Below are 227,499 nucleotides of genomic sequence, written 5' to 3' on the forward strand. Positions count from 1 at the left end.
TTCTACAGCGGCGACGACCTGTAATTTAAAGCCTAGTGTGTAATCACGCTGAGTGCGCTTAACGTAGGTATTATTTGAAGTAGTCATAATTCGTCCTCAATGTGTAAACACATTTCAGGACGGGACACGTCGATTAAAAAAGCCAACTCATTAACGGAGTTGGCTTTCAATAACAATTGACATCAGTGTCTGTGGGCTAGGCTAGGAGCTTCTCAAGCACTTGGTACACACCAGCATCGACGTTACTCGGAGCACCAAAACGAGCGATCTCTTTCAGTTTTGGATGTGCGTTTTCCATCGCGTAAGAGTGGTAGCTCTCTTTAAGCATTTCCAAGTCATTTAGGTAATCACCAAAGCTCATAGTCTGCTCGTAAGTGAAGCCTAATGTGTTTTGTAGATGCTTAATCGCTGCGCCTTTTGAAGCTTCAGCATTCATCACATCAAGCCAAATTTTTGCACTTACCACCACTTGGTAGTTCTCACCGAATTTGGCATCAATAGTTGGGTTCACTTTCTCTTGTGAGCCGTCGAAGTGACAGATAGCCACTTTGATGAAATCATCTTCTACCGCCAGTAAGTCTTCTACTTGCTCGCGGCGATGGTAGTACTTAGAGATCTCCGCTAAAGCACGCTCGTCTTTGGTTTCGATGTAGGCTGATTTCTTACCACATAGCACCACATGGGCACCTTCAATAGCACGAGCTTCTTTGATGATGTCTTTAATGGCATCGCTATCTAGCAAGCAACTGTATAGCTCTTGGCCTTTGTGCATCACTAGTGTGCCGTTTTCAGCAACAAACATCATGCGATCTTTTAGCGGAGAAAATGTCTCCATCAAGCTGTAATATTGACGACCCGAAGCCGCAGCAAAAATAATATTTTGAGCTTCTAATCGCTCATAAAGGTTGAAGAATTCAGGGTCTAACTTTCCGTGCTCGTTAAGGAGAGTGCCGTCCATATCAGCCGCGATAAATTTGATGTTCTGTTGTGGCATTTCAGAGCTTACCTATAAGTAAAAATTAAAGTGTAAATTATGATTATTCGTTATCTTGGGTAACGGTTCTGCGTTCGATTATATCGTTAGAGTAGCCAGTGAATACAATGCTTATTTCTGAGCTCTAATAAATCGCTTCAAAGGTGGTTCAAATGCAAAACTGAATTGCCCGACATGTCGCTTTGAATGATTGAGTCCTACATACCAGAGGTGAACGAAACCCCTTAAGGCTATACGCTCCTTAGACTCTATCACTTTATTTTTTTGACCACTGTAATCATGATTCTAGCTATCACTTCGACCTTGTTTTGCGTCGTTACCATCAAGTTTCTAATCACACTTGCCAATTTAGCGCGCCACCGCGTTCACATTACGCCTAAAATTTCGCTGAATAGAACCAAATGGCCAACCGTTTCCATTATTATCCCTGCGAGAAATGAAGAAGATAATATTGAGACCAGCCTCAGTTCGCTAATGAAGCAAAACTACCCAAGAGACAGATTTGAAATCATTGTGGTTGATGATTTTTCTACTGATTCGACAAGAACCATCGTAGATAGGCTAATCGACGCATCAAGCGTTAACGTTCGCTGTATATCAGGAAGAAAGTTACCGCCCAATTGGCTAGGGAAAAGCAACGCTTGCATGGTGGGCTCACAGCAGGCAACCGGTGAGTATTTGTATTTTATCGATGCTGATACAAAGTCTGAACCCTTGATGCTACAGAGCGTTATCCACTTCGCCTCAAGACACAAAACGGATTTACTGTCGTTCAACCCTAAACAAGCATTTACATCAACCGTTGAGAAAATCACCTTACCCGGCATATTTCTTTCAATCGCGTCTTATATGAACTTCAAGAACGCAAACGACAAGTCAAAAGCAGAAGCTATTGCTAACGGCCAAGCCATGCTTTTTACACGAAAGTCATACGATGCGGTAGGTGGGCATAGTGCGGTAGCCAGCGAAATATCCGAAGACATCGCTTTTGCAAAACTAATGAAGATGTGCGGACTAAAAACGTTTTGGGCTTTTGCGGACGAGCTCATGAGTACTCATATGTATTCCGACTTTGGTTCGATTTGGGCGGGCTTCTCGAAAAACATGAATCTTATTGTAAATTGCCAGTCGAGATTCCAAGTACTTCGCGCATTCATAAAAACGAATGTCATTGCATGGGCTGCCCCGGTGATGCTGCTTGTATCAACTCAACATTTCATCGGCGACCCTTCATCATTAAATACTTATTCCCTAGCTATCAATACTCTGATGTTGATTGCTTCCATGGTCACTTATCTTATTTTGGCCAAAGAACTCTTTATACCAGCTCGCTATGCGTTCGCTGTGCCTTTGGGGATTTCGTTGCAAAGCTTGTTGATTCTTAACAGCTATCGTTTATCAAAGAACAATAAAGTCACCTGGAAAGGGCGATCACTCTCATGATCAGTAAGATTCTAACTTTCATAATCATAGTGACGTCCTTTTCAGCTTTAGCGTCGAATGCCAATGAGTGGAAGCTCGTACGCGATAAAAAAGGCATCGAAGTCTACAACCGAAAAATTGAAGGTAACGACTTTAAAGAGTTTCGTGCAGAAGCCGATATCCAAGCCAATCTGACTTCAATCATAGCTTTGTTTACCGATACTTCAGTAGGTACTCAATGGCTAGAGAACATTGATAAAATGGAAGAGATAGAACATTTTAACGAAGCGCACACTGTCACTAAAACTTATACAAAAGCACCTTGGCCCGTCTCGGATCGTGAAGCCATTGTCGAAAACTTTATCGAGCAAGATCCCGACACGTTAATCGTCATAATTAACCAACACGGTAGGCCTAATTATCGACCAAATGAAGATAAAAGTGTGGTCAGAGTGGCTCATTTAGAATCACGATGGGTTCTCACACCACTGGACAACAATACAACTCATATTTCTTATCAAGTATTGAGTGACCCGGGAGGATCTATTCCATCTTGGTTAATTAATATGGTTGCGGTATCTCAACCTTACAAGACACTTCGTGGTTTGTCTGAGATGTTGGATTCACATGCATACGCTGATCGTACACTTGATTTCATCAAGAACTATCAGTCACTTTAATGAAGTTGATTACCCAACACGACGCTGCTGAAACGGTGCAGCGAGGGTAGGCACAACCTACCCTCATCAGTTAATTCTAAGTTCAGTCTAAAGCTGCCAATGCATGCAGTGCTTTTCGACAAGCTTCTTTTTTTAAATGCAAACTCGCATCTAACTCACCAAATTCACTTCTCACGATAAGCCCTTCAATGAAGGTCATGACGGATTCACTGCGTAATTCTAATGTTGCTGCGTCTACCTCTTCGCCACCGATTACCACATTGTGAATCGTGTTCTTAAGCCAACCCTTATGCTTCTGTGAAAGCATCGCAATGTTATCGTCCGATTCTTTGAATTCGGCTAGCGCGTGCATGAACATACAACCTTTAAAATCAGGTTGTTCAAACCATGAAAAATGCCAATCTAACAGCGCATCGAGTTGGTTTTGCAACCCAGAAACCGATGCCAGTGCCGCTTCTAAACTCGATTCAAAACGCTGGTGACGCCTTTCCAACACGGCTTCAATCAACTTAGTTTTTGACCCAAAGTGACGGTACATCGATGTCTTAGAAACCGCAGCCTCATCTCGGATCCTATCTACACCAACGGCGGTATACCCAAATTGGTTAAACAAAGATTCGGCTACATCCAAGATCAGTTCTTTCTTACTCATGCCTATTACTCTTTCAAATCGGGAAAAATTTGATGCTGCTAAATTTACAGCGACTAAATTACCTGTTGCCAACAGTGTACAGATCTGTATTATTCAATTCAACAAGTACAGATCTGTACACTTTGTATTTTTAATCTTGAAAGAGGTAAGTCGCGATGATGAAAAAACTAATCGGCGGAGGTGAACTTCCACCACGGGCAACGCTCAGTCAGCTAATAAAGGGATTTGTTGGTGGCACGGTAGGCATCTTGTTTTTATGTTTACTCGCAGAGCAATCTGAAGTTCCTTGGTTGATGGCACCTTTTGGCGCGACTTGTGTTCTCTTGTTTGCCGTTCCAACATCGCCTCTCGCTCAACCAAGGAACATCATCGCTGGTCATTTTATCTCTGCTGCGGTTGGGTTGATCGCACTGTATGGGTTTGGTGATTCTTATTTAGTAATGGCGATGGCGGTAGGCTCGGCAATCATGTTGATGCAATATTTCCGCGCTGTTCACCCGCCAGCAGGAGCTAACCCAATCGTCATCGCGTTAGCTGGCACATCGGCTGTGGATTGGACTTTCCTATTTACCCCAGTTTTGATTGGTAGCATTGCATTGGTTTGTATTGGGGCCATGCTCAATAACACGTCAGCACAGCAAAAGTGGCCGCTATATTGGGTAGGGAAATCTTAAATCAATGTTAGAACTGGCCATTCCTATCAGGCATTAAACAAATTAGCGTTGACCACTAAAAGAAATAGGCTTACTATCAATCGTCTTTTAACGATTAGCGTAAAGTGAGCCACTTAAGTATGACTACAACATGCCAAGTAACAGAAAGCTGTTCTCTTCCTCTTCCGCCAAGTAATGCTGAAGCAGAAAAAGAGATGGCTGCGTTAGCAAAAGCACTCGCGCATCCAGCGAGAATTCGCATACTTAGTATTTTATCCGCTTTAGAAAAGTCTGGTGGCTGTTTGAACAGTGATCTGGTTAGCGAATTAGGTTTGGCGCAATCAACAGTATCAGAGCACCTAAGAATCTTGAAAACCTCAGGTTTCATCACTGCTGAATCGATACCACCGAAGATGTGCTACCGCATTAATCGAGATAATATTCAGCAATTTGAGACGCTGATCGACACCATTTTAAAATAGATTTATCGCGCTTAGTTTGTCGAATATAGAATGAACTAAGCGTATTTTTTGCTTTCAAATATCGTATTTCGACGATTGACGATATAAACCAAAGAGAAAATATCATGAAACCAAAATTAGGTTTTCTAGATCGCTATTTAACGCTGTGGATCTTTATCGCTATGGGCCTTGGCGTTTTGCTTGGCACCCTATTCCCACAGATCGAACAGTGGAATGAATCGATGTCGGTTGGTACCACCAACATTCCACTTGCGATTGGCCTTATCTTGATGATGTACCCACCTCTGGCTAAGGTTGACTACAACCTGTTAGGCACCGTGATCAAAGATAAGAAAGCCATCAAGCTATCTTTAATCATGAACTGGTTAGTTGGCCCAATTCTAATGTTCGTGCTGGCACTGACGTTCTTGGGTGACCACCCTGGTTACATGGTGGGTGTCATTCTGATTGGTCTTGCTCGTTGTGTGGCGATGGTTCTGGTTTGGAACGATATCGGCGGCGGTAACAAAGAGTACGGCGCAGCTTTGGTTGCTTTGAATAGCGCATTCCAAGTCGTGAGCTACAGCTTTATGGCGTGGTTATTCATCAGCGTTCTACCACCTGTATTCGGTTACGAAGGCATGATGGTTGATATCTCGATGATCGATATTGCACACAGTGTACTTATCTACCTAGGTATCCCATTCCTAGCGGGCTTCTTAAGCCGCAAGATCCTTGTGTCGATGAAAGGCGAGCAATGGTACAACGATGTGTTTATTCCACGTATCTCTCCAATCACACTGATTGCATTATTAGCAACTATCGTTCTGATGTTCAGCCTAAAAGGCGAGATGATTATAGAACTGCCAATGGACGTATTGTCGATTGCGGTTCCACTGACTATCTACTTCACAGCGATGTTCTTCATCAGCTTCTTCATTGGTAAGAAGATGGGTATTGAGTATGACAAGAACGCGTCAATCGCATTTACAGCGACAGGTAACAACTTCGAGTTAGCCATTGCCGTAGCAATCTCTGTATTCGGCATCAACTCAGACCAAGCATTTGCTGGCGTTATCGGTCCACTGATTGAAGTACCCGTGCTGATTTATTTAGTGAACGTGGCGCTTAAGATGAAAGACAAGTACTACAACGGTCAAACGGTTAAATCTAGCGCCTAGCATCTACATCTACATCTACATCTACATCTACATCTAGAACTAACAAAATCAGCATCACTTAAAACAGAAAGGCTCACACGTTAAACGGTGAGCCTTTTCTTTATGAAATCTCGTACAATTTAAGTCTCGTCCAGTTTACGTTTCGTCCAATAAGCCTTTCAGGGCTTGCTCAAGCCAAAGCAATGCTGGCCCCTTTGATCGTGTTTTAGACAAAACAAGATCAACGGGCGGCGACCATGTTTTGTGATCGAATGAGACATTAATCTCCACTAAACGTTGCTTATCCAACTCCTCTTCGACAAGGTGTTTGGGTAAATATGCCCAGCCAATATCACTGCCGAGCACCACCTCTTTGATAACAATAAAGCTGTTTGACCACCATACCTTACCGGCAATCAGCGGAAACTGATCCATCACCTTACCTTTGTCTCCCCTCAACATTAACTGACGATGCGGGAGTAAGTCAGAGAGTTTCGCAACACCTGTTTTTGCGAGCGCATGACTTGGATGACACACAGCAATAAACGGCAAGTGGCCAATAAAGCAAGGCTCAGAGCCGACATCAAAAGCCAAGTTGGTAAACATCAATCCAATATCGGCTCTCTCTTCGATAATCAGCGGATTGACCTCCGTTGTGGTACACGCAACCAGTTCAACTTCAGTCGCAGGGAATTGTTTACTGAATTCATTCAGGATTTTAGATAGGTTCGGAACCAGTAATGAATCATCTAATGCAATTTTGATGAGCCCCTCTTCACCGCTACCCATCGCATTAACCGTCACATTCAGATCTTCAACCTGAAGCACGATCGCTTTCACCTGTTTGAATAACTGCTCGCCCGCTTTGGTTAGTGAAGGCTTTCGAGTCGAACGATCAAAGAGCTCAACATTAAAATCTATTTCAAGATTACTGATACCTTGGCTCACTGCCGACTGCACTTTACCCAATTGACGCGCACTAGCAGAAAATGACCCTAATTCAACGGCATACACAAACATTTTTAGCTGTTCAATGTTGTACATTCGGTTTCTCCTAATACTTACTATCACCATATGTGATGCTAACTATCTTTATATTATCATTTAAGCAGATATTATCTAGCCAAGTCATTAGCCCATCAGAGGCTAGAAATAGATAAAGAGAGTAAAAAGATGTCACATAAAGAACGCATGTTACACATGGTGCTATTTGAATTAGTTGCTTTGATTTTTATGGCTATAGCGGCAACTTACATTGTCGGTGGCGGAGCAGTAAAAATGGCAGGGTTAGCGCTGTCTTTGTCATTGATTGCGATGACGTGGAACTACGTCTATAACTACGGCTACGATAAAATTTACGGTGCTGACCGCAGCAAACGAACCAAGAAAACACGTATTTTGCACGGCTTAGGTTTCGAACTGGGTTTGATGTTGGTGTCGTTCCCACTACTGATGTGGGTACTTCAACTCGATTTCTGGACTGTATTGGTAATGGATATAGGGATTGTTATCTTCTTCGTACTTTACGCGATTGCGTTCAACTGGGCGTATGACTCGATCCGAGATCAATTGGTTGCGAAAGGGAAAGTAAGTGTGCTGAATTAATCAAGCCGTCTTCAAAAGAAGACGGCTCATATTATTTACCTAAAGTAGAGATTATTTGCTACGAGATAACACTGTTCCCTTTAGATACATCGGACCATGCTGTTGTAATCGCAACGCGAGATTTACTATCAAGGTTATCGATAAAGCCATTGTCACCAACCTGAGGTTCAAAGCCACTCATAGCTTGAACCAATGCATCAACCGCATTATTGGACAACACAGTATGATCTTGCGATGTGCCTTGATCTCCCATCGCAACAACAACTTGCGCACGGTTACCATTGAAGTAATCATTGAAAGTTACAGAACCAATGTGTTCAAACTTGGCTTGGTCAGTATCACTTTCAGGATCGCGCAGTATCGACAATTTAAGATCATAGCCACTGCGTTCTAACCACAATTTCTGCCAATCAATCCCATTGAAAACAATGTTGTCTTCGCTGCGAATGTCTTCAACGAGGTTGTCAATGACGTCACCACTTACAACAAAGCTATCTACGCCAGTGCCGCCCTTGAAGGTATTTTGGAATCCACCAAGTACCATCACGTCACTTCCTTCGCCACCATTGAACTGGCTGAACTTAGAAAGCGCAGCAGCAATTAGATGATCATCACCTTCGCCACCGTTGAGCACCGCGTTATAACCCATTAACTTAACAACATCATTGCCGTCACTAGCATTGATACGGTTGTAATTGCCAAAGACATTGGCGAAGTCATTACCAGCCCCCAACTCAACTTGGTTATTATTACCAATCGTAACTGAGTAGTCTTGGTCGCCGCCTGTATCAACACGGTTATAGTTGCCAGATGTGACGACATAATCACGGCCAGTTCCAGTGTCAATTTCGCCACCTTCACCAAAGACAAATGATTCATCATCACCCGCGCCCAAGAACACGTGATTGATTCGTCCAGCAACAACGGCAGTATCATTGCCTTCGCCACCGAACATCATATTTTCACGTCCCATTAGCACGCCCATATCATTGCCTTCACCGCCGGTAAAGATATTAGATGTTCCTGTCGCATAGTAGACATCATCACCTCGACCACCCCAGAAGTTATTGTTATCTCCTAGGTACGCGCCGAGATCTTTACCATCACCACCCCAGTTGAAGTTGTAATTGCCTAAAGAAACGTTGATGTCTCCATCGCCTTGCAAGTGACCGCTATTACGAAGGAAATCAAATGTTTTCTCCTTCATATTCAGTAGATCAGCCGTCAGGTTTTCTTTTAAGTTTTCCACCAGAGATTTCATTTCTGTTTGCTTATTTTCACTGAAAATGGTAGCAAACAAATTAGGTAGATTTAGCGAATTAAAACCAAATGCACGATCTTCTTTAGCGGAGCTATCTGTCGTTATTGCATCGCCGTTATCCTGAGATCCAGCGACATTAGTGCCATTAACAGAAGCGGATGAATTATCTTCTTCCTCTTCCGGTGCTTTTTCTTTCAAGCCGTGCGTTTCTGCGAACGTCTTAATGCCGTCAGCACCCATATTGACGCCCGACTCTAGGTTGTCTAGCAACTTAGCTGGGTCAACGAAGGCTTGTAATTGATCGCCACTAAACTCACCAACAACTTCCAGCATTTCTTTTAGGATTGCGACACCATCTACTGATTCGCCAGTACGAGACACAATATGCCCTGCAGCTGTGTAATCCACACCGAAAATATCACCTAGCGTTGTATCTGCACCTACACCGGCTAGTTGACCTAGAAGCTTGTTTTTTAACTGACGAGGAAGATCTTCGGGGCTGTAAGTAAACGTTGTTTTAGCTTGCCCCGTTGTGGAAAATTGTTGAGTCATAAGACCAAACAACGAACCCAAATTGGTATCAAGAATCGACTGGATATTATCACCGAACATAAAGTTCCAGTTACCCGTCGTCATTTGAATATCAGCACCTTGGCCACCAACAGCAAAGTTAAAGGCTAGCTTCTCATTCGCTTGACGGAACTTATCTGCACGACTCATTTTACTTGAGTCAGAGTTATCACTTCCGCCTAACCACTGGTTGTATTGCTTGTTTAACGTCGCTTCTGCGTCATTTTTCAAGCCGCGGCTACTGCGTTCATTTTGAGAATCCAAGTCAACCAAGCTTGTGTAATCAACACTGCTACTCTGATCTAAGCCAGACATGTCTTTAACGAACTTTTTAGCCCCAGATAATGTCCACTGCTGCTCTTGAGCGGCTAACCAATCTTGACCTTCACCTGAACTCGCTATGCTTTTTAACACACCAGAGATTCGAGAGGCGCCGTCAAACGGATTAACCAGAGGAGGCGTAGGAATTGATTTATCCATCATCACAATAAGATCGTTGCTTTGCCCCAAATTGAAGCTCACATTACGATTACCGATGAACATCTGTGCGCCTTCTAGAGCTTGATAGCCGCCAATATCAAAGCTGTGTTTACTTTTCCCATCACCAACATGAACCATCACGTTGTTGTCACCAAAAGCTAGAGATTTAAAGCCACCTGTACCGACTTTAATGCCAACGTTCGAAGTACCCCAGTTAACCGCGGTAAACTCACCATCACCAACATTGACTTGAATATTGCCAGAGTAGCTGAGCTTATTACTGCTGTTATCAGATGAAGAGGATTCAGTCTCATTCTTACGTTTTTCTGGGGCATTAAACACATCACTGTTTTCAGCAATTGCGCCGCGAGCGGTATCATCAACGTCGCTGGTACCTACGCGAGAAAGATCGATGTCTCCTTCTGCGATACCATTTCTTATACGCTCATGTTTTTCGGTCACTTCGCCTTGTTCATCCCAGCTAAGTGTCACTTTGTTACTTTTCTCTTTTTGTACCCAATGACCATTTTCGTCATGGGTATGTTTACGACCATTCGAATCAACAGCAACTTCTGAGCTACGGACAGAAACATCGCTACGGATATCGTTGTCACCCATCGATTGAATAAGAAGTCTTCCGAAGCCATTTTGTTTGTCATCACTGATTAGCGAACAACCGACCACACTAATATGATCAGGTTTAGCCTTCACATTTTCAGCTTCACTAAACGCTTTATTAAACGCTGCTAGTTTCACGGCTAACTCATCTGCGCTGTAACCACTTAAATGAGTATTATTGTTTTCAGATTCATCTCGACCATGACCAACAAGTTGCCAACGTAATTGTCCAGCTAACTTATCTTTAGGTAGCTTAGATGGGTCACCGTAAACCACACGATAATTGCCGTCTGAATCAAGCTGTACAACCACGGTGCTATCTGGATGTTTGCCAGCTAGATTTTCAGCAGCTTTGGAAACCGCAGAATCATTCTCCATTTGGATAATTATTTGACCCTCAAAGCGCGTTTCACCGCCGTCAGATTGAGGGGATACTACGAGGCGTTCCCAACTGTTAACGTCTTTGTTTTTAACCGTCTCATCCGAGCCATTTAAGCTCACTTGGAAATCAATATTAGGTTTATTTGCTACATCATCGTAGACAGCACGCAAAGTCTTATCATCTTGTTCGATGACAAACTGATCCGAGGCACTCACTTTAAGTGCAGGCAACCCTAAACGATGGGTAATACCTGGAACAAAGCTTTCGATACCTTTATGTGACTGCAAGTGCGCTTTCCCGTAGATAGCGACAAACTTTTCACCATCAGGAAGAGCTTGCAATGCATCGACGGCAACGTTGTTCGCAGCACCAGCACGGTACATCAAGCCATGCTCTGTACCTTGAACTGTAGGTCGCGCTGTACTATTTGCATCTAGAGCAAGAATGCGCATCCCGTTAGCACGGGCGTTTTCAAACAACGTAATATCTAAATGCTTAGTTTTGATCATTGCACTCAACTCACTAGACATAATGCCTGTGGACAAATAGTTGTCGATCAGTGGTTGGGCAAGGTCAGAACGGAGATGCTCTAAGCCGATGACTGTCACACCTTGCTTTTTGAGCGCGTCCATTTGTTCATTAACAAAGCGCAGACCATTCACATCGCTTCCATGAACTTCCCCAATTAGGAGGCCTTTGCGCTCATTGAGAAGTACTGACAATTGTTCTTCAACATCGCCTTTCGCACCCGCAAGCTTGTCGCTTAACTCATCATAACCAGCACCAGAATAACGGTGATCCCAATTGTCGACGTCGGTCTCATGACTGCTGCGATATATACCCTCAATGTGATCCATACGATCTGTCTCAAGCTGAGATATATAGCTTTGATCAGCGAATTTTTTCAGCAGTATCATTTCAGCGGAATCACTGGTCGTTGGGTCAGACTTTTTAGCGGCTTCTTTCAAGAAGTAGAAAGCCATTTGTACCGACTCAACCCCCGTCAAATCCTGAAGCTCCTGATAGCTATAGCCAAGGTGAACGGTTTTTGTTGCCTCATCCAAAACAGCTTTGCTAAGCAAGTCAGCAGACTGTGATTTTTCTAACCATAGTTTAAAGTCAGAATACTGTTCACCAAGCTCGATGTGATACTTCGCGTCAAAGCCCAAGTCACTCGGAGTTTCTCCTGCATAACCTTGTTTTGGTGATAAGTATGGGTCTTCATTAGCCCAGCGCACCATCATGTCCGTTAGGCCAATATGCTCGCCATTTGCTTCTTCCATAGCAACAACATAAATACGAGCGGCCAAATCAGTTCGTGTCTGTGCAATAGCATCAATGCTCTCTTGGGTTACTTTCATCTTGCCACTGAACAGCGCAATGTTTACTTGCTCTTTCAATGTCGTCAACGCAAGGTTACGTCCAGAGGTTGGATGTTCAGCCAAATAATTATTGATCTGCTTGTTCAGTTCAAAACTCGCCCCCACCTGATCTCGACCAATAGAACTATGCACTAATTCAACTTGATCCAAGATGGCTTGATAAGAAGCACCAATCGGTTTAGCAAAGACTTTACCGCCATCTTTCAACTCTTGCTTCGTCATGATGGTAGACAAATCAACGACTAGTTTTGTCTTGTTTCCTAACGATTCAAGGTCCGTTACTTTTACTTCTGTTGACTTCTTAATTGGTGTTGCGTCAAAGACAGGTAAATCAAGAATTCCCTGCAATGTCGTCTTGTCACCTAATGTAGGCTTGTAAGTAGCTAACGTATTGCCGTCCATCACCACAACACGGTTGAAAATAGCTTCTCCAACATCATTTTTTGGTAGTCTGTAACGTTGAGCCATATTCAAATCAGACTTACCAAAGAAGCGAGTCAAGTAAGTACTAAACTTGTCTTTTGATGAGAACTCTACAACACCTGCATTCGGATCATAGAAACCGTAAACACGATTTTCTCCATCACCTTTTGCCCAAGCAGCCATTGCATGACCAGGAGCATCTAGTTCTAATAAGACAGGCTTGTTGTCAACAGAAACGTCTGTGATCTTTTCAATTACACCCGTAACCGTTAAAGCTTTTTTGCCCTCAAGCTTCTCCTGCCATACTTTCATAGAAGTATCATGCATCGGGTTCTTAGAGTGAATTGCTGCAAGGCTACTCATTAGTTTACTGGCATTTGCCCTCTCCGTTTCCGAATAGAGCGCAGGGTTACTTAAGACTGCAGCTGTTGAATACATCTTTTCTAACAGCTTTCTCGCCACGCCAACCTGACCATCGCTTTCTAGCTGTTTAGCGACAAGTATCAGCTTAGATAGCGGATCACAACGGCCACCAAAACCATCGTTTGATAAATTCAATAACAACAATTGAGGAGCAAGTTGTTCACTGGCTTTAGCGTCAGTGATTCCTGAAGAAGCCACGTCACGGAATAAGCGATTATGCTTCTCCGATTTAGCTTGGAACGTTGCCTTCAAACCTCGGCTTTCGACTTCCCAAGCAAGCGCACCTTTCTGTTCTGCACTCCAGTTGCCTTTGACCAATAAATCCACTAACTGCTTGATATTCATATCAGGTCTGAAACCTTCTACAATATCTTTCGCATGGTCAGTTTTGTAACCATTCAAGAAATCTTTGGTAGTGCGAATATCCTTCGATTTACCTGGCACAGTTGTGTCTGGTTTTAGTGCATCACCATAGCGAGAAAGGTCGCTTTTGATGCCTTTTAGTACTTCGCTTGCTTCAGCTGATACCCGATCTGCGTCAAACAAACCAGAGACGATTTGTTCAGCGTATTGGCTCATCAAGCGATTACTCGCCTCGTGCCCATAGAAGGTTTGCTCACCGGTTACGTTAAAGCCAGATACCGCTAGCTTGGCACGAAGCTTCTCACCTTCACCGCCTAAACCTTCATTATCCGTTAACAGCATGATCGGCGTATCTTTCGGTAAACCTTTTAAGTTTTTCTCTACGGAGAACTGGCCATTAACCGCCTTAGACAAAGCTCCAACAATTCCTGCCGGATTCGCCACTTCATGCGCAGTGATCGCTTTGGTCATGCTTGGCATTGGTCTATCCAATAACAAGCCAGAGACAGCTTGACCATTTTGAGCAACGAAACGCGCGAGATCAGCCGCAATCGGACCGCCCATAGAGTACCCGTGAATAATAATGTTACTTGGGTCGATACCCTTATCATTCACGAGATACTTGAACATAGTACGGGCATCTTGATAGAGACCTTTTTCACTCGGCCCACCGTCGCTTTCGCCATAACCACGCATGTTAACAGCCAACATATCAATATTTTGCTTGTGATAATGACTGCGAATCGCGCTCGCTTGCTCTTCTGAGGATGAACCAGATCCGTGTAGGAACAGCACTACTTTGCCGTTTCCTTTACTCTCTCCGCCTTCTGGTTCTGGTGCTTTCGCTCCCTTATGGAAGTATCCAGACAAACGACCGGCTTCACCTTTCAGAGTCACTTTTTGAGACTCGCCTTTTTCGACAGCAAGCCCTAGCAATGTTTGGGTGATATCACCGACCTTACGACGAGCATCTTTAGTTCCGAACAACTCATTGTTTAGGAAACGAGTTAACGGACTTAGAGGCTCTTTGTCTCTAGGCGGAGCGTCGTCATTTTCAATCGTTACGGATTCATTGATCCGTTCTGAAATCGGCTTACGCTTACCACCGAGAGCTTCCAATTCGTTTGATGCGGAATGTGCGTGCTCCTTGTAAAACTCAAGAGTTTTATCCAAGGCATTGTCCAACGCATCACGCACAGTGCTCTTCGAGCTATCATCGACTAGATCTATCAAATCCTGATAATTAGCGGTGTAGCTTTCCAATACTACTTTACGAGCATCTCCTGTTTCCTGAAGAGCCATGTACACAGCAAGACTCTCGTTGACAGAGTGACCGCCGTCAAAAACTAGGAAAGACAAAGTATTCAGATACGCTTGATCAACAGAGAACCCAGGAATCTTGCTCGCAATATGTTGGTTCAGGTGCGTCATGATATTGGTTGAGCCTGATGCACCCGTCACTACCGACAGACCATTACTCAACGCATTGTTTTCAAAGGTTGTCTTTTTGCTCGGATTGAGAATTCGACCATCAGCGACGCTGCGGCCCTCTTTAAAGTCATCGTAAGTATCGCCTTTCGGTTGATATTGAAGGGCCGTACCGTAATCACTGGTTTTCTTCTCAATAAGGTTAACTTGGTTTTCACCATCAACCCCTGACGATATGACTGCACTGGTTGAACGAGCTTTGGTGATCACATTCTGATAAAAGCGATCTCCCTCAGCTTTCCACGGTGCCATTTCCATCCCCAAACCAGGAGTTATTGCCATTTTCACAGCAAGGAAAGGAACTTTAATCACTCCGAAACCATCATCAACTTGTGTCATCATGGTCTTGAAGTTCGTATAATTCGGTGCTTCTAAGAATTGAGTTAAGGTCGGTACTCGGCTAAACCATGGTCGTTCATCTTTAGTTATCGCTTGGGCGAATGCTTCCATTTTTGTTTGGATTCGCTCAGATCGTAAAACGTCGTCTTCCGAACCTGGTAGCAGACCATGCATCCAATCATCGAAATCATCAACTAAGCTAGTTCCGATTTGAACTGAAGTATTAATCGCTTTCTCTGTAGGTGTTTTCACCAACTCATGAGCTATTTCAGAATCAAAACGGCGGCCAAACAAGTTGTCAAAGTACTGGCCTATTTCTTTTTCTTTCTTTGCGTCAGAGAGCAACTTGCTTGCCAACACTTGAAGTTTAGGATGCTCAGTAAGCTTGTCATTAGCTTCAGTAAACAGCTTAACGGCACTTTCTTGAGTCACATTACCGCTCATCCATAGCGTCTTAGCTTGCTCTGCTAACTTGTTTATTTCACTCGTAGAAGTTTCTGTATTCTCTATCTGACCTAGCTTATAAATAAACTCAACAATACTCTCACTTTCCGTTTTTGCCGCTTCTCTGCCCGATGCAGAATTCGTCAGAGTCGGTGAAACCACTTCAAGCGACTTTAAGCTATTAATTTGGTCATCAGCTAAAGGTTCAACTAAACCAATTACACGACCAACACCATCAAACACAACCTTAGATTCGAACGCTTCGACAGATTTTGGATCGATTGCAATACCGAAGATGCCAGCATCCTTCGAACGGCTTTTCTGAATATGGCTTTGCAACGACACAATTTCAAACTGAAGTGTCTTAACCAACTCGCCACGTTGAGCAAATTCTTTCGGATGTTTTTGCTGCCATTGTTCAACAGATAGCTCTAACAGAGCAAGGTTACTCTCAGATGGAGCACGCTGAATTGACTGAATGTTGCTTCTTACAGCTTTCAGCTCTTTGCTAGGTAAATCCGTTGGCAGTTTGCCAAGATGTCTCTTAGTTGATTCAATAAATTTTACATCGTCAGGACCAAGTAATGAGAAATCAAAACCGTCTACGTTTTTCATTATCGAAGCAGAAATATCAGCCACTCCACCCAACCCGTGAAGACTAACACCTGAAATACGAATATCTTTTCGGTTTACATCCTGTGACGCTCGATCTGCAACAATGATGCTATCGGCATTGCTCTCAGTGAACAGAGAAGTGATTGAACTTCCGGTGTTTTTAGAACGAACACCCGCATTGATTTGTAGTCGATTTACGGCTTGAACCGCACCGTCTAGCGCTTCTTGCTCTTGATCGGTTAATCCTTCACTGAATCGACCGTCGGCACTCTGTGGATTTACCGTGTCGACATCGCTACTGGTTGTCTCTTCACTTTGAGTAAAATGACTTTCATTAGATAAGCCGCTGCCAGAGGCACCTTGACGATCAGGGCGGTCACTTTCATTTTGCTTAGAACCTTTCGCGTCCGCTTGTGCTTGATGTGCTTTATTTTCAGCATTTCTTGCATCACTATTACCACGTTCTTCAGCGTCTCTAGCTGAATTATTGGCATTCGATTCAGCTTGTTTAGCTTCATTGGTTTTCGTGGTCGCTTCTGCTTTACGTGCATCAGCATCGGCTTTAGCGTCCGCAATATCTTGCTCTGCACTAGAACGATTATCTTCGCCTTTCGCAACGCCTGCTTCTGATTTAGCCACCGAATCGTTGACGTTCTTTTGGTTACTTTCGTGGGTCTGTTTCGCAGCAGTGATCTGTTCGCCAGACACATCTTTGGCATTGTCTAATTGGGTTTGTACATCCTTTAGAAGACCACCAGCAAAACGATCGCGCCAATGATCACCAGACACTCCCGTATACTCAGCTTTGTTGTCAAGTACATCAAGGCCTTGAGCCATTGCCGTTAGATCTTTAGTTACCGCTTCAGACTCTTCGTTCACAGCGTCGCGCTGCGCTTGACCATTACTCTCTAATGCTTCTTGATCGGTTGATTCTAATTGAGCCTGAGAACCTGATACAGCTTCAAGTTGTTTCTGCTTTTCTTGCTCTAAACGCTGGCGATCGGCTTCCGCTCGTTCTTTGTCAGACATTGCATTTTTTGCAGCTTGATTTTGTTCCGCATTATCGGCAACAGCATTAGCTTGGTGTGACGTTTCAGATTTCGCCACCACATTATCTAAAACATAGCCCAACCCATCATTATGGCCTGTGCCTTTGAATTCTATTCGGTTGCTGCCAGAATTTGCAGTCAACTTAAGTGTTTTTTGTTGCCAAGCTGCTTCATCGCCAGAGGTTGAAAATACAACATCACCGTTCCAGAGAACCTCTATGCCTTCATTGCTTGAAATGCCTGCACGCTTCGCAAAATCAAAGCTAACCGCAATGACCTCACCTTCCGCTAAATCCGTTAAATCTTGAGAAAGACTTGTATTAGTATAAGTATCTAGCTCTGTTACACGTGAGCCATGGCCTTCGCCACTTACGCCATAAGCGCTACTTGAATATGATGCTTCTACGCCATGAGTAGATTCCCAACCGTCGCCACCTTGTTCAAAATCGCCATTAACTATCAGGTTAGGTGCTTGCGCTTGATCTGAAGACTCTTCGATGTTGAGTTCATTTTCCATGCTGCTGAGATCAGGCGTTTCAACGTTAGTCACGCTTCCACTTAGCCCGTCTCCTAGATCGGAACCTACTTCTTCGATTTCATCCAGAGCGAAACCATCAAGTTTCGTGATTTCAGGCGTTGAAATAGCACCTCGCCCTTTCTGAATTCCTGATGACGAAGCTTCATCACCTTGAACTAGGTAATTAATCGCTTGGCTGCCACCCACTCCAAGAAGAGTTTGTTTAATATTATCAAACAGTGCGGAAAGCTTATTGCTGCTAGTGTTACTTGACGCGACGGCTAGGCTATAGAAATCACCGTTACCCACTTTGATAGCAACGTTATTTCTGGCATAAGAAGCGTTAATCCCTAAGCCATCACCTACGTGAATATTCACGTTTGCTTTGCCTTTCATCACCGCAACATTGAGACCGTCACCCACTTTGGTGTTGACGTTATATTTGCCCCATGCAACGTTAACTGAAATACCGTCACCAATTTTGGTGTTGATATTCGCATCACCATAGGCAGCCGTTACACTCAGGCCATTACCCACGGTTGTCGTAATGTTAGCTTTACCTTTCGCCGCCGTGACCTGCATACCATCACCGACTTTAGTGACAATATTGCCCTTGCTCCAAAGTGCGTTGAAGCTATCTCCGTCACCCACTTGAGTAATGATGTTCGCTTCACCTTTCGCTAAAACAACATTACGGCCATCACCCACTTTCGTAATGATATTCGCTTTGCCCCAAGCTCCCGTGTAATCATAGCCATTACCGACGTGAGTAATGACATTCGCCTTACCTTGAACCACAGAAACTTCTTGGCCATCACCGACTTTGGTAATGATGTTCGCTTCACCTTTGGCGAAGTTGTATCGATCACCGTCACCGACGTGAGTGAAGATATTTGCTTGTCCCCAGGCCACGTTAACGCCTAATCCATCGCCCACTTTTGTGATGATGTTAGCTTTACCTTTCGCCAAACCAATAGTCGTACCATCACCCACATGGGTCATGACATTACCCACTTTTGATATCAGTAAACCAACGGTGGTTCCTTCACCAACTTTGGTTAAGATATTACCTTTACCCGCCAACACAGCTGCGGTTGTTGCATCACCAATATGGGTCACTACGTTTGCTTTCGCAGCTGCGACAACACCCATGAAGTCATCACCGACTTTCGTTATGATATTCGCTTCACCAAGGGCTAGTACGCCAGTAAGACCATCTCCTACGTGAGTCATAATGTTTGCTTTACCAAACATCGCGGCTAAGGTTGTTCCATTACCCACTTTCGTCATCACGTTTAGTTCGCCAGCAAATAAACCTAAGCTTGTGCCATCACCAACGTGAGTATAGATATTCGCTTTACCGATCATTAATGCAGCAGTTAGGTCATTACCCACTTTAGTCATGATATTGGCTTGGCCAAGCATTGCAGCAAACGTGCTGCCGTTACCCACCTGAGTGAATATATTTGCGTTACCTACCATCGCGGCTATCGAAGTACCATTGCCCACTTTGGTTGCGATATTACCTTTCGCCACCATTAATGCGACTGTTGTACCGTCACCAATATGCGTAAAGACATTGGCTTCCGCGACCATAAGCGCTAATGCATCACCATGACCAACCTTGGTAAATACATTGCCTAGGCCACCCATTAGCGCCCACGCGTTGCCTTCACCAACGTGAGTGAAGATATTGCCTACGCCGATCATAGCGGCTATTGAAGTGCCGTCGCCTACTTTGGTGAAGATATTACCCGCAGCACCCATTACGCCAATTGTTTGGCCATCGCCGACATGAGTCAGTACGTTACCAATACCCAACATAATGCCAGTGGTGTCACCATCGCCCACCTTGGTTAGAATGTTCGCCCCACCAACCATTACGCCAGTTGTCGAGCCATCACCAATATGTGTAAGTACGTTAGCGCCTCCTCCCATAACGGCAAGCGCATTGCCATTGCCTTTTTTGGTTAGGATATTTGCACCACCAAGTGCGACTGCGGTCGTATTTGAGGCCGTATCATCACCGCTAATATGAGTAATGATATTGGCACCACCAAGCATACCTGCCGTGAGGTCACCGTCACCCACTTTAGTCATGACATTCGCGCCACCGACAAGTACAGAAGCGATGTCGCCCTTACCAACCTGTGTCATGACATTAAAGCCACCAACCGCTAACCACAACCCATTGCCAGACCCTATTTGGGTATGCGTGTTGTAGCCGCCTAGCATAGTCAAACGACTATTACCGTTACCTTTTTGAACTGAAACATTGCCATAAGCAAGTAAGTGAGCTAAATATTCGCCATCACCAATACGAACCAATACATTGACCGCACCGCCTGCGTAGACATCCATTTTGCCTTGCTTGCTCTGATGGACTAATACGTTAGCCAAGCCAGCACCACGGAAAGTAAGATCGCCTTCATCGCCACTTTTAACAATAACGTTAGCCGCGCCGCCGCCAATAAATTCGGTATCACCAAACTTAGAGCTATGAAGAATAACGTTAGCAATCCCTCCGCCATTAAAATGAACATCGCCGCGGGTAACGTTGGACTTGATAACGTTACCGCCACCTATGCCATTAAAACGAACATCCCCAGAGCTTTCACCGGTATCGGTAGAAGGTTTGATCAATGCTTGTTCATTGTACTCCTCAATATCTGCGACCGTTTCGCTGGCACTTCTTACCGCATTTACACTGTACTGAAGATCACTCAGCGAATATCCGCCTCGGCCCATTGAGTGATAGCCATTTGTTGTCGAAATATCCTCATTGGCCAAATTTCCGGTGTAATTACCTTCTTTGTACCAAGAGCGGGCCTGGTACTTTAACTCGCCAGTTTCTGAATCATTCGCTAATTCAACAACCACAATTTTTGTATAAGGACCAAGCACTTTCGCATACACATACGTGTTTGATTTACGATTTGACTTAACACCTTTAACATCAACTGTTGTGCCATTTGTAGAAATAGCATGGCCACCCATTTTTGCATCGGCCAAAACAACATCTTCAGCATCGATTAAGGCACCGTTTGCGTATGTAACCCATTCATATTCAGTCAGGTCTTTCTCAACAGCATGAATCGTAACCACTTGTTGATGTTCGAGTTCGATATTAGAGAGGGTGTAGCCGCCATTGATTGGATTTGACTCAAACCCACCTGAACCAGAAACATCGGAGCGAGCAAGGCTAGCTAAATGATTTCCACGCTTATACCAAGCTTCTGAGTAGTACTTAAGGTTTCCAGTTTCCGAGTCATTATAGAGACGAATTTTATTAATTTTGGTGTAAGCACCATCAGCGATAGCAAACAAGTAAGTATTTGCCTCTCGTTCTGATTTTATTGCCTTAACAGAATGAAATTTATTCCCGTTACCAATCGATAACCCATGCATTTGTGCAGCAGTCAGAACGATCTCACCGGCATTGGCATTGGCTAACCCTTCGCCTTTGAAATCGCTACCTGACCCTTTACGGGTAATCTTGTTGTAAGCCCCGCCGCCAGAGAAATGAATATCACCGTGTGCCACATCAGAGTAAATACTGTTGTATCCACCCACACCTTCAAAGCGAATGTTGCCACGTGTTTCCACATAGACATCATCCGATTGTCGTGTTCGTTCAATGCGGTTTGATGCGCCCGCTCCCTGTAAAGTGATATCACCAACTTTACCTTTGCGAACGAGATGGTTATCGGCACCCGCCCCACGGAAAGTGATGTTACCCGTTTCCACTCGCGAGCTAATACTGTTAGCAGCACCTACACCATCAAATGTCACATTACCGCGAGAGCCCTGGTATTGATTGAACCAAGTTCGATCAAGTTTGTTACCGGCCCCTGCACCAGTAAAAGATAAGTTACCTTGGTTTGTTTCATGCCAAAGGCTGTTATAGCCACCAGCACCACCAAATGTCACATTACCACTTAGGCCTTTACGGGTTATCCCATTATATGCAGCAACACCGCCATAATTTACGTCACCGCGATTACCTAGATGATCAATAGAAACTCCGCCAGCAGCGCCAGCGAATGAAACGTTTCCATCGCCACTTTTGTTAATGTCCGCATACCCGGCAGCACCTTTTACATTTAGGTTGCCAACAGAGTCTTCTACTCTTAGATATGCCGCACCACCTACTACCGTATCATTTCCGCTACCCGTATAAACCGTCGCCCCAATTGAACCGACAGTGACGTGATCATCACCTCCACGAGCATGTATTTCGCCGCCAAAACCGATAGCAACAATGTTGTTGTTACCTTCATCGGCGGAATAGTTCCCTGTAAAGAAGTATTCAACACTTCTCCAAAATGGTTTTCCCATAAAAAAAACTCTAAATTTGGGTTAAATAGAAAACCACTGTACTTTTCTGATACAGCGATCATTTTGAACATCGACCTTGCCGCGGACAGTGCAAACTTTCTGCCCCTTCCACGGAAGGAATACACGGCGTCGAAGGTCATTTACGACCTCTCGACCATGCCCGAATGGCGCTATCATCTCTGGAATATAAATATGCTGACCGGACCGCCAGTCAGATAAAGAGATTTCTCGATCCCCTGATAGCAGTGCATCTCGACTCTGCTCAGACAAAAACGCCCAATTACAATATGCAATTGGGCGACCTTGTTCATCTTCGTAATAGCAAAACTGGTTTAGCTCAAACGCCGGCATAATGCGCTGCTGCCATTCAGCAACAACGTATCTGCTGTGGAGAGGAGAATGCTGACTTAACAACATCACTCCACCAATTAAATTTTTAATTTGAGCTAAGGTAAGATTTGCTGATTGATGTGTAATAGACATAGGCTCTATATCACCGAATACAGCTATTATTTAGCTTTAGAAGCTCTCTTCTTTGGCGCAGGTTTTTCTTCTGTTTGTACTTCTTCAGTCTGATCAACATTAGGCTCGTCTGAAGGTAAAAAACCTGCTGCAACTAGCTTGTCAAATTCTGCCGACATACGAGGATCTTCGAGCATATTTTTAACCATTGAGACCATATACATAAAACCAGAAGCTGGCATATGTACGACTTGTTTAAGTTCGAGGTCACCATCATTTTCAGCCATTACGCCACTAGCCATATTGTTTTGATCTTGACCTACGAAATAAAGAGAGAAAACACCTTTATTGTAATTAACACTAGATACTGTTTGAACAAACTTTTCTGTCATAAATTAAACCCGATTAATTATATACAACGGCTTGATTAGCCTTAGAAACAACTATTATTAAAATAGAAAAACACCAAATAAGAATTAATGGTGTTTTATAAATTAATTTTACACCTCAAAAAAAATTGAATCAACTTACTTTTATTTTTGTTTTAGAGTATATATTCTATTAATTGAAACACTGAAAAATCTCATTATCATAATAAAAAAAATAAACAATGTATTTTCCAAGAAAAATATTGCATGTTTTATTTTTCTTATTAGTAATAATAAATTTGAAGAGTTCCTAAGGTGCTGATACTATGCCGCCCTTTTTTAAACACCATAAAAATCAGCAATGAAGCTTAAATAATGACACAGAATGAAGTTCTAACCCTGAAGTGTATAAACCTGTACTTAAGTATTTTAGGCGTAAAAAAAGACATAACGAATACAAAAAATACAACTGAAGAATCAAACAACTTCAACGATGAATTAAAGAAAATACAAATAAACAACAAAGTTAATGTTGTAATTAATCGTTCAAAAACAAAAAAAATTAACAATATAACAACACCTGTTATTCTATTTGATGCTCAAGGGTTACCATTTATTTTAGCTAAAACTAATAAAGGATCTTGTTTAATACAAAACCCTAATAAAGAATCTCCTGAAGTTATTCCCTATGATAAAATCAACTCGATATGGAATAAAAGTTGGATAGAAATAAAACAACCTCAATCACGTTTTAATATCGCCTGGTTCATTCCTGAGTTTTTGCAACACAAAAGAATAATCGGGGAAATTTTTTTGTTTTCTTTTGTATTGCAAATACTCGCCTTAATCTCACCGCTATTTTTTCAGGTTGTGATGGATAAAGTGCTTGTACATCAAGCTTGGTCAACCCTTGATGTGCTTGTGATTGGACTTGTGATCACTGGCATTGTAGAGGTTATACTTCGCGGCTTACGCGAATATCAGTATGCGCACACAGCCAATAGAATTGATATTCAATTAGGACTTAAGTTAGTAAAGCATTTGTTTGGCCTTCCTTTGATGTTCTTCAAAACACGCCAAGTAGGAGCCATCGTAACTCGCGTGCGTGAGCTTGATACAGTACGAGAATTCTTAACAGGCTCGATGTTTACTTTAACGGTCGAGTTCTTGTTCATGTTTGTCTTTCTCTACGTAATGAGTTTGCTTTCACCTCCTCTCACGTGGCTATTTGTTGCAACCATCCCTCTTTATGTATTTCTCGCTTGGTGGCTTACACCTCGAATGCAAGCGGCGGTAGAAGAGCAATTTACGCACGCCGCTGCAAATACCTCTTTTCTCACAGAGACAGTGGCTGGCAGTGAAACTCTAAAAAGCTTAGCCGTAGAGCCTCGCTTTGTTCGCCGTTGGGACGATCAAACGGAAAAAATGGTCTCTACTGGGTACGTGGTTCAGCAACTCAACAACCGATCCAACCATGTCGTTCAACTCATCCAGAAAGTAACAAGTGTTGGAGTTCTGTGGTTAGGGGCAACAGAAGTACTGTCATTGGAGATGACTATCGGCCAACTGATCGCTTTTAATATGATGACAAACCATATAGCCCAACCTTTATCACGCATGGTTGAGTTATGGGGACAATTTATTCAAACGCGCGTGGCACTAGAAAAATTGGGAGACATGCTCAATTTACCTGTGGAGCAGCACACAGGGAACGACACGATTGCATTACAAGGCGCGATTTCGTTCAAAAACATCCTATTTCGTTACCAACCAGATATCCCACCGACCCTGAACAACTTGTCGCTAGATATCCAAGCAGGTGAAACATTAGGCGTTGTGGGAACATCAGGTTCAGGGAAAAGTACTCTAGCTCGATTACTGCTACGACTCTACAGCCCAGAAAAAGGGTTAATAACGGTTGATAACACACCACTGAATCAAATTGGCATCCAGCAACTGCGCCAACAAATAGGCATAGTTCTGCAAGAAAACTACCTATTTAACAAAAGTGTTTGTGAAAATATTGCCCAATCGAAACCTGAAGCTAGCTTAGAAGAGGTTATCGAAGCGGCGAAACTTTCTGGAGCTCACGAATTTATCATGAAGCTCCCAATCGGTTATGACACGATCTTAGCCGAAGGTGGGCAGTCCCTTTCTGGCGGGCAGAGACAACGCCTGGCGATTGCGCGAACTCTACTTTCAGACCCCAAAATTATGATCCTGGATGAAGCCACGAGTGCACTGGATGACGAATCACAAGCGTTGATTCAATCCAATATGGCAAATATCGCGAAGGGTCGTACGGTCATCACTATCGCTCACCGGTTATCCACCGTACGAGATTGCGACCGAATTATCGTTCTACACCAAGGTAATATCGTCGAGCAAGGTAGCCACCAACAGTTAATCACATTGGGCAAACAGTACAAACAATTATGGCAACTTCAGCAAGAGCTCAAGCAAGAGGATTCAAACGCATGAAAAGTGTCATCAAGCGATTCTTGGCCAAATTTAAAATAAACCAAGCGACTGAGAAACATTACGAATTTTTACCTGCGCACCTCGCCTTATCACAACGTCCTCCTTCACCATTTGCTCGAATAACGGCCATCACTCTCAGCTTGGGAGTCATTGCTGTATTAATTTGGGCGTATTGGGGGAAATTAGATATACAAGCGACAGCTACCGGGCGTTTCGTTGTCTCTGGCCGCTCACAAGTGATTCAATCTTATGAACAAAGCCGGGTTCTCTCTATTCATGTAAAAGATGGGCAACGAGTGACAAAAGGCGCGCCGCTTCTTACTCTTGATACCTTAGGCATCAATCAAGACATTACCCGTTTAATCACTCAATCTGAATTTCAGACTAATGACCTAATTCGATACCAATCTTTGAATAGTGGCCTACCACTATCTGAGGACCTATTATTTTCGGCCTTACCACTGGAACAACAAGCGTTGATCAATGAAAACTTCTTGAGTGAGAAACGTGAATATGAGTCGACCCTTGCAAGTATCAAAGCAGAAATGCAGGTCAACAAAACATCCCAAGCGGCTCGTCAAAGTGACATCAACGCATTAATTCAGTTAACCGAAAACATTAGTCAGAGACTCGCGGCACGAAAAACGTTGAATCAAATAAAAGTCATTGGACACGTAGAGTATCTAGAGCAAGAAAAAGAGCTACTGGAAGTTAAGCGCCAAGTGTCGCAACAACGAGCTGAATTAGAGGTTCTAAAATCGCAATATCATAGTCTTGAAGAAAGGCTGACGGGGTTCAAAGCACAAAAACACAGAGAATGGCTCGAAAAAAGAAAACAAGCGAAATTGCAACTTGGGGGTTTAGCTCAGGAGTTGTCTAAAGTTCGTGAGCGTGAACAGTTAGAAATCATCCGTTCTCCTGTCGATGGTACGGTTCAGCAACTCAGTATTTACACGCTAGGAGCAGTACTTCAACCAGCACAAAATTTAATGATTATTGTCCCTGAAAATGCAGTACAGCAGGCGGAAATACAAATTCTCAATAAAGACGTAGGTTTTGTTTACCCAGGACAGTCAGTGACAGTAAAAGTAGATGCGTTTCCATACACTCGTTACGGTACTATCGAAGCTGAGCTATTGAGTATTTCTCGTGATTCTACTACAGACGAACGCTTGGGGCTCATTTTCCCAGCCCTAGTTAAGCTTAAGAATAACAACATCTTAATCAACGGTAAAAGTATTGAGTTGACACCAGGCATGTCCGTCGTTGCGGAAATAAAAACGGATAAACGTCGTGTTATCGACTATCTGCTGAGCCCAATACGTGAATACCAAGCAGAATCGCTAAGAGAGAGATAAGTATGGATATGACCTTATCAACAACGGGAAATAGCGTTTCTACCGCTCAAGATACTTCTATCAATCAGGACGCTTCTATCACACAAGATAATGGCGGAATCGACGCCGTCGTTTATGCGGGTAACTATTTCCACAAAAAGTCGACCAAGACACAGCTCAAGCATGCTTTAGGCGTCAATCATTCCAATTTAAATGACTTGGAAATAAGGGAAGCTGCAGATTATATTGGCCTGAAAAGTCAAGTAACAAAAGTAAAACCAAACGAGCTAGATACCCTTCCACTGCCCGTTTTAATTGAAATCGACAATAGTTGGAAAGTGCTCATAAAATCAGCGGATGGTTCCTCTCTTTTATATGACCCAGCCACTCAATTGGAGCAACAGAGTGAGCTTAGTTCGAATAGTCACTCATCAACGTACAAGGTAATGTTGGTCGCGGATGAAAGACTAAGTAGCAAAGAAGTGAAATTTGGCCTTAGCTGGTTTGCCCCCTCTATTTGGCGTCAAAAGAGCCAAATGCGAGATGTGTTTTTTTATGCTATTGCCCTTCAAATATTCGCACTCGTCAGCCCGATGTTGTTTGAAAATGTCATCGACAAAGTGCTAGTCGGTCGTAGCTTATCCAGTTTACATGTGCTCGCCATAGCGATGCTTGCTCTTGCCATTGCAGAGCCAGCATACAGTTACTTGCGCAATACCGTATTTGGCCACCTCGCAAGTCAAGTAAATGCAGAGCTTTCAGGACGCCTTTATCGCCATTTAGTTGGCCTTCCACTCACTTATTTTAAGCAGAGACAAACCGGGCAAATCATTGCTCGAGTTCGTGAAATGGCGCAAATTCGTCAGTTTTTGACTGGTTCAACGCTGATGTTATTGCTCGATCTCATTTTTGTTACCGTCTTTCTTGCTGTTATGTTCCATTATGCCAAGACTCTGACTTGGCTAGTAATCGGCTCACTTTTTATCTATTTCTTACTTTGGCTTATTGCTGGTCCAATCATAAGAAAAAAAGTGGAATCAGAATACGAATCGGATGCCGATGCCACGACCTTTCTAACGGAAGCCGTAACAGGCATTGAAACCATTAAAACCACAGCGACTGAACATCGATTTTTACATCAATGGCAACATATCCTCAGCCAACAACTAAACCGCAGCTTTGATGCTCAAAAATCAGGACTCATTGCAGGGCAAGGCATCGGGCTAATACAGAAACTGACTGCGGCACTGCTCCTGTGGTGGGGAGTCAGCGAAGTACTTAACGGTGAGCTCACACCCGGACAATTGGTGGCCTTCAATATGTTGGCCGGCCACGTGACTCAGCCGGTACTTCGACTTGCGCAAATCTGGCAAGACTTCCAACATACTCTTATTGCACTAAAGCGAGTGGGCGATATTCTTGATGAACCAAGAGAAAATGGTAAACAAGGGTTAGCTTCTGTTCCTGAACTCAATGGAGGCATCGAATTTAGTAACATTCGCTTTCGTTATCACGAAGACTCTCCCGAAGTCTTGGCCAACCTATCGTTAGAAATAAAACCGGGCCAGTTTATCGGCATCACTGGGCCATCAGGCTCAGGAAAAAGTACCATCACCCGGCTATTGCAGCGTTTGTATGTCCCTCAACATGGTCAAGTATTGGTAGACGGTATGGATCTCGCGATAGCCGACCCAATTTCGCTACGTCGCAACATGAGTGTGGTATTACAAGAAAGTATTCTTTTTTCTGGGAGCGTTGCAGAGAACATCCGCCTAAGTCAGCCTCAAGCTACTGATGAGGAAATACGCAATGCTGCGCAGCTTGCTGGTGCTTTGGAATTCATTGAAGGGCTGCCTCACGGGTTTAATCAGCCCGTTGGGGAAAAAGGGGGCTCTCTATCTGGCGGCCAGCGTCAACGTATTACGTTAGCAAGAGCCCTGCTCGTTAACCCTAGGATTTTACTGCTTGATGAAGCAACGTCAGCACTCGACTATAACTCTGAAGCGGCCATCATGAGCAATATGGAAGAGATCTGCCAAGGACGAACCGTAATTAGCATCGCACACCGCCTTAACACCATTCGTCATGCGGATAACATTCTTGTTCTTGACAAGGGCCAAGTCTGTGAAAGCGGAACTCACGATGAGCTGATTGAGAAAGAAGGGCTTTATGCCAGACTCTGGAAACAACAAATCGGGTAATAGAACCATCGTATCGATTGCGAGAGAAACTCGAATTTAGGCCGAACCTGAACATCTGTATTTGGTTCGTTCAATGTCAAACATCATTCAATAACTAGAGTCTCTAAAATCGAGCGTAGACAATTCATTATAACTTGCTGCTAATCAACTACGACAAGTTCAAGCCATGAACTTACTAAAATTAAAACTACCAAACTCAATCGGGGGTCTGGTAGTTTATTCATTTCTACAATATCGCCTTGTTTGTTAACGCTTTTCTAACATATTGAGAACGTTACAAAGTCCACAAAATTTAAGTTTAATAATCCACCACCCACGAAGTAGCATCACAAATCCCAACAGAACACTCCTCCTACCAGTTGTGCATTCACTTACATACAGGTAGTTTTAGCGACCTCGAAACATATCAATTCGAGCAATGACGTTCATGCGAGCTTCTTTTTCGGACAAAAGTGTTCGGATTAACATTTCAAGTGACTTTAATTAACAAATTTATGCTCAAACGCTCACTTTTAATGTTCGTTTGTTTTCGAGTTCGCAAATATATGCACAATGCACGTGCTAGATAAGCAAAAACTAACAAGGACTCAAACATGACAACAAACAAACACCCTTCTTTATTTGGGCAATGCCTAGCCGAATTTATCGGTACAGGCCTGCTCATATTCTTTGGCGTTGGCTGTGTGGCAGCACTGGTATTAACTGGTGCAACATTCGGACAATGGGAAGTCAGCATTATTTGGGGCTTCGGCGTAGCCATCGCAATTTACTGTACTGCTGGCGTTTCTGGCGCTCATATCAACCCTGCTGTGACTATTGCCTTGGCAATGTTCCACGGTTTTGATAAAGCGAAAGTTGCGCCTTACATCATTTCTCAGCTACTTGGCGCATTCTGCTCTGCGGCATTAGTTTACAGCCTGTACAGCAACCTATTTACTGACTACGAAATTGCACACAACTTCGTACGTAGCAGCCAAGATGCACTGTCAACAGCCGGTATTTTCTCAACATACCCACATGCTTCACTTTCTTTCTTTGGCGCTTTTGCTGTGGAATTTGTGATTACTGCTGTTTTGATGTTCGCTATCTTAGCGTTAGGTGATGAGAACAACGGCGCATCACGCGGCGCAATGAACCCTCTACTAATTGGTGTACTGATCGCGGTTATTGGTGGTTCTTTAGGTCCACTGACTGGTTTCGCAATGAACCCTGCTCGTGATTTCGGACCAAAACTGTTCGCCTACTTTGCAGGTTGGGATTTCGCACTAACAGGTGCTCGTGATATTCCTTACTTCATCGTACCAATCCTTGCTCCAATTGCTGGTGCATGTTTTGGTGGCTGGTTGTACCCACGAGTTATAGGTGCTTACCTACCCGTTGAAGGCCAAGGCTGCACAATTCCAAACCAATGTGAAACAGAACAAGAAGCTGAACAAGCTCAAGCTTAATCCCTAAGCGACCTTACATTTACTAAAATATAAATAACGAGACAAAAAGGATTCTTACCATGACCGAGCAAAAATACATTGTTGCCCTAGACCAAGGCACGACAAGTTCTCGCGCTGTAATCCTCGATCACGATGCAAACATCGTTAGCTCTTCTCAAAGAGAATTCACTCAGATTTACCCTAAAGCGGGTTGGGTTGAACACGATCCAATGGAAATCTGGGCGACTCAAAGTTCTACATTGGTTGAAGCCCTAGCGAAAGCAGGCATTCGCAGCGACGAGCTAGCGGGTATTGGTATTACTAACCAACGTGAAACAACTATCGTTTGGAACAAAGAAACTGGCAAGCCGGTATACAACGCAATCGTATGGCAGTGTCGCCGTACAGCAGACATCTGTGAAGACCTTAAAGCACGTGGCCTAGAAGACTACGTACGTGACAATACAGGCTTAGTCCTTGACCCGTATTTCTCAGGTACCAAAGTTAAATGGATTCTAGACAACGTTGAAGGCGCTCGTGAAGACGCTGAAGCAGGCAAACTATTGTTCGGTACGGTTGATACTTGGTTGGTTTGGAAAATGACTCAAGGACGTGTTCACGTTACGGATTACACCAACGCGTCACGTACTATGTTATTCAACATCAACGACCTATGTTGGGATCAAAAACTACTTGATGAGATGGGTATTCCGGCAGTAATGATGCCTGAAGTTAAACGCTCATCTGAAGTTTACGGCCAAACGAACCTTGGTGGTAAAGGCGGTACTCGTATTCCAATCGCAGGTATTGCAGGCGACCAACAAGCCGCACTTTATGGCCAAATGTGTGTAAAAGCGGGTCAAGCTAAGAACACTTACGGTACAGGTTGTTTCCTTCTAATGAACACCGGCCAAGAGAAAGTAACGTCGAAAAACGGCCTACTAACCACACTGGCATGTGGTCCTAACGGCGAACCAGCTTACGCACTTGAAGGTGCGGTATTCATGGGCGGCGCATCAATCCAATGGCTACGAGATGAAATGAAGCTACTGGCTGGCGCAGAAGACTCTGAGTACTTTGCAACGAAAGTTGATTCTTCAAACGGCGTGTATGTTGTTCCTGCCTTTACTGGCCTAGGTGCACCATACTGGGACGCTTACGCTCGCGGTACGATTGTTGGCCTTACTCGTGGTGTGAACTCGAACCACATCATTCGTGCGACTCTGGAAGGCATTGCTTACCAAACTCGCGACGTATTAGACGCAATGCAAGCGGACTCTGGCATTAAACTAGCAACCCTACGTGTTGATGGCGGCGCGGTAGCGAATAACTTCCTAATGCAATTCCAATCAGACGTGCTTGATACTGAAGTTCACCGTCCTGAAGTAACGGAAGTAACGGCATTGGGTGCAGCTTACCTTGCTGGTCTAGCGGTCGGTTTCTGGGGCAGCATTGATGAGCTTCAAGATAAGGCTGTGCTAAACCGTACGTTTATGCCACATCACGATGAAGAGAAGCGTAACCGCCGTTACAAAGGTTGGAAACGCGCTATCAAGTGTGCACAAGTTTGGTCTGAACTTCATAACGAAGACGAAGGTGAAGACTAGTCACAAGACCAAGACTAGAACTAAGACACGAACAACCGTACCTAACTAAAACGGTTGTTCGAATCTCAGTAAACGAAACCCAAAAGAGCACAATCTTGTGCTCTTTTTTGCGTTTCAGGGGTTGTTTCTACATTTTGCGCTTCGTTTTTGCGGTTTAGACACGATTCCTCACCATCATTACTTCTCTCTGAGTATCAATTCGAGCACAATAGCGCGAGGTGATATTTAGAATTAAGTGCGCTAAAACACAGCAGCGCGCAGGGAGTGGTAAGTAAAGTGAAGCAAATACCAAGACACCAGCAGATCGTCGACCTGGTTAAAACACAAGGATATGTGAGTACCGAAGAGCTAGTAGAGAAGTTTGATGTAAGCCCTCAAACCATCAGACGCGACCTAAACGAACTCGCTGATAGCAACAAAATTCGTCGCTATCATGGTGGTGCAACCATTCCTTTAAGCTCAGAAAACACCTCGTATAACACGCGTAAAGCGCTTAACTTCAACGAAAAAGACGTGATCGCCGACGAACTGGTTAAGCACATCCCAGATGGTGCAACCCTATTCGTTGATATCGGTACCACGCCAGAATCCGTTGCCCGTGCACTCAACAAAAACCACAAACAACTAAGAGTCGTCACCAACAACATTAACGTTGCCAGCATCCTTCTACCGAACCCAGAGATCAAGGTTATCCTGGCGGGTGGCGAAGTGCGCAACCGCGATGGCGGTATTGTTGGCGAAGCGACACTCGATTTCGTAAAGCAGTTCCGCCTTGATTTCGGTATTTTGGGCATCAGCGGCATCGACTTTGATGGCTCACTGCTCGACTTTGATTACCACGAAGTTCGTGTGAAACAAGCTATCATCGAAAACAGTCGCAGCATCTTCTTAGCCGTCGACCACACTAAGTTTGGCCGTAACGCGATGGTTAAGCTCGGTAATATCTCTCAAGCGCACATGGTCTTTACCAACAAGCAGCCACCGGAAGAGATTCTCAACATCCTTAAAGATTCATCAATACCATTAGAAGTGATCGATACCGCTCGTCCTATGAGCGAATAACTAAACATAAAAGCTCAGTGACGCCACTTTCTTAAATGAATCACGATTCTTTATAGAAAAGTTAAAAAAGTAAAACTTGCTCACTACCACTGTCGCTTCTATGCTCGAATTAGACTTATTTGAACCTCTGCTTTCATAAGCAGAGGTTTTTTTATGCCCAAATCACATAAAACGCGCATAAACGAAAATAATAAATGACCGCAAACGAAAGTTCATATAGGATTCAATTATGTTCTAAAATGCTCGTTCGCTCAGAAGAGGTCAAAACCATGAGTGCTCAACAAAATAATTCAAACAACAGTACATCTTCCACTTTAGACTTGATCGTGATTGGCGGCGGCATCAATGGTGCAGGCATCGCGGCAGATGCATCGGGTCGTGGTCTAAACGTTGGCTTATACGAAGCAAATGATTTCGCATCTGCGACGTCTTCTGCTAGCTCAAAGCTTATCCACGGTGGCCTACGCTACCTTGAACATTACGAATTTCGTTTGGTTTCGGAAGCACTCGCTGAACGTGAAGTCTTGTTAAGAAAAGCGCCTCACGTTGCTCAGCCAATGCGTTTCCGTTTACCTCATCGACCATTTTTACGCCCAGCTTGGATGATTCGCTGTGGCCTATTCCTTTACGATAACTTGGGTAAGCGCACCACTCTTCCTGGAAGTAAGACAGTCAACCTAGCAAAATCAGGGCTACTGAAACCAGAAATGAAGACAGGCTTCGAATACTCAGATTGCTGGGTCGATGATGCGCGTATGGTGTTGCTCAACGTATTAGCAGCAAAAGAGAACAACGCAGAAGTACGTAACTACTGCCGTGTTGAAAAAGCGCACCGCGAAGGTGGTATTTGGCATGTGACGATCCTTGATGTTATGACAAACCAACGCTTTGAACGCAGAGCAAAAGCGCTGGTTAACGCTGCTGGTCCTTGGGTTAAACAGTTCTTTGATGATGGATTAGAGCAGGCTTCGCCTCGTAATATTCGTCTGATCAAAGGCTCGCACATTGTTGTGCCACGCATTCACGACGAACCACAAGCGTACATTCTGCAAAACAAAGACAATCGTATTGTGTTCATGATCCCTTACCTAGATAAGTTCTCGATCATCGGCACCACCGACCTTGAATACAAAGGCGACCCACGTAACGTCGCAATTGATGATGTTGAAGTAGATTACTTGATTGATATTGTTAACCAACACTTTGTTAAACAACTTGGTCGTGAAGACGTAGTTTGGACATACAGTGGTGTAAGACCGCTTTGTGACGATGAATCAGATTCACCACAAGCGATCACTCGTGACTACACGTTGGAATTGGACGCGGAACTGGATCAAGCACCACTGCTTTCAATCTTCGGCGGCAAACTAACCACTTACCGTAAGCTAGGCGAAGCCGCACTTAAGAAGCTTGAGCCACACCTAACCAACATGGGTGCACCATGGACAGCCAACAACACGCTTCCAGGTGGTAACTTTAGCTGCAGCAGAGAGCAGCTTGCGAAGATGATCCACACTAAATACCCTTGGGCATCTGAAGCGCTATTGCTTCGCTACGTCACTCAATTCGGTACTTACACGTGGAAACTATTGGAAGGGGCAACAAGCGAAGCTGACCTTGGCACCCAATTCTCAAGCGAAGCCCATGGCGTTTATCAAGTTGAAATTGATTACTTGATCAATGAAGAGATGGCGATGACTGACGAAGACATCTTGTGGCGCAGAACCAAGCTAGGCCTTTACATGAGCGAGTCAGAGCAGCAAGCCGTGACTGATTACCTGAAAGAGAAGCTACAAAGCAAGGTAGTGAGTTTTTCTCAAGTAGGCTAATTCCACCAGCCTATACATGCTTCAGAACATGATTAACAACCAAGCTTAGCGTCCCCCGCGCTAAGCTTTTTTATTGCCTGCTATTCCGATCTAAGAACTCGATCAGATAAACCTCTCGATTGATCGCCTCCTTCGCACTGACTGAGGCTTTGTTCAATCCCCTATTTTCAATAAAAACTAAATAGTGTTTTATTAATCCGCTTGATTATCAACTTTACAAAAGGTTGCTATTCTTTATCTCAACGAAACAACACATTCAAAAACGCTCGCGATGTCAGCGCTTTAATAAGGAATCTATTCCATGCAAAAAGTTATCCTGATCACTGGCTCTACCGATGGTATCGGCTTCGAAACGGCAAAAGTACTTGTTCAACAAGGCCACCACGTTTTATTGCATGGACGTAACCCAAGCAAGCTCAAAGATGTAGAGCAGCAGCTTGTGACTCTCTCGACTGAAGCGAAAATCCAAAGCTACGTAGCAGACTTATCGGTTCTGGCGGATGTAGATACGTTAGCTGACGAAGTGATTGCTGATCACGATAAGATTGATGTACTGATTAACAACGCTGGCGTGTTCAACACTCCGAACCCAATCACTAAAGACGGTTTAGATGTTCGTTTTGTTGTGAATACTATTTCACCATACCATCTGACTAAACGTCTGCTACCAGTGCTCGATGCATCTAGCCGAGTGGTGAACCTGTCTTCAGCGGCGCAAGCAGCAGTAAACATTGAAGCACTCGAAGGTAAAAAACCGCTTTCTGATGGCGACGCTTACGCACAAAGCAAACTGGCGATCACTATGTGGACTCGTGAAATGGCAAAAGAATTAGGTTCAACAGGGCCGATGGTTGTTGCCGTAAACCCGGCTTCCTTATTAGGCAGCAAGATGGTGAAAGATGCGTACGGTATTGCAGGTGGTGACCTAAGCATTGGCTCTGACATTCTCGTTCGCGCATCATTGTCTGATGAGTTCGCACAAGCTGGCGGTCAATACTTCGATAACGACAACAATACCTTTGCTAACCCGCACCCAGATGCGATTTACGGCGATAAATCACAGCAAGTTGTCGCTAAAATTGAAGAGATCATCGCAGCAACGCTTTCTTAATCACGACGACTCATGCTGAGTTGATTTGCAAATCTCAATAGAAAAGCCCCCGTGTTTCTAATGTATTAATTTAGAAACGCAGGGCTTTTTCGCCAAATCTATCTGACTCTACTTTTGTTCCCAGTATGGCGGGTTGCCATAATACTCAGAGAAATAGTCAATGAAGGCTCTCACCTTTGGTGCAAGTAACCTCGTGCTTGGGTACACAGCCCAAATCGCAGGCTCTGAGGTTAATGGGTAATCTTCTAATATTTGGATCAGTTGACCGCTTTTCAGTTGCTCATACGCACACCAATTCGACGTCACCGTGATACCTAACCCACCAATAGCAGCATCACGCAGCGCTTCTCCGTTATCAGCCCTGAACGATCCAGATGCCTTAATCGTTTTAGGTCCGTTTTCAGTGTGGAAGGTCCAGTTTTCTAAACCAATTAGGCTGATACACTGATGATCGTTAAGATCTTGAGGTGTGGCTGGCTTGCCGTATTTGATTAAGTAACCAGGCGATGCACACACAACACGTTTATCTGTTGCGAGCTTTCGGGCAATCAGTGTCGAGTCTTTCAGCTCCGAGATACGAATCGCGATATCGAAACCACCTTCCACAAGATCGACCATGGAATCTGACAACCTGAAATCGACTTTTAGACCAGGGTAACGATCGAGAAAGCCAGGCAATGCAGGAACAAGGTGTAAACGCCCAAAAGACGCAGAAGCGGTAACGCGCAATGTTCCGGTTGGAGAATCACAGCCCACACCGACTGCCGACTTGGCAGCATCTACACTTGAAAGCACCTCCTCAGCGTGAGGTAAAAACGCTTCACCTTCTTCTGTTAAAGACACCTTACGAGTCGTTCGGTGCACCAAGCGAACACCTAAATTATCTTCAAGTTTACTGATGTGCGAACTAGCAACCGCAGGAGACAAACCAAGCTCTTGCCCAGCCATACTGATGTTATGTGTGGAAGCTAAACGAACAAATAACTTGAGGTGTTCAATATTCATATGATTACCAATAAAATCTTAAAAATCCTTTATTAATAGACCACATTACGTGCCAAAAACATAGCAATGTAATATTTATAAGCGTTTCATTTTGGCCATATTATTGAACTAAAAAAACTCCCGAAGGAGTTTAATTATTTAAAGACGATGTCATCTCGAGTAACTAATCAGATAAACGAGCATGCAGCGCGTCTTTAAGTACAGAACGATCATGTTTCATTTGGTGCATCGAACCGTCATCAATGGGTGAATCTTTCAGCTCAAGCTTACGAATCTCTTTATCAAGGTTGTCGTATGTCTTCATGTCTGCTGCAAAGCCATCGTCAGTTTTAACAAGCTCAGCAATTTTATCTTTCATTTCAGGAAATTCGTGAACAAGAGAATGATTTTCACCTAGCATAGAAACCTCTTAAGTTGAGTAAAGTGATTGGGTTAGTCTTATACCAATCGTAGTCAATAACTGGTCATCCTAGCTTGTTAAAAATCTCGATAACTTCGTTAAAATTTTTGATTGTAGAATAACTACTTATCGAAAAATCCCGCCTTGTTCTCAAACTTTTTTCCTACGCTATTCCTGATCATTTGCTTACTGTGATTGGTATTGAACACATTCATTATTTACCTTAGCAAGGGACTCAAATAACAAATGAGATCCAGTACACAGCATAGAATATAGACAATTCAGATTCACAAATTTACAACATGTACCCAAAAATAAATGGTTTACATAGAAGAAAGCCTCGCGTAATCGCAAGGCTTTATAGAGGTGTTATTTAAACAAGTAGCTAAAAAGTACTTTCAAAAAGGGACTAGCTACTGCACCCTCTTGTATCTATTTTATTCATTTGATCATGTGAAGATGTGTCAGAGCCAGTCGATTGGCATCCTGCCACGAATAACAGCGTCACAGATAAGATAAGCCATTTCATAATAAATCCTCTTTTGGTCATGACTAAAGCATAGTGCTTAAAATCGCGGATACCTCAGCCATTAACTAAAGCCTTACCTGCCGATAAAGCCTTGGTTAATGAACAATGTATCGCTTCATTAATTAACGACCTGCTTTTGTACAAAAAACTTTCACTCTAACGAATAAAAATTGTCCAAAAGAAAAAGGAGGACAATTGTAGGGGCAAGACGAGGACCTAAAAAACGAGTCGCTAAAAGTTAATCGCTCGTCGCCAAACGCACAGCCGCTTCTGCATGGATAGCTGTGGTATCAAACAAAGGAACATCTGTGTGTTGCTGCTGAATCAGTAGGGCGATTTCAGTACACCCTAGAATAACGGCTTCAGCACCTTGTTGGCTTAGCTTCTCGATGATTTGACGATAAACAGCTCGAGACTCTTCTTTTACTTCGCCTCGGCACAGCTCTTGATAGATGATGTTGTGCACTTGTTTTCGATCATCCCCATCTGGAATCACAACATCGATACCGAATTTATTGATTAAACGCCCTTTATAGAAATCTTGTTCCATCGTGAAAGCGGTACCGAGCAATCCTACTTTCTTTACGCCCTGTTCAAGCAGCTTCTGCGCGGTGGTATCTGCGATATGTAAGATAGGGATCGTGATCTTCTCTTCGATCTCAGGAACGACCTTATGCATGGTATTGGTACAGATCAGGATAAAGTCCGCCCCGCCTTTCTCAACCGATAAGGCCGCGTCCGATAAAATGTCCGCAGTCTCAGCCCAACGACCTTGGTGTTGTAGCTTTTCTATCTCATCGAAGTTAACGCTGTACATACAAATCTTTGCAGAATTGAGCCCACCAAGGGTCGCTTTCACACCCTCGTTAATGGATTTGTAGTAGCTCACTGTCGACTCCCAGCTCATACCGCCGAGCAACCCGATCGTTTTCATTTCTCTATTCCTTTAATTTCTGACTATTCCGATTAAAGCGTCATGCGTTGAAACTTTATAGTACGTTCTTGCTTAAAATGAGCCCAAAAGACCTTATTCCTTTCAAACCATGGCTTTCAAACCGTTCATACCTAAACCTCCGCTCATAAAAAAGGCTCGTATTCAAAATACGAGCCTTTGTTATTTATGACCAACAATAAGCTTGACGTTAGTACACCTCACACCAATCTGACTTCATATCGATCAGCGTCCAATCATCTCTAGAGTTTGCTTCATCTAATGCTTTATCGAGTTGGCCAACATGAGACTTACGATCGTACTCCCATTCGCGCTCGGCATCGGTATGGTGAACGATCATCGCCATTGAGTTTGGCTGGCTGGTTGCCCATTGCATCATCGCTTGGTCGCCATCTGAATTGCCTACAGCTAAAATAGGCTTCTTACCTATGATGTGTTGAATGTTCGATACTTTTCCGGCTTTGTCATCGATAGTCAAAATGGATGAGTCTTTAGTGACGGTAGGTTTGCCATCGTTATAGCTGTAGTTATATTTGAGCGCACTGCCTATTATCTGCTCAGAAGGGATATTATAAGCTTGAGGAGCCCACGCTCTCATAAAATCAACGCCTCCTCCCGAAACAATATAAGTCTTAAAGTCATGATCTTGCAGGTAAGTCAGCATCTCTTTCATTGGCTGATAAGTAAGGTCTGTGTACGCTTTCTTGAAGCGTTTATCTTTTGCTACCGCCAACCATTGTTTAACGTCTTGTTGGTATTGTTCAACGGTCATCCCAGAATGTGTCGCTAAAATTATTTTGAGTAACCCTTCTTCACCACTGCCCAGAACGCTCTCAATATCCCCTTCTAGTACAAACTTAAACGGTGCTTCCGTTTTCCATTCAGGATGCTCAGAAGCCATCTCTTTTACACGGTCTAGCGCAAAAGCAAGTTGGAAATAGTAAGGTTTTTCCGACCAAAGCGTACCATCGTTATCAAATACGGCTATGCGATCTTCAACCGCCACAAACGTATCGGATTGTGCTTTGGTGGCTTGACCCACAAAGTCCACAATCGCAGATTTACTTTCACTATCCTTCCAAGAAGGCAACAAAGTGGGATCACAATCTTTAGCAAAAGATGAGAAGGAGAAACTGGATAAAATCGCGACTGATAAAAGGGTTATTTTCTTCATAGCACTACCATGTTGTTGAATTAATTACCGGGTTTAATTTAATTCATCCTAGTTGGTCTGCTCTGATTTTCCACTTATGAACACTATAACCGATGTTTATGTTGTCATGAGTGCCACAACGAGAGCCAGCCAACATCAAGGCTTACTGCTAAAAATTATTGTGATGAAATTTGTCATACCATCACAAAGACAAGTGCAGGTTAAGAGTGCTACACGACGTTTTTTTATTGAAAGTCTAAATTTAAAAGGAAGGCAAACAAAAAAAGCAGAACTTCAATTTCTCAAAGCTCTGCTTTAAAACTCCGTTGCTGTTTACGCCCTACGTTTGTTGAAAGCGTGCCAGCTAACGCTGAAAATCGTTTTTTACACCATACTGAATACACTTAATTTAGGGTCTGCTTTCTTGCCAGATGCAATGCGCCATATCTGATGTTCATACCAAACTAGCCCTACCATCGCCATCTTGTCTAATGCGGATCTTGCCGTCATTGGCACCGTTAGCGGCATGCCTTAGCTAGGGTTATGTGGTTCATCACCTAGTGTTTCACTTATTGCAGATTTGATAATTCCATACCTATTCCCAAGCAAGTTTTGCTCAATAATAAAAAGCCAACTGCATAACAGCTGGCATTAATCGATTATAAACAAAACCTTAAACAGGCGATTTAAGTCATCACTTTATCGTGGGCTTTTTGACCTTAGTAAATGGTGTCGATTTCCATTTATCGGTTCTTACCTCTTCACCGGGCGTGTACATGCGTAACACTGAATACCATTGGTGATCGGGGATAGGTAAGAAGTTAGGATCATCTTCATGCCCTTTTACATCGCTACTCATGTAAATGGTGTAACTGCCATCAGCATTAGGCGTTAGCGTTCTGTCTCCACGGGAATGACGGTTTAACTCGTTTTTCTCCATCAATCGGGTTTCACCACTGTAGGCCGTGTATGACCAAAAACCACCCTCTTCTAACGGTGGCGCATCGAAGGTCACCGTGTAATCATACTTACTACCGTCGAGCGCACCACCTTCACTATCGAAGAAGTCACCGCTATACATAGTGTGCTTTGCAGGCAGCCCCCATTGACCCATTAAGGTGCCGTAGGCGTGCTGAAAGCTTGGAACCTTAGTCATTTCATCGCGAGTGCCCAATACGTCACGTGAATCATCAAAGCCCGCATTAACAATTCGCTCCAGTCCGTCTTTTTGACCAGACTCGATCATACTAAGCTGCTCTTTCGTAAATGGATGATTGGCTTTGCCTAATTCAACATCTCCTAAGCCAATGTACTCGAACAGTTCAACCAGCTTTTGGTCATGCGTCTTCATTGTTCCTTCAGACAGGATGAAGTTGGTTCGCTCAACCCAATTAGAGTCTTCAGGATCGGGATACTCGCGTACGACAGGATCTAGCCCTTTCTGACCTAGGTATTCCGACAACGTTCTAATATTCCATTGATCCATTAACTTTTGAGCAGTTGCAGAATCGTCACCGCCAAGGTCCATGATTCGACCCATCATCTTGACCAGCGGATGCTCGACATAGATGACTTGATCGACACTCGCAGGCACTTCACCTTTCCATCCTTCAACTGCATACATGAAACTGCCGCCTTTTGTGCCTCGCTGTGGAGAGCCAAAAGCCGAGTCAGTAAAGTGCTGCATATTCATGGTATGGAGCAACCAATATCGATTTTCATCATGGTCTGGAATCGTAATGATGACCGGCTCTGCTGCTAGGTCCATCCACCCCATCAAGTGTAACGTGTCATTGTTAATCGTCGGATGCGCAGTGTAAGTGTCGTCAGCAAGTGTTCGAATATTTTGGAATCGATTCAAAGGGTAGTCTTGCTCAACGACGGTTTTGTAAAAGTATTTGTAGGCTTCATCTATTGAGTACGCGTACTCGTAGGCAAGTTGTGCCAATAGCTGATTATCCTTTTTGAGCGACGCTAAACTCGCCATCTCAACGGGTAGAGTTTCCGTTTTTATCGCCATAGCTGTGTTTGTTACTAAAGCTGCGTTTGTCGTCATGGTTGTTTTTGTTGCCATAGTTGCGCTCGTCGCGTCCACGGATTGGCTCGCGAGTACCGGAGACGGAAGTGCAACCATGAAAGCACAAGCCAGTGCTGCCGCAAGTCTATTTTTTTTCATCATTGGATATCCCAACTAAAAGGAGTGCAAAAGGTGCGCTTGTTACAGCACACCTTGTATTAGTCGTATTTGGCGTTAGTCAGCAACCACTGATTTGTCTGCCATACCAATACCACCGGCTTTCTGTCTTGGTGGAAACGCTTTGAGTGACTTCTGATATTCCGCCGCTGATTTTTGCAGCTTTGGTAATACCCAAGACTTCTCTTTCATCCATAAGAACCAACCGCGAGTATCAGGGCTACGCTCGTAAGGATCAGCTTTGATGTTAATGAGCATCCCTAGTGGCCACTCTTCAGGAGGTGCAATCCACTCCGTTTTGGTTTTTAGATGCACTTTCCAATCATCCACTCGGAACGCATTTAAATCTTGTTCGTTGTAGAAGAAAAACTCATGACGTTGACTCGGCTCGCCTTTAGTCAACATGTCCAGTTGGTTATAACCATCCAAGTGAACTTGATAACGCTCGCCGTTTAACTCTTTTCCATCAAGCAGTTCTTGCTTAATATCGCCTTCACCCACTGCAGCCATAATGGTTGGCACCCAGTCTTCAGAAGTCATGAAGCCATCGGTGTATTCACCTTGAGGGATTTTATCTGGCCAGCTGACCAGCATAGGCACACGGAAACCGCCATCCCATGTCGTGCCTTTTTGTCCTCTGAATGATGCAGAGCCGGAATCAGGCCAGTGATCTAGGTTTACGCCATTGTCAGATGTGAAGAGAATGATGGTGTTGTCGATTTCGCCCAAGTCTTCAAGCTTGTCGAGCAGCACACCGATCTGGTCATCAAGTTCGATCAAGCCATCGTAGTAGGTGTTGATTTGGCTCGCGCCTTGATATTCCGGACGCACGTGTGTTTTTTGGTGCATACGCGTCGGGTTGTACCACATGAAGTAAGGTTGTTCGTCTTTCTCTGCTTCATGTTTATCAAGCCAATTCGTCGCGAACTCCAAAAACTCGCCATCAACGGTTTGCATGCGTTTAGCACCTAAAAGACCTTTATCTTCAATCGTTTGCTTTCCAACCACACCAAACCTTGGGTCTTCTTGCATGTCCACACTCTCGGTAGCGACGGTGTGAAGGACATTGCGAGGGCGTCCTCTGAAGTTAGGGTCTGTTGGGAACTCCGGCTGTTCAGGCATCTCCATAACATTGAGGTGGTAAAGGAAACCGAAGAATTCATCAAAGCCGTGCACCGTTGGTAGGTGACTATTGTTATCGCCTAAGTGACTTTTACCGACATGCACGGTCGCATAGCCTTTGTCTTTCAGCATTTCGGCTAAGGTTGGATCTTCTTTTTGAAGGCCAAGCGAAGAGCCAGGCTGACCGACAGACGTTAAGCCTGTTCGGAAAGGATATTGACCCGTGATAAAGGCAGAGCGCCCCGCGGTAGAGCTACCTTGTGCGTAGTAATCACTGACCATCATGCCGCGTTCGGCAATTCGATCAATGTTCGGCGTATCCACCGCGCCTAAACCACGGTGGTAAGCAGACAGATCCGTTGGGCTCACATCATCTAGCATGATGGCAACCACATTGGGTTGGCTCGCTGCATGTACGTTGACGCTCGCCAGTACCGAGAGCGCCAGAGCTGATTTAACAAAAGACTTATACATTTATAACCCTCATTCACTATGAGTAAATCGCTGAAGTCACAACGAAATTGTGCATGTCTCAGCGAACCATTGTTGAGGTAAATGATATAAGAATGACGCCAAAAATGGCTTGATAGCCACTATTACGATTCTTAATAGTGGCTGTTAGAAAGGGGGAATTATTTAAAGAAAATAGTAACGTGACACTAGGATTGAATAATCGACGTAATTTCTTTTTGAAGCCAGCCCGTGAACGGATTATTACGGTTTGCTTGATGAGTAAACAGTGCCAACTCTCGACGATAGGTGTCTTTCAACAGTTCCGGCGGTAATTCGATACAACGATAAGAATGATCAAGCAAATAGCGGCATTTCGACGATGTAATATAGATAAAGTCACTGTCCTTAACGATCTCCAGCATCAAGTTCATATTGTTGCTTCTGAGCGCAATGTGTTTATCTAAGTCATATTTTTTGATCAACATTTCCGTCTTGGACGGCTGAATGTAACCAGGGATCATATTGATACAGAGTGGGTATTTCAGAATGTCCTCAAGGGAATTACCTTGAATTGGGTGGTCAGCTCTTAACACCAACATGAACTTATCAAAGCCAACTGGGCGCTCGGTCAGGGTTTTATTGACCTCCATTGGAAGATAGCTCACTCCCCAACACATTCGGTTGGTCTCTAGAGATTGGACGCCGTTATCTAACCAAGGTGAACATTGAAACGTCACTTGCGGCGCTTCTTTGGTCAGCTTTTTAATTAACGGTACACCCACTGGAATCAACAATGGGGAAGGCAACATGATTTGAACCTCCCCTCTTAAATCTTCCAACCCCCACTCATCATTGGGTATATAAAGGTTATCTAGCTGCTCTAATAGCAGAGGCAACGTTTCGATAAGCTTCAAGCATTTTGGGGTAGGCTCAAGTCTTGCTTTATCTCTAACAAACAACTCGTCATCAAATTGTTCTCTGAGTTTACGAAGCATGACACTGATCGTCGGCTGACTTACGTTCAAGGCTTTGGCTGCACTCACCGTTTGACGAGTTTCATTAAGCACCAAAATGAGCCGCAGTAAGTTTAGGTCTTTGATCATGCCCTACTCCAAGTGATTTAGAAAAGTGGAAAGTACGCTGGCGAATACCCTTTTTTCATCGCTTCTACCATTGGCAATAATTTGGGTAATGCGTGACGAAAAAACATTTCATACCCTTGGCATAAATGATTCATCGGACTGCCATCTTCGGTTGTTGCTATTCTGTTTTTAGGACAACCACCTTGGCAGAGTTCAACAAAATCACAACGTCGACAAGTGCTGTTTAACTCATGATATTTGTTGGTGCCAAACGCTATTTGTTTTGGTGAGCTCGCCATAGTCGCAAGCTTATCACTGTTCATGGTGCCCAATTGATGATCTTGATACCCATAATGGTCACAACTGTAAACATTGCCGTCATGCTCAACCATTAATTGCTGCCCACAAGTCGCGCTGTGATGACACATTTGGCTTTGGTAACCCATCAACACCATTAAACAGTTTTCAAAAAACTGGATATACACTTTACCGACATCATTGTCGCTCCATGCATCAAACAAGTCGCAAAGAAATTGCCCCCATTGCTCGCCCTTTAATGACCAGTCGTGCCCTGTTCGCCTGTCCAACTCATGATCGATACAAGGCTGAAACTGCATGTAGCCACTGCCATTTTCAACCAAGAACTGATAGATCGTTTTACCGTGTTTGTAGGTTTTATTATTCACGACCGTTAACGTATTAAAATCAACATTGTGCTTCTTTAGGTAAGATATCCCACGCATTGTGCGTTCAAAAGACGACTCGCCATTTTTGTCGATCCGAGCTATGTCATTCAGAATATTGGGCCCATCGATACTGATACCCATCATAAAATTGTGTGTAGCAAAGAAGCTCGCCCAGCGATCGTTAATCATGGTTCCATTGGTCTGCATCGTATTCACGACGCGCTTTTTCGTCGCTTTGCTTGCCTGTGCTTTCATCGCTGCTTCATAGAAATCGAGCCCTCTTAACATAGGCTCGCCACCATGCCAGATAAAGTCCACTTGCTGATCTTTCATTGGCTGCGCGTCGATATGAGCACCGACAATTTGCTCCATCATGTCCAAAGACATTGACGATCTTTTATCGACATCTTGTCTATTGAGATAATAGCAGTAGCTACAGTCCAGGTTGCACTGAGCTCCTTCTGCTTTAATGAATAAGCTAAAAGGATAAGTAGATGTGTTCATATCGATTCCCGTACTTTTTTGCCAACATATCAACCGAAAATCAATCAAACAATAGCGTCTCACGCACCCTACCTGCACACGTCGTAGAGTCGCTTCACCACCATCAATCAATGTTAATTAAAACAACCACTTGAAGGGTTAAAAGAGACTATTAACATCCTTAATATCGGCTATTACACTCCTTAATCTCACTTGCTCATATGATAAATGCCTAATTCTGTTCCTACGATCTAAGGTGTTCCATGAGAAAGCTGCTCTATAAGAAAAGTGTACTGGCCAGTTTAGTGTGTTCTTTGTCCAGTATTATCGCGATGCCATCCCTTGCCCAACAATCTATTCATCCTGAAGAAGAGCTCGCTTACAATCTAGGTGTTCAAGCATTTATCTATGGTACAGGCCCATTAACCGTGGCAGCGGTTAGGCAAACGACCACATCTGTTGATGCGCCGATGGACAACGCCATGGCACCATTGAATGAGATGGGTAAAACACGCGTTCTATCCGGACCTCAGGATAGAATTGTACCGACCGTCAACAACGATACGCTCTACTCACAAGCTCACTACGATCTGGATTTATCAGGTCCAATGGTGATTGATATTCCTCGCACCGATAACCGCTATTACATTGTTCAGTTATTGGATGCTTACTCGGATTCGATTGAAGATCTGCACGTGAAGAATGTCGGCGACCAAGGATCCAAAGTACTTTTGGTTAACAAAGGATGGGCTGGTGAAGTGCCAGAGGGAATTGATCGCGTAGTAGAATCTCGCACACCTATGGTTTGGTTGATTCAACGAACGGGCGTGTTTGGCGAGCAAGATCTCAATGACGCACTGGTTACTCACGACAAATTCCTCAGCTACCCACTTGATCAACTCGGCGCAGAGCATGACATCGTAGAGCTCAAAGCTTCGACAGGTCGCATCCCACCCATGGCGAGGCCTGAAGGGTTAGAGTGGTATTCGCTAATTGACCGTGAGCTACGTAAAAACCCGATTCCAGAAGATGCTGCCATCGTTGATCAATTCCAACAAATTGGTATTGGAGGATTGACCCCCTTTAACCCGGAAGCGCTATCTTCAGCACAGAAAAAAGGGCTAATGCGCGCGATTGAGTCTTCACAACAGATCATTCAATACGCAGGTCGAAGCATCGGTGATGTCAATAATGGCTGGTCGATGATGTACGAGGGAGGCCGTTACGGAAATGATTATCTAAGCCGAGCGAGCATCAATATGCGTGCGGCTGGTTTGAATGTGCCAGAGCGAGCACTCTACCCAAATAGATACACGGACTCGAATGGCGAGCAGCTGTCGGGAGACAATCAATATCGAATGACCATGCCTGCCGATGCACCCGCTGACGCCTTTTGGTCATTGACTATGTACGATGCTGAAAACTTGTTCATGGTTGAGAACTTCATTCAACGCTACTCCATTTCAACCAATCGTAAGGATGAACTGAAATACGCAGAAGACGGCACCTTGCCAATATGCATTCAATACGCAAAACCAACCGATCCTACGTGTAACTGGCTGCCTGCACCTCAAGATGACTTCTATCTTCACATGCGTCTGTATGAGCCTACTCAAGCCGTTCTAGACAATGAATACCCACTGCCACAAGTTGAAAAACTCTAGCTTCAATTAAGTAGATCAAGTCAATTGCCGCGGCGTTCTTACTATTCGCTCGTGGCAATTCGTTCTATCCCTAAATACATGACTCATACACTGAAAATGAGGTTCTATTCTTGAAAACACCTTTCATCACACTGTCTCTTTTAGTAACAGCGATAGTCAGCTCTCTTGCTCACGCGGGAGGATTAAACCTATCTCAGATTGCGACTACCAAAAGCGTTGGCACAGCAGGCGCAGGAAACGTAACCGCGAACGATGCATCCGCAGTGATCACCAACGCTGCGGGGTTATCGGCCATTGAAGAAAGCGCTTGGATTCTCGGCGTTCAATACCTCGATGTTGAAACCACTTTTGTCCGTGACGATAACTCGGCTTCGACCACAGGAAGCAGCGCGGATGTTCTCCCTCACCTGTCTTACGCATCAAGGCTCAATGACCAATGGGTCGTTGGCGCAGCATTGCACGCAGCTGGCGGCACTGGCGTTAAATACTCACACGGCGTTGGCGCGCACCCTGCTTTATTGATCAAAGAAAATAGCATTTCAGCACTCAACTTAACGTCGTCATTGTCATATCAAGTTAGCGAACAACTGTCTCTTGGTGGTTCTTTGATATTGCAGCACGCAGCACTTGAAACTCAAGCATTGAATGGTCGAGAGCTTCAAGGAGATAGCCTCGACCTAGGGTTCGGCCTGAGTCTCAATCACCACATCAGTGACAACACACAATTGGGTGTCAGTTATCAGGGCCAATTTGATCACGACCTTTCCCTTGATAACGCCAACGCTTTTGGAATTAGCTCCGAACTGACATGGGTTCGAAGCTTAAACTTAGGGTTGAAGCATTCATTAAATGAAGACTTAAACCTTCTACTCAACTCCGACATCGAAACATGGCAAGATTATGATGACAAATACTCAACCACCTATTCTCTTGGGGTTGGTGTGGAATACACATATGAGGATTGGTTGCTGTACAGTGGATTGAGCGGTGACACGAGCCCTGTAAGCAGTCAAAACAGGGATGTGTTACTCCCGCTCGATAAACAGTGGCGTATCGGATTCGGCGCTGAGAAGAAGATATCCAATGACTTACATCTAGGGTTGAGTTACCAATACCAAGATTTAGGTCATGGTGAAATTAATGCTGACTCAGGACTATTTCAGCCTTCTGGCAGCTACTCGACCAACAGAGTTCACTTCATCACTTTATCTCTTCGCCATTAATGCGAACTTTTGATCGTTCCATTCCTAGTTTCTAGCTTCTAGCTTCTAGCTTCTAGCTTCTAGCAAAAAATGGAACGAGAAAAGGATTGGCTAAGACAGCAATCCTTTTGATTCCAGGAATATCATACCGCCAAACAGAAAGGCTCTAACACCCTTTACGCTTATGGCAATTGTCGTTATTGTGATTCTCTACGTCATCATCACAAGGACTGCCTGAGACTTATGAACAGCACGATTGAAACTATTCTGGGGCACCGCTCCATTCGTCAATATACAAATCAACCGATTGAAAAAGCACAACTTGATGTGATTATTCAAGCTGGTCTCGCGGCTTCATCATCCAGTTTACTGCAGGCTGTTTCTATCGTGAGAGTGACAGACACAGAGAAGCGCAAGTTGCTAGCTGAATACGCAGGCAATCAAGCTTACGTTGAGAACGCGGCAGAATTTTTGGTGTTCTGTATCGACTATCAACGCCATGCTCAGATTAACCCTGAAGTAAAAACCGACTTTACCGAGCTGACTCTGATTGGCGCGGTAGATTCTGGCATCATGGCGCAAAACTGCATGCTGGCAGCTGAATCTCTTGGCTTAGGTGGCGTGTACATTGGTGGCTTACGTAACAGAGCGCAACAAGTCGATGAGCTACTGGAACTGCCACAACACACGGCAGTGCTATTTGGTATGTGTTTAGGTCACCCTGCGCAGCAACCTGAGATAAAACCTCGCCTTCCTGCTCACGTAGTAATGCACGAAAACCAATACCAGCCGCTAAGCCTAGATGAAATTGCCAGCTACGATGATTCGATGCAAAGCTACTACGCAAGCCGTTCAAGCAATCAAAAGCAAAGCAGTTGGTCACAGCAGATAACTCAAAAGCTGTCTGGCGAATCTCGACCGCACATTTTGCCTTACTTAAACAGCAAGCAATTGACCAAGCGTTAAGCCGTTAAGCCGTTAAGCCGTTAAGCCGTTAAGCCGTTAAGCCGTTAAGCCGTTAAGAAATTGCAGCAAACCACAGTAAACAGCAGCACAAAAAATGTCAGCGTAAGATACGCTGACATTTTTGTTCATACGGTACTGATTTTGTTACAGGTATTTTTCAATCGGTAATAACTGTAGGAAGCCTGACTGCATTCGTTCCCACTTACCCGTTTCTGGTTCGCTGTCCCAGCTTTGTTCACCTGAATACCAATACACGTCTCCGTCTTCGAGTTCCAAGCGCCAGCTGTTGTCTTCATTCATCGCTTGCTCAATGGTTTCTGCTAGCGTGCCAGCAATGACTTTATTCTCGATGATTAGAACCGACTCAGTATTAAGATACGTTGAACGTAAGTTGAAGTTAAATGATCCAATACTCGCGATGCTTCGGTCAAATACGACTGATTTAGCGTGTAAGCCATAGGCAGTCTCTGGGGCGCATTTAGTCGCGTCTTTAGTCGATTCTTCACATAACTTAGATTCTGGTTTGAGTTCAAACAGATCAATACCATGCTCTAGCATATCGGAACGTCTTCCAGCGTAAGCAGAGTGGTTGCTCACAAGATCATTAGAGGCCATTGAATTGGTCAGAGCCTTTATTTCAACGCTGTTGTTACTCAGAGATTGCCACTCATCAAGTTGGCCATCATCAAACACTAGATAAGCCGACTCAAGCAAGATTTCTTTTTCAGATTTGCTCGCTAAATCCGCAAGTAACACGGCCGTAGCTTTAGGCAAGTTGGTATCATCTGAATCGATAGGTACTGGCGGATCGTAAACAAAGCGAGCATTTACCCAAGTCATTTGACTCAATGCACCTTTCAACAGCTGAGTGCTCGATTTACTGTCTACTGGTAACTTAGGGTAATTTTGATAATGCGGAACGACAATATTATCTATCTTTGAGAGATCAGGTTGTTCGTCATCACCTAACATATCGACAGGGTAAGACCAACGGCTATTCCAGTATTCGATAAAACTCGTTTGGATGGTCGTTACTACAGAGCCCATCACCAACACATCGCGATCTCGGAAATTGATTTCATCAGAGAGATCGAAGTATTCATCGCCAATGTTACGCCCGCCCACTACAGACAAAGTGCCATCTACGGTAAACGACTTGTTATGCATACGGCGATTTAAGCGAGAAAAATCACCCACAAAGCTCAGCCATTTACTGAAACCGCGGCGTGTCGGCGTTGGGTTGAAGATACGAATCTCTACGTTAGGATGCGCATCCAATGCCGACAGTAAACCTTCACGTTCATTGAGGTTAATGTCATCCAGCATCACTCGCACCTTAACACCACGCTCTGCAGCCGCTAACAAACGACTGGCTAAGTAACTGCCCGATACATCAGAATTCCAGATGTAGTATTGAATATCGATGGTGTGTTCAGCCGATTCAACAAGTGCCAATCGCTGAGCCAATGCATCCCAACCAGATTCTTGTAAACGGACAGCAGTGGTTGCTTGCTCTAATGTTTCAGGTTGATATTCACTGGCTAAAACCGATAGAGTGCTAGGTTCAGGAGAGGTTTGCGGTTCAGTTGGGTGGTCGATGCCTTCGGGTAATGAAGAACAGCCGCCCAAAATAGCGACTAAAACTAAGGTTAAACTGATGCGTTGGAGCACAGGCATGTGTCTGACTTCCTTTTCACGGTAACGTCTTTAGAAACTGTCCCGACAGCTTTGCGACTCACAAGCTATTCAGGTCTATTCATTGATTATTACTGCTAAAGCCTGAAATTTATAGGTAATTATCGAGTATAAATGAAACATCAGTGCTCCATCGTGAGCAGCACATCATTACACCACGCCCTGAAACCTTCACCTTTGTTCTGAAATTACCGCGATCTCAACTGTTCGATACCCAAACAGTACAAGCCTAAAGGCTTCCTCACCATCTCGATGGTAATCTCCGTTCTATCTAGATTACAGTTCAGTGCTAGCGCGTAGCCATGCAGATAGCCCACCAGCAAATGAAGGGCGTCTTCCGTTTGTTCGGCTGTTAAATTTAAGGGACTCAACACCGCTTCAAAGCGTTCACTAAACACCTCGACAGGCCCAAGAGACTTCATCGTCAACAGGGTTTCGAGCAACCCACGATAATCATTCAGTACCGACAGATAACTCACAGAGAGCCGAAAAGGGTATCTTGCCAGTCTTGACGGTTACATTGCAGACAAACAAGGTGGCTTAGATTGGCCTTATACCAAACCGGTATATGTCCTGAGTAACACCTGACGGAAGTACCTAAGGAACTGGAAAGTAAAGTGTTTTTAATGAAGGGTGAGCTAGCTCAGACCATTGAGGAACTGAACAACCAAGGCATGAACAATCTGTACATTGATGGTGGCATCACCATTCAAAACTTCATGAAAGAAGACCTGATTGATGAGCTGATCATCTCGACGATTCCTATCGTTCTTGGTGGTGGTTCTCCATTCTTTGGTAACTTAGTTCTCCTCTCGACTTTACACTGAAAGGCGTCACAACTTACCTGAATGAGGTTGTACAAACTCACAACTTACGTAAGCGTTAAACTATTGTTCATATAAAGAGTATGTAACGATCAACACCGAAAACATTGTTCACGCTGCATAACCTTTATAGTTCCTACCAAAACCTCCCCTAAAGTAGTACCCTTTATCGTCTCTCATTCTTAATAGTGTCTGGATCTTATGAAACTTTTAGTCGATCGCACGGGTGAACAATTTTTAGAAATTCTGAAAGAATCGGGAGACAATCTGACGGTTCAATTCATTAGTAATGAAGGCAATCGAAAGGGCAAACCGTTTCAAGATAGCTTGAGTGGCTTGTTCCTCACAGGTTGGAAGCCTCGCACGACGTCAACCGCCATTGGTCTAGAACGCTTTAAACAAGGCAAGCTGCAAGATCCTAAAGTTAGCTTTGCGCTACACCAACTTTATCCGCTCGGCCGAGATGTGAAATTACCGTCTGGTGATATCGCCACAGTCGCAAGTTACGCCAATACTCATAGCGATGGCTACTACATGTTTGTGCGCCTAAACGACGAATTGAAACGCCTGAAGATGACTCCAGAATGGGAGTTATTACCTTCTGTTGTGAGATTAGCTTTACCTTATTACCCAGCCCCAAGAAGCCAGCAAGAACTCGACAACATTGATGACTTTGATGCTTGGGCGGGCGGGTTTTAATATTCGTCCACCTATGCCCTTTAGCCTATAAATCTCAAATTATTATCAAATAATTTTTGATAATAATTCCAATATAGAGCGGTTTATCGTTTGGAATATTCCTACTATTATTTACCCATCGACACAGACTACGGTTCAATAAACATAGACCCTTTCTTTAAGCTAAGAAGCCCTGTGACAAAGAGCAGCACCATTTCGGTGAACTCAATAATATAGGTAACGAACATGACCCAACTGACTATCATCGCAAACATCGTGGCTAATGAAGACAAAATCGAATTGGTTAAAGCAGAACTACTAAAGCTGATTGATATTACCCGTGCGGAAGAGGGTTGCATCAACTACGACCTTCACCAAGACAATGAAAATCCTGCGCATTTCACTTTCTATGAAAATTGGACGTCTCGCGAACTTTGGCAAACGCACATGGGTAATACTCACCTTGCTGAGTACATGGCTGCAACGGAAGGTAGTGTTGCGTCATTCACACTCAATGAGATGACGAAAATCGCTTAAGTGTGAATAAAAGATCACTGCCAGACACCTAAATATATCAAGCCCTACAGTCTTTACTGCGGGGCTTTTTAGTTACTTTTGTTTTACTGTTTTTCTTATACAATGACCTATTATATCCTCTGAAAATAAACTCTGAGCTCATCACTTTATGCTGATCACTGAAGATGATATTTACTATACATCGCATATCCTCGACTTCTTATCTGAAAACGAAGAAGCCTTATCCTTTCGTAAGCATACGATGAAGAAAGGCGATCCTATATTTCAACAAGGGCAAGAGATAAACGACATCATCTTCATTACTGGTGGCGCTATTTCTGTCGCTCGTAGCTCGCGTTACGGTCGTCGATATCAGTTAGGGACATTCAACCACAATGGTTTTCTCGGGCTTATGGAGTTGTTTTCTGGGAAACCCTGCTTCTACGCGGTGAAAGCAGAATCTGATTGTGAAGGGTTCATCATTAATGGGGCAATATTTGCCGAACTTATCTGTCAAACACCTATTCTAGCGGCGCACACTTTCAAGCATCTGACCTCCAAATGGTATTTATCGGTCGAGAGAATGTCGCGTAATATTCTCCACTCCATTACCTACTGTGTGATTGACGACTTGCTGCAGTTCCACAGCATGAATCCAGATAAAGATTACATAGTAAACAAAAGCTTAGAGTGTGAAAGATTAGGTACAAGCCTGCGTGTTTACAATCGAATTTTAAAGCAATTGAATGACAGCGGCGCGATTTCCGTTACACGAAAAAGCATTCGTATCATCAATCTAGAAAAACTCGAAGCGACTCGTTTGAAAGAGTCCGAAAAGCAATAACGCCACTCACACTCGTTTCAGCGCTTTCCACAAACAAAAACGGTGGCACATAGGCCACCGTTATTTCGACTATCGATAATAACTAGCTTGAACGAACTACGGGTTAGTTCCAAAGTTCATGTTTAATGATGTCCTCAGTGGTGAAGTTAGGGTAAGCCATATTCCACATGTTCAACCCCGAGTATTCATCACTGGAGTATTGAGCAAAAAACTCATCCAACGCTTTTGTCATCGTATCTTGAACCGCTTGACGTGGTGGTTCTGCGATATACGCCTCCCCCATTGGATTACTCAAATCATACCAATGGTCGATAGGCTCATTTTTCTTATTGTAGTAACGCACCAACTTCCAATGACCGTTAGTAATCATTCGTGCATTACCACGCTCTGAGAATTGGTACTGGCGCCAATCACGAACGCGCTCACCCTTCATCATAGGTAACAAAGACTTACCCGGGCCGTAGCTCGTATCATAGCCTTTACCATTGCTGGCGAGCTCCATGATGGTGGTATGCAGATCTAAGATATCAACAAATTCACCACGTACTTGCTTCTGACGCACCATGCCTTCAGGGCCTTTAATGATGAAAGGTACACGAATTGTCTCTTCATAGAAGTTGTATGGGAAACTGGCATTGATCTTACCGTATAGACCGTATTGTCCCATTAACAAGCCATGGTCAGAAACAAAGGCGATGACAGTATTGTCCATCAAACCGCGTCCTTCTAAGCCATCAATCAACTGGCCGACTTGCTCGTCCAATAGAGTCACCGCCGCCAAATATTGCGCGAGTTTCTCTTCATGATCAGATGGCACTAAAGTATAAGCACTCATGTGTTCGAGTACTGAGTTACCACCATAAGAGACCACTTTATGTGCGATATCACGGTATTTCTCTACCAAACGCTCTGGTAGACCTTCAAAAGGGAAATGCGGCTCAACATAGTTAAGGCTAACAAAGAAAGGTTTTTCGCTTGGCTCATCAATGAATTTGATCGTCTCTTTGGTTAAGAACTGCGCTTGAATACCTGTGTGTTCTTCATTCTCGCCATCTCGCGAAAACAACACGGTTCCTGAATGTAGGTATTGGTTTTTCCAACCCGCCTCTAACGCGTCGTAACTTAACCAACGGTCAAAGCCACGAATCGGCTCTTTGCTGTCAGTTGTGGCATGCCACTTACCAATTAAAGCAGTACGGTAGCCTTCATCTTGCAAGCGCTCAGACAACAATTTTTCGCCATCCAGCCAATCAGCATCGTACTTAGGATCTTCCGCTAAGAAGTCATAAACACCATGCTGAGAAGGCATTTTACCGGTATGAAAAGAAGCGCGAGCAGCGGAACTTACCGGTGCTGGTGTCATACCATTTTCGAAGCGAACACCAGTCTCAGAAAGGTATTCTAGATTCGGGGTTTCAACATATTGGTTGTGATGGCTTGTGGCCCAATCACCAAGATCGTCGGCCATAATGACCACAATATTCGGTTGTTGGGGTTGTTTGACTTCTTCAGCGATAACACTGCCCGAGCAGGTCATTGCCGCGAGAGTAAACGCTTTTGAAACCGCACTAAGCGGAAATTTTTTCATGTTCGACTCCATGAATATTCAGGGGATGAGTTATTGGGATTCTTTGTTTTGGATGATTTGCATGATGGCAGCAGGAGGATGCCCGGCTTGATAGAGTTTCTTCATAAGATCAATGTAAGGCGCTGAATACGAGAAAAACGTTTTATAGCCATGGCAAAGGTGGTTTTGATTTGGCTTACCCGAAGAGGAGAAAGAAAAACGATGTTTAGGGCAGCCGCCATTGCACACTGCACGATATTCACAACGCAGACAATCTTGAGAAAGCGAATGCTTTTTATCTTGACCAAATTCTTGGTTCGCGCGGCTTTCGTTTATCTCTTTGATGGTAGTGGTATGGATATTCCCAAGCTTAAATTCTGGAAAGACATAATGGTCACAAGCGTAAATATCGCCGTTGTTTTCCATCGCAAAGGCACTGCCACACGTTTCGGAAAACACACACAATTGCGCTGGCTGGCCACATGTCATTGCGAAGGTATTCTCAAACAACTGTACCCACACCTTTCCGACATCTTGGCGTACCCACTCTCTAAAAATTGCGGCCATAAACAAGCCGTAATGTTCTGAACCCACACTCCAATCACACAGAGATACCGCTTCCGACCGCCCAGGATGTAACAGTGTTAAGCCATCTTCTGTTTGCTGCTGTGCTTCGCGTTCAACAAGTGGAATAAACTGCATGTGCTCACTTCCGATTCCTTTAAGGTAGTGATACACCTCTAATGGGGATTTGGCGTTCACATCACTGATAACGGTTAGTGTATTAAACTCAACACCAAAGGATTTGAGCAAATCGATCGCAGCTTCGACTTTGTGATGGGTGGGTTTTCCTGAGCGTGTTTTACGGTAGGCATCATGCAGATGTTGTGGGCCATCAATCGAGATGCCAATTAAGAATTGGTGGGCTTTGAAGAACTGACACCACGATTCATCAAGTAATAAACCATTGGTTTGCAGAGTATTGGTGATGGTTTTACCTAGGCCGAATTTGGCTTGCAGAGCGACGGCTTTTTCAAAAAAGGCCAACCCAAGCAACGTAGGTTCGCCGCCTTGCCAAGCAAAGGTCACTTCATTGGAGGATTGCGCTTCAATATGTTGGATAACATAACGCTCTAGCGTCGCGTCATTCATCTTCCAAGAAGTCGATGAACTGGCAGATTCGGGGTAGAGTTTTTCTTTTTCAAGATAGAAACAGTAGCTGCAATCAATGTTGCATTTAGAACCCGAAGGCTTTGCCATAACATGACAGCCTTGAGGTGAAAAAGTATCAATACCCATCTGCGATTACCTACTCAATTTCGATATGCGCATGCTAAGAATTGATAAGATTCATCAATAGGACAAATGTCCGAAAGCAGTGGTTTTAATTAGCGAAAACCCGTAAACGCTACTGAGATCACATCCTCCTATCGAACCTCAATACAACAATATGTTCACTCTACACATTGATACGAATCCCCGATATCAAACGATTCAAATAACGGTCTGCTCGTGAACTGTTAAAGAGTGTTTAATTCTTACCTACAAGCTCAAACGGGGCTGAATAAAATCGAGAAACGCCGAGATACGCTTGGATACCGATGACGACTTATAGAACACCGCATTCACCAATTCTCTGTCTGTATGATTCAATTTCACGTGTTCCAATACAGGGATCAATCGACCTTCAGAGATATCTTGCTGCACCATAAAGCCCGACAAACACGCAATGCCATTTCCTGCCAACACTAACTGTCTGACGGTTTCACCACTGCTGGCTTTGACGTTGGGCTCAATATAATGGTGATTGGGCAACGGCCATTGATTCAGTACCTTATTATCCGAAAAACCGACCGTAAGGTGACTACTGAGATCGTCTGCCTTCTTTGGAATACCACGCTTTGCCAAATATTCCGGTGAAGCGACCATATACAACAAACTCTTACCCAATGGTCGTGCATGGAGTGTTGAATCGGCCAACTTACCAATCCGTATCGCGACATCGGTGCGCTTTTCTAACAGATCAACAAAGCCTTCGTTTGAGGTTAGCTCGATATCTGGATAAGCTTCATTAAATGATTGAACCAAAGGCACCAACTGATGAAATACGAATGGGCTGGCAGCATCGACCCGTAATCGGCCTTTTGGCAGTTCTCCGCGCGATACGATTTCCTCTTCTGCACTCTGGATCATCTGCAAACCGAGCCGCACTGAATCCACAAACTGTCGTCCTTCTTCGGTTAGCTCAACACGCCTTGTGGTTCGATTAAAGATCGACACACCCAATTGTGATTCAACCTTACTAACTGAGCGAGATACCTTCGCCACCTGCACATCCAACGCCTCTGCCGCCGCTGAAAATCCACCTGCATCAACTACGGTCAACACCATTTCCAAATCATCTGATCGCGTTAGCATAAAGATCCTTATCTATTCTCATCGCGGCTGAAGTTACTAGAGTGCTTAGTTACTAGAGTACTTAGCTAACTGACGTTTATTCGTTAAACATTTAGCGGATCAAGCAACGCACAACCTACCGTTTACCTACCCAATTATTATTGCAGATAACACAAAAGTTATTTGTTAATAGTGGCATTTTTCACAAATATATTTTGCTAGATAATCCTCGCCATCAAACGAAGCGCTCTTATTGCGGCTACAAGCGGCCCCATTTTATCGCGCTCAATACCTAACACTGAATAGTAAGAGAGATGATTATGCCTTTAGCATTACTCGCATTGACGCTCAGCGCCTTTGCCATAGGAACCACAGAATTTGTTATCGTAGGTTTGATTCCTACGATGGCGGCCGACCTGAATGTATCACTGCCATCAGCAGGCCTATTAGTGAGTTTATACGCGCTTGGTGTTGCCATTGGCGCACCAGTATTAACGGCGTTAACCGGAAAATGGAACCGTAAGTTAGTACTGCTAAGCGTGATGGCCTTGTTTGTTGTCGGTAATTTATTAGCGTGGCAGGCTCCAGGCTATAACACGCTGATCGCCGCACGAATTTTGACTGGCCTCGCCCATGGTGTGTTTTTCTCGATTGGTTCAACCATCGCTACTGGGCTGGTCTCAAAAGACAAAGCAGCGAGCGCAATCGCGATCATGTTTACGGGTTTAACTGTTGCATTGGTAACGGGTGTGCCGTTGGGTACTTACATCGGCCAAACATTTGGTTGGCAAGCTACTTTCTTGATCGTTGCTCTGCTTGGCCTTATTGCTCTTATCGGCAGCGCTCTCTTGGTTCCAAATAATCTTAAACAACCACCAGCCGCTAAGATTTCAACACAATTAAAAGTTCTAACTCAGCCACGCTTACTGTTAGTTTACGCTATCACAGCGCTCGGTTATGGCGGCACATTCACAGCCTTTACGTTCCTTGCTCCAATACTGGAAAACGTATCAGGGTTTGATTCAAGCTCAATCAGTCTCATCATGTTGGTTTACGGTGTATCAGTGGCGATAGGTAACATCTGGGGCGGCAAGATGGCCGACAAAATGGGCCCAATCAAAGCGCTCACCGTTATCTTCTCTGGTTTAGCCGCAGTATTGGTAGTGTTCAACTTTACGGCAGTCAACCCATACGCATCAGTTGCTACCATTTTGGTTTGGGGAGCCTTTGCATTCGGCAACGTTCCAGGGCTACAAGTGTATGTAGTGAAACTGGCAGAGAAATACACACCGGACGCAGTCGATGTGGCATCAGGGCTCAACATTGCAGCTTTCAACGTGGGTATTGCATTAGGCTCATGGGGTGGTGGTTTGATTGTCGCGAAATCTGGATTAATGAACACCCCTTGGGTAGGTGCTGTGATTGTCTTAATCGCTCTTGTTTTAACTCGACTCAGTGGTGCTCTGGATAAAAAAGACCAAGAAGCACGCGCCTTTGTCTAAAGCATTTGAATAGCGGATATAAAATAAAAGTGGCGAATAGGGTTTCTATTCGCCACTTTTTTATCTGATTAGTGAGGGACATTCACAGATGACTTAATCACTAATACCTGATATAAGCCAATCAACATTGCTCCAATAAGAAATAAAACACATAATACTAAAGTATAAGTTTAATTATAAATTAAATTTACACTTTTAGTTATTTTGATTCAGATCAATATTAATTTTAATTTTTAACATTTCAAAAAAGTAACACCACGTTTATTAACTTTTCACCCATTTGGGTGATGATAAATATGTCACTTGATGACTAATATCTATTCAACACACTCATAAATATAACACGATACTTGAGCTATCCATTGACTGTAAATTTAAGGGATTAGAAATGCAGATATCAGAAAATAATATTCCGCTAGATAATGGATTCCATAAGTCCCCTTCAGAGTTTGAAGAAGAAATAAGAGGAGGCCTCATAGAAATTGGGGTTGAACATGTCACTTTAGTTATCATGTCAAAAAACAAAGACCTTATATTCAAATATATTCAAGGTCTTAGTAGTAGAATTTCGATATCTAAGCGAGTAACAGAGAAACTGGAATCTTACCTATCTTCACTCTCAAAAGATAAAAAAGGTCAGTTATGTCATAGCTTAGACACAACTATCGAAAATCGAATTTTTGATCACGAAGAGCTTTCGATAGTTAAAAGTGGCCTAAATAACTACTCAATCTTTGATGAACTTTCTTACGACTATGAAATTTTCATTATTTTTCATAGCGTCAATACACTCAAACAAGACGACATTCGTCAGCTTGAACTTATCTGTGATATCACGATCGCTTGGGCAAATTCTTGGATAGCCCATCATACTATGTTATTGCATTGGAACCGCTACTCTGAGCCTAAAACTAACCACTTAGCGCCCACTCTTACAAAATCAGAAACTGATGTTTTAGACCTAATAATCAGAGGGTTAACGGGTTCAGAAGTCGCACAAATACGCAGTGTATCTAAAGAAACAGTAAGAACTCAGATTAAAAGTATTCTTCACAAAACTCAATGCAAAAACCAAAATCAACTGATATCACGCTTTGGTCAAGGTCAATGGCTAATGACTCAAACAACACGCTCAACTTACACGTAACTCCGTCGAAAAAGCAATAAGGTAAGGTACTTATGTCACACCACCTTCCATCTCCATATATATGTTTAATGACTAGAGATGCTGTTTTATCTCGGGTCATACGAGACATTTTGAAATTTGTATTCCCATTGAATCAAATTCAAGTTCTCGAGTCGTTTTCCGAACTTGATATCAATTATCGAGGCATCGTCATTTACGATAGACAAACCATACCCATGCCAAATAAGTGTGGTTTACCCATCGTAAACAGGCAGGATAAGTGGATTGCAATCAATACCACAAACTCCAGTTGTTATGATTATTTGCAACTTGGATTTTTTGGCCAAATCGAAACCAATCATTTTGAATTCTTACCTAAGGCAATTAAATCTATTCAAGATGGTGAACTATGGTTTCCTCGCCATGTTATGGAGAGTTTTATTATTGACTTATGCATTAGCGATACAACAAAAACACCAATATCTATAACAGAAAAAGTTACAGCGAAATTTTCATTAACTAAAAAGGAAAGACGTGTTTTTGAGTTAATGTTGCAAGGATTTTCGAACATTCAAATAGCAAGAGACACAAATGTAAGCATAAATACCGTAAAGACTCATGCTTACAATGTAATGTCTAAGTTGGATGTTCATTCTAGACATGAGTTATTTGCAAAGGCTCATGAGTTAACCGTTTAAAATTAGCACTCTTTTCATACCTATTTATTAGATATATCACCCACCGTTGCGAGGCATATATCGTAGTTACAAATTATCATCTATTTGTTGTCAAAAATAACACAGGTAATGAGGGAATAATTATGAAAAAGTTAATGATAGCAGTAGCGGTAGCAGGGGTGATGTTTAGCGTAAATAGCTTTGCACACAATCATGGAACAGCTCCAGTTGGAGCGAAAGTAATCACATTTCAAAACCTTAATGACAATATGTTTGCGAATGCTGGTGCTTCTGATGGTGCACATATTCGTATGGAAGGCACAGTTCCACAACGTTGTATTTTAGATCTGCAAGGTCAACGTCAAGGCAAGGGTAAACCTGGCAATGGCGATATTACTTTAACCAATATGCTTGATGATGCCAAAAACACACTCAGCATCGGTAATAAAAAGCCGGTTGCCAAGCTACGCGCATGGTGTAACTACGGCAACTCAATGGAAATCGATATGACAGCGACACCTTTTAAAATGATCACTCGTTATGGCTTAGCTCTAGGAAAAGAGCGTATCGACTACACATTGGCAGCTAATGATAAATCAGTGTTTGACACTCGTAATGCATCCAATAGTCCATTTGGTTATACCGAAGGTAGCTTCAAAGTAAATTGGTCAGGGGAGCATCAGCAAGAAAAAATTGCTGAAGTACCTCTTTCAATCACGACAGCCGGTGCTGCGCTAGCGAGAGCTGGTAATTACCGTTCAACCGTTTACGTGAAACTGCAAGCTCAAGCATGTCATCGAGGTTCTTGTAACTAACACTAAAATCAGAGCCCACCTCACGTGGGCTCACTTTCCCAAGGAAGGGCTTTATGAAAACAATTATTTTAATTATTAGCCTATTACTGCATCACGTAACAGCCTTCTGCTATGAAATAACGCCTATGTACCAAGAGATGGAAGAGTTTGGCAGAAAAGCGCTCACAAGCTATACCATTAACAATACTCAGGATCGCTCTCTTCCTGTTGAAGTCGTGGTATATGACGTGAACTATGACGAAACAGGAGAAGTGCTCACGCTCAATGAAGATAGCTTTCTGATTCTACCCCCTCAAATTATGGTTAACCCCTTAAGTTCACAAAAAATTCGAGTTCGATATATCCCAAGTGACGCTCTCACAACCACAAAATTGTATCGAATTGAATTCAACGAATTAGAAGTGAAAGGCCAAGAAGACAAAGAAAGTAAGATAAAAACACTATTAAGTTTTTCAACCTTAGCTTTTGTCTCTCCGAATACCATAGAACCCACAATGACAACATCTATTGATAACGACAAAGTCGTTGTAGAAAACACAAGTCTAGTGGTGGTTAACTTACTTCAATCAATATTCGAGCTTCAAACCAGTGAAGGAACAAAAGATCTTCCTTGGAATGAAATTGAAACCAGAACCAGTGGTTATCTGATGCCTGGTGCAACCGCTCACTATCCAATTCCAGATGACATCGGCAACGTGACAGCCATTTCTATAAAACAAAAAAAATAGAGCAAAATTAAGCATTTATGCACTTGTAATTATGGGAGGGGAACATGATCCGATCTTACGCAGCCCTCCTGTGCATCTCTTTGTGTCTATTTGCCATCCCCAGTGTCCACGCGGCTGATTGGTTGTTTCCATTTCCAATCAACTATCTCGATTCCATGGTCGGTGAGGTTGATGCCTTTTCTGATGGAAAAACCGTATCCAAAGTACATACCGTTCAACTGCACACTCTTATTGGTTCAGCTTTAACGTCTGAAATATCCAACAAGTTATCGCTATACAAAGAGACATTTATTCCTGTTGAAACACTTAAAGAGTGGGGAGTTCTACTCACTTTCTCTTCGTCAGAAATGGAGATCACTCTGTCTTTTATCCAAGACGTTAGAAAAGAGCAAGCTCTAACATTCAATACTCCTTATTCTCCTCCTATTTATTCAAAGTCAGCATTTTTTACGAATATTAATAACTTAAATTTTGGCGTTTCTGACACAAGAGGAGTGGAAACTCAGAGTGACGAACAATCATGGAATATAGAATGGAATTCAACGGGGAATTTTGCAGGTGCTCGTGGCGTTAACTATAAGTTCTCCGGCTATTTTGATGGCGGAACGGATGAAGAGCAAAACTTCTATCGCGGTGATATTTCTGCGTTTATCGACCGTGCGGATGTCCCGTATCGATTAACTTTTGGTGACCAAGTCAACACCACTTCAGGCCACCTACCAAGCCAACAATTCGGTGGTTTTGGGTTTGAGCGGAATTACTCAGCATTACAACCTAACCGAAGCATCCAGGTCGGCGGTACTCAAGCGCTCATTTTAGAAGAGTCCGCTGATATTGATCTCTATATCAACGGTTCATACATCACTGAGTTTCGCTTGCCTCCAGGTCGCTATAGATTAGATGATCTCCCCCTATCTTCAGGCAGCAACGATGTTCGCTTGGAAATTGAATACCAGTCTGGTCGAACGGACTCAATCCTATACAGTGTGTTCTACAATTCAAAACTCTTAAAAGAAGGTATCTCTGATTTTGGTGTGTATTTTGGCGCCCCTTCTGAAATAGAAGACAGTCGTTACGAATACGATACAGGCAGCCTAATTTCCACGGCCTACTATGACTACGGCTTAACCGACTATTTAACGCTTGGTTTGAATGGGTTCTACCACAAAGACGGATTGATATTAGGTGGTCTATCTACCTTTGGCACTCCATTAGGTAATATCGGCTTTCGACTCTCAGGCAGTCAATCCAGTGAATATGATGAAACAGGTTATATTGCGAGTCTAGATTACGCGGCATCTCTTTGGGACCAAAATAACTATAGCGCCCCTAACTTACGTATAGCTCTCGAATCCTATGATTCCTTTTCCTATCAACCTTGGACGGAAGAAGGCTCTACCGGTCACTCTGCAGCCGTCAGTTACACCTTTGGCATTACCGATAATATTTATTTATCCCTTTCATACAACCTCGATAAAGAGAGTGGTTATGACACTGAGTGGAGCGCAGAAGCTTCAACATCTTGGTCTTACTCTAACGTAATTATTGGCCTAGGCGTCACCCACGAAGAAGACCCGAATGAAGGTACCTCTAATACCGAAGGGGTCATTTCCGTTGATTGGACTTGGAGTTCCGATGATGGTCAATACTTTGCGGATCTCGGGTATGCAAGTGACACCGAAGTATTACGGGCCAACTTCAGTAAACCAAGTAAGAACCAAGTTGGAAAATATGGCTATGCATTATCTGCAGACGTGGAATCTGACCAAGGCCAATACCAACTGCGTGGAGACTATGTCAGCAACCGAGTCCGCTACGACGGTGATATCACCTACTACAACGCAACAGAATCTGAAGACAGTGTCGTCACCTCTTTTAGACCAAGCACAGCCTTCACCATTAGCGATCGCACTTTATCTTGGTCTCGCCCGATATACGGTGCGGCAGCGGTAGTGCAAGTTCATGACACCTTGGAGTCTGAAGTACTGATCAACAGTGATGACGATGACAACGCAGAAGCCATCTCTTCAAATGGACTCAATAATGCAATAAGTCTCTCTACTGCTCATACATCCCAAAGCTTCACTGTGTATGCGCCCGATGCTCCGATTGGCTACGACATTGGTAACTACTTCTACAACGTAACCCCAGGAGCCTACACCAGCCACATTTTCACCGTAGGATCAGACGCATCCAAAACCGTTATAGGCAGATTGAGCTTGGGCGATGGAAAGCCCCTTTCACTGACTCAAGGTTACCTCGTCAGCAGTACGGGGGATTCAACTCCATTTTTCACCAATAAAGGTGGACGGTTTGTTGTGGAAGGTATTCGTAGTGGTGACTACAAGATTCAAACCATGGACTCAGATATTACGGGACAAATACACATCCCAGAATCAGAGGACAACTTAATTCGTCTTCCCGAGATTCAACTCACACAAGGAGCGAACAATGAATAGAAAACCCTTAATGATGACTACGCTAGGGATACTAGCGTCGTGTCTAATTATATTACCTTCACTAGCGCTCGCCGAAAACTGCGCTGGGATCTGGAATATCACTCAACTGAGCAATACACCGATTGAATTTGATAAATCAGGTTATGCCAGTATCCGATTTGAATTGAAGAAACTTCGTTCTAAAGATGGTCAATGCGCGTTGAAATCCGTGCGTTTAAAAGTTCTCAACAACTCAAAAGCCTCGAATATTCACTTTATTAATCAAAATCAAACCATGCTTTCTTATGACCCTAAAGAGCGTGAATACTTACTTAATTCACAGCAAAGCCGCCCAGTCCGCTTTTCTTTGGTCGATCCCACCGCAAAAATCAACTTTGCGGCTAAATATACAGTGCCATTTCTCGTCAAGTTACAGTTTGAAAACAACCAAGTATCAACAGTATCTACGAACGCAAATTACAAGGTTAAATCATTCGTCACTTTAGATTGGTCTGGTCGAGGCAACAGTTTCCATCAGACGGCATCGGGATACCGCTGGGCTTTAGGTGCTCTATCAAACAACAAACGCTATCAAACCGATTTTGTGATCAGCTCAAATTCACGCACTGAACTATGGGTAAAACCAAAGTATCGAAAGCTGGTTAACGCTCAACATCCTGAATCGGCCATTGAATACAAACTCACCATTGACGGAATTGAAATCTCCCCTTCGCATCAAATGATTCCGATAAAGCGCTACTCAAGAGGAAAGCACAATATCCCTTTTGATTTAACCATCACAGGAAACACAAATTTATCGCGGGCTGGACACTACAGAGAAGAGCTACAAGTGCAAGTTAAAGCGATAAACCCCATTTTTTGAATGGGCGAATGAATACTAACGGACTTCGAGTTTTTCGAGCCAAGGTTAAACGATATGAATGTATTGAAACTCATCATAAAACAACGGCACTGGGTGATAGCCTGTGCCACCTTATGCATCTTATGTTTACACATTGGCGACATTAGGAAGTTGACAGGTTTTGTTGAAAAAGACCAACGACACAGAACTCAACTCATTCAGTTTCTTGTCCAAAATAACGTATCCCGGACGCTAGAAATATTAGGGGCGACACTGTCGTCTTCAAACAGCTACATCGACATTAATCACTTGAAAGGAGCACTTCATACATCATCATCTCCTTTCTATGAAAGTGATTACCAAACCGTCGCGCATCGCTTTGGTTTAAGCCCAGACTCATCTTTGTTCACCGATGCCATCAACCATAAACATACACTTTGGGCTTTAGACTATGACCGCATTGAGCCGCGAGTACATTTGATCGCAGGTAATATACAAGCACCCAACTATGTTGAAACCCGTTTTGATCTAGTGCCGTATTTCCCTCGACTTAATTTTGGGTCAAATACCATTTTGATGATTGAAAATGAACAGCAAGAGTTCTTCATGCCTTCTGGAGAACCCGCTAATGTCACTTTCGCCAACGGCCAAAATAACTCAAATAGCTCAAATAGCTCAAATAGAGTCCATCCATTAGAAACTGAGTCAACATTACATTTTACGGAAGCGTTCCTTTGGAACTTGCCGTTCTTTAAGCTCAATTTAGACGAGAGTCGGTACTTTCATTTGATTACCGTTCCTCTACCTCAGCTAAACGCGAAATTACTGGTGTTCGACAACATGACCACCTCCGTCGTTGAGATAATAGGAGCACTAAAAAATCTCATTGAAATCATTCTGTTGTTAGGGGTTGTTTACTTATTGATGCAGGCGTTTTCTCACTATCAGGACAGAACGGCAAAAGCTCTCGAGTCAGACACTCTCACAGGGCTTAAAAACAGACTTCACCTTGAAACTGCAAGCTCACGAATCGCACAAGAGCAACAACAGGAACAGCCTCGCTGTGTCGGTGTAATCGCCATAGACCTCGACCATTTTAAGATGATTAATGATAAATATGGTCACCACATAGGTGACTGCGTCTTGGTTCGAGTCAGTGAAATCTTATTAGAGAGTGTCAGAAGAGATGATGAATGTTATCGCATCGGGGGCGATGAGTTTATTGTCATAATTAAGACGGAAAAACAGTCCGACATTGTAAAACTCGCCGACCGTATTCGCACAAAAATATCGAGCGATCAACAGCTACACAATAAAGTCAGTGGGGGGATTTCTGCATCACTAGGGCTTGTCGATTTATCAACGGGTCAATCAATTGAAGAAGCCCTCATCTCCGCAGATGAACTTTTATACCAAGCTAAACATCGAGGGAGAAATCTAGTACAAAGCTCCATCTAACCCTCAATTTGGTGCAACGAATCACGATATAAAATCAAATAGATTCATTCATGATAAATGAAGATTAAAGAAAGCTTATAAAGTCTCATTATATCTATATTTGTAATGATTTTTAGCACAACAATCGGTATAAATTAAACTATCAATATGCCGACGACATGATGAACAATGAAATATTCAGACTTTAACCTTATCCCAACTTTCGTTGCCATTATGGAAGAGCGCAGTTTTAGCGGTGCGGCAAAAAGACTCGGGGTTAGCCAATCAGCCATAAGCCAAAGTGCAACTCGACTTAAGACCTTATTTGATGACCCTTTATTTCTGCGTGAAAGTCATGGCATTACCCCAACTAAGTTAGCACTCAGCATCTATCCCACGTTAGCCACTGCAATAGAAGAGATCAAACTCACGACACCATATTATCGTGCCTTTGACCCAGAAAGTTGTGACCGAGAATTTGTCGTATCGGCTTTAAGCGTATTCGGTTTAAGCATCTTACCTGTAGCATCAAAGATTATTGGTCAAGTTGCACCATTGGCAAGTGTCAAAGCTGAAGCTCATGTACATCAATCAGATACAACAAACATGTTGAGACACAAATTCGATATAACTTTGGATGTAAATTATGGGCAATACCCGCAACTATGTTCAGAAGTGATCATGAAAAACCAGCTCAATGTGATTTGCAGAGAAGATCACCCTCGCTTAACTGGGCCAAGTATATCGGCAACAGAGTTTCTGAATGAAAGGCATGTGACACACACAGTGCCGGGTCAGCAGAAAAGTTATTTATTGGACAAAGGGCTTAAAGCAGAGGAGTTGTTAAGACAACGAGATATTGCCTGGCACTCAAACAGCATCACGGAAATGCTGCCGATCATTGAGCAAAATGACTATGTAGGTATATTTCCAAACATACTGTTGGAAAAACACTTTAGTCATTTCAATCTGAAGACATTAAAATGCGATTTCTTACCGGACTGGTTGAGTATTTCAATGTTCTGGCACGCATCAAGAAACAATGACCCCAGCCATCAATGGCTTAGAAGTGTTTTTTCTGAAACATCCAAACAGTTGTCATTGAAATACTCTTAACGTTAGATTCAGAATTATTGAATCATGACTAAAAACGTCAACAAGCTTAGGTATTATCGATCGCTTTCAGCACTTTGCATGGATTACCCACCGCAACCACATTGGCTGGAATGTCTTTAGTCACCACACTTCCGGCGCCAATCACACTGTTTTCACCGATCGTAACACCGGGGCAAATAATCACACCGCCACCAAGCCAAACATTGTCGCCAACGTTAATCGGCGTGCCAAATTCGACGCCTTCTTCAACACGCCCTTTCACATCTAATGGGTGACCCGCTGTTAGAATCTGTACATTGGGCCCGAGCAACACATTGTCGCCAATGGTCACTTCTGCTACATCCAGGATCACGCAATTGAAGTTAGCGTAAAAGTTCTTACCCAGCTTGATGTTTGAACCGTAATCACAACGGAACGGCGGTTCTAAGTGCGCGTTTTCGCAGCCGGGAATTAATTCTTGAGTAGCCGCTTTCCATTCAGGTGTGTCAGGAATACTGTTATTAAGTTTTTGAAGGGCCTTACGACATTCGATACGCGCCGAATACAGCTCTTCATCCCAAGCCTGATAAGGTTCGCCTGCTAGCATTTTTTGTTTTTCTGTTCTCACGTTACTTACCTGTTTTCACATAACTTAGCTATTTTCACATAACTTAACTAATGGTGGTCAATTCATACACCAAAAAACGCAATATCGCATATCTAGAACGGTCACAATAAGTTCGGTTTCTAACGGATTTCGAAGATGCGTAGCCAATCACGATTTGTAGGTAAAATATGAAACTCACTCACAGTTAATTGAGCCTAGACACGCTGAGCAACTGAGTCGCGAACCACTAAACTTCCAGTCGTACTCAAAGCTTTGGCTTGCTCAGTTTCACCGACAATTTGCAGGATCGCCTTTTGAGTCATTTGCTCCAATGGCACACTCACAGACGTGAGGCTTGGCGTTAAAAACGCACCCACTTTGCTGTTATCAAAGCCGACAATAGAAACATCTTGAGGCAATGAGTACCCAAGTTCAGTTAACGCCTTAATCGCACCAATCGCCATGTCATCATTTTCCGACAAGATAGCGGTGAATGTTGCTTTGCTTTTTACCAGAGCCTGAGCCGCGTGATAACCGCTCTCCATCGTCCAATCACCTTGAACAACTTTGGCCTCATCCAATGCAATACCCTGTTTAGTTAGCACATCTTGATAGGCTTGGTAACGCAGCTCATCGGTCGAAGAGCCAGCTTTACCACGAATCACTGCAATGTCTGTATGGCATTGCTCGATGATGTGTTCAACCATCAAACAAGCGCTCTGATAATGGTCGGTGGTAATGGCATGATTAGGCTTCGACGGCATTTCTCGGTTGAGTACCAGAATCGGTGTGTCAGTGCTTTCGATGACCTTTGCAATCTCGCTTTCGGTTAAGCATTGCGGATAGATGATGATGCCCGCGCACTTCATATCCAGCAGGAAGTTGATCGCCTTTACTTCGTCTTCAGCACTGTGTTTGCCATCGGTGATCACCAATTGGTGATTCGACTTTTCGCTATAAGAAGCCGCGTGATACATCAAGGAAGAAAAGTAAGGGCCATTGAACAACTCATTAGTGATTACAAAGCCGATGAAATTGGTCTTCTTGGTCGCCAATTGCTGGGCCAACAAGTTCGGTCGATAACCTGTTTCTTGAATCGCATCGAATACCTTTTTCACCACATCTGGGCGCACGATGTTCTTGCCATTTAAGACACGAGAAACAGTCGATTTAGATACACCTGCGCGGTTTGCGACGTCAAGCATGGTTACCATTCGCTTCTTTTCCTTTATAAAAAATTAGCCGACATAGGCCGACTAATTCATTGCAAAATGACAGTTCACAGTTCACATAACTGCGCTGGGAAATGCATTCTAAATAGTGGCACCGTTAGATGCAATCACGCCTTTATACCACTCGAACGACTTCTTGCGCTTGCGCTCTAGTGAGCCAGATTGATCGTTGTGCTTATCTACGTAAATGAATCCGTAGCGTTTTTTCATCTCACCGGTGGTGAACGACACTAAGTCGATACAGCCCCAAGGGGTATAACCCATCAAGTCAACACCATCAATCGCAACGGATTTTTTCATCTCTTTGATGTGGTCGCCAAGGTAAGCGATGCGGTAGTCGTCATTAATGCTGCCATCTTCTTCTATGGTGTCGACAGCACCGAAGCCATTCTCGACGATGAACAATGGCACTTCATAGCGCTCATAAAGAGATGCTAAACAGAAACGCAAACCCGTTGGATCAATTGGCCAGCCCCAATCGCTAGACTGGATGAACGGGTTATCGACCGAGTTCTCATGACCGCCGTCCATCGCTTCTTCAGTCGATTGATGAGAAGAAGAATCCAAGGTATTAGACATGTAGTAGCTAAAGCCAAGGTAATCCGCTTTACCTTCTTTCAAGATTTGCTCATCTTCGGGCTGCATCTCAATATTGAAGCCTTTGATTGCCCAGTCACGCTTAGCGTAATTTGGGTAATGGCCACGCACCATCACGTCCGAGAAGAAATAACGATCACGCATCGCTTGCTGTGCCACCATAATATCTTCTGGCTTTGAAGAATGAGGATAGAAAGGCACCATCGCACACATTGCGCCGATTTGAAGATCTGGATTGATCTCGTGACCTTTCTTAACCACCAAAGCACTGGCAACAAACTGATGGTGAACCGCTTGATACATGGCTTCTTGCGGCTTTTCACATTGTGGAAACTTCACGCCAGAACATAACCAACCAAAGATATCTGCTGAAGTATTCATCTGGTTATTTATCTCATTGAACGTCATCCAGTACTTAACCTTGTGCTGGTAGCGTTCCATCACTGTGGTTGAATACTTAACAAAGAAATCGATCACTTTACGGTTCATCCAGCCCCCGTATTCTTTGGCTAGATGGTAAGGCATTTCAAAGTGGCTCAGTGTTACCACAGGTTGAATGTCGTATTTCAGCAGCTCATCAAACAGATCATCGTAAAATGCTAAACCCGCTTCACACGGCTCAGCTTCATCGCCATTTGGGAAAATACGCGTCCAAGCGATACTGGTACGGAAACACTTAAAGCCCATCTCAGCAAATAACTTAATGTCTTCTTTGTAGCGGTGGTAGAAATCAACAGCCACTTGGTTTGGGTAGTTTTCACCATCAATCACACCATCGGTGATTCGACGTTGTACACCATGAGCACCTGCCGTTAATACGTCAACGACACTCACACCTTTACCATTCGCATCCCAGCCGCCTTCTAGCTGATGCGCTGCTACTGCACCACCCCATAAAAAATCGTTCGGAAATTCGTTGTTCATACCATTACCCGCTACAAGTTATTCGTGAAAAAGATCGGGATTAGAGAAGCAATCGCAACTCTGAAACCGATTTCAATAAAAGTAAAGATACAGACTGAAACCGGTTTCAACAATACCTTTTTGATCTTTTTTTGATCACGAAGTGAGATCTAAGGAAAGTACTCATGGTTGGTGGGTAACGTTCGAGAACGCCTACACAGAATGCAAAAAAGCCAGTTCAACGAGTGTTGAACTGGCTTTATATTAGTAGTTAAAGTAAACCAATAAAACAGACTACGACAATGGCAGCTGACGGATCATCTGCTGAACCTCATTGCCATATTTTATTCGTTGTCGTGTCTCTTCGAGTGCGTACATTTGCGTCTTCTTGGCTGCAGGGTTGGCACTTCGACCTTCCGTAACCATGGTATCCGCTGAAGACTTTTCTTCATCTAATCGCCCAGGTATTGTTTTAACCGATGACCAACCTAAACCACCAATCGAGCGCGCCGTCATTATACCTTGATAGATGGTATAGCCTCGGGCGCCCACTTTGACTTGTCCAAGAAGAATCTTGGTAAACCCACCATGAATTGGAGGAGGTGTGTACGTCATCGTCTTACCGCCCTGCGTCATTCTAGTTGCAATAACCTGCCCCTTAGAGCTGCCGATTCGCATCGCTGGGTTCGTTTTAGAGGCCCACGCAAGATTGTACTCACCAGAAGGCCTAATCTTGTTCATCAAACGAGAACCAAGACCGGGCTGAGTGACATCTTCCAATGCCCCACCCGCTCTTACCCAACGTAAGTTCTGAACCGACTTGTAGGCTGAATATCCGCCACTCACCACACCAATGATATCGAATGGAATGGTCGCAATATCGAGTTTATGAGAGATATCCCCATCATCGATAACACCCGAGGCAATTTGTAGCGCACCACTAGTCATACCTGCAATACCACCGATGATACCTGCAGCCAATACCAAGCTAGAACCGCCCGTTGGTGCAGCTAAGGCAATACCAACAATACCCGCGATAACCCCAAAAGCACCAAACAAGATCTTACTGATATTCAGATGTCCGCTTGGGTCTGTGAAGTTAATCGGATCGTTATGGCAGTACACATAAGCATTGTGAACCCCCTCATTGAAAGGGGCCAAACTGTCCGGTGCATTGAAGCGCATCAACTTCGGCTGGTAAACGCGATAGCCTTGGCCTAAATGGTAGCCTTGCAGGACAGGATCCAACCACTCGCCATTAAAGCCAATCTCCGAATGAGAGATAGTCATCGACTGCGCCATCGCTAAACGAACCGAAGTAGGAAGCAGTGAGATGCCACCAGCCACAGCTGCAGTTTGACCAATTTTAATCAGGAACTCACGTCGATTAAGTGGGGTAATAAATACCGAGTCTTTATTGTTCATTTGCATTCCCCGCTTGATCACGTTGCCCATATGGAGAGTAACGGTACATAGACCCTGTTTTGCCCGACGTATTTGACGCGATTACAGAACCATTTTGATCCGTGGCCAAGAACGTGGTTTCCGAGTCCATCTCTGACCATTTAGGTACCCCTTCGTGATAGATATAGTTGGTCAGTTTGCCATTTTCTTCTATCGAAGCGAGATCGCCCCATAGATAGTCAAAATGACGAGTTTCAGAAGACGATTGCTGTGTAGATAGTCGATCGTTGCTGTCATACTGATAGAGCCATTTGGTATTATCAGCTAACACACGCTGTAATCGGTCGAAATTGTCATATTCAAGAATTCGACCATCCGCATCTTGAATCATGTTGCCATTCAAGTCGTATTTCACTGTTACCTGACCGTCGAGTTGTGGATGGGAATGAGTAATACGAGTCAACTGGCAAGGGTCATCCGACTCATAAAAGTAACGAGCGAAATCCTCAGATTCAGTAGTCGCTGTGCGTTGCGTCAGCATGTTACCTAGCTCATCATAGCTCCAATCAATAGACGTCATAGGCTGAGACCAATCGCTCAGTGGGCCCGCGCCGAAGAACTCGACTTTAGTCAACTGAGAAAGGTCATCATAGGTATAGATTTCCGTCAGATTACCTAAAGTTGCACACTCCTTTTTACGAGAATTAAGCAGCCCTAACGCGTTATATTCTTGTGATTGCTCAAAGATATAATTATCATTCAAGGCTATAGCTCGGTTGACTTCGCGACTATATTCATCCCATTCGAGTTCAGTGACTTGGGTTTGACTACCCGATATCAGTGTCTCTAATATCACTCGATCAAACTCATCATATTCGTAGTAAACCGTTGTTGAATTTGAACTCAACTTCACTAATCGTCCGAGTTCATCGTAACCATACTGGCGAGTGTCCGTGTCACTATCAATTGCAGTGATAACCCCACCATCGGAGTAGCTGTAATAACGAGACTGACCATCATTCACCTCGGCTTCAGGTAAGCCTTTCGTCGAGTAGGTAATGGTACTTTGATTGCCTTCACTGTCCTGACTCCCTGTCGGTAAGCCGGATATTGGGTCATGACTGTAACTAGAAGCTTGCCCATCAGACGACTTAGCACTTAGCACTCCCAATTGGCTATCGCGAGCAAATAGCCTTGTTGGGGCTGCCATGCTGGTTTCAGTTTCTGGGATATTGCTGCTATCCGCATAAGTCCACGCCAATGAAGCTTGGGGACTCGCTCCTCTGCGCAGGGATCGCGGCCGTCCCAATCCATCAATATCGCGTTGCCCTAAAGTCACCCCACCAATTTTCAGATCTACAACTTGTGACTGGTCGGTATGTTCAGCGTAAGTGATATCTTGATCGACACCGTTCGCTTGAGTCATGCGAATCACACGATCAAAACGGTCGTAATGGTAATGCTTGGATCGAGCGAGAGGATTCGTTTCTTTAATCAATCTTCCCCATGAGTCGTACTCATAATTCCAACTGTTGATGCCTTGCTCTTTTTTCTCTTCTAGCCCCCAGCTATTCAGAGAACTGACCGTCATGGTCAAACCTTCAATACCTTGGGTTTTCTTACGTGAGGCAAGGTTATTGAACTCGACACGACGTTTTCCATTCGCTAACAGAGTCGCTTTAACCTGATCCCACTCATCGTATTCATAGCTTTCTGTTAAAACCACAGGCGCAGATCTAGAATGGCGATCAGGCAGCACATCGTAGGTACTCTTGCTTTGGAGTCTGCCCAACGCATCGTACATTTTGGTCCATACGACCGAGCTACCAACTTTAGCCTCTAATTCACGTCCTTGACCGTCCCAGCTTTGTTCACACAAGTTGCCTTTGCAATCCGTTAGCAACAGGATTTGTCGACTCATACCAGTATCAACAATGTATTGATACGAACGGGCTGCACTTCCTTCAATCCGTTCTTCAGTAGTTCTACGAAGCGAATCATAAGTAAATGCACAGCTAACTCCGTCTGAATCGACATGACGCGCGAGTTCTCCAATATCAAGGTAGTGCCCAACCGCAAGATTGGTTTTGGTATTGTCGTGACAGGTCAGCTCTTCGTGTTCTTCAAGGACATCGCTATCCAACTCATAGCGATAGTGAGAAATAGCAGAATACGTGCCGTTAGGATGAAGAATGTCATTTTGGACTGAAGCCAATCGGCCGAAAGAGTAGGTCTCACCAGTATCAGTTTGATAAGCGTAATGACTTCTATAGCGTTGGACGTCTTCTTCCAAACTCAGAACCACATCACGATGGCCATTCAGCCCCTCAAGAGAAGCGTATTGATAAGAGATCACTCTCTGTTCTGATCCATTGTTGAGCGTACGAGATTTTACGAAATTCACCATGTCAGTAGGCGATGCAGGGCAATCTGCTTCACCATTTTTTGCGTAGTATTCGTAACGTTCTGCGATGTCATTCTCATCAACGAACTTAAGCATGTTGCCATATTCGTCATAGTCCCAAAATCGACTTTGAGCTTGGCTATCCGATCCAGAAAACCAGATTTGTTCCTCTTTACTGATCAAAGAATACTGAGCAGGTTGATCCGAAAACTGCTGGTTATCAATCGCTGGGTATTCCAGCCTTTTCAAATGAACAAGGTCTCCGTTAACCTGTCGAGCTTCTTCAACGAGTAGATGAAACTGATTGTATGTTTGAGCGGTGACAATAGAGCCATTTTCGATTTTTTGTACGCGATAAGTATATTCGTAACCACGCTCAAGTAAGTTATCAAGCCCTTCACTTAATTCACCGCCACGTACACCGTAACCCATGAAATTGCGGCTATCTGTACCAACACTGTCGTAGGTTGTGCTAATAACTGGCGAATTAAGGGTAAGAACATCGTGTGCAGTAACGGCTGGTAAGTAAGTCATTGAGTTGACTCGAATACCATCAGCCTTATATCTCAAACGCTCGGTCAAGCCACAAGGATGGTTTACCTCATTGATTAACGTATATGAACCAATGCTTTCATAACCGAAACTATAGCTACCTGCTTGTTCTGGTAAATTGCATTTAACGAGCTTGTTATTGCTAAGAGTAAGACTGAAGTAAGCTTCATGGGTACTGCCAATATTAGTAAAAATATTAACGCGCCCTACCGAGATATACTCAACCCATAAAAGCGCGGTCTGTTTGGTTGTTCTGTCATCCCAAACTTTATCTAAGCGCTTATTTTGTCCCACGTTGAGCCAAGAAAAGTAGAGAGCATGACCATTGCTTTGGGTGATCTTAATGATGTCGCCATCTTTATCTAAAAGATCAGTACGTCCATTTTTATACGTGATTTCATAACCATTCGCGCTAGACGATACCGAAAAATCGAGCAGTTTCTTGTAACGAATACTCATCTCTATATTGGCGTTTAATTCAGCACGGTAGGATTGCCCATTTGCAAGATAGAGCTGTTGGTTCTCGATGTCGTATCTTGGGAGATTCAATTTCCAGCCTTTACCGAAACCAAGGTTGTCCGTCGAGTAAGGTGAGAATTGAATCGAGATATCGAGGTTTGGTCCCTTAAGCCAGTTACCAATAAGAGAGCCAAGTAAGATTTGATATGAATAGCTTCTGGTTCTTTGGTCTACGCCGCCCGAACAAAAGCTATCAAAGTTAAAAGCGTTTGAAGTCCAATTAGACATAAATTTCCCCTAAAGTGAATGAGTTAGCTCAAAGTGGATGAGCTAACTCTGATTTATCTGGATGTTATTGGCTAACGAGATTCCAATGGGTGTAATCCCATTTCTGGCCGCCACCAGTAAATTCACTTTGAGGATAAATAAGCTTTAGTGGTCCTTTATTTCCGTATTGGTCAAATACAGTAAATCGGTACTCTTTTTGAGAATCATTGTTCGATGTCCCGCTATTTGAATAAAGCAATTGGCTCAGAGTCACTGATCTTAGTTGCTGGTTAACTCGCCATACCGCCGTGCGACCTTCGCCAGCGGCGCTATTCCAAACATATTCATCAGATACATTACGCTCTGAACCTGGAGCGAACACATAACCTTTCACTGAACGAAAGCCATTAGTGCAATCTGAATAACAACCTAACCACTCATCGTTTAGGAACACCTTATCGCTGTCCGACTCGTCGAAGTTATCCATAGCAACCTCGACCAGTTTCACTGAAGTATCTTTGGGCGTCACATAGAAGTTATACATCTCAGCTTTTTCGAAATAGAAATCGTCAGTGTTAGTTTCTTCCCATACCTGTTCACCTTCTCCAATCTCTGAAAAGTCAGCAGCACTATAGGACTTAGGCTGTACGCTTTGATAGAAGGCACTTGATTCATTTGGATAAGCGCAACTGTCGTAGTAGTTATTGTCATATTGGCTACCAGTATTGAATTTAACTTTCATACAAACTTCACGATGCTGAGCTACCTCGTTGCTATAGACCCAAGCGGTTAATTTGGTATCCGATGCTGCAACCCGAGACGTTGGTAGGCCCTTAGAGTACCCATAACTGTTCCCCATTTGGTGAGAGTAGTCATTTGGGTTCAATGTATACCCCCAGCAATCTCTTCCGTAGGTACAGTCTTTATTTTTGCCTAACTCTTGTTCACTATTCTTAAGGTAAAAAGATATCGCACCTTCTAAGTCACTCTTAGGTACTGTCACTGGTCTGCCGTAACTATCAGCGAAGGAAACTGACACACTAAGTTTGGACTGCATTCTTCCATTGCCATAAAAAGGCATGGGTACGCCGTTACTTTCATTATGATCAGCCGTTAAGTCATCGGCCACCACATGATAATCACTATTAATTCCTGCAAAACTTGCACTAGAAAAAAAACACGCTGACATTGCTAGTAACAATGATTTATTCATCGACAACTTCATAGTATTAACTCTACATATTATTAGGTAAGAAATTAAAGAAAAGACAATGATATATCTGGATATAACAACTTTGTTGATAGTTAAATTCACCCTAGGGTCTTCGCCCTATTTTAAAATTCACACTATCAACGATTACAAGTGCCATTATCCATTCTGATAACCATTGCTTACACGCCATTTAATTGATTAAACAGACAGCGCTAATTTAATTAATCAATTCATCAATGTAAAATTTCAAAGTCTTCTTATCCCTAGCCAATTCATAAAACCTAATGAAAAAATATACCAATAAAAAACAACAACTTAAGGTTACATGTGTAACATTGTTTCAAATTCATTCATGTAATAGCCACACTCAGAATCGAGAGGGAATTACTTTTTATAAAAATCAGCCTGTTTATTTGCTGTGACTCGCATCGTTATACCACCTTACTGTTAATACTATCATCGCTTTTACATTGTTTTTATATTAAGAAGAACTATTCGAGATAATTACCCTTACCCATAAAATGGTAATATTCATTATTCAGCTGATATCCTCAGATATCTACCGCGTTCGTTAATTACGTCAAAATATAAAAACCACCTTAAAATTGCCACTGTGTTCAATTATTAACCGACAAGATGATAATTTATATGCTTTTATCTAATTTCTATTAATATAATTAATGAAAAGTTAATGAGTTCTTATTAATTATCTCTCTCAATATTTTGAAAACCTGTTTGCCCCTCTACCAGGGTAGACTTTAGACTTAACACTCTAGAAAGCGAATCTATGTTCTACGTTGGAACTCGGCTTAGTGGCCACGTTAGGCGCAACGATTGCGCTATCTGCGTAAGGAAAATGGCGAATGTGGAATAGAAGGTCGTAGTGCTAGCTTATCAAGCCATATTCGTGGGGGTGTTGCGCTGATTCCGCCGCTTATCGAGTGGCAATGGCCGACGTGGTATGAGTTGGTGCTGTTAGTGTTGGTCGGTGTTATTTCTTCTATCGGCCAATGGTTTGGTGTCAACGCTTACAAATGGGGAGAAGCGAACATAGTTTCAAATATTGAGTACTCACAGATGATCTACTCAATGATTCTTGGTTACTGTTGTATTCCGAGTTGCCAAACACCATAGCGCTGATTGGCGCCGCGGTGATTATTTTCAGTGTCATTATGCCTTTTGTAATCAAGCTCAAGAAAGGTCAATAATTCACGGTTCCATTTGCCCCGACCAATTAGATAAGAACGAATGGCACCCCAACATCAATGCTGCTCAAAATACTGATCATGCTGCGATTTGCCAGATTGGTCTTGAGTGCCAGGGTAGAACTGAACGAGTGTCTGGTCGGCTAGTGTGAGGTGAATCCAACCCTCTTTGACTTTCAGCCAATTGGTGCCGTTGGTCTTATAGACGGCAGGAAAATTGCCCCAGCCTGACTCTGATACTTGCAACTCTTGAAAGCGGTCGATCGGCGTTAGCTTATTGCTGGCAAAATCTGCGTCGGCATAGACTGATAAAGGTTCGATAGCATCGTTTGGCTTAAACGTGTAACAGCTGATAGCGGCTGAAATGCGATCAAACCACTGGTAGGGTTGTGCGCCTGTTAAATCGTAGACCGTGCAATCATTGAATTGAATGGCCCACTCTTGATGGGCTTTGAAGCCAAGGTAACCTATGGGCTGGGATGGTTCAGGCTTCGAGTCAGCCTCTGGTTCATATACCGGTTCTGAGGTAACACATCCCATCAGCCCAAGACTAAAAAGGAAAGTCAAAGCACGCTTCATCATTGTAATACCTCAGTTCCGTTAGTGAGTTAAAAGCTATTCAAGCTCCCTCCATTAAACGGTAAGTTCTAAGCGATTACCATCAGGATCGAGTACACAGCTCTCATAATAGCCATCGCCTGTTCTTCTTGGACCATCTAAGCGCTCATAGCCGTCTTCGACCAAGCGACTTGTAAGTTCATCAACCGCTTGTTCCGAGCCTAATGAAATCGCCATATGAATGAAGCCCGTAAATTGATCATAGATGTCATCTTTCGATTCAGGCACCGAGTCCATTTCCATGATCTCTAAACGGCTCCCTGTTTCGAAAGAGAGGAAGTATGAAGAAAACCCTTTGGTTGGGTTGTGATATTTTACGTTGGATGTCGCGCCGAAATAGTTTTCATAAAACTGCTTCAACACGTCGAGTTGTTTCGTCCAAATAGCGATGTGTTCAATCTTCATTTTGTTCACCTAAGTTTGATGTCTAACGCTAGATTACTCATCAAATAAGGAACAATAAACAGAACGAAATTCATTGAAACTGTTCCTATTTAATGGACGCGATCTTATGTCCATAACTGCACAGTATTGGTATCTATGTTTGTGTAATAGTTATCTTTCCTACATAGTCAGTGTTTTACACATTCTGAGATATAAGCCGTGAACTTTATAAAACTAATAACTCTCGCTGCGATATGGGGCGGTTCGTTTCTGTTCATGAGAATTGCCGCTAATCCGCTGGGCCCTGCGGTGCTGATCGAAGCGCGAGTTCTGTGCGCTGCCGTCACTCTACTCTTGGTTTCTTTTTATCTGAAAAGGAAGCTTTCTTTTAATGCCCATGCGAAACACTTTTTCATTCTTGGCTTGTTTAATACCGCACTTCCCTTTTTGTTTTTCGCTTATGCAGCGCAGACACTGAACGCCTCGACACTCGCTATCTTGAACTCTACCGCGCCAATATGGGCGGCGATCATTGGTGCGATATGGACAAAAACAACACTCGATGCAAGAGTTCTATTAGGGCTTGGAATTGGGGTAACGGGAGTTGGCGTATTGGTCGGTTGGGATGCGATGAACATTGGCCGTGAGGCTGTGTTTCCTATATTTGCGGCGGTGATGGCGGCCTTTAGCTACGGAATAGCGTCAAACTATACCAAACAAGCACCTAAAGTTGAGGCATTCAATAACGCTCATGGCAGCATGTGGGCTGCGGTATTAATCGTGTTGCCGTTTGTCTTCTTTATGCCGATGAGAGAGGCTCCTGATCTCACCATCACCACATCAGTTCTCTTACTGGGCGCCGTTTGTACTGGCCTTGCTTACCTGCTTTACTTCAATCTCGTTTCAGAATTGGGTGCGCCTTCGGCTCTGTCTGTCACCTTCTTGATTCCTGTTTTTGGCATCTTGTGGGGCAACCTGTTCTTAGACGAAGCGATTGGCCTTAACACCATTTTCGGCTCGGTTCTTGTTATTACCGGTACCATGTTAGTAACCGGTATGACGCCTTCTAGGATGATAGAGAGCGCTAAACAGAAACGAGCGGCAAGAGTAGCTCGCTAATCAAATGCCAATGAGCACTTAGAATATCAGCAATGCATGTTGGAATAACGCTGGAGAGCTAGGCCGCTGACGGTTAACTAATAGAAGCCATTAATCGGCCATGTATTGCTGAATCTTGTTTCTCAACCACTGATGAGCAGGGTTCGGTTCCGTTCTCTTATGCCAAATCATGTATTGCTGCACAGGCAACACTTCAAACGGCTGATCAAGAACTTGAAGCTGGAATCGCTCAGCAAATTGATTAGCAAAACTACGAGAAGTACTGCCGACACAATCAGAGCCTGACACCAACACACACATCATCATCAATGAGTCACATTCTGAGCTCACTTTTCTTTGTTTGATGGCCTTCTTAGCGAAATAATCAGCCGTATAAAGACGAGAACGACGCATTCTAAAAGTGATGTGCTTTTCATCGTAATACTGCTCTTCGGTCACGACGCCATCAATTCTTGGGTGCCCTTTACGAGCAATCAATACCAACTTATCCTCAAGCACTTGCTGGTTCATATAACCATTGACCTGCGGGTAGTGAATATCTATGGCGAGATCCGCTTGCTGCATGCTCAAACTCTGCAGGAGTTCTTCTTCGTTATTCGGCACCATATTGAATTCGATTGAGATATTTCCCAGCGTTTCATCTTGCTCGACAAGCGGCTGAAGCTTGGTTAAACCTATCTCATTAACCAGAAGTCGGAATACATGATGCTGCTGATTATCGAATTGCTTCAAGGTACTTACAGCGCTGGTGATTCCTTCGAGTGCAGGTTCCACTCGGCTTGCTAGTTGCACCGCAGCATTGGTTGGAATGATCCCTCGCCCTTCACGAATAAACAGATCAGTATCAAGCTGAGATTGGAGTCTCTTCAAGGCTCCACTCACCCCAGGCTGAGTCATACCAAGCGATTCTGATGCAAGCGTGATCGACTTTAATCGATACACTTCTAAGAACACGCTCAATAGATTTAAATCCAACTTTTCCACGTCGCTCACCGTTACTCTCCCTGTCAATGTGGTCTTAATCAATCATAGGTCAGGATTCGTCTTCGTCGCCCAACCATTGCATGATTCAATACATAGCCAATCGTGATGTATTAAATAAAGCTTACTTTATTTTTTGCTATATGTCTTATTCCTATAATCGCCTCAACGAAACAAAATTCTGAAATGAAGAGGCTCTTATGACAACTTCTCGCACGTTCAAAAATGCATCACTGTTCCTGGCTATCTCGCTCGCATTCCCGGCAATTGCAGCTAACCATGACCACGCACACTTCAGCGAAATTGGCGACCAAGGTGGCAAAAGCGCAACCGAGATGACGACCAAAGCAAACCAAGAGTTCGCAAAAACACTGAACTTTGCCGACACTCGCGCTTTCGACAATAACAACAAAGGTCTGATTGCTAGCTTTGATCAAGAGACAGGCGACATCATTCGTAATAGCTTTAACTTCATCGATCCAAGTGTGACGAATGCAGACCAAGCACCAGATTCAGTAAACCCTTCACTGTGGCGCCAAGCGGTATTGAACCAAGCGGCGGAAGGTTTATATGAAGTTGTTCCGGGTAAAGTTTACCAAGTTCGAGGCGCGGATTTAGCGTCTATCTCTTTCATTCGTAGTGACAACGGTTGGATCGCCTACGACGTTCTTCTTACCAAAGAATCAGCCGCCAAATCACTCGAATTCTTCAAGAACAACGTGCCTGATGGCGGTGAACTGCCCGTCGTTGCAATGATTTACTCTCACTCGCACGCTGATCACTTTGGTGGCGCAAGAGCAATCAAAGACGCGTATCCAGATGTAAAAGTGTACGGTTCGAAAAACATCACTAAAGAAATCGTCGACGAAAACGTATTAGCAGGTAATGCAATGTCTCGTCGTACCGCCTATCAATATGGCGCAACCCTGAACCGACACGAACACGGTATTGTGGATGCGGCACTGTCTAAAGGTCTATCAACCGGTAGCATTACTTACGTATTGCCAGACTACGAGCTGAACCATAACGAAGAGATTGAAACTCTGGTTATCGACGGCCTAGAAATGCAATTCATGGATGCTTCAGGTACCGAAGCGGCATCAGAAATGGTGACGTATATTCCCAGCATGAAAGCACTTTGGACTGGCGAACTGACCTACCAAGGCATGCACAACCTGTACACGCTGCGTGGCGCTAAAGTACGTGACGGCTTGAAATGGTCTAAGAAGATCAACGAAATGTTAGTCACTTGGGGCGAAGAAACAGAGGTGTTGTTTGCGTCTCACTCAGCCCCAATCTGGGGTGAACAAGAGATCTCTGATTACCTAAAAATGCAGCGTGATGCTTACGGTTTTACTCATAACCAAACGCTTCGTTTAGCCAATAACGGTGTGGTTCTACAAGACATCGGTGACGAGATTTACAAGGTAATGCCAGACAGCATTCAACAGTCTTGGCACACCAATGGTTACCACGGTACTTACTCTCACAACGCTCGTGCTGTGTACAACATGTACCTTGGTTACTTCGACATGAACCCGGCTAACCTTAATCCATTACCAATCGAGCCAGAATCGGTGAAGTTTGTTGAGTACATGGGCGGCAGCGATACTGTGATTGAGAAAGCACAACAAGACTTCCAAGAAGGTGAATACCGCTTCGTTGCAACAGCACTGAATAAGGTGATTCAAGCTGAGCCAGAGAACAAAGTTGCACGTGGCTTATTGGCAGATACATATGAGCAATTAGGTTATCAATCAGAAGGTGCAGGTTGGAGAAACATCTACCTAACGGGCGCTCAAGAGCTTCGTATTGGCACACAACCGGGCGCACCAAAAACTGCATCTCCGGATGTGTTGGCTAACATGACCATTGAGAACTTGTTGGATTACTTGGCAGTTAAAGTGGATTCGCTAAAGGCACAAGAAACACCATTTACATTGAATATTCAGCTGCCTGATGTGCAAGAGTTCTACTACGTTGAGATGTCTAACGGTAACCTGAACAATATCCAAGTATCAGAGCTGCAAGATGCGGATACAACACTGATCATCAATAAGTCTGACGTGTCTGATATCGTACTTAAGAAAACAAGCCTAGGAAAACTGTTAGAAGACGGACAAGCAGGAGTGAAAGGTGACAAAACATCGCTTAACAAACTGCTGTCTTCACTGACAGAAGCTGACACCTCTTTTGAGATTGTGCCACGTCCAAACAAAGGCGAAGAAGTTGATGCCGAGCTATACCAAGACTCAGCGGTACACGCGCATTAAACGTCCGATACGCTAAATAGATAAAACAACAGCAGTGAGCTAGAAAAAACGTTCTATAAAGAACATAAAACAAGCCCCAACCTTTTGGTCGGGGCTTTCTTATTTGTTCTCAATAAGCGCTTCTTGAACACTACCGCGTTTGCTCTCTTACTGAGGCTGAGAGCTCAATGAAACTGATAATTTGTTGAAGCTGATAGATTACTGAGTTTGACCGTTTACTTCGCAATCCCAATAAGAAGGTGAACCATAATATTGAACAAAATAATCGATAAATACGCGAACCTTAGGCGCAAGCAACTGAGCACTCGGGTATACCGCCCAAATCGCGGCCTCATCCTTTAAAGGGTAATCTGGCAACACCTCAACCAGCGAACCTTCCGCGAGCTGCTTGTATGCTATCCAAGTCGCACACATGGCAATGCCCAAGCCATCGACACATACATCCCTTACCGCTTGACCGTGATCAACACGAATCGCACCTTTCTTCTTGATGGTGACATCGCCTTCTGGTGTGTCGAACGTCCACCCTTCCAAGCCGGTTTGATTGATGCATTGATGTTGCTTGAGGTCTTCTGGTGTTTTCGGATAGCCATGAACTGCCAGATATTCTGGCGACGCACACAGAATACGTTTATCAGTCGAGAGCTTACGAGCGATCAGGCTTGAGTTTTGTAGCTCCGCATTACGAATCGCCACATCAAAGCCGCCATCGACCAGATCGACAATTGAGTCACTGAGTGAAATGTCCACCGACAGATCTGGATACTTAGCCAAAAAGCCTTTTAGCGCTGGCATAACATGCATGCGACCAAACGATGAAGGCGCAGATATTCGCAACACCCCTTTTGGTAATTCATTACCGGTTCCGACAGAGGCAACGCCCGCTTCGACACTCAAAAGGATTTGCTTGGCGTGAGGAAGAAATGCCATGCCTTCTTCGGTCAGGGAAACCTTTCTCGTGGTGCGATGCACAAGACGGGCACCTAGGCTCTCTTCGAGCTTTCCGATATGAATACTGGCTACCGGAGGTGACAACCCAAGCTCTTGTCCTGCTTGACTTATATTGTGCGTAGACGCGAGTCGCACAAACAATTTTAGATGTTCAATGTTCATCAATAATGGCTAGCCTGCGCTGAGTACACGCTGCTTATTGGCCGCAGCGGCACGGGGAATAATGTGAGTTTTAATATAGGCATTAAGCTTAAACCATGCAAAAGCGCCCGCTAAAACATTGGCGACTGTCACCGCAATAACCGCGTTGATCATGTCTCCGGTTATCGAGCCAAGCCATAAAGCGGGAATGTAGAAAACAAACAAGCGTAAGAAAGAGACATTCAAAGCTTTGCGAGGCACACCCAAGGCATTAAAGACCGAAGCAACCAACATGCAAAGCCCAAGCGGCCCATAGCTGAACGGTATAAATAACAAGGTCACTTCAAACCAGCTGCGTATGCTTTGTTCTTCCGAGATAACAGGAATAATCCAGCCACTAAACAGTACCAGCAATGCTGCCAACGCAGTGTGGAAAACCAATAAGAACTTCGCTGTTGTATTCAATAGCTCAGAGATTTTGCATCGCTGCTGCGCCCCTAGATAACGACCAATCATAGGTGGTATGGACATGGTTAGAGCAAGAGACAATACCAACATAAAACTTTCAACACGGGCGAGTAAGCTCCAAAAAGCCATCTCATCGGTTCCAATTCTCGCAATCAAAAGCATTGAGAAGAACGCGCTGACCGCCGGTAATATCTGATTCGCAGTGGTTGGCATTACCGTCTTGAATAACTCAAAACTGTAGCCTTTGATTTGGTTGCTGCACGCGCCATTGAAGCCAAACCAACCTTTACCGCGAGACTTGATTAGCATGTAGATTGCGCCGAACGCGTAGCCAATGCTCGATGCGATCGCCGCCCCTGCAATGCCCATATCCAATCCAAAGATCAGAATAGGGTCGAGAATTAGGTTAATCACACTGGCAGCCAAGAACATGCTGCCGGTTGTTTTAGTATCGCCATTGGCACGATAAACGCAGGTGGCCAGATAAAGCACCGCCACCATCAATGCACTGAACAGCCACAACGGCCAGTACACATTAAAAATCGACAGCATGGATTGGTATTGAGCGTCAGAGACATCATTCACAAACGACGCAAAAACAGAATCGCTAAAAACAATCAGCCCTATGCAGATCAAAGCAATCACCAAGACACCAAACCCGACAGATAGTGAGGCAATTGAGGTGGATTTTCGTTGTTCTTTTGCCCCTACCGCTTGAGAAATAATGGACGTTGCCGCGACACCGATGCCCACTTGAACACCGGTAAACGCCGCTTGGAATGGCAAGGTGATACCGTGAACCGCCAACTCATTCACCCCTAGCTGACCGATAAAGATCGAATCGACCAATTGCACCATCATGATCGCAAACACACCCAGCGTCAGTGGCAGTGTTTTCTCAATAATGGTTTTCAAAGTCGCGGATCTCATCTGCATAGGTCGGTTTACTCTTGTCTGTACTTTGGGGCTAATTACCTAGTTGAGCAGTATACGAAGCTAAATGAAAAGGATAAGAGCGCCAAACAAGGAATGAGTTTTTAGATTTCGTTGACAATCGAATTAGCAAGGTACCTTCAATGCTAGAACAAGAAGCTAAGATATTGAATAAAATGAAATTACTAAACTCATCAACACTCTTAATAATTCGTTAATAGTGTTTCGTTTAATGGTTAATTGTTGGTTCGAACATTCCTCGTTAGCCTGAATTTAGGTCGCATTCACACTGAATAGGCTGAAATGAAATCTCTCAGAAGGAATATGGAAATGGCATATCAAGGTTATACAACGTTTAAAGCTCAAGCCGAGAATGGGATTCTTACCGTCACTTTTGACTTCGGTACTGTGAATGTTCAAGGGCAAGAGATGCTTGCCGACCTCAATGGTTTAGCAATGAGACTAGAGCGCGATCGTGACATCAAGGTCGTGGTATTTCAGTCAGCAAACCCTGAAATTTGGGTCTGTCACTACGACACCAATTTATTGAAAGACATGTCGACAGAAGCCGTTTCTCGTGAAGAAGCGAAGTTGCTCGACCTACAAGTGGTGCTAGAAAGAATCAGCAAACTGCCACAAGCCACCATTGCCAAGCTTGAAGGGTTCGCTCGAGGTGGAGGCCACGAATTTGCACTGGCGTGTGACATGCGATTCGCGGCTCGTGGTAAATACAAATTCATGCAAATGGAAGTGGGTATGGGCATCCTTCCTTGTGGTGGCGGCGCATCACGTATGGCACGCCAAGTCGGCTTAGGTCGCGCACTCGAAATCGTCTTAAGTGCACGAGACTTTGATGCTGACGAAGCCGAAGCATACGGCACCATCAACAAGGCACTAGAGCCGGATGAAATTGGCGAATATGTTGATACTCTTGCCAAACGAATCGCTCAATTCCCTGCCGAATCGATCAATGCATGTAAGCAAGCGGTGTACGAGTCTATCGATAAACCGATCGACGAAGCACTCAAAGCAGAGGCCTACTGGTTGTATCAAGCCACCAGCAAAACACCTGCGGTTAAGCGCTTCCAAATTGCCGATGAGCAAGGCCTAGAGCACGATATGGAAAACCAACGTAACTGGGAAACTCTGGTTATGAACGTTCAAGACATCAAATAACTCGTTCACTGCTCTTAATTTGGGTCAGCCACAAACTGACCCATAGTCTTACTTAATGGTTAAACGCCAACGGTTACCCACCAAGTGTTAAAATGGTCATTATTTGCCCCATAGACTCACATTTGAGTCTTCAGCTTGTGAGCCAAATGCAACTATGTGTCATTAATCTTTGTTATAAAGTTGTTCAAACTATTTTTTGAAGGACGGAACATGCAAAAAATAATTCTGATCACAGGGGCCACGGATGGCATTGGTTTAGAGACCGCAAAAGCACTGACGCAGCAAGGGCACCATGTTCTGATTCATGGCCGCAACCCAGCTAAGGTCAATAAAGTCGTGACTGCTCTGTCTCGCCTGTCTAAGAATGCAATCATCGAAAGCTACATCGCAGACCTATCGACGCTCTCCGAAGTTGAGGCGCTCACAACCCAAATCAAAAGCGATCACAAACGACTCGATATACTCATTAACAACGCAGGTGTGTATAAAGTTTCGGACATCACCACTCCAGACAATCTTGATGTGCGTTTTGTTGTAAACACCATTGCGCCGTATCTACTGACACAAAAGCTGCTTCCTCTTTTTGATGCGACAGGTCGTATCGTCAACCTATCTTCAGCAGCCCAAGCACCCGTAGATTTAGATGCATTGATTAGCCCGAATGCGGGTGAACTTGATGGTCCGGTTTACGCGCAAAGTAAGCTCGCACTAACGATGTGGTCCATCGAATTAGCCAATACTCTTTTAGACAAAGGCACCGCAATTATCCCTGTAAACCCAGCCTCTTTCCTTGGCAGTAAATTGGTGAAAGATGCTTATGGTGTTGATGGTAACGACCTTGCTATCGGGGCCGATATTCTTTGTCGTGCTGCGCTCAGTGATGAGTTTGCCAACGCTTCCGGTCGATATTTTGATAATGATTCTGGGTTATTTAAAGACCCGCACGCCGACGCATTAGACAACACCAAGAACCACAAGCTGGTGACAGTGCTTGATCAATTACTCGAAGAAAAGCTGTGCGTTGCGCACTGATCATTAATTAGTAAAAAACGACCACTAACACTTCCCCCCCACCACCACACACACAATCCAAGCCGCAGTTCTATCCATACAGACAAAGAACTGCGCGCTCTTTCGATTATTAAAATTTCTTTAATACTGATTCCCCGCTTTGCCCAATTATCACCCAAGATGCAGATTGCTAAACTTGCCCTCGTCGAAACAACACAGGCTACGGCCGAGGAGCATTTATGCGTTTTGAAGGTAAAGTTTATCGTCCTTGGATGGAAGCAGAGAGCGTACTCATCCAGACAACATTGGGGTGCAGTAATAACCAATGTACCTTCTGCACGATGTTTGATGATAAGCGTTTCAAATTAAGAGACATCAAAGACATCTTTGAAGATATTGATGCAGCGAGAAAGATCTACCCGCATGTAGAGTCTATCTTTTTAGTCGATGGTAACGTGATGGAGATTAGAACCGAGATGCTGATTTCGATTCTGGATTACATCAAGATCACCTTCCCTGAGATCAAGAATATCTCTTTGTATTCAGGCTTCAATGACTTCCGTCGTAAGAGCTTGTCTGAATTAAAAGAGATTAAGTCGGCAGGTTTAAGCATGGCTTATTCAGGCTTGGAGTCCGGTGACCCAATTGTGCTTGAACGCATTCAAAAGCGCATGACGCGTGAGCATGCAATTGAAGGTATGAACCTAGCCCGTGAAGCAGACATCAAGGTACTGGCTTCTTTCATCTTTGGCCTTGGCGGCAAAGAACGTTCTGTCGAGCATGCGATTAATACCACCAGCTTGCTGAACATCATGCAGCCAGATGCAATTGCACCGATGGCTTTAGCGGTTCAACCGGGGTCGGTGTTGGAAAAAGAAGTAAATCGTGGCGAGTTTGTTTTACCAACACCATCGCAGATCCTGGAAGAAGAAAAATACTTACTCGAAAACCTAGAAGATTTCGATTGCTACTACTGGGGCGACCACGGCAATAACATCTCACCAATGCGTGGCATGTTGCCTCAGGCTCGTAAGCCGTTTCTTGATAAGATCAATCAAGACATCGCTCACAACCCAATCACTAAGCAAAACGTCATTAAAACCTTTGCTTGGTAGTCGCTCGATTTAACTCTTAACGAATAAACGTAAACAAACTAAACGACAGGCGTTGCAGCTCCCTATTATGGAATAATCAAAGTCCAGCAGCGCCTAACGTATATCTTACTTTTTCAGATTCACAGCCCTACCTAAGCCAAAGCCGCTAACAACAAGTCAGTACTCGCTTCCACGTGAGCTGCAATCTCTTGTTCTGTGGGTGCAGGCATTCCCATCAACACACCCTCTCTGACACTCATCACCATACCAAGCCACAGCTTAATTTTGGTTTGTGGTTCTTCAATATCGAATCGCTCGTTGAAAAACTGAGCAAGCACTCGATCGGTATCATCTGGGCCAACGTCCATAAAGCGACTGACCAATTCTGGAGACTTGCTGCCTTCTGCTATCAACAGCTTAAAGGTCGCAATATGCTCGCTCGAAAGGTGAAACAAAACGAAGTCTTTTGCGAAGCCCAATAGCGCTTGTCGAGTATCGGTGTGCTGCAAATGCACCACCAACTTATCGTCTGTCTGGCTACCCATTTGTCTTAACGTCGCTTCAAACAACACATCTTTAGAAGAGAAGTAACGATATAGCGTTTGCTTCGTCATTTTCGCTTCGCTAGCGACTCGGTCCATGCTGGTTTGCACATAGCCTTCCGCGAGGAATATCTCCTTCGCCGCTTTTAAAATCGCGAGTCGTTTCTTCTCTTTGTTCTGCTCAATCTTGCTCATTACTTCATCCACCCCAAAACAGAGATCATACTTTAAAGTATGATTTGTGTTGACTCAACCAATTCTTAAAATCATACTCACCAGTATGATTTATTGATAACAGATAATTGGATAGAGAAATGACGACAATGAACCTCCCTAAAACTGAAGCAAGAAGCACACGAACCCTCGGCTTTACCCTCGCGATCGCAGGTGCCGTGTTAATGAGTATTGATCCAATCTTCATTCGTTATGCCGGTGTCAGTGGATTCGATACTGCCTTTTTGTTCGGCTTATTCAGCGCAATCTCGATGCCGATTTTGCTTAAGTTCAACGACAAACGTGGTATCCGAAAAGCAGTAGTGCAGAGCGGTTGGCCATTGTTAGCAGCGGGCATTCTTATGCTCGGCAGCGCCTCTGGCTTGGTGTTCAGCATCAAGATGACCTCGATTGCCAATACCTTTGTGATCCTCAGTGCAGCCCCTGCTGTGGCCGCTATTTTCAGCTGGTTGATCTTGAAAGAAGCCACTAGTCGATCGACTTTGGTTGCCATTGTTGCGGTGATGATTGGTATTACGATTGTCGTTTCAGGTTCGTTTTCTTCAGGCAATTGGATGGGCGATGCGTTAGCTGTGTTCGCGGTGATCTGTTTATCTATGATGTTTACCTTGCTGCGTAAATATCAAGACGTCAGCCGATTGGCGAGCGTTGGCCTAGGTGGCTTATTGCTAGCGGTTGTGATGTTTTTCTTTGCAACGCCATCAAGCTACAGCGTTGAAACGTGGTTAATCATGGGCATGATGGGCTTGTTTACGGCACCTGTTGGCCGAGTGTTATCTATGGTCGCAACACGCCACATTACCGCGCCAGAGGTATCAATGACTCTGATGTTGGAAACTGTGTTAGCACCAGTTTGGGCGTTTATCTTCTTCACCGAGATCCCGCCAACAACCAGTATTATCGGTGGTGTGGTGATCTTGATTACGATCTTCATCTACACCTTAGTGACCATGAAAAACGATGACAAATAAATCGATTAATAAAGAACTAAATAAAGAACTAAATAGGAGCTGAATATGTCTGCTGAACTGAAATTTATTGGTCGAATTGCTACGCCTTATCACTCGGTTTCGGAGTGTCCGAATAACATCCAACCGGACAACGGCCCGATCTGTGAAATTATCTTAGATGACGTTTACCAACAAGGTTTGCTTGGTTTAAAGACAGGAGACCACATCCTGATCTTGTATTGGTTAGAAGACGCAAAACGAGACGAACTGATACAAAGCTGGAATGAAGAGACGCCGACTAAAGGCACCTTTGCACTGCGTTCACCGCACAGACCAAACCCTATAGGTGCCGCCGTGCTACCGATTGAACAAATAGAAAATGGCACAGTGACAGTAAGAGGCTTGGACTGCTTGAACAACACACCACTGTTGGATATCAAGCCGGCGATCTATAAAGAGAAGGGATAAGCGAGAAGTTGGTCTTCCTAAACCAAAAGCGAACTGTGCGTTAGCGAAAGGTTGGTATTACGCATGCTTGATGAAAGCTTGGCTTAACTGCTGAAAGAGTGAATCTACGTTGGGAAGGCTCGTCAAATGCGCGGACAACAGCGTATGAACCTGCGCATCCACCACGGTCGGGTTATCGCAAATTTGATTATAAAAATTCACGGCCGCAACGATGTTCTCTAGGCCGGCATCTAACAAGATACAAGCTTGCGAAAGTACAATTTGGCCGCCCCCTTGTCTAAGCAATACACGTTGCGCAGTACCCACTATTTTTTGTTTATTGATATTGAGGTTGTAGTCACCATCACAATAAGAGCCGGGGGTGGCGTGTACATCCACATCGATGCCCAATTCTTTGAAAAACAGGGTTAATACATTGCACAGATGTCGATACGCTTTTTGGATGTTGTAAGCTTCATCACGAGGCCAATGGTAGATGTGCGACAGGTTAATGATCCCCGGCAGTTGAGGAACGGGAGCGCCACCTGTTTTACGCGAGGTGAGCTGCCAGCCTTGTGCCGCGAGTTGCTTTCTAGACTCTACGGTCACTGGCCACTTTTTACCTGCGGGCAAAACGAGTGTCGGCGTTTTTGCTTGCCAAAGCATTAAGGCTTGCCCAATCTCACCCGCCTGTATCTGCTGCAATAATTCAGCTTCTTTTTCAAACGCACGATCAACATCAATGTGCGGGTAACGTACGAGTTTATTCGTTAACTTCAATGCACTTTCCTCTACAGGTTGTGGTGACCTACCATTTAACGTTCTGAAATGGTTGATGATAGATAAGACTATATGGGATGGAAACAGCGCCAAAAGTTAGTTATTGGCGCCATAGTATTTGTTATACATACATTGCGCCATAGTTTGCTAGAAAGCCGATTGGAAGGAGCAATATCCATTGAGGAAGCTTTACAAAAACCTTCGCTCCAAAAAAATACAGCCCAACAGCCACAAACACCGATGCATACAGAATATACAAAAAACCTAGCAACTGGATTAGGAAATAGAGTGAATCAATACCATACCAACCGACGTATAAAAGCATTAATGAGCTAACAAACAAAGTGACCGAGACAAGATGCCAACAAGCTAGAAGTGTCGCTTTCGGTATATCTTCGAGCTTCGATTTAAGAAAAGGTCTAACCGGGTCTATTTGACCGGCAAATACATGCACTAACGTAGTAAACAGGGCTAATAACCCCGAGCTAAATATCCATATATTCATAAAACACTCCGTACATATGACGCCAAGTTAAGGTGTGAACAACGCTACTACCTTACCTAAAACATTGTGTCATAAACACTAAACTTACTTGAAGTGAGAGCGCCAAGCGTTGTGAATCACTCTAAATTTATTGTTATGTTTGCTTAGAAGCGCCTGAATGGCTTAGCAAACACCTGATATTTATCGGCGTAAACTATTTTACCAGGGGTTTCTGTTCTTAGTTGATCAACTACGACCCCCTTACTTTCAACTAAGAAAACAAACTCACGTACTTTAGATATGTGTTCAGAGGAAGACTCAAGAAACCAACTGATATACACATCAGATTTCTTAGACTTCTGTTTGTTTAAGTAGTCTAGAGGAGATTCAAGGTTTTCATCGAACCACCCCATCACCTCGGCGATGTGTTCAAGTTCATAGTCGTAGAATACTTCTTGTTTCTTCATACAACTGATTGCCTGAAATATGCCTGTTCTCTGATTTGAATCCTCATCGAACTGATCAACGACAAATCGTACGTACATTTTTATACCTCAAACATAACGCTGCGTTAAGGTGTGACAAGCGTTTGCCACACTTGAGCGAAGCGAAACCGGCAAGCGTTTGGAATCACTCTTAAACGCTTTGTTATGTGCGTAGTTTCCATTCTAGTGCTTTAGCCTCGTGCTCTTTGATAAAACTATCCTTGCCGTGACAATATATCTCAATATCGTGATTACATTGAGCTGCTACCTTTCTCTTTAGTTGCGCATAAGACTCGAGAACTTCGGGATGAGCGGCAAGGTAATCACGAAACACTAAATGGCGGTAAACATGATTGTCACCCCTGACAAAGGCATGAATCTGATGAGTTCTATCGTCGCCGCCCTTTCGATAGTACCTTCTACCCGAGATCCCAAATTCTCCCATAACTTCATATCCGAGAGATTCAAACCTCGACGTGTGAGCATCAAGCTCAGACAGTGAGCTGCACTCTATAATGATGTCAATTATTGGCTTTGCTGCCAAGCCATTAACCGAAGTACTGCCTATGTGATGGATACCCTCGATAGCGCTACCCAGCGCATTAACCAAAGCCTGCTTCTCGTTCTCAAATTGATTCGACCAGTCCGGATTATAGTCAATGACTTCGACTTTCATATAGATAATTCCATTAAATATCAGCCAATTATAAAGTTTGTCACATACAAGGGGTCGCAAGCACATAACGCCAAGCTAAGCTGTGAGTGAACGTGTGCCATGTTTGAGCGTTAGCGAGTTCGGCACGCGTTCGCGAATCAGTCTTTAGCGCCTTGTTAGCCCTTTTGCCAAATTTGGTACGTATAATCAATATTTGAACTAAATCGCTGTTCAAAAACTAGAGTCAAATCTCTTGGTAGTTCAGGGAAGAAAATATCACCAGAGATATGTTTATGAATTTTTGAAATATGAATTGTGTCCACTTGCGTAATGAGTGACTTATATATTTGACCACCACCAGACACAAACGCATGCTCGGTTACTGTTTCTAAATAACCCAAGGCGTCTTCAACACTTTTGAAATATAAAACATCAGGATCGTTCGATGTAGATGGAGAACGAGAAATAACCGCATATTTACGGTTTGGCAGTTTTCCCATTGATTCAAAAGTTTTACGGCCAAGTAGCAACCATTGATTAAAAGTCATTGCCTTAAACAACAGCTGCTCACCCTTAACAATCCAAGGTATATCCAGGCCAGAGCCAATTACTCCATTTTCAGCTACCGCTGCCATCAATGATAATTTCAAATTTATCTCCATAGGGCTAACATTTTAATATTGTGCAAGCACGAATCCATCCGCTTAACATATCAAAAAGGTCACTCATAACCAACTGAATGCTATGCATTTAATATAAAAGTGGGTTTAAACATTAAGTGTGAAAACGTGCAAGTACACATTGCCGCCTATATAACGCTCGCTTTCATTCTTAACCACTCACCAATCTATATATTAATCAATAACTTAAAATCAATCTCTCGTTAAATTCGTGCTCAATCAGAGTTAAAAACCACTCTTTTTTAAGTCATTAATTATTCAACAAGCAATAAACTGTCTGTATGTACAGATTTTGTGAGGGGGATATATGGCGAGTCAATTCATGCAGGCAATTTGCGAACATATGACGATGCGGGGCTATAGTCGCAGGACAATCAAAGCCTACTGTTATTGGATTAAGTACTACATTCATTTTCATTAAATGAAACACCCTGAACAGATGCATGCACCTGAAGTTGTCTCCTTTCTTTCTCATTTAGCTAATCAACAAAAAGTCGCCATCAATACTCAAAAGGTAGCGCTCAATGCTCTAGCCTATTTATACAATCAATTTATTAAGCAACCTCTAGGAGACTTAGGGTTTAGCTATGCGACTCGGTCTCGAAAAATTCCTAGCGTACTCAATCATTCGGAAGCTATCTCGGTGATCAATGAAATAGATCCTAAATATCAACTGTTTTTTCGCTTGTTGTATGGTTCAGGTTTGAGAGTATCGGAATGCCTGAGGCTTCGAGTACAAGATATAGACCTAAAACAAGGGTCTCTCACTGTTCACGATGGGAAAGGAAATAAAGACCGAGTGACAATTTTAAGTTTTTCACTCACTGAAGCTATACAAGACAAAATTGCACAAGTTGCAGTTCTGCTTGCTAAAGATAACTTGAATGGGTTTGGGCCATCTTTGCCTCACCGATTAGGCAAAAAATACCCGAGTGCCTATCGACAACTTGCTTGGATGTACCTATTCCCATCAAAATCCGTCACTCAACACCCAGAGTCGGGGATAGTATGCCGACACCACCTACATGATTCGGCACTCCGAAAAACGCTGAAGAAGGCGACTAACTCTAACAAATTGCGCCACAAGCAAATTAGTTGTCATACTTTCAGGCACAGTTTTGCTACGCAACTTCTAAAGTCAGGCTCCGATATCAGAACGGTTCAAGAGTTACTGGGGCACAGTGATGTTAAGACAACTCAGATATACACTCACGTTATTGGGCAACACTTTAGTGGCACGACTAGCCCGCTAGACGGCGTATAACGAAACTCCATCATCGATAGTTGAACCTTGGCTTGATGGCTTTTGTCTAACAAGGTTGTCTGATATGGTGGCGGCAGAACTTCAGCAATTGTTTAGATAGTATTGAATATGAAAACACTAACCATACTTGATGGCGGCATGGGCCGAGAACTTAAAGAAATTGGCGCGCCATTTTCTCAACCGCTTTGGAGTGCTCAAGCGCTGATTGAAGCACCCGAATTTGTCAGCCAAGCGCATCAAAACTTTGTCGATGCAGGTGCTGAAATCCTGATCACCAATAGCTACGCGTGTGTGCCTTTTCACTTGGGTGAAGCGCTCTTCGAGCAACGAGGTTTTGAACTGGCTGCGCTATCTGGTGAGCTGGCTAAAGCAGTTGCTGACAATGCTTCTCACACCGTGAAAGTCGCGGGCGCGATTCCACCGCCATTTGGCAGCTACCGACCAGATTTATTCAAGGTAGAAGAAGCCGCGCCAATCATCCAAACGCTTTACGATGCCCAAGACCCAAACATCGACCTTTGGATAGCAGAAACTATCTGTAGCCTACAAGAATTCGATTCCATTCATGCGGTACTTAAGCAGTCAGATAAGCCGTGTTACTACGCATTCAGTTTGGAAGATACCAAGGGCGATTTTGCCAATATTCGTTCTGGCGAGAGCGTAACAGACGCGATCAAACTTGCCTGCCAATCGAACGCAAAAGGCATTATGTTTAACTGCTCAGTGCCTGAAGTGATGGATCAAGCCATTATGGATGCTAAAAAAGTGATCGAAGAACTAGGTTGTGATTTAGAAATTGGTGTCTACGCCAACAACTTTGCGCCGATCAGCAGCGAACATGAAGCGAATGATATGCTTCAAGAAATGCGTGAGCTAGATGGCCAAGGTTATTTAACTTATGTAAAACGCTGGCACGCATTGGGTGCGAATATTGTCGGTGGCTGTTGTGGCATCGGGCCAAAACACATTCAAGCCCTAGCCGATTGGAAACGCTCCAGACAGAGCTGATCCAGAGCTTCAACTAGAATAAAATAAATAGAGAACAGGTTGAGAAATCTGTTCTCTATTTGTATGTGGCGCCTCTGAGTACACTGATACAAAACAACGATTTGGAGCAACTGATGAGCGACACGCAACGAAAAATTAAATGGGGCATCGCAGGGCTAGGCAATATCGCCAATCGATTCGCAGCGGCAGTCACAGAACACTGTCTGCATGGTGAACTGTATGCCGTTGCCGCAAGAGATCACTCCCGCGCTGCCACGTTCGCCAATAAGTTTGGTTGCGACAAGGCTTATGGCTCTTATGAAAAGATGGCGAATGACCCAAGTGTTGAAGCGGTTTACATCGCTACGGTTCACCCATACCACCAGCCACTCGCCGAACTGTTTCTAACGAGTAATAAGCATGTATTGGTTGAGAAGCCGGCTTTTACCAACCTTGCTGACTGGCTTGAGATGAAAGCCCTCGCCAAGCAAAATGGCGTGATGCTGTTAGAAGCGATGAAAACCGTGGTGTTTCCCGCGTATCGTGAGCTTCAATCATTTTTGGTCGACAACAACATTCAGATAGATTCAATCGAAGCCAGCTTTGGCAACCATCACGACTATGAGCCCGATTTGTTTATCTTCAATCCGGATTTATCTGGCGGAGCAACACTCGATGTTGGGGTCTATGGGCTTTGGTTCTTTTACGATCTGTGTCGAACGCTGGGTGTAAACCCTTCAAAACCTCAGGTAGAGATGTCGTGTCTTTATGAGGGAGCGAATGTTGATACCGATGCATGCTTTACATTCTCTGGTGATATGAACGGTAAGATATCGGCATCAACAGCGCAAAACCTTCCCCGATCAGCACACCTGAGTGGGCCTGATACTAAGATCACCATTCACGAAAAATGGTGGAATCCGGCCTTTATTGAGATTGAACATCAAGGGCAGAAGTCGACCATCAACAAACGAGTGACGGGCAATGGGTTCGAATTTGAAATCGACCATTTTTCAGATTTGGTGCTTCAAGGCAAAACTGAATCGAATATCCTAAGCTCAGAGATAACCTCTCGAGTTCTCGATACGATGGAAAAAGCACTCATTGACTCTGGCTATCCACATTTAACTCAACCTCGTCGTTAGGAAAAGCAAATTGGGCAACCTTAAGCGCAAGCTTGAACTGTATGAAAAGATATTTCAGGCTTTTGGGCCTGGAGTATCACATTGTCAGGTTAACCAACTGGCCACACTGCTGCACGTGAGTGAACGTCATGTCCAGACCTTACTCAAAGCGATGACAGCGCAAGGCTGGATTGAGTGGCAAGCCAGTTCAGGCCGAAGTAAGAAAGCACAGCTGACGTGTCTGGTTGAGCCCATTGAGGCGTGTTACCAATACGCACAAACCCAAGCTGACGCAGGCAACATAGAACAGGTGTTTAGCACCTTAAGCTTCAACGGCCGCAATGCTGGCGCTGAGTTACAAGCCTTTCTAAGCAGCACCAATCCGTCGGCGCAGAATATCGCGTATATCCCGTTTCACCGAGAGCTCGAGGCTCTTCACCCTCAACGAGTACTTAGGCGCACCGAACGTTTCTTAGTGATGCAAGTTTGCCAACGCCTAACCTCAGTTAAGCACGGCAAACTCAGCGGCGATTTGGCGTATCATTGGCAGCCTAATCTAAATGCGACACTGTGGCACTTTCAGATTCGTAATGGTGTTCAGTTTCATAACGGAAGAACTCTCGAACCTCAAGACATAGCGCGTAACCTTAACTCGCTCTGCCAAAGCAAAATATGGCGGCGCTGTTATCAGCATATTGATGAGGTCTCTATCGCGGCAGGCAATGTGGTTGTCGTGAAACTGAATCAACCTGATTGGCATTTACCGCGCCTACTTGCCAGAGCTGAAGCTTCCGTATTTGATCACTCATCACCAACTGATAGGCTGATTGGATCTGGCGCGTTCTCATTAGACATATTCTCAAGCAAGATGTTGAGATTGAGCCGTAATAGCGCCTATTCACACAGCACGCCGATTCTCAATCGAGTCGAGTTGTGGGTCTATCCAGAATGGGCACAGAGCAAAGCCTGCGCTCAAAATCAGGTGTGCGTGAAACTGCCCGAAAAGACGACCACCGTGCGTGGCGATGACCATTCTTCTCAACCGGATTTCGGCTCAACCTTCTTTAAGATTCAAAGCCCGATGTTGTCGAAAACCGTTCGCGAATTCACCGTTGAAGACACCTCTGAATGCCAAGCCCTTTTCGAGCAGTTGTCAGTGTCTGGCGACCACAAAACCAACGTGGAATATGGCCACTACCTAACTACCAAAGACGTCGCGTTGTGTAGCATTATTGATGAGAACGACACCTTCACTTCGTGGTTAAGCTTTTTCACTCGCTTCCCGTTTGAGGACTTAACTTTACCTGCTGAGATGCTAGAGAAAATCGAAAAAGGCTTAACCTCAATAACAAACCAGCCAAACTTTGAGTTAGCGATGAATACACTGTTGGAACTCAAGCATTGGTTGAATGACTCTGGGGTTGTGGTTGAGCTCAAGCAAGAGGCGTTCAACTTAGAGGTTTCTGAAAAGATACACGGCGCGCAAGTGAATGGTTTCGGTTGGTGCGAACTCGACAAGCTGTGGATTAGCCATTTGTAAGTCTAGCCATGTTCAAAAATAAGTCATTAGGCACAGCGACTTATCTTTAACACTCCCCTGCCAATAGCAAAGAAATGGAGTGCTAATGTACTCTCGAAGTGAGACTCAACAAATATAAGCACAAACTAATTAGACCCAATAAGAAGGTAAACCATGACTCGACACCTAAAAGGCTCATTACTGTTTCTTTGCGCATTCTCTTTTAACAGCATGGCGAGCACCCAATGCGACGCACTAACTGGTTGTGAAAAGAAATTCTGTGAGATCGAATATCAAATAAAGAAAGCGGAGCAGTACGATAATCAGTACAAAGTGGAGCGATTAACCACGGCCTTGAAAGCGGCGAAAGAAAACTGCACCAATGAGGGTTTGAAGGATGATCTCCGCGAGAAGATTGAATCCAATGAACAAGATTTGGCTGAATACCAAGCCGACTTAGAAGAAGCAAAAAGAAACGATAGAGCGGATAAAATCCGAAAATATGAGGGTAAGATCGAAAAAGAACTGCGTAAAATCGATAAATTGAAACAAGAACTGGCTAAGATCCCTTAATCGATAATTGAAACAAAAATGGTCTTACTGCTTAGTAAGACCATTTAGAAAATACCGCTTTATGACGACTTCAGAATCAACCTAGCCAACGCCAGGCGTTATTATCCTACTAGCGCCAATTCAGACTCTTTATAAATCCGGTTAGCCACTTTGTATGCCGCCGGAGACATCAGTGTCTCTTTGCATCTGCGCTTAAACTGCTCGACTTCAATCGTTTGTTCTTCCAGTAAATAGCACAGCTCACTCAAGTAGTTAGCTTCAAACACAGCTTGACCAAGTGGCGTGCATTCGTATCGGCTCGACTCTTGGTAGCCAATTGCGGTCAACACAGACTCTGGCAGCTCCCAGAACTTAGCAATGGTGTAAGTCAGGCGAATAGAGTAGCTGTTCATCAGGCGCTTCAATGCCAACGAGTTAGGCGGAACAGAAGGGTCTACATGTTTGAAGGCTTCTACCATCATCTGGAAAATGATCATCTTGCCTAAGTTGCGAATCAACCCAACAAAGTATGCCGCTGCTTGATCTTCTTGAGATGAAGAGTCTTTCATCAACTCCTTAGAAAACGACGCCGTCTGAACACTGTGATTCCAAATTTTCTCACCGAAGTGACGCCAGTAAATATTGTTCCCCGGCGTGAAGTTCTTCATGTAGCTATTCACCACCCCTTCAACAAGCCCTTGAGAACCCATATTTAGGAATGCTGTTTTTAGGTCAGTAACCTGTTTTTCACCACGCTTATAGAAAGCACTGTTAGCCAGTTTAATCACATCGGCTGCCATACTCGGCTCGCGTTCAATCACTCTTAACAAAGCATCGACATCAAACTCGTCGCTCTGTAATTCTGCCATTAACTTGGTCACAGAGGCTGGCATCACTGGCAGTTCATTAAGCAAAGCTTTTGGAGAGCGAATCAAGCGTTCAATCTGACAAGCGACAAAATCGCTAAATGGGTCTGACTCCGTTCGAAGGCGAGACTCTCCAAACAAATAATCGAGGAACTCACCATCGTGAAGGCTAAGCGTATTATCGACGATTAATGATGATGGTTGAGCTGACGAAGGCGGAACAAAGATTGAAGACCGCACAGAATCAGTAGCAACGATTTGTTGTTGCTCTTTTTGGACAGGCTCTGCAGAGGGTTTGTTTTTTGAATCAACAAAAGGCGAGAATAGTACCTGCAATACCCTTTTAAACATCAATACGGCTCCTAGATGAATACAACATAGATAGGGATATATAACGGCGGTGATTATCGCACAGTTAATTAATAAACCACACAGTGATAAATGAATCATTAACTTTTCAACGGTATAAGATCTGTTACTCAACAGCCTGCGAGACTAGGCCTCCTGTATTCACCAGAAACAAAAAAGCGAGCACATGACACTGGCTCGCTCTTACATAAATTAGATGCGTGACACTGTCTAAAGTTAGCTCTGAGCGACTTCCAACACGATCTTACCAACGTGTTTTTTCTTTAGGAACTCACCTTGCGCTTTATGAATATCGGCTAACGGATAAGACTCTGCGACGATGGCGCCAATCTGCTGCTTCTCAATACGGTTGACTAGATTCTGGAATACCTGTGGTTCTAAAACTGTGCAACCAAAAAAGCTGAGATCTTTGAGATACAGAGTTCGGACATCAAGATCAACCATAGCGCCACCAATTGCGCCAGATACGGCATAACGGCCATGTGGTTTCAGCACTTCAAGGAACTCAGGCCACTTGTCACCTGCCACTAAATCGATAACCACATTGACGCTACTTTCGCCTAGCGCTTTAACCAAATCCGCATCACGAGCAATCACTTCATCAGCGCCAAGTTCAAGTAACTGTTGGTTCTTGCTTGGGCTGGTAATCGCAATCACATACGCGCCGCGAGCTTTTGCTAGCTGAATAGCCGCAGAGCCCACACCGCCCGATGCACCTGAGATAAGCACGCGATCAGGTTCAGCCACGTTGGCACGCGTCAGCATGTTTTCTGCGGTCGAGTAAGAGCATGGGAAAGACGCCAGCTCAACATCCGACATTGTGCTGTTCACCGCGTAAGCGTGCTTAGCTGCTACTTTGGTGTATTCAGCAAAACCACCATCGCACTCAGAGCCGAAATACCATGGCTGTGGTAAATCTTGCCCATAAACCTCAGTCAAACAAGGCTCAATCAGAACACGCTCACCAATACGCTCAGCTGAGACGTCACTACCAACGGCTACGATAAAACCGCATACGTCAGCGCCTTGGATGCGAGGGAATTTCAACGCTTCACCCGACCAACTGGCATCATCTGAATCATCACTTTTCGCATACCAACCGATTCGCGTGTTGATGTCGGTATTATTAACGCCAGCAGCCATGACTTTGATCAGCACTTCATTAGGCTCAATTTGAGGAACAGCAATGTCTTCACGGTACCCAAGCATCTCTGCCCCGCCGTGCCCTAGCATCTCTGCGCCTTTCATTGTTTTTGGCACTTCAAAATTCATACTGTTTCCTTGAGTAATTTTGTCACCATATTCTGTGCCGATGCCACTGCTTCTTTGCCCAATACTGGCCACGCGCTTGATACGCCTTCATGAAGTAGAAAGAGCTCTGAAGCGAGTTCGTCTCTTTGGCTTTGCTTAGCCATTAACGCCTGAACTTCTTTCTTATGCTCGATTACGGCTTGGTTAATTAGTTCGTTGTCAGGAAAAGCAGCCAGTGCGTTCATAGATAAACAACCGTGCGGCGCGTACTCTTCCATCCACTGTTGAAGCTTGTTGAAGATATGAGTAATCGCTTGGTAGCCCGAGCTAGGGGAATCTTCCAACAGCAGACTCAAGTAGCGCTGATGACGATGTTCTAACGCTCCGACGATCATCGCTTCTTTTGAAGGGAAGTGTTTATACAAGGTTCTGAGGCTCACGTTGCACGTGGTTTTCAGCTGTGCAACGCTCGGTTCCGCAAAACCTTGCTGGCTAAACGCCACTTCAAGGCTTGCTGCAATCTGTTCTCTCAACATAGTGCTCTCTTAATACTGAATACCAATCGTAGTAAGTAACAGTGATAGGTAGAATAACTGTTCTACCTATAGGGTAGAGCGATCATTCTACCTGTGTCAATGAGATCTTTTTGTCGTCCTATAAAACAAAAAATCCCGGATCCAATTATTAGATGCGAGATTTAAATTACCAAAACCACTAGATTAATGCTTAGTGAAATTAGGATTCAATCAGTGTTAAAGAATCCAAAATCCCTTTCCCGCTGTGGATCCCGCCTTCATTTTCGCCGGCGGGTTTACTGCGGATCAAGTAGCCCGCGTAACCGTCCAATTCGGTAACTGGTTTGCCTTGATAGTAAGCGGTGAATAGGCCGACTTCGCTGACTAAATCTGTCACTAGCGTTTGTTGGGTGTTACGTACAGCAATGGTCGGCACGTCACGCTCATGCGGGTACAAGCGCTGCATCAATGCCCACGCGTCGTACTCTTCTGGTTTAAGCTGGCTCAGTTGTTCGCTGATGTCGTCACCAAAAACACAATGACCACCGCCCTCGCCTTGGTTTTTCAACACCCACTCTTGCTTATCAGCTTGGGTGTTAAACCATTCAATCGATTCACTGGTGATAGGCTTCATATCAGCCAGAACACTCTTGACCAGTTCGGCTTCTTCTAGCGTTAAACCCCAACGTGCGTATTCTGCTGCTGGCATCATGGTCAGCAGCATTTGCATGGTTTTACTGGTCGCTAATTGCTGGCTTATCGTCGCGTTCATCGCGACATGGTGTTGCTCCATAAACAAGCGAGTCTGGCTTAGCGTGTGGCAACACACCGACTCATCTAGCTCAGGAGCCCAGTAATCTGAATACTGATAACCCGCTCTTAGATACACAACATCGACTGCGCCGACATCTTTCAATAACAGGCGTTGATTATCGCCCGATGAAAGCTGACAGCTCAATTGTTCAAAGGTACGACGAACAATGCGAATTCCCTGTTTTTGTAGCTCGACTTCAAGCAAGTGTTGGTCATATACGTTGTCTTCATTCTTTTGCACCACCATCAAGAAAACCGGTTTATCTTGCTCTTTAAAGTCGGTTTTCACTTGCCTTGCAGCATTAGCTATACCATAAGCCAACTGGGTTAAGCCTTGGTTTTCAGCCGGTGTTGCAGATGGGTCTTCTAACCAATCGTTATAAACGTTTGGCCATTGGTTTTGCATGAATGAGTGGAATTCTGTTGCGCGCTGACCAAAAGGTGCCATCCCTGCTGCAATGCCGTTGAACTCAATCACTTTTGCTCCGTGTTGGCGATCGTCCATGAAGTCAGTACGCATTAATAACAACGGTTGGCGAGCAGGATAAAGTCGATGAGACACCTCGCCATGCGCTTGTTGATGCAACTCCATCAAACGGCCAAAAAACGGGTCAGCTTTGGTCATATCACTCAGTGATGACTGCAAGAAATCATGATCTTCGGAAACGTTGCTGATTAACTTGGTGATCAGTGGTGTTACCTTCAACAAGTGTTTATACACCTTACGCTCCATTGTCATTGGAGCCAAACTGAACGGACAATGTCTCGCGGTATTGTCAGCTTGTCGAAACGCGACGCCGTGCATGAGTGCCCACTCACACGTGTCTTCAATAATTTGTTGCGGAATCAATGACGTGAGCATTGGATTCATTTTGGTCTCTCACTATTAACTGGGATTAAGCGCTCTACTAAGACGATGCCCATTCTAAAAAGACGAAAACAAAGCGAAAAATATTTCACTTCTTTGAATACTTCAGTTAATGACTTACATCTGAGTGTCTTGGGTCTTATTGACGATCAAATCACGCAACCATTTATGGCTCGGTTCTGAATCGAAGTATTTATGCCACAGTAGGAACAAACCTCCCGGTACCAAATCGACCGGAACAGGCTTCATCACCAACTCTCCGCTATCAATGTAATCGCGTACCGAGTTGTATGGATAACACATTAACAAGTCGCTCTGCTTGCACAGTTTGATGGCACTGGTGATATCTGAAACGTTAGCCGCCTTGTTGATCTCCAGTTGCTTAGAATTGAGCACTTCCATCAATAGCCAGTCACCCGCACCACCTGTCACCAACTGTATATGTCGATATTTCAAAAAGGTGTCGAGATTCCACTCCTCTTGCAACGCAGGATGGTCATTACGCATCAAACACACCGAGTAATCCAAGCACAGCTCGACGTAGTCAAGTGCATCAGGAATACACTGCACGTGGGTAGAAGCGCGCTCATCTAGCTCAAAAATACCGATCCCAAAATCCACTTCACGCTTTAATAATCGCTTGAAGCTATCGCTGCTCCACGTTGAACTGTTAACGGTAATATGAGGCGCATCGGCGAGTGCAGTCGGCATAAAGTGCGGATAAATCGCCGTGTAGGCGGTTTCGACAAGGTCTATAGTGAAGGTACGCTCACTGTCTTTAGGGTCGAAAACTTCGGGAACGGTCAGCTTTTCGATTTGCAGTAGGATTTGATGGATCTTAGGCGCTAACGCGAGTGCTTTGGGTGTGGGGAATAGCCCTTTGGATTCTCGCTCAAATAGCGGGTCATCAAACAAAGCTCTCAGCTTAGTGAGCTGTTTACTTACCGCAGACTGGCTCAAAAAGAGTCGCTCTGCTGTTTTACTCACACTTCGTTCTTCAATAAGAACGTGTAGGCAAAGCAGCAAATTCATGTCGCATTTAAGTAAGCTTTTAACATCTACCATGATATTCCCTAAATTCAGGTTAATGATGATTAATTGTCACTTTAAATCATATCATGGTCTTGGTAAATTTAGCGCATGTGAGTTAACACGCTCAAATAATAATAGAATTAAGGAATACTCATGGATTTTCTAGCACTACCAAAGATTGATTTACACTGCCACCTAGACGGAAGTGTTCGCCCAGATACGATTATTGACCTAGCAAAACAGTACAATATCGAACTACCTGAAGATCGCGACGCGGTTGTTCAATCTCTAACTGTGCCAGAAGATTGTAAAAACCTAGATGAGTATCTGGCTTGTTTCAGCCTTCCACTACAAGTAATGCAGACTGAAGAAGCGATTGAGCGTATCTCTTTCGAGCTTTACGAAGACGCTGCACTAGAAAACGTTAAGTACCTAGAAGTTCGTTTCGCACCAATCCTGCACGTAAACAAGGGCTTGTCTCTTGATACGATCATTGCAAGTGCAGTAAAAGGCATGAAGCGCGCAGAAGAGAAATACGACATCAAGGGCAACTACATTATGTCTGTACTTCGTATGTTCCCGAAAGATTCTATCAAAGACGTGATCGACGCAGGCCAACCTTACCTAGGTAAAGGCGTGGTTGCGTTTGATATCGCTGGCGGTGAAAAGCCAGGCTTCTGCGCTGAATTCCCTGAGTACACACAATACGCACTTGAAAAAGGCTACCGCATTACAGTTCATGCTGGTGAACAATGGCACGGTCAGAACGTTTACGATGCAGTGACACTGCTTGACGCTGAGCGTATCGGCCACGGTGTTCACATCCAAGGTAACGAAGACGCATACAACATCGTTAAAGAGAAACAAGTTGCGCTTGAAACTTGCCCAACAAGTAACGTTCAAACTAAATGTATTCACAAATTCAGCGACCATCCAATTGCTGAATTCAAGAAAGACGGCATCGTTGTGACCATCAACACAGACAACCGTACTGTGTCGAACACAACCATGACTAACGAAGTGAAGCGGGTGTGTGAAACGTTCGGTCTAACTAAAGAAGACTACGCAGAGATCTACAAGTGCTCTGTAGAGAGCGCTTTTGCTTCAGACGAAGTGAAACAACACCTAATGGGTTTCGTTGAGCAAATCTAATTTGAGCAATTTTGATTGCTAAGTATAAAAACGGGAAGAGAAAGGCTTAGGCTTTTCTCTTTTTTTATGTCCAATTATCCGTATTCTAATATCGATGTTGACGAATGGGATGCAAACAATGAAAACAGAACTCGAGAAAATGCTGTCTGGCGAGATTTTTGATGGCGCAGACCATGAGATAGACCACATGCGCACTCACGCCAGCAAGGCGCTATCAGACTTGAATCAATGTTCAGACGATACTCAGCTACCAAGCCTTCAGGCTAATCTGTTTGGTAAAGTAGGAAACAGCGTTGTCCGTCCCCCGTTTCATTGTGAGTTTGGTAAAACCATTGAGATTGGTGACGACACCTTCATCAACATGAACGTGGTGATGTTGGATGGTGCGAATATCAAGATCGGTAACAATGTTTTAATTGGACCAAGTGCCCAATTCTATACGCCATCACACTCCCTTGATTATCGTAGCCGCCGTAAATGGGAAACCTTCTGTTTACCAATAACAATCGAAGATGATGTGTGGGTTGGCGGTAACTCAGTGATCAACCAAGGCGTGACGATTGGGGCTCGTTCAGTCATCGCAGCTAACTCTGTGGTCAACAGCGATGTACCACCAGACTGCTTATACGGCGGTACGCCAGCCAAGTTGATTCGACACTTGAATACTGAGCAACAGAGCGACTAATTCAGCAACAATCTAAATCTAAGAAAGGCCATGTTTATCACTCAACATGGCCTTTCTTCCATTGATAAGGTGTAATCCCATTTACTCGCTTAAATGCTCTTATAAACTGCGATGAATCGGCATAACCTAAGTGAAGTGCGACATCAGAAATAGTATAGGTTTGCTGTGAAATAACCCGCTTAGCGAAATCAAACGCGAGCGTCTCTTTTATCGCTTTGAAGGTTGTATTTTCTTTATTCAACGCTCTTTGAATAGTACGCTTTCCAATCCCGATCAAATCGCAAAATGTATCTAAGTCGATATCGACTCGACCAATATATGGCGACAAAGCCTCAGTGACTTTGCGAGCATCGGCCATGGGCTTCACTTTGGTTTCCAGCAAATGTTCCACTTCTAACCGATCGTATTGAATACGCATATTCTCTTGCCCAAGGTATTGAGGTGTCTCAGTTTGGATTTTTAACTCGCTTAATGCCTGCGACTTCGTTGTCACTAAATCATATCGAATTGGGTTACCGAGCTCAGCATATTGCGCCTTCAAATAAGCGTGAGTATAAGCGATAAGAAACAACTCAGATTCAACGTGACTAACTGACTGCATTGACGTCTTAAACGAGACAGAAAACTTTGCCCCACTTTGTTCCACAGATAGCTTTTCAATGGGGAAAGAATCAAGGAAATCTTGCATCGAAAGAGCAGGGAATCGAAGTTCTTTAGCTGCTCGGGTTGCACTCTCTAACAGCACAACAATGAAGTCATTCGGGCCTAGGTTAACCCTGATATGGTGTAAGAAGAGGGAAAAAACGTTATACGGAACATAGCTAGCCGATGACGTATCCATACTGAATGGAAGTTTCACTTCTAACGCCAGATCTGCAACCAATGAGCGGCCGAGAGCAAGCGAGTTATCTTCTTGCAAACACTGTTGAAAGTGGTTCACCACACGCTTATCAATCAGAGGAATATCAAGCCCCATCACTCTATCCTTTTCCATATTAACTAGTGACGCAAAATGCACATTTTCATTTCAGAGCTTAGCTACAATTATCTCAAGTTAACAAGGTTCACTTACAGTTTTCACTAATAAAGTGAACCACATAGCCAACAAGAGCAGCTTTGATTGCAAAGTATGACAGGGTTATCAATTTTAAATAATCCCGAGATACCGTCAGGGTCTACTATTAAATATAGATATTGAATAAATGGACTTAAACCAATAATTGAGAGGTTTTCATGTTTAAAAAGATCACGTTAGTAGCAGCGAGTATAGCAATGAGTTTTGGTGTTGCTAACGCCAGTGTTGAAAGCAAAACTTGGCCAGCATCAGACAAAGCCAAAACATTCGTTCAAGACACGATCGTCATTGGTATGCTCGCGAGCCCATATGGAGCGGGCTGGAGTGACGACCAACAATTATTGGATTACTTCCAAGGTGCACGTGACGCGGGTATTACAGGGCATGAATACACCATTACTGCTGCCGACCACAACTTTGATGACTTCTTGTTCCACCATCACAAGCATCGTTCTGTGATGGCAAAACAACCTGATAAGTTCATCGTTGCCCACTCTAATCACGATATTGAAAAAGCCCATACAGAAAGAAAGACTGCCGTTCTATGGAATAGCCAAACTGCGACAATTTTGGAAGAAGATGTCACCAAGATGGCGATTCTTAAAGACATGGGTCTCAAAAGCATGATCTTGTCTTATAACGACATTTTCAGAACAGGTTCGGGACAACTGGCTGCATATAATGGCAGAGACATCGGCTTAACATCTTGGGGAGAGTCTGTTATCGATTCGATGGTCAAGTATCAGGTGATTCTAGATCTCAGCCATACAGGCTCAAAAACGGCTAACGATGCCATGAGTTATATGGAAGAAAACTACCCTGATGTGCCATTTGTATACACCCACTCTGTGCCTGCCGGTTTATACAAAAACGAAGCGAATGCGACACCAAAAGGCTGTTACCGTGCCATTCCTGATGATGAAGCAATACGCGCAGCTAAATCAGGTGGCTATGTTGCCCCAACCTTCACCGAATGGATGATGGACGGCGTTTGGCCTGAAGATATTTCTCCAGTGCAAGCTGCAGATATGATCGACTACTACGTGAAATTGGTAGGCGTTGACCACGTAGGTATCGCAACTGATGATATGTTCTCTACCGCAATGGTTGTGGATTTCGCAACCAAAAACGCGAAAATGTACGACGATGGCGGCTACATGATTGAGGCGTTCAACAAAGGCGCTACCGGTAATGGTGAACTGTCGAAGATCCTAGCAGCGATTACTGATGAACTGTGGAAACGCGGTTACAGCAACGATGATCTTGCTAAGATCTACGGCGGCAACAAGATGCGAGTGTACGCTCAAGTATCTGAAGGTGCTGACCCAGACGAGTTCCAAAAAGAGTATACAAAGCGTCTAAAAGCGCTCACCAAGTTAAGAAATGAAAACTTAGCCATGTAGCTCGCAACTAACAAAGCTCAAGCATTCGAAGCACGTCCTATTGGTCGTGCTTTTTTATTAGCTAATTGCAGGTGACCTCGCCTCACGCTTATCTAACCAAGAAAGAGAATGAAGTCACACACCCAGAAGTAACCCTTGAATTCGCCCTCCAAAACACCCTATATCCCATCATCTAATCGGCCTTCTATGTTAGAATTAACGGCTAGTTCGGAATGCGCTGAGTATCTGATTTAGTTAACTATAATTTAATCACCATGAGTGCTTTTTTAAGTTTTTAGAATGAAAAAATATGAATTAGTTGTCCAAGATATTGTTAGCAAGATCTGTCAAAACAGTATCAATCATAAGCTTCCTGCAGAAAGGGAACTCTCTGAAATATATGGCTTATCTCGATTTACTATTCGAAAAGCGCTAGCCAAGCTAGAAGCGATTGGCATGGTGACATCTAAGGTGGGCTCAGGGTACTTTGTTAATACATCTTTGATTGGAACCCCTCTAGTTTATAACTCGATTACTGAAAACAGCTTTGAAGAAATATCTTATAAAAAGATTCAATTAAATAAGGCGTTACCAAACAACCACGAACAACAAATATTTTCTCTACGTGACGATGAATATATTTGGAAGATCAAACGTCTTAGGTTAATTAATAATAAAGTCGTTCAAATTGAAGAAACAAAAATACCTGTCAGTATCTTTCATGAAATGAACACAGACATCATCGAAAGTTCGCTTCAAAAACACGCACTCGCTCAAGGCTTAGAGATCGACAGTTACTTAACGACTTATCAAGCCATCAACGTATCCAAAGATGATGCCGATTTACTGGGCTGTAAGAAGAATGTCGCGGCAATGAACATCACCAACCGTGGCTTCCTTACCTCTGGCGAATTGTTCATCGTCAGTGACATTATCGACATCAACTATCAATGCACTTATCACACGCCTTTTAACAACGAGAGCATGAATTTCAGAGATAAAAATAGCCGCTAGTGCGGCTAAATTTGATTGAAACAACAGACTATGGCGTATGAATTGAGCCATCTGGTAGTCGACTTTGAGTCCACTCATGAGGGCGGTACATCACAGGAAACTCGGCTGCAACCTCTCGATCCATCTCTACGCCGATCCCGGCGACTTCCGATGCATACAAATAACCGTTGATAGGCTCTGCGGCATTCGGGAATACTTTGTGTGTGTTTTCGTTGTATTCAACATGCTCTTGAATTGCTGCATTATGTAGGTGCACATTCAAATGCGTATTTGCCGCAGCGCCAATTGGCGTCATGTCTGGCGGACAGTGCCATGCAATACGAACACCAAAGTTCTGACATAAATGTCCGAGTTTAAGCGCAGGTGTAATGCCACCTATTTGTGAAACATGACAACGAATGAAATCAATGCGGCGGTTAGCAATCAAAGACTTCCACTCTTCAGGGTTGTTAAACAACTCCCCTAAACCCAATGAAACCGAGCTTTGGCTACGAATGTTATCCAACCATTCCGTTTGGTTTGGCGGAAGAATATCTTCAATGAAGTAAGGCTTATATTGCTCAACTTCTTTGGCAAATTGTATTGCTTGATTTGGGAAAAGGCGCTCATGAACATCATGAAGAATATGGAATTTATTACCATATTTCTCTCTAAGCGACTTAAACATTGTCAGTGTATTGTCCATGTACTGATCTTGGTCGTAGTACGAGCCTTCAGTCGGATTTTGAGTGGTATGTAAATCGGTTGGAACACCACCATAGAAACCAAGCTGACAGCGAATATGCTTGTAACCTTTGTCTAGGAAAGATTCCACCAACTCATAAATACCTTCCATTGTGTCGCTAGTCGCGTGTGTGTATACAGGAATAGCATCACGAGACTTACCACCAAATAATTGATGTAACGGCATACCCGCTAATTTGGCTTTAATATCCCACAGTGCCATATCAACACCGGAAATTGCATTATTGATAACAGGGCCATTTCGCCAATAAGCGTTGACCATCATCATTTGCCATAAGTCTTCAATATTATTGGCATTTTTACCAACTAGAAGAGGTTTTAGATACTCATCGACCATTATTTTTACAGCAAGCGGTCGTTGTTGGAAGGTCGCGCAACCAAAGCCTGTCACACCTTCATTGGTTTCAACAACAACCGTGATGAGGTTATGCCTATCTGGCTTGGTAATAATACAATGGATATCGGATATAATAGTTTCTTTCACAATTAAATAACCTAAACTAACTTCAACTCTTATTATCTAACCGTGTTAAAAAGCACATTTCAAGCGTTAAATTTCATGCAAAAATAATTGGTACGTTTAGTGTTTTTTTTTGATAAACAAAACATACCAATTGGCCCAAAACGGTCGAAAATAATTTATTCGAATTTTAAGTGTGATTGAAGTCTCTTTTTATCCCATTGGATTTAAATAAGTTATCGATATGATTACTGGAGTTAAATATATCCCAGTAACAGGTGTAGTATGCAAATTTTTGAAAATAATGATGCTGTTATGAATAACTCTAAGTCATCGTCTAAAAAGAAAAATTTCAGAGAAAATATACAGTTATTAGTCACTGCACTTGGTGGTGAAGATAATATCGTGAGTCTCACGCACTGTATGACAAGACTAAGATTCAAATTGGCAGACGAGTCTCTGGTAGACGAAGAGGCTATCAAGCAGATCGCTGATGTGAAAGGTGTGGTACTTCAACAAGGCCAAACCCAAGTCATCATCGGTGTTGAGGTCGAGAAGTGGTTCAACGCGCTATCAAACACTCAACAAGCTGACGCTAATCCGGCTGATGAGCTAGAGAAAGGCAAGCTGTTCCAGGGCGTGATGCGTATTGTCGCAGGCATCTTTGGCCCTGTCGTTCCTGCAATTGCTGGCGCTGGTATGTTGATGGGCCTGTTGTCTGGTCTTATTGCGACCAATGTTATCTCTGAAACCTCAGACACAGTTTATTTCTTCCGCTCAATCTCTGTTGCTGTGTTCTTCTTCTTACCTATGCTGGTTTCTTTCTCTGCAGCCAAAGTATTTAAAGTAAACGAATATATTGCGCTGGCTGTCTCTTCAGCGATGTTGGCACCCAAACTAGTCGATAAAGCAGTACTCCTCAAAGATGCTGGCGCGGTACCAGAATTGACGGTGTTAGGCGTTATACCGATTGAACTGCTTAACTACGGCGGCGCAATTGTTCCTGCGATTCTAGCAATCTGGTTATTGTCTAAAGTGACTCCGTTAGTTGACCGTCTAGTTCCTTCTTCTGCGAAGCCTGTATTTACACCACTGCTTGCCTTTACGGTAACTTCGACCATCACGCTATCATTTGTTGGCCCTGCTGGTATCTGGCTAAGTAACGGCGCGGGTTGGGTAATGAGCTCGCTACTGGAGATATCTCCTACGTTAACGGGCTTTGTGTTTGGTCTAACTCGCCCGATTACGATTGTGTTTGGTATTCACCACAGCATGACGCCGATTAGCCTGAACAACTTTGCTCTGTATGGTAAGGATTTACTAATGCCGATCATGTGTTTAGGTAACATGGCAATTGCTGGCGCGACAATGGCTATCTGGCACAAGCAACGTAAAACAGTTTCTAAAGAGCAATCTTCAATCACGATGGGCTCAAGTGTTACCGCTATCTTAGGCATCACGGAGCCGGCTCTATTTGGTGTACTAACGAAATACACCAAAGCGATGATGACCGCGAGTTTGGCGGCAGGTGTTTTCGGCGCTATCTCGGTAACGATCGATACTCACTTAACGAGCTACATTCTTTCTTCTGTCTTCAGCTTGCCAGCTTACCTTGCTGGCGGTACGCAGAACTTTATCCAAGCGATTATGGGTGTGGTTGGTGTGTTTGTACTGTCTTACGTACTAACACTGTTGTTCGTAAAGCTAGACAACAAATAACACTTCCTCCCAACCTATTGGGAACAGAATCAACGTGGCTACCTTCCTTGTAGCCACGTTCCATCATTTATAGCTAGCAATACCCATTCTTCTGTAAGGGCCACTTATGAGCCATATTGCGATTATCGGCGAGTGTATGATTGAGCTGAACGGCGCTCCATTCGGAACCATGCAACAAACCTATGGTGGAGATACGCTCAATGCCGCTGTGTATTTGAACCGAAGTGCCACCAGCCATTCCAGTTCGACAAATACTCCTAGGATTCGTACCAGTTACGTCACGGCTCTTGGAGCAGATTCCATTAGCCAAGAGATGCTTAAGCGTTGGCAAGATGAAAGGTTATCAACCGATTTAGTGCTTATCGACGAACAGCGCTCGCCAGGCCTGTATCTGATTCAACTCGACGATGTTGGCGAACGCACATTTCTATATTGGCGTAATGACTCCGCGGCTCGCTACATGGTACAGCACCCAGATTTCGACAAGATAACCGCCCAACTTTGCGATGTTGATATGGTATTTTTGAGCGGTATTTCTCTCGCGATATTGCCACATGGCGATCAGTTAAAGTTACTCACTATCATTCAAGGCCTACATGAACGTGGCGTTACCATCGCCTTTGATAGTAACTATCGACCAAAGTTATGGGACTCAGAAGACGCAACCAAAGAATGCTATCTATTGGGCTATAAAGCTACAGATGTCGCCTTGGTTACCTTCGACGATGAGCAACTTTTGTGGCAAGACGCACACCCACAAGACACCATAAAAAGATTGCATGCACTCGGCGTCAAAACCGTTGTTGTGAAGCTTGGTCCTGAAGGCTGCTTGATCAGCGAAAACCCCGAAAATGAGCCAGTAAAAATCAAAACGACACCTGTCGAGACTGTGGTCGATAGCACCTCTGCTGGCGACTCTTTTAACGGTGGTTTCTTATCTTGCTATCTCGCTGGAGGTTCTATTGAAGAAGCTTGCCACCAAGGTAATGCATTAGCCAGATTGGTGATTCAACATCATGGTGCAATCATCCCAAAATCCATCACAGACACTCTTTCAAACTGATATTAAGAAGTACACATGTCTACAATTAACGAACAGCTAAAAGCACTTAAAGTCATCCCTGTTATCGCAATTGATAACGCAGAAGATATTATTCCACTCGGTAAAGTCTTGGCTGAGAATGGCATTCCCGCCGCTGAAATTACGTTCCGTTCAGACGCCGCTGTTGAAGCTATCCGACTGCTTCGCCAAGCTCAGCCTGACATGCTGATCGGCGCAGGCACGATTTTGAATGGTGAACAAGCACTGGCCGCGAAAGAAGCAGGCGCAACCTTTGTGGTATCACCGGGATTCAATCCAAACACAGTTAAAGCATGCCAAGAGATCGGCATCGATATCATTCCTGGAGTGAACAATCCAAGCACCGTTGAAGCGGCATTAGAGATGGGCTTAACAACCTTGAAGTTCTTCCCTGCTGAGGCGTCTGGCGGTATCAATATGGTGAAATCGCTAGTCGGACCTTATGGCGATATTCGATTGATGCCTACTGGTGGTATCACGCCATCAAACATTGGCAACTACCTAGCCGTTCCTCAGGTATTGGCATGTGGTGGCACTTGGATGGTGGATAAGAAGCTCGTCGAAAACAAAGAGTGGGATGAGATTGCACGCCTAACAAGAGAGATTGTTGAACAGGTTAATCGCTAAGTAGTTAAGTAGTTAAGTAGTTAAGTAGTTAAGTAGTTAGTCTAAACTGTTCGCAGATTTGGAAATGCGTTACATACAAAAAGAGCGAGAGGCTAGCCTCTCGCTCTTTTTATTCAAACCCAGAAATTATCCTCCAACCCCTTGATTGAGTAACCAATAGCTCACCGGATTATCAGGGCACTGATAAGGACCGCATTCGACAAATGTTGCAACAGCATTCAATGCCACGACTGCTATTGCCAATAGACACACAATGCGTCCAAAACTACTCATTTTGTAGGGTTCGTGAGACTCGACTTTATTGGTTAGTATCAAGATCACGGCAACACCCAATATGGTTGCAGCGAACAACACAAAAGCCCATGTGTAATAGTGCATTCCCAAAATAGGACTGCCATAACCAGGAGTTCCGGGAATTACGTGCAAAGAGACTTGTCTTAGCGATGTGGCCACACCATACAAAGCGCCAATCAGAATGACGCCATAGTGACGAGATTGAGGCCCATAAACCACATTCAGCATGAAGCCGAATGCCACCATCACAAAACCAATGCGCTGCAACAAACACAAAGGACAAGGAAGCTCATTGAGAACAAACTGAAGAATGAAGCCGATCAACAAAACGGCTGTCATCCCCAGCAAACCAAGCGTATTCAGGAAAGTTAACTGATTTCGATTCATGCTAGCTCCTTACAATAAGATAGATAGTGGATCAGTCGCATGGTGGTTAAACCAATACAAACCCAAGATCACTGAGCCAGCGAAAAAGCCATACGCGGCGGTCTTCTTGCCGAAAAACCCGCACACCATCGCCACAAGTAATAACAAAAACAGTAAAGACATCATAAGGGGAATCCCCTCCTTATTTATCGAATTCAGTCATATTGAACATCACAAAAACACCCACACCTACGCCCTTAATCATGTAACTTCGGTAAATCTATGGATTACGGATTTAAAATCATCAACTTAATAGTTGTTAGTAACCCCTAAACTGTCAAGTTAGAGCCTATCTATTGATGCCCATGCAACCTTCACGATATGGTTTGTAAAACTGACAGTCGATAGAAATGACAGCATTGGAGGTCATGTGGAAGCAGTTAAGCTTGGTGGTTACCAAGATTTATTTCTGCTTTACTAACCCATAGCCCTTTAACTTTGTTAACGCAACCTTGGCTCTTTTCCTGCCATCCCACCCTCCAACCCAAGAGCTAATAAATGGTCACTAACCTGAGGCCTGTCATATGAAAACATCTTCCTTTCACAACGAACTCCGACTTCAACAAGTCGATTTAAGGCTATGAACTAATTTGAACAGGCTACTTAAGGATTTTCATCCAGACATCGAACAACTCGCTTAAGATTTAGTTACCCCTAACTATCCGTCACCGTTAACGGCCTTTTACCATCACACGCACCTTTCTCAAGATCGTATAGCGGACTGGCTCCATGGCTGCTCCATCGATGATCTTCCCGAGCCAATTTTCTATATTGAGTCGGCGTGACGCCAATGTATGTTTGAAAGGTTTCATAGAATCGGCTGCTCGAATTGAAGCCCACCGTGAGTGAGATATCGAGAATAGTTCTATCCGTATCACTCAACAAAGCGCGAGCATGATTAATACGCATCGCAGTAATGTACTGCTTAATGGTCATTTGCATCGTTCGCTGAAAAACGTTCATGGCATAGTTACTATGTAGTCCAATATGTTCCGCAATATCTTTCACGGTTAATGGCTGGTTGTGATGCGTGGCGATGTATTCCAACATTTGACTGACATAAAATTGAGAGTGTTTCGACACCCCTTTTGAGGTCGATTTGTCCTGTCGATTTACGAGCAGTTGTTGCCAACCATCAAGGCAGATTCGCTTAAGCATCAAGCCAATTTCATCAATGGCCAACTGCTGGCGACTTTCTGACGAGTGCTTTATCTCTTGTGCCCAACGGGCAATTTCGAATTCACTGATCAACGAACAAGAATTCGATTGCAGCACACTACCGTGAGTTATCTGATTGACTAAATCCCGACTGAGAGCCCACGACATAAAGTGGTGAATCGGTATATTGATGATCCCCATATTATGGCATTGACCAGGATTCGTAAGTCGATGCGGTACCGACGCCCAAAACAATCCAATCGACCCACTTTTAACCACAACAGGGCTGCCGTTAATGATGTACTCAACATCATCCCCAAAGGGAATGTTCACCTCAATTTGACCATGCCAATGATAGCCAGGCATAGAGTGAGGAGCCCTGAGTTCGATATCGATTTTCTCATAGGAAGAATAAAGAGAAAGCGGGCTTACCGATACGGTCTCGGATGAGTACTTGTCTAAAGTGATAATTCTCACCGTATCTGGGGCTGATTGCGGCATATCTCACTCCTTAGGAAATCGTATAACTGACTTTTAGCAGTTCCTCGATAATAAAACTCTGAAGGCGATCATAGAGCCGTAGTACCCCATTTCATAAGATCAATACTATGTGATAAGAGTCAGTATCTTAGGTGCAAAACTGGCTTTCTTACACCGCCACTATCCTTGAAACACAGCAAGTTATCCCATTTCCTAAGATTTCTATTTGGTGATTTGAAAATATTAGAAAACAGGAGAGCTATTAGATTATCTGAGACGAATCGACATGGGTGCTAGGTGTAATTTATCTGCATCAACAAAGAACTCAGAGAGATAAAGGATTCCACTATGCAAAGCCCTAAAATCACATTCATCGGTGCTGGATCAACCATTTTTGTTAAGAACATTCTTGGTGACGTTTTCCACCGCTCAGCACTACAAAACGCGCATGTCGCCTTGATGGATATTGATGAGACCCGATTAGAAGAGTCTCATCTTGTCGTCAGTAAATTGATGGAATCATCAGGTGCTACTGGCTCTATTTCGTGTCATTTAAATCAGAAAGAAGCGCTACAAGGTGCAGATTTTGTCGTCATTGCTTTCCAAATAGGCGGTTATGAACCCTGCACAGTCACAGATTTTGAAGTGTGTAAACGCCATGGTCTGGAACAAACGATCGCAGACACGCTAGGTCCGGGCGGCATTATGCGTTCACTACGCACTGTCCCACACCTTTGGAGTGTCTGTGAAGATATGACCGAGGTTTGCCCGAATGCCACTATGCTCAACTACGTCAACCCTATGGCGATGAACACGTGGGCAATGTACGAGAAATACCCGCACATCAAACAAGTCGGTTTATGCCACTCAGTACAAGGCACAGCAGAAGAATTAGCGCGCGACCTGGACTTAGACTATTCAGACCTTCGCTATACCTGCGCTGGCATCAACCACATGGCTTACTACCTCACTCTTGAGAAGAAAACAGAAAGTGGTGAGTACATCGATATTTATCCGGATCTACTTGAAGCTTTTGAGAGTGGCCAAGCGCCTAAACCGGGTATTTATCACAATGGTCGCTGCACAAATTTGGTTCGCTACGAGATGTTCAAAAAATTGGGCTACTTTGTGACTGAGTCTTCTGAACATTTTTCGGAATACACCCCCTACTTTATCAAGCCAAATCGCCCAGATTTAATTGAACGTTATAAAGTGCCACTTGATGAGTACCCGAAGCGCTGTGTCGAGCAAATTGCCGATTGGAAACGCGACCTTCAAGAACTTAAAACAGCTGACAAAATTACCGTTGATGAGTCTCATGAGTACGCCAGCACCATCATGAACTCCATCTGGACAGGTATACCGAGCGTCATCTATGGCAACGTTAAAAACGAAGCCTTGATCGACAATTTGCCGCAGGGCTGCTGTGTTGAGGTCGCTTGTTTAGTTGATGCGAATGGTGTGCAACCGATCAAAGCTGGTCGTCTACCTAACCACTTGGCCGCGTTAATGCAGACCAACATCAATGTTCAAACTCTATTAACGGAAGCCATTCTCACTGAAAACCGCGACCGTATTTATCATGCTGCGATGCTGGACCCACATACAGCCGCTGTACTTGGAATAGAAGAAATATACGCGCTGGTTGACGACTTGATTGCGGCACATGAAGGTTGGCTACCAGAGTGGGTTAACAAGTAATTTCATACTAATAAAAAATACAATAACGTGAATATTAGCGCCTTCTCACAGAGGAGGCGTAAGGAGTGGCAATGAGTATCTCTATGAATACCAAGCTAAGTTATGGCTTTGGGGCGTTTGGTAAAGACTTCGCAATCACCATCGTCTATATGTACCTAATGTTTTACTACACGGATGTAGTCGGTATTTCTGCCGCTACCGTCGGCACCATCTTCCTCGTCGCCCGTATTTGGGATGCGGTCAACGACCCAATCATGGGCTGGTTGGTTAACAATACACGCACCCGTTGGGGCAAATTCAAACCTTGGATTTTAATTGGCACGCTCGCCAACTCTGTTGTGCTACTCATGGTGTTTAGTGCGCACTACATCGAAGGCCCTTGGCTTATCGCCTACGCTGCTGTCACTTATATTTTGTGGGGCATGACTTACACACTAATGGATATTCCTTTTTGGTCGTTAGTCCCAACACTCACCTTGGATAAACGCGAACGCGAAGAGTTAGTCCCATATCCTCGCTTCTTTGCCAGCCTCGCGTGGATAGTAACCGCTGCCATTGCAATGCCCTTCGTCAACTATGTAGGTGGTGACGACAAGGGGTTTGGGTTTCAAATATTTACGCTACTGTTGATTGCCTGTTTCTTAGTCTCGACGTTTATCACACTGCGTAATGTCAAAGAACGCTATTCAACCGCGAACCTCGACACCACACAGCCTGAAGAAAAAGTATCACTGAAAAAGCTACTGTCACTTATCTACAAAAACGACCAATTGACCAGCGTTCTATGCATGGCACTGTCTTACAACTTGGCGACCAACATCATCACAGCCTTCGCGGTTTACTATTTCACCTATGTTGTAGGCAACGAAGAATTGTTCCCTTACTACATGGCTTATGCAGGCATCGCGAACCTCATCACGCTGGTGTTATTTCCTAAACTCGCAAAAATGTTCTCACGCCGTACTCTATGGGCTTGTGCTTCCACTTTCCCTATTTTAGGCAGTGCTGTTCTTATCTATGTTGGCATGTACGACAAACAAAGCATTCTGTTGATTTCAACGGCGGGTGTGTTCCTACAAATCGGTACTGCCCTGTTCTGGGTACTCAACGTAATCATGGTTGCCGACACGGTCGATTATGGTGAATTTAAACTGGGTGCTCGTTGTGAAAGTATTGCCTACTCGGTCCAAACTTTGGTCGTAAAAGCAGGCTCTGCATTTGCCGCTTTCTTCATCGGTATCTCGCTCACTGCCGTCGACTATGTACCTAACGTAACGCAAAGCCCAGAAACCGTATTTGGCATGCAATGCATCATGGTCGGCCTACCTGCTTTCTTTTTTGCCATTGCGTTAATCATCTACTTCCGCTTCTACAAGCTGAACGGCGCGTATCACCAAAAAATTCAAGATCACCTCACTGAAAAGTATGACCACATCACCAATGATGGCTCAAGCAAAGACGAAAACCACAAGCCAGCAGAACCGGTACAAGCTGTGTAAACGAGAAGAAACAGCAATTTACCATTGATAAAAAAGGATACAAAAACAACAAAGCCTAGCGAGGGATCGCTAGGCTTTTTCAATTAGAAACACATAGGAACTTTCATTGAAGACGATAAAGGCGAAGGCGCCCTTACTTCAATGGGTCATTATCAGGCAGTGCTTTGTGAATCCATAGCGCCAAACGTTTTTTAATATTGGCACCATCAAGCTTATCATCAGGTAACGGTGTGATCTGATTTACCTCTACAAGGAACAAATACACCGCTTTAACCTTTATCGGTTGAGATGAATGTGGCAAATCAAAACCTTGTAGTTTTGCCATCTTAAAACCGACCTCAACTGCTTTTTTTACCAGCTTATCTTCATTAATGATCTTCGCGGTTTTCGACATATCATCTCCGTCATTTTTTTCGAACGAATGATGAGTATATCAAACAGATTTGCGAACAAGATTACCGCGATCTCAAATCAAAAAATCTCTTTGATAAATAACATAAAACGCATCACAGACTAAAAACTGATTCTAATTATATAAACATTGACGAGACCAATAATGATAAGCAAACGGTCTCTTAATAGAACACTCAGTAAATGAGATCTTCAGTCAAGAAACCAAAAGTCGAACAATTTTTGACTTATCATTCCAAAGAATACGGAATACTATGGTTGTCATTTAGATGCGAAAATTCTATAAAATACAAATAAATCTCTGTTATTTAATCAGTTTTATACTAGAACGACCTAGATCATATTTACAGTCACCTGCAATCAAAACTTATTTACAAAACACTCATTAAGAAAATAGAATAAAACCACTAATTTTATACTGGTGTTAAAAATGCGTTACCTATGGGCTTCATTTTGTCATAAGAATCCAATCGTCGGACGAATCGTTCATATCCTTGTTATGCTAGTAGCATTAGCCTCTATCGTTATCCCATTGATGTCAAAAGATGCAACAACGATCTTAGTATCACTAGGTGTTGCTCTAGTATGTTTTGTACTGTTTGTCTTCTTTGCGCTTGCCGATAAAATGCGCTCAGGTATGCACTAATCAGCTCAATATTCGCCAAGCATTCTCTTTTCTAAACTTCATTATAAAATGCATGCGACTAAATACGGAAAAGCCCAAAGTTATTAGCTTTGGGCTTTTGTTCTAGCGACTGTGGTTGATTACAACCGAGTGATACGACAACCGAGTCTTACAGCGTCATATGCAGAATTGGAAATGGTTTTCCCATTTCATCAAGTGGGGAGCGTGATTCAATTTTGAACCCCATGCGCTGATAGAAACCTACCGCTTGTGGGTTTTGCTCATTAACATCAACTTTGGTGGCTGCTAACTGCTCAATGGCATGTTGCAACAGCACCGTACCTACGCCTTGTCCTCGAACTTCATTCAAAACGAAAAGCATCTCAACTTTTGCATCATGGACACCCATGAAGCCAACAATCGAACCTCTTTCATTTTTAACGCATTTCAAAGAAACCGCAGGGAACGCATGTTCCATGATGATAGGTTTAAAAAACTCAATATCTTCTTCTGTAATAAAGTCATGAGTTGCTCGGACCGAATTCTCCCAAACCTTAAGCATTTCTGCATAATCCTCAGGAAGCACATTTTCTATAGTCATAATTTTCTCTAGATTAAACTGAAGATAAACATGTGCAGCCGCGAAGCTATAGTGTAACAGGCATTAATAATACAAAACAACAGCGTTCACTATCGACTCACTCTACCTCACTGCCTCTATTAATCGGGCATGACCACAATACCCATGGTTTCAAGCAGTTGCTCTTGCTGCCACGCAACAATTTTAATCCCCGACGTGTCTACCTTGCGAGGGTCTAACCCTTCTAATTCAGCATGGCATAAATTAGCACCTTGCATACTGAATTGCCCCCATACGTCTTCCGAGAACACTCCTCGGCTGAGATCAGACTCTTTCAGTGACGCGCCGCCAAGGTAAGTGCCTATCCAACGGTTCTCAAACAGCTCGCACTTCTCTAAACAAGCTTGTTCAAAATTGGCGTATGACAGGTTACAGCCCGTAATATATGCTGAGCAAAAGTACATTCTATTGCTTACCTGATTGGCAAAATTCGCACGAGTGAAGTTCGCCCCTTTCAGGTCGCATTCACGTAGCTCAATACCATAACAATTCGCGTTACTGAAATTCGCCATCGCCAGCTGGCAATTCTGAAAGCTTGCATCTCGTAAGTCGGCAACATCAAAGTGGCATCCCTCAATATCGCCTTGTTCGATAAACTTACAGTTAATAAACGTTGCATCACGTAAGTTCGAACGTCTGAAATCACAACGGATAAACGTGCAGGCTGTAAATGTAAGCTCTGATAAGTCTTGCTGAGCAAAACTGTGGTGATGATAAGTGCTGTTATTGGTGTCCATTTAGCCCCCTAAAGAAATTAAGCTAAGACTACCATTGCGATCTTAAGAAAACACCAAATTAAAAACCAACAAAAACAGTAACTTAAAACACACTGATTTAGCCATTTTAAGACACTAAACAAGCCCTTTAAGGTTGTTATTTTCGATTTATAGGATGTGCTTATCTTGAAAAAAGTTTTGTCGCTTAGAAGTGCCAATAAGAGAAAAAGTTACTTTGACGAAACGAGTCAATTATTGACCGCGTCCTAACGCGCTAGACTGGACGGTTGGTATGTTGCTCGTTACACTATTCCTCATTCTCAGCATAAAGAGTAAGAACAATGAAAGACATGCGACAAGCTATGCTCGATGCAGGGTTTAGCCTTATTAATGAACATGGGTTTGCTGGTGTTGGCCTGATGAAAATCATCAACCAAGCGGAAGGCACGAAGGGTTCTTTTTACCATTACTTCAAATCCAAAGAACACTTTGGTGAGATCCTTCTTACTAACTACTTTGATGAGCATCTCGCTAAGCTGGACGACTTTTTAAGTGATGAGTCGCTTTCTCGTCGTGATCGCGTTAAAGCCTATTTCGAGTTTTGGTGTGCTTCGAAACTGACTGAAGACTTCAATATCCAATGTCTTGTCGTAAAACTGGCAGGAGAAGTCTCTGGGTCGGCTAACCCGTTGCAATCGACCATGGCAATAGGTGCAGAAAAGATCATCCTGCGTATGGCGAAGCTATTTGAAGAAGGCAATGAGGCCGGTGATTTCACGATCGCAGAGCCCGAATCGCTGTCTCGAATGCTTTATGGCCTATGGCTAGGCTCAACGCTCATGGCCGCCATGCAGCGTAACCGTTCGATTCTAAACAATGCCATGGAAGAGACTCTTCTCGCCATGAGCCCAGCCCAAGAATCGGCTGACTAGATATACCCGTTACCAGAAACCAAAAGGCTCGCATAATTTAGCGAGCCTTTTATCTTACTGTAAATTTTGATTAAATCGATTCACGCTTACTCCGTTACCCCAGACGAGACGGGATATTATTGGCTTTGAGTAAGCCCTTAATAACAGGGTCGATATGCTTGAAGAAGCTCAACCATCCTTCACAGAGATAATTTAACCCAGCCTCACCATCTCGGCTTTTGATGATGCGGTTTTTAGGGCACTCGCCATGGCATGCAAATTTAAACTCACAGGCTTGGCATTGTTTCGGCAGAGACTTCTGTTTGGCGAACCCAAAACTCTGCTGCTTTGGCGAGAAGGCTAAAGTTGAAAGTGCTTGTTCCTGAATATTACCTAGCTGAAATTCAGGAAAGACATAATGGTCACATGAATACACATCGCCATTGGGCTCAACCGCTAACCCTTTTCCGCAGATCTCACTCAAGGTACACATGGTGCTTTCTCTGCCCATCCACACTCCGACAAAATTTTCAAAGTACGGCACTAATACCCTACCAAAATCGTGCTCAAACCACTCGTCAAAAACGGTAGTGAGGAACTCTCCCCATTGTGCAGAATCGACACTCCAAGCCTCAACCTCACCTGATACGGGAATGATCGCTTGTTGGTTGCTCAACCATTTATTGTTGGTGTGAGCTTCGCGCTTATCGACCACAGGTATAAACTGCAATTGCTTCGAGCCCACTTCATCACGCAGAAAGCGATAGACCTCTAATGGATACTTTCCTGTCACATCATTCACGCAGCTTAGGGTCGCGAATTCGACGTTATGCTGCTTCAAGTAGTGAATACCACGCATTGTTTGAGAAAAAGTGCCTTTGCCTGCACGGTTGGTTCGGTAGTGATTGTGTAAGTGCTCTGGGCCGTCAATGCTTACACCAATGATAAAGTCATTCTTTTTGAAGAACTCACACCACGCATCATTCAGTAACGTGCCGTTGGTTTGAAGGTCATTGCTGATCTTGCTGTAACTAGGACAATATTTTTTCTGCAGCTCAACGACCTTTTTAAAGTACTCAAGCCCCAACAAGGTAGGCTCTCCACCATGCCAAGAAAAGATGATTTCAGGCGTATTCTGCCCTTCTATATATTGCTTGATATAACGCTCTAACAGGACTTCATCCATCGTATATTGAGAGCCTTTTGGGTATTCAAGCAGCTGCTGTTTCTCTAGGTAATAACAGTAGGTGCAACTGATATTACACACCGCCCCAATCGGTTTTGCTAGCGCTTGAAGCTTACTGTGTGCTTTGCCATTGAACTGCGGAATTGAACTCAAATTTGATAGCGATAATGTCGTCATGAAGAGTGCCTCGATGTAAAAGTTATTGTATTAGCTAAAACAATTCGTAATTCCTTTACACGGTGTTCATCGGCCAACCAAGCTTGATGGCATTAGGTTGGCCGAGTGGTTTTTCCTCTATTTCACGTTTTCAAACGGGTTCCACGCTTCGTCAACCGGGACGATATTTTGCGCTTTTTCGTATTCTTGATATTCAGCGACCATTTCAAGGAACAGATCTGGCATTTGGTTTCTCAAGTCATGTTGCTCAGCTGGATCTTTCTTGGTGTTGTATAAGTGCCACTCACTGTCGCCGCCCATTCCCGTAGAAATTCGGATGATCTTATGATCACCTTTAAGCAGAATTCCGCTACCAAACAATTCAAATGGAATCGCATTGTTGGCACTGTGCACGTCTGCCGTTTCCCCTTTGAAGTAAGGCAACAAGCTCACACCACTCATCGGCGCCACTTCTCGACCTTGATATTCGGTTCCTGGATGATCAACCTCTGCAATCTCAAGAATCGTGGCTGCAATGTCCTTCACTTGGGATAAGTCGTCTGTCTGAGTTCCCGGTTGCAACGCATCTTCACCGTCTAAAAGTGCTTTGGCTGGCTTAACGATAAATGGCACACGGATACCACCCTCTGCTGTGTAAGCTTTGTACCAAGATAGGCCACCGGTTGAAGCGCTTGCCCACTCAGGTCCAAGTGACACACTGGAGTTCGCCTTACCCAAATTTTCAGTCGAATTATCGAAATGATGAGCAGTCCACGTTCGGATCAAATCACTGATATTTTCACCGGTAATATCCGCCGCTTCTGGGCCGTTATCCGCTAGATACATAATGTAGGTATTGTCGTACTCGCCGATTTCTTTCAGGTAATCGACTATCTGGCCGACTTGTTGGTCCTGCATTTCCATCATGCCCATCGCGACAGCCATTTTCTTGCCATACCACTTTTGTTCTTTCTCAGAGAGCGAGTCCCAAGGTCGACTTAATGCGTTACGATCTGAAATATCGGCGTCTTTTGGAATCACACCCATCTCTTTCATGCGTTGGAAACGATCTTCTCGAACCGAATCCCAACCATGTTCAACGTAGTAATCGACTTTATCTTGATAGGCAGACTCAGGCGCTTGCAGTGGCAGGTGAATACCGGTGAATGGGACGTAGGCGAAGAAAGGCTTGCCGTCGTCTTTTTTGCTGTCGATCATCTTGATGATCTCGTTGGTGTAAACTTGGTCTGAGTACTCGCCTTTGTATTTATCCTCAACCACTTCACCGTTGCGGTAAGTTGGCTCAATTTCAACACCAGGAATATCGCCTTTTTGTAGCGCATCCGCTGTCGCGGCATTTTTGGCCGGGAACATCATATCTCGATTAAAGTGATTAGAGCCGCCCGCTAATATACCGTAACTCTCTTCAAAACCTCGATCGTCCGGTAAGAAGCCATCCTCGTGCCCCAAGTGCCATTTACCAGAGAGGTAAGTGTTATAGCCACTCTCTTTAAGCAGCGTTGCGACCGTAACCCCTTTCTTGGTGAGGTAACCTTCATAACCCGGCTTACCAATCGCACCCGGATAGACAGCATAGTCGAAGGTGCCTAGCCCAACCTCGTGACTGTTTGCTCCGGTTAACATCATAGAGCGCGTTACCGATGAGGTTGGTGACGCGTGAAAGTTAGTAAACTTAACCCCCTCTTCAGCCAGCGCCATTAGGTTTGGTGTATTGGCTTCTGAGCCATAAGGCTGAGTATCGGCAAAGCCCACATCATCGCCAACAATGACAACAATATTCGGTTTTTCTGATTCTGCGGCCAGAGCAGCACTGCTTGCCGCGGCCATTGCAGTGAAGACTAAAGATTTCTTGAATGTCTGCATAAGACGTTCTCCAATTTCTGTGATTAACTTTTTCTGAGGTTAACCTTTCTGTGATTAGCCTGAGTTAGGATTTGAATTAATGCGCGGCTTGCGACATCCAATGTAATAAGTCGAGCGCAGGGTCATACTCTTGAGCTGCTGCCATGCCAATCCAGGTGACAGCCTCCGCTTGGCTGGCTTGAACGCCACTTCCAGAGATATACATCAACCCAAGCTGTGTTTGAGCTTCAGGGCTACCGTTATTGGCTGCGGTGACGAACCACTCCGCGGCTTTTTCATCATCCTGTTCTACGCCCTCTCCGCTCAGATATAAGTAAGCGACAGAGAGCTGGGCATCCAATTGCCCTTGATAAGCTTCATCCAACAATTGCACGACGTCTTGATGCTGCTGCGATTGATCCATGGTGGCTTCATTCTCAAAGCTCTCGCTTCCAAAGCTTGCCTTGGCAAAAAACAGAACAACCAAAACACCCGCCAAAATCACGGTAGTTAAACGTTTATTGAGCATTTATTTCCTCCTCGGGAATAAAGGTCTCGACGTCCCTGTTGAATGAATTAGGTGAAAAGTAGGAATGGCGCGATGATGCACAAGCTTGATAGCAATACGTTTTCGATTTTCATAATTGGCTCTCGAGTAATGATTGTTGAGTGAATCAGGGACTGAATCATCGACTGAATTAAATGGTCATAAGATTCAGTCGATTAAGACAGAGACTTAAATCGCTTTCTCTATGATGGTTTCAATCGTCTGTTTCGAGATTGGGTAGAACTGAAAACAGATGTCTTTTTCAATCGCTTCTGCAATGTTTAACTTCGCTTTCGCATCAAAGCTCCAATCATCAAAACGCTGCATAGCACCGACACTGCCTTGGAAGTTACGTAAAAAATTCAGAACTCGTTGGTAAACCATTTCATCACTTCCCGATGTATCGACCGAGAATGCTTGAGCTAATTTACCTGCGTTAGGCATATAAAATTCAGGTAGCGCTTCTATTACAACAGGCATCAATACTGTGTTGGCGTCACCATGTGGAATATGACTAATTGCGCCAAATGCGTGAGCACAGTTATGGATAGGAATACCGCCCAAAGACGAATAGAAAGCAGAGATCGCCATGGTACTTGCTTGAAGAAGATTGCCACGTGCCGTTAGGTTTTCTGGCTCTTTCAATGCCAAGGGTAAGTTTTCAACAATCAGTTTTGCAGCCTGAATGCCGTAAGCGTCGGTGAATGCATTACTCATTGGCGAAACAATCGCTTCAACAGCATGTGTTAGCGCATCCATGGCTGTAGAACGAGTCAGGTGAGCAGGCAGCTTAGTGGTCACCGTTGGATCAAGAATTGCGATATCAGCTTCCAACCCCGATGCGACTAGGCTTGCCTTAATGTTTTCATGTTCGTTGTAAAAAACAGCAATAGGAGAAGCTTCTGCGCCAGTACCAGCCGTTGTCGGAACCGCAATGTGGGGCACTCGAATATCTTCATTGTTTGGCCATACATCCATATGACCACCACCTGCAATTACGGTGCGAATGTCATCTATCTTCTTATGAAATGCGTATTTCACACCTTTAGAAGCATCAATCACGCTGCCGCCGCCAACAGACAAGATCGCATCAGCATTGACGCTGTTTGCAAACTCAATTGCGGCGTTGATGTTGTCGCAAGTCGCGTCTGGCGCGATATCGGTGTACACACCAACAAGCTGAACCGCTTGTTGGTTCGCTTCCTGATTCGCATTCTGGTTCACAAACAACGCCGAGAACTGCTCAACAAAGCCAAGAGACTCCAAGCCTTTATCAGAAAAGAGCACGACTCTTTGCGCACCTAAGCGACCAAAAAGAGAAGGGATATTTTCAATGCCATTCTCTTGAGCATGAACAATGGTTTTAAGTTGAAAGTTAAAATTATTGGTTGTCATGGTATTTACCTCATTTCTAGTTGATGACTAAACAATAACCAATACAAACCGGTCGGTCTAGAGCGTTAATGTCAAAGATATGTCAATTAAGATCTTTATGGATCATTGCCCCAAAACGAAAAAAGCCCGCAAATGCGGGCTGTAGTAATAAGTGAGTGATCATTAAATAAGTGTCATTGACTCACCATGAGCAACTTATTAACTATTAACTATTAACGAAGATGAGCTGGCACCTTGCTTTTGTCTCTAGTGAGGTAGTAATACAGGTAAACTAAAGAGTAGACAGTCACAAATCCATCGAGCGCAAATACACCGCTCCAACCATAGAACCACTCATAATCGTTGATACACACGTTGTATAAGAAGATGCCAACAAACATCGACTTCTCAAATGCACTGTAAATCATGGTCGAAGTACGCAGTGACTTATATTTGGCCGAGAACATGAGTAGGATGCCAATACAGCCAACCATAACGCCCCAGTGCTGGTAAGTTCCCATAAGGTACTCTTTGTTCACCATCATGGTTTCGTTGTACGAGAACAGAGTCTGCATGCTCCAATCAGGCGCAAGAAAAGTAGAAAAAGCGGTTGCGGTTAAAAACCCCGTAACCATCAAATACGCTTTCATCGTTCGTTCAAAAAAACGTTCTAACATAAAATAACCTCTCAAAATAATTTCTAAAAATAACGTTTCAAAATAGATAGGGTGAAGGCAAAAATGATTTACTTGCGGAGCATGCTCATCACTGCCGTCTTTAATTCGTTGTCTTCTTTTGAAAACAGATGTTTCACTCGATGTTCTAAGCCCGTTTCCAAGACTGTTTTTGCATGGGAGAAAGTGAGGAAACCTTCTTTACCGTGGTAATTACCCTGCCCAGACTCCCCAATACCACCAAACGGGGCATCATCAACCGCCAGATGGAAAACACAGTCATTGATGCACATTCCACCCGAGTGAACTTGGTGCTTAACTTGAGTCTGTAAACTCAAATCAAAGCTCATCAGATAGAGCGCTAAAGGCCTTGGTTTACTATTGATGACTTGGAACGCCTCTTCGATATTGCGATACGTAATCAAGGGTAATAGTGGGCCGAAAATCTCTTCGTTCATCACCTTAGATGACAGGCTTGGTTCAACAATCAGATGTGTCACCAGTCGTTGGCAATCTAAGTCCATCGCGTCGTCATGGCAGGCCACGGTTCGGGTTCCAGCTTGTTGTTCTTCATTCAACAAACCCACTATGCGGTCGCATTGACGAGGATTGATTAGGGACGTCAAATTCTCAGAATAGACCCCTTCATCGAACAGTAATTGGTATTGTTTTTTATATTCTAGAATGAAAGATTCAACTTTCCCTTCAGGTAAAAGCACGTAATCAGGAGCAACACACACCTGCCCGTTGTTTAAGCTCTTACCATAAATAATTCGCTCAACCGCGATATCTATCGGCATGTCTTCCGCTACGATAACCGGAGACTTTCCACCAAGTTCTAGAGTGACGGGGGTAAGCGTATCAGCCGCTGACTTCATCACTTGGCGACCCACTTGGGTTGAACCCGTAAACAAAAGGTGATCAAACGGCAACGCCGAAAATGCGGCTGCGATTTCAACCTCGCCTTCGACCAAACACACCTCATCGGATTGAAAGACTTCCGCTAACAACTCTCTTAACACTTGGTTTGTCGCAGGTGTGAATTCACTCATCTTGATCATGGCGCGATTTCCTGCCGCCAATGCCGAAATAAGCGGGCCGACTGACAACATAATCGGAAAATTCCACGGGGCAATGATCCCGACAACGCCTTTGGGTTGATAAACCACTTCAACACGAGAGGTTGAAAGCAAAGGGCCGGAATGACGAATTGAAGATGTCGACCAGTGAGGCAGACACTCAATGCTGTGATCGATATTTCCCAAGCAAGGAAGTATGTCGGCCATCAACGTGTCTTGACGGCTTCGGTGGCCATAGTCCTCACTGACCGCCGCACACAAACGATCTGTGTAATCGATAAGCGTAGATTTAAGTGCAAGCAGCTGCTCAATTCTCACCGATATCGCTGGCATTGGGCTCTGTGCAAAAGCTCCCTGCATGTTATTCAACGTCATGGTCATTTGTGTTGGCGTCAATTCGTATTTCATACATCACCTCGTGGTTAAGATGAGCACACAATAATACAAAACAAACCGGTTGGTCTACATTTTAATTGTCAGAGAATCGTCAATGTATTTTGGGATACAACAAAGTAAAGCGTAAAAAATTAGGGGGAAAATCCGGAAGATTAAAAATAGAAGAGCGTAAATAAGAAGTCGTAGAGCTAGAGAATTTGAATGATGAGATCAAAAATGGCCGCTCAAAGCGACCATTACAATCAATTTAAATCATTAATTTTAAATGATTAAATAGAAAGACACTAGCTTTTGGCTACGTTTGCAATGCCTTCAAGCTGAAGCACTGGAGCGGCGTCGATGTCTTCAGCATTCATCATTGCCGACACACGTTGCATTGAAGAAAGCAGTAAGCTTTGCTCCCATGTCTCAAGGTTTTGGAATTTTTTAACGAAGTTATCTTGTAGCGGTGGTGGCGCATTACTTAACAACTCTTGACCCTTTTCAGTCAAGTTTGCGTGCACTTTACGTCGATCTGACTCACTGCGCACTCGTTGTACATAACCGTTCAATTCCAAGCGATCGATGATTGTCGTGGTGGTTGCTTGGCTCACATTAGTTTGATTAGACAACTCTTTGATCGTCACATTACCCATCTCTTGGATTGCTCTCATTAAGATTAATTGAGGGCCAGTCAAACCATACTCTTTACTCAGCTTTTTCGAGTGTAAATCGATAGCGCGAATAATTTGGCGAATAGCGACCAGGATTTCGTCATGTTTGTCCAAGATGCAGACCTTTGTACTAATTATATTGTGAGTGGCTTTACAGTGTCTAAGCAATGAAATGTCCTGAAAGATTGAGTCAGGTGCGCTCGAATTACACTGTAAATTGATAAATTACTTCATTAATTTTTCCGCATTGTACTGATGTTCATACTATTCTCAATCTTTTCTATGCATCTGAATTTGCGCAGGCCAACACTTTTGCTCAATGAGTACCGATTTTGGGGCTTATATCGGCTAACAAGGTAACAAAAAGCCAGAAGTCGTGAACAAAGAAAAAGCAGAGTAGTCAAATAGGTAGAGAGAACGACTGAACCCCACTACCTATTTAATGTTTCGACAATTTATATTTTAGCTCAAATGATTAAGCGGCATTATTAAGTTGGAAATTGCCTGTGAGCGCATTATAAAACTCACTGTTATCCAAGATCCCAACCAATTGATTGTCTTCGACAAGTAAAATCGGATGATTACTGATCTGCTTTAGCTTAATCGCATCACGCATACCGATCTCTGGGCTTGTCACCACAACACTCGATGCGCTGATTGCGGTTAAATCGTCAGTTTCGTTCCACTCAACAAGCGCCAACGTGGGTTCTCCTTTTACAGATAATATACCTTCACTCTGTTCTATCCATAAATCTTTTGACTCACAGATCTTCCAGCTCTCGTTATCTTGTGTCAGTGAATCAAGAGGCTGCATGAGTGAACGACCTTTAAGTACGTTCAATGGGTTGGTATGAGCAACAAAGTCCTTCACGTATTCCGTTTTTGGCGTTAATACGATGTCTTCTGGCTTACCGTGTTGAATCAGTTTACCTGACTCCATGATTGCGATGTTGTTACCAATTTTCAGCGCTTCATCAAGATCGTGGCTCACAAACAGAATCGTTTTATTGAGTTTACTTTGTAATGTAAGCAATTCATCTTGAAGCTGTGCGCGGATCAAAGGGTCAAGTGCAGAGAAAGGTTCATCCATCAAGAGGATATCTGTATCCATCGCAAATGCACGCGCCAAACCAACACGTTGCTGCATACCGCCAGAAAGCTCGTGGGGATATTTGGTTTCCCATTCAGCTAAACCCACCATCTCTAACTGTTCACGCGCCTTTTCACGACGAACGTCTTTGGCTACGCCTTGCATTTCAAGACCAAATGCCACGTTGTCTAATACGTTAAGCCATGGCATCAAAGCAAATTTTTGGAAAACCATTGATACGCGGTGAGTACGAAGATGACGCAAGGTCGCTTCATCACATTGTTCGCCTAAATCCACCAACTTGTCGCCATCTTTGATTGCTAAAGAACCTCGGCTAATTTCATTCAAACCGTTTACAGCGCGAAGCAGTGAAGATTTACCCGATCCCGATAAACCCATCAATACACATATCTCGCCCTCTTTAACCGTCAGCGACACATTATCCACACCAACAACTTGACCTGTTTCATCGATGATCTCTTGGCGAGTTTTACCTTGGTCGAGTAGCTCAAGCGCTTGTTTCGATTTATTACCAAACACAACATCGAGGTTTTTAATGGTAATTGCGTCCATTGCTGTCTGTTCTTGAGATACAGCTTTGTTTTCTTGAGACATCGCTTTATTTACTAGAGACATAGCTACGCTTCCTTCTGGTTTGGTGTTTTGCACAAGCGGTCAAGGATGATTGCGACTAATACAATCGCTAATCCAGCTTCAAAACCTTGTGAGATGTTCACTGTGTTCAATGCTCGAACAACAGGTTTACCAAGTCCGTCAGCACCGACAAGAGCGGCGATAACCACCATCGAAAGCGACAACATAATACATTGGGTTACACCCGCCATGATGCTTGGTAGAGCCGCCGGTAATTCGACCTTCATCAGCAATTTCATGCGGCTGGCACCAAACGCTTTACCCGCTTCAATCAACTCTTCAGGCACTTTGGTTACCCCTAAGTAGGTCAAACGAATCGGTGCAGCTATTGCGAAAATAATGGTCGAGATTAAGCCAGGAACAATACCCAAACCGAAGAGGACAAGAGTTGGAATCAGATAAACGAAAGTTGGGACTGTCTGCATCAAATCAAGGATTGGACGCAAAACTGTATAGAGCCAAGGACGGTGAGCAGCCATGATGCCAACCGGTACGCCAATTAATACGGAAATCGTTGTCGCCGCAAAGACGAGAACAAAGGTTTCCAGCATTTCTTGCCAATAGCCGAGGTTAAGAATAGTCAGCAGTGCTGCGACCACAAAGATCACCAGCGAAGGTTTACGGTGTAAGTACCATGCAATAGCAGCAGTCATCACGATTGGCAGCGCAGGCGGCATCCACTTAAATACATCGACTAAAAACATAATGACGGTTTCTAGAAAAATCGAAATAGCGTCAAAGAATCCTGCTGCATTGATTGTTAGCCAATCAACACCCGCTTCCATCCATTGTCCGACTGGGATTTTGTTTTCCGTAATAAAATTCACAATATTGCCTTTTATTATGGGTGGGCTACTTCAAACCAATCGATAAATTGGCAAGCCCACCTTTATTATTTATGTAGCTGTTGAGATAGGTAGAACTAAGCTTTAACTTGCTTTAGGTATTCAGTGACGGCTTGAGTCGCTGATTCACCTTTATGCGTTTTTACGTTGTCTAACCAAGCTTCCACTTGTTGAGAATTGTTGTTCAACCATTGTTGAGCCGCTTTTTCTGGCTTCACTTTTTGGTTAAGAATCTCTTCCATCAACTGGTTTTCCATCTCTAAAGTGAATTCTAGGTTTTGCAGAAGTTGACCGACGTTTGAACACTCCGACAGATAGTTTGAGCGAACATTGGTGTAGACATTCGCGCCACCGTAGTTAGGGCCAAAGAAGTCGTCACCGCCAGAAAGGTATTCCATCTCAACATTGCTGTTCATTGGGTGCGGTGCCCAACCAAGGTAAACGATCCACTGGCTACGACGAGCAGCGCGAGATACTTGCGATACCATGCCCGCTTCACTTGACTCCACTAGGCTGAAATCTTTCAAGCCAAACGCGTCTGAATCAATCATTGATTGGATTAAGCGGTTACCATCGTTGCCCGGTTCGATGCCGTAGATGCGGTCTTTAAATTTGTCGGCATGTTTTGCTAGGTCTGCGAAGCTTTTTACGCCAGAGTCGTACACATATTTTGGTACAGCTAGCGTGTATTTTGCGCCTTCAAGGTTGGCACGCACGGTCTCAACCGTGCCCGCTTCACGGTACTTAGCAATATCGCCTTCCATCGTTGGCATCCAGTTACCTAGAAACACATCAATGTCACCGTTCGCCATTGAAGAGTAAGTCACCGGTACTGAAAGTAGGTCGGTTTTGGTTTTGTAACCAAGGCCTTTTAAGAGTTCAGAAGTAACGGCGGTTGTTGCGGTAATGTCTGTCCAACCTACATCAGCGAAACGTACGTTTTCGCACTGTTGTGGTTCAATAGAAGCGTTAGCACCAAATGCAAATGAACTGATGGCTAGTGCTGTTAACGTTTTCGTGGTCACGTTCTGAATATTTAGAGTCGTCATAATGGTTCCTTTTTATCTTTCCTTTTGCTGCTCGATATCAACACCGATAAAGAGCAGTTCTTCTGACTTTTGACTAATTAGTTTTGTTATTTTTTGCTTGTTACTTGTTGTTTTTATTCTTTGCTACTTTTGCTATTTTTTATCCAATAACAGAGATTTACGCTTCTCTTACTGGTTTATTTATTCTTTGCTTCTCTTGCCACTCAGGTGCAATCCACACTGGAGCGTCTTGTTCTTTAAGCATTGGCTTACCAAGAATCAAGTCCGAAGCTCGCTCAGCAACCATGATGGTCGGGGCATTTAAGTTGCCGTTTGGAATGGTTGGGAAAACCGATGAGTCGACAACACGTAAGCTGTCGATGCCGCGAACGCGACACTCTTCATCAAGCACCGCCATTGGATCATCATCTGAACCCATTTTGCAGCCACAAGAAGGGTGATATGCACTTTCAACGTTCTGCTTAACCCATTCATCAATCGCTTCATCAGAAGTAATATTTAAACCCGGCTGAATCTCTTTGCCTCGGTACACATCCATCGCCGGTTGAGACAAAATCTCACGCGTCAGACGAATACAATCGCGCCAATCTTGGCGATCTTGTTCAGTCGAGATGTAGTTGAAAATGATCTCTGGCTTGGCATGCGGATCAGCAGAAGTGATCGCAACCGTACCGCGGCTTTCTGGTTTGTTCGGGCCAACGTGTACTTGGAAACCATGGCCATCAAAAGCTGCCTGGCCGTCGTAACGCATCGCTGCTGGCAGGAAGTGATATTGAATGTTTGGCCACTTCAATCCTTTGCGAGAACGAATGAACGCGCACGATTCAAAGTGGTTAGTGGCACCAAGGCCTTTACGAGTCAGAATCCATTCCGCGCCAATCATGCCTTTGCTGACCAAGCCAAGCTTGCTGTTGAGCGTGATGGGTTCGTTGCAGTGATATTGGAAGTACACTTCTAAGTGATCTTGAAGGTTTTCACCGACGCCATTCAGCTCGTGTTTAAGCTCAACGCCTGCCTTTTCAAGCACGGCTTTCGGGCCGATACCAGAAAGTTGCAGCAGTTGAACGGAACCGATAGAACCCGCAGACGAGATCACTTCTTTGTTCGCCACAGCAACTTGAGTATTGCCTGACTTTTCAAACTCGACACCGACTGCTTTCAGACCTGATTGGCCTTTTGATGACTGGTCTTTTACGACGAGAGCTTCAAGTAAGAAACGACGCGCCACGATGCCTTTCTTCAAGGTCAGGTTTGAACGCTTCAATGCTCGACGTAGATAAGCGTTAGAGGTTGAGGCTCTAACACCCTTGTCTACCGTCATATGCATGGTGCCGAAGCCTTCTTGCTGGTAGCCGTTGTAATCGTTGGTTTCTGGGTAACCGGCGTCTTTACCTGCATCGATGAACGCTTGGTAAAGCGGGTTAAGCTCCATATCGTTACCGTTACAAGTGCCTACTGGGCCATTGTCACCACGGTATTGATCGCCACCTTTATTCCATGATTCAGCACGGCGGAAATAAGGCAAACACGCTTGGTAATTCCAACCCGCAGCGCCCTCTTCTTCCCATTGGTCAAAATCACACGCGTGACCACGCACGTAAACCATGCCATTGATTGATGAGCTACCACCTAACACTTTGCCGCGTGGGCAGTGCAGTTCGCGTCCATCAAGGCCTGGCTCTTGTTGAGTCTCAAACTGCCATGCGTACTTTTCGGTATTCATCGGGTAAGAAAGCGCCGTTGGCATTTGGATAAAAATACTCTTATCCGTACCACCCGCTTCCAGTAATAAAACGCTATGTTCACCGCTTTCCGTTAGCCTATCCGCTAACACACAGCCGGCCGAACCCGCGCCGACGATAATATAATCGTAGCGTTGTTCCATATTTTAAGTTCCCTGAGATGAGTCAGTGAGGCTAACTCTTTTAAGCTAGCCCGTTGAATTAAGTGTTACGCGTTAGGCATAAGGGCTGGCGTAGTCGCCTAGCTCAATAAGAATGCTCTTAGTTTGCGTATAGTGGAGTAGAGTTTCTGGGCCATTTTCACGACCAACACCCGAAAGCTTGTAGCCACCAACAGGCATTTCTGCAGGTGAGTCACCCCACGTATTAACCCAACAAATACCAGCCTGCATTTGATGGATCACGCGGTGAGCACGAGAAAGATTTTGCGTGAACACGCCAGCCGCAAGGCCATATTTGGTGTCGTTAGCGCGGCGAATCACGTCGTCTTCGTCCGTAAACTTCAACACTGACATTACAGGGCCGAAGATCTCTTGTTGAACGTGAGGCATGTTGTCTTCGCAATCCACAAACACGGTTGGGATAACAAAGTTGCCGTTCGCTAAGCCGTTGTCTGTCACTCGATAGCCGCCCGTCAGCAGAGTTGCCCCTGACTGTTTTGCCAGCTCAATCGCTTCGAGCACTTTTGAAAGGTGTTCTTTAGAAATCAACGCGCCGATCTGAGTCTCCATGTCCATTGGATCACCAATGATCAGCTTCTCAGTGCGTGTTTTAAGTTGATCGATGAATGCGTTGTAGATGTTTTCGTGTACATAAACACGGGTACCGTTAGTACACACTTCGCCTTGGGTGTAGAAGTTAGCAACCATCGAAGCGGAAACTGCATCATCCAATTTCGCATCATCAAACACGATCATCGGTGACTTGCCGCCAAGTTCCATGGTGACTGATTTCAGCGTCTTAGCGCTGTCTGCCATTACCGCTTTACCGGTACCGGTTTCGCCCGTGAACGACACTTTCGCGATATCTGGGTGCGCCGTTAGCATTTGACCGACACGGTAATCGCCCTGAACCACGTTGAACACGCCATCAGGAAGACCAGCTTCGGTAAAGATCTCTGCAAGCTTGAGCGCCGTTAGCGGCGTTTCTTCTGAAGGTTTGAAAATCATCGCGTTACCCGCGGCCAATGCCGGAGCCGATTTCCACATCGCGATTTGAATTGGGTAGTTCCACGCGCCAATGCCCGCACAAATGCCTAGCGGCTCGCGGCGAGTGTAGAAAAATTGAGATTCGCTCAGCGGCTGTTGGTCGCCTTGTAGCGTTGGAGCCAAACCAGCAAAGTATTCAATAACATCAGCGCCAGACGCCACATCCACTTCAATTGCTTCTTGCAGCGGCTTGCCCGTGTCAACAACCTCAAGGTTTGCAAGGTCATCATTTCGAGCTCTAAGTATTTCCACTGCCTTCAAAAGAATACGGCTGCGTTCCACAGCGGTCATTGCAGACCATACCGCAAATCCGCGTTTCGCAGATTCAATAGCACTGTCGACATCCGCAGAAGATGCTTGGCCTAATGTCGCGATAGGTTCACCGTTTGCAGGGTTAATGCTATCAAAGGTTTCACCAGAGGTTGCTTTAACCGCTGCGCCATCAAGGTATAACGAGTTCATTTCCATTTGAGATTCTGACTTAATTATTGTTATTAGACTCTACTGGTCTATATGTGAGTATTAGGTGCGAATAGTGGTCGTTCTAGCTCTTGATCTAGGTCTAGGTCTAGCGCTGCCACTGCGATCTATTGGCTGTGACACGAGTAGAACGTAAGTTGTTTATCTAGATAATCATTAATGATGGCACGCGCCTTTTGAGCATCGATACCATCTGGGTTTAGTGTGCCTCTCAGCCACAAACCATCAATCAGAGACGCAATCCCGTGAGCAACGAGATCCGCTTGTTCATGATTCAAAATACCTTTCAACTCAAGACGTAAGTGTGAAATCAAACGTTTTTCATTCACACGTTGCAGTCTTTTCAGCTGCTCGTCATGCATTGAATAGGACCAAAATGCCAACCACGCCTTCGCGACCTTATTTTCTGCTTGGTAGCCTTCGAAGTTACCATCGATGATCGCGTTAATTCTCTGTTGGTGAGCATCAACAGGAAGTGCTTTTAGTGACGTGGTGATGGTATTGGAAAGTTGGCGAAGGATTTCACGCATGGTCTCTTCGAGCAGCCCATGCTTTCCACCAAAATAGTGATTAATAATGCCAGTGGAGACTCCCGCTTCTTTGCTGATCAACGCAATACTCGCGGCATGCAAACCCACTCGATCAATCACCGTCATGGTGGCTTGAACAAGCTGTGGTTTACGTATATCAGGCATCCCAACCTTCGGCATTTCTTAGTCCTTTTATTTTATATTGAACGTTCAGTTAAATATAAAATGACAGAAATTTAGTTAGGGTTCAAATGATTATTTAAAACAAACTCGTAACAATACAGCATTCAAATCAACAAAAATCATTATAAAACAATAAATTAAATATCATTTAGAGCACTAACGAAAACAATTAAAGATTTGAGGTGTGATAGTTATTGGTCAAATGTTTTTGCTCAACAAGGACAATATTTGAACAGAAAGAGAGATTCTTGAAACAAAGAGGCATTCGGAAATTAGAGGTATTTAAGTGTAAAAGATGACGAGGTATAGCGAAGTGAAAAAGAAAACCGAGCGTCCAACAAAGTGCTTGAACGCCCTCCTCTACCAGGATTCAACATTATGACTAGATTCTAAGCGCAATTAGCCAATAATCGGCATCGACTGCCAAGATCTTTGATGCAGCATTTCGCAGCCAGATTCGGTGATGACGATGTTTTCCTCGTGTACCATCATGCGGTTTTTCGCAAACGCCATACCGGGCTCTAACGTTAACACCATGCCGGGTTTTAATATCACGTCACCATTTGGTACATGTGATGGCCACTCTGTTAGCTGCATGCCTAATCCATGCCCCATACGACCCACATCGTTGCCAAGCGCGCCGTTCTTTTCGAGCACCGACCACATGGCTTGCCACACGTCTCCGGTTGTTCGTCCCGGCTCTGCCATCGCGAGCCCCGCTTCTGTCGATTGATAGACTGCGTCATAAGCCGCTATCGTATCTGGCTGCGCATGCCCAAACGCATAGTTCCGGTCAAAATCACTGAAATAGCCATCAAAGTTAGCCCCCGTATCGATGATCAGTACATCTGCTTCAGAGAGCATACGATCCGTTGGCCCCATGATGATGTTGTCATAGCCACCTTGGCCGGATGCCGAAATCAGATAAGGACACGCATCGGCGCCCAAACGTAGCATCTCCAAATGCATGGCTTTACACGCCTGTCGTTCCGTCATCCCTATCGCGAGGTTATGACGAAGATACTCAAAGCCCGCCGCTGTCACTTGGCAAGCGAAGCGTACTTTATCGATCTCCGCTTGAGACTTAACACTGCGCAGATCTCGAACCATGAATGACACATCAACCACACTATGTTGGCTCAACTTCTGCTGTAACAACGCATAGTTAGTGGCAGGCATACGTAGGTGTGTTTCCGAGCCAATCATCGAACCGATTCTGCGAGAATCTTTGGAGACTTCAGATAGCGTAGAAGCTAACAAAGAGATACCGTCATCTTCTGGCCTTGGCGACGGCCAACTGCGCACATCTTCAATCCATGTATCGTCGAAACCAGCCACACCGATCTCTGGTACTACCGCTATGGGCTTACCAACCGCTGGCACCACCAAAAACCACGGACGCGTTGGGCTTTCCCAAAACTGCGATTTGAAGCCACTGAAATAGCGAAATTCTGGTTCGGTCGTAAAAAACGCAGCATCGATGTTTTGAGCGCGAAGACGTTGTTGCAACTCGACAGTACGTTGCTCTAGTTCTGCTGATTCAAACCCTCTCTGCGGAGGTGTTAATGGCAATATACTCATATCTCTATCCTTGATTGAATAAGGGTAACTCGACGGATTAATTGAATAAAATGTCTCTTGGTAACAGAGCGATACTTGGGAAGAAAATCAGCAACGCAGACATCAATATCAAGATAAGGAAAAACGGTAATGTTCCGCGGATGACTTCCATATAAGGACGCTCGAAAATCGCTATCGCGGTGAAGATGTCACAACCAAATGGAGGTGTTGCCGACCCAATCGCCATTTGTAGCGTCACCATCACGCCGACCAATATCGGATCGATACCTGCGGCATCCACAATCGGCATGAAAATCGGCGTCAAGATCAGCAAAACCACCAATGAATCCACGAACATACAACCGACAAAGAAAGTCAGTGCGATAACAAACAGAATGAATTCAGGTGAAGCATCTTCTAGATTGAGGGGAGCCAGTAACTCTTGAGGGATTTGTTCAAACGAGATGTACCAAGAAAATGCCTGACCAACACCCACCAGCACAAATACAACTGCGGTAATCAAGCCGGTGTTTAACGCGGCATCGCAGATGTCTTTTACGCCAAGTTTGCGATAAAAAATGCACTCGACAATAATCGCATACAGCACCGCAAACGAAGCCGCTTCGGTTGGCGTGACAATGCCCGAATAGATACCGCCGATAATCAAAGCAGGGAAACCAAGAGGCAGGATCGCTTTCTTGATCGCTTCAATACGCTCTGCAGTGTTGGCTTTTTCAACCAAAGTAATGGTGTCGCTGTGTTTTACGCTGTAGGCATAGCTGTATAAAGAGAACAGGCTCGCGAGCACTAAACCTGGGCCAATACCAGCAATGAACAATTCGCCCACACTGGCGTTGGCTAAGGTGCCGTAAAGAATCAAGCCGATACTCGGTGGAATGAGGAACGCGATGTCACTGGCATTAATGATCAACGCCATCACAAAACTGTCTTTGTATCCTGCTTGCAGTAATTTCGGACGCATGATTTGGCCGACCGACACCACGGTCGCTTGGGTCGAACCGGAAACAGAACCAAACAAGGTACAACTGATACACGTGGTAATCGGCAAACCACCACGCAGGTGTCCAACAAACGCTTGAATCAGGCCAAGTAGATTATAGGCCGAGTGTCCACGCGTCATGATATCGGCCGCCAGGATAAACATGGGAACCGCAATCAAGGCGTTCGGCGATATGCCAGTAACCATCTGCTGAATCAGTACTCCCGGCTCAACCTGAGAGAAATGAATCAAGCCAATTAAAGCCCCAACCGCTAATGGTACAATCATCGGGAAGCTCAAAAAAAGCAGAATCACCATCACAGAGACAAGAGTAAAGGTAATGACATAGATATCTAATTCGCCGGCAATAATGTCCGAGAAAAACTGTGCAACATCACTCATTCGAACTCACCTACTTTTGTATTTCTATTTTCAATCACGTCAAATGACACGTAGATTTCTTTGTGCAGTAAGTTCATCAAAAAACTCATGCTGTATTGCAATCCGGCAATAAAAAATCCAATTGGAATGATCGCGTATACCCAATAAACCGGGAACTGCAGGGCTGGGCTTAATCGATTGATATCTTTGAGCTCTTTGACGTAGAAGAACGCATGGTAGGTCAGGTAAAACATCAGCATTGCGGTTAGAAGTGCAATGATGGTTGTGAGAACTTTCTGAGCTTTAGTACTTAATGAATCGTAGACCGCAGTCATACGAATATTTCGACCTTGGCGTACCGCATAAGCGAAACCAATAAAGGTGACTGAGACGATCAAAAACTGATTGAGCTCTTCTGAGAAGAACAGGCTTTTGTTAAAGGCGTACCGACCAATCGCATTGGCAGTGGAGTTGGTCATCATCGCGATAATGGCGGTCATGATTAAAAAGCGTTCTAGCTTTTCTGTCGCGACGCTTATTTTATGTAGCAGTTCTTTCATAACAGGCAGTGCTCCATACTTCGTTCAGTGACAGGGGTCCATTGCCACAATTTGGAGAAGGTGGGAATAAGCTACCCGCTGCCAATAAACAGCAGATAGCATTCATCCTAACAACGCTTTCTATTGCGTCGCTGAAGCAGCCTTCACTTCATCTAGGATTTCTTCGAGAATGGTTTTTGCCCCCTCGCGCGCTTCACTTTGCTCTCCTGAAGGATAAGCATTTGCCACCACGTCATAGTAAGTGGTGTGCAGCTTTTGACTGAGTACCTTGAAACGCTCACGCTCTTCCTCAGTTAACACAACCACTTGCATGTCTGGACGCTCTTTTAAGATCTTGTCCATGTTCTCTTTGTTGATGCGTACCTGATAGTCGTAAGCCGCTTGGTCTGCCGCTGTGATTGCTTTGTCGACCATAGCTTGCTTCTCTTCAGATAGGCCGTTGTACCACTTGCTGTTGGTCGAAACCGTGCTCACATAAGGTTGCTGGCCTGGGAACATTAGGTAGTCTTGAACCTCATGCCACTTTGCGTTGTAGATGAAGTAGATCGGGTTAACCATGCTATCAATGGTCTTAAGTTGCAGTGAACCGTACACTTCACCCCAAGAAAGAGGGGTAGGTGTTGCACCAAACGCTTTGTAGGTTTCAACAGGAATAGTTGACGTGAAAGTACGGATTTTCTGGTTCGCAAAATCTTCAGGTGTACGGATAGGTTTGTTGCCACCCCACACCATTTCGCCTTCAGACATCATCGACAACAGCTTGAGGTTTACGCTCTCAAACTTGGGTGCTAGCTTGTTGTAGATGGTTGGACTTTCCGTTAAGACCTTATGCGTGATCGCTTCGTTAGTACCCAGTACATACGGCAAGCTCACCGCTTGTACTTCAGGAACATAAGACCCTAAGTGACCCGCGCCTACAGACACAAATTGAATCGTGCCTTTAGCTGCTAGTTCTACGATGTCGTTTTCTGTGCCTAATTGACCGTAGTAATAGATGCGAACACGGATATCACCATCAGATTCCTTCTTGATTACTTCCGCAAATTTTTGCGCATAGATATCTTGAACGTCTGTTTTGTCCTCTTCTGAAGCAAACTTCCATGTTTCGGCATGAACGCCAAAAACCATGCTCAAACTTAGCAGTGCTACGCCTAATCGTTTCATCCTATTTTTCCTTTTATTATCCTAATTTCACGCTGATGACCTTGGTCACTTCACGCGCTTCAGTTTTGACTGTGTCGACGATAAACTCCGTTTAAAGTCAGCCATCTTGCAGTGCCAAATACGTCACTGCTGAATCTGTTTCTCTTCTGATTGCTTCTAATTGAGTTGCTTCTAATTAAGTGTTTCTAAATTGATCGTGTTAAACGATCGTTCACCAACTGAATCCAATAGCTCGCACCGAGCTTTAAGATGCCGTCGTTAAAGTCATATTTCGGGTTGTGCAATGCGCAGCCACCCACCGATTCCGTGCCATTACCCAGCAGCACATAACAGCCCGGTTTAACGCGTAACATGCTTGAGAAATCTTCCGAAATTGTCAGTGGGTCGCAGGCGTCATTAACGTTCTCTACACCCAGTACTTGCTGGGCAGCTGCAACCGAGTATTGGGTTTGTTGCTCGCTGTTGATGGTTGGGTAGAAGGTATTGATAAACTCGAAGTCGTAAGTCGCGCCTGCTGCCTGACAAATGCCCGCCACAATTCGCTCCATATTTTGCTTGATTCGATCGAGGGAAGATTCAGTGAAGCAGCGGCAGTCACCCTTGATTACCACTTGAGTAGGAATGACGTTAACCGTGCCATCGGTAATAAATTCAGTCGCAGAAACGACAGCGGTGTCGTGAATCGCACTGAGATTGCGAGACACGATGGTTTGCAGACCAAGAATGACTTGTGAACCGACCACCAAAGGATCAACGCCTTGATGCGGCAGAGCAGCATGCCCACCCACACCATTGATGGTGATCTCAAAGCTACTCTCACTGGCCATTAATGATCCGGGGCGAACCATCAATTCACCTTCCGCTAAGCCGGGAAAGTTGTGTACGCCATACACTTCATCAATCGAGAATCGCTCAAACAAGCCATCATCAATCATCGCTTGAGCACCACAACCGTGCTCTTCATCGGGTTGAAAAATGAAATACACCGTGCCATCAAAAGTTGGGTTCCCTGATAATAGGTTTTGAACCAAATAACTTGCTGCGCCAAGCAGCATTGCAGAGTGTCCATCGTGACCACAAGCGTGCATCTTCCCATCGTGTTGTGAACAGTGTGCGAAGCTGTTTTGCTCATGAATATGTAGAGCATCCATATCAGCTCGAAGACCGATGCTCGCTTCACTTGATCCAGAACGAAGTATCCCTACTAACCCTGTTTTACCGATATTACGCACAACCTCGATACCAAAGCTGTGTAACTTGTCGACGATAAAATCGGAGGTGAGATTGACGTCAAAGCCACACTCAGGAAAGCGGTGTAAGTGTTGACGCCATTCCGTCATGCTTTGAATAAGCTGCGAAGACAGTTGGTCTGGTTTGATCGAGAAAGTAGACGGCATAGTAGTGATCCCAAAGTGTAATTCTTTGTCTTAGTAAATATGGAGTTAGCTTGGCTGCTGAATGTAAACGCAAAGCGAGCAGCCTTAATCAAATGTCGTTACAACGACTACGACCTTCGGCAATTATCTGAGGATGGCTCAAGATGGTGCGCTAGCAGTGCACCAAAGCCTTTAATGGGTATGGGGTAGTTCATCAACTGAAGCGAATGCCAAGCCAACACCTGATTGCTGCTGACAACGGGCTTATCTAATTCCGCTTCAATGGATTCAATCACCGATGCAGCACGCAAAGCCGTGCAAGAGATAAACAGCAGGTCAGCATCAGGGTCACAGACGGCTATCGCGGCTTGCTTAATATCCATTGGAGAAATGAACGTCATTGCAGTGTCATCTTCAAAGCCAAAGCCAGCGATGCTCAGCACCTCAATGCCTTGCGACTCAAAAAATGCCGCCACGTCTTGATTCACGGCTTCGGTATAAGGCGTTAATACCGAGATGCGCTTCGCCTTAAAGCTGTCGAAAGCCGCTAAGGCAGCGGTCACCGGATTCGTTACCGCAGCGTTTGGGCGAGACTGGTGAATGAGCTGCGTAATTCGCTCACTGCCAATCGCTACGGTGCCGGAGGTACAAGCGTAAATCACCACATCCAATTCAGTGCCCGGTAAGATGGTATCAGCACAAGCAGCGATTCCCGGTTCCATCTTGCGTAGGTTTTCTATCGTCAATGGATTGTAGTTTCTCAGGCGACTGGTGAACGATTGCACATCGTTTGGATACAGCGCGTTTAAATCACGCTCAATATTGAAATCTGTCGCTAGCGCAATCACACCGACGCGTCCTGCTGGTGCTAATTTTTCTAATTCAAACTGTAAAGTAGCGGTTGCAGATTTCATACTTTCCAACTCCTTGAGCGAGAGTTAACACCGCAAAATGATGTTAACAACATGTTTCATATAAATTTCAAACTCTGTTGATTTGATCTTTACATTTCGTTCACAAGATTAATAATGCACCGATAACTTTAAGGATTATCATTAAATGATTACCTTGTTGTGCAGAAATTCCGCATTTTTTCTGCGTTATAGTGATTTTTTGTTCTCATTTATCGAGGGCTAATTATTAAGGCTAAATACCTTTAACTCGATCACACACTGGTTCAAAAGAAACAATTAATTTACAAACAGATATTGGGAAGTATGGGTATGACACAGCAACCTGCATTGGTGGTCGACAGTTTCGACAAGAAGATCCTCAACATCGTACAAGACTCAAACAGAGCTACCTCAGACAAGATTGCAGAAAAGGTCGGGCTGTCTCCTGCTGCCGTTCAGCGCCGCTTAAAACGCATGAGGGCGCAAGGTGTCATTCAAGCTGATGTCTCAGTTATCAACCCAAAAGCGGTCGGTCATGCGATGACGTTTATCGTTCAGGTGACATTAGAACGCGAGCGTGTGGATTTGATGCACAACTTCAAAAAAGAGATGAGTTCCAACCGCTCAGTACAGCAGTGTTATTACGTAACTGGCAGTTCAGATTTCATCATGATTGTCACGGCAGCGGATATGGAGGGTTACGACAACTTTACTCGTGAAGCCTTCTTCGATAATGCCAATATCAAGAGTTTTCAAACCAATGTGGTGATGGATAACGTTAAGGTAGGGCTGACGATTCCAATTGATGATCAGCGCGATTGATGACCAGCGCGATTAAAAGGCAAGGCGTGTTGTGAAGTAAAAAAAGAAGAGAGAAAAAAGACGGTATGAAGAAACCTTACATACCGCCAACCTTAGGGCTTGCTTTGTTATTCGTTGTTCGCGATTAGCTATGTACTTTTAGTTATTAGATCTTGTTGTCGATGATCTGTTGGTAGAGATCCGGGTCGGTTGCCCCTTCAGTGCCAATCACTAGCACTCGGCTGTCTTGAGTCAAATTCAGTTTTTCAGCGAATTTCGGATCTTGTTTGGCGATAATCGCAGCGGCAAAACCTGGTACTGCAGATTCCCCCCCTTCTATCGACAATTCTGTTTGTTCGCCGCTTGCCAACATACGCATCGCTTGCGGAATAGCTTCTTCGCTCAACGTCATAAAGTCATCAGCGCCATTTTGTAGAATCGTCCACGCCAAGCTTGAAACCTCACCACATGCGAGACCTGCCATCAGCGTCTCTAAGTCGCCCGTAACCACGATAGGTTTTCCAGCTTGAGCACTCTTCTGTAAGCAGTTGGCTTGTTCAGGTTCGACGATAACAAAACGTGGACGATCGACGCCCCATAGATCCCAGAAGTAACCACTGACAGCGGATGCCAAACCACCCACTCCACCTTGTACGAAGACATGGGTTGGAATCTCGCCATTCAATTGCTCGACAATTTCAGCCAACATCACGGTGTAGCCTAGAGCAACGTCTTTAGGGATCTCCATGTAGCCTTCATAAGAGGTATCCGACACAATCACGCGGTTTTTCGTTTTGGCTTCTGAATCGGCCAACCGAACGGATTCATCGTAATTACCGGTAATGCGAACCACTTCTGCACCGAACGCTTCCATCGCTTGCTTACGCCCTTCCGATACGTCACGGTGAATGTAGATAACACAGCCACAACCAAACATTTGTGCGCCCCATGCGACGGAGCGACCATGATTTCCATCGGTTGCACAGCTGACAACAATTTCAGCAACTTCTGATTTCCACTCACCGTTGAGCAGCTCACTGATGGTCGGGTTCTTTCCATAGCGATTGGCAATCTCAATCTGAAGTTGACGAGCAACGGCATAAGCGCCGCCCAGTGCTTTAAAGCTCTTTAGGCCAAAACGCTGCGATTCATCTTTGTACCAAAACTTGTTTACGCCGATCTCAGCAGAGATAGCATTCAGCTCATGCAAAGGAGTAACAGAGTAGCCTGGCCATTGAGAAATATCTTTAATCGCCTGTTGAGAGTTCGCAACACTTAAAATGTCACGCTGCTCACTCGAGTATTCCAATTCAGGGCGTGCTTGTGGGTTAGCGTAGTGTGTCAGAGTGCCTGCCAGTAACTGCATAAATGATCGTCCTTATTAGTCATTCACATGCTCCTTACATCGTTAGATTATAGAAACCTATCGGTGAGTAAGGCTGCGGATAATAAATTCTATCGACAAAAAAGTGGCGTGATTACACATTCTTATCACTCAATCTGCGGGAATTAATTGTTACACCACGGTTAAATGCAGTATTTGTTCATCTTATGACATTGTGTAAAACATTCGTTGTTAGAACGGATAAAAACCTTTATTCAACCACTACAAAGATCAAATTAAAAACACCAGGCACAAAAAAGGCCGGTAATGACAGAGCCATGACCAACCTTTGCGGAGTCGTTATTGCTACTTTCTTTGACTACTCAATACGAGTAATGAAATCGTACTTATCAGAGTCGGCTTTCGTCATCCAATGTTCACCGGAAGCTGGGGCAGAATCTAAAGTGAAGATATAGAAGTCGATCCCTTTGTCTCCCATCACCTTTTTAAAATAGGTAGCTTGCTGACGATGACTCTCATTGGTGTAAGGGAATTGTTTGGCTGTTTTATCATCCTCAGCCCAACTGTGCACACCAACCTGTTTATTAAGCTCAATGGCTTTGGTGGTATCTGCTCGTTGCAAAACCCGTGGATGACCCGCAGCGAACAAATCCGTCCCGCCAGAGAACACCGAACCCGTAGGCGTTACGATCGTCGTCATGTTGTTACTGTGGATCATGCGTCCGGTGTACATATTGATGTCATCGTCGCCACTGCCACCAATATGATTGTTAAACTTCAAGGTCATCTCACTGCCTTGGTATAACTTCACAATATCGAAAAGCTGGGAATAGGTTGTCGCCCCAAGGGTAGAGGTAATGCGCTCAACGGTTCCAGTGTCTCTTAACACATCACGATAAAAGGCATTGAAAGCAAACGAAGTAGTGATCGTGACTTTGTTACCATTTTTAGTTTTGCTCAGAATCGTCGAACCAAGGCTAGTCACGTACTGCGACATCACATTGTGATATTCAAGCTCAACCGGTCGTTTTTTATCACTCGTCGTCGTTTGAATTAACGTAGTGTCATTCCCAATTGAGCGTTGAGCCACACCACAATCAAATGAATCAAAAAAATTACCCTCGCTGTAAATCGCACAGTCATCAGCTCCAGCATCAGGGAGGTACAGATCCACGCTTTGACCTAAACTATCCGCAAGCCTAATTACTTTTTGTTCGTCACTAATATCTTCAGCAAACTGCACTGTTTCATACTGCACACCATCATAAGTCAGTTTCATTGACTCTTGGATCTCTTGTCGCTCTTGATACAATTTACCGAGTTTAGCCGATGAAAATACGTAATCCGCTTTAGGTCTAACTTGCGCTTTAGTCGCCGCGTTACCAGAACTTGAGCCCGAGTTAGAGCTTGAGTTACACCCAACTAAAATAATCAAAGGTAATGCCAGTAACGTTTTTCTATAGCTATTCATGTGGTAATTCCCAAAAATGTTTGATGGGAAAATTCTATTATTTAAAAGCGCAAACATCTGTCGTGCGAATGTATGAGAATGTATACCTTTTTGAACATTGTTTTTTATTTTCGCATAAATTCAAAATCATCATTGAACTGGCGTAGAAAGTGTTTAATCATTCACGTCAGGTATTTTACGTAAAGCATGCAAATTGGATATGCCACAATAGCTAACCACTAGATAAGGCACCCTCACGTAATCTCAATACGAGAAACGCACGACAAGGCTGATAATGGAATGACAAAACCTAAAATGATCATCGTGGAAGACGATTTGAAACTTCAGAAAATGTTGCAAGACTACTTTGTCGCGCAAGATTTTGACGTCACGGTGCTAGGTGACGGCGGTAATGCCGCGCAGACCATCCTCGCGGAACAACCTGATATTGTACTGCTGGATTTGATGCTTCCTGTAACGGATGGACTGACAATCTGCCGACAGACGCGTACACACTATAAAGGTAAAATCTTGATGCTCACCGCTAGCGATGACGACTTTGATCACGTCGCTGGTTTAGAGACAGGGGCTGATGACTATGTCACTAAGCCAATCAAACCAAGAGTTCTGCTGGCCAGAGTTCGTTCGCTATTACGCCGCCAAGACGCCAATACCGCTTCAGTCGATGACTCAGACAACCTTCAGTTTGATCAACTCGTTCTGAAAAACACTTATAAGAAGTGTGAACTTTCAGGTGCGGTTTTATCACTTACTGACAGTGAGTTTGACCTACTTTGGTTATTAGCGAGCAACCCTGATACTCCGCTATCACGTGACTATTTGACGCAAACACTGCGCGGCATTGAGTACGATGGGATCGACCGAACGATTGATAACAAGGTCGTGCGTCTAAGAAAGATACTCGGTGACGACCACGCGCCAGCAGAGAAAATTCAGACCATTCGCGGCAAAGGCTACCTATTTGTTTCAACCGCCTGGCATTAACTTCGCTCACTACGAGCGTAATGAAAGAGATCGATTATGCGACGTATCTATTTGGAGTCCCTATTAGGGCTGTTAGTTTGCTTTATGGCCGGCCTGGTCGCCTACGAGATTAGCGTCTACGAGCTCAATACCGACTACGAATATGTACTGGAAGATTACGAAGCGGCTGCCCACCAGCAACTCATAGAAAACATTGCGAAAAATCAGGGGCTTGAAGCGGCTCAACAAGCCATGAACCAGTTTGTAGAAACCACACGAAATAAATTGGTTACATTCAGCCCAGACGATGAAATACCTAGCCCCGTTTCAGAGTTCTTCAGCACTAACCCGAACACTTTTGTTTTTCACGATGATGAACGTGACCTATGGTTTCGCTTAGCAAGCAGTGACAATACCTATCATTACCTACCCAACAGTGAAGCGTTCGTTAGGCAAAAGATAGAGTTGGAGGATGATCTCATTTGGTTGTTCTTCCTAGCAAGCTTTATCTTATACGGCTTATGCCATCTGATAATTATATTCCGCCGAGTTAAAAAGCTTGAATCTGCCACTCTACGCTTTGCAGAAGGCGATCTCTCCGCGCGAGCCGAAACGTCAAGCGGCATTGCCATCGGCTCACTCAATAAATCCTTCAACCTAATGGCTGACCGCATTCATCGCTTGATTGAGAGTAACCGCTCGCTCACCAATGCGGTGGCTCATGAACTGCGCACGCCAATATTCCGTATCCAATGGCAAGCTGAAATGCTCAAGGACACGCCACTCAACGAGGCACAACAAAACACCGTAGAAAGTATTGTCGAAGATACCGAAGAGATGGAAAAGATGGTCGACGAACTATTGTGTTACGCCAAGCTCGATAGCATTGACCTTGAAAACCTACAACAGCCACTAGAGATAAGAGACTTTCTTAATCACGCAATGGCACGCTGGAGCAAAGACACTGAGCTCAACATTGACCTATCACTGCCTGAACTAGCTCACTCAATACTGGCGGATAAAATACTACTCAACCGCGCTTTAGATAACCTAGTACGCAACGCGATGAAATTCGCACGCTCTCAAGTGTTGATTGAAGCCAGCGTGCATCAAGAACAACTACAGATTGCAGTACATGATGATGGTGATGGTGTGGCTCAAGAGCATCAGGCTCGCCTGTTTGAACCCTTTTACGTTGGTGACAAAGCACGTAACAAAGCCAAGAGCGGCCATGGTTTAGGGCTTTCTATCGTCGAGAAGATCTGTGCTCAACACGGCGCAACCGTGGAGGTTGGTCAGAGCCAAACTTTAAAGGGTGCGGTATTCACCATAACCATTCAGCTATGTAATGATTCAGCTGACAAACCCATACAGTAACTACAAAACACCTCTGGAATAATGTTCAACATCGGTCGGGGGATGCTGTCTCCCAGTGAACTTATGAGTCTAGATAATCATGACACTGCCTTTGTGGCTTGTCATCACAGCACTGCTGAGTAGTAGCAAAGCAACCCGTTACTCGTTAACTCGCGCTTTGCTAGCAGTTCAAGCCATAGGCTTACTATCTAAATTCCAATCATTCTTAAGGTATTTTTATGAAAAAGTTATTATGTGTTTTAGGCGTTATCTCTCTAGCAGGTTGTTCTGGTATTAACCACAATGAAGAAGTTTACACAGCGCACGCAGAGAGCTTTAACATTGTAGGGTTCCAAGTCCCTGGCAACACTCAAGACCGTGCAATGGAATTGGTTCCTGAAGGCGCAACCGTTGATACCGTTACATCAACAAACTCTGATACGACTTCTGTTTTAGGTGTTATCAACCGAATTATTGGTATTGAATACGTTCAAGTTGGCGGTACAAAGCAATAATTCTTAAAAAAACAGCAGCTTGCTAAAGCTTGCGTGCCTTTAAACGCTAGCTAGTACAAACTGAAACAATCTAAGCCAGTGACCATCCGTCGCTGGCTTTTTCATACCGCTTATTTTGTGCTCTGTGCCAAATAAAGCCCCATTTAGCTAACTCTCCTATAACTAACAATTCAGAAAATAAGCCCTAAAATCGTCAATTTCTTATCAAAATGGCACTTAAATTCGCTTAATAGTCTTTCGCTTAAACTGACACACTCAAATCATTGATCCTTCTATCAACCCAGAATCCGTTAATTGAGGCACAGATCAATTTCCCCAGAAATCTTAATTTCCATAAAAAAACAACACTTAATAAAAGTGTCATGATTTTATAAATAAAACATATGAGTGCGTTCAAAAATAAACAGAAACGATAACTATCTGTAAATATGATAAATATAAGTTTCATGAATAAAAGAGATCATTACCATGCTACTAATTAATCAGATCGAATGATGTGAATTCATTGTGATTATTTTGTTACGTTTTCTTTGTTTTTACATGGAAAGAGAAAATAACAATGAAAATAAGAAAACGTTTAGTTGCCGTTGCTATAGCCAGCGCTATGTCTTTGTCTGTTCATGCAAGTGAATCAGTTCAAATCAATCAACCGATCAACTTTACTAGCTTTTCTGGGTTAAACGCTCAGTTGGGTGTCAGTAACGCTTCTAGCTTCAAGATGGTAAAAGAAGTTAACCTCAAAAAGCTTGGTCTCTACAAAGTTAAGATCCAACAGAACATCTGGGGAACACCTGTTTGGGGGCACTACCTAAACGCCACCCAAAGCGTACAAGGTGGTGCACTTAAGTCTGTTCAAGGCAGCTACCTTAAAACGACGACCCTAGAGCGTTCTTTTGTTAAGCCATCAATCAACAGCTCCCAAGCCGTTGAGCTTGCGAGTAAAGATCTCAAGGTTCAGGGCTTAACCAGCAAATCTCTAGACAACGTACAGCATGAGTTGTTTATTTATCAGGGCATTGCTAACCAAGGAGCCGATAAACAAGGCCTTGGCAAACAAGGTATCGATAAAACACGCCTAGTCTACGTTATCTCTTATCTTGTCAAAGGCAGCGAACAGCCGACTCGACCATTCACCATGCTAGACGCGCACACCGGCGAAGTTATCGACCGTTGGGAAGGCATTGCTCACGCACAGATCGGAACAGGCCCCGGTGGTAACGAAAAAACGGGCATGTACGAATACGGTACCGACTACCACTACCTTGATGTGGTAGAAAATGGCACAGAGTGTGTGATGGAATCGGAAAATGTTGTCACCGTTGACCTAAATGGTGCGACCGATGGCGACACCACGTATAGCTACGAATGTCCTCGTAACGAACATAAAGAAGTGAACGGAGCCTTCTCTCCACTCAACGATGCGCACTACTTCGGTAACATCGTGTTCGAGATGTATAAGAATTGGTTCGACACTGCGCCACTCTCTTTCAAACTCATGATGCGTGTTCACTACGGTAACAACTACGAGAATGCATTTTGGGACGGCAAGGCAATGACCTTTGGCGATGGTGAAAGCTTCTTCTATCCACTTGTTAGCCTAGACGTGTCAGCGCACGAAGTGAGCCACGGTTTCACTGAACAAAACTCAGGTTTGGTTTACGCGAATCAGTCCGGTGGTATGAACGAAGCTTTCTCTGATATGGCAGGTGAAGCGGCAGAATACTACATGAAAGGCACCAACGACTGGATGGTCGGCCGCAATATCTTCAAAGGAGACGGGGCGCTGCGTTACATGGACGATCCATCACGAGATGGTTCTTCAATCAATAATGCATCCGAGTACTACGATGGCTTAAACGTGCACTACAGCTCTGGGGTGTTTAACAAAGCCTTCTATCATCTTGCAACCACGCAAGGTTGGGATACAAAAAAAGCATTCGAGCTTTTCGTACTATCCAATCAAATCTACTGGTCTGAAAACAGTGATTTTTGGCAAGGTGCTTGTGGCGTGAAAAACTCAGCAACCGACCTTGGCTACAATGCCGATGACGTTGTTTCTGCGTTCGCTCTTGTGGGTGTTACCCCATGTGCAGAGCCACCACTGCCGCCAGAACCGGAATATCAACGCCTTGAAAACGGTGTTGAAGCTGCGGTTGCTGGTGAAACCGGCTCAAAAACTTACTTCGATATCGAAGTACCAGAAGGCCAAGACAAGCTAACGATTGATCTTGCTGTGTCTACTGGTGATCCGGATATGTATGTCGGTCTAGATTATGCGCCAAGCTCTCAAGAGAATATCTGTAAGAGTGAAAGCGTAACCGATGAAGTATGTGTGATTGAAAACCCAACAGCTGGTCGCTACACGGTGAACATTCTGGGTTACTCAGATTACACCAGTGCAAATCTGAAAGCATCGTACGAATCAGGCAATGCTAACGTACCGCCAGTTTCTTCTTTCGAACACACCATTGTCGGCAAAGAAGTCGAACTGCGCAGCACAAGTTCGGACAGCGATGGTCAGATCGTCTCTTACCAATGGAACCTTGGCGATGGCAACACACAAACCGGTGAAGTAACTCGCTATACCTACACTGAAGCTGGCGACTACGTGGTGACTCTAACCGTGACTGACGATGCAGGCGTTGCAACATCAACAAGCAAGTCGATCACGATTGAAGGTGACTCAGCGGAAGGCTTCCCACTAAAACTGAAGTTTGGTAACAAAAACCCGAATGGCAAAGCTCGCGTTAAGCTGGCATGGGATTACGACACCAATGACTACTTCGTGATTAAACGTAATGGCAAAAATGTTGGTGCTACAGACTTCAACTCATACGTCGACAAGTTCCGTCACAACGGCACAGTAGATGTTGAGTACCAAGTGTGTACCTCAAGCGATATCTGTTCAGAAACCAAGCACTACCGTTTCATTAAAACACAATAATCGATAGTAAATTCAGGGCTCCGAAAGGGGCCCTTTTCGCGGTTATCTGTTCAGCAAATGAAACATCTACACAAAGCATCCACGTAATACACAAAAATCACACCCATCAACACAACAATACTCACCATAAAAAGGACGACAAATGGCTATTCAAAAAAGCATGCTAGCTTTGGCTGTACTCGGAGGCTCTTTAGCCTTAATCAACAGTACTTCGGCTTACGCATCCCTTGACATCACACCACTAGCGAACGAAGAAGTTTGGATCACCACCGATGCTGACGCACAGCATATAATGACTCAGCATGGCGCAACGGTTTATCCAAGCGTGACCGGAAACAAGCATTCCATCGTCGCGAAAATCAACCAGAAAGAGCTGGCGAAACTATCCAGCCACATGCACGAAGAAACCCACCGCTGTGGTGGCTACATGGTGCACGAAGACAAAGCAAGTGCACTCAAAGCCGCAGCGATGCCACTGACAATGAACACCTTCGAAAAGCCGGTGATCAGCCATCAAGACACAGTGAACGATCTACTCGCTCAGGTCGAGCCGAACAACATGGTCACGACCATTGAAAATCTAACCAACTTCACCAACCGTTTTTATACTACTTCTACTGGTGTCGCTGCTTCAGATTGGCTTTTAGAGCGTTGGGAAACCGAGATTAAAGATGTACCGTACGCATCTGCACGCCAGATCACGCATGCCGAATATCCACAAAAATCCGTTGAAGTGACACTGCTTGGCGCTAAATATCCTGAAGAGATCGTCGTTGTTGGCGGACACCTTGATTCAACCGTTGGATCTTGGACAAGCGAAGGCACCATCTCACCGGGAGCCGATGATGATGCGTCTGGTATTGCGACCGTAACTGAGTCACTTCGCCTGATGATCGCCAGTGGTATTCAACCAGACAAAACCATTAAGTTCTATGGCTATGCCGCAGAAGAAGTAGGATTGCGCGGTTCACAAGATGTCGCCAATGCATTACGAGACGAGCAAGCAAACGTTGTATCGGTACTGCAATTAGACATGACCAACTACAACGGTTCGGCGCACGATATCACCTTCATCACGGACTATACCGACAGCAATCTAAACACCTACTTAAGCGAGCTGATCGACACTTACGCTAGCGACATCAGTTACGGTTTCGATGATTGTGGCTATGCCTGTTCTGACCACGCCTCTTGGCACAATGTTGGCTACCCAGCCGCCATGCCATTCGAAAGTATGTTCAACGACTACAACCCAAGCATTCACACTGAGCACGACACGCTTGAGAACTCCGATCCTACAGCGACACACGCGACCAAGTTCGCTAAACTGGCGATTGCTTACCTTGTCGAAACCAGCCTTGATTCGCCCGTTGCAGGCCCTAAAGAGCTGCAAAACGACGTCCCTATTGAAGGACTTACGGCAGGATATGGTGAAGAGCAATTCTTCACATTTACGACTCAAAGTGCAGGTCAGTTAACGATAACATTAACAGGCCCTCGTAGTGGCGATGCCGACCTATACGTGAAACACAACGGCACCGTATCCAAAGCGAGCTACGATTGTCGTCCATACCAAAATAGCAGCAACGAACAGTGTGTATTGAACAAACCAGCCGGTGAATTCAACATCATGGTGCATGGTTATCGTAACTTTAACGATGTCACCATCGTCGCAACCTTCGCTCCTGATTAGCTTTAAGTTTAGTTGCTTGCTAACCACTAACTCGAGCAAACACGGCGAAAACTAAAAATCCGCGAGTTCGATCCTAAATAGAATGGAGCTCGCGGATTTTTTATTATCCTCGGAGAAAAGTTCGATCAATGATCTTCAGTTATCATCAGCCGTCTTTTTCATCACCTTGCCACAAATATACTCACCAATCGGCATCGCAGAAGTCGCTGCCGGCGATGGCGCATTGCACACATGCAAGCTTCTTGGGCTTTCGGCAAACAGAAAATCATGAACCAAAGTACCATCCTTGAGGACCGCTTGGGCACGAATGCCTGCTGGGTAAGGTTTGAAATCTGACACCGTAATGCTCGGGCAATATTTGTTGACCAACTTTAGATAGCCCGGCTTCCACCAGGAGTTCTTAAACTCGACCAAACCGGTTTTTAGATTATTCGCAGTCACTTTCCAAAAGCCCGCAAAACTCAGCATCTGCCAAGTGTCCTTGAAACTAAAGTTAAGCTTGCCATAACCTTCTCGTTTCCAGCCTTGAACTGCATTTGGCCCTACTGTTACGGAGCCATCAATCATGCGTGTTAAATGCACGCCCAAGAAAGGCAGTTCTGGGTCAGGGATCGGATAGATAAGGTGATTCACCACTTGGTTGTGTTTCGCGTCCAACTGATAATATTCACCGCGATACGGCACGATTTGGAAGTCGGTTTCAATGCCAAGCATGCTGGTCATTCTGTCGGCCATCAAACCAGAGCAAGTTATTAAGAATCGGCTGTTCAGTTGTAGAGTCTGACCATCTACTTTGCACGTCAACTGCACCTCATCTTCTTGCTCATCCGCCATGATCACTTCTGTGCCTAGACTGAGCTTGCCACCCGCTTCAACAAACTCTTGAGCCATCACTTCGGTGACTTTCTTGTAGTCGACGATACTGGTGGTTTTGACATAAATCGCGCCCAAGCCCGTGATGTTCGGCTCGGCAAGTTTCAGTTGCGCTTGATCTAAGAGATCGACATCAATGTCGTTATCATGACAACGTTGATAGAGCGCGTTCATGCGCTCCACTTCCTGCTCATTGGTCGCGACCAACAACTTACCGCAATTTTCGACAGGAATATCGTGTTGGCTACAAAAGGCGACAGTTCGCTCTACGCCACGCTTACAAAAATCCGCCTTTAAACTGCCCGGAGCGTAGTAAACGCCAGCGTGAATCACACCACTGTTATGACCCGTTTGGTGTTGTGCAAAGCCACGCTCCTTTTCAACTAAAAGGATACTTTTATCAGGGTGAGCTTGCTGTAATTGCCATGCAGTAGACACGCCAACAATGCCACCACCAACGATAATATAGTCGTATGTTGAGTTCATAATATTCCTACATTCAATCCTTTAGTTATAGGGAAGACGCGGCAGTATCAGGTTCGGTTTGAGGCAACGATTCTTGCTCATCTTCCGATTCCTTTTTCACTTGATTAGCATCGTATTGACGGGCCGTGTGAATAAAGAGACCAACGAAGAGTGCTACACACACTAAGCGAACCACGACTGAAATATCAGGCCAAACTAAAGCTACACCCAGCACGATTAGAACAACACGAGTCAGTAGATTAATTTTATTTTCTAGATAGCCTTCAATCGCAGCAACAAACGCGTAAGTACCAATAATAGCAAAACCACCCGTGACCAAAACGGAGGTCACATCCCAACTTACTAAGTTGGTGTAGGCGATAAGTAGTGGCACTAAGTACAGGCCTTTTGCGATCTTCCATGCCATTAAGCCAGTTCGCATTGGTGGAGTTTTAGCAATGGTCGCGGCGGCAAATGCGGTTAAACAAACTGGCGGGGTCACGTTGCTGTCTTGTGATAACCAGAAAATAATCAAGTGTGCAGAAAGCAGTGCAAGGCTGATCGCTTCTAAGCCTAAGCTCTGTTCAAGCAGCGTTTCCACAAAATCAGCAGGAACCAACGCAATCATCTCTTTCGCCGTTTCCAACGCCATCGGTGCATTCAATAAATCAAGTTTATCTGGCGCAGCCAACATGAAGATGGCTTTCGCCTGCTCAGGAAGCTGCCCTGATACCAACAAGTCGAGGAGCTGGCTTTCAGCAATCAATTTGTACAAGGCAGGTGCCGACAGAGTACCCAACACGATATAAGCCGCCGTTACTGGCAAGCCCATACCGAGAATCAAAGACGCCAACGCGATCAAGGCAATCATTACCAATAATTCGCCGTTTGCCCAACTGTTGATCATCAATGAGAAAGTATTACCAATCCCCGTAGTGCTAATGACATTAACGACTAAACCAATACCCACCAACAGCACCGCCGTTGTCGCCATGTTTTTTGCGCCTTGAGACAAAGCTTCAATGATCGCTTTCGGTCCCATTTTGTGATTTTTAGAGAACCATGATGCCACCACCACAGAAAGAATCGAAATACCCGCAGCGTAAGTCGGCGTAAAGCCCTTCACCAACAAAGTCACTAACACGGCCAATGGGATCAGGTTATGCCAGCCCGACAGCAATACCTTCAATAGAGGCTCACAACCAGAAGTGACTTTTTGCACGCCACTGCGTTTTGCTTCAATACGCACAAAAAAGGCCACAGACAAAAAGTAGATAAGCGCAGGTAAGAAGGAAACCGCAATAATATCGACATAAGGGATCTGTGTGTAAGACGCCATGATAAACGCCCCCGCACCCATCACTGGTGGCATCAACTGCCCGCCCGTCGATGCAGCCGCTTCAACACCGGCCGCGAAACGCGAAGGGAAGCCTGCCTTTTGCATTAAGGGAATACTGATCACGCCCGTCGATACCGTATTTGCTACGCTCGATCCGGACACAGAGCCCATCAAGCCAGAGCCAATCACGGCAATAAAGCCAGGGCCACCAATCACCTTACCAGCCGCTGCGCGAGACACATCAATGATGTAATCACCGACACCCGAACGCACTAAGAATGCGCCAAATAGGATGAACATAAACACGAAGGTCCAACTAATTCTTGAGATAGAACCGAACATCCCTTCTGATGAGTAAAAGCTTCGATAAAGCAGTGTTTCAAGGCTCAAACCCGGGAAGTGGAAGATGCCGCTAGTCCATTGTCCCCAAAGCACCACATAACTCAAACACACCAAGATAAGCACCGGAATAAACCAGCCCATGGTGCGGCGAATCAGCTCAATAACGATGGCAATCGCCAAGATAGAGAAGAACCAATCACTGGCGATGAACTTCACGCCTCGCTCATAAAGGGCGTCTTCCGCAAAGGGAATGTAGATAAGACAAGCCAGAGCCGCCAAAGCAATTCCGATATCCACTGCCAGAGCTATCTTGCTCTTTTTTAGCGAGATATGAGCGGGATACCAAAGCGCACAAATGATCGCAAAGCCAGCAAAGTGGGTCGCCGAGATCCAAAGCTCTGGCAAGGTAGATAAGGTGTTGAACCAAATGTGTAACAGCGAGAGTATCACTCCCATTGTCGTTATCGCTTTGCCTACCCACGGAAAATCCGTTCGGGTCGGCAGTTCAAATTTTTTCAGTTCCTGCTGCAGCGAATCGCTCATAGAAAACTCCTGCTCTCCGCAGCAAACACGAAGAGAAAATCCATAAAGTGAGGAGGTGCACGAACACATTCTTGAGCGAACGTGCACCAAGCAATTAAGTCACGAAAGGTGTCTTTGTTTAACTAACGTAAACCGTCATTCGGCGAAAGCCGTTAGTTAACGATCAACTCAGAAGGGATATCGATGCCCACTTCTTGGTAGTAACGTGCAGCGCCCGGGTGAAGTGGAACAGGCAGACCTGCGATCCCTTTCTCGAGTGCCATTGCTTTGGTTGCTTTGTGGATACCTTGCAGGAAAGATAGGTTTTCATAGATAGCTTTGGTCAGCTGGTACACATCTTCTTCAGAAATGTCTTCACGAACCGCTAGGAAGTTAGGTTGGGCGATTGTAGTGATCGGCTTATCAACACCTGGATAAGTGTTTGCCGGGATCTCATATTTAGTCCAGATATTGTAATCGCCGTTCGCTTGTTTAATTTGCGCATCGGTAAATGACAAAATTTGAATGTCTTCACCCAAGGCTGCAAACGCTTGAGTTACCGCACCAACAGGTACACCAGCGGGCGTATTCATGCCATCGATGGTGCCATTTTGTAGTGCGCTAGCGCTGCCGCCGTAACCCATAAAGGCGAGTTTAAATTGTTCTGGGTTAACCGACAGGCCTTGCATGATCTGGCGTCCTGAATTCTCTGTACCTGAGTTCTTCTTACCGATAGAGAATTTTTTGCCGTTTAGATTTTCTAAATCACTCATGGTGCCCGTTTCTGTGAGATCAGAGCGCACAATAAAGTGTTCAACGTTTTGCCATAGCATAGAGACTGAACGCAGTTGTTTTTGACTGCCTGACTTCTCATATGGACCAAGCCCTTGCCACGCCCACGCGCCATACAGACCTTGTAAAATGGCAAACTGTGCTTCGTTCTCATTGAGAAGTTTCACGTTTTCACCCGATCCCGCAGAACTGATAGCCGCCAAAGAAAAGTGCTGCTTTGGCGCAAGCTTAACTTTACTCAATGTCGCTAAAGCCACACCCACTGGATAGTAAGTACCACCCGTTGAGGCCGTCGCTAAAATGTAGCTACGATCTTCTTGAGCTGAGGCGTTGCTGATAAGGCTAATAGAGGCCATTGCGATTGCTAAAGTTTTAACTAGCTTGTTGTATTTCATTATTACTCTCCATGTAGAGTTATTCACGTTATATTTTTGTTAACAACAATTGCTAGATAGCAAGCACAATGCCAATTTTTAAATAACTGTTTTTATTGGTATTTCCTTAATAACCCACCTAAAGTAAGCCATTTTTTGCTTATTTGGCTACGAATCAGTGAGCTATTTTTTGCTTATCCCAAGCAACGAATAACATCGATTTAAAGGTAGCCAAATCACACTATGTTACATTTACGTGATCAATGTTTATAAAATGATAAATATCTGATGAGCCATTTTTTGCTTATTGAAATCAGACAGCACCTCTAATCTCATCATCATTTACGAATCGACATAGTCACTTCGGTTCAACGCATAGCGCACCATTTTTTGGTTCAATGTTCGACGGGGTAAATCCAAGTCTTGCATCACATCATTGATGCGCCCCTGATAACGCACTAACGCATCATGAATCACTTTCCGCTCAAAGCTCTGCACTTGAACCGCCAACGGGATGCCTGCCGTTGTGGACTCTGTGACAGAATTGGGGCGACACGCCAAAATATCCCCAACAGTCAGGCTTTCATCCAGTGCGAAGCGAATCGCGATATTACGCAGTTCACGCACATTGCCCGGCCATGCATACGACAACAAGGCATAGCGATCAGCCTCACTGGCGACTCGAGTTTCACTGTTCGCTTCTTGAGTGAAGTGTTCGAAAAGGATCAGAGCATCGTCTTCTCGTTCACTAAGAGGTGGCAAATGCAGTTGGGCAACGTTCAAACGATAGAAAAGGTCTTGGCGAAAATCGGGGTGATTCAGTAGATCGCATTTCGAGGCAGAGACCACTCGTAGATCAACATGTTGTTGCTGGTTACCACCCACGCGTTCAACGATATTATCTTGCAAGGTGCGCAGCACTTTTACCTGCATCGACAGCGGCATACTCTCTATTTCATCGAGAAACACCGTGCCTTTGTCGGCAAATTCAAGCTTACCAATGCGTCGCTTAGCGGCACCAGTAAATGCCCCGGCTTCATGACCAAACAGCTCGCTTTCAAATAGATTTTCTGGAATCGCACCACAGTTTAGTGGCACAAATGGGTGGGTTTTACGCTGACTGAATTCATGCAAACAAGAGGCGACCAGCTCTTTACCACAGCCGGTTTCACCATAAATGATCACATTGGTATCAATCGAGGCGACTTTTTGGATTTGCTCTCGCAATTCACACATCACTTTGCTGCGACCAATCAGAACCTGTTCAATGCCCTTCAGGTTATCCAGATAGTTCTGACGACTGTTTCTGTCTTGGCCACTTTGATGCTTGTCGACCGCTTCCGAAACCGTTTGAGACAAACGCTCTGGGTCGAATGGCTTTTCAATGAAATCATACGCCCCTTGCTGTAACGCTTTCACCGCCATGTCGACATCACCGTGACCGGTGATCAAGATGACAGGTACATCTGGCACAAGATGTTTAAAGCGCCCCAGCAGTTCAACACCATCAATATCAGGTAACCGTACGTCACTAATGATAGTTTGGAAATCACCCTGCTCTACCGCGTTTAACGCATCTTGCCCAAACTCAAATGCGGTGACATCGAAGCCCGCTAATTGTAACCATTGGCTGGTTGCCTGACGCACAATCGCATCATCTTCAATCAAAGCTATACGCTGCATGGTTTGGTTCCGCCGCTTATATCTGAATAATATCGCCCACGGTATGTAAAAAAACTGCAGACGAAAAGGAGCTAGCTCCCACTTTGAATAACACTCCTTTAACAGTTTTATAATGTTTGTTAGCGTCAACTTGTCTCACTTGCCATCCGCTTAAAAAGCAAACAGAAAGCCTTCTCAAGTCACTAGTTTAAAATGACAAGTCACTAATTTTAAAAGGATTTGATCAGCAATGATGAATAACAATCGATATTGGTTGTTCCTATGTGCCTGTTTATTAATTGGTTTAGTTCAGGTAACCACCAAAAGTGGCATAAGCCAATGGAAGCTCGAACAAGCCCAACGCTATGCAGAACAACGCTTCCTCGGATACATTGCAGAAGCTAGGCGCACGCTCAAACGCTTCTATTATCTGCCCTACTTGGTGACGAACGATGAAACCAGTGTGCGTTTCATTGATGGTGAAGTACGCCTCGAAAATCGCATTAAGAAGCAGCTGATTCAATTGGATAAAGCCGCCAATACTAAGGGTTGGTATCTGCTTTCTGGCGAAGGTGATTTGTTGGTATCGAGTGTTGAAAGAAGCAAGCTGAGTAAAAAGAACGCCAGCACGATTGTGTCTAAGATCCACCAGCAAGGCGGTGCGATTTCGGTAGTGACCAAAAATAAAGGCGTGACACCCGATTACTTCATTGCCGCGCCGGTTTATCGGGCGTCCGATGTGGTCGGTATTGTTGCGGTGCAGATCGATTTGTCATTGTTAACCGATCAATGGTTTGCCGATGGTGAAGCGATACTGTTCCAGAACCCTCGTGATCAGTTCTTTCTCTCCAGTGATCACCGACTGAGTGCCGATTGGTTCAACGACACATTCAATTCTCAGCCCACAGCGACAAAACGTGAGCTGTACGACCAAACCCATATTCGCGTGTGGCGACTGCAAGATAAAGACTACCTCATTCAATCCATCAAGTTAGACGACCTCAATTGGCGTTTAACCTACCTAACGCCATTAACCAGCCTCAACCAAACCACTAACTGGATCAGCTGGAGTGTGGCGGTGGGTTGTCTTTTCATTCTGCTGTTGCTGGTTATTCTTTATCAAAGACGTCAGAAAAAGCTCAGTAATCTGCGAATTCAAAAGCTCATCGAAGAGTCGGAAAAACGACTGTCAGGAATGATTAATAAAACCCACGTTGGGCTAGTGTTGATCGATAAACATGGTCATATCCACGATATTAATCTAATGGCGAAGAACTACTTTTGCCTTTCTGATTCGATGATCAGCAACATCAAGGCATGGCAATTATTTGAAGCAGGTAACCCAAACTCAACCACCTTACAATTGCTCAAAAACTTAGAACAACACCAAGAATTGGCCGAGATCACCAGCGTCGAAACCATGGCAAGACGCAGTGATGGCAGCTACTTCCCAGTGTTATTTTCTATTAGCTCGTTCCCTTGGCATTCAACGCCTTATTATCTGTGCACAGTGATCGACATCAGCAAGCGTAAGAAAGCAGAAATTGCGGTACAAAACGCCAATAAGACGCTTCAACTGCGGGTAGAAGAGCGAACACAAGATCTCAAAGATGCGCAGCAAGAACTGGTGGAGTCAAGCAAACTTGCCGCATTAGGGCGGATGTCGAGTGCGATCACTCATGAGTTGAATCAACCGCTTACTGGTCTAAAAACCTTGCTTTCAAGTAACCAGTTACTGATGGAAAGAGGCGAGACCAAGATGTTGAAAGCGAACATGAACTTAGTAATGAGCCTGATCGACAGAATGGCCAACATGACCAGTCAATTGAAGTCGTTCGCCTTTAAAAGACTTGAGAAGCCCTATCCGGTTTCACTCACCGAAGCACTGCAAGAAACCCTACGAATTCACCAAGCCGAATTAGACAACGTCGATATTCGCATACGTGTCGCCTCTAATATTTCGATGGTGATGGGAGAAGAGGCACGACTTCGTCAAGTGCTTGGCAACCTAATCAGAAACGCTGTAGATGCAACTCAAAATCAAACACCCGCGACCATTGTTGTCAGCGCACATACCGATCAGCAACGTGTGGTCATCAAGGTGCAAGATAATGGCTGTGGCGTGTCAGAAGACCAACTCGAAACCATTTTCGAACCCTTTCATACCAACAAAAAGATGGGCGAAGGTTTAGGTCTCGGCTTAGCTATCACAGCAAACAATGTGCGGGATATGCAAGGTACCTTGATAGCAAAAAATAACCCAGATCAAGGCATGACATTCACGTTAACTCTACAGAATATTGATAGTGATAGTGATTGTAAGTAGCCGCTTACATAGAATTTAGAAATCACAATCTATTGAGACGCTAAAACTAAAAAACCGCCCACAGAGGGCGGTTTTGATTCAGTTATTGGCGTGTGACTTATCAGCTAATCAGTTAGAGACTTACTCAGCTAGCTGCTTCAAGAGTAACTCTGTTGGGCGAACAATCGCGATGATCGATTCGTCGTAGATCTTCGCTGATTCAGACAGTATCGCTTGATAGGCGTTCGCGTCTGATGCTCGAACTTTTTCACCTGCTTGTGCTTTAGCAATCAAGGTTAACGCCAAGTCTGCAACTTCCGCGGTTTTCTCTGCGACAACCACAGTCTCTACCGAAGATAAATTTCCGGCGAAGACAGTTTCAGCAGCGAGTGCAGCCGCTTTTGCTTGTTGATAATGCTCTGCAAGTTGCTCAAGCGCTTGTTGATTACCCGTTGCAACGTCATCGACTAAATCTTGCATCTCATACACAGCGTAACTTTCCACTGGCAGTGCATCAACAAAGCGATTTAGACGCTCGTACTGGCTGTATAAAGTACCCTTAGGTTCAGTTGAGTTCCACTTCTCCCAGTTGCGCGCATAGTATTGTGCTGGCTCGGTGTACTTGGCAAGCACGCGCAGGTCGTGGATATCCTGCCCTTTTGCAATGCGTTTTAACAGCATGTCAGCATCCGCATGATGACGAAGTCCAACCGACACTTCAGACCATGTATCCATCGCTTTCATACGCTTGTACATGCTGCGCTCGTCCGTCAACTCCGCATCCGACCAGAAGCGCTCTGCAATCGCATAGCTGCGTGGCCATAGGTAGTTTTCGACCGTGAGGCTGTCTTTGTTCTCTAGCCACATGGTGATCTCGCCGCCCAAGATAAGCTCTTTTTCTTTATCTGTTAATTCCGCAGGATAACCACCATTCGGTTCAGGAATCTCGCTGCCTTCAACATCACTGCTCGCAATCACTTCACCTGTGGTTGGCCAACGCACGTTACCGACCAGTTGGTAACTGCCTTCTGCAAAACCCTTTGCATTCAGGTTTAGGTTGAATTCAGTGTACGACATGAAGTTATCGAAGTGGCCAACAAAGGTTTTGCCCGGCACATAATCAAGGATGTAAATCTCTTCACGAGACTTACCGTTGTAATCACTGAAGGCACGGAAAGTACCGTCTTTCGCTTCAATGATGGTCAGTGTTCCCTTACGTGGGCCGCCTTTTGAACGTGGCTTTTCCCATTGATACGTCACGAATTTCTCGCCACTGTGCAGCTTATCGTCAACAGTGATACCGCTTGGCATTGGGTCATTGCGATAATGGTAGCTCGTCGGCTGAGGTTGATCTAGGTAGTAACCCGTAGAAAGAATACCTGGGTAGCCCTCTTTCGCCGCACGACCAATACTGTCGTGCCCTTGCCAGCTTTGAATCACGATGGAAGTCGGCAGATCTTTATGCCAAATTTCATCCCAACCGGTCATCTTCTTACCGCGCTCTTCGAGCATCTTCTCGACTTTTACATTGAGGTAAGACTGCAGACCACGCTCGCCATCGATATTGTTCTCTTCAATGAACTGTTGGTGCTTTTCGCTGTTTTTCCACTGCGCATAATTTGGCTCATCGCCACCGATATGAAAGTACTCATCAGGGAACAGCTCGGTCACTTCATTAAACACATCACCCAGCATTTCATAGACTTCTGGATTCAATGGGTCCATTAATGGTTCAAACACACCCCAGCCACGTTCTTGTTCGTAGCTTTGACCTTCACCACCCGACATCAAGCGTGGGTAAGCGTGAGCAACCGCAGAAGAGTGACCCGGAAGAGACACCTCTGGAATCACACGAATACCAAGGTTACGCGCGTATTCAACTAGGTAGCGAACTTGGTCTTTGGTGTAGTAATTACCATCAGCGGTTTCAGACCACAGACGCGGCCATGATTCGGTTTGAATGCGAATGCCTTGGTCGTCCCAGAAGTGCCAATGGAACACATTCATCTTCGCCGACGCCATCGCATCTAACTGACGAATTAGCACATCGAATTCAATAAAGTGACGTGAAGTATCGTAAGAAACACCACGCCAGCGAAAGCGAGGCTCATCGACAATTGTTACGGCAGGAATATGGTAGCCAGTCGCCGTAGTTTCAACGAGCTGTAAAAGGGTTTCGATGCCGTGAATTGAGCCGTATGGGCTTGGAGAGCTCAGCGTGATTTGTTCACCCTGAGTGGTAATTTTGTAGGACTCTACAGAGTCGATGTTCTGTACTTCAGACTTTGGCGCTGCGTCGATATCAATGATCAGGTTCGCTTCGTCTGCACTATCCACCTGCCAATTTAGAATCGGAACACCCGTCTGACGCTCAAGGCGATCAATAAAGCGTTTCGCAGTGTATTCAACGCGATCAGAATTAAAGCCTTTGATGTAAACTTTAAAATTACCATCTACTTTCACTTGGCCTGATTTTAATTCCACAGTTTGTGGATAAGGCATTAAATTCAAGTCTGTATTTGGAGCCATTGCTAAAGCCATTGGAGAAACTACTGAACCGGATATCAATAGTGACAATATAGTTTTTTTCATTATTAATTTTCCTATATAACTTTCATTGTATTTTATTTATCAGAGCCTATTCACAAAAATAACTAGGCTATGTTGTTTTAGAATGAGAAATTCACACCAACTCGGAAACGCCAATCCGTTTTATCGTTTTCAGATTGCACCGTATCCGCATCAACCACTTCAGCGTATGGCCTCACTGTTGGTTTCCATTTGTAGACTGCTTTGACGGTATGCTCGCGGGCATGTAGGTCACCAGTTGCGAGCTCTGTCGTATGATGCGTAATCTGATCGAAATACGTAAAGGCATACGAAATCATGTATTTATCTGTATTGTATCCCGTCCAAATATCATAACGGTTTCGCTTTGCTGTCTCTTCATTGCCATAGTCATTCACTAAAGCTTCGGTCGAAAAGTCATAACGATAACGGCCATGTACAAAGAGCCCATTATCAAAGTTATAATTGAGTTTTAGATAAGGCATCAAGAAGGTATTTGAGCCTTGAAAATTCATCACCACGCCAGGGTTCAGCATCAAGTTGTCATTGATGGCATAGGTGTAATAATGGGTAAACTCGGTATTAATCACCTTCGTTTCGTCATACGCTCCTGCTGCATGTCGAACATTCGTCAGTGTTTCTAAACCATACCCATTATCAAAATGGTGACCAACAATAAAACGACTTCGATACTGATCTGTCGTACTTCGATACTCTGCCCTTAAATCGACATAACCCCCGGCAGTTGAGGTCATTGGTAATAATGCTAGTAGTGTTAAAGGAAGTAATTTTTTCATAGTTCACCGATATCATGATTATAAAAACCCACCGCACATTGATATATGCAGAAAGATGTAAATTCGGAGACTACCTGTTTTATTTATTATTAATTTTTAGATTGTACAAGGTTTATTTATAGCTACTGCTCATATTCAGTAGCTATTATTTTATTTTGACTACAGCTAGATTTAACTATTTAACCAACTCAACGGCTTCTCGAACCAACTCCGAAATCTCATCCCATTGCTCGTTCTCAATCATCTTTGGTGACACCATCCAAGTACCACCACAGCACACCACGCGATCCACTGCTAGGTAGTCATTGACGTTGTGTTTACCGATACCGCCTGTTGGCATTAAAGACACATCAACGTATGGCGCTAGCAGAGACTTCACCATGTTGATGCCACCAGACGCTTCTGCAGGGAAGAACTTCAAAAAGTTAAGACCAAGCTCTAGCGCTTGCTCTACTTGGCTTGGGTTGTTTACGCCCGGAACGATCGGCATGTCGATTTCTTGGCAACGTTTTACGGTGTTTGGGTTCAGGCCCGGAGCTACGATGAATTCACTGCCCGACTCTTTCGCAAGGTCGATCTGCGCTGGCGTTAATACTGTGCCAGCACCGATACACATCTCTGGGTACGCATCGCGCATCGCACGAATCGCGTCTGCTGCCGCTTCAGTACGGAATGTTACTTCAGCAACTGGTAGGCCGTTTTCTACCAACACTTTTGCCAATGGAATCGCGTGTTCAACCTTGTTGATTTGGATAACAGGGATAACTTTGAATTGCTTAAGTTTGTTGATCATTTCTTGAGACATAATAATTCCGCTTTTTATTTTACTTTTTAATCAGTTGGCTCATAGCGCTCACGGGGATGATTGCGCCAGAGTATTGAATAACGATTGAAGCCAGTTGGTGGCCAAGTTCGGCTGCGTCGGTGGCGCTCTCGCCAGTAAGACGCGCAGCTAAATAACCCGCAGCGAATGAGTCGCCCGCCGCGCAGGTGTCGACCACATTAGAAACACGCGTCGCTGAAACATAATTCTCAACAATATCGTCCTGTTCAATTTGAACAATCTTGCATGGCTCGCAGCCACGTTTGATGACGATCTCTTGGCAACCCAAACGAAGGCAGCGTTGTTGAACGCTCTCTGAGTTACCCCATACAAGCAGGTCGTCGTCTTCGGTAATCAAGGCGATGTCCACCAACGGCAGTAACTTGGCATACCAATGTCGAGCTTGCTCGGTGCTCCAAAGTTGCGGGCGATAGTTGTTATCAAAAATCACCTTGCCGCCTTGGTTTGAGAACACGCTAATGGCTTTGAATAAACGCTCACAAGAGGCGTCATCCAAGATCGCGATACTGATACCGCTGATGTAAACCGCGTCGACTTGCTTCTCTGTTAGTGCGATTTCAAGCTTATTCAAATCATTAGCATGGAAGTAAGATTTTACTGCCGCATCGTTGCGCCAGTAGTGAAAGTGTCGCTCGCCTGTCTCGTCGGTTTCGACCATGTACAAGCCGGGTAGCTTGTTTGGGATGCGTTCAACGAAATTGGTTTGAATACCCTCTAGCTGCCAGTTATCGACCATATTCTGAGACAGTTCATCGCTACCAAGACCCGTCGCGTAATGAACAGAGAGGTTTTGATGTTGGGTTAAGCGTGAAAGGTAAAGTGCGGTATTGAGCGTGTCACCGCCGAATTTTTTGGTTAATGGAGAGCCGCTGATTTCGACCATGCACTCGCCAAAGAAAGCAATATTGAAGTTAGAAGATGCAGGCATAGCCGATCCTAAAATAGAGAGATAAATGGGGAAGAAGGCCCTACCGAGAAGCAGAGCCTGAGCTAGCTAAACCACTCCACAACTTGTTGTACTGAATTTGTTGTACTAACAGCTGTGGAGCGTTTTAGATTAGCTTGTTTGATTAGCAGGACGTTGAGAAGACGCTTCTTCTTCAAGCACACCTGAATCTGACAATTCCATTTCCATCAGAGCGCGCTCGTCATCAAGAATTGCTTTCGCCATTTCTGGTGTCACTTGGTTAGCCGGAGTACATAGGCTTACCAGCACACCAGCCGTTAGAGCGACTAGACAAGAAGGAATCACAGGGTTGCCCCAGAAAGCCGTGTAGTCTGCATTTAGCATTACAATAAATGAAGCCACAGATGCACCCGCTAGCGTAGCAAGAGCCCCCTGCCAGTTGTAACGTTTCCAGAATCTACCCAACATACCGCACACAAACATGCCCGACATTACAGTTGAAATCATTTTCGTGATGTAGCCAATGATGTCGTTTGAGGTTAATGCGAACAACAGTGCAAAACCAATCACCACAATTAATGCCAAGCGAGAATAGTTCACCATTGACTCTTTGTTTGGTACGCGGCCAGTGAACATCACGTAAACATCACGCAGTAAGATAGACACACCAGCTATCGCATCTGAACTTGCGCTCGACATGGTTGCAGAAAGACCCGCGATAAGAACAATCATGCCAACACCAACCGGAAGAACCGTTGCTGCAACATAAGGGAACGAGTAGTTCGGATTATCCAATGATGGATCAATGGCATGTGCTGCCATACCAATGATTGCAGGGATGATTGAGAAGAAAAGATACAACACACCCGATGCAACAAATGAGCGACGAACGGTTGATACATCTTTACCCGAGTAGATACGTTGACGGAATGAAGGCGTCGCTAGTACACCCACACCAATAACCACAGCCAGAGACACAGCAGGCAGAAGACCCAGTTTATCGATTGCTAAAAAGCTCGTAGCAGCAGGCTCCATGGCAGCGTAAAGGTTATCCATGCCGCCGATGTAATCAACTGACATTACCGCCATCAAGATGAAGCCAGCAAAAAGGATGATAGCTTGAATGGTATCTGTCCACACAACGGCTGTGTAACCACCGATCACCACGTAAATAGTGAATGCCGCAGCAATAATGATTTTCGCTAGGTTGAGATCGATGTCTGCAATCCACGCTAAGTACATGCCGCCACCTAGAATGTGTGCGCCTAACCAACCAATTGAAGCGACAAAGATCAGTACACCTACAACGTTTTTCACGATGCGGTTAGCGCCAACATAGTAAGCCAGCTCTTCACTCATGGTCATGAAGTTCAATTTACGAACCGGAGCAAACCAAAGTGCAAGTAATAGGATGCCTATCGCACCACCAATGCCGTACAGTGCACCTGCCCAGCCATTTGCGTAGCCGAAGCCAACCGCACCCATACTTGAACCCGTACCAACCATCGTCGCTACTGTTGTACCAAGTACTAAGAACATAGGTAGGCCACGGCCACCTAATAAGAAATCTTCGCCAGATTTTTGATTACGCGAGACAAACCAGCCTAACCAAATTAAAAATAATACGTACACGCCGAAGCCTGTAAGAAAAAGTGTGCTGTTCATTTGACACCTCTCAGTGAAATATTGAGTTCATTCCTGAACTTTATTTATGATTCATTCATTTTATATTTCATATAATTAATTTATTGATTTTATCTTTTTTAATTAAAGTAATTTTTATAAATGTAGGGTGAGAGTATTAAAGGATAATAACAGGGATAACTAACCCCTAATACTCTCTAAGTAGGTAATTGTGATTAGGTTATTACTATCCGCGATCGGCGCGGTAGCAAGTCACATCCACTTCAACCTTCACGTCTACAACTAAGTCGCAAACCATGCAGATACGAGCCGGTGGGTTAGCACCGAAGAACTCTTTGAATACTTTATTAAAAGATTGGAAGTAACGAGAATCCGTTAGCACAACCTTTACGTGCATTACGTCTTCTAGGCCGTAACCCGCTTCAGTCATGATATCGACACAGTTTTGGATCGCTAGGCGAGACTGGTCAACAATGCCACCCTCAACCACTTCACCATCTGTCATCGGTGTCTGGCCAGAAACGTATAGGAAACCACCTGCTTCAGTTGCACGTGCAAATGGTAAATGTTGTCCGCCTGTACCTGTACCGCCTTCAACACCGTAACGTTTAATAGTCATTTTTTAACTCCACTTATTTATAGATAATATTGGCTTTACAGATAAAACAATTTCTATTCCAATATATTTAAATTAATTCGCCATTTTTATAGCCATCTGAATTTAATAAATAATTTAAATTCTAGTTTCGGTAAATAAAAACGCCTGAACGATTATTTCTTACTTTTCCTTGCTGGTAAGTTAACTCACCATTTACAAATACACTTTCTATTCCTTGTGCAACTGAAATAGGATTTTCAAATGTTGCTGTGTCTTTAATATTCTTTGGATCAAATAAAACTAAATCGGCAAAAGCACCACAGCGAACTTCGCCTCGGCCGGCTAAGTTGTAACGCTGAGCCGACATTCCGGTCATCTTGTGAATCGCTTCTGGCAACGAGAACAGTTTTTCATCTCGGCAATAGTGACCTAGTACTTTCGGGAAAGTGCCCCACAATCTTGGGTGTGGATGCGGGTCATTAGGTAAACCGTCTGAACCCACCATGGTCAGTTTGTATTTCAATACACGCTTTACGTCGTTCTCATCCATGCAGTGATAAACCGCGCCCGCTGGTTGAAGCGCTTTTGCTGCGTCCATCAGAGGTAGATTCATTTCATCAGCAATCTGCTTCAGCGTTTTGCCTGCGTGTTCTGGTTTTGATTCAGACCAAGTAATGAAGATGTCGAAATCGTCGGTCACTTGTTTCAAATCTAATGTCGAAGAGCTCGCTGAGTATGGGTAGCAGTCGCAAGACACATCTTGGTGCTCAGAAACCTTGTCCATTAAGTCGAGTACTTCAACGGTTCGACCCCAGTTCCCCGCACCTGCACATTTAAGGTGGGAGATAACAACCGGCACTTTCGCGTATTGTCCCGTCTCAAACGCCTCTTCCATCGCGCTTAAGATCTCTTCAAATTCGGTACGCATATGCGTGGTATAGATGCCGCCATGGCCAGAAAGCACTTTCGCTAACTGCATCACTTCGTTGGCATTCGCTTGTTTCGCGCTTGCGTAAGCCAAACCAGAGCTCAAACCTAATGCGCCTTGCGCCATCGCCAAATCAAGATTGGTCTGCATCGCTGCAATTTCGTCTTCGTTTGCTGTGCGTTGTAAGTCGTCCATCACTTGGTTACGCAATGTAGTATGGCCGACTAATGCTGCGACGTTTACTGCTGGTTGAGCTTGCTCTACCGCTTGTGCATACGCTGAAAAAGTTGGGTATTTGAAATCAGCCTGAGCGCCTAAAAGATTCATTGGGTCAGGTGGGTCACCAGCCAAAATGGTTGGCGATGCGCTGATACCGCAGTTGCCAACAATCACGGTTGTGACACCTTGGCTGATCTTAGGCAGGCAGTCTGGGTAACGAATTACATTGGTATCGTCATGTGTGTGTACATCGATAAAACCAGGAGCCAATGCTAAGCCTGCTCCCTCAACCAACTGGCCACAATCTTCGTGATCGATTTGACCAATTTCGGCTATTTTTCCATCTCGGATTGCTACATCGGCACAAAACGATTGTTCGCCGGTGCCGTCAAACACCTCTACATTTTTAATTATCGTATCGAACAACATTTTTCACTCTCTCAATCCACTGTGTTGATGGAGCTATATTAGAAATTCAGCCGATTATTTTCAGTGACAAAACACACATAATATTTTAATTTGTGTGATAGTTTCTACCACAAAACAGATTGTGGATATATTTAAACATTAAATAACAACAACTTAAATCATGTTAGGAATCAGCAATGAAACATAACTCGACACAAAAAGATGTTATAAAGTATCAAAACGATAGTTTTATCTTGACTGAAAAAGGCCAAAAAGGGAGAGCAATATCACAATCTGAGAACGGTATTTATCGACTGGTTGATGAAGATGTTTCACTTCCGGTTGCAGTTATCAAACAATCGGCATTGACCAATAACCTGAATTGGATGCAATCATTCGCCGATCATCATCAGGTTAAATTGTCGCCACACGGCAAAACCTCCATGACTCCTGCTTTTTTCCGCCAACAGCTAGAAAATGGCGCTTGGGGCATAACAGTAGCAACGCCTGCACAGGCAGAAGTTGCCGCAATGGCGGGTGCGAAACGAATCATCATGGCCAACCAATTGGTAGGTAAAACCAACATGGCGGTCATCGAACAACTTATTCGCGAGTTTGATGTCGATTTCTATTGTTGTGTGGATTCATCAGTAAACGTGCAGCAACTTAACCAATATTTCGCCAATACAAAGCAAACGCTAAAGGTACTGATCGAGTTTGGTGTACCGGGTGGTCGCTGTGGGTGTCGTTCGCCACAAGAAGTTCTAGAACTGGCTCAAACTATCCAAGACACACCGGCCCTTTCGCTGGCAGGTATTGAGGTGTATGAAGGTGTGATTCACGGTGACAATGCCGAACAAGATATTCGTACCTTCCTAAATCAGGCACTCACTTCGGTCGAAAGCCTTGCATCAGATGGTCTAATTGCAGGACAACCTATCATCACTGGCGCAGGTTCTGCTTGGTATGATGTGGTGGCAGAATGCTTGGCGAACCTAACCGATTACTTGGCTATTATCCGCCCGGGTTGTTATGCCATTCACGATACTGGGATCTACCTAGACGCACAAAGCAAGGTGTTGCAACGTGCCCAAGTAAACCAAGGTTATGCGTGCGAATTGGGTGGTGATTTAGAATCGGCACTTGAGGTGTGGGCTTATGTTATCTCTCGTCCAGAGCCGACCAAATTAGTGGTTGGGCTAGGCAAGCGTGATGTGGCCTTTGATGCAGGCTTACCAATTGCTGAGCGTGGCTATCGCAATGGCGAAGCTATCTCAGTGAAAGGCTTAACCTCTACTGCCGTGATGGACCAGCATACCTTTGTTGAAACCGATGGCTCTTCTGAAATTGAAGTGGGCGACATGATTGCTTTCTCGACCTCACACCCGTGTTTAACCTTCGACAAATGGCGCTACATTGCTATCAGCGATGACGAACATCAGGTGACCAAATGGGTGGAAACCTGTTTCTAGGTCGATTTTTCAATAAGCTAGAATCAACGAAGCAATAAGATATACTAACGGGGCTAAGGCTTAGTTTTAAATGGATTAGTGCTAAATGGCTTGGTTTTTAAGAGCTAGGTTCTTAAAAACTAAGCAATACGATTAGCCCCATCAACAAAGGATCAGGATTCTTGAGTTTAGAAGTAGATATCATTTCACAGATAACAGAGCGTTTTCCTGTTCTTCGTGATGCAGAAAAGAAAGTCGCCAAGCTGATCATGGATGACATTAATTTTGCTGCCAATGCCAGTATCACAGAACTTGCTGAAGGTGCTCAAGTGAGCGAAGCCACCATTACGCGTTTTGCTAAGGCGATCGGCTGCAGCAACGTACGTGATATGAAGATTAAGTTGGCTCAGACACTAACCGTTGGCCAGCGCTTTATCCTCGAACCTGTTGACCAAACGGGCTATCAAGGTATCTACGAATCAATCAAGCAGAGCCTAGATATCAACCGAACTCTGTTCAAAGAGCAAGACGTTGAAACCGCAGTCAGCTGGCTGCATAACGCCAGGCAGATCATTGCTATCGGCATGGGTGGCGGCTCGACTATCGCCTCACAAGAACTGCAACACCGGCTGTTCCGATTGGGCTACCCAGTGGTGTCGTACAACGATGGCTTGATGTCACGTATGGTTGCCGCTACAGCCGATGCCAATGACGTGATGGTGATGATTTCAGCGACAGGCTTTACGCCCGTGATCACTGAAACCGCAGAGCTAGCTAAGCAGTATGGACTTAAGATCATCGCGATTACGCCACAAGATACACCGCTAGCAAAAATTGCCGATATCTTGTTACCCATCAAGCATATGGAAACCGACTTCATCTACAAACCATCGGCTTCTCGCTACGCTATGTTGGCATTAGTGGATGTGCTTTCTATGGGAATCGCAGTCAATCACAAGAACCGTTCGCGCGACAAACTGCGCCGCTTGAAAGTTGCGCTCGATTCTTACCGAGGCGGTGGCGATAGACAGCCTCTCGGTGATTAACGAATCAAGGACAGAATGGGCTTAAAATCTGGGGCGCGACAATCTTTCACTAGCTCGTATAAGCTCATTTCCAACCCTGTGATTTCGATACCAGCATCCATTAGTCGACGGATTGCCAGACCCTTGTTGAGCGCGGTTCGCGAGCTAATACAATCACTAACCACTTGAACCTTGTACCCAAGTTCCAACAAACCCATTGCGGTTTGATAGACACAAATGTGAGCCTCAATGCCACACACCAGCCAAGTTTTCACATCCTTGGCTTGCACAGCCTCAACAAACTTAGGCTCATCACACGCGTTGAAAGTAAATTTCGGTATCGGCTTGTCATCACTCAATAGGTCATTAAGTTCGTCGACCGTAGCTCCTAGCTTCTCAGGGTTTTGTTCTAAGCTAATAATTGGCAGCCCCAAAATCTGCGCACCCTCAATCAACTTTCCACAGTTAGAGATCAGTATATCGCTCTCATCAACAAGGCGTGCGAGCTTGCCTTGTACGTCCACAACCACCAAACCTGTGTTTGCTCTGTTTAACATCCAACTCTCCTTGTTATCACTAGAATCAACTCTCTGACTCAAACCAATAAATACTACAATATGATGTTAATCTTATTGGTTTAGCCTTATTTTTCAATAGGTTAGATAAATGCAATTCTACCCAGACCATAAAAAACATCGTTTTATTTAGCAAATTTAACTATTTGTCAATATATGAATTTTATTTATAAACGATATAACCAACAAAAACTCCGTTAATGCTTGAAAACTCTAGGAGTACATACAATCGCACTATCAATGAAAAGATAGGTTTCATTTGTGAGGGTTTTATAAATCAAAAAACAGCGATACCGTGATTTTCATCACAGGATGAATTAACAAGGTATCATCATGAAAAAATCAGCATTAGCACTCGGATTAATCGGTTTAGTTTCACTTCCAACTTTTGCAGCAGGCACAGATGGCGGTGCGTATGTAGGTGGCGGACTTAGTGTCTATCAAGGTTCGGATACAGATGGCGCGCCAAGCTTAGATTCTAGCGGCATGGGCTATAACCTATACGGCGGTTACCAATTCAACCGTATCGTTGGCGTGGAACTTGGCTATAACGATTATGCAGACTACAAAAACAGCACAGACAAACTTTCACCAACGTCTATTTCTGTATCAGCAAACCTCGGTTATACGTTCGATAACACTATTCGCCCATTTGTGTTAGCAGGTTTAAGCTCTGTCGACCTCAATGCAAATAGCGCTGCAGGATACGATGATGATAGTGGTACAGGTTTCCACTTTGGCGTTGGTGTTGAATACACACCGGTTGAACACCTAACACTTCGCCTGATTTCTCAAGCGGATGCGGTAAGTGTAGAAGACAACTATTCCTATAGTAATGGTTCACTCAAAAGCGACGACCATACACTAGCATTCAACAGTGTTAGCTTCGGTGGTTCATACGACTTCTAATGTAATTGAACCACATAGAATAAGCTGAATATACTCATTCACTTTGCTGTACCACCTTGTCTTAAAGGTAACTCAGTAAAGTGAATTTTTTTATCTATGTAACGATTCAACTTACAAAGCCATACAGTAATACATACAAGACTACGGAATAATGGTCATCAACGGTCGAAAGGTCGCAAAACAAAAATAATTGATACTGGCATGACATTAAAGAGTGAGTAAGAAAAATGAACAAGATAACGAAATCAGCATTAGCACTGGGTTTAATCAGCGCAGTTTCTCTTCCAGCTTTAGCAGCAGGTACTGACGGCGGTGCTTACATTGGTGGTGGTCTTAGTATCTACCAAGATTCTGATACCGATGGTCAAGGTAGTTTAGATTCAGATGGCATGGGCTACAACCTATACGGCGGCTACCAATTCAACCGCATCATTGGTGTTGAGCTTGGCTACAATGATTACGCTGACTACAAAAAAGGGGCTGCAAAACTGGAACCGACGTCTATTTCTGTGTCAGCAAACCTAGGTTACACATTCGACAACACAATCCGCCCATTCGTATTGGCTGGTTTAAGCTCTGTTGACCTAAACGCAAACAAGAGCGCGGGTTACGATGACGATAGCGGTACTGGTTTCCACTTTGGTGTTGGTGTTGAATACACGCCAATCGAACATCTAACATTGCGCCTAATTTCTCAAGCAGACGCTGTGAGTGTTGAGAACTACTACATTGGCAACAACAGTTCATTGAAAACTGAAGACAAAACACTTGCCTTCAACAGCATTAGCTTCGGTGGTTCATACAACTTCTAATGTGATTGAACCACATAGAATAAGCTGAACATACTAATTCACTTTGCTGTTCCACCTTGTCATGAAGGTCACTCAGTAAAGTGAATTTTTTGTTTCTACACGCCCTACCGCGTCATTTCACTTTAACCAGTTTATCGCTCGTCACGCCTAATTGAGATTTATGCGTTGATATTAGAGCTTTCTTGGTAGCGAGACTAAAATAAAGGAATAAGAGACGCAGGAACTCAACTACGATGAATCTACCACGCTTAAATATGTCGATAAACAAACTCCCTTTCGTGCTGGCTGTGTATTACCTATTTGTCATTAACCTGCCTATTTCGCGCGAACTATTCAACATTCTGAGCGCCTCAAAAGCGGAGAGTATTGGGTTCATAATCTCAATTCCCTTTTTCTTTCTCGCTGCATTCAACTTTATCTTTCAAGTTTTTAACTGGCCGATATTCGCCAAAGCCTTTTTCATCTTATTACTGCTTACTTCCTCTTTAGTCAGCTATAGCATGTTCAGCTATGGCATTTTTGTTGACTATGGAATGATAGAAAACGTTTTTGAAACCAACAGCGGAGAAGCAGCAAGTTATCTAAGTCTGTATTCGATTTTATGGTTTGTTCTAATGGGTGGTCTCCCATCACTTATGCTTTTATTCACAAACCTTAAGAGGGAATCTTGGAAAGATTTTGCTATTTGGAAAAGTATCGGTCTGTTAAGTTCATTGATCGTAATCGCGATTATTGCAGGGTTATTTTACAAAGATTATGTCTCGATTGGTCGTAACAACTCTCACCTTAAAAAGATGATCATTCCGACCGAATACGTCGCTTCAACTGCAAAATACATTAACAATACTTACATAAAAAAACCGATTCCTTACCAAGAGATCGGCTTAGACGCGCAGCTAAAACCGGAAGCTAAACAAGCAACTAAACCAACGCTATTGGTGTTTGTTCTTGGAGAAACAGCGCGTGTGTATAACTACCAATATTATGGCTATGAGAAAGAAACCAATGCTCATACCAAGCCTTACAACCCGATATTTTTCTCTGATGTTCAGTCGTGTGGAACTGCCACTGCGGTTTCTGTGCCGTGTATGTTTTCTAACATGAATCGCAGCAACTACGACCGAGACAGGGCTTATAACCAAGATAACGTAGTCGACATTATGAATCGCGCGGGGATTCACTCTATCTGGCGAGAGCACGATGGTGGGGATAAAGCTGTCGCACATCAAATTAAAGAGATGACACTGGTTGCCAAAGACAGCGACCCTTTGTGTAATAAAGAGGTGTGTTACGACACAGCCATGCTAGAGAACTTCGAACAAGATACTCAAGGTCTCACGCAAAATAACATCCTTTTCTATCATATTTCCGGTTCTCACGGCCCAACTTACTATGAGCGTTATCCTGAAGAACATAGGAAGTTTATGCCAGATTGCCCACGTTCTGACATCGAAAACTGTACCAAAGAGCAAGTCGTCAACACCTACGACAACACTATTTTGTACACGGATTTCTTTCTCTCACAGGCTATTCAAAAACTTGAAAAACTCACCGATACATACAACGTGGCGTTAATGTATATCTCCGATCATGGAGAGTCTTTAGGAGAAAACGGCGTCTACTTGCATGGCATGCCCTACTCACTGGCACCAAAAGAGCAGACTCACGTACCAATGATTCTATGGATGTCTGATGGCTTTGCTACAGAGAAAGGGATCAATGAAACGTGCTTGCGTAAAGAAGGAAAGGAACAGAGCTTTTCGCACGACAACCTGTTCGACTCCTTACTTGGCTTGATGGACGTGCAAACCAAAGAATACCGAGAGGAACAAGATATCTTCGCACCATGTCGGTAGTTCTCTTCAAATGCTGATTTTTAAGGGGCTCATTGTATGAGCCCCTTTTTGCTTTCTATCTAATCTAAAACTGTCGTTTGACTCACACCAGTCTCACAGGGAACGGTAGGAGAACTTAAATAGTATGCAGTAAAGTCACGATTGAAGTGACATAGAAAGCGACTCAAAACCTTTGATTCAACCTATAAAGGGCAAGGTGATCAATTATACTTATTAGGTTAACAACAGCTCAATTTGAGGTATAGTTGCCGCTTGAAGAACATTTGATATCTAGTTTAATGTTTATTAATATTTGCATGTTTAACGAATCAGCGAAAAACGCTATGTATTCGTCACTTGATCCCATTACAGAATATCACCAAGAAGCAAGTTTCTTTCACTATATCACTGAAGGAAACACAAAGTGACGAGAGCCTTTAAAGTCAAGCAGTTCGTTTTAATCGAGGACTCTCTGTTTATTCTTGACTCAAAAACCAATCAACAGCTGCGAATAGGTACACATGATTTATTAACTCTCAAAGAGTTGTGCTTTCATGCAGGAAAGATCGTTTCTAAAGAATCGCTATTGGAAAAAGGATGGCCGGGAAAAATCGTTTCGGATAGTTCACTAACCCAATCGATTCGTAACATACGAACGTTATTAGGCGACAACGGCAAAGAACAAAAATGGTTAAAAACCGTCCCAAAAATCGGCTACGTACTAGATGAATCTATTGTTCACAAGATCAGTAATGAAAGCCTTTCTGTTGATAGCTACATAGAACCACTTCAAAAAGAGCCTCAATTAATAAAAGAAATACAGAAAAACAACATACCTCGACTTAAGCGGTGGCTAAACTGTACAAATAACCTCAGTTGTGGGTTTAAACTAACAATACTGAGCTTACTTTTAGTCTCGACTGCTAATTTGTCATATAAGGTTTACAAGCTGATATTAATCAAACAAAAAACAACTAAATATCCAAAAATAAGCTTTGCACAAGGGGCAACAACAATCTATTCGGACAATACAGAGTTCGCTTTAGAAGCAGGCAAAGAAATAGATTGTTGGCTAGATAAAAATAAAATGAAGCCACAAAGAATTGATGTCTTATTGTTAAAAGAGAACCTCTCTTTTGCTATCGTAGATCAGCAGGGTAAAATCACTAATAAATTAATTTTATTAGAAAAAGGCTTTGAAAATAAGCAAGTCGTAAAACTATTAGTCGATGAGGTAAGTCATGCTTTCAATTAGTTTATTCCTTGTCGCTTTCCTCAATGTTTTACTCTTCATTATCTACGGTTTCAGTGACACTCCTGGCGTTGCTTATGATATAGATTACCGAGTCGAAGATGTTGCAAGCGACTACTGCGGCCGTAGTAAGTCACAAATCTACTTCGATGATAACAAATTCGAAATGAAATCAGTCGTTGAAGAAATTACTCCAAATAACGAAAAATTGTATTTCGAAACAAAAAAAAAAGGAACGTATTTATCGCTCAGTGAAAATATTTACAGTATGAGTTTCACTGAACATACCTCTAATTTCATTGGAAATAAACGCCTACCTGAGACACCGATCATAAACAGTTTTTATAGCGCAGAACGGTATCTACCCAACCGAAACTTGATTGAAATAAAACACCGAAGTGAAAACTACCTTATTTTAATAAGTTTTATTAATGGTGGCCAGATTCTTGCTTTGGAGCGACACTAAGATACTTCACAATCATGACATCCATGTACAGGCTAAACAATTTTTCCACAATAACGTTTAATGAACGTCTATATCTTTATGCAATGCACCGCTTTGTTAAATAGCGTCAGTTTGTCGGCCAACTGCCTTTCTACACTCGCGGCATTGACCTCCCACTCTGAGACCATAATAAGTTTATCTTTAGTGGTGTTCATAAATACCTGCTCATCAGACATCAGTAATTCGACTAGTTTTGATGCTTTGAGAGCCAAGACACGTCGATCACGTAAAGGTATTTCCACGAACGCTTGAATACTCTTTTCATTCAGTGAAATAAAAATCTCTTCTCCATCGATCAACTCAATAGCAATAGGTTGATTACCCTCGATTCTTGATAACATGTTCGCGGGTACTCCTAGGTTTTCGACCAAGGTTTTGAATACTATCTCTCGCAACTTTTTCAACATGAACTCCTGTGAACTTACAATATTTGAATTTGATGTAAATAATGGTTATAGCTGCCGGAACAACAAATGAAACTGGTCATAAATGTTGCCTCCAACCTGAGTGAGCAAGATAATGAAAACAACCAACTTTGCCGCCATAGGTAAACCCGGGTCCTGGACGCTAAACACAGTTTGAAGCAGACCAACAATCACGCCAGTTATCACAAAACTCAACGAAAATATAATGATCGCATCTTTCACTATGTCCAAACAGGCTGCGGTCACATCAAGTACGGTCATAAACATCCTCTAGAAAACTAGTCACTTGGTGCTCCTCAAATTCAAATAGATAATATTTATTACGAAACAGAACTCGATAACTATTGACCAGAGGGTATTGCCAAAAAATTTCGGGTGCGAGCTCGAAGTGCGTTCTCGTTGTTCTTTCTACTGGTACTAATGTTTGCAATGCAAGCGATGAAGGTACAGTCAATCCTCCTCGGTCTGTATTGGTTTTTACCACCTCCCTATGGAAAATATCGTGGCTTGCTTTCCCCTCCTCAGAGATCACGGTAGTGAGTGCGACTTGATTGACCAATTCAGACGAGACAGCACCCCGTTGAACCAGAGTTGAGCTCTGCGAAGTGACTCCACCACTCCGCTCCAAACCAAATGTATATCGCCCCGACGGAGTATGAGGAAGCGATAGTGTCCCTGTTCGATTTGTCACGTCAGACATTGTAGGTACTGCTTTACCCGAAAAACTAATATTCAGACCTTGCTCCTTGGAACTCCTAGGTTCGGGTGGTGCCATGACAGCTCTAGTTCGACTGGTCTCATCTAGAACTGTAGGCTCTGTCTTAGCAACAATGCTGCTACTTCGGTCTCGTTCATGGAGAGACCTAAACTCGGGCAGAACAGTTATCCCCTTTGAATGACAGGTCACGTCTGGCACGGTAGTACCAATCTTAGCAACAGAGCTATTACTCATTTCACGCTGATCGATAGACCTAGCTACTTGGGGGGTCATTCCCATTTCGAATCGACTAGTCACATTAGGCTCGGCATTACCCGTCGTAACAACAGGGCTATTACTCATTTCAGGCTGACCGACAAACCTAGCCTCTTGGGGTGTCATTACCATTCCTAGTCGACTAGTCACATTAGGCTCGGCATTACCAATCGTAACAACAGCACCATGACTCTGTTCTCGTTGATGAAGAGGAGGAGCTAGGGTCACCACTGCTGAAACCTGAGTAACAGGATGATGCTCTCCCCCTCTTAAATTTGATAGTTGTCCCATGAAGGCTTTATCTAAATCAGCAACCATTGGCATTGTATTTAACAACGCATGCACGACCTTGGCATCCAGCGATAAACTCACTTTTTGTAACGTTACCCTGTTCAACATTGGCTGACCATATCGCAACGCTCCTGCTAGACCTAGTCCAGAATGACTATCAGAATCTCGCTTGACGATAACCAAAGGATCAATTGCGACTTTGCTTTCAACGACAGGTTGCTCCCTCTTACTCTCACAGCTCTGCTTGGATTCCTTAATACAAAGGTCACCAAAAACATTCGTTTGGGGGATTCCTTTTGCTATAAGAAGCTCAACTTTAATCTCAGTTTCTAACTCTTTATCGTCGAAAAGCAGAAGTGTATCTAAGTCAGGTTCGCGTAAATCAGTGAGGTGCTGGTCCAACTCAAATCCTTCACCAATATTGAGTGTCGTACGAGTCACCTCACTGATAAATAAGTTAATCATGCTTTTCATACCTCATCTGCTCGCGAAGTTCGGCGAGCGCGTCCTTTCGCTTTTCTAATCTTCGCTTTTCCGCTTCAACATCTGTTATTTGATGCGCCAGTTCTTGTGCATTCTGACGCTTTATCGAGGCATCAAAGAACAAAGACTCTATCGCTGATTTGGTACTTTCTCGGCGCATAAACAACCGGCTAAGGGCGTTGGGTTCACCAACGACATTAAGACACTTCAAATAACGCTGTTGCTCCTCAATTTCTTGCCACTTCTCTTCAATGAAATTGACCAATTCCTGATACTGCTTCCTCAGATTAACGAGCTTTCTTTGCTGTTTACCAATACGAATATCAACAATATCAATAAGCTGTCCAAATTCCTTCCATCGCTTCGAGGGTTTGCTCATATTCCACTCCATCGAACCCTTGCTTTAAGAAAGACATAATGTGCGGATAACGATCTATCGCTTCATCGGTTTCTAAGTCATTTCCTTTTTCGTACTCTCCAACTCGAATCAACAACTCAACATTGAAGTAGCGATAAACCATGTCTTTTACCCGTTCCGATAATCTTACGAACTCATGGCTCTGAACTTTATTCTGCAAACGACTCTTGCTTTTTAAAACATCGATAGCAGGGTAACGGCCAGTTGATGCTATTGTCGTCGAATAAACCAAATGACCATCAATCAGAGACTTCACTTCATGCGCGATTGGGTCATCATCAATTTCCTTTTCAATCAATACCGTGAAGATTCCGGTTACAGAGCCAAACTTAGAGTTGCCACAACTTTCAACTAAGCGAGACAAAGCGAGGGAAACGCCTATCGGAATTCCCCCTTTGATCGGAGTGTTATCCAACATCGCCTGAGCACGAGCAAAACGAGTCAGTGAGTCAAAATACAACACTACCTTCTTGCCCTGCTCCATATAATGACGAGCAATAGAGACGGCGACTAACCCTGAGCGCACCTTCTCCAAAGGATTAGCTTCCGAGGTCGATACTATAGTGATCGACTTCTGAATAACTTCAGGGCCAATTTCACCTTCAAGGAACTCAACGACTTCACGAGCTCGTTCGCCAATCATGGCGAAGATCACGACATCAGCATCCATATTGTTCGCCATAATAGATACCGTAGTCGTCTTTCCTGCTCCTGCTGGTGCAAACAAACCAACACGTTGCCCCTCTCCAATGGTAAAAAGCCCATCAATAATTTTAAGTTTGGTTGGAAAAACGGTTTCAATCGGTGCACGAACATTTAGAGGTATCGGCTCTACAGCAATTGGTAGATCATGAAACTGGCCTTCTTGATTGAGATAGTTATCGCCATAAATCGATTCGCCATAGCAGTTGATCACTTTCCCAACCAAGGCATTTTCATTTAATGGGAAGCAGAAACGACGCGGCGTAATTTCAACTCGACCGCCACGCTGGACAGCTCCGGGCTGAAGAAGCTTTATCTCAACTCGCGATCCGGCAATTTTCATCACTTCCCCCCGAATACGCTCCATCGTAACCGTATCGATAAAGCACTCCTGACCAACAAAGGTATCGACAGAAACATGACAAATAACCGTATCTTGATAGGACTCCTTGACCTTAAAAAAGTGCGTCAACATTAGTTAATCACCTTAAAAGAGATCGATATGTAGCGTTTATATTTTCTCTTAGTTTCGTTAGTATTTTTAAACAACTCACCTAAAAGCGGAATGCTAGAAAGAACGGGGACACCGGTGACAGTTTGTTGGGTTACTGTATTGTCAAAGCCTCCTAAAATAACGGTCTGCTGAGGTTGTATATACACTTCTGACTGCAATGACTGAGAGCTAACTCTCGGCGGTTTTGACGTCCCGCCTCCCTCATCCTCGTCATCATCCAAAGATTCTTCAATATATTCGACTTTGGCCTGGACATCGCCAGAGGGAAGCAAACGACCAGTGACATAAAGGCTATTGTCGGCCTCAATCTCTTGAGTCTGGACTTGTTTCTCTGATATCAAAGTAATCGTTGCAGTATCTTTTTTACCAAAATGACCCTGCTGATTTTCCAGAATCAGTAAATTGGTCTCATAAATACCGCGCGCAACCCCATTCGACGACAAAGCCTGAAAATTTTGTAGAAAATCCTTAGTTTGCGTAAACGGGGGCACCACTATGTCGTATATACCACGACTGCCATTTAACCAAGAGCTGTCTATTCCTAGGTTTTCACTTCTAGATACTGCGATGTCGTACACTTTAAGTGAAAATAATAATTGCTGACGCTTGATGTCGATCAGAGCTGCAATTCGTTTCGCTAGCTTAACTTCAGCTGGTGTCCCACGGATAAGTAGTGCATTAGAGCCTGGTAAAGGCTGTACTTTGGAAGTTTTCTCTTCTTCATCTAGCTGTTGTTTATCCCCATCGCTCAGCTTTACTTTGTAGGCTCTTTGAATAATTTCATCATTGTTAACATTTTGGAATTGCCCAATATTTATGATCGCCGCTGAAATCAAAGAAGTCGCACCGAGGAAGACAATGTTGCCGTCAAAAGTATCAATTTGTCGGTCAACCACAGAGAGGTAATGGAAATTGATTCTTGCCAGTTCGAGGTCATTACCATTCTCAAGAAACTGGTTCTTATCCACCATAGTCGCGTAACCGACCGCATCATTGACAAACTTGCGAGTACCAGAGAACAAGATAGAATTACCGCGTTCAACTAACTTAACCTTGGTCGTCGTACTTATTTTGAAGGTTTGTTGGAGCTCTTTTAACAAGGTTTTCGGTGCGATGTTACGCGGTTTATAAGCATAATTGATATAAGCTTGACCCGACTGAACCGTGAGAGTACCGCCGTAAACATACCAGTCAAAGTCATATACTTCTGATAACTGGCTTAACAGATCCGCTCCATTCCCTGATAATGTCTGAGTAATCAACTGACGTTCAGTTTTGTTATCTACATCTTCAACCAGCTTAACTTGCATATCTTTAGCTATTGCTTTGAGCGCACCTTGCAAATTAATGTCCTGCTGTTTAATCAACACCTCAGCTCGAAGCAGTGTCGAGAAAAAGATTAGGCACAGTAGTCGTTTATACTTCATCAAGAATCTCTTCTAGACGTTGTTGATCTGCTTTCATGCGGCGAATAGTTTCGTTAATCACAGTTTGTTCAATCACCATATCGACTACATCCTGCTCAGTAACAACATTATCTTCACCAGAGGAAGCTTCACCTAGAGCTTGCTTATTTTTATCTACCTGCTGAGCCACTAATTCGAAATCAGATTGGGTTTCTGATAGTCCAGCAATATAAGTGGTATTTATCATTTCAACTCTAGTCATAACCTACCTTTTGCATCATTTGCTTGAAAACATAAAACTGGTCGTTCAGCAACCAGAGGTTAAGTAAAATAATCACCACGATCGCTTTAATGTTTGGTGTAACAAAAAGTGATAAGGATGCTTTTTTGAAAAACAGATCGACGTAACCGCAACAGACTGTAATCGCGAGCATAATAATGATGTACTTGCCTGCGACAATTACCATCATCTTCAAACTATCCGTGATGAGGAAGAACAAGGACTCAAAATCTAGATTGAGATTTGTCTCATTACTGTGCGCTATCACGTCAATGATCGGGCGAAACAAAGTGCCGCTTTGCAACGCAAAAACTAAGAAAGTTAAGCTACTTATTTTTGCCAACGCCTCCGATTCATCCGTAAAGCGTTTGTCCTGAACCGACTGCTCGTTAAGTAGTAATAACTGTTGAATAACGCTGCCTACGGTTCCACTAAGCCAGTAAGGAACAGAGGAGAACATCGCAAAAATCACCGCCGTTATCACCCAACCAAATGTCGGGATCTGGTCGAGTTGACTAGAATCAACAAAAATCGCTATTGCTGCGGCGATCGCAAGACAGGTAATGTTGTCTAAATAAAGCCTGGTCGGGTTATAAATTTTTAAAAAAAGGAAAAAACCAGCAAACAGCATCCAATTGGGAAATAATAATTCCCCCATATTAGCCAAGAGCTCTGAACAATAAAGTCCAGCTATCCGAGAAGTAGAAAACCGCCAATTTCACGGGTGTTGAAATTACGGTAGGTGACAACATCGTCATACCAACACCACTCAAAATCACCGCAATCAAAAAGTCGATGCTGACAAACACCATGTACAATTTAAGTCCCAGTTCAAAACCCTGATATAGGTCAAGAATCAGATTGCCTAGAAAAAACTTAAACGTATCGTTATCCTCATCAAAATGAAGTGGAATATCGATCATACTTGTCAATTGATTCGTCTTAGTCTCAGCTCGATCCAACAATTCGGGGAAAAAATCAAAGATGTTACTGGCTAAATAATACATCGTAATATCTTTGGGCTGCTCTTCTTCCAATGTCAGATCCAATGGCAAACCAAGAGTCTCTTTCTTCTGTTCAGAGAAATAGGGCTTTACGCGCTCAATACCGGGCTTAATAACTGGCCATAAACTATTCAGCGCCATTAGCGCTGCAAGCAAGTTGACAACGATCGTAGGTGGTATCTGCTGAGTCCCAACCGCATTTTTAATAATGTTGAGCACAATGTTGTATTTAACAAAACCAGAAAAGCAGATAAAAAATACCGTTGACAACAACGCCAGCGTCAACAAAACGATCAGGTTTGCACCAGAAAATGCATTATCTGGACTAAGCAACTGAATCATAAACTGGGCTCACTTACCGCTAAAAGTAGCAGGGTCAAATGACCCCGACGTATTAAATATTTCGTGCAGAAGCTGAAATTGAATCTTTGACGGATTTTAGTGTTGACGTCGATGTTTGAGCGGCGATGCTCTGATCGGCCATCAACTGCTGAAGCTCAAGTGACTCGGACGCACTTAAGACTAGTGTTCCAGTAGGATCTTTCGCAAAAGTACCGTCACTAGCTGTAGTACCTGTATGGTCTGTAATAAAAGTCGACACTTTGTCGTCTGCATTATCGATAAGGCCACCGAAAACGCCTGAAATATAACCTGTGCTTAAATTGGACATTGCTTGTTTCCATTATGTGATGTGTTGAGCGCATTATCACTAAACAACCTGTCACCACACAGTGAAAATTCCTGATAATTACCCTTATCATGCACACTCAAAAAAGGTCAGCTTTTACCACCCAAGACTCTTCTGGATATTAACTTGGTACACTATATAAAGAGCCATCAAGACGATTGATGACTTCAGGTTCACCCTCCTCTGAATACAAGAAGTTAATGTCACCTAAAGACTCATTAAGCATTACCTGACTGAGTTTTTTAACTTTAACCATGGGTAAAATTCCAGCGGGATGACGACTCAACGAAGACGCTCGCATACACTCAATTTTACTCAACTTATAAAAACTCCGCCCAGTCTCACCTTTTCTATTCAACTGTTGATTCAAGGATTTAAAAATCGCCCTGACGCTTTTACTGTCTTGCACATCGTCAAGCTGCTCAAGGGTTTGTTTAAACTGATCAATTAACACACTTATGGGCATCTGATATTTTGCTACAGCTGTTACCGAAGATGCTTTGTCCACATTTAGCATTTGGCTCTGACTTTGGCTTGATGCACGTAAAGCTCTCAGCATCTTCCCCCCGGATGGATAAGCCTCCATTAACTGACCAAGAGACGCAGAATGTTTGGGCGTGATATGAAAAGCTCGGCGCATGTTATCCGCCCAACGAGAACTCCAGCTGATCTTTTGCTCATACGATACTTTTAAATGTTGTATATTCTCTGCAGCAATAGTTTTGATAACTTGATGAGAACCACTTTGCCTTGCATTAAACAAAGTCATAAGTTGTGATTTAGCGAGGTTTTGCGTTGCGATATCCCATTCGGGATGCTTTTCAATACATCGTTTGAAATTTTCTATCACAGTACATAGCAGCTCAAGCTGTTGAGAAGTGATATCTGAACTGGCTGGCTTTGACTGTTGGCTGAGCTTACTAATCGTTTCCGTTGTTTGATGTTTTGTGGGGTAATGCGCAGTTAATCCATCACCAAATGGCTTAACAGAAACAAACGTCTTTTCATCAATGGCTATTGGAAATGCATGGGTAGACGATAGCGGAAATAGCATCACGCTCGCACCACTGTTAGCTTCTGCATCCACACTGACAAAATAATCCACGCTTTGTGTGGCACTAGTTTGTTCCCCTAGCTTAAACTCCCTGGCTTGTTGTCTACTCAACTCGATGTCAATACCGGCTTTAACATACGTTCGAGGCATCACCATTGAAAGACTAGGAGAAGCATCAATGCCCAGTTGAAATCTGAATTGGCTATTTGCGGAACCACTCACCTTAGCTATTGATGAATCACTACTGGAAAACTGAGCCTTATTAAACTCAGTTTCAAGGCCCTGCTGCCAATCCTCTGTTCTAAATAGATACCCAAGAGTTTTCTGCAAATCATCATTACTCACATCAAAAGCAAAGCTCTGCTGACTGTCTTTCATTGCCGTTAACGCTAAAGTCGCTTCAAACGGCATAAGGGTGACTAAAGAGCCATTACGATATCTAACTAATTTAGTTAGATCTTCTAAGCCTCCACCAGTCCCAACGATAGCACTTGCGCCTTTTTCACCCTTGCGCACGAGTTGAATTTGAGTTGTATTCCCCTCCAAAGAGAGCAGCTTACAGTCGTAATGCTTCTCATAGTTGGCGACCACCCCGGCGAAATACCCCCCAGAAAACGGTAACCCAAAATGAGCTACCCCCGCAAAACCACTCACCCCATAATGGGCACTTAGAGTCAAAGCATCGCCTTGAGGTAAAGTACTCACTCGATCGCTGATCTGCTCAGTGATCTGATGTGCTGGAGTTTGCCGCCCCATCCAATCATTCCAAATTTTTCCCAAACCACTATGGGTATTGCCCATAGACTCAGCTAATCTAACACCCGATTTATGGGCACTCCGCAGTGCCTTCATCGATGCAAGACCTCGTAAAACAGCCTGATTACATTCACCATGATTTTCAGTGAATAACTTATTAGCCAATGTTTGATTTGATTGCGCTTTACCCTGTTTAAACTGTTCGCTCACCTGAGTCGCTAAATAAAGGCGTGCATTGGTCAATGTGCGCTCAATATAAGGTAGATACAGGTCAAGATCTTGCAGGGTAAAAGGCGTTGATTTAGCTTCAGATAAAGCTGTCAATGACATTTGTATTGATGCAAACTGAGTGAAGTCAAACAACACATCAGATGAAGGGTGGCCGAGTAAATCATCCATTCGTTGCTGCAATGAAATGATTCGTTGTTTTAGGTGTTTATCATAAGAGCCATGCTCGCGTTTAAAACCTAACACTAACTGATCTAAGATGGTGGTACTGTTGGATAATTGCTTAGCTACCCCCTCCTTAGCCGGTTCAACACCTACTGTCGATGACCTATCAGAACCAGCTTGTACCGCCATGGCAATCCGCATTTCCTGATCCGTTTTCTTATACACCCTAGCTGAACTACTGATAATCTGGTTGAGTGATATCCCTTGCTCCCATTTTGACTGCAGGTACTCTTGCTGACTTAGTTCATGGGAAATTCGTTTCTCAACGGACATGATTACAGGAGAAACTTTCTGGCGTTCTATCTCACCCTTTACCCAATGAACTGAAGTTTGTAGGCCAGGATCAACGACTTTAGCGAACGACTTTACCGCATCAATTTTTCTTCCGCGATTCCACTTTTCATGACCACGAGACAACCGATGCTTTATACTGTCAATCCAACCCGATAAAGGCACATATTGATTTCCAATATGCTTAATTTTGTGATCTATAAAAGGGTTGGCATTTGCAAAATGGTTACTGTTATTGACGTTAAAATGCGCAAAAGCGATAGGAGGGCTGTCGGACACTATGGGAGATAAACTATTGTCCCCTTTTTGTAAAGTCAGATGCTGCGCATCAACATATCTTACCTTGGACACTTTAGTAGCACTTTCGATCACCACTTGAAGCGTTGAACCGCAAGGTTTTATGCTGGTAATATATTCATTGGAAGACAGGCGTAAATCAAGCTTCACGCTTTCCTCTTCACCTATCACAAGTTCTCTTGGGCTAGCTAGGATTACTTTCGTAGGTGTTTCACCCTTTAACATTATTACCGAGCAAGATTCAGTAGGCGTGTCTTTGACGTCAGCCTGAGCAGGTGTTTTATCGACTCGCACATTGAAGCCAGCTCCCTCTGCCCGCAGGTTCTCGGTAAATTCACCGATGAGCTTTAAAATGCAGTGACGTTCATTACCTGTTTTTGTGTCTCTGTAACAAGCATGAAGCTTATTATCGTGGCCAACCCACAAACGACTAAAGTGAGCATCGGGCGTTCTGACCTCTGCTTGGTAGTAGTTAGGCTTAGAAAAGCTTCGTTGATGCAAGAACTCACGTAATAAGCCTTTGTTCTTACCCGTAATTAAGACGAGTTTACCTTTTCTGAGCGACAGCATCATTTTTAAACCATGGTGGTCATCGACACTCGTCAAATCAATAAAATGTTTTGCTTCAATCTCTCGACGCTTTACGGGAGTAAACAAGAGACCTTGCTGGACTGGATCTACTTCCGTTCCACTGGATCGAGAATAAACAGACATTAATGATGTAGAGTACATAAACTTACCTGTTAGTTTTAACCGAACAGGTTTATCTATGCACGAAACAGAACATTATTGTAATTAATAAAAATGATAATATCGGAATAAATACGTCCATTGGATATTACCTAAACTGTTTTAATTCAAATCACCTTGATTCGTAAAAACACTGAACTATCTATCGCGTAGATAGGGGAATAGCAACGACAAACGCCATTACCATTGCCATCCCAAGATGCAGAAGGTTCATCTCATAAAAAGCAGAATTCCAGTCGTCAGAACCGAGGCCAATAAAGAAGCAGAAAAAACCATTGTAAACCAGAATGTCCCCTTGACTGGAGAACTGATAGGCTCAGAAACGGAGTTAAGATAAGAAGAATTGATAACCGGTTTAGTGCTACTAACGATACTTTTAATCGCCAATGTCGGTATTTCTTCGGACAAAAATTGGGCTACGGCCTCATCATCAAGAATCAGCATATAACCCTCCTTCGGTACGGTTTTTATCTCGCAAGCCAGATCACTAAATAAGGCTAGCGATTTACGTAAATTGGAAATTGCTTTGGTCAGAGACGTTTCACTCACCAAAACCCTTCCCCAAACCTGCTCATGAATCTCATCTTTGCTTAATACTTGATTACTTCGTTCACACAGTAATTTGAGAATCGCAGCTTCCCGCCCTCCCAAATTCACAACGTGATCACTGGCAACAACCTCACGTTTTAAAATGTCAAAAATCACCTGATTTCCCAATACGTAATTTCTTTCCATCATTCACCCCTATATACACTGATTATTCTTGCTCTATTTTATTAACCCAAACAAGGCGGTAAAGCACCAACTCGTCTGGATAGCTGACTTCGTTCCACCCTAATATGCTGATTCAGTGTCTAATGTTAGAACCGCGTACTATTTTATGAGTAAATTAACGATAGAGATAATGTATTAATTTGGAAAAAAAATGATAAAAACGCCGTGAAAAAACCATGAATTTATAAAACATAAAAGCCAGTAAAAATAAAAACATCAAAAAACATCAAAAACTCATAAAAAGGACAGCTCCTATTTTTATCTTTGTTTATTAATGATTTAGCTTAATTATACCGTTACGTTAATTTCGTCAATTGCTACACAAAACTGCTCGTCAACTTTGACGAGTGTTCCTGTTGCAATCAGCTCATTGCCACTTTTAAGCATGACTTCAGACTGGATAAAGTCCGCTACGGGTTTAATCTGACCTTTATGTAACTGATTAAGTTCATCCAGAGTCATCGTGGTGTGTCCAACCACAACATCAATTGCAACTTTCATTATTTACCCCTGTGTAATCGCCACAATGGCACGGCGCACATCACGTATCTCTTCTTGAGCCGATGATATTTCCGTCATAATATTTTTAAACTCCTGCTGCTGTGTATCTAGGTCAACCTGAATCGTGTCACAGTACGCTGTCATCGTAGCATTGTATTCTTGTAAGGTTCCATAGGAGACCTTCATACCTTTTGTCGCACTGAGCTCCTTGCCTGTAATTGCAGCGATTCCTTGCCCGTCATTTAGATCCTTCTTGATAAGCCTATCAATTTCATCCAGAGCATAAACATCTGGATTTGATGATATTTTTACATTTTTTAGACCCGTCGTATCATTATTTGAAGGATCGGTATTAGGGAGCGTTTCTGCCATGATTAATCCCCATAAGCGGTTAATTTCAGCAATAGCACTCGATTGGGTCTCTATTGTTTGAGCTATCTTATCCGCTTTAGCAGTTTGATCCTCAATGTACTTAGATAACAATTGATCAATTAGGTCTAGTGGATCGGAAAACCCAGGAGTAAATAGATATTGTGACGAACTTGTATCCCGACTTGCGTTGACTACTCGCTGAACCACTGGGCTATTTTCAACGATGGCTTTTGCTTGTTCCGTGCCCAAGTCTTGCACGCTAGGTACTCGCATCATTCCAAGGTGAATTTCTGACATACTATTTTCCTACTATGGTTGAATTAGGTACACACGAGTTTTATGAGTATTTTTGAATACGACTTTGTCTCGCGTTATCGATTGAATGACCCCGAGGCTTGGGACAGTGCTGCCTTCCCAATAACGCCCTTGTTGGTCGTAAATATAGCCACCAGAAGTGGTTGAGTAAAAAATTGAGTACGGGAATTCTCTACTAGAAATGACCTCGGTTTGGTCAAGTTTCGTTTTTAGGTTCACCGTCAATGAGCCTAGCCCCGCACTCTTCAATAACTGCTCCGCTTTAGCCCGATCTGACACAAACCAATTATCCCCCCGCTTAGAAAACGTTAACCCATACTCACCAAACAGAAGCATTATCCGATTCTCTTCTTCATAGGTATTAACCTGAACTTCATCTCTGCTAGCTTTAGATACCAACTGACTCTCAAGCGATTTTCCTGTAAGAGAAGAAACTAGCTCGATATCGAGTTGTGTTAATCGAAGGTATTGGTTTGATTCGACCAATCTAAGGTTATCCTGCCAGTAATCAGGAAGAGCCTGTAACGCAGCTTCATCAAAAACGTTTAACTTGCCGTCTTTAATAAAACCAGATCCCAACATATTTAAGTATCCTGCAATCAACGTCTGCTGCTGATTATAAAAAAAAGCCAATACTGTAGCCGCCAGTGCAACATTAAGGACCAAAGTCAAAGCCACTACGGGTTGATACTGCCTAAAACCAAAACGACGTAACTTGGGGTTCCTCTCACCTTCTTGATATAAGAAAAAACTCAATCCTTTAAAGCTGTAGACTCTATTAGCCACCAGTTTTTTAAGCTTATCGCCGCGACGAAAACCTTTCACGAACCATGCTTGATCTTCTATTTTAAAAACTAATTCCGTATCACTAGGAAGATATTCCGGCACCGAAAGTTGATTATCTCGCCTGACCTCTTTGTTGCCCATGAGAGAGAATGTTGTTTGCAATGGCAGCGATACACCGTGGAGGTGGCCGTCTACAAATTCAATCAACCACATGTAGTTTTATCTCTTCATCCAATATTGTGGTTTGAACAACAAACTCATTTAACAGACGGAGTAGTTCCTGAGGATGTTCCGGCAACGTAATATGGCGCATAAAATCAAAGTCTTGCTCTGTGATACAGGCGATGTAGCCGTCCGCCGTAAGGCGAAAATCGGCATTGAGCTTGAGCGACAGGTTAGCGGACAATGACTGCTGATTGAGTTTTGTCACCAGCACAATTTGCCCATGTAAACCAAGCCTAGCGCCATTTTCAACTCTTATCTGCCGCTCTTTATATTGACAAATTAAAGCATCGCCTCCTTCAAGGTGAAGGCTACCTCCGTGATTCAAGTGAACAAATTCATTGATCAATAAAAAAAACTTTCTATTTTTCATGTTTTTTTAACTTTACCTCTATCATGAAACGTCTTTGATCGACTCGCTGCTGCGCCGTATCTAGACCATTTTCAACACTACCTCTGATATGCACGGGGACATACCTCAATCCTTCTTCTATTAAAAATTCACGAGTCACTTTCGCTCGTTGGTCCGCCAGCGTTCGATTAGTCGAATAAGTGCCAGATGAATCAGCTACTCCATAAATAGTCACGCTTTGTACTGGCCACTTTTGTATTTCCGTTAACACAGCAATCAAAGAATTACGCGCTTTTCTGGTCAGACTAAACTCATTGACGGGAAACAAGTTTTCAAACTTAAGTAACAAACTTGAATGATTGAGTTCACTTTTGGAAATACCATAGACTGTTCGCCATTGCTCACCATCAAAGGCCTGGCTTCTTTCTGGTTCAACTAGGTTATTGACCGCCAGATAATTTTCATTACAACTTTTCACTTCCGTCAGACCATAAGTATTTAGGTTAGCAATATAGAATCGATTTGCCTCTGTCGGTTGCGCGACCTCAACACAGGCTCGATGGTGCGGCGAACCCTCTGCGTATTCAGGGGCCCGTCGAACCCAAAATCGCATATTATCGGCATCGGCAACATTAGCGATTACCAAATTGTACACATCGGGTTTCCAATCATAATCGAGTAGTAAATTGTCGTCTCGAACCTGGTTACTGCACGCACTTAGCATGACCATCCCGACCAACGGGAGGCTGATTTTATTTAGATTGTTCATTTTTTTGATGCTTTTTAAGGGCAGATAGGATCATGGCCACGTCACGATAGAATTCTTTAGGAATAAAATCTTCACCGTGCTTCATCTTGCGATAGAAGGCTCGTGCCAAAGGTTTGTGTTCAATAATCGGCACGTTCATCATCTTTAAACGCTTTTTTTCTTCCTGGGCGAGTAAGTCCGTACTGATTTTTAAGACCACAGGAGCTTTATCAATATGTGGTTCAAAACAGACAGGAACCAAAATATGAGTCGGGTTTGCCAAGGCAAATGTCGGAGTTCTGCCTTTGGTAATAGGGGCCTCCATTACCTCTCGCATCTTTCTTTTTCGTTCCGATTTTATTTCTGGTGATCCTTCCGTTTCTTTCATTTCATTCTTCATTTCAGTGAATGTCATACGGTTTTTTCGTTCAAAGTGATAACGCTCAACTAAGAAATCGACACAGCCAACACTCACCCCATAAACAAAAAATAACAGTGATACCACCAATAGACAGAACACCAAGTTATAAAGAAAGAAACTGCGATTGTTGATCTCTTTGAGTGTATTAAGTTCGTCACCTGCAATATCAAAAACATACTTGAGCAAAAACAGAAGAAAAAGCAGCTCTAAGACCTTACGCAATGAGCGTGACATTGCCTCAATACCAAAAATATTCTTGAACCCAGTGACCGGATGAAGCTTTTCAATTTTTAACCCCAAGGATTCGGTATTGATAACATTTTTATTAATAACAACCCAATCAATGACCGCCATAATCATTTTTACCAGAACTAACCCGCCAATCACTGCACTAATCAATGAAAGCATCAACTTAAAACCAACTTGAACGTCGGAGTAAAGCATTTCTTCCATCCAACGGTCTGCGTTTTCGAAGAGTAAAAAAATGACACCAATTAGGACAACAGCAAACACAATCAACTCTAAAGTCGGCTCCGCCAGTTCAGTTTTGGGAAATTGCCCTTTCTTTTTCAGATCACGTAATTTCTTTTCCGTAGGCGGATATTTTTTAGGTTCAGTGGATTCCATTTAAGTCCCTTAACTTGCAATCTTAAGTGGCTCAGACGTCGCAACATAAGAAGAGTCGGCAATATCGCCATGGCTACACACCACAACTGTTGACATTACCTGCTGGAAAAAGGATTTCACCGGATTGACCTCGCTATCGTTAACTACCAAAACAGGCTTACATCCGTACTGTGTCGTTAAACGCACCACTTCTTTACGCAAGCTTTGTTGAATATCAATCAATCGATCTACATCTTCCGTCTCACCCATAACAAATGACTCAATCAATTCCGTTAATGGGGGATCAAGTAGAGCAACATGCAGCTTGTCTTGGTTATGAAGTAAGCGTGATGTAATCTCATAACGCGCTTGGCTACGAATGCGGATCAACCAGTTTTTAGGCTCGCTTTCAATACGAGACCAGTAGATCAGCGCCTCAAAAAAGCTAATCCTATCCAAATAAAATTCAGATGAACGGATCATCTCTTTCAAAACATCATGAACACGATTCAAACCAATCGCTGAGTCGATTTCGTTTTTCATCACTTCACTCTGCGTCGCCAACCCATCTATGATATTGCTGGTATATTGGAGGTTATATTTTTCCACTAAGCGTTTTCGTAGAAAGTAATCAACGATTGTCGAAACATTTGATACAACATCTTGATGGCGGACAAAAACATCATCCTCCATCACTTCAATTACAGGCTGCGAAGCGTCATGACTAAAACGGAAAATACATATACCGGAGACATATACTTCAATATCATTATCGAGCTGGGCATTGACAGTTACTGCAGGCGCCCCCAAAGACTGCCCCCACAAAACTTGCTCAATATCTTCGACTCTACGCTGAATAACAAGCTGATGGTTACCTTCGCGAATAACAAATTTCAGCGACTGAAACACACCAGAACCTAACGGCTCAAATACCGCTATGGCTGTAGGCTGGGCTTGCTTACGCCACAATAAAAAAGCCAATAACGTGCACATCAGCGCGAGAGGTGCACAGACATACAACAAGTTGCTATTAGATAGGCCAAGCGCAAAGATGACGAATCCGATGATCAAGAGGCTTTTCCAAAACACGCCAATCTGCGTCATTAACTGTTCAATAAAAGGACTTGATTCTTCTCCAGCACCTTTAATTCGGGTTAAGTAAACCCCACATGCCATCGAGAGCAACAAGCTCGGGATCTGAGAGACAAGACCGTCGCCAATCGTTAGAACCGAAAACCGACTCACACTCTCTGAAAGCGATAAGTCAAATTGATTGATGCCGACATAAATACCGCCAAACAGGTTAACTAGACTGATTAAAATCCCAGCGATAGAGTCCCCTTTAACAAACTTCATAGCCCCATCAAGCGAACCAAATAGTTTATTTTCAGTACTAAGATCTGAACGTAATTTTTGCGCCTGCTCACCAGTAATGAGGCCACTTTTCAAGTCACCATCAATCGTCATCTGTCTACCGGGTAGTGCGTCAAGAGAAAATCGCGCACCGACTTCGGCAACCCGCTCTCCGCCTTTGGTAACCACTAAAAACTGAACAATGGTGATAATGACAAAAATAAGTAGGCCAGAAATCAAATTGCCGCCCATTACAAACTCGCCGACAGTTTCAATTACATCGCCAACATCCTCGTTTGCAATAATATTTCGGGTAGTTGCAATAGAAAGCAATAAGCGAAAGGTAGTCAGTAGTAGCACCACTGTAGGCAAAAAAGTGACGTTCAGAGGGTCATCATTTTCTAACATGATCACCAAGAGCAAAGCGGAACTGATAAAGCTGACTAGAATAAATGCATCGATAATACCGCCAGGTAAAGTCACCAAAATAATGGTAGGCAATAGCAAAGCAATAATGACACTGCTCGGGTTGAACAGTAACGACCTACCTTTGAACCGAGTTATCATAATTGGTCCAAACCCGCTCTCAACTCATTAATGAGGCTAACAGTGTTAATACTAATAATACTGTCTTCATTCTCGATAGTTAAAACCACGCCATCTTCTTGGGTGATTTTTTTTACCGACAAGTTTCTCGCTTCATCATCAATTTCAGCGTGCAGCAACTCAACCAGGTGACCAATCAGATGGTCACTTTGATTCAATTTGGTTAGACGTGAATTGACCGAGGTAGCAATCGATCTTTTGAGTTCTTGCTTGACTTGATTGAAGTTGTTTTGTTGATCATTGAGCAATTCCGCCAGTTGATGTTGGGCATGTTCAAACCACTCACTCTGCTGACGCAGCCAACTTTCTATGACCTTATCGTAAGCTTTCTCCACGTATTCATTGAGTGCCTGCTCTTTGTCTTCAATCATCCGCAATACTTGTTTCTCAAGAATCTTTTGATGCTCTTGCGTTTGCTCTTCTATCGCCATCAACAACGCCTGAGCTTCGTGAAAAAGGCGTACCTCAGACTTTTTAATTACATTAGAGCTACGCCTGCGCTTAAGTGTGATTTGTGGAATCACTCGCTGTTCTGGTTCAATTTCAATGTACAAGGGAACACCTCTGTTCAATACTTCGGCGTACCTTAACCAATCAAGCTCACTGAGCTCAAAAGAAAAAAAAAGACTAAACCTGAACTTAGTCTTTTAATACAAACCTCTGCTTTTGACAGATTTATTCACTACGCGACATAAGCGATATTCTGTTTATCTAAAGGCCGTTCAGCTTTCCCATTTATAATATTAAACTCTGAGAGCTGCTTTACTGATACCCCCTCTTGAAGCTTATGAAAAGACTCTCGTCGACTTTCATCAAGGTCCTTCACATTGGCAAAAATACCTTGCGTATAGTTTTGCGCAACACCACTAATGGCTGACCCAGCACTAAGGATCACTGGTCTTTGTTGAGTATTTGAATTGCTCGCTTGAACATTAACCCAACGAGCTTTACCACCTTGAACCTCAAACTTCCGACCACCCGATAAAATATGTTCTGATAGAAAAGCTGTCTCTTTCTTTTCAGGGATATCTTCTTTCGAGCTCACTTTAGATGAAATCAAAGAACCTTTAGAATCGCTACGAGATATCAACTCAGCCACCTTGACCTCATTAGTGGTCTGCTGTAATTCGATAAAACCGTCGTCGCTCAAAGGCTCCGAGGTATCGTTTCGAGATATCGACTCAGCTACCTTGAATTCATTAGTGGTCGGCTGTAATTCGATAGAATCATCATCGCTCAAAGGCTCCGAGGTATCGTTTCGAGATATCAACTCAGCCACCTTGACTTCATTAGTGGTCGACTGTAATTCGATAAAGTCGTCATCACTCAAAGGCGGAGAGGTATCGTTGCGAGATATCAACTCAGCCGCCTTGACTTCATTAGTAGTCGACTGTAATTCGATAAAGTCGTCATCACTCAAAGGCTCCGAGGTATCGTTGCGAGATATCAACTCAGCCACCTTGACTTCATTAGTAGTCGACTGTAATTCAATAGAATCGTCATCGCTCAAAGGCTCCGTAGAGCCTTGATTTGACGAAAGTGACACAGAAGGAGCGTTATGTAATCGCTCACTACTGTTGATACTCGAACCCGCATCGGCTTCGTAGTTCTTACCTCTAATGGGACCTTCAGTGGTTTGCACAGGAGTAAACTGATTCGTTTGTTTCCAACCGCTATTATCTTCACCTTTAACCCAGCCTAAAGAACCGGTTGTCGCAGAACTATCTAAGCCAGTTAAGATCCTATCCGATGTAACAAGACTTTCTTCCTTATATAAATGATGCTTTTCTGTTTCTGGCAGCTTGCCAAGCGCTGGTTCATTTTCAGGTTTTTCTGAACTATGTTGCTCACTCAAACCTGAATTTCCAAAACCTACCGAATGTGTCTCTTCCATCGGTCGAGATGAAATTGTAGAAAGCTGAGCGTCGTTACGATATTTCAGCTCAGCCGTCCTAACCTTTTCAGTTGTAAACTTTAATGCTGTAGAGTCGTCATCATCCAAAGGATCCTGATTACCTTGATTTGACGAAAGTGACACAGGAGGAGCATTATGCGTACGCTCACCACTGCTGAGGTTCAGGCCTGCATCGGCTTCGTAATTCTTGCCTCTAATCGGGCCTTCAGTGGTTTGTACAGGGGTAAACTGATTCGTCTGTATCCAACTATCATTTTTCCCGTTTTTAACCCAACCTAGAAAACCGGTCGGAGGTGAAGAAGGTGTCCCAACCTGCTGTTGGTGAATATGCTGTTGATGAGTCGCTACCTTAGTAGGAATAATAAGGTGCGGGTCTGCACGTAAATAAGCGTTCATCCCATCACTGAATGTACAATGAAACAGTTGACTATTAGCGGAAGGGTCAACCAAAATTTGTTTCACGGTTTCATCTAGGGGCCCGGTCTGTTCAATGCTCGGTGATGGTACTTGGGTTATGTTAGTAACGAAAACAGACCGGTCTTGCTCTTGAACTAAAGTTTCTGAAGCTTGTTCCGAGGTTTGCGTCGCTGCATTTTTCGACGTGTGATCTGCGTTGGGCGTGGGTTGATAATCCGCACCCGGGTAGAGATAGATGTTACCATTGATGGTGATGTTATCTCCGGAGGAGATCACTGGAGCAAAGGTGAAATTATCACTATTAACTTTATTATAGTAGCTGCGGTCGGCCTCTCCCTCACCTTTACCGTCATCTTGCTCTGGTTGTGATGCGGGTTCTGGCCTTAAAGGATCGCTGTTAGCTGTCGGATGAGGCGACGTGTTCTCCTGCGGCAACTCTTCTTCAGGCTTTTTATTCTCCTTTTTATCTCCAGTGACAAATTGGCTGCCACCATACATGGTCACACACATAGCATTAATGTAAACCGCAGCAAACACCAAACCAATAGGCCCAGCTAACACCCCCATTGCAATGCCTCCTGTCACACAGGCACCAAGGTGAGCTTTCGCTTTAGTCTTATCATGATATCGATTGGATTTCCTCTCGACCTTTTTTTTATTGTTGCTACTTTTTTTACAGGATATTTTTTGCTCAGCTTCGCTTTCCTCAGCTTCTGAACTATCAGAAGCAAACGCTGACGTTGCGACCATTAGTCGGTCTGGACTTTCATCACTAGGCACAGTCGTCTGTCGAGGGCTAACTGACGCTATCAAAGACCTATCTCCTCTTAAACTATCAGGCCGACTTTCATCGGTATTGGAGGAGGGCTCGACAACAAGACGGCCAACAGAGGAAGTGGGGGATAACATATTAGAACCTCATTATTTCTAACAATTGAAGAGTCAAACGACGAAGATCATCTTCGCGGACACTAAACTCAGGACAAGTAAACGCTAAGTAACCGTCAACCCGTATCAAGTAACCACCTAGTACCGATTCAAACTGGTTCAGCAGTTCAATCACCTGTTCCGTATTGCAAACATGAACGAGCTGAAAAAACGGCAGAATGGGATAAATAAGATAGTCGGGATACTCACTAAATACCGTCCGTTCACTTTGCTCGAGATTGAGCAAAAATTGCTCGATTGGATTTAACGTGAATTGCATTTATTTGGGGTACACCAGAACCACATCTTCAGAAGACAACGTGGTTAATTCATCACAGCTTAAGTATGTTTCAAATGGAGCCCAGCTAACCGATAACTTAAGATCTGCGGGTAAACGTTGTGGTTTAGGCTGTAAATATTCAGTGTCAAGATCGAGCAATTCGGCAACCAAATACATGGTTGTGCTGATACGACTACACTTAAAGATACAGGTCATAAGAGAGGGGAGAGCAACCTGATTTTCTTTATCAATGAAGCGTACATATTGCACTCCCTCTTTGGCAAGATTCATTGACATAAGATATTCAAGATATTCTTTTTCAAGGTGTTTTACTTCTAGCCCAAGCAAACGCTCAATGTCTTTGACTCTCACATACCCTGTGCCTTCGATACCTAAATGAGTTAGGGTTATTTCGACTAACTCATCAACAAATTTCGGGGTTAATACCAGTTGACCAAAATCAAGATGAATGGCTTGGTTGTCAAAACAATGCCCTGCGACCGCATTAATCTGCGCCGCCACAGTACTGCTAAGTTGGCGGTAAGGCTTTAAAGATATGATGTCATGATTCATAGGTTTTACCGATTTCGAGAAAGTAGGGCTAATACATCGCGGCTCATCAAATAATCCTTTTCATCCACCCAATCTCTAATTCCTTGAGGTGTTTGGCACACAAAATCATACAATAATTGATAAGTATCTTTAGATGTCATAGTGCTAAAGTCGTGCTCCTGTACTAGTCGTAAAATAAAAGTGATATTGTGGAATTCATTTTCCAGTACTCCGTCAACAACAATGGCTTTGACCGTCGGCTCTGAGTAGTGACGTAAACGTTCAAACCACTCAATCACCGCCTTTTTATCAAGATAGATATCGGTATCAGACAGCCGATTCCAACTCAGTCGTTGTGACTTGTTTTTGATCATTTCATAAGGATCCAATCCGCTATTTTGGATGTCGCAATGGGCAATTCTAGAAGGACTGGTCATCGTTAAGATCTCCGTTAGAATCATTCAAATTTTGTGGCTTTTGTTGGTACCGACGCTCACGATCGTCATACTTTCGACAGAGTACTAACATTGAAAGTAACCCTTCCAGATAATGCTCATAAGCTACCAACTGTTGCAGTACTTCACTGTCTGCGTCCATTCCCTCGGCCAACGCACCTAATGACTCCAGATACTGAGTCATTTTTTTGCGAATAGAGGAAGGATAAAGATGCTGACATTGATTGGCAGCCTGTAAAATAAATAGCTGCGCCTCGTTAAGCGATTGTTTTTCGGGTAAGCCTTGCGTGAACCCATGCCAATCTCTTAAGGCTTTAAGTTGATAGCTGTTCAGCATTTTTGAAAATTGCCGCAGCTGCTGAGGTGTCATCGGCTTACGTCTAATACGAAAAAGGCGATGCTGTTTTTTTGCCCGTTTATCAGCTTGCTTAACATCTCGGACACGCTTTGTCTGACTCTCTTCCCGAGTTTGTTTTGTCGGAGTGATGTCAGAAACACGCTCAGCTTTTTGTGGCATCGAAAACGAGACACTTCGCATAGGCTAAAAAGAGCGGGCGAGCCCGCTCTTGCTCCTTATCGGTTTGTTACCAGACTCGCTCTGGCCACGGAATCAAGTATTTCATTCAATTTGACCGCCTCTTGAGTTAAGTCTTGAATGTATTGATCCAGTTGACCATCGAACTTCTCTTTCAGATCTTTAGTGGCTTGGCTCTCTTCTTGAGTTCTCACTTGTGCAGCATTCTGCATCTCATTGACATTGCCTACCATGCTACCGCCCATCTCACTCATTTGAGATACCGCACGATACTTACCAGTACGCCCCTCTTGTAAACGAGCACTAAAATCATTAACGGTATTCGAATCTAATGATTTCACTGAAGTCGACTTGCCATTGGTCATATCAACAACATGTTTATCTTGAAGGGTTTTAGTTTGCCCCATTCGCACAGTTGCTGCCGTGGATAGTGCCATCGTTGCAACTGAGGCAACCAGTGTAATACCAAACTTACGCTGTGCATCTCCACACTTATCTCCGGCAATTTTCACAGCTAGATCACTAGTCGCGACAGCTTCAGTAATACGATTTTGCATCACCTGAGCACGTAAGCGCTGAGACGATTCAATAATCTCGGCTAGCAAAGCCAAAAGGTCGCTCATCGAAACAGTGCCTGAATTGGCTTTATCTAATGAACTAGAGAAGCTATTCCACTCTTTCTCATTGATCTCTGGGCTGTATGTTGTGTTCTTACCTTCCTTCAATGTGAAATCCGAAGGCATTGTATTCATCATTACAGTTGTCATATTATTTCTCCGGATTACATAGTGATCGAAATCATCTTGTCATTAAATTCACGATGATCACTATTGGTTTTGTAAAGAGACTCAAACGCATGAGTCACGGTGCGCATCGCCTGGGAAAGCATGGTTAATATTTGCTGAATGCGAGTTTCTAGCTCTTCTTGTTTAGCTTGAGCAACCTCTAAATCTTTCGAGATATCAGCAGATTTCACACCATAACCGGTACTAACGACAGAAGTCGCATTCGAACTTACTTCCACCACTTGGTTGACCCGTGTAGCTCGAAGTGAAGCTTTCTCACTATTGGTCATCAAGTCTTTAAGTGATTCGACCACATCATCCAACATCTGTTTGGCTTTATTGAGAAGTTGACTTGGTCGCATAGCCTTTATGGTGTTGAGCATGTCAGACATTTTGTCAGTAATTTCGGATAACTTATTTAACATATTGGCTGGGTTAAGGTTTTTCACACTAGCAGCAAAGTCGTCCATTACCGACGAAACTTTATCGACCGCTTTGGTTAGACTAGCTAACTGCTCTTTCAGCGCCGTACCCACCGATTTAACAGCATCAGATGCCGTGTCTAGTGCTTTAATAAAACTCGCTTTCAATTGGTTAAGAGCTTCAAGTGCTTGATTCATGACTTTTGTCACCGTATCAGCCGCTTTTTGCAGAGCTTGCTTGGTCGTATTAACCAATGTCGTTTTAAATGCTTTGAGTGCATCGACTGCGGTATCTAATAACTTAGTCGCTTTAGTCGCACCGTTTGCGGCAGATTTCCCCAGTAGAGCAGCCAATTTAGCTGGGTTTATATTGGCTAAAATACTACGTAGGCTCATCATTGCATCAACAGCACGGTCAACCACACTGGCAGCTTTTGCTGCCGCAGTTGCCGCTGTTTTGGCTATGTTTTTCACCAACTGAGCAGGGTTAAAGCTAAGCAGCATACCGACAAGACCAATGCCGATCTCCAACCCCATTTTAACTTTTTCCCGAGTTTCCTCAGGAACACCTGCCGCTTTCATTATTTCATCTGCGATCTTAGGAATAACAATCGCCGCAACCATGGTTCCAATCATAATTGCCGACATCACTGGGTTAAACGGTGCAATCACAATCGCAGCGATAAAACCAAGCGCCATACCCAACTTGCCCCAAAAGCTTTGTTTCTTGTCTGCTTTTTTCTGTTCTTCGATTTGGCTTTCACGATCTTTCAGTTGGCTAATCTGAGACTCTTTCTGCACTTCAATCAGTGATTTCTTTGCTTCTGAGTTTTCTTTGCCTGTACCTGAAACGGCATTCGCGACTTCTTTCATCTGTGCTTCAACCAAACGCCACAAAGCGCTAAGTGAAACAGAACTACCAGGAAGTGGCTGGTTCGGCGAGGCCGACTCCACAGCAGAGCTTTGAGCAGACGTGCTCTGCTCACTCTCGCTTTGATCCTCTACAGCACTGACATAGGCCGGAGCTGAGATGGTATTCATGAATGTACTCATGTATTTTCCCTTCATGTATTAGGCCGGGAATAAGCATCCCTCAGGCTTGCTCTACTCTCGATGGACGAGCGACATGTCCCCAGCAATATCATGTCCTTTTATGCTGTTCTTTAGCTGGCGTTGTAAGACAATCAAATATTGCGTGCAATCGCCATTTGTTCATCACGGCATATTGAAAGCCAGTATTTGAGAGTTTGCTGAAGCATTTTGACCTGGTCGCCGATACGATTGATTTCCTCGATTTCTTCGTCGGTTAATTCTCGAGGTGGAAACTGAGTATAAAGCGCAACTAAGTCGCTGTTATCAATGCCATTTCCCATCCAATCAATTTGGTCGCCATAGGTGTACCCATCCTGGACCTGCCAGGTCGAATTAGCACATAAATATGTGAGCGCTGTATAAGGTTGCCCAAGTTGATCAAGACCAAACGTCCTTGCGATATAAGCATCAATATCATCGAGAGAGCCTGTTAAAATGAGTTCCACTTCTTCTTGCGTCATTTGCGGATTATTTTGCAGCACTTCACTGAGAACAAATAAGCGTAACATCGGGCTCAGGTCGTCGGATGTACCATTAGCCCACCAACCATAATCATCGTAGTAGTTATCATTGATTTGTTTATAAAGGGCATCTGAACCTCCAGCCCCCTCCAAATCAGTCATTACCTGGTCCAGCAGTGAGCCTTCGGGCATCGTCGCGTTATCCATGATCCCTTTATAAAGTTTCTTGGTCACCGCTGCTAATTTTTCAGGAGTATCGTAATTGGACTCATGCAGACCATGGCTACCACTGCCAGTGCTCTCCAAAATATGGCTAATATCAGTCTTGTTTGCGGCATACCAACTTTCTAACCCATACTGTTCTGGGTGAATCATGATATCCATAAGGGCAATCTGAAAAAGGTCTTCCATCTCTTCAGGTTGAATTCCACCTTCTTCTAAGTCTGCTAGCATCAACCAAAGCGCTGACTCAAACATGTCAACGCCACCATTAGTCCAACCTTGGATCAATTCCAGTTGCTTACCATACGCCTCTATACTCTGTGCAAGCGCAATAGCAATCGCCTGTTCAGGATTACCACTGACCATGGTAACAACCACTTGCTTTTGTTGAGCAGCGATCATCGCTAATGTTTCAGCGCTGGCTGGCTGCATATCGGACTCCAAGATAGTGGTGTCGGTTTGGTTCAACTTCGCTTGCGCGTTATCAATCGCCGCAAGTCGAGCTTCAATATCTTGCGTAACTATCGCCTTGTCTGAAGAAGAACTTAGTATCGAAATACCACTTAGGTTACTAACATTCATCGTATTACCTATATATTGCGCGCAATCGCCATTTGTTCATCACGGCATATTGAAAGCCAGTATTTGAGGGTCTGCTGGAGCATTTTGACCTGATCACCGATTCTGTTGATCTCTTCAACGTCTTCATCGGTTAATTCTCTTGGAGGAAAGTCGTTGTACATATGCTCAAAATATTCTGAACCTAGACCTCGCCCTTCCCAGTCGATAACCTGGTGTCCATTTTGTGTCACTTCTCTCCAGCCATCATGGGCAGGGTCATTCTGGTAACCGTCATTATCGAAAATATAATCAATCGCCGACGCATAACTAGTATTGGTTTGAATAAACACATCCAATGTACCGATAGGAGCTGTAAGAAACATTTCAATCGTCGATTGTTCCACCTTTGGATTGGTCGTGAGATAGCCAGCCATAAGAGCCATTCGTAACATCGGAGAGAGCCCTGCACTGCTTGGATATCCAGAATCACAAACAAACCCACCAGTATTGTTGAAGTTGTTTCTGTACTGGCTTTGTAAAGCAGAGACCCCACCACAGTTGTCATTCACGTAAATCAAAATATCGTGACAGAGGCTGTCTTGTGGCGCGTTGTTCATCATATAGTTGAAAACATTCTGACAATTATTGGCAAACGCGGCACCATCCCAGCTTTCATGATAGCCATGAGAACCTGATCCAGTACTTTCTAAGAAATGCCTCATCTGCTCGTCCATTGCAGGGCCATAACCGTGGGACATGAAGTCCATGATCGCGAGCTGGAATAAATCTTCTAAGGCATAACCAGATGTTTCACCGCTTGTTTTTATACCGTCAAACATCACTGCCATCGCACTCTCAAACATAGCCAGTCCTCCATTGGTCCAGCCTTGTATAACCGACAATTGCTTGCCGTATTTCTCAATACTCTGTGCCAATGCCATTGCAATTGCCTGTTCAGGGTTACCACCAACCATAGCCATGACCACTTGCTTTTGTTGAGCAGCGATCATGGCTAATGTTTCAGCGCTGGCAGGCTGTTTTACCAAGGTCGCGATACTGACATCGGCTTTATTAAGCTCAGCCTCCGCTTTATTGATTAATTCTATCTGAGCGACGGATTGTGCCAATGTCTCTGGAGAGAGTTCATCGTCAATGTGGTCTAAATTAGAGAGACTATTGGTGGTGCTTGTAATCACTGTCCATTCCTCGGCATAATTAGCAATTAAGACAAATAGGGTTTTAACTGTTTCTGTAAATACTCGAAACGCTGTGAATAAAATTCGTTAAGGTTATCTGATTTAACGATAATCAGAGTTGCAGCCGACTGAATATATTCTTTCAACTTGTAATGACAGAGAGAAATATTAAGGATGGTTTCGTCCAAATCATTAGTTGGGTATGTTTTCAAGACACTTAATACATCCAAAGCTTTTTTGAACTGCCCTTTTTCTAAATAAATAGCAGCTAAACAACCGGGCCCACGATGGTCATACGGATTTAATGCGCAGTAGGCAGAAAATATTATTTCCGCTTCTTTAAACTGGAACTTATTATAAAACTCAACACCCAATTCAAAGACAGACTTTAATTGAGTTGTTGTGATTTTCTTTGATTTTCGCAATTTGGCCAACTCATGCTCAACCATTTTCCCGTCGAGCAATGAAAAGAATTCATCTCCCGCTTTTCCAAATTCAATCTTTTTATTTTTCACTTTTTTTCAATCCTGCTTGAATACATCAATCTACTTCCGGTTTATCAAATAATGGGGCCAAGACTTGATTAACAACATCACATAGCCGATAGGTGCTCGTGATAGTTAAGGGTTGTGATGGGAGATCGACTCTTAAACGTATCGACCACACCACAGCCAGGCGGTTATCGTATTGGGCGAGCATCATTAAGCCGAGTTGCTGGTTGCTTAATTCTTGTGGGATATGCTGAATGCCAACGGCATCAGACCAAAGGTACAAATTCTGTCCTAGTAATTTTCGAACTTGTACCAACGACCAACCCTCCCTATTCTGGCGATGCTTTTGGTATTCAATTAGTAACCCAAGAGTCGCCACGACTTTTCTAACCTCGCCAAGATTACTTGATAGACATCGCTGACTATCCTTGTCCGTTAAGTTAGTCAAAACAGAAAAAGAGGCTGGACAAAGTAAACGTTGAGTTAGGCAATAATGCAGCAGCTTCTGATGACGCTTTTTATACGTTTTCATTACCCGCCATTTGTACAAAGTAACTTATAGTCAATGTATCTTGCTCAGCCACTAATCCTTTAAGAAATCGTTCGATATTACTTTTCTTATTAGAATCCATTTCTTGTAAACTCATGATTAGCACCGATACTCGTTTGTTTCTCTCTCCGCTCACTACTACACTCGCTCGTAACACATTAGGAATCACGCTCAGTTTGTTATAGATTTCACGGCTTTCAAGTAAATTGCTTTTTACTACCTCTAATTTACTCAAGCTAGCAAACTTTGATTCGAGCAAATCGTTGAGATCTTCACGCTGAAAATAGAAATTAAACTGACTCAGTAATTCTCGCGCCTTAGGTTCGTTAGGCTTGTCCACGTAAACTAGATAACTTTCCTTATTTCTCTCTAATGTTGCTGGTAATTGTTGTTGGCCTAATAAGACAACAACCTTATTGGCAATATCAGCGGATTCAAAACTAGCAATTTGGGCCGAGCCCTGTTCATTACACCCAGTCAGTATGATCAATAACAAACACCACAGTTTTTTCATTACTGTGCCTTCATCACTTCATTAATTGCATTTGCTGACTTAGAAGCAATTTTTGTTACAGTTTCTTGATACATACTGTAGTGAAATACAGACTGTTGCAGAGCGAGCGTATCTTGAACAGTGATAGTTTGACCTCCTGCATTAATGCGGTCGAGATTGTCAAGAATCTCCTGAAAACCCTCTCCGATATTATTAAAAGTATCTTCCATAACGGAAGGCTGAATGTTTTCGATCGTTAAGCCGGGCATATCAACTCCTACGAGCAATAAGTTTAAAAGATAAGATAAATTTGATTTGGATATTAATAACTCTTTAAAAAAACGCTAATGGATTATTTTGAATCATTATGAAAAAAAATAATTTACAATTTACAATCATAAAATTAAGACTAACTACATAAATAACACCAATCACCGATGAATATTTGTGAATTTATCTAAAGACCAATAGCGCTCACCTAGTGACGCCTTCTCTGCCCCTGGGCTAAAAATGCTTTACATGTAGGTATTAAGGATGAATTTGAACCTATATGGCTTAATATATACTCGAAAAACAAGCCTGAATTTAGGTGGTAAAATGTGAAATTCCACATGTAAGCGAAATAAAACGGTTAAGGCTATCGTTCGGACCAAAGGTCAATCGCAACCTATGATCTTTGTTAGTTTTCTATCTATCGATAAGATCTGAGGTTAGAAGTGAGTTAAGGGCTGGTGGTTTCAATCCGAGTCTACTTGTTTTCGAAGGCGACTGGGAATAAAAATTAGATGACGAAATCATTTCAATTTCATCTAAAGGCAAAGGCTTAGAGAAGTAATAACCTTGTAGTTTATTTACACCGCTCCTGATTAAATAGTCGGCTTGCTCTTTTGTTTCGACCCCTTCAGCTACAGTAATTACACCTAAACGATCGCCCAACTCAATGATCATATTTAACACGGCAGGATTGGTAGTTTTCAAACCTACTGTATCAATGAAGCATTTATCGATTTTTAAATAGTCAAATTCTATATTCTGAATCATTGATAAAGATGTATGTCCAGTACCAAAATCGTCAACAGCAAACTTAAGACCATAATCTCTAAGTAGATCGAGAGACGCGACTCCTTCAGGCTCAAGAGCTTGACGCTCTGTAATTTCAGCAATAAGACCAATACCAAGCTTTCTAAACTGTTCTGTGTAATGCTTGAGTTTTTTTACTCTCTCAACACTACCTAAATATGATGGCGGGATATTCACACCAAGAGATAAGATCGACAGTGTATTAGACCGCTGCAATTCTTCCAAGGTTAATTCTAAAACATAGTCAGTAAGGTCATTAATGATTCCTCTTTCTTCAGCCAAAGGGATAAATTCATCTGGTGAGATTATACCTAGTGTTGGGTGCTTCCAACGAATCAAAGCTTCTAGGCTTTCAATATTTCGGCCATATCCATTGACAATGGGTTGATAGACAATAAAAAATTCTTTCTTGTTCAACCCTTCTTTCATATCTAAAACGAAACTCTCTCTTCGATCACTAATTTTCGATATAAATCGAACATATGGCAACATCACCACCAATAAAACAACCGTATATACTAAGCCAACAAATACAATTTCATATACAAAGAACTGTCTCATCTCTAGAAGTAAAGTCATATAGTCTCAATTTAGTGTTATTACAATTATGGTTAAAAATTAACTTATAATTATTAATGATGATTAGGTTTTTATGTCTTCAGAATGTAACCACTCGGACCATGAAGTAACGTTACGTTTTTAAACGCTCTACTCGCTCTTAATCTTCATCGCTGCGTTTATCACTTTTATCACTAAGTGCAAGACTCTCAAAGAGATAAGACTAGATTATTTTTGAAAAAAAATGACCACTTCAACTCTATTAATCAGACAGGAAACTAAAAATAGATCCATCTTATATTTCGTACTTTATGGGATGGATTCTTGTGATGAATATTTCACAAATAATCTCTCGATTTGACCGCTAGTAGAGAAGATATTGAGCGATGTGACTATCAACTATGGTACTAAAACATGCGTTCTAATATTCTGAATCTAACACCACAACCCAATACCCTCGAAAGCTCTAAACAACCGAATAGACAAAGCAATGACTCTCTTAGCGTTAAACAAATAAGCTCCGTGCCTGAGCGAGACGTAATGAAACTCATCAATACAATTACGAGCCTGTACAGCCAAGCTCAGGTCAAAAAGGAGGACATATCAAGATTAACGCTCCAACTGGATAGGCTACTAAATCAACAAGAAGCTTCCTTCGTAAGACAAACAACTGATTCCAATTCATCAGCACAACAACTCACATCTAAAAGCCCAGAATCAACTTCACAATTAAAGATGGACAGTCACAAGGCTCAAGGGACTATGGAGATGCCGAGAACGAATCTACTTAAAGAAATTCAGGCTTTTCGTGGTCGAAATGGATTACAAAAAAAACAAAGCAGCGGTAAGACGGAAATGGCGGTACCGGCTAAAACAGCATCAACATCACAGCATTTAGCAAATACAGTTCCACTAAAAACGGGAAAGAGTTTACCTAGTATTGACAGCTTACAAGACAAACAGCAAACCACCCAAGCTGCACCACCACCGCCCCCCCCTCCGCCGCCGCCAGCTTCGTTTTCCGGTAAAGCGATACCCACTTCTACATCTCCCACAGATTCAAGCAAAATGTTCGAGCAGATTCGACAGTTTGGCGGAACCAAAGGCTTAAAAGCACTTAATCAGGGGGCCAATACAAACCAGCCAGTAAAGAGTAACCCTGAATTATCTCAAGGCCAGAAACTCATCTTCGAAGAGCCAGAGAACGTATTAAGCCAGTATCAAACCTTAACCAATGACGATAAAGACCTAGTAGCAAGATTCATTAGCCAAGCTATCATCCATTCAGTAGATCTAGATGTTCTAGGGCAGCTGAATAATAACATTGGTGATCTGCAAGCAGATCAAGTGACGCAGGCTCACATCGATAAAATGCCAGACTACTGCCAGTCATTTTTCAATGTAATTAAACCTTATACCAAAGATACCGAATCAGCCCCGCTATTCAGCCATTCGATGTTTAAGAAATCGGATGTCATCGCCGGAAACTACCAACCAGTAAACATAGATGAAGAGATGACGAAAGGTGATGAGATGAGCAACGCAAATTCATCCCCTTCGCAATGGTTAACGGTAAGAGAGGGCCTAAGTAAAATGCAGAAACAGCTATCGATTACATCAAGAAAGCGTTATGACAATGGATCTGTTGCATCAACGACCGAAAAAACAAGTGAGGTATTCGCTAAAGCTCAACAAGCTAGTTTAGCTCTGATCAACGATTCAACTCGTACCGACTTATTGAGCAAAGATTATCAGAGCCAAGTCACTGGCTCTTTCAAGAACATCGATACTTTTAGTGGATTTCTAGCTAATCTAGATAAATCAGCGGCCCATAAACTCGAATCAGAGTTTCGCCAAGCAATTCAAAACCCAGAAAAGCTAGAAGAGAACATTACTGACTTTCTTAAACAAAGATTACCTACGGGCTTTAAAGAATTTACCTATCAATCCATCAACGAAGAAAACCAGCGTTTAAAAGCCGAGCTTGCACTGCTAAAAAAGGGGAATCTATAATCACCGTAAATAGCACGATTTAGACTTAAACGGTGCTAAAACTGCTTACTCGAAACCTATTTAAGTGAGCAGTTTGTCTAAAAATAGAACCTTACAATAAAGTAGGACCCCTATTTCTTAGGGATATAGCGAGTTTCAGATGAAAGTGCTATACCTCATCTCGAAGTACCCTACTTATTGACATCTCCATTCCGCACATCTAATTCGCTTAATTTTTTATCATTTGAATATCCGTATATGTAGACGCAAGCTACAAGGCACCATTAGGTTTGTCATTATCAGTTAACCTCGAAAACGATTCTAGTATCATTATTATATTTGGGGATTACGATCTTGGAATAAAGGATTAAGCCAAGATAAATGAATCTTGGGAAAGGCTTTTAGTAAGAATATTAAGTAGAGTTTGAGAACCGGAACCAGCGCTATTTTTAAAGAGGTATTGAAATATCTATATTGAGTAATTTGAGTGCAATGAGCCAACTACCATGAGAAAACCAGGAAGTTGGCCCATCGATTGAAGGACACTTATATTTAGGATATCAACTCGACATGCCCTTCATTTACAAGCATTCCCATTGCTTGAAAAATCTGCTTTATACGTATTCAATGCCATATTTGATAAGATAAGTACACACGCACTTTACTTAGTCATCTCTAAGTCTGCCGAAAACCTCAGTCCACTTCGCTTTCCGATAAACCCGTGGCGTTCATACAACTTCTCTATTTCTCGTTCCATAAATTGAGTTAATGTCTTATCTCGTAGTTTTATCTTAGGCGTCTCATCCAAAGTCACTTTTGTTTGATTTTCAAATACATCCTTTACTATTATACCTACAAGTTCTTTTATGTAAGAAATAGTCGGTGTTTTGAGGTTGTTAGTTGAGATAACTTGATCGATCTGCTTGTCAAACTGCTCATAGGCGGACTCTATCAGTTCATTTCGGTCAGATTTACTCAGTACTCTAACCTTTTCATCTCTATCAATTATACGAGCCAAATAAGTACGAAGCGCCCCGGAGTTCATTAAACAAGTTATATTTGTTGCCCTCTTAAAAATATCTGTGATTTCCTCTTTTTTTGCTTTTATTAAGTCAGCATCTTGAGTTTCGATAGCTTTATTTTGTAAATGAATATTAATCTCTGAAGCTCCGCAAAAAGAGACATGATTATAAAGAGTCTCATAATGTGTAGTGCCTTTCATTGAAAGGGGAGCCTTTGATTTATCTAGTCCTTTTTTTATAGCGGTATCTATCACTTTTTGATAAACCCTTTTAACTTTAAAATTAGAATCGGAATCAACTTTATTATCTGATTGGTGGCAGATAAAAGGTGTTGATTTTATAACTTTTGTAGAATACATAAAAAAACCCATTAAATAACGAATCATTAATTATTAACATATTTAAATATAAATCATGGGGTTATTTAAGAAAAATACGGCAGGTATAATCATAGCGCCGACTCCAGCCATTTTAATAACAAGCGATATAAATATGAAAAAATCACAACTCTGTCAGGGAATTTCACCCCCTATTACTCGTTCGTAAATAATCGCTTGTAAACTTTGTCACCAAATTCGTCTGCTTTCAAATCACTGTAACCTCCTATATCGTTAAACTGTAGCTTTGTCTCACCGTCAGAGATCCCCTCTGACGCAGCCATGATCTCGAAATATGAGTGGTGACTTTTAGGAGGTAATAGATTCGCCATACAGATAATTCTTGCTTCATTAAGTGTAGGTAGTTTTTCTAGTTTTCTAGTTTTCTAGTTTTCTAGTTGCTGCTATCAGCTGCTTCTCAGTCGCTGATTGGTTGTTTCTTATCGATATGTAATAATGACGTAAATTAGCAAAGGCATTCAAGAACTTAACTGTATGACCACTCATGCCTGATATCAAAGGTCGGTTATTATCTATTGCCAATGTCACCATATGTTCTACCTCAGGGACTCCTTTCTGAGAACGTCTCAAAATATTTGAATTTTCCCCCGCATCATGACGCCTAATCCCATCGACAGTTTCATCTAACATAAGGTCATGGGTAAACTCACTTGTGCTTTTATAAAACCCTATCCCTTGAAGAAAGTCACTTTTCAGTTCCGGAGAAGTCTCAAACTTTGCTTTCACCTTCTCTTCAGACTCACCCGATAATTTAATCACTCTAGCTTGCCACTTCTTAGGTAGCTTTTCCCATTTATCAATTCTGTTGGGGTTAACGTCATACCACTGATGATATGATGTTCCACCAAATGCACGATTATCAGCAGTTACAGTATTAAAATAGTTTGAACGTCGCTGTTTCATCGCTTCACTAAATTCCTCTTGGGCTACTGTTTTTCGCCCAAGATAATCGTAAGGACCAAATGGCTCAGCACCAACAGTTTTGTGAAGTTCGCAGCTCACCTCACTTAAATATTCACGCTTTGAAAGTCCGTGATCTGCCGCTTGCTGAGCCAATGTTTTAATATCGTAAACACCACTATCTAAATAGTAATCCTCTAAAGCCAAAAACACTGAGTCCAGTGACAGAATACCTTTCAAAAGCTCGTTAGCCCCACCTATTTTATAAGCTTTTTTTACTATGCTTTCTTTATTTTCTCGCACAATATGTTCGAAATTCACACCAAAACCATCTTTTCCTATATCGATAGCTTTCTGTGTTAGTTGTTTACCTAAGTCACTATCAATAAGTATTTTACCGAGCTTCTGCTCAATTTTTTTATTCTGATTTAGCAGGCTTAGATCTGGATAGTTAAGAGACGATAAGTCCGAATCTTGAGCCTCTCTCAGAACCGGATTGGACTGGAACTCCGATATACTGAGTTTTCTTTCTGTGCTAATGGGATTAGAGAAAGATTTGGCTAATGGAAAGTCTTCCTTCATCGTATTACTGACTTGTCTTACTTTAACTTTTGGCTCTGATTCATCTTTTTTATTACTCATCACTGATGTAGAACTTAAAAGTGAAATATTTCTTTTAAACATAAATTACTCCTCTTATATTCGATCTATCATTACCAATCAAAAAACAAATAATTACAACAACCAAGTAGATTAATTCAAATAAAATTAAACAATTTCATTCAGAAAAAGATGACACTAAGGGTCACTCTAAAATTGCATTTAAATATCATAATTTTTCGCTGATAACCTCTCTATTGTTCCCCCTCCTCCTCTCTACAGCTAAGTATCAAAAAACCCTGAACGCACTGGCAAAAACATGAAAACAAAAAACTAATGATTTATTAACGATATAAAAAACATCATAAAAATTCAATTCATACTTTAATATTAATTTTCACGTAATTAGTAATCTATTATCACTGGAGAACTGGGAATACTTGCCTTAACGTAGTTATACTTAAATTTCTACTTGAAGGTCTAACCATGCTAAACGTTCAACGAACCAATACAAACGTATCTGAATTTAAAAATACAGATACCAATCGAGTACTAAGCTCTGCTAAAGGGATTTCCCTTTCAGATGCAAAGAAGCAAGTTCTAACAAGTGCAAAAATGTTTGAGGCGGGAGTTAGTATGAATATACTGAATCAACCTTCTTCTGCCGGAACGCAAATTGATAACCATGCGAAGAGTTTGTCCGATGTTTTAAAAAAAATATCTAGCGACGGAACGAACCATACCGTTGTGTTCAACAACAAAGAAATGCCCCTTACCGAGTTGTTTGAAAAGCAATTTTCTCCTATGAGCAGTAACTCCGACCAAATTGGTCGCCAACCAAAAGAGTCTAAAGAGCCGCTGAAAAATTGGCTAATCCGCGAATTGAATATCCCTACAGGTGAAAAAAATCACGCCAGCATGCTTACCAAGATAAAAGCCATAAGTACATTTGGCACCACTGTTTGGCAGTTACTAAATCCACCGGAAGGCAATGATCATAAAGACTTTAGCAAAAATCAGAGAAAAAATTCCGACGCTCTCAGTTCAATCCTAGGTAAAGATGTATTCCCTTTATTCAAAGAGTTTTCTCAAAAAACGAGAACAAAAGTATTTGATGACTCGTTAACTCGAGCCAGATCGGAACGTATGCCAATGATAAGAGATGAAAACGGCGTATTAAAAGCTGTGGATGGAAAGTACGAAGATGCTGCAAAGTATGGCTTGGGGTTCGGCCAAGTCGTTCAAAAAGTAAACGATGAAAACTCTTTAGAGCAACATAAGCTGTTAGACGCACTCAACGGCAACAAGAATATAAATGGTATCCCGCGTGAGAACGCTCCTATACAAGACTTAACCAGACCATACATGATGTCTGAAAGCGAGATGGCATCAATGCCACAAAGCTATAAAAATCTGGGACTTAATGATGGTATGACGCGTCATAAACTCCATCATGGTACGGGAATCAACCGCTGGCAGCCATATGGTATGTATGCACTTGAAAGCTCTTATAAAGGTAAACCATATGCAGGTGCACAATCAGGTGGGACCTGTGACATACTATTAGCAGCTACCATATTGTCCGGCGAATCCATGTACGGAAAAACAGACAAAGTAATGCCACTTACTCTTGGAGCTGCGGCATTCATGAATTATGGTGGATACCATACATTCAATGAAGTAGTACCAATTGGTGAGGCAATGAGTCACGGAAAACCCTTTGTACCTTCGAACAAAAGCGCTCTCCAAAAGTCAGATTTATACGACCGCGTCCAAGCCCATACAAAGAAACACCTTAAGCCGATGACCTTCAACGTGATCTCATCTTACAAAAACGTTCATAACGACATCGTCGACCAACTTAAGCAAGAACATAAATCACTATCTTTAGATATCAATGACTTAAGCGATACTATTTATTACACCAAATAGAACAACACTCAATAACAATAACATGTCTTAATCATGGTCATGTTATTGTTTTCAAACTTACTAACTACATTAGAGCATAGCTGTAATTAAACACTTGAAAACCTTCCCATATAAGTTCATTCCCCGTTACTACAATTTGACACAACCTTGTTCAACCATACCTCCCAATGACCACGCTTATTCTCCCAAATAATCAAATAATCAAATAATCATTTAACTCCTCAAAAGAACAATTACTCAAATTTTATCAAAGAAAGTCACATACATAAGTGGTATTTATATTTCAAGCATATTCAGCCACATAGCGATTCATGCAGGAACTTAATGAGACATCCTATTACTAGAGTCGAAAGCCTTTCGACTCTAAGCATTAATGAATTCGAAGACTATCACTTACTCACTCTATAACGAGGTAACAATGAGGCCGCAAAGAAATTACAGTTCAATCGAACATATTAAAAGATCCCTAGGTCAAGTCAAAGATGAAAATAAAGAAGTAAGAGTTAAAAACGGAACCGCATGTGTTAAGGAAAAAAAAGCTTTCTTTTCATTTCCAGTATCTCGTGTAAGGCACACTAAGAATTGTAAGAAACTACTGATATGTACTCTAAAGCAACGTCATAACATAAAAGAGGAAAGTGCCAAAATCTTGCTAGAAACCATTCTAGCTGGCCGAGATACAATCACGGTAAAAGATATAAACAATCTAAACGAATATATTAAGACATCAAGTATGACAGGCTTATTTGAAAGCCAGAAAAACCAACTGAAGAACGAGCGAATCGAATTAAATTCTTGGGGCACTGTTGATTTAGTAACAAGTGAATTAGAAAAAAAGAGCTTCATGGCATTAATGTTAGCTAAGTATCCATTAACACAATCCAACTTTAGTGTTCAGGTTAGTGAATCTATTGGCGACAAGAAGCTATGGACAAAAGAAGACAAAACCAGAATAGAGCATTCGATCAGCCGTTTCGTAAACATGTCAAAACTTGATAGCGATCGTAATAATCAGCTTAAGACAGAGCTAAAGGGGTTATCCTATGCTCGTGATTCTTCATTAAACAAAGCAAACGAGAGACAAAAAAGTGCTCTTGTTAACTTCTTCACTAAAATTGGACTCACAGACTCAAGTCAAGTACCTACACTGAAGTCATTACAAGAAGCTAAACAAAGAAGAAAGGAAAAATACCCCCCAAATAGCGCTCAGTCGAAGAGTACTAAGAAACATGCACCAAAGGTTCACAGTAATGATGCTGCAACCCCTAAGAAAACTAACTTTACTAAGGCTCTAAACAAACTAGTAGGTTTGGCTGAGCAAGAGAAAAGAGAAACTCAACCAGCCAAATTAGAAGAACTGCAAGCACTGTTCATCACCGGAGTACATTCTGCTTCAGGAGCATCAATGTTGAAAAAAAGTCATGGTGCCACAAGTGTAACGGCATGGACTCAAGATGGACTTCTCAAGAACAAGACACTCAACAAAGACGGGCTCTGCTATGGATTAGCCGCTAAATGGGGAAAGGATACGGCAAACAATACGCACTTCTTTGAAAGCATGAGATCGATAGAAGGCTTTGATGAAGCAGCAGCTTTGTTTGACGGCCAGTTTGGCGGTGAAAAGGAGATCATTGAGCGATTCAACCTCGTTGGTATTGAAACTGATGGTATTGAAAAGCAACGATTGGGTTTTGGTCAAGGAAATCTACAGTTACACATTCTAAGACAAAATTTTGCCGAAAGTGGCCAAAGAAGTGGTCATGCGGTAGCAACCTATTCGAGTATCGAACTAGGTAAGGAAAAGTATGCCTTCTATGACCCAAATATTGGAGAGGTAACCTTTAGTAGCCAAGAACAACTGGAAGGTTTCACTAGAGACGCTATTAATATTCTTTATGATGACCTTCCAGCGCAATTCACTATAAACTGCAACGTTCCAACATAACTTGATGTTCAGTTAAGCTTTATTTTCTAATTCAGATTCAAATATAAAAGACTCTAATAAAGGTATGCCTAAAAGCAGTCGCAATTTGTTTAGGCGTACCTTGTCCGGTGAGCTTCGATGATTATTATCCACTAAATCTCATACTTCGACTTGAAAAATGATCTATTCACTAGGGTTCATTTTGCTCGTTCGGCCAAACTGCGAAACAATAAAGTCACACATCCGTGATGCCAACATCTGGTGTACTTCCTGACTAGGATGCACCTCATCATGAAAGACATGACGATGTGCCGAGTCAAATGGCTGACTATTACCTTTAAGACCAAACACACGAGGTAAATCAATGTAACCAGCTTGCTCCTCAGTAGTTGTATCGTATCCAACTTGATTAGCCATATCGACTAATTCATAAAGCTGCCCACTAAAATCAAAAAATCCTATTTTAACACCATCACCGGAAAACCGTTCTTGCAGCTCTTTCAACTTACTTTTTAAAAACTGGTTATGTTGATTAGAAAGACCTGACATCTTAGCCCTATCCCTATCGCACTCTTTATGTGCATGTGCTGTTATTGATAAATCTGGAATGCCAGTGACTAGAATATATTTGACTCCTTTGGATACCACCATTTTAATAATTTCTTTTTCATAGCAGTTAACAACCTTCTCTACATCCGTTTTATCAAATGTCATATAATCATTGGCACTTAGTGCTAGTACCACCATATCTCCTTTCTGAAAACCTTCTTTTTTTTCATGTTTATGGATTTGTCGTTTCATGTTGGAAATAAACCAAAACGTTGGGTTCAATTTTGAGTACTTAGCAGTAACAGCCCCACCTTCCGCATAGTTAAGCAATTTAAAGTTGTCACGTGCTTCCTCACTTTTCATGTACTTCTTCAAATAGGCTCCTGAAGAAATAAAATCAGCCCAAACAAAACCGTTGGTAAATCGACCTTTGTAATACTGTCTAGATGACAACATAACTCCGAGAGTCTTAGACTTCATTCGCCCCTCTGAATCCGACAAGCTGTCACCAATCACGACCAATCGTTTAATATGATCGAGCGCCTGGCTCGAATGACTAGTCAGCTGTGCGTTAGTCACTTCTTTATTTCGAATGGCCAGTTCGAAGAGCAGATCTTTATATTCAGCTCCATCGGTTGAATCAAACCCTAATTCAGTACCATCAATAACATGTTCAACTTTTTCATTAAGCACCAAGACCGGAGTTTTTAGCTTATCATAACTTGATAGCTGCGAGACTTTAGCAACTCTTATCTTTTCCTCCTTTACCTTCCTCTCAGACAATTTTTTATTATATTCTATAGACACTAACTGTCGGCCTAAAATTAAACTCTTCATATTTCATGTATTAGTAAAGAATGGATTGAGCTGCCATTTTTCAACCTAAGACTAAAAATATCATGAGGTATTTCCTGAAATATTCTGGTCTCAGTTTTTCTAATTTAACTTCAGATAGAATCACTTTGTACGAAAGCGTTCAAGAAAAAGGAAATATCAATAACATGAAGCCCCAGTCGAAAAACTGAGGCTCTGGAGGGCTTTGTTGCGTAATTCAATGGAACTAAATCAAGAACCTACGATCTGATCAGCTACGTCCACTCTCTCTCGTAGCCCTATGCCTAAGCCTCGTTACAAAACAACCAACTGGAAGCAATACAACCAA

The 227,499-nt window shown here is 43.6% G+C and carries 187 protein-coding genes and 4 pseudogenes; 71 read left to right on the plus strand and 120 right to left on the minus strand.

What is annotated here, in order from left to right:
* Positions 1–196: 196 nt before the first annotated feature.
* Complete coding sequence (locus AACW75_RS04430; protein WP_145569808.1) at positions 197–994, minus strand: Cof-type HAD-IIB family hydrolase; 798 nt, start codon at positions 992–994, stop codon at positions 197–199.
* Positions 995–1,273: 279 nt separating this feature from the next.
* Between AACW75_RS04430 and AACW75_RS04435 the strand changes: the two genes are divergently transcribed.
* A complete protein-coding gene (locus tag AACW75_RS04435; protein ID WP_145569806.1) occupies positions 1,274–2,437 on the plus strand; it encodes a glycosyltransferase in 1,164 nt (387 codons plus the stop codon).
* Positions 2,434–3,096: an START domain-containing protein gene (locus AACW75_RS04440; RefSeq protein ID WP_237297612.1), complete on the plus strand. Its 663-nt coding sequence runs from the start codon at positions 2,434–2,436 to the stop codon at positions 3,094–3,096. Before AACW75_RS04435 ends, AACW75_RS04440 begins: the two co-directional genes overlap by 4 nt.
* Positions 3,097–3,178: 82 nt before the next feature.
* On the opposite strand, the gene AACW75_RS04445 is transcribed toward AACW75_RS04440, so the two are convergent.
* A complete protein-coding gene (locus AACW75_RS04445) occupies positions 3,179–3,748 on the minus strand; it encodes a TetR/AcrR family transcriptional regulator (RefSeq protein WP_145569802.1) in 570 nt (189 codons plus the stop codon).
* Positions 3,749–3,903: 155 nt separating this feature from the next.
* Here AACW75_RS04445 and AACW75_RS04450 point away from each other — a divergent pair, with 155 nt between their 5' ends.
* The 3 genes from AACW75_RS04450 (at position 3,904) to arsB (ending at position 6,043) form a co-directional block, all read left to right on the plus strand.
* The gene (locus AACW75_RS04450) at positions 3,904–4,422 is read left to right on the plus strand and encodes an HPP family protein (RefSeq protein WP_145562614.1); all 519 of its coding nucleotides are present in this window, start codon (positions 3,904–3,906) and stop codon (positions 4,420–4,422) included.
* 119 nt (positions 4,423–4,541) lie between these two features.
* Positions 4,542–4,883, plus strand: coding sequence for an ArsR/SmtB family transcription factor (locus AACW75_RS04455; protein ID WP_102553349.1), 342 nt, complete (start codon positions 4,542–4,544; stop codon positions 4,881–4,883).
* Positions 4,884–4,987: 104 nt separating this feature from the next.
* Positions 4,988–6,043 carry an ACR3 family arsenite efflux transporter gene (arsB, locus tag AACW75_RS04460; RefSeq protein ID WP_145569800.1) on the plus strand — a complete coding sequence of 352 codons (1,056 nt, stop codon included), beginning with the start codon at positions 4,988–4,990 and terminating at the stop codon, positions 6,041–6,043.
* Positions 6,044–6,178: 135 nt separating this feature from the next.
* Here the strand turns inward: arsB and AACW75_RS04465 are convergent, their stop codons facing one another.
* Entirely contained in the window at positions 6,179–7,066 is an 888-nt protein-coding gene (locus tag AACW75_RS04465) for a LysR family transcriptional regulator (RefSeq protein ID WP_145569798.1), read from the minus strand.
* A gap of 129 nt (positions 7,067–7,195) precedes the next feature.
* On the opposite strand from AACW75_RS04465, the gene AACW75_RS04470 reads away from it, so the two are divergent.
* Positions 7,196–7,627, plus strand: a complete 432-nt coding sequence (locus AACW75_RS04470) for a PACE efflux transporter (RefSeq protein ID WP_145569796.1) — start codon at positions 7,196–7,198, stop codon at positions 7,625–7,627.
* A gap of 58 nt (positions 7,628–7,685) precedes the next feature.
* Here the strand turns inward: AACW75_RS04470 and rtxA are convergent, their stop codons facing one another.
* Genes rtxA through rtxH form a run of 3 tightly spaced genes read right to left on the minus strand, consistent with a single transcriptional unit; the run spans position 7,686 to position 23,173 of the window.
* Positions 7,686–22,319 carry an MARTX multifunctional-autoprocessing repeats-in-toxin holotoxin RtxA gene (rtxA, locus tag AACW75_RS04475; RefSeq protein ID WP_145569793.1) on the minus strand — a complete coding sequence of 4,878 codons (14,634 nt, stop codon included), beginning with the start codon at positions 22,317–22,319 and terminating at the stop codon, positions 7,686–7,688.
* 21 nt (positions 22,320–22,340) lie between these two features.
* On the minus strand, positions 22,341–22,802 hold the full coding sequence (gene rtxC, locus AACW75_RS04480; protein ID WP_145569791.1) for an RTX toxin-activating lysine-acyltransferase RtxC: 462 nt from the start codon (positions 22,800–22,802) through the stop codon (positions 22,341–22,343).
* 26 nt (positions 22,803–22,828) lie between these two features.
* Positions 22,829–23,173 carry a protein RtxH gene (rtxH, locus tag AACW75_RS04485; RefSeq protein WP_017087586.1) on the minus strand — a complete coding sequence of 115 codons (345 nt, stop codon included), beginning with the start codon at positions 23,171–23,173 and terminating at the stop codon, positions 22,829–22,831.
* 351 nt (positions 23,174–23,524) lie between these two features.
* Between rtxH and AACW75_RS04490 the strand changes: the two genes are divergently transcribed.
* The 8 genes and pseudogenes from AACW75_RS04490 (at position 23,525) to AACW75_RS04525 (ending at position 36,204) form a co-directional block, all read left to right on the plus strand.
* Positions 23,525–25,630, plus strand: coding sequence for a peptidase domain-containing ABC transporter (locus AACW75_RS04490; protein ID WP_145569789.1), 2,106 nt, complete (start codon positions 23,525–23,527; stop codon positions 25,628–25,630).
* Positions 25,627–26,988, plus strand: coding sequence for an HlyD family type I secretion periplasmic adaptor subunit (locus AACW75_RS04495; RefSeq protein ID WP_186437173.1), 1,362 nt, complete (start codon positions 25,627–25,629; stop codon positions 26,986–26,988). Before AACW75_RS04490 ends, AACW75_RS04495 begins: the two co-directional genes overlap by 4 nt.
* Positions 26,989–27,077: 89 nt before the next feature.
* Positions 27,078–29,168: pseudogene (locus tag AACW75_RS04500) on the plus strand (type I secretion system permease/ATPase); the annotation flags it as partial.
* 593 nt (positions 29,169–29,761) lie between these two features.
* Positions 29,762–30,616, plus strand: a complete 855-nt coding sequence (locus tag AACW75_RS04505) for an MIP/aquaporin family protein (RefSeq protein WP_145569785.1) — start codon at positions 29,762–29,764, stop codon at positions 30,614–30,616.
* 59 nt (positions 30,617–30,675) lie between these two features.
* Positions 30,676–32,202: a glycerol kinase GlpK gene (glpK, locus tag AACW75_RS04510; protein WP_017072631.1), complete on the plus strand. Its 1,527-nt coding sequence runs from the start codon at positions 30,676–30,678 to the stop codon at positions 32,200–32,202.
* A 276-nt stretch (positions 32,203–32,478) separates the two neighbouring features.
* Positions 32,479–33,264 carry a DeoR/GlpR family transcriptional regulator gene (locus AACW75_RS04515; RefSeq protein WP_145569783.1) on the plus strand — a complete coding sequence of 262 codons (786 nt, stop codon included), beginning with the start codon at positions 32,479–32,481 and terminating at the stop codon, positions 33,262–33,264.
* 269 nt (positions 33,265–33,533) lie between these two features.
* Positions 33,534–35,093: a glycerol-3-phosphate dehydrogenase gene (glpD, locus tag AACW75_RS04520; protein ID WP_145569781.1), complete on the plus strand. Its 1,560-nt coding sequence runs from the start codon at positions 33,534–33,536 to the stop codon at positions 35,091–35,093.
* Between the two features lie 301 nt (positions 35,094–35,394).
* Complete coding sequence (locus tag AACW75_RS04525) at positions 35,395–36,204, plus strand: SDR family NAD(P)-dependent oxidoreductase (RefSeq protein WP_145569779.1); 810 nt, start codon at positions 35,395–35,397, stop codon at positions 36,202–36,204.
* A 108-nt stretch (positions 36,205–36,312) separates the two neighbouring features.
* Here the strand turns inward: AACW75_RS04525 and AACW75_RS04530 are convergent, their stop codons facing one another.
* The 9 genes and pseudogenes from AACW75_RS04530 to AACW75_RS04570 all read right to left on the minus strand — a co-directional run bounded on the left by AACW75_RS04530 (position 36,313) and on the right by AACW75_RS04570 (position 46,284).
* A complete protein-coding gene (locus AACW75_RS04530; protein ID WP_145569777.1) occupies positions 36,313–37,209 on the minus strand; it encodes a LysR family transcriptional regulator in 897 nt (298 codons plus the stop codon).
* Positions 37,210–37,372: 163 nt separating this feature from the next.
* Positions 37,373–37,609: a YdcH family protein gene (locus AACW75_RS04535; RefSeq protein WP_017074081.1), complete on the minus strand. Its 237-nt coding sequence runs from the start codon at positions 37,607–37,609 to the stop codon at positions 37,373–37,375.
* A gap of 767 nt (positions 37,610–38,376) precedes the next feature.
* On the minus strand, positions 38,377–39,072 hold the full coding sequence (locus AACW75_RS04540; protein ID WP_145569775.1) for an aspartate/glutamate racemase family protein: 696 nt from the start codon (positions 39,070–39,072) through the stop codon (positions 38,377–38,379).
* 208 nt (positions 39,073–39,280) lie between these two features.
* Complete coding sequence (locus tag AACW75_RS04545) at positions 39,281–40,264, minus strand: HAD family hydrolase (protein ID WP_145562648.1); 984 nt, start codon at positions 40,262–40,264, stop codon at positions 39,281–39,283.
* Positions 40,265–40,627: 363 nt separating this feature from the next.
* Positions 40,628–40,774: pseudogene (locus AACW75_RS04550) on the minus strand (NADH oxidase); the annotation flags it as partial.
* Positions 40,775–40,937: 163 nt separating this feature from the next.
* Positions 40,938–42,422, minus strand: a complete 1,485-nt coding sequence (locus tag AACW75_RS04555; protein WP_145569773.1) for a DUF1254 domain-containing protein — start codon at positions 42,420–42,422, stop codon at positions 40,938–40,940.
* A 72-nt stretch (positions 42,423–42,494) separates the two neighbouring features.
* Complete coding sequence (locus tag AACW75_RS04560) at positions 42,495–44,033, minus strand: sulfatase-like hydrolase/transferase (RefSeq protein WP_135454279.1); 1,539 nt, start codon at positions 44,031–44,033, stop codon at positions 42,495–42,497.
* 185 nt (positions 44,034–44,218) lie between these two features.
* Positions 44,219–45,115, minus strand: coding sequence for a LysR family transcriptional regulator (locus AACW75_RS04565; protein ID WP_145569771.1), 897 nt, complete (start codon positions 45,113–45,115; stop codon positions 44,219–44,221).
* Between the two features lie 17 nt (positions 45,116–45,132).
* A complete protein-coding gene (locus tag AACW75_RS04570) occupies positions 45,133–46,284 on the minus strand; it encodes an anaerobic sulfatase maturase (protein ID WP_145569769.1) in 1,152 nt (383 codons plus the stop codon).
* A 242-nt stretch (positions 46,285–46,526) separates the two neighbouring features.
* Here AACW75_RS04570 and AACW75_RS04575 point away from each other — a divergent pair, with 242 nt between their 5' ends.
* From AACW75_RS04575 to nfsA, 3 genes are all read left to right on the plus strand, one after another.
* The gene (locus tag AACW75_RS04575; protein WP_145569767.1) at positions 46,527–47,927 is read left to right on the plus strand and encodes a DUF1254 domain-containing protein; all 1,401 of its coding nucleotides are present in this window, start codon (positions 46,527–46,529) and stop codon (positions 47,925–47,927) included.
* A gap of 110 nt (positions 47,928–48,037) precedes the next feature.
* Positions 48,038–49,150, plus strand: coding sequence for an OmpP1/FadL family transporter (locus tag AACW75_RS04580; protein ID WP_145569765.1), 1,113 nt, complete (start codon positions 48,038–48,040; stop codon positions 49,148–49,150).
* A gap of 222 nt (positions 49,151–49,372) precedes the next feature.
* Positions 49,373–50,095: an oxygen-insensitive NADPH nitroreductase gene (nfsA, locus tag AACW75_RS04585; RefSeq protein ID WP_145569763.1), complete on the plus strand. Its 723-nt coding sequence runs from the start codon at positions 49,373–49,375 to the stop codon at positions 50,093–50,095.
* 144 nt (positions 50,096–50,239) lie between these two features.
* Here the strand turns inward: nfsA and AACW75_RS04590 are convergent, their stop codons facing one another.
* Positions 50,240–51,772 (minus strand): phospholipase D family protein, encoded by a 1,533-nt coding sequence (locus AACW75_RS04590; protein WP_145569762.1) that lies wholly within the window; start codon positions 51,770–51,772, stop codon positions 50,240–50,242.
* A 206-nt stretch (positions 51,773–51,978) separates the two neighbouring features.
* A complete protein-coding gene (locus tag AACW75_RS04595; RefSeq protein WP_145569826.1) occupies positions 51,979–52,212 on the minus strand; it encodes a transcriptional regulator in 234 nt (77 codons plus the stop codon).
* 97 nt (positions 52,213–52,309) lie between these two features.
* On the opposite strand from AACW75_RS04595, the pseudogene AACW75_RS04600 reads away from it, so the two are divergent.
* The 4 genes and pseudogenes from AACW75_RS04600 to AACW75_RS04615 all read left to right on the plus strand — a co-directional run bounded on the left by AACW75_RS04600 (position 52,310) and on the right by AACW75_RS04615 (position 54,652).
* A pseudogene (locus AACW75_RS04600) lies at positions 52,310–52,676 on the plus strand (dihydrofolate reductase family protein).
* A 139-nt stretch (positions 52,677–52,815) separates the two neighbouring features.
* A complete protein-coding gene (locus AACW75_RS04605; protein ID WP_145569760.1) occupies positions 52,816–53,313 on the plus strand; it encodes a hypothetical protein in 498 nt (165 codons plus the stop codon).
* Positions 53,314–53,538: 225 nt separating this feature from the next.
* Positions 53,539–53,829, plus strand: a complete 291-nt coding sequence (locus AACW75_RS04610; RefSeq protein WP_029224858.1) for a putative quinol monooxygenase — start codon at positions 53,539–53,541, stop codon at positions 53,827–53,829.
* A gap of 148 nt (positions 53,830–53,977) precedes the next feature.
* Entirely contained in the window at positions 53,978–54,652 is a 675-nt protein-coding gene (locus tag AACW75_RS04615; protein WP_054545924.1) for a Crp/Fnr family transcriptional regulator, read from the plus strand.
* Positions 54,653–54,755: 103 nt separating this feature from the next.
* Here AACW75_RS04615 and AACW75_RS04620 read toward each other — a convergent pair whose 3' ends face one another.
* The 3 genes from AACW75_RS04620 to AACW75_RS04630 all read right to left on the minus strand — a co-directional run bounded on the left by AACW75_RS04620 (position 54,756) and on the right by AACW75_RS04630 (position 58,637).
* On the minus strand, positions 54,756–56,240 hold the full coding sequence (locus AACW75_RS04620; protein ID WP_145569758.1) for a sulfatase family protein: 1,485 nt from the start codon (positions 56,238–56,240) through the stop codon (positions 54,756–54,758).
* 30 nt (positions 56,241–56,270) lie between these two features.
* Entirely contained in the window at positions 56,271–57,479 is a 1,209-nt protein-coding gene (locus AACW75_RS04625) for an anaerobic sulfatase maturase (RefSeq protein ID WP_237297614.1), read from the minus strand.
* A gap of 282 nt (positions 57,480–57,761) precedes the next feature.
* Complete coding sequence (locus tag AACW75_RS04630) at positions 57,762–58,637, minus strand: LysR family transcriptional regulator (RefSeq protein ID WP_145569756.1); 876 nt, start codon at positions 58,635–58,637, stop codon at positions 57,762–57,764.
* A 299-nt stretch (positions 58,638–58,936) separates the two neighbouring features.
* On the opposite strand from AACW75_RS04630, the gene AACW75_RS04635 reads away from it, so the two are divergent.
* The 9 genes from AACW75_RS04635 to AACW75_RS04675 all read left to right on the plus strand — a co-directional run bounded on the left by AACW75_RS04635 (position 58,937) and on the right by AACW75_RS04675 (position 69,317).
* Positions 58,937–60,118 carry an MFS transporter gene (locus tag AACW75_RS04635; protein ID WP_135454261.1) on the plus strand — a complete coding sequence of 394 codons (1,182 nt, stop codon included), beginning with the start codon at positions 58,937–58,939 and terminating at the stop codon, positions 60,116–60,118.
* A 388-nt stretch (positions 60,119–60,506) separates the two neighbouring features.
* Positions 60,507–61,265, plus strand: a complete 759-nt coding sequence (locus tag AACW75_RS04640) for a helix-turn-helix transcriptional regulator (protein ID WP_017073635.1) — start codon at positions 60,507–60,509, stop codon at positions 61,263–61,265.
* A gap of 32 nt (positions 61,266–61,297) precedes the next feature.
* The gene (locus AACW75_RS04645) at positions 61,298–61,942 is read left to right on the plus strand and encodes a helix-turn-helix transcriptional regulator (protein ID WP_054545930.1); all 645 of its coding nucleotides are present in this window, start codon (positions 61,298–61,300) and stop codon (positions 61,940–61,942) included.
* Between the two features lie 122 nt (positions 61,943–62,064).
* Positions 62,065–62,736 carry a hypothetical protein gene (locus AACW75_RS04650; protein ID WP_017073637.1) on the plus strand — a complete coding sequence of 224 codons (672 nt, stop codon included), beginning with the start codon at positions 62,065–62,067 and terminating at the stop codon, positions 62,734–62,736.
* Positions 62,737–62,789: 53 nt separating this feature from the next.
* Complete coding sequence (locus AACW75_RS04655) at positions 62,790–63,464, plus strand: fimbria/pilus periplasmic chaperone (RefSeq protein ID WP_135454259.1); 675 nt, start codon at positions 62,790–62,792, stop codon at positions 63,462–63,464.
* Positions 63,465–63,508: 44 nt separating this feature from the next.
* Positions 63,509–65,923, plus strand: a complete 2,415-nt coding sequence (locus tag AACW75_RS04660) for a fimbria/pilus outer membrane usher protein (RefSeq protein WP_145569754.1) — start codon at positions 63,509–63,511, stop codon at positions 65,921–65,923.
* Positions 65,916–66,785 (plus strand): hypothetical protein, encoded by an 870-nt coding sequence (locus AACW75_RS04665; RefSeq protein ID WP_145569753.1) that lies wholly within the window; start codon positions 65,916–65,918, stop codon positions 66,783–66,785. The genes AACW75_RS04660 and AACW75_RS04665 overlap by 8 nt, the downstream gene beginning before the upstream one ends.
* A 54-nt stretch (positions 66,786–66,839) precedes the next feature.
* Positions 66,840–68,222: a GGDEF domain-containing protein gene (locus AACW75_RS04670; protein WP_237297615.1), complete on the plus strand. Its 1,383-nt coding sequence runs from the start codon at positions 66,840–66,842 to the stop codon at positions 68,220–68,222.
* A gap of 168 nt (positions 68,223–68,390) precedes the next feature.
* Positions 68,391–69,317 (plus strand): LysR family transcriptional regulator, encoded by a 927-nt coding sequence (locus AACW75_RS04675; RefSeq protein WP_065206636.1) that lies wholly within the window; start codon positions 68,391–68,393, stop codon positions 69,315–69,317.
* 46 nt (positions 69,318–69,363) lie between these two features.
* On the opposite strand, the gene AACW75_RS04680 is transcribed toward AACW75_RS04675, so the two are convergent.
* The 6 genes from AACW75_RS04680 to AACW75_RS04705 all read right to left on the minus strand — a co-directional run bounded on the left by AACW75_RS04680 (position 69,364) and on the right by AACW75_RS04705 (position 78,934).
* Positions 69,364–69,924 carry a sugar O-acetyltransferase gene (locus AACW75_RS04680; RefSeq protein WP_145569749.1) on the minus strand — a complete coding sequence of 187 codons (561 nt, stop codon included), beginning with the start codon at positions 69,922–69,924 and terminating at the stop codon, positions 69,364–69,366.
* 194 nt (positions 69,925–70,118) lie between these two features.
* On the minus strand, positions 70,119–71,117 hold the full coding sequence (locus AACW75_RS04685) for a LacI family DNA-binding transcriptional regulator (RefSeq protein WP_145569747.1): 999 nt from the start codon (positions 71,115–71,117) through the stop codon (positions 70,119–70,121).
* Between the two features lie 99 nt (positions 71,118–71,216).
* Positions 71,217–72,656, minus strand: a complete 1,440-nt coding sequence (locus AACW75_RS04690) for a 6-phospho-beta-glucosidase (protein ID WP_017078512.1) — start codon at positions 72,654–72,656, stop codon at positions 71,217–71,219.
* 273 nt (positions 72,657–72,929) lie between these two features.
* Entirely contained in the window at positions 72,930–74,060 is a 1,131-nt protein-coding gene (locus AACW75_RS04695) for an RHS repeat-associated core domain-containing protein (protein ID WP_017081371.1), read from the minus strand.
* On the minus strand, positions 74,050–77,742 hold the full coding sequence (locus AACW75_RS04700) for an RHS repeat protein (RefSeq protein ID WP_102448098.1): 3,693 nt from the start codon (positions 77,740–77,742) through the stop codon (positions 74,050–74,052). Before AACW75_RS04700 ends, AACW75_RS04695 begins: the two co-directional genes overlap by 11 nt.
* Before the next feature lie 64 nt (positions 77,743–77,806).
* Entirely contained in the window at positions 77,807–78,934 is a 1,128-nt protein-coding gene (locus tag AACW75_RS04705) for a hypothetical protein (protein ID WP_017082599.1), read from the minus strand.
* Positions 78,935–79,768: 834 nt separating this feature from the next.
* Here AACW75_RS04705 and AACW75_RS04710 point away from each other — a divergent pair.
* Positions 79,769–80,068 (plus strand): hypothetical protein, encoded by a 300-nt coding sequence (locus AACW75_RS04710; protein ID WP_237297616.1) that lies wholly within the window; start codon positions 79,769–79,771, stop codon positions 80,066–80,068.
* 128 nt (positions 80,069–80,196) lie between these two features.
* On the opposite strand, the gene AACW75_RS04715 is transcribed toward AACW75_RS04710, so the two are convergent.
* Positions 80,197–80,721: a hypothetical protein gene (locus tag AACW75_RS04715; RefSeq protein WP_145569743.1), complete on the minus strand. Its 525-nt coding sequence runs from the start codon at positions 80,719–80,721 to the stop codon at positions 80,197–80,199.
* 51 nt (positions 80,722–80,772) lie between these two features.
* Positions 80,773–81,162, minus strand: coding sequence for a VOC family protein (locus AACW75_RS04720; RefSeq protein ID WP_017078507.1), 390 nt, complete (start codon positions 81,160–81,162; stop codon positions 80,773–80,775).
* A gap of 198 nt (positions 81,163–81,360) precedes the next feature.
* Here AACW75_RS04720 and AACW75_RS04725 point away from each other — a divergent pair, with 198 nt between their 5' ends.
* A complete protein-coding gene (locus AACW75_RS04725) occupies positions 81,361–82,260 on the plus strand; it encodes a DMT family transporter (protein WP_145569741.1) in 900 nt (299 codons plus the stop codon).
* Between the two features lie 90 nt (positions 82,261–82,350).
* Here AACW75_RS04725 and AACW75_RS04730 read toward each other — a convergent pair whose 3' ends face one another.
* Positions 82,351–83,253, minus strand: coding sequence for a LysR family transcriptional regulator (locus AACW75_RS04730; protein WP_004732294.1), 903 nt, complete (start codon positions 83,251–83,253; stop codon positions 82,351–82,353).
* Between the two features lie 188 nt (positions 83,254–83,441).
* On the opposite strand from AACW75_RS04730, the gene AACW75_RS04735 reads away from it, so the two are divergent.
* A complete protein-coding gene (locus tag AACW75_RS04735) occupies positions 83,442–85,514 on the plus strand; it encodes an alkyl/aryl-sulfatase (RefSeq protein WP_145569739.1) in 2,073 nt (690 codons plus the stop codon).
* Between the two features lie 198 nt (positions 85,515–85,712).
* On the opposite strand, the gene AACW75_RS04740 is transcribed toward AACW75_RS04735, so the two are convergent.
* Both AACW75_RS04740 and AACW75_RS04745 read right to left on the minus strand, forming a co-directional pair.
* Positions 85,713–86,627, minus strand: a complete 915-nt coding sequence (locus tag AACW75_RS04740; protein WP_145569737.1) for a LysR family transcriptional regulator — start codon at positions 86,625–86,627, stop codon at positions 85,713–85,715.
* Between the two features lie 9 nt (positions 86,628–86,636).
* A complete protein-coding gene (locus tag AACW75_RS04745) occupies positions 86,637–88,010 on the minus strand; it encodes an MATE family efflux transporter (protein WP_102455576.1) in 1,374 nt (457 codons plus the stop codon).
* 327 nt (positions 88,011–88,337) lie between these two features.
* On the opposite strand from AACW75_RS04745, the gene AACW75_RS04750 reads away from it, so the two are divergent.
* The 3 genes from AACW75_RS04750 to AACW75_RS04760 all read left to right on the plus strand — a co-directional run bounded on the left by AACW75_RS04750 (position 88,338) and on the right by AACW75_RS04760 (position 91,309).
* Entirely contained in the window at positions 88,338–89,183 is an 846-nt protein-coding gene (locus AACW75_RS04750) for an enoyl-CoA hydratase/isomerase family protein (protein WP_102453907.1), read from the plus strand.
* Between the two features lie 210 nt (positions 89,184–89,393).
* Complete coding sequence (locus tag AACW75_RS04755) at positions 89,394–90,215, plus strand: SDR family NAD(P)-dependent oxidoreductase (RefSeq protein ID WP_108093066.1); 822 nt, start codon at positions 89,394–89,396, stop codon at positions 90,213–90,215.
* 218 nt (positions 90,216–90,433) lie between these two features.
* On the plus strand, positions 90,434–91,309 hold the full coding sequence (locus AACW75_RS04760) for a radical SAM protein (protein WP_145569735.1): 876 nt from the start codon (positions 90,434–90,436) through the stop codon (positions 91,307–91,309).
* 131 nt (positions 91,310–91,440) lie between these two features.
* Here AACW75_RS04760 and AACW75_RS04765 read toward each other — a convergent pair whose 3' ends face one another.
* On the minus strand, positions 91,441–92,025 hold the full coding sequence (locus AACW75_RS04765; RefSeq protein WP_059017722.1) for a TetR/AcrR family transcriptional regulator: 585 nt from the start codon (positions 92,023–92,025) through the stop codon (positions 91,441–91,443).
* 119 nt (positions 92,026–92,144) lie between these two features.
* Between AACW75_RS04765 and AACW75_RS04770 the strand changes: the two genes are divergently transcribed.
* Complete coding sequence (locus tag AACW75_RS04770; protein WP_145569733.1) at positions 92,145–93,035, plus strand: DMT family transporter; 891 nt, start codon at positions 92,145–92,147, stop codon at positions 93,033–93,035.
* A 45-nt stretch (positions 93,036–93,080) separates the two neighbouring features.
* Positions 93,081–93,482, plus strand: a complete 402-nt coding sequence (gene tsaA / locus AACW75_RS04775) for a tRNA (N6-threonylcarbamoyladenosine(37)-N6)-methyltransferase TrmO (protein ID WP_102500902.1) — start codon at positions 93,081–93,083, stop codon at positions 93,480–93,482.
* Between the two features lie 57 nt (positions 93,483–93,539).
* Here tsaA and AACW75_RS04780 read toward each other — a convergent pair whose 3' ends face one another.
* From AACW75_RS04780 to dfrA, 5 genes are all read right to left on the minus strand, one after another.
* Entirely contained in the window at positions 93,540–94,241 is a 702-nt protein-coding gene (locus AACW75_RS04780) for a lipoate--protein ligase family protein (RefSeq protein ID WP_145569731.1), read from the minus strand.
* Positions 94,242–94,362: 121 nt separating this feature from the next.
* Entirely contained in the window at positions 94,363–94,746 is a 384-nt protein-coding gene (locus AACW75_RS04785; RefSeq protein ID WP_145569729.1) for a hypothetical protein, read from the minus strand.
* Between the two features lie 143 nt (positions 94,747–94,889).
* On the minus strand, positions 94,890–95,270 hold the full coding sequence (locus tag AACW75_RS04790; protein ID WP_054542607.1) for a hypothetical protein: 381 nt from the start codon (positions 95,268–95,270) through the stop codon (positions 94,890–94,892).
* Positions 95,271–95,373: 103 nt separating this feature from the next.
* Entirely contained in the window at positions 95,374–95,886 is a 513-nt protein-coding gene (locus AACW75_RS04795) for a GrpB family protein (protein ID WP_145569727.1), read from the minus strand.
* Between the two features lie 155 nt (positions 95,887–96,041).
* The gene (dfrA, locus tag AACW75_RS04800; RefSeq protein WP_065608052.1) at positions 96,042–96,515 is read right to left on the minus strand and encodes a trimethoprim-resistant dihydrofolate reductase DfrA; all 474 of its coding nucleotides are present in this window, start codon (positions 96,513–96,515) and stop codon (positions 96,042–96,044) included.
* A 337-nt stretch (positions 96,516–96,852) separates the two neighbouring features.
* Between dfrA and AACW75_RS04805 the strand changes: the two are divergent.
* From AACW75_RS04805 to AACW75_RS04825, 5 genes and pseudogenes are all read left to right on the plus strand, one after another.
* Positions 96,853–97,809: pseudogene (locus AACW75_RS04805) on the plus strand (integron integrase).
* Positions 97,810–97,917: 108 nt separating this feature from the next.
* A complete protein-coding gene (locus AACW75_RS04810; protein WP_237297617.1) occupies positions 97,918–98,817 on the plus strand; it encodes a homocysteine S-methyltransferase family protein in 900 nt (299 codons plus the stop codon).
* Positions 98,818–98,930: 113 nt separating this feature from the next.
* Positions 98,931–99,941, plus strand: coding sequence for a Gfo/Idh/MocA family protein (locus AACW75_RS04815; protein WP_145569726.1), 1,011 nt, complete (start codon positions 98,931–98,933; stop codon positions 99,939–99,941).
* Positions 99,942–99,951: 10 nt separating this feature from the next.
* Entirely contained in the window at positions 99,952–101,460 is a 1,509-nt protein-coding gene (locus AACW75_RS04820) for an SgrR family transcriptional regulator (RefSeq protein ID WP_145569723.1), read from the plus strand.
* 153 nt (positions 101,461–101,613) lie between these two features.
* On the plus strand, positions 101,614–102,012 hold the full coding sequence (locus AACW75_RS04825) for a DUF1090 domain-containing protein (RefSeq protein WP_145569721.1): 399 nt from the start codon (positions 101,614–101,616) through the stop codon (positions 102,010–102,012).
* A gap of 101 nt (positions 102,013–102,113) precedes the next feature.
* Here the strand turns inward: AACW75_RS04825 and AACW75_RS04830 are convergent, their stop codons facing one another.
* The 5 genes from AACW75_RS04830 to AACW75_RS04850 all read right to left on the minus strand — a co-directional run bounded on the left by AACW75_RS04830 (position 102,114) and on the right by AACW75_RS04850 (position 107,738).
* Positions 102,114–103,208 (minus strand): HDOD domain-containing protein, encoded by a 1,095-nt coding sequence (locus AACW75_RS04830; protein ID WP_237297618.1) that lies wholly within the window; start codon positions 103,206–103,208, stop codon positions 102,114–102,116.
* A 234-nt stretch (positions 103,209–103,442) separates the two neighbouring features.
* Positions 103,443–104,498 (minus strand): alcohol dehydrogenase family protein, encoded by a 1,056-nt coding sequence (locus AACW75_RS04835; RefSeq protein WP_145569717.1) that lies wholly within the window; start codon positions 104,496–104,498, stop codon positions 103,443–103,445.
* Entirely contained in the window at positions 104,495–105,013 is a 519-nt protein-coding gene (locus AACW75_RS04840; RefSeq protein ID WP_145569715.1) for a TetR/AcrR family transcriptional regulator, read from the minus strand. Before AACW75_RS04840 ends, AACW75_RS04835 begins: the two co-directional genes overlap by 4 nt.
* Positions 105,014–105,212: 199 nt before the next feature.
* Positions 105,213–106,667, minus strand: coding sequence for a glutathione synthase (locus AACW75_RS04845; protein WP_145569823.1), 1,455 nt, complete (start codon positions 106,665–106,667; stop codon positions 105,213–105,215).
* Positions 106,668–106,790: 123 nt separating this feature from the next.
* Complete coding sequence (locus tag AACW75_RS04850; RefSeq protein WP_017082825.1) at positions 106,791–107,738, minus strand: LysR substrate-binding domain-containing protein; 948 nt, start codon at positions 107,736–107,738, stop codon at positions 106,791–106,793.
* A 120-nt stretch (positions 107,739–107,858) separates the two neighbouring features.
* On the opposite strand from AACW75_RS04850, the gene add reads away from it, so the two are divergent.
* Together add and AACW75_RS04860 are read left to right on the plus strand one after the other, a co-directional pair.
* Positions 107,859–108,857 (plus strand): adenosine deaminase, encoded by a 999-nt coding sequence (gene add / locus AACW75_RS04855; protein WP_145569714.1) that lies wholly within the window; start codon positions 107,859–107,861, stop codon positions 108,855–108,857.
* Between the two features lie 118 nt (positions 108,858–108,975).
* The gene (locus tag AACW75_RS04860) at positions 108,976–109,542 is read left to right on the plus strand and encodes a sugar O-acetyltransferase (RefSeq protein ID WP_237297619.1); all 567 of its coding nucleotides are present in this window, start codon (positions 108,976–108,978) and stop codon (positions 109,540–109,542) included.
* Between the two features lie 37 nt (positions 109,543–109,579).
* Here AACW75_RS04860 and AACW75_RS04865 read toward each other — a convergent pair whose 3' ends face one another.
* Positions 109,580–110,536, minus strand: a complete 957-nt coding sequence (locus AACW75_RS04865) for a helix-turn-helix domain-containing protein (RefSeq protein WP_237296598.1) — start codon at positions 110,534–110,536, stop codon at positions 109,580–109,582.
* Between the two features lie 239 nt (positions 110,537–110,775).
* On the opposite strand from AACW75_RS04865, the gene AACW75_RS04870 reads away from it, so the two are divergent.
* Both AACW75_RS04870 and AACW75_RS04875 read left to right on the plus strand, forming a co-directional pair.
* Positions 110,776–112,020, plus strand: coding sequence for a membrane dipeptidase (locus tag AACW75_RS04870; protein ID WP_237297620.1), 1,245 nt, complete (start codon positions 110,776–110,778; stop codon positions 112,018–112,020).
* A gap of 279 nt (positions 112,021–112,299) precedes the next feature.
* A complete protein-coding gene (locus tag AACW75_RS04875; RefSeq protein ID WP_208774559.1) occupies positions 112,300–113,013 on the plus strand; it encodes a GntR family transcriptional regulator in 714 nt (237 codons plus the stop codon).
* A 28-nt stretch (positions 113,014–113,041) separates the two neighbouring features.
* Here AACW75_RS04875 and AACW75_RS04880 read toward each other — a convergent pair whose 3' ends face one another.
* The gene (locus tag AACW75_RS04880) at positions 113,042–114,241 is read right to left on the minus strand and encodes an enolase C-terminal domain-like protein (RefSeq protein WP_237297621.1); all 1,200 of its coding nucleotides are present in this window, start codon (positions 114,239–114,241) and stop codon (positions 113,042–113,044) included.
* Between the two features lie 261 nt (positions 114,242–114,502).
* Between AACW75_RS04880 and AACW75_RS04885 the strand changes: the two genes are divergently transcribed.
* The 3 genes from AACW75_RS04885 (at position 114,503) to AACW75_RS04895 (ending at position 117,644) form a co-directional block, all read left to right on the plus strand.
* Positions 114,503–115,936 carry a PTS transporter subunit EIIC gene (locus AACW75_RS04885; RefSeq protein WP_208774553.1) on the plus strand — a complete coding sequence of 478 codons (1,434 nt, stop codon included), beginning with the start codon at positions 114,503–114,505 and terminating at the stop codon, positions 115,934–115,936.
* Positions 115,937–116,042: 106 nt separating this feature from the next.
* Positions 116,043–116,999: a sugar kinase gene (locus AACW75_RS04890; protein ID WP_208774551.1), complete on the plus strand. Its 957-nt coding sequence runs from the start codon at positions 116,043–116,045 to the stop codon at positions 116,997–116,999.
* A 15-nt stretch (positions 117,000–117,014) separates the two neighbouring features.
* Positions 117,015–117,644: a bifunctional 4-hydroxy-2-oxoglutarate aldolase/2-dehydro-3-deoxy-phosphogluconate aldolase gene (locus tag AACW75_RS04895; protein WP_135454195.1), complete on the plus strand. Its 630-nt coding sequence runs from the start codon at positions 117,015–117,017 to the stop codon at positions 117,642–117,644.
* A 126-nt stretch (positions 117,645–117,770) separates the two neighbouring features.
* Here the strand turns inward: AACW75_RS04895 and AACW75_RS04900 are convergent, their stop codons facing one another.
* The 3 genes from AACW75_RS04900 to melR form a co-directional block, all read right to left on the minus strand.
* On the minus strand, positions 117,771–118,325 hold the full coding sequence (locus AACW75_RS04900) for a disulfide bond formation protein B (RefSeq protein WP_237297622.1): 555 nt from the start codon (positions 118,323–118,325) through the stop codon (positions 117,771–117,773).
* Between the two features lie 9 nt (positions 118,326–118,334).
* Positions 118,335–118,490 carry a DUF5993 family protein gene (locus tag AACW75_RS04905; protein WP_017075701.1) on the minus strand — a complete coding sequence of 52 codons (156 nt, stop codon included), beginning with the start codon at positions 118,488–118,490 and terminating at the stop codon, positions 118,335–118,337.
* Between the two features lie 528 nt (positions 118,491–119,018).
* On the minus strand, positions 119,019–120,023 hold the full coding sequence (gene melR, locus AACW75_RS04910; RefSeq protein ID WP_237297623.1) for a transcriptional regulator MelR: 1,005 nt from the start codon (positions 120,021–120,023) through the stop codon (positions 119,019–119,021).
* A gap of 327 nt (positions 120,024–120,350) precedes the next feature.
* Between melR and AACW75_RS04915 the strand changes: the two genes are divergently transcribed.
* Together AACW75_RS04915 and melB are read left to right on the plus strand one after the other, a co-directional pair.
* Entirely contained in the window at positions 120,351–121,703 is a 1,353-nt protein-coding gene (locus tag AACW75_RS04915) for an alpha-glucosidase/alpha-galactosidase (RefSeq protein ID WP_237297624.1), read from the plus strand.
* A 71-nt stretch (positions 121,704–121,774) separates the two neighbouring features.
* Positions 121,775–123,202 carry a melibiose:sodium transporter MelB gene (gene melB, locus AACW75_RS04920; protein ID WP_237297625.1) on the plus strand — a complete coding sequence of 476 codons (1,428 nt, stop codon included), beginning with the start codon at positions 121,775–121,777 and terminating at the stop codon, positions 123,200–123,202.
* A gap of 133 nt (positions 123,203–123,335) precedes the next feature.
* On the opposite strand, the gene AACW75_RS04925 is transcribed toward melB, so the two are convergent.
* A complete protein-coding gene (locus tag AACW75_RS04925) occupies positions 123,336–123,596 on the minus strand; it encodes a DUF5062 family protein (RefSeq protein WP_004732406.1) in 261 nt (86 codons plus the stop codon).
* Positions 123,597–124,043: 447 nt separating this feature from the next.
* On the opposite strand from AACW75_RS04925, the gene AACW75_RS04930 reads away from it, so the two are divergent.
* Positions 124,044–124,259: a hypothetical protein gene (locus AACW75_RS04930; RefSeq protein WP_237297626.1), complete on the plus strand. Its 216-nt coding sequence runs from the start codon at positions 124,044–124,046 to the stop codon at positions 124,257–124,259.
* A gap of 148 nt (positions 124,260–124,407) precedes the next feature.
* On the opposite strand, the gene AACW75_RS04935 is transcribed toward AACW75_RS04930, so the two are convergent.
* Positions 124,408–124,839, minus strand: coding sequence for a GNAT family N-acetyltransferase (locus AACW75_RS04935; RefSeq protein WP_237297627.1), 432 nt, complete (start codon positions 124,837–124,839; stop codon positions 124,408–124,410).
* Between the two features lie 119 nt (positions 124,840–124,958).
* Positions 124,959–125,615 carry a QnrS family quinolone resistance pentapeptide repeat protein gene (locus AACW75_RS04940; RefSeq protein ID WP_017061081.1) on the minus strand — a complete coding sequence of 219 codons (657 nt, stop codon included), beginning with the start codon at positions 125,613–125,615 and terminating at the stop codon, positions 124,959–124,961.
* Positions 125,616–125,935: 320 nt separating this feature from the next.
* On the opposite strand from AACW75_RS04940, the gene AACW75_RS04945 reads away from it, so the two are divergent.
* Positions 125,936–126,526, plus strand: a complete 591-nt coding sequence (locus tag AACW75_RS04945) for a TetR/AcrR family transcriptional regulator (protein WP_102445515.1) — start codon at positions 125,936–125,938, stop codon at positions 126,524–126,526.
* 94 nt (positions 126,527–126,620) lie between these two features.
* On the opposite strand, the gene AACW75_RS04950 is transcribed toward AACW75_RS04945, so the two are convergent.
* From AACW75_RS04950 to AACW75_RS05040, 19 genes are all read right to left on the minus strand, one after another.
* The gene (locus AACW75_RS04950; RefSeq protein WP_237297628.1) at positions 126,621–127,868 is read right to left on the minus strand and encodes an anaerobic sulfatase maturase; all 1,248 of its coding nucleotides are present in this window, start codon (positions 127,866–127,868) and stop codon (positions 126,621–126,623) included.
* A gap of 117 nt (positions 127,869–127,985) precedes the next feature.
* Complete coding sequence (locus tag AACW75_RS04955) at positions 127,986–129,731, minus strand: arylsulfatase (protein ID WP_237297629.1); 1,746 nt, start codon at positions 129,729–129,731, stop codon at positions 127,986–127,988.
* A gap of 76 nt (positions 129,732–129,807) precedes the next feature.
* Positions 129,808–130,239, minus strand: coding sequence for a tetratricopeptide repeat protein (locus AACW75_RS04960; RefSeq protein ID WP_017081369.1), 432 nt, complete (start codon positions 130,237–130,239; stop codon positions 129,808–129,810).
* 207 nt (positions 130,240–130,446) lie between these two features.
* Entirely contained in the window at positions 130,447–131,652 is a 1,206-nt protein-coding gene (locus AACW75_RS04965) for an iron-containing alcohol dehydrogenase (protein ID WP_237297630.1), read from the minus strand.
* A gap of 212 nt (positions 131,653–131,864) precedes the next feature.
* Entirely contained in the window at positions 131,865–132,308 is a 444-nt protein-coding gene (locus AACW75_RS04970) for a hypothetical protein (protein ID WP_017095796.1), read from the minus strand.
* A 68-nt stretch (positions 132,309–132,376) separates the two neighbouring features.
* Complete coding sequence (locus tag AACW75_RS04975) at positions 132,377–133,792, minus strand: coniferyl aldehyde dehydrogenase (protein WP_237297631.1); 1,416 nt, start codon at positions 133,790–133,792, stop codon at positions 132,377–132,379.
* A gap of 272 nt (positions 133,793–134,064) precedes the next feature.
* Positions 134,065–134,547 (minus strand): MarR family winged helix-turn-helix transcriptional regulator, encoded by a 483-nt coding sequence (locus AACW75_RS04980; protein WP_017075687.1) that lies wholly within the window; start codon positions 134,545–134,547, stop codon positions 134,065–134,067.
* 361 nt (positions 134,548–134,908) lie between these two features.
* Positions 134,909–136,159: a choline ABC transporter ATP-binding protein gene (gene choV / locus AACW75_RS04985; RefSeq protein WP_017075686.1), complete on the minus strand. Its 1,251-nt coding sequence runs from the start codon at positions 136,157–136,159 to the stop codon at positions 134,909–134,911.
* A 2-nt stretch (positions 136,160–136,161) separates the two neighbouring features.
* Positions 136,162–137,004, minus strand: coding sequence for a choline ABC transporter permease subunit (gene choW / locus AACW75_RS04990; protein ID WP_009845976.1), 843 nt, complete (start codon positions 137,002–137,004; stop codon positions 136,162–136,164).
* Between the two features lie 95 nt (positions 137,005–137,099).
* Positions 137,100–138,071 (minus strand): choline ABC transporter substrate-binding protein, encoded by a 972-nt coding sequence (locus AACW75_RS04995; RefSeq protein WP_237297632.1) that lies wholly within the window; start codon positions 138,069–138,071, stop codon positions 137,100–137,102.
* A gap of 157 nt (positions 138,072–138,228) precedes the next feature.
* Positions 138,229–139,956, minus strand: coding sequence for a choline dehydrogenase (betA, locus tag AACW75_RS05000; RefSeq protein WP_237297633.1), 1,728 nt, complete (start codon positions 139,954–139,956; stop codon positions 138,229–138,231).
* Positions 139,957–140,028: 72 nt separating this feature from the next.
* Positions 140,029–141,489, minus strand: coding sequence for a betaine-aldehyde dehydrogenase (gene betB / locus AACW75_RS05005; RefSeq protein WP_237297634.1), 1,461 nt, complete (start codon positions 141,487–141,489; stop codon positions 140,029–140,031).
* Between the two features lie 119 nt (positions 141,490–141,608).
* Positions 141,609–142,211: a transcriptional regulator BetI gene (gene betI, locus AACW75_RS05010; RefSeq protein ID WP_017078460.1), complete on the minus strand. Its 603-nt coding sequence runs from the start codon at positions 142,209–142,211 to the stop codon at positions 141,609–141,611.
* 402 nt (positions 142,212–142,613) lie between these two features.
* Entirely contained in the window at positions 142,614–143,795 is a 1,182-nt protein-coding gene (locus AACW75_RS05015) for a M24 family metallopeptidase (protein ID WP_237297635.1), read from the minus strand.
* Between the two features lie 37 nt (positions 143,796–143,832).
* Entirely contained in the window at positions 143,833–145,176 is a 1,344-nt protein-coding gene (locus AACW75_RS05020) for a TRAP transporter large permease (protein ID WP_237297636.1), read from the minus strand.
* Entirely contained in the window at positions 145,173–145,715 is a 543-nt protein-coding gene (locus AACW75_RS05025; protein ID WP_102421245.1) for a TRAP transporter small permease, read from the minus strand. The genes AACW75_RS05020 and AACW75_RS05025 overlap by 4 nt, the downstream gene beginning before the upstream one ends.
* A gap of 120 nt (positions 145,716–145,835) precedes the next feature.
* Entirely contained in the window at positions 145,836–146,879 is a 1,044-nt protein-coding gene (locus AACW75_RS05030) for a TRAP transporter substrate-binding protein (protein WP_102421246.1), read from the minus strand.
* 185 nt (positions 146,880–147,064) lie between these two features.
* Positions 147,065–148,276: a M20 aminoacylase family protein gene (locus tag AACW75_RS05035; RefSeq protein WP_237297637.1), complete on the minus strand. Its 1,212-nt coding sequence runs from the start codon at positions 148,274–148,276 to the stop codon at positions 147,065–147,067.
* A 107-nt stretch (positions 148,277–148,383) separates the two neighbouring features.
* Positions 148,384–149,169 carry a maleate cis-trans isomerase family protein gene (locus AACW75_RS05040; RefSeq protein WP_237297638.1) on the minus strand — a complete coding sequence of 262 codons (786 nt, stop codon included), beginning with the start codon at positions 149,167–149,169 and terminating at the stop codon, positions 148,384–148,386.
* 309 nt (positions 149,170–149,478) lie between these two features.
* Between AACW75_RS05040 and AACW75_RS05045 the strand changes: the two genes are divergently transcribed.
* The gene (locus tag AACW75_RS05045) at positions 149,479–149,970 is read left to right on the plus strand and encodes an Lrp/AsnC family transcriptional regulator (protein ID WP_029225134.1); all 492 of its coding nucleotides are present in this window, start codon (positions 149,479–149,481) and stop codon (positions 149,968–149,970) included.
* Positions 149,971–150,115: 145 nt separating this feature from the next.
* Here the strand turns inward: AACW75_RS05045 and AACW75_RS05050 are convergent, their stop codons facing one another.
* Both AACW75_RS05050 and AACW75_RS05055 read right to left on the minus strand, forming a co-directional pair.
* The gene (locus tag AACW75_RS05050) at positions 150,116–151,315 is read right to left on the minus strand and encodes a diaminopropionate ammonia-lyase (protein ID WP_102551010.1); all 1,200 of its coding nucleotides are present in this window, start codon (positions 151,313–151,315) and stop codon (positions 150,116–150,118) included.
* Positions 151,316–151,652: 337 nt separating this feature from the next.
* On the minus strand, positions 151,653–152,765 hold the full coding sequence (locus tag AACW75_RS05055) for an alpha/beta hydrolase (RefSeq protein ID WP_237297639.1): 1,113 nt from the start codon (positions 152,763–152,765) through the stop codon (positions 151,653–151,655).
* A gap of 279 nt (positions 152,766–153,044) precedes the next feature.
* Here AACW75_RS05055 and AACW75_RS05060 point away from each other — a divergent pair, with 279 nt between their 5' ends.
* The 5 genes from AACW75_RS05060 to AACW75_RS05080 all read left to right on the plus strand — a co-directional run bounded on the left by AACW75_RS05060 (position 153,045) and on the right by AACW75_RS05080 (position 160,236).
* Positions 153,045–153,749, plus strand: coding sequence for a response regulator (locus AACW75_RS05060; protein WP_017075673.1), 705 nt, complete (start codon positions 153,045–153,047; stop codon positions 153,747–153,749).
* A 36-nt stretch (positions 153,750–153,785) separates the two neighbouring features.
* On the plus strand, positions 153,786–155,105 hold the full coding sequence (locus AACW75_RS05065) for an ATP-binding protein (RefSeq protein ID WP_237297640.1): 1,320 nt from the start codon (positions 153,786–153,788) through the stop codon (positions 155,103–155,105).
* Positions 155,106–155,323: 218 nt separating this feature from the next.
* Positions 155,324–155,599, plus strand: a complete 276-nt coding sequence (locus tag AACW75_RS05070) for a hypothetical protein (protein ID WP_017075671.1) — start codon at positions 155,324–155,326, stop codon at positions 155,597–155,599.
* 559 nt (positions 155,600–156,158) lie between these two features.
* Positions 156,159–158,543 (plus strand): M4 family metallopeptidase, encoded by a 2,385-nt coding sequence (locus AACW75_RS05075; protein ID WP_145569672.1) that lies wholly within the window; start codon positions 156,159–156,161, stop codon positions 158,541–158,543.
* 142 nt (positions 158,544–158,685) lie between these two features.
* On the plus strand, positions 158,686–160,236 hold the full coding sequence (locus AACW75_RS05080) for a M28 family metallopeptidase (protein ID WP_145569658.1): 1,551 nt from the start codon (positions 158,686–158,688) through the stop codon (positions 160,234–160,236).
* Positions 160,237–160,371: 135 nt separating this feature from the next.
* On the opposite strand, the gene lhgO is transcribed toward AACW75_RS05080, so the two are convergent.
* The 4 genes from lhgO to AACW75_RS05100 all read right to left on the minus strand — a co-directional run bounded on the left by lhgO (position 160,372) and on the right by AACW75_RS05100 (position 166,626).
* Positions 160,372–161,595, minus strand: a complete 1,224-nt coding sequence (gene lhgO / locus AACW75_RS05085) for an L-2-hydroxyglutarate oxidase (RefSeq protein ID WP_145569656.1) — start codon at positions 161,593–161,595, stop codon at positions 160,372–160,374.
* A 25-nt stretch (positions 161,596–161,620) separates the two neighbouring features.
* Positions 161,621–163,798, minus strand: coding sequence for a TRAP transporter permease (locus AACW75_RS05090; RefSeq protein ID WP_135454157.1), 2,178 nt, complete (start codon positions 163,796–163,798; stop codon positions 161,621–161,623).
* A gap of 152 nt (positions 163,799–163,950) precedes the next feature.
* Positions 163,951–164,964 (minus strand): TAXI family TRAP transporter solute-binding subunit, encoded by a 1,014-nt coding sequence (locus AACW75_RS05095; RefSeq protein WP_135454155.1) that lies wholly within the window; start codon positions 164,962–164,964, stop codon positions 163,951–163,953.
* 321 nt (positions 164,965–165,285) lie between these two features.
* Positions 165,286–166,626 (minus strand): sigma-54-dependent transcriptional regulator, encoded by a 1,341-nt coding sequence (locus AACW75_RS05100; RefSeq protein WP_145569654.1) that lies wholly within the window; start codon positions 166,624–166,626, stop codon positions 165,286–165,288.
* 229 nt (positions 166,627–166,855) lie between these two features.
* Between AACW75_RS05100 and AACW75_RS05105 the strand changes: the two genes are divergently transcribed.
* Positions 166,856–168,931, plus strand: a complete 2,076-nt coding sequence (locus AACW75_RS05105) for an ATP-binding protein (protein ID WP_237297642.1) — start codon at positions 166,856–166,858, stop codon at positions 168,929–168,931.
* 120 nt (positions 168,932–169,051) lie between these two features.
* Here AACW75_RS05105 and AACW75_RS05110 read toward each other — a convergent pair whose 3' ends face one another.
* The 7 genes from AACW75_RS05110 to AACW75_RS05140 form a co-directional block, all read right to left on the minus strand.
* On the minus strand, positions 169,052–171,502 hold the full coding sequence (locus AACW75_RS05110) for a family 20 glycosylhydrolase (protein ID WP_237297643.1): 2,451 nt from the start codon (positions 171,500–171,502) through the stop codon (positions 169,052–169,054).
* Between the two features lie 77 nt (positions 171,503–171,579).
* Complete coding sequence (locus AACW75_RS05115) at positions 171,580–172,275, minus strand: oligogalacturonate-specific porin KdgM family protein (RefSeq protein ID WP_237297644.1); 696 nt, start codon at positions 172,273–172,275, stop codon at positions 171,580–171,582.
* Positions 172,276–172,450: 175 nt separating this feature from the next.
* Complete coding sequence (locus tag AACW75_RS05120) at positions 172,451–173,080, minus strand: bifunctional 4-hydroxy-2-oxoglutarate aldolase/2-dehydro-3-deoxy-phosphogluconate aldolase (RefSeq protein ID WP_237297645.1); 630 nt, start codon at positions 173,078–173,080, stop codon at positions 172,451–172,453.
* Between the two features lie 19 nt (positions 173,081–173,099).
* A complete protein-coding gene (locus AACW75_RS05125; RefSeq protein ID WP_237297646.1) occupies positions 173,100–174,047 on the minus strand; it encodes a sugar kinase in 948 nt (315 codons plus the stop codon).
* A gap of 129 nt (positions 174,048–174,176) precedes the next feature.
* Positions 174,177–175,691 carry a sodium:solute symporter family protein gene (locus AACW75_RS05130; RefSeq protein ID WP_237297647.1) on the minus strand — a complete coding sequence of 505 codons (1,515 nt, stop codon included), beginning with the start codon at positions 175,689–175,691 and terminating at the stop codon, positions 174,177–174,179.
* A 205-nt stretch (positions 175,692–175,896) separates the two neighbouring features.
* Entirely contained in the window at positions 175,897–176,289 is a 393-nt protein-coding gene (locus AACW75_RS05135; protein ID WP_004732497.1) for a RidA family protein, read from the minus strand.
* 121 nt (positions 176,290–176,410) lie between these two features.
* On the minus strand, positions 176,411–177,844 hold the full coding sequence (locus AACW75_RS05140; protein WP_135454141.1) for an N-acyl-D-amino-acid deacylase family protein: 1,434 nt from the start codon (positions 177,842–177,844) through the stop codon (positions 176,411–176,413).
* A gap of 176 nt (positions 177,845–178,020) precedes the next feature.
* On the opposite strand from AACW75_RS05140, the gene AACW75_RS05145 reads away from it, so the two are divergent.
* Positions 178,021–179,295, plus strand: coding sequence for an amino acid deaminase (locus tag AACW75_RS05145; protein WP_237297648.1), 1,275 nt, complete (start codon positions 178,021–178,023; stop codon positions 179,293–179,295).
* A gap of 161 nt (positions 179,296–179,456) precedes the next feature.
* Positions 179,457–180,320, plus strand: a complete 864-nt coding sequence (locus AACW75_RS05150; RefSeq protein WP_102551894.1) for a MurR/RpiR family transcriptional regulator — start codon at positions 179,457–179,459, stop codon at positions 180,318–180,320.
* Here the strand turns inward: AACW75_RS05150 and AACW75_RS05155 are convergent.
* On the minus strand, positions 180,317–180,856 hold the full coding sequence (locus AACW75_RS05155) for a hydrolase (protein ID WP_145569640.1): 540 nt from the start codon (positions 180,854–180,856) through the stop codon (positions 180,317–180,319). The genes AACW75_RS05150 and AACW75_RS05155 overlap by 4 nt on opposite strands.
* Before the next feature lie 351 nt (positions 180,857–181,207).
* Here AACW75_RS05155 and AACW75_RS05160 point away from each other — a divergent pair, with 351 nt between their 5' ends.
* From AACW75_RS05160 to AACW75_RS05180, 5 genes are all read left to right on the plus strand, one after another.
* Positions 181,208–181,783, plus strand: coding sequence for a porin family protein (locus AACW75_RS05160; protein ID WP_102445535.1), 576 nt, complete (start codon positions 181,208–181,210; stop codon positions 181,781–181,783).
* A 227-nt stretch (positions 181,784–182,010) separates the two neighbouring features.
* The gene (locus AACW75_RS05165; RefSeq protein ID WP_145569638.1) at positions 182,011–182,595 is read left to right on the plus strand and encodes a porin family protein; all 585 of its coding nucleotides are present in this window, start codon (positions 182,011–182,013) and stop codon (positions 182,593–182,595) included.
* A gap of 233 nt (positions 182,596–182,828) precedes the next feature.
* Positions 182,829–184,451, plus strand: a complete 1,623-nt coding sequence (locus AACW75_RS05170; protein WP_145569636.1) for a phosphoethanolamine transferase — start codon at positions 182,829–182,831, stop codon at positions 184,449–184,451.
* A 403-nt stretch (positions 184,452–184,854) separates the two neighbouring features.
* A complete protein-coding gene (locus AACW75_RS05175) occupies positions 184,855–185,685 on the plus strand; it encodes a winged helix-turn-helix domain-containing protein (RefSeq protein ID WP_145569634.1) in 831 nt (276 codons plus the stop codon).
* Positions 185,672–186,148, plus strand: a complete 477-nt coding sequence (locus AACW75_RS05180; protein WP_145569632.1) for a hypothetical protein — start codon at positions 185,672–185,674, stop codon at positions 186,146–186,148. The genes AACW75_RS05175 and AACW75_RS05180 overlap by 14 nt, the downstream gene beginning before the upstream one ends.
* A 68-nt stretch (positions 186,149–186,216) precedes the next feature.
* Here AACW75_RS05180 and AACW75_RS05185 read toward each other — a convergent pair whose 3' ends face one another.
* The 33 genes from AACW75_RS05185 to AACW75_RS05345 form a co-directional block, all read right to left on the minus strand.
* The gene (locus tag AACW75_RS05185; protein ID WP_145569630.1) at positions 186,217–186,594 is read right to left on the minus strand and encodes a hypothetical protein; all 378 of its coding nucleotides are present in this window, start codon (positions 186,592–186,594) and stop codon (positions 186,217–186,219) included.
* A gap of 45 nt (positions 186,595–186,639) precedes the next feature.
* Positions 186,640–186,873: a flagellar biosynthetic protein FliQ gene (locus AACW75_RS05190; RefSeq protein ID WP_145569629.1), complete on the minus strand. Its 234-nt coding sequence runs from the start codon at positions 186,871–186,873 to the stop codon at positions 186,640–186,642.
* Complete coding sequence (locus AACW75_RS05195) at positions 186,860–188,317, minus strand: hypothetical protein (protein ID WP_237297649.1); 1,458 nt, start codon at positions 188,315–188,317, stop codon at positions 186,860–186,862. Before AACW75_RS05195 ends, AACW75_RS05190 begins: the two co-directional genes overlap by 14 nt.
* A 16-nt stretch (positions 188,318–188,333) precedes the next feature.
* Positions 188,334–188,738 carry a hypothetical protein gene (locus tag AACW75_RS05200; protein ID WP_145569625.1) on the minus strand — a complete coding sequence of 135 codons (405 nt, stop codon included), beginning with the start codon at positions 188,736–188,738 and terminating at the stop codon, positions 188,334–188,336.
* Entirely contained in the window at positions 188,692–189,954 is a 1,263-nt protein-coding gene (gene vscN2, locus AACW75_RS05205; protein ID WP_145569624.1) for a type III secretion system ATPase VscN2, read from the minus strand. Before vscN2 ends, AACW75_RS05200 begins: the two co-directional genes overlap by 47 nt.
* Complete coding sequence (locus AACW75_RS05210; RefSeq protein ID WP_145569622.1) at positions 189,954–191,420, minus strand: secretin N-terminal domain-containing protein; 1,467 nt, start codon at positions 191,418–191,420, stop codon at positions 189,954–189,956. The genes vscN2 and AACW75_RS05210 overlap by 1 nt, the downstream gene beginning before the upstream one ends.
* The gene (locus AACW75_RS05215) at positions 191,410–191,661 is read right to left on the minus strand and encodes a hypothetical protein (protein ID WP_145569620.1); all 252 of its coding nucleotides are present in this window, start codon (positions 191,659–191,661) and stop codon (positions 191,410–191,412) included. The genes AACW75_RS05210 and AACW75_RS05215 overlap by 11 nt, the downstream gene beginning before the upstream one ends.
* Complete coding sequence (locus AACW75_RS05220; RefSeq protein ID WP_145569618.1) at positions 191,654–192,337, minus strand: type III secretion system apparatus protein VscT2; 684 nt, start codon at positions 192,335–192,337, stop codon at positions 191,654–191,656. The genes AACW75_RS05215 and AACW75_RS05220 overlap by 8 nt, the downstream gene beginning before the upstream one ends.
* 1 nt (position 192,338) lies before the next feature.
* The gene (locus tag AACW75_RS05225; protein WP_017107708.1) at positions 192,339–193,025 is read right to left on the minus strand and encodes a flagellar type III secretion system pore protein FliP; all 687 of its coding nucleotides are present in this window, start codon (positions 193,023–193,025) and stop codon (positions 192,339–192,341) included.
* Between the two features lie 52 nt (positions 193,026–193,077).
* Complete coding sequence (locus tag AACW75_RS05230) at positions 193,078–193,353, minus strand: hypothetical protein (RefSeq protein WP_145569616.1); 276 nt, start codon at positions 193,351–193,353, stop codon at positions 193,078–193,080.
* Between the two features lie 139 nt (positions 193,354–193,492).
* Complete coding sequence (locus tag AACW75_RS05235) at positions 193,493–196,954, minus strand: hypothetical protein (RefSeq protein ID WP_145569614.1); 3,462 nt, start codon at positions 196,952–196,954, stop codon at positions 193,493–193,495.
* A gap of 228 nt (positions 196,955–197,182) precedes the next feature.
* Positions 197,183–197,707, minus strand: a complete 525-nt coding sequence (locus AACW75_RS05240) for a winged helix-turn-helix domain-containing protein (protein WP_145569822.1) — start codon at positions 197,705–197,707, stop codon at positions 197,183–197,185.
* A 327-nt stretch (positions 197,708–198,034) separates the two neighbouring features.
* Positions 198,035–198,247, minus strand: a complete 213-nt coding sequence (locus AACW75_RS05245; protein WP_145569612.1) for a FliM/FliN family flagellar motor switch protein — start codon at positions 198,245–198,247, stop codon at positions 198,035–198,037.
* A gap of 3 nt (positions 198,248–198,250) precedes the next feature.
* A complete protein-coding gene (locus tag AACW75_RS05250) occupies positions 198,251–198,916 on the minus strand; it encodes a hypothetical protein (RefSeq protein ID WP_145569610.1) in 666 nt (221 codons plus the stop codon).
* Positions 198,917–198,928: 12 nt separating this feature from the next.
* A complete protein-coding gene (locus AACW75_RS05255; protein ID WP_145569608.1) occupies positions 198,929–199,933 on the minus strand; it encodes a hypothetical protein in 1,005 nt (334 codons plus the stop codon).
* On the minus strand, positions 199,920–200,315 hold the full coding sequence (locus tag AACW75_RS05260; protein ID WP_145569606.1) for a hypothetical protein: 396 nt from the start codon (positions 200,313–200,315) through the stop codon (positions 199,920–199,922). Before AACW75_RS05260 ends, AACW75_RS05255 begins: the two co-directional genes overlap by 14 nt.
* A complete protein-coding gene (locus tag AACW75_RS05265) occupies positions 200,305–201,063 on the minus strand; it encodes an OmpA family protein (RefSeq protein ID WP_145569605.1) in 759 nt (252 codons plus the stop codon). The genes AACW75_RS05260 and AACW75_RS05265 overlap by 11 nt, the downstream gene beginning before the upstream one ends.
* Positions 201,047–202,090, minus strand: a complete 1,044-nt coding sequence (locus AACW75_RS05270) for an EscU/YscU/HrcU family type III secretion system export apparatus switch protein (protein WP_145569603.1) — start codon at positions 202,088–202,090, stop codon at positions 201,047–201,049. Before AACW75_RS05270 ends, AACW75_RS05265 begins: the two co-directional genes overlap by 17 nt.
* Positions 202,091–202,099: 9 nt before the next feature.
* Positions 202,100–203,989 (minus strand): FHIPEP family type III secretion protein, encoded by a 1,890-nt coding sequence (locus AACW75_RS05275; RefSeq protein ID WP_145569601.1) that lies wholly within the window; start codon positions 203,987–203,989, stop codon positions 202,100–202,102.
* Positions 203,986–204,582, minus strand: a complete 597-nt coding sequence (locus tag AACW75_RS05280) for a hypothetical protein (protein WP_017107719.1) — start codon at positions 204,580–204,582, stop codon at positions 203,986–203,988. The genes AACW75_RS05275 and AACW75_RS05280 overlap by 4 nt, the downstream gene beginning before the upstream one ends.
* Before the next feature lie 128 nt (positions 204,583–204,710).
* Positions 204,711–207,110 carry a hypothetical protein gene (locus tag AACW75_RS05285; RefSeq protein WP_145569599.1) on the minus strand — a complete coding sequence of 800 codons (2,400 nt, stop codon included), beginning with the start codon at positions 207,108–207,110 and terminating at the stop codon, positions 204,711–204,713.
* 457 nt (positions 207,111–207,567) lie between these two features.
* Positions 207,568–208,140 carry a hypothetical protein gene (locus AACW75_RS05290; protein ID WP_145569596.1) on the minus strand — a complete coding sequence of 191 codons (573 nt, stop codon included), beginning with the start codon at positions 208,138–208,140 and terminating at the stop codon, positions 207,568–207,570.
* 5 nt (positions 208,141–208,145) lie between these two features.
* Entirely contained in the window at positions 208,146–208,556 is a 411-nt protein-coding gene (locus tag AACW75_RS05295; RefSeq protein ID WP_019820957.1) for a hypothetical protein, read from the minus strand.
* Complete coding sequence (locus AACW75_RS05300) at positions 208,540–209,112, minus strand: hypothetical protein (protein WP_237297650.1); 573 nt, start codon at positions 209,110–209,112, stop codon at positions 208,540–208,542. Before AACW75_RS05300 ends, AACW75_RS05295 begins: the two co-directional genes overlap by 17 nt.
* Positions 209,113–209,147: 35 nt before the next feature.
* Positions 209,148–209,876, minus strand: a complete 729-nt coding sequence (locus tag AACW75_RS05305) for a type III secretion system protein (RefSeq protein WP_145569594.1) — start codon at positions 209,874–209,876, stop codon at positions 209,148–209,150.
* A 14-nt stretch (positions 209,877–209,890) separates the two neighbouring features.
* Positions 209,891–211,369: a hypothetical protein gene (locus AACW75_RS05310; RefSeq protein ID WP_186437171.1), complete on the minus strand. Its 1,479-nt coding sequence runs from the start codon at positions 211,367–211,369 to the stop codon at positions 209,891–209,893.
* A gap of 131 nt (positions 211,370–211,500) precedes the next feature.
* A complete protein-coding gene (locus AACW75_RS05315) occupies positions 211,501–212,673 on the minus strand; it encodes a hypothetical protein (RefSeq protein WP_145569592.1) in 1,173 nt (390 codons plus the stop codon).
* A gap of 8 nt (positions 212,674–212,681) precedes the next feature.
* The gene (locus AACW75_RS05320) at positions 212,682–213,848 is read right to left on the minus strand and encodes a hypothetical protein (RefSeq protein WP_145569590.1); all 1,167 of its coding nucleotides are present in this window, start codon (positions 213,846–213,848) and stop codon (positions 212,682–212,684) included.
* A 26-nt stretch (positions 213,849–213,874) separates the two neighbouring features.
* Positions 213,875–214,363 carry a regulator gene (locus AACW75_RS05325; protein WP_076667564.1) on the minus strand — a complete coding sequence of 163 codons (489 nt, stop codon included), beginning with the start codon at positions 214,361–214,363 and terminating at the stop codon, positions 213,875–213,877.
* A 25-nt stretch (positions 214,364–214,388) separates the two neighbouring features.
* Entirely contained in the window at positions 214,389–214,871 is a 483-nt protein-coding gene (locus tag AACW75_RS05330) for a hypothetical protein (protein WP_017107241.1), read from the minus strand.
* Positions 214,858–215,403 carry a type III secretion protein gene (locus AACW75_RS05335; RefSeq protein ID WP_237297652.1) on the minus strand — a complete coding sequence of 182 codons (546 nt, stop codon included), beginning with the start codon at positions 215,401–215,403 and terminating at the stop codon, positions 214,858–214,860. Before AACW75_RS05335 ends, AACW75_RS05330 begins: the two co-directional genes overlap by 14 nt.
* Positions 215,403–215,651, minus strand: coding sequence for a hypothetical protein (locus tag AACW75_RS05340; protein ID WP_019820965.1), 249 nt, complete (start codon positions 215,649–215,651; stop codon positions 215,403–215,405). The genes AACW75_RS05335 and AACW75_RS05340 overlap by 1 nt, the downstream gene beginning before the upstream one ends.
* A 418-nt stretch (positions 215,652–216,069) precedes the next feature.
* Complete coding sequence (locus AACW75_RS05345) at positions 216,070–217,041, minus strand: EAL domain-containing protein (RefSeq protein WP_145569586.1); 972 nt, start codon at positions 217,039–217,041, stop codon at positions 216,070–216,072.
* 393 nt (positions 217,042–217,434) lie between these two features.
* Between AACW75_RS05345 and AACW75_RS05350 the strand changes: the two genes are divergently transcribed.
* Positions 217,435–219,033, plus strand: coding sequence for a hypothetical protein (locus AACW75_RS05350; RefSeq protein ID WP_237297654.1), 1,599 nt, complete (start codon positions 217,435–217,437; stop codon positions 219,031–219,033).
* A gap of 640 nt (positions 219,034–219,673) precedes the next feature.
* Here the strand turns inward: AACW75_RS05350 and AACW75_RS05355 are convergent.
* From AACW75_RS05355 to AACW75_RS05365, 3 genes are all read right to left on the minus strand, one after another.
* Complete coding sequence (locus AACW75_RS05355; RefSeq protein WP_237297655.1) at positions 219,674–220,393, minus strand: hypothetical protein; 720 nt, start codon at positions 220,391–220,393, stop codon at positions 219,674–219,676.
* 173 nt (positions 220,394–220,566) lie between these two features.
* Positions 220,567–220,743, minus strand: coding sequence for a hypothetical protein (locus AACW75_RS05360; protein WP_237297656.1), 177 nt, complete (start codon positions 220,741–220,743; stop codon positions 220,567–220,569).
* Positions 220,744–220,789: 46 nt separating this feature from the next.
* Positions 220,790–222,016, minus strand: a complete 1,227-nt coding sequence (locus AACW75_RS05365) for a hypothetical protein (protein ID WP_237297657.1) — start codon at positions 222,014–222,016, stop codon at positions 220,790–220,792.
* 402 nt (positions 222,017–222,418) lie between these two features.
* Here AACW75_RS05365 and AACW75_RS05370 point away from each other — a divergent pair, with 402 nt between their 5' ends.
* Together AACW75_RS05370 and AACW75_RS05375 are read left to right on the plus strand one after the other, a co-directional pair.
* Positions 222,419–223,864 (plus strand): hypothetical protein, encoded by a 1,446-nt coding sequence (locus AACW75_RS05370; protein WP_237297658.1) that lies wholly within the window; start codon positions 222,419–222,421, stop codon positions 223,862–223,864.
* 418 nt (positions 223,865–224,282) lie between these two features.
* Positions 224,283–225,809, plus strand: a complete 1,527-nt coding sequence (locus AACW75_RS05375; protein WP_145569579.1) for a YopT-type cysteine protease domain-containing protein — start codon at positions 224,283–224,285, stop codon at positions 225,807–225,809.
* A 162-nt stretch (positions 225,810–225,971) separates the two neighbouring features.
* On the opposite strand, the gene AACW75_RS05380 is transcribed toward AACW75_RS05375, so the two are convergent.
* Positions 225,972–227,174, minus strand: coding sequence for an SGNH/GDSL hydrolase family protein (locus tag AACW75_RS05380; protein ID WP_237297659.1), 1,203 nt, complete (start codon positions 227,172–227,174; stop codon positions 225,972–225,974).
* Positions 227,175–227,499 lie beyond the last annotated feature (325 nt).

This window comes from Vibrio sp. L3-7 (genome assembly GCF_963898195.1).
In the GTDB taxonomy this organism is placed as follows: Bacteria; Pseudomonadota; Gammaproteobacteria; order Enterobacterales; family Vibrionaceae; genus Vibrio; species Vibrio echinoideorum.

Bases quoted from the DNA above. Each gene is read 5' to 3' on its own strand.
- AACW75_RS04790 (WP_054542607.1), bottom strand. From the start codon at position 95,270: ATGTACGTACGATTTGTCGTTGATCAGTTCGATGAGGATTCAAATCAG.
- AACW75_RS04655 (WP_135454259.1), top strand. From the start codon at position 62,790: ATGAAAACAATTATTTTAATTATTAGCCTATTACTGCATCACGTAACA.
- AACW75_RS05330 (WP_017107241.1), bottom strand. From the start codon at position 214,871: ATGAAAACGTATAAAAAGCGTCATCAGAAGCTGCTGCATTATTGCCTA.
- AACW75_RS04745 (WP_102455576.1), bottom strand. From the start codon at position 88,010: ATGCAGATGAGATCCGCGACTTTGAAAACCATTATTGAGAAAACACTG.
- lhgO (WP_145569656.1), bottom strand. From the start codon at position 161,595: ATGAACTCAACATACGACTATATTATCGTTGGTGGTGGCATTGTTGGC.
- AACW75_RS05170 (WP_145569636.1), top strand. From the start codon at position 182,829: ATGAATCTACCACGCTTAAATATGTCGATAAACAAACTCCCTTTCGTG.
- AACW75_RS05155 (WP_145569640.1), bottom strand. From the start codon at position 180,856: ATGTTAAACAGAGCAAACACAGGTTTGGTGGTTGTGGACGTACAAGGC.
- betB (WP_237297634.1), bottom strand. From the start codon at position 141,489: ATGGAAATGAACTCGTTATACCTTGATGGCGCAGCGGTTAAAGCAACC.
- AACW75_RS05230 (WP_145569616.1), bottom strand. From the start codon at position 193,353: ATGTCCAATTTAAGCACAGGTTATATTTCAGGCGTTTTCGGTGGCCTT.
- AACW75_RS05295 (WP_019820957.1), bottom strand. From the start codon at position 208,556: ATGACCAGTCCTTCTAGAATTGCCCATTGCGACATCCAAAATAGCGGA.
- AACW75_RS05140 (WP_135454141.1), bottom strand. From the start codon at position 177,844: ATGTTGTTCGATACGATAATTAAAAATGTAGAGGTGTTTGACGGCACC.
- AACW75_RS04560 (WP_135454279.1), bottom strand. From the start codon at position 44,033: ATGTATAAGTCTTTTGTTAAATCAGCTCTGGCGCTCTCGGTACTGGCG.
- betI (WP_017078460.1), bottom strand. From the start codon at position 142,211: ATGCCGAAGGTTGGGATGCCTGATATACGTAAACCACAGCTTGTTCAA.
- AACW75_RS04860 (WP_237297619.1), top strand. From the start codon at position 108,976: ATGAAAACAGAACTCGAGAAAATGCTGTCTGGCGAGATTTTTGATGGC.
- AACW75_RS04470 (WP_145569796.1), top strand. From the start codon at position 7,196: ATGTCACATAAAGAACGCATGTTACACATGGTGCTATTTGAATTAGTT.
- AACW75_RS05340 (WP_019820965.1), bottom strand. From the start codon at position 215,651: ATGCCCGGCTTAACGATCGAAAACATTCAGCCTTCCGTTATGGAAGAT.
- AACW75_RS04640 (WP_017073635.1), top strand. From the start codon at position 60,507: ATGCAGATATCAGAAAATAATATTCCGCTAGATAATGGATTCCATAAG.
- AACW75_RS04665 (WP_145569753.1), top strand. From the start codon at position 65,916: ATGAATAGAAAACCCTTAATGATGACTACGCTAGGGATACTAGCGTCG.
- AACW75_RS05015 (WP_237297635.1), bottom strand. From the start codon at position 143,795: ATGAGTATATTGCCATTAACACCTCCGCAGAGAGGGTTTGAATCAGCA.
- AACW75_RS05265 (WP_145569605.1), bottom strand. From the start codon at position 201,063: ATGAACAATCTAAATAAAATCAGCCTCCCGTTGGTCGGGATGGTCATG.
- AACW75_RS05100 (WP_145569654.1), bottom strand. From the start codon at position 166,626: ATGCAGCGTATAGCTTTGATTGAAGATGATGCGATTGTGCGTCAGGCA.
- AACW75_RS05110 (WP_237297643.1), bottom strand. From the start codon at position 171,502: ATGAAAAAAACTATATTGTCACTATTGATATCCGGTTCAGTAGTTTCT.
- AACW75_RS04525 (WP_145569779.1), top strand. From the start codon at position 35,395: ATGCAAAAAGTTATCCTGATCACTGGCTCTACCGATGGTATCGGCTTC.
- AACW75_RS04875 (WP_208774559.1), top strand. From the start codon at position 112,300: ATGAAAAAATATGAATTAGTTGTCCAAGATATTGTTAGCAAGATCTGT.
- AACW75_RS04945 (WP_102445515.1), top strand. From the start codon at position 125,936: ATGAAAGACATGCGACAAGCTATGCTCGATGCAGGGTTTAGCCTTATT.
- AACW75_RS04530 (WP_145569777.1), bottom strand. From the start codon at position 37,209: ATGAATATTGAACACCTCAAGTTATTTGTTCGTTTAGCTTCCACACAT.
- AACW75_RS04565 (WP_145569771.1), bottom strand. From the start codon at position 45,115: ATGATCAAAGACCTAAACTTACTGCGGCTCATTTTGGTGCTTAATGAA.
- AACW75_RS04835 (WP_145569717.1), bottom strand. From the start codon at position 104,498: ATGAATTTTGAAGTGCCAAAAACAATGAAAGGCGCAGAGATGCTAGGG.
- AACW75_RS04540 (WP_145569775.1), bottom strand. From the start codon at position 39,072: ATGAAAACGATCGGGTTGCTCGGCGGTATGAGCTGGGAGTCGACAGTG.
- AACW75_RS04450 (WP_145562614.1), top strand. From the start codon at position 3,904: ATGATGAAAAAACTAATCGGCGGAGGTGAACTTCCACCACGGGCAACG.
- AACW75_RS04740 (WP_145569737.1), bottom strand. From the start codon at position 86,627: ATGAACATTGAACATCTAAAATTGTTTGTGCGACTCGCGTCTACGCAC.
- AACW75_RS05050 (WP_102551010.1), bottom strand. From the start codon at position 151,315: ATGCAGTTACTGGCAGGCACTCTGACACACTACGCTAACCCACAAGCA.
- AACW75_RS04685 (WP_145569747.1), bottom strand. From the start codon at position 71,117: ATGGTAACCATGCTTGACGTCGCAAACCGCGCAGGTGTATCTAAATCG.
- AACW75_RS05190 (WP_145569629.1), bottom strand. From the start codon at position 186,873: ATGACCGTACTTGATGTGACCGCAGCCTGTTTGGACATAGTGAAAGAT.
- AACW75_RS05055 (WP_237297639.1), bottom strand. From the start codon at position 152,765: ATGAATAGCTATAGAAAAACGTTACTGGCATTACCTTTGATTATTTTA.
- melR (WP_237297623.1), bottom strand. From the start codon at position 120,023: ATGCCGCAATCAGCCCCAGATACGGTGAGAATTATCACTTTAGACAAG.
- AACW75_RS04810 (WP_237297617.1), top strand. From the start codon at position 97,918: ATGAAAACACTAACCATACTTGATGGCGGCATGGGCCGAGAACTTAAA.
- AACW75_RS04465 (WP_145569798.1), bottom strand. From the start codon at position 7,066: ATGTACAACATTGAACAGCTAAAAATGTTTGTGTATGCCGTTGAATTA.
- AACW75_RS04955 (WP_237297629.1), bottom strand. From the start codon at position 129,731: ATGCAGACATTCAAGAAATCTTTAGTCTTCACTGCAATGGCCGCGGCA.
- AACW75_RS04830 (WP_237297618.1), bottom strand. From the start codon at position 103,208: ATGTTTAAAAGGGTATTGCAGGTACTATTCTCGCCTTTTGTTGATTCA.
- AACW75_RS05180 (WP_145569632.1), top strand. From the start codon at position 185,672: ATGCTTTCAATTAGTTTATTCCTTGTCGCTTTCCTCAATGTTTTACTC.
- AACW75_RS05365 (WP_237297657.1), bottom strand. From the start codon at position 222,016: ATGTTTAAAAGAAATATTTCACTTTTAAGTTCTACATCAGTGATGAGT.
- AACW75_RS04635 (WP_135454261.1), top strand. From the start codon at position 58,937: ATGCCTTTAGCATTACTCGCATTGACGCTCAGCGCCTTTGCCATAGGA.
- AACW75_RS05130 (WP_237297647.1), bottom strand. From the start codon at position 175,691: ATGAACAGCACACTTTTTCTTACAGGCTTCGGCGTGTACGTATTATTT.
- AACW75_RS05095 (WP_135454155.1), bottom strand. From the start codon at position 164,964: ATGAAATACAACAAGCTAGTTAAAACTTTAGCAATCGCAATGGCCTCT.
- AACW75_RS05355 (WP_237297655.1), bottom strand. From the start codon at position 220,393: ATGTATTCTACAAAAGTTATAAAATCAACACCTTTTATCTGCCACCAA.
- AACW75_RS04975 (WP_237297631.1), bottom strand. From the start codon at position 133,792: ATGAAATACGAATTGACGCCAACACAAATGACCATGACGTTGAATAAC.
- AACW75_RS05125 (WP_237297646.1), bottom strand. From the start codon at position 174,047: ATGCCTGCATCTTCTAACTTCAATATTGCTTTCTTTGGCGAGTGCATG.
- AACW75_RS05345 (WP_145569586.1), bottom strand. From the start codon at position 217,041: ATGACTTTACTTCTAGAGATGAGACAGTTCTTTGTATATGAAATTGTA.
- AACW75_RS05075 (WP_145569672.1), top strand. From the start codon at position 156,159: ATGAAAATAAGAAAACGTTTAGTTGCCGTTGCTATAGCCAGCGCTATG.
- melB (WP_237297625.1), top strand. From the start codon at position 121,775: ATGAGTATCTCTATGAATACCAAGCTAAGTTATGGCTTTGGGGCGTTT.
- AACW75_RS04865 (WP_237296598.1), bottom strand. From the start codon at position 110,536: ATGGAAAAGGATAGAGTGATGGGGCTTGATATTCCTCTGATTGATAAG.
- AACW75_RS04960 (WP_017081369.1), bottom strand. From the start codon at position 130,239: ATGCTCAATAAACGTTTAACTACCGTGATTTTGGCGGGTGTTTTGGTT.
- AACW75_RS05315 (WP_145569592.1), bottom strand. From the start codon at position 212,673: ATGAATGTTAGTAACCTAAGTGGTATTTCGATACTAAGTTCTTCTTCA.
- AACW75_RS04595 (WP_145569826.1), bottom strand. From the start codon at position 52,212: ATGAAGTCTCTTGGGCCTGTCGAGGTGTTTAGTGAACGCTTTGAAGCG.
- nfsA (WP_145569763.1), top strand. From the start codon at position 49,373: ATGAACAGCACGATTGAAACTATTCTGGGGCACCGCTCCATTCGTCAA.
- AACW75_RS04925 (WP_004732406.1), bottom strand. From the start codon at position 123,596: ATGTCGAAAACCGCGAAGATCATTAATGAAGATAAGCTGGTAAAAAAA.
- AACW75_RS05350 (WP_237297654.1), top strand. From the start codon at position 217,435: ATGCGTTCTAATATTCTGAATCTAACACCACAACCCAATACCCTCGAA.
- AACW75_RS05200 (WP_145569625.1), bottom strand. From the start codon at position 188,738: ATGAGCAAACCCTCGAAGCGATGGAAGGAATTTGGACAGCTTATTGAT.
- AACW75_RS04505 (WP_145569785.1), top strand. From the start codon at position 29,762: ATGACAACAAACAAACACCCTTCTTTATTTGGGCAATGCCTAGCCGAA.
- AACW75_RS05040 (WP_237297638.1), bottom strand. From the start codon at position 149,169: ATGAAATCTGCAACCGCTACTTTACAGTTTGAATTAGAAAAATTAGCA.
- AACW75_RS04905 (WP_017075701.1), bottom strand. From the start codon at position 118,490: ATGATGTCTTTACTGTTTTTGTTATTACTTGTGGCGATGGTGTGCGGG.
- AACW75_RS05235 (WP_145569614.1), bottom strand. From the start codon at position 196,954: ATGTACTCTACATCATTAATGTCTGTTTATTCTCGATCCAGTGGAACG.
- AACW75_RS04490 (WP_145569789.1), top strand. From the start codon at position 23,525: ATGACACAGAATGAAGTTCTAACCCTGAAGTGTATAAACCTGTACTTA.
- AACW75_RS05300 (WP_237297650.1), bottom strand. From the start codon at position 209,112: ATGCGAAGTGTCTCGTTTTCGATGCCACAAAAAGCTGAGCGTGTTTCT.
- AACW75_RS05270 (WP_145569603.1), bottom strand. From the start codon at position 202,090: ATGGAATCCACTGAACCTAAAAAATATCCGCCTACGGAAAAGAAATTA.
- AACW75_RS04695 (WP_017081371.1), bottom strand. From the start codon at position 74,060: ATGAACAATAAAGACTCGGTATTTATTACCCCACTTAATCGACGTGAG.
- AACW75_RS04850 (WP_017082825.1), bottom strand. From the start codon at position 107,738: ATGGTAGATGTTAAAAGCTTACTTAAATGCGACATGAATTTGCTGCTT.
- AACW75_RS05115 (WP_237297644.1), bottom strand. From the start codon at position 172,275: ATGAAAAAATTACTTCCTTTAACACTACTAGCATTATTACCAATGACC.
- choV (WP_017075686.1), bottom strand. From the start codon at position 136,159: ATGTCTCTAGTAAATAAAGCGATGTCTCAAGAAAACAAAGCTGTATCT.
- AACW75_RS04455 (WP_102553349.1), top strand. From the start codon at position 4,542: ATGACTACAACATGCCAAGTAACAGAAAGCTGTTCTCTTCCTCTTCCG.
- AACW75_RS04735 (WP_145569739.1), top strand. From the start codon at position 83,442: ATGACAACTTCTCGCACGTTCAAAAATGCATCACTGTTCCTGGCTATC.
- AACW75_RS04765 (WP_059017722.1), bottom strand. From the start codon at position 92,025: ATGAGCAAGATTGAGCAGAACAAAGAGAAGAAACGACTCGCGATTTTA.
- AACW75_RS05070 (WP_017075671.1), top strand. From the start codon at position 155,324: ATGAAAAAGTTATTATGTGTTTTAGGCGTTATCTCTCTAGCAGGTTGT.
- AACW75_RS05290 (WP_145569596.1), bottom strand. From the start codon at position 208,140: ATGAATCATGACATCATATCTTTAAAGCCTTACCGCCAACTTAGCAGT.
- AACW75_RS04795 (WP_145569727.1), bottom strand. From the start codon at position 95,886: ATGAAAGTCGAAGTCATTGACTATAATCCGGACTGGTCGAATCAATTT.
- AACW75_RS04570 (WP_145569769.1), bottom strand. From the start codon at position 46,284: ATGAACACATCTACTTATCCTTTTAGCTTATTCATTAAAGCAGAAGGA.
- AACW75_RS05260 (WP_145569606.1), bottom strand. From the start codon at position 200,315: ATGAAAAATAGAAAGTTTTTTTTATTGATCAATGAATTTGTTCACTTG.
- AACW75_RS04625 (WP_237297614.1), bottom strand. From the start codon at position 57,479: ATGGCAAAGCCTTCGGGTTCTAAATGCAACATTGATTGCAGCTACTGT.
- AACW75_RS04590 (WP_145569762.1), bottom strand. From the start codon at position 51,772: ATGCCTGTGCTCCAACGCATCAGTTTAACCTTAGTTTTAGTCGCTATT.
- AACW75_RS04965 (WP_237297630.1), bottom strand. From the start codon at position 131,652: ATGACAACCAATAATTTTAACTTTCAACTTAAAACCATTGTTCATGCT.
- AACW75_RS04885 (WP_208774553.1), top strand. From the start codon at position 114,503: ATGCAAATTTTTGAAAATAATGATGCTGTTATGAATAACTCTAAGTCA.
- AACW75_RS04895 (WP_135454195.1), top strand. From the start codon at position 117,015: ATGTCTACAATTAACGAACAGCTAAAAGCACTTAAAGTCATCCCTGTT.
- AACW75_RS05090 (WP_135454157.1), bottom strand. From the start codon at position 163,798: ATGAGCGATTCGCTGCAGCAGGAACTGAAAAAATTTGAACTGCCGACC.
- AACW75_RS05335 (WP_237297652.1), bottom strand. From the start codon at position 215,403: ATGAAAAAACTGTGGTGTTTGTTATTGATCATACTGACTGGGTGTAAT.
- glpD (WP_145569781.1), top strand. From the start codon at position 33,534: ATGAGTGCTCAACAAAATAATTCAAACAACAGTACATCTTCCACTTTA.
- AACW75_RS05305 (WP_145569594.1), bottom strand. From the start codon at position 209,876: ATGACAACTGTAATGATGAATACAATGCCTTCGGATTTCACATTGAAG.
- AACW75_RS04435 (WP_145569806.1), top strand. From the start codon at position 1,274: ATGATTCTAGCTATCACTTCGACCTTGTTTTGCGTCGTTACCATCAAG.
- AACW75_RS05165 (WP_145569638.1), top strand. From the start codon at position 182,011: ATGAACAAGATAACGAAATCAGCATTAGCACTGGGTTTAATCAGCGCA.
- arsB (WP_145569800.1), top strand. From the start codon at position 4,988: ATGAAACCAAAATTAGGTTTTCTAGATCGCTATTTAACGCTGTGGATC.
- AACW75_RS04715 (WP_145569743.1), bottom strand. From the start codon at position 80,721: ATGATGAAGCGTGCTTTGACTTTCCTTTTTAGTCTTGGGCTGATGGGA.
- AACW75_RS04690 (WP_017078512.1), bottom strand. From the start codon at position 72,656: ATGAACAACGAATTTCCGAACGATTTTTTATGGGGTGGTGCAGTAGCA.
- AACW75_RS04645 (WP_054545930.1), top strand. From the start codon at position 61,298: ATGTCACACCACCTTCCATCTCCATATATATGTTTAATGACTAGAGAT.
- AACW75_RS04760 (WP_145569735.1), top strand. From the start codon at position 90,434: ATGCGTTTTGAAGGTAAAGTTTATCGTCCTTGGATGGAAGCAGAGAGC.
- AACW75_RS04870 (WP_237297620.1), top strand. From the start codon at position 110,776: ATGTTTAAAAAGATCACGTTAGTAGCAGCGAGTATAGCAATGAGTTTT.
- AACW75_RS04890 (WP_208774551.1), top strand. From the start codon at position 116,043: ATGAGCCATATTGCGATTATCGGCGAGTGTATGATTGAGCTGAACGGC.
- AACW75_RS04650 (WP_017073637.1), top strand. From the start codon at position 62,065: ATGAAAAAGTTAATGATAGCAGTAGCGGTAGCAGGGGTGATGTTTAGC.
- AACW75_RS04535 (WP_017074081.1), bottom strand. From the start codon at position 37,609: ATGCTAGGTGAAAATCATTCTCTTGTTCACGAATTTCCTGAAATGAAA.
- AACW75_RS05185 (WP_145569630.1), bottom strand. From the start codon at position 186,594: ATGTTGAAAAAGTTGCGAGAGATAGTATTCAAAACCTTGGTCGAAAAC.
- add (WP_145569714.1), top strand. From the start codon at position 107,859: ATGGATTTTCTAGCACTACCAAAGATTGATTTACACTGCCACCTAGAC.
- glpK (WP_017072631.1), top strand. From the start codon at position 30,676: ATGACCGAGCAAAAATACATTGTTGCCCTAGACCAAGGCACGACAAGT.
- AACW75_RS05225 (WP_017107708.1), bottom strand. From the start codon at position 193,025: ATGATTCAGTTGCTTAGTCCAGATAATGCATTTTCTGGTGCAAACCTG.
- AACW75_RS05120 (WP_237297645.1), bottom strand. From the start codon at position 173,080: ATGTCTCAAGAAATGATCAACAAACTTAAGCAATTCAAAGTTATCCCT.
- AACW75_RS04615 (WP_054545924.1), top strand. From the start codon at position 53,978: ATGCTGATCACTGAAGATGATATTTACTATACATCGCATATCCTCGAC.
- AACW75_RS05310 (WP_186437171.1), bottom strand. From the start codon at position 211,369: ATGAGTACATTCATGAATACCATCTCAGCTCCGGCCTATGTCAGTGCT.
- AACW75_RS04840 (WP_145569715.1), bottom strand. From the start codon at position 105,013: ATGTTGAGAGAACAGATTGCAGCAAGCCTTGAAGTGGCGTTTAGCCAG.
- AACW75_RS04630 (WP_145569756.1), bottom strand. From the start codon at position 58,637: ATGCTAACGCGATCAGATGATTTGGAAATGGTGTTGACCGTAGTTGAT.
- AACW75_RS05030 (WP_102421246.1), bottom strand. From the start codon at position 146,879: ATGAAACGATTAGGCGTAGCACTGCTAAGTTTGAGCATGGTTTTTGGC.
- rtxA (WP_145569793.1), bottom strand. From the start codon at position 22,319: ATGGGAAAACCATTTTGGAGAAGTGTTGAATACTTCTTTACAGGGAAC.
- AACW75_RS05210 (WP_145569622.1), bottom strand. From the start codon at position 191,420: ATGAAGTATAAACGACTACTGTGCCTAATCTTTTTCTCGACACTGCTT.
- AACW75_RS05250 (WP_145569610.1), bottom strand. From the start codon at position 198,916: ATGTCAGAAATTCACCTTGGAATGATGCGAGTACCTAGCGTGCAAGAC.
- AACW75_RS04825 (WP_145569721.1), top strand. From the start codon at position 101,614: ATGACTCGACACCTAAAAGGCTCATTACTGTTTCTTTGCGCATTCTCT.
- vscN2 (WP_145569624.1), bottom strand. From the start codon at position 189,954: ATGTTGACGCACTTTTTTAAGGTCAAGGAGTCCTATCAAGATACGGTT.
- AACW75_RS04675 (WP_065206636.1), top strand. From the start codon at position 68,391: ATGAAATATTCAGACTTTAACCTTATCCCAACTTTCGTTGCCATTATG.
- rtxH (WP_017087586.1), bottom strand. From the start codon at position 23,173: ATGACAGAAAAGTTTGTTCAAACAGTATCTAGTGTTAATTACAATAAA.
- AACW75_RS05060 (WP_017075673.1), top strand. From the start codon at position 153,045: ATGACAAAACCTAAAATGATCATCGTGGAAGACGATTTGAAACTTCAG.
- AACW75_RS04705 (WP_017082599.1), bottom strand. From the start codon at position 78,934: ATGAATAAATCATTGTTACTAGCAATGTCAGCGTGTTTTTTTTCTAGT.
- rtxC (WP_145569791.1), bottom strand. From the start codon at position 22,802: ATGTCTATTACACATCAATCAGCAAATCTTACCTTAGCTCAAATTAAA.
- AACW75_RS05065 (WP_237297640.1), top strand. From the start codon at position 153,786: ATGCGACGTATCTATTTGGAGTCCCTATTAGGGCTGTTAGTTTGCTTT.
- AACW75_RS04660 (WP_145569754.1), top strand. From the start codon at position 63,509: ATGATCCGATCTTACGCAGCCCTCCTGTGCATCTCTTTGTGTCTATTT.
- AACW75_RS05215 (WP_145569620.1), bottom strand. From the start codon at position 191,661: ATGACTAGAGTTGAAATGATAAATACCACTTATATTGCTGGACTATCA.
- AACW75_RS04995 (WP_237297632.1), bottom strand. From the start codon at position 138,071: ATGACGACTCTAAATATTCAGAACGTGACCACGAAAACGTTAACAGCA.
- AACW75_RS04700 (WP_102448098.1), bottom strand. From the start codon at position 77,742: ATGTCTAATTGGACTTCAAACGCTTTTAACTTTGATAGCTTTTGTTCG.
- AACW75_RS04575 (WP_145569767.1), top strand. From the start codon at position 46,527: ATGAGAAAGCTGCTCTATAAGAAAAGTGTACTGGCCAGTTTAGTGTGT.
- AACW75_RS05245 (WP_145569612.1), bottom strand. From the start codon at position 198,247: ATGAAAGTTGCAATTGATGTTGTGGTTGGACACACCACGATGACTCTG.
- AACW75_RS04670 (WP_237297615.1), top strand. From the start codon at position 66,840: ATGAATGTATTGAAACTCATCATAAAACAACGGCACTGGGTGATAGCC.
- AACW75_RS04430 (WP_145569808.1), bottom strand. From the start codon at position 994: ATGCCACAACAGAACATCAAATTTATCGCGGCTGATATGGACGGCACT.
- AACW75_RS04900 (WP_237297622.1), bottom strand. From the start codon at position 118,325: ATGAATCGAAATCAGTTAACTTTCCTGAATACGCTTGGTTTGCTGGGG.
- AACW75_RS05370 (WP_237297658.1), top strand. From the start codon at position 222,419: ATGCTAAACGTTCAACGAACCAATACAAACGTATCTGAATTTAAAAAT.
- AACW75_RS05375 (WP_145569579.1), top strand. From the start codon at position 224,283: ATGAGGCCGCAAAGAAATTACAGTTCAATCGAACATATTAAAAGATCC.
- AACW75_RS04445 (WP_145569802.1), bottom strand. From the start codon at position 3,748: ATGAGTAAGAAAGAACTGATCTTGGATGTAGCCGAATCTTTGTTTAAC.
- tsaA (WP_102500902.1), top strand. From the start codon at position 93,081: ATGTCTGCTGAACTGAAATTTATTGGTCGAATTGCTACGCCTTATCAC.
- AACW75_RS05025 (WP_102421245.1), bottom strand. From the start codon at position 145,715: ATGAAAGAACTGCTACATAAAATAAGCGTCGCGACAGAAAAGCTAGAA.
- AACW75_RS05035 (WP_237297637.1), bottom strand. From the start codon at position 148,276: ATGCCGTCTACTTTCTCGATCAAACCAGACCAACTGTCTTCGCAGCTT.
- AACW75_RS04605 (WP_145569760.1), top strand. From the start codon at position 52,816: ATGAAACTTTTAGTCGATCGCACGGGTGAACAATTTTTAGAAATTCTG.
- AACW75_RS04970 (WP_017095796.1), bottom strand. From the start codon at position 132,308: ATGTTAGAACGTTTTTTTGAACGAACGATGAAAGCGTATTTGATGGTT.
- AACW75_RS05380 (WP_237297659.1), bottom strand. From the start codon at position 227,174: ATGAAGAGTTTAATTTTAGGCCGACAGTTAGTGTCTATAGAATATAAT.
- AACW75_RS04545 (WP_145562648.1), bottom strand. From the start codon at position 40,264: ATGAAGAAAATAACCCTTTTATCAGTCGCGATTTTATCCAGTTTCTCC.
- AACW75_RS05220 (WP_145569618.1), bottom strand. From the start codon at position 192,337: ATGGGGGAATTATTATTTCCCAATTGGATGCTGTTTGCTGGTTTTTTC.
- AACW75_RS04845 (WP_145569823.1), bottom strand. From the start codon at position 106,667: ATGCTCACGTCATTGATTCCGCAACAAATTATTGAAGACACGTGTGAG.
- AACW75_RS04755 (WP_108093066.1), top strand. From the start codon at position 89,394: ATGCAAAAAATAATTCTGATCACAGGGGCCACGGATGGCATTGGTTTA.
- AACW75_RS04620 (WP_145569758.1), bottom strand. From the start codon at position 56,240: ATGAAAAAATTTCCGCTTAGTGCGGTTTCAAAAGCGTTTACTCTCGCG.
- AACW75_RS05255 (WP_145569608.1), bottom strand. From the start codon at position 199,933: ATGTGGTTGATTGAATTTGTAGACGGCCACCTCCACGGTGTATCGCTG.
- AACW75_RS04610 (WP_029224858.1), top strand. From the start codon at position 53,539: ATGACCCAACTGACTATCATCGCAAACATCGTGGCTAATGAAGACAAA.
- betA (WP_237297633.1), bottom strand. From the start codon at position 139,956: ATGGAACAACGCTACGATTATATTATCGTCGGCGCGGGTTCGGCCGGC.
- AACW75_RS05275 (WP_145569601.1), bottom strand. From the start codon at position 203,989: ATGATAACTCGGTTCAAAGGTAGGTCGTTACTGTTCAACCCGAGCAGT.
- AACW75_RS04495 (WP_186437173.1), top strand. From the start codon at position 25,627: ATGAAAAGTGTCATCAAGCGATTCTTGGCCAAATTTAAAATAAACCAA.
- AACW75_RS04940 (WP_017061081.1), bottom strand. From the start codon at position 125,615: ATGGACACCAATAACAGCACTTATCATCACCACAGTTTTGCTCAGCAA.
- AACW75_RS04815 (WP_145569726.1), top strand. From the start codon at position 98,931: ATGAGCGACACGCAACGAAAAATTAAATGGGGCATCGCAGGGCTAGGC.
- AACW75_RS05105 (WP_237297642.1), top strand. From the start codon at position 166,856: ATGATGAATAACAATCGATATTGGTTGTTCCTATGTGCCTGTTTATTA.
- AACW75_RS05285 (WP_145569599.1), bottom strand. From the start codon at position 207,110: ATGGTCGCAACGTCAGCGTTTGCTTCTGATAGTTCAGAAGCTGAGGAA.
- AACW75_RS05240 (WP_145569822.1), bottom strand. From the start codon at position 197,707: ATGGAAAGAAATTACGTATTGGGAAATCAGGTGATTTTTGACATTTTA.
- AACW75_RS04555 (WP_145569773.1), bottom strand. From the start codon at position 42,422: ATGATGAAAAAAAATAGACTTGCGGCAGCACTGGCTTGTGCTTTCATG.
- AACW75_RS04930 (WP_237297626.1), top strand. From the start codon at position 124,044: ATGCGTTACCTATGGGCTTCATTTTGTCATAAGAATCCAATCGTCGGA.
- AACW75_RS04770 (WP_145569733.1), top strand. From the start codon at position 92,145: ATGACGACAATGAACCTCCCTAAAACTGAAGCAAGAAGCACACGAACC.
- AACW75_RS05020 (WP_237297636.1), bottom strand. From the start codon at position 145,176: ATGAGTGATGTTGCACAGTTTTTCTCGGACATTATTGCCGGCGAATTA.
- AACW75_RS04440 (WP_237297612.1), top strand. From the start codon at position 2,434: ATGATCAGTAAGATTCTAACTTTCATAATCATAGTGACGTCCTTTTCA.
- AACW75_RS04935 (WP_237297627.1), bottom strand. From the start codon at position 124,839: ATGACTATAGAAAATGTGCTTCCTGAGGATTATGCAGAAATGCTTAAG.
- AACW75_RS04915 (WP_237297624.1), top strand. From the start codon at position 120,351: ATGCAAAGCCCTAAAATCACATTCATCGGTGCTGGATCAACCATTTTT.
- AACW75_RS05080 (WP_145569658.1), top strand. From the start codon at position 158,686: ATGGCTATTCAAAAAAGCATGCTAGCTTTGGCTGTACTCGGAGGCTCT.
- AACW75_RS05160 (WP_102445535.1), top strand. From the start codon at position 181,208: ATGAAAAAATCAGCATTAGCACTCGGATTAATCGGTTTAGTTTCACTT.
- AACW75_RS05145 (WP_237297648.1), top strand. From the start codon at position 178,021: ATGAAACATAACTCGACACAAAAAGATGTTATAAAGTATCAAAACGAT.
- AACW75_RS04785 (WP_145569729.1), bottom strand. From the start codon at position 94,746: ATGAATATATGGATATTTAGCTCGGGGTTATTAGCCCTGTTTACTACG.
- AACW75_RS04750 (WP_102453907.1), top strand. From the start codon at position 88,338: ATGGCATATCAAGGTTATACAACGTTTAAAGCTCAAGCCGAGAATGGG.
- AACW75_RS04720 (WP_017078507.1), bottom strand. From the start codon at position 81,162: ATGAAGATTGAACACATCGCTATTTGGACGAAACAACTCGACGTGTTG.
- AACW75_RS05045 (WP_029225134.1), top strand. From the start codon at position 149,479: ATGACACAGCAACCTGCATTGGTGGTCGACAGTTTCGACAAGAAGATC.
- AACW75_RS05360 (WP_237297656.1), bottom strand. From the start codon at position 220,743: ATGGCGAATCTATTACCTCCTAAAAGTCACCACTCATATTTCGAGATC.
- AACW75_RS05135 (WP_004732497.1), bottom strand. From the start codon at position 176,289: ATGACTATTAAACGTTACGGTGTTGAAGGCGGTACAGGTACAGGCGGA.
- AACW75_RS04950 (WP_237297628.1), bottom strand. From the start codon at position 127,868: ATGACGACATTATCGCTATCAAATTTGAGTTCAATTCCGCAGTTCAAT.